The sequence below is a fragment of the Arthrobacter sp. NyZ413 genome, assembly GCF_049390645.1.
In the GTDB taxonomy this organism is placed as follows: domain Bacteria; phylum Actinomycetota; class Actinomycetes; order Actinomycetales; family Micrococcaceae; genus Arthrobacter.
Window position 1 is genome coordinate 3829403 of the sequence record NZ_CP155434.1, and the last position, 229281, is coordinate 4058683.

210 protein-coding genes, 1 tRNA gene, 3 rRNA genes and 5 riboswitches (1 of these 219 running past the window's edge) are annotated in these 229281 nt (G+C 64.6%); of the genes, 121 read left to right on the top strand and 93 right to left on the bottom strand.

From position 1 onward, the window contains the following. The first annotated feature begins 570 nt into the window (after positions 1-570). The gene (locus ABCW42_RS17880) at positions 571-1266 is read left to right on the top strand and encodes a maleylpyruvate isomerase family mycothiol-dependent enzyme (RefSeq protein ID WP_423182448.1); all 696 of its coding nucleotides are present in this window, start codon (positions 571-573) and stop codon (positions 1264-1266) included. 68 nt (positions 1267-1334) lie between these two features. On the opposite strand, the gene ABCW42_RS17885 is transcribed toward ABCW42_RS17880, so the two are convergent. Then, on the bottom strand, positions 1335-1988 hold the full coding sequence (locus tag ABCW42_RS17885) for a hypothetical protein (RefSeq protein WP_423182449.1): 654 nt from the start codon (positions 1986-1988) through the stop codon (positions 1335-1337). Positions 1989-3828: 1840 nt separating this feature from the next. Here ABCW42_RS17885 and ABCW42_RS17890 point away from each other — a divergent pair. The 7 genes from ABCW42_RS17890 (at position 3829) to bcp (ending at position 11249) form a co-directional block, all read left to right on the top strand. Then, the gene (locus ABCW42_RS17890) at positions 3829-4629 is read left to right on the top strand and encodes a hydroxypyruvate isomerase family protein (RefSeq protein WP_423182450.1); all 801 of its coding nucleotides are present in this window, start codon (positions 3829-3831) and stop codon (positions 4627-4629) included. Between the two features lie 46 nt (positions 4630-4675). Next, on the top strand, positions 4676-5554 hold the full coding sequence (locus tag ABCW42_RS17895) for a 2-hydroxy-3-oxopropionate reductase (RefSeq protein WP_423182451.1): 879 nt from the start codon (positions 4676-4678) through the stop codon (positions 5552-5554). A 138-nt stretch (positions 5555-5692) separates the two neighbouring features. Continuing rightward, positions 5693-7471 carry a glyoxylate carboligase gene (gene gcl, locus ABCW42_RS17900; protein WP_423182452.1) on the top strand — a complete coding sequence of 593 codons (1779 nt, stop codon included), beginning with the start codon at positions 5693-5695 and terminating at the stop codon, positions 7469-7471. A gap of 13 nt (positions 7472-7484) precedes the next feature. Beyond that, positions 7485-8708: a glycerate kinase gene (locus ABCW42_RS17905; RefSeq protein ID WP_423182453.1), complete on the top strand. Its 1224-nt coding sequence runs from the start codon at positions 7485-7487 to the stop codon at positions 8706-8708. Continuing rightward, on the top strand, positions 8701-10062 hold the full coding sequence (gene allB / locus ABCW42_RS17910; protein ID WP_423182454.1) for an allantoinase AllB: 1362 nt from the start codon (positions 8701-8703) through the stop codon (positions 10060-10062). Before ABCW42_RS17905 ends, allB begins: the two co-directional genes overlap by 8 nt. Positions 10063-10069: 7 nt before the next feature. Then, on the top strand, positions 10070-10714 hold the full coding sequence (locus ABCW42_RS17915; RefSeq protein ID WP_423182455.1) for a winged helix-turn-helix domain-containing protein: 645 nt from the start codon (positions 10070-10072) through the stop codon (positions 10712-10714). 67 nt (positions 10715-10781) lie between these two features. Then, positions 10782-11249, top strand: coding sequence for a thioredoxin-dependent thiol peroxidase (bcp, locus tag ABCW42_RS17920; RefSeq protein ID WP_423182456.1), 468 nt, complete (start codon positions 10782-10784; stop codon positions 11247-11249). Between the two features lie 955 nt (positions 11250-12204). Here the strand turns inward: bcp and ABCW42_RS17925 are convergent. After that, positions 12205-13299 (bottom strand): pyridoxal-phosphate-dependent aminotransferase family protein, encoded by a 1095-nt coding sequence (locus ABCW42_RS17925; RefSeq protein WP_423182457.1) that lies wholly within the window; start codon positions 13297-13299, stop codon positions 12205-12207. A 242-nt stretch (positions 13300-13541) separates the two neighbouring features. On the opposite strand from ABCW42_RS17925, the gene uraD reads away from it, so the two are divergent. From uraD to purM, 5 genes are all read left to right on the top strand, one after another. Further along, positions 13542-14066, top strand: a complete 525-nt coding sequence (uraD, locus tag ABCW42_RS17930) for a 2-oxo-4-hydroxy-4-carboxy-5-ureidoimidazoline decarboxylase (protein WP_423182458.1) — start codon at positions 13542-13544, stop codon at positions 14064-14066. Then, on the top strand, positions 14063-14404 hold the full coding sequence (uraH, locus tag ABCW42_RS17935) for a hydroxyisourate hydrolase (protein ID WP_133203587.1): 342 nt from the start codon (positions 14063-14065) through the stop codon (positions 14402-14404). Before uraD ends, uraH begins: the two co-directional genes overlap by 4 nt. A gap of 93 nt (positions 14405-14497) precedes the next feature. Further along, positions 14498-14836, top strand: coding sequence for a hypothetical protein (locus ABCW42_RS17940; protein WP_423182459.1), 339 nt, complete (start codon positions 14498-14500; stop codon positions 14834-14836). A 62-nt stretch (positions 14837-14898) separates the two neighbouring features. Continuing rightward, positions 14899-16515, top strand: coding sequence for an amidophosphoribosyltransferase (purF, locus tag ABCW42_RS17945; RefSeq protein ID WP_423182460.1), 1617 nt, complete (start codon positions 14899-14901; stop codon positions 16513-16515). Next, positions 16512-17666: a phosphoribosylformylglycinamidine cyclo-ligase gene (purM, locus tag ABCW42_RS17950; RefSeq protein ID WP_423182461.1), complete on the top strand. Its 1155-nt coding sequence runs from the start codon at positions 16512-16514 to the stop codon at positions 17664-17666. Before purF ends, purM begins: the two co-directional genes overlap by 4 nt. A gap of 249 nt (positions 17667-17915) precedes the next feature. On the opposite strand, the gene ABCW42_RS17955 is transcribed toward purM, so the two are convergent. After that, positions 17916-18149: a DUF3073 domain-containing protein gene (locus tag ABCW42_RS17955; protein WP_133203576.1), complete on the bottom strand. Its 234-nt coding sequence runs from the start codon at positions 18147-18149 to the stop codon at positions 17916-17918. A 234-nt stretch (positions 18150-18383) separates the two neighbouring features. On the opposite strand from ABCW42_RS17955, the gene ABCW42_RS17960 reads away from it, so the two are divergent. Next, positions 18384-19037 (top strand): septum formation family protein, encoded by a 654-nt coding sequence (locus ABCW42_RS17960; RefSeq protein WP_423182462.1) that lies wholly within the window; start codon positions 18384-18386, stop codon positions 19035-19037. Between the two features lie 27 nt (positions 19038-19064). Here ABCW42_RS17960 and clpB read toward each other — a convergent pair whose 3' ends face one another. After that, a complete protein-coding gene (clpB, locus tag ABCW42_RS17965; protein ID WP_423182463.1) occupies positions 19065-21734 on the bottom strand; it encodes an ATP-dependent chaperone ClpB in 2670 nt (889 codons plus the stop codon). A gap of 247 nt (positions 21735-21981) precedes the next feature. Between clpB and ABCW42_RS17970 the strand changes: the two genes are divergently transcribed. The 5 genes from ABCW42_RS17970 to ABCW42_RS17990 all read left to right on the top strand — a co-directional run bounded on the left by ABCW42_RS17970 (position 21982) and on the right by ABCW42_RS17990 (position 26285). Then, entirely contained in the window at positions 21982-22320 is a 339-nt protein-coding gene (locus tag ABCW42_RS17970) for a hypothetical protein (protein ID WP_423182464.1), read from the top strand. A 107-nt stretch (positions 22321-22427) separates the two neighbouring features. Beyond that, on the top strand, positions 22428-22895 hold the full coding sequence (locus tag ABCW42_RS17975) for an SRPBCC family protein (protein ID WP_423182465.1): 468 nt from the start codon (positions 22428-22430) through the stop codon (positions 22893-22895). Positions 22896-22912: 17 nt separating this feature from the next. After that, a complete protein-coding gene (locus ABCW42_RS17980; RefSeq protein ID WP_423182466.1) occupies positions 22913-23782 on the top strand; it encodes a DUF4031 domain-containing protein in 870 nt (289 codons plus the stop codon). After that, on the top strand, positions 23779-24531 hold the full coding sequence (locus tag ABCW42_RS17985) for a 2-phosphosulfolactate phosphatase (protein WP_423182467.1): 753 nt from the start codon (positions 23779-23781) through the stop codon (positions 24529-24531). The genes ABCW42_RS17980 and ABCW42_RS17985 overlap by 4 nt, the downstream gene beginning before the upstream one ends. 20 nt (positions 24532-24551) lie before the next feature. Beyond that, the gene (locus ABCW42_RS17990) at positions 24552-26285 is read left to right on the top strand and encodes a sialidase family protein (protein ID WP_423182468.1); all 1734 of its coding nucleotides are present in this window, start codon (positions 24552-24554) and stop codon (positions 26283-26285) included. A gap of 16 nt (positions 26286-26301) precedes the next feature. On the opposite strand, the gene poxB is transcribed toward ABCW42_RS17990, so the two are convergent. From poxB to ABCW42_RS18015, 5 genes are all read right to left on the bottom strand, one after another. Further along, positions 26302-28038 carry a ubiquinone-dependent pyruvate dehydrogenase gene (poxB, locus tag ABCW42_RS17995; protein ID WP_423182469.1) on the bottom strand — a complete coding sequence of 579 codons (1737 nt, stop codon included), beginning with the start codon at positions 28036-28038 and terminating at the stop codon, positions 26302-26304. Between the two features lie 99 nt (positions 28039-28137). Beyond that, positions 28138-28539, bottom strand: a complete 402-nt coding sequence (locus ABCW42_RS18000; RefSeq protein ID WP_423182470.1) for a YccF domain-containing protein — start codon at positions 28537-28539, stop codon at positions 28138-28140. An 85-nt stretch (positions 28540-28624) separates the two neighbouring features. Further along, positions 28625-29092, bottom strand: a complete 468-nt coding sequence (locus ABCW42_RS18005) for a hypothetical protein (RefSeq protein ID WP_423182471.1) — start codon at positions 29090-29092, stop codon at positions 28625-28627. Positions 29093-29230: 138 nt separating this feature from the next. Continuing rightward, entirely contained in the window at positions 29231-29689 is a 459-nt protein-coding gene (locus ABCW42_RS18010) for an SRPBCC family protein (protein ID WP_423182472.1), read from the bottom strand. 82 nt (positions 29690-29771) lie between these two features. Then, the gene (locus tag ABCW42_RS18015) at positions 29772-30368 is read right to left on the bottom strand and encodes a phosphoribosylanthranilate isomerase (protein ID WP_423182473.1); all 597 of its coding nucleotides are present in this window, start codon (positions 30366-30368) and stop codon (positions 29772-29774) included. Between the two features lie 132 nt (positions 30369-30500). Here ABCW42_RS18015 and ABCW42_RS18020 point away from each other — a divergent pair, with 132 nt between their 5' ends. The 5 genes from ABCW42_RS18020 to ABCW42_RS18040 all read left to right on the top strand — a co-directional run bounded on the left by ABCW42_RS18020 (position 30501) and on the right by ABCW42_RS18040 (position 33776). After that, on the top strand, positions 30501-31148 hold the full coding sequence (locus ABCW42_RS18020; RefSeq protein ID WP_423182474.1) for a HutD family protein: 648 nt from the start codon (positions 30501-30503) through the stop codon (positions 31146-31148). Positions 31149-31225: 77 nt separating this feature from the next. Then, positions 31226-31289, top strand: a riboswitch (guanidine-III (ykkC-III) riboswitch). Positions 31290-31299: 10 nt separating this feature from the next. Further along, positions 31300-31614: a DMT family transporter gene (locus tag ABCW42_RS18025; protein WP_423182475.1), complete on the top strand. Its 315-nt coding sequence runs from the start codon at positions 31300-31302 to the stop codon at positions 31612-31614. A gap of 2 nt (positions 31615-31616) precedes the next feature. Further along, positions 31617-31982: a DMT family transporter gene (locus ABCW42_RS18030; RefSeq protein WP_423182476.1), complete on the top strand. Its 366-nt coding sequence runs from the start codon at positions 31617-31619 to the stop codon at positions 31980-31982. A 156-nt stretch (positions 31983-32138) separates the two neighbouring features. Continuing rightward, positions 32139-33089 carry an aldo/keto reductase gene (locus ABCW42_RS18035; RefSeq protein ID WP_423184941.1) on the top strand — a complete coding sequence of 317 codons (951 nt, stop codon included), beginning with the start codon at positions 32139-32141 and terminating at the stop codon, positions 33087-33089. Between the two features lie 36 nt (positions 33090-33125). Continuing rightward, positions 33126-33776 (top strand): MBL fold metallo-hydrolase, encoded by a 651-nt coding sequence (locus ABCW42_RS18040; protein WP_423182477.1) that lies wholly within the window; start codon positions 33126-33128, stop codon positions 33774-33776. Positions 33777-34030: 254 nt separating this feature from the next. Here the strand turns inward: ABCW42_RS18040 and ABCW42_RS18045 are convergent, their stop codons facing one another. Then, on the bottom strand, positions 34031-35767 hold the full coding sequence (locus ABCW42_RS18045; protein WP_423182478.1) for a DEAD/DEAH box helicase: 1737 nt from the start codon (positions 35765-35767) through the stop codon (positions 34031-34033). Positions 35768-36092: 325 nt separating this feature from the next. Between ABCW42_RS18045 and ABCW42_RS18050 the strand changes: the two genes are divergently transcribed. Beyond that, positions 36093-36833, top strand: a complete 741-nt coding sequence (locus tag ABCW42_RS18050) for a class I SAM-dependent methyltransferase (RefSeq protein ID WP_423182479.1) — start codon at positions 36093-36095, stop codon at positions 36831-36833. Position 36834: 1 nt separating this feature from the next. Here ABCW42_RS18050 and ABCW42_RS18055 read toward each other — a convergent pair whose 3' ends face one another. Further along, positions 36835-38247 (bottom strand): MFS transporter, encoded by a 1413-nt coding sequence (locus tag ABCW42_RS18055; protein WP_423182480.1) that lies wholly within the window; start codon positions 38245-38247, stop codon positions 36835-36837. Positions 38248-38279: 32 nt separating this feature from the next. Next, on the bottom strand, positions 38280-39155 hold the full coding sequence (locus tag ABCW42_RS18060) for a phosphotransferase (protein ID WP_423182481.1): 876 nt from the start codon (positions 39153-39155) through the stop codon (positions 38280-38282). 1385 nt (positions 39156-40540) lie between these two features. Between ABCW42_RS18060 and ABCW42_RS18065 the strand changes: the two genes are divergently transcribed. The 3 genes from ABCW42_RS18065 (at position 40541) to ABCW42_RS18075 (ending at position 42814) form a co-directional block, all read left to right on the top strand. After that, positions 40541-40717, top strand: a complete 177-nt coding sequence (locus ABCW42_RS18065; RefSeq protein WP_423182482.1) for a hypothetical protein — start codon at positions 40541-40543, stop codon at positions 40715-40717. A 215-nt stretch (positions 40718-40932) separates the two neighbouring features. Next, positions 40933-42609: a DUF222 domain-containing protein gene (locus ABCW42_RS18070; RefSeq protein ID WP_423184942.1), complete on the top strand. Its 1677-nt coding sequence runs from the start codon at positions 40933-40935 to the stop codon at positions 42607-42609. 43 nt (positions 42610-42652) lie between these two features. Then, entirely contained in the window at positions 42653-42814 is a 162-nt protein-coding gene (locus ABCW42_RS18075) for a hypothetical protein (protein ID WP_423182483.1), read from the top strand. A 128-nt stretch (positions 42815-42942) separates the two neighbouring features. Here the strand turns inward: ABCW42_RS18075 and ABCW42_RS18080 are convergent, their stop codons facing one another. After that, positions 42943-43170, bottom strand: a complete 228-nt coding sequence (locus tag ABCW42_RS18080) for a hypothetical protein (RefSeq protein ID WP_423182484.1) — start codon at positions 43168-43170, stop codon at positions 42943-42945. A 52-nt stretch (positions 43171-43222) separates the two neighbouring features. Then, positions 43223-44278, bottom strand: coding sequence for an Lrp/AsnC family transcriptional regulator (locus ABCW42_RS18085; RefSeq protein ID WP_423182485.1), 1056 nt, complete (start codon positions 44276-44278; stop codon positions 43223-43225). Positions 44279-44421: 143 nt separating this feature from the next. On the opposite strand from ABCW42_RS18085, the gene ABCW42_RS18090 reads away from it, so the two are divergent. Beyond that, positions 44422-45645: a M20 metallopeptidase family protein gene (locus ABCW42_RS18090; protein ID WP_423182486.1), complete on the top strand. Its 1224-nt coding sequence runs from the start codon at positions 44422-44424 to the stop codon at positions 45643-45645. Between the two features lie 28 nt (positions 45646-45673). Further along, positions 45674-46966 carry an MFS transporter gene (locus ABCW42_RS18095; protein WP_423182487.1) on the top strand — a complete coding sequence of 431 codons (1293 nt, stop codon included), beginning with the start codon at positions 45674-45676 and terminating at the stop codon, positions 46964-46966. A 256-nt stretch (positions 46967-47222) separates the two neighbouring features. Here ABCW42_RS18095 and ABCW42_RS18100 read toward each other — a convergent pair whose 3' ends face one another. Continuing rightward, a complete protein-coding gene (locus ABCW42_RS18100) occupies positions 47223-47906 on the bottom strand; it encodes a TetR/AcrR family transcriptional regulator C-terminal domain-containing protein (RefSeq protein ID WP_423184943.1) in 684 nt (227 codons plus the stop codon). Between the two features lie 225 nt (positions 47907-48131). Here ABCW42_RS18100 and ABCW42_RS18105 point away from each other — a divergent pair, with 225 nt between their 5' ends. After that, the gene (locus ABCW42_RS18105; RefSeq protein WP_423182488.1) at positions 48132-48389 is read left to right on the top strand and encodes a hypothetical protein; all 258 of its coding nucleotides are present in this window, start codon (positions 48132-48134) and stop codon (positions 48387-48389) included. 293 nt (positions 48390-48682) lie between these two features. On the opposite strand, the gene ABCW42_RS18110 is transcribed toward ABCW42_RS18105, so the two are convergent. From ABCW42_RS18110 to ABCW42_RS18130, 5 genes are read right to left on the bottom strand one after another with little or no spacing between them, the layout of a single operon-like run. Then, positions 48683-50236, bottom strand: coding sequence for a carboxyl transferase domain-containing protein (locus tag ABCW42_RS18110; protein WP_423182489.1), 1554 nt, complete (start codon positions 50234-50236; stop codon positions 48683-48685). After that, complete coding sequence (locus ABCW42_RS18115; RefSeq protein WP_423182490.1) at positions 50233-51462, bottom strand: CaiB/BaiF CoA transferase family protein; 1230 nt, start codon at positions 51460-51462, stop codon at positions 50233-50235. Before ABCW42_RS18115 ends, ABCW42_RS18110 begins: the two co-directional genes overlap by 4 nt. Continuing rightward, a complete protein-coding gene (locus tag ABCW42_RS18120; protein WP_423182491.1) occupies positions 51459-52919 on the bottom strand; it encodes a sodium:solute symporter family transporter in 1461 nt (486 codons plus the stop codon). Before ABCW42_RS18120 ends, ABCW42_RS18115 begins: the two co-directional genes overlap by 4 nt. After that, entirely contained in the window at positions 52919-53200 is a 282-nt protein-coding gene (locus ABCW42_RS18125; protein ID WP_423182492.1) for a hypothetical protein, read from the bottom strand. The genes ABCW42_RS18120 and ABCW42_RS18125 overlap by 1 nt, the downstream gene beginning before the upstream one ends. Then, the gene (locus ABCW42_RS18130) at positions 53197-54621 is read right to left on the bottom strand and encodes an amidase (RefSeq protein WP_423182493.1); all 1425 of its coding nucleotides are present in this window, start codon (positions 54619-54621) and stop codon (positions 53197-53199) included. Before ABCW42_RS18130 ends, ABCW42_RS18125 begins: the two co-directional genes overlap by 4 nt. 282 nt (positions 54622-54903) lie before the next feature. Between ABCW42_RS18130 and ABCW42_RS18135 the strand changes: the two genes are divergently transcribed. Next, positions 54904-55677 carry a FadR/GntR family transcriptional regulator gene (locus tag ABCW42_RS18135; RefSeq protein ID WP_423182494.1) on the top strand — a complete coding sequence of 258 codons (774 nt, stop codon included), beginning with the start codon at positions 54904-54906 and terminating at the stop codon, positions 55675-55677. A gap of 17 nt (positions 55678-55694) precedes the next feature. Beyond that, positions 55695-56378 (top strand): cache domain-containing protein, encoded by a 684-nt coding sequence (locus tag ABCW42_RS18140; protein WP_423182495.1) that lies wholly within the window; start codon positions 55695-55697, stop codon positions 56376-56378. A 105-nt stretch (positions 56379-56483) separates the two neighbouring features. On the opposite strand, the gene ABCW42_RS18145 is transcribed toward ABCW42_RS18140, so the two are convergent. The 4 genes from ABCW42_RS18145 to ABCW42_RS18160 form a co-directional block, all read right to left on the bottom strand. Beyond that, positions 56484-58133, bottom strand: a complete 1650-nt coding sequence (locus ABCW42_RS18145; protein WP_423182496.1) for an amino acid permease — start codon at positions 58131-58133, stop codon at positions 56484-56486. 48 nt (positions 58134-58181) lie between these two features. Then, positions 58182-58949, bottom strand: coding sequence for an SDR family NAD(P)-dependent oxidoreductase (locus tag ABCW42_RS18150; RefSeq protein WP_165962239.1), 768 nt, complete (start codon positions 58947-58949; stop codon positions 58182-58184). A gap of 189 nt (positions 58950-59138) precedes the next feature. After that, positions 59139-60110: an Lrp/AsnC family transcriptional regulator gene (locus tag ABCW42_RS18155; protein WP_423182497.1), complete on the bottom strand. Its 972-nt coding sequence runs from the start codon at positions 60108-60110 to the stop codon at positions 59139-59141. Positions 60111-60157: 47 nt separating this feature from the next. Beyond that, a complete protein-coding gene (locus ABCW42_RS18160; RefSeq protein WP_423184944.1) occupies positions 60158-61339 on the bottom strand; it encodes an MFS transporter in 1182 nt (393 codons plus the stop codon). A 216-nt stretch (positions 61340-61555) separates the two neighbouring features. On the opposite strand from ABCW42_RS18160, the gene ABCW42_RS18165 reads away from it, so the two are divergent. Beyond that, entirely contained in the window at positions 61556-62455 is a 900-nt protein-coding gene (locus tag ABCW42_RS18165; RefSeq protein WP_423182498.1) for a hypothetical protein, read from the top strand. Between the two features lie 90 nt (positions 62456-62545). Continuing rightward, positions 62546-63481: a tRNA (guanosine(46)-N7)-methyltransferase TrmB gene (gene trmB / locus ABCW42_RS18170; RefSeq protein ID WP_423182499.1), complete on the top strand. Its 936-nt coding sequence runs from the start codon at positions 62546-62548 to the stop codon at positions 63479-63481. Positions 63482-63506: 25 nt separating this feature from the next. Here the strand turns inward: trmB and ABCW42_RS18175 are convergent, their stop codons facing one another. After that, a complete protein-coding gene (locus tag ABCW42_RS18175; RefSeq protein ID WP_423182500.1) occupies positions 63507-64394 on the bottom strand; it encodes a helix-turn-helix transcriptional regulator in 888 nt (295 codons plus the stop codon). A gap of 143 nt (positions 64395-64537) precedes the next feature. Here ABCW42_RS18175 and ABCW42_RS18180 point away from each other — a divergent pair, with 143 nt between their 5' ends. The 4 genes from ABCW42_RS18180 to ABCW42_RS18195 all read left to right on the top strand — a co-directional run bounded on the left by ABCW42_RS18180 (position 64538) and on the right by ABCW42_RS18195 (position 69096). Further along, on the top strand, positions 64538-65521 hold the full coding sequence (locus ABCW42_RS18180) for an aldo/keto reductase (RefSeq protein ID WP_423182501.1): 984 nt from the start codon (positions 64538-64540) through the stop codon (positions 65519-65521). A 139-nt stretch (positions 65522-65660) separates the two neighbouring features. After that, positions 65661-66866: an MFS transporter gene (locus ABCW42_RS18185; RefSeq protein WP_423182502.1), complete on the top strand. Its 1206-nt coding sequence runs from the start codon at positions 65661-65663 to the stop codon at positions 66864-66866. Between the two features lie 79 nt (positions 66867-66945). Then, positions 66946-67043: riboswitch (glycine riboswitch) on the top strand. A gap of 1 nt (position 67044) precedes the next feature. After that, positions 67045-67149: riboswitch (glycine riboswitch) on the top strand. Positions 67150-67198: 49 nt separating this feature from the next. Further along, positions 67199-68224 (top strand): lipoyl synthase, encoded by a 1026-nt coding sequence (gene lipA, locus ABCW42_RS18190; protein WP_423182503.1) that lies wholly within the window; start codon positions 67199-67201, stop codon positions 68222-68224. After that, positions 68221-69096, top strand: coding sequence for a methylenetetrahydrofolate reductase (locus tag ABCW42_RS18195; protein ID WP_423182504.1), 876 nt, complete (start codon positions 68221-68223; stop codon positions 69094-69096). Before lipA ends, ABCW42_RS18195 begins: the two co-directional genes overlap by 4 nt. A gap of 72 nt (positions 69097-69168) precedes the next feature. On the opposite strand, the gene ABCW42_RS18200 is transcribed toward ABCW42_RS18195, so the two are convergent. From ABCW42_RS18200 to ABCW42_RS18210, 3 genes are all read right to left on the bottom strand, one after another. Further along, positions 69169-69903, bottom strand: a complete 735-nt coding sequence (locus tag ABCW42_RS18200) for an anti-sigma factor family protein (RefSeq protein ID WP_423182505.1) — start codon at positions 69901-69903, stop codon at positions 69169-69171. Further along, a complete protein-coding gene (locus ABCW42_RS18205; protein WP_423182506.1) occupies positions 69900-70400 on the bottom strand; it encodes a sigma-70 family RNA polymerase sigma factor in 501 nt (166 codons plus the stop codon). The genes ABCW42_RS18200 and ABCW42_RS18205 overlap by 4 nt, the downstream gene beginning before the upstream one ends. Before the next feature lie 108 nt (positions 70401-70508). Then, on the bottom strand, positions 70509-70760 hold the full coding sequence (locus ABCW42_RS18210; RefSeq protein ID WP_423182507.1) for a hypothetical protein: 252 nt from the start codon (positions 70758-70760) through the stop codon (positions 70509-70511). A gap of 4 nt (positions 70761-70764) precedes the next feature. On the opposite strand from ABCW42_RS18210, the gene ABCW42_RS18215 reads away from it, so the two are divergent. Beyond that, positions 70765-71109 carry a hypothetical protein gene (locus ABCW42_RS18215; protein ID WP_423182508.1) on the top strand — a complete coding sequence of 115 codons (345 nt, stop codon included), beginning with the start codon at positions 70765-70767 and terminating at the stop codon, positions 71107-71109. Between the two features lie 93 nt (positions 71110-71202). On the opposite strand, the gene ABCW42_RS18220 is transcribed toward ABCW42_RS18215, so the two are convergent. After that, entirely contained in the window at positions 71203-72033 is an 831-nt protein-coding gene (locus ABCW42_RS18220) for a DMP19 family protein (RefSeq protein WP_423182509.1), read from the bottom strand. Between the two features lie 167 nt (positions 72034-72200). On the opposite strand from ABCW42_RS18220, the gene ABCW42_RS18225 reads away from it, so the two are divergent. After that, entirely contained in the window at positions 72201-75584 is a 3384-nt protein-coding gene (locus ABCW42_RS18225; RefSeq protein ID WP_423182510.1) for an SNF2-related protein, read from the top strand. A gap of 23 nt (positions 75585-75607) precedes the next feature. Beyond that, positions 75608-76009: a hypothetical protein gene (locus ABCW42_RS18230; RefSeq protein WP_423182511.1), complete on the top strand. Its 402-nt coding sequence runs from the start codon at positions 75608-75610 to the stop codon at positions 76007-76009. A 235-nt stretch (positions 76010-76244) separates the two neighbouring features. On the opposite strand, the gene ABCW42_RS18235 is transcribed toward ABCW42_RS18230, so the two are convergent. The 7 genes from ABCW42_RS18235 to ABCW42_RS18265 all read right to left on the bottom strand — a co-directional run bounded on the left by ABCW42_RS18235 (position 76245) and on the right by ABCW42_RS18265 (position 83090). Continuing rightward, entirely contained in the window at positions 76245-76667 is a 423-nt protein-coding gene (locus ABCW42_RS18235; RefSeq protein ID WP_423182512.1) for a heat shock protein transcriptional repressor HspR, read from the bottom strand. A 36-nt stretch (positions 76668-76703) separates the two neighbouring features. Beyond that, positions 76704-77675: a DnaJ C-terminal domain-containing protein gene (locus tag ABCW42_RS18240; RefSeq protein ID WP_423182513.1), complete on the bottom strand. Its 972-nt coding sequence runs from the start codon at positions 77673-77675 to the stop codon at positions 76704-76706. A 188-nt stretch (positions 77676-77863) separates the two neighbouring features. Further along, positions 77864-78556 carry a nucleotide exchange factor GrpE gene (locus ABCW42_RS18245; protein ID WP_423182514.1) on the bottom strand — a complete coding sequence of 231 codons (693 nt, stop codon included), beginning with the start codon at positions 78554-78556 and terminating at the stop codon, positions 77864-77866. A 2-nt stretch (positions 78557-78558) separates the two neighbouring features. Beyond that, positions 78559-80421, bottom strand: coding sequence for a molecular chaperone DnaK (gene dnaK, locus ABCW42_RS18250; protein ID WP_423182515.1), 1863 nt, complete (start codon positions 80419-80421; stop codon positions 78559-78561). A 179-nt stretch (positions 80422-80600) separates the two neighbouring features. Further along, the gene (locus tag ABCW42_RS18255) at positions 80601-81509 is read right to left on the bottom strand and encodes a DUF817 domain-containing protein (RefSeq protein ID WP_423182516.1); all 909 of its coding nucleotides are present in this window, start codon (positions 81507-81509) and stop codon (positions 80601-80603) included. Between the two features lie 14 nt (positions 81510-81523). Beyond that, complete coding sequence (locus tag ABCW42_RS18260; RefSeq protein ID WP_423184945.1) at positions 81524-82327, bottom strand: oxygenase MpaB family protein; 804 nt, start codon at positions 82325-82327, stop codon at positions 81524-81526. Positions 82328-82364: 37 nt separating this feature from the next. Then, the gene (locus tag ABCW42_RS18265) at positions 82365-83090 is read right to left on the bottom strand and encodes a TetR/AcrR family transcriptional regulator (RefSeq protein ID WP_423182517.1); all 726 of its coding nucleotides are present in this window, start codon (positions 83088-83090) and stop codon (positions 82365-82367) included. 138 nt (positions 83091-83228) lie between these two features. On the opposite strand from ABCW42_RS18265, the gene ABCW42_RS18270 reads away from it, so the two are divergent. Continuing rightward, positions 83229-84173 (top strand): NAD-dependent epimerase/dehydratase family protein, encoded by a 945-nt coding sequence (locus tag ABCW42_RS18270; RefSeq protein ID WP_423184946.1) that lies wholly within the window; start codon positions 83229-83231, stop codon positions 84171-84173. A gap of 21 nt (positions 84174-84194) precedes the next feature. Here the strand turns inward: ABCW42_RS18270 and ABCW42_RS18275 are convergent, their stop codons facing one another. Together ABCW42_RS18275 and ABCW42_RS18280 are read right to left on the bottom strand one after the other, a co-directional pair. Beyond that, positions 84195-86411, bottom strand: coding sequence for an MMPL family transporter (locus ABCW42_RS18275; RefSeq protein ID WP_423182518.1), 2217 nt, complete (start codon positions 86409-86411; stop codon positions 84195-84197). A 172-nt stretch (positions 86412-86583) separates the two neighbouring features. Beyond that, entirely contained in the window at positions 86584-87585 is a 1002-nt protein-coding gene (locus ABCW42_RS18280; RefSeq protein WP_423182519.1) for a LacI family DNA-binding transcriptional regulator, read from the bottom strand. Positions 87586-87839: 254 nt separating this feature from the next. Here ABCW42_RS18280 and ABCW42_RS18285 point away from each other — a divergent pair, with 254 nt between their 5' ends. The 20 genes from ABCW42_RS18285 (at position 87840) to ABCW42_RS18380 (ending at position 108450) form a co-directional block, all read left to right on the top strand. Then, positions 87840-89108 (top strand): ABC transporter substrate-binding protein, encoded by a 1269-nt coding sequence (locus ABCW42_RS18285; RefSeq protein ID WP_423182520.1) that lies wholly within the window; start codon positions 87840-87842, stop codon positions 89106-89108. Positions 89109-89187: 79 nt separating this feature from the next. Next, positions 89188-90156, top strand: a complete 969-nt coding sequence (locus tag ABCW42_RS18290; protein ID WP_423182521.1) for a carbohydrate ABC transporter permease — start codon at positions 89188-89190, stop codon at positions 90154-90156. Beyond that, on the top strand, positions 90156-91043 hold the full coding sequence (locus ABCW42_RS18295) for a carbohydrate ABC transporter permease (RefSeq protein WP_423182522.1): 888 nt from the start codon (positions 90156-90158) through the stop codon (positions 91041-91043). Before ABCW42_RS18290 ends, ABCW42_RS18295 begins: the two co-directional genes overlap by 1 nt. A gap of 69 nt (positions 91044-91112) precedes the next feature. After that, positions 91113-92870 (top strand): DUF5605 domain-containing protein, encoded by a 1758-nt coding sequence (locus ABCW42_RS18300; protein ID WP_423182523.1) that lies wholly within the window; start codon positions 91113-91115, stop codon positions 92868-92870. Between the two features lie 6 nt (positions 92871-92876). Then, positions 92877-94466 carry a hypothetical protein gene (locus ABCW42_RS18305; RefSeq protein WP_423182524.1) on the top strand — a complete coding sequence of 530 codons (1590 nt, stop codon included), beginning with the start codon at positions 92877-92879 and terminating at the stop codon, positions 94464-94466. 28 nt (positions 94467-94494) lie between these two features. After that, entirely contained in the window at positions 94495-95250 is a 756-nt protein-coding gene (locus tag ABCW42_RS18310; RefSeq protein WP_423182525.1) for an SDR family NAD(P)-dependent oxidoreductase, read from the top strand. 68 nt (positions 95251-95318) lie between these two features. After that, positions 95319-95852 (top strand): MarR family winged helix-turn-helix transcriptional regulator, encoded by a 534-nt coding sequence (locus tag ABCW42_RS18315; RefSeq protein WP_423182526.1) that lies wholly within the window; start codon positions 95319-95321, stop codon positions 95850-95852. Between the two features lie 45 nt (positions 95853-95897). Beyond that, complete coding sequence (locus ABCW42_RS18320) at positions 95898-96563, top strand: hypothetical protein (RefSeq protein WP_423182527.1); 666 nt, start codon at positions 95898-95900, stop codon at positions 96561-96563. A 13-nt stretch (positions 96564-96576) separates the two neighbouring features. Next, positions 96577-97827: a phage tail sheath family protein gene (locus ABCW42_RS18325; protein WP_423182528.1), complete on the top strand. Its 1251-nt coding sequence runs from the start codon at positions 96577-96579 to the stop codon at positions 97825-97827. Position 97828: 1 nt separating this feature from the next. Further along, positions 97829-98320, top strand: a complete 492-nt coding sequence (locus ABCW42_RS18330) for a phage tail protein (protein ID WP_423182529.1) — start codon at positions 97829-97831, stop codon at positions 98318-98320. A 517-nt stretch (positions 98321-98837) separates the two neighbouring features. Next, entirely contained in the window at positions 98838-99419 is a 582-nt protein-coding gene (locus ABCW42_RS18335) for a hypothetical protein (protein ID WP_423182530.1), read from the top strand. A 1-nt stretch (position 99420) separates the two neighbouring features. Then, the gene (locus tag ABCW42_RS18340) at positions 99421-100179 is read left to right on the top strand and encodes a hypothetical protein (protein WP_423182531.1); all 759 of its coding nucleotides are present in this window, start codon (positions 99421-99423) and stop codon (positions 100177-100179) included. Positions 100180-100192: 13 nt separating this feature from the next. Next, entirely contained in the window at positions 100193-101713 is a 1521-nt protein-coding gene (locus ABCW42_RS18345; RefSeq protein WP_423182532.1) for a phage baseplate assembly protein V, read from the top strand. After that, on the top strand, positions 101713-102051 hold the full coding sequence (locus ABCW42_RS18350; RefSeq protein ID WP_423184947.1) for a hypothetical protein: 339 nt from the start codon (positions 101713-101715) through the stop codon (positions 102049-102051). The genes ABCW42_RS18345 and ABCW42_RS18350 overlap by 1 nt, the downstream gene beginning before the upstream one ends. A gap of 13 nt (positions 102052-102064) precedes the next feature. Beyond that, positions 102065-102499 carry a GPW/gp25 family protein gene (locus ABCW42_RS18355; protein WP_423182533.1) on the top strand — a complete coding sequence of 145 codons (435 nt, stop codon included), beginning with the start codon at positions 102065-102067 and terminating at the stop codon, positions 102497-102499. Further along, the gene (locus ABCW42_RS18360; protein WP_423182534.1) at positions 102496-105093 is read left to right on the top strand and encodes a baseplate J/gp47 family protein; all 2598 of its coding nucleotides are present in this window, start codon (positions 102496-102498) and stop codon (positions 105091-105093) included. Before ABCW42_RS18355 ends, ABCW42_RS18360 begins: the two co-directional genes overlap by 4 nt. Continuing rightward, entirely contained in the window at positions 105086-105616 is a 531-nt protein-coding gene (locus tag ABCW42_RS18365) for a phage tail protein (protein WP_423182535.1), read from the top strand. Before ABCW42_RS18360 ends, ABCW42_RS18365 begins: the two co-directional genes overlap by 8 nt. Further along, positions 105613-106077 (top strand): hypothetical protein, encoded by a 465-nt coding sequence (locus ABCW42_RS18370; protein ID WP_423182536.1) that lies wholly within the window; start codon positions 105613-105615, stop codon positions 106075-106077. The genes ABCW42_RS18365 and ABCW42_RS18370 overlap by 4 nt, the downstream gene beginning before the upstream one ends. Positions 106078-106155: 78 nt before the next feature. Then, complete coding sequence (locus tag ABCW42_RS18375; protein ID WP_423182537.1) at positions 106156-107166, top strand: PASTA domain-containing protein; 1011 nt, start codon at positions 106156-106158, stop codon at positions 107164-107166. A 42-nt stretch (positions 107167-107208) separates the two neighbouring features. After that, positions 107209-108450, top strand: a complete 1242-nt coding sequence (locus ABCW42_RS18380) for a pyridoxal phosphate-dependent aminotransferase (RefSeq protein ID WP_423184948.1) — start codon at positions 107209-107211, stop codon at positions 108448-108450. Positions 108451-108453: 3 nt separating this feature from the next. On the opposite strand, the gene ABCW42_RS18385 is transcribed toward ABCW42_RS18380, so the two are convergent. Beyond that, positions 108454-109296, bottom strand: a complete 843-nt coding sequence (locus tag ABCW42_RS18385) for a hypothetical protein (RefSeq protein ID WP_423182538.1) — start codon at positions 109294-109296, stop codon at positions 108454-108456. An 80-nt stretch (positions 109297-109376) separates the two neighbouring features. Between ABCW42_RS18385 and ABCW42_RS18390 the strand changes: the two genes are divergently transcribed. The 6 genes from ABCW42_RS18390 (at position 109377) to ABCW42_RS18415 (ending at position 113188) form a co-directional block, all read left to right on the top strand. Continuing rightward, positions 109377-110192 (top strand): methyltransferase domain-containing protein, encoded by an 816-nt coding sequence (locus tag ABCW42_RS18390; protein WP_423182539.1) that lies wholly within the window; start codon positions 109377-109379, stop codon positions 110190-110192. A 99-nt stretch (positions 110193-110291) separates the two neighbouring features. Beyond that, the gene (locus ABCW42_RS18395) at positions 110292-110651 is read left to right on the top strand and encodes a YciI family protein (RefSeq protein WP_133204766.1); all 360 of its coding nucleotides are present in this window, start codon (positions 110292-110294) and stop codon (positions 110649-110651) included. 72 nt (positions 110652-110723) lie between these two features. Then, the gene (locus ABCW42_RS18400; RefSeq protein WP_423184949.1) at positions 110724-111953 is read left to right on the top strand and encodes an RNA polymerase sigma factor; all 1230 of its coding nucleotides are present in this window, start codon (positions 110724-110726) and stop codon (positions 111951-111953) included. Between the two features lie 118 nt (positions 111954-112071). After that, the gene (locus tag ABCW42_RS18405; protein WP_423182540.1) at positions 112072-112197 is read left to right on the top strand and encodes a hypothetical protein; all 126 of its coding nucleotides are present in this window, start codon (positions 112072-112074) and stop codon (positions 112195-112197) included. A gap of 91 nt (positions 112198-112288) precedes the next feature. After that, positions 112289-112912, top strand: a complete 624-nt coding sequence (locus tag ABCW42_RS18410) for a LysE family transporter (protein ID WP_423182541.1) — start codon at positions 112289-112291, stop codon at positions 112910-112912. A 138-nt stretch (positions 112913-113050) separates the two neighbouring features. Beyond that, positions 113051-113188, top strand: coding sequence for a hypothetical protein (locus tag ABCW42_RS18415; protein WP_423182542.1), 138 nt, complete (start codon positions 113051-113053; stop codon positions 113186-113188). Here the strand turns inward: ABCW42_RS18415 and ABCW42_RS18420 are convergent. Both ABCW42_RS18420 and ABCW42_RS18425 read right to left on the bottom strand, forming a co-directional pair. Beyond that, positions 113185-114912 (bottom strand): DUF222 domain-containing protein, encoded by a 1728-nt coding sequence (locus tag ABCW42_RS18420; RefSeq protein ID WP_423182543.1) that lies wholly within the window; start codon positions 114910-114912, stop codon positions 113185-113187. The genes ABCW42_RS18415 and ABCW42_RS18420 overlap by 4 nt on opposite strands. A 664-nt stretch (positions 114913-115576) precedes the next feature. Beyond that, positions 115577-116614, bottom strand: coding sequence for a LacI family DNA-binding transcriptional regulator (locus ABCW42_RS18425; RefSeq protein ID WP_423182544.1), 1038 nt, complete (start codon positions 116612-116614; stop codon positions 115577-115579). A gap of 175 nt (positions 116615-116789) precedes the next feature. Here ABCW42_RS18425 and ABCW42_RS18430 point away from each other — a divergent pair, with 175 nt between their 5' ends. The 7 genes from ABCW42_RS18430 to pabB all read left to right on the top strand — a co-directional run bounded on the left by ABCW42_RS18430 (position 116790) and on the right by pabB (position 125587). After that, positions 116790-117857 carry a nucleoside hydrolase gene (locus tag ABCW42_RS18430; RefSeq protein ID WP_423182545.1) on the top strand — a complete coding sequence of 356 codons (1068 nt, stop codon included), beginning with the start codon at positions 116790-116792 and terminating at the stop codon, positions 117855-117857. Continuing rightward, positions 117858-119285: an MFS transporter gene (locus ABCW42_RS18435; RefSeq protein ID WP_423182546.1), complete on the top strand. Its 1428-nt coding sequence runs from the start codon at positions 117858-117860 to the stop codon at positions 119283-119285. Then, positions 119282-120220 carry a ribokinase gene (locus ABCW42_RS18440; RefSeq protein WP_423182547.1) on the top strand — a complete coding sequence of 313 codons (939 nt, stop codon included), beginning with the start codon at positions 119282-119284 and terminating at the stop codon, positions 120218-120220. Before ABCW42_RS18435 ends, ABCW42_RS18440 begins: the two co-directional genes overlap by 4 nt. A 43-nt stretch (positions 120221-120263) precedes the next feature. Continuing rightward, complete coding sequence (locus tag ABCW42_RS18445) at positions 120264-121223, top strand: ATP-binding cassette domain-containing protein (protein ID WP_423182548.1); 960 nt, start codon at positions 120264-120266, stop codon at positions 121221-121223. Beyond that, positions 121220-122812 (top strand): ABC transporter permease, encoded by a 1593-nt coding sequence (locus ABCW42_RS18450; protein WP_423182549.1) that lies wholly within the window; start codon positions 121220-121222, stop codon positions 122810-122812. Before ABCW42_RS18445 ends, ABCW42_RS18450 begins: the two co-directional genes overlap by 4 nt. Before the next feature lie 121 nt (positions 122813-122933). Then, positions 122934-123500, top strand: a complete 567-nt coding sequence (locus ABCW42_RS18455; RefSeq protein ID WP_423182550.1) for a low molecular weight protein-tyrosine-phosphatase — start codon at positions 122934-122936, stop codon at positions 123498-123500. After that, complete coding sequence (pabB, locus tag ABCW42_RS18460) at positions 123497-125587, top strand: aminodeoxychorismate synthase component I (protein WP_423182551.1); 2091 nt, start codon at positions 123497-123499, stop codon at positions 125585-125587. The genes ABCW42_RS18455 and pabB overlap by 4 nt, the downstream gene beginning before the upstream one ends. A 61-nt stretch (positions 125588-125648) precedes the next feature. Here pabB and ABCW42_RS18465 read toward each other — a convergent pair whose 3' ends face one another. The 3 genes from ABCW42_RS18465 to cls all read right to left on the bottom strand — a co-directional run bounded on the left by ABCW42_RS18465 (position 125649) and on the right by cls (position 130009). After that, positions 125649-127229 (bottom strand): NCS1 family nucleobase:cation symporter-1, encoded by a 1581-nt coding sequence (locus tag ABCW42_RS18465; RefSeq protein ID WP_423182552.1) that lies wholly within the window; start codon positions 127227-127229, stop codon positions 125649-125651. A 148-nt stretch (positions 127230-127377) separates the two neighbouring features. Continuing rightward, on the bottom strand, positions 127378-128475 hold the full coding sequence (locus ABCW42_RS18470; RefSeq protein WP_423182553.1) for an FAD-dependent oxidoreductase: 1098 nt from the start codon (positions 128473-128475) through the stop codon (positions 127378-127380). Between the two features lie 61 nt (positions 128476-128536). Next, positions 128537-130009, bottom strand: coding sequence for a cardiolipin synthase (gene cls / locus ABCW42_RS18475; RefSeq protein ID WP_423182554.1), 1473 nt, complete (start codon positions 130007-130009; stop codon positions 128537-128539). Between the two features lie 154 nt (positions 130010-130163). Between cls and ABCW42_RS18480 the strand changes: the two genes are divergently transcribed. Further along, the gene (locus tag ABCW42_RS18480) at positions 130164-131105 is read left to right on the top strand and encodes an aminodeoxychorismate lyase (RefSeq protein WP_423182555.1); all 942 of its coding nucleotides are present in this window, start codon (positions 130164-130166) and stop codon (positions 131103-131105) included. 7 nt (positions 131106-131112) lie between these two features. On the opposite strand, the gene ABCW42_RS18485 is transcribed toward ABCW42_RS18480, so the two are convergent. Next, complete coding sequence (locus tag ABCW42_RS18485) at positions 131113-131613, bottom strand: DinB family protein (protein WP_423182556.1); 501 nt, start codon at positions 131611-131613, stop codon at positions 131113-131115. Between the two features lie 313 nt (positions 131614-131926). Between ABCW42_RS18485 and ABCW42_RS18490 the strand changes: the two genes are divergently transcribed. The 7 genes from ABCW42_RS18490 to ABCW42_RS18520 all read left to right on the top strand — a co-directional run bounded on the left by ABCW42_RS18490 (position 131927) and on the right by ABCW42_RS18520 (position 137089). Continuing rightward, positions 131927-133594, top strand: a complete 1668-nt coding sequence (locus ABCW42_RS18490) for a GMC oxidoreductase (RefSeq protein ID WP_423182557.1) — start codon at positions 131927-131929, stop codon at positions 133592-133594. After that, positions 133591-134016, top strand: coding sequence for a PAS domain-containing protein (locus ABCW42_RS18495; RefSeq protein WP_133204784.1), 426 nt, complete (start codon positions 133591-133593; stop codon positions 134014-134016). The genes ABCW42_RS18490 and ABCW42_RS18495 overlap by 4 nt, the downstream gene beginning before the upstream one ends. Continuing rightward, the gene (locus ABCW42_RS18500) at positions 134009-134521 is read left to right on the top strand and encodes a cupin domain-containing protein (RefSeq protein WP_423182558.1); all 513 of its coding nucleotides are present in this window, start codon (positions 134009-134011) and stop codon (positions 134519-134521) included. The genes ABCW42_RS18495 and ABCW42_RS18500 overlap by 8 nt, the downstream gene beginning before the upstream one ends. 103 nt (positions 134522-134624) lie before the next feature. Then, positions 134625-134984, top strand: coding sequence for a hypothetical protein (locus tag ABCW42_RS18505; protein ID WP_423182559.1), 360 nt, complete (start codon positions 134625-134627; stop codon positions 134982-134984). Positions 134985-135081: 97 nt separating this feature from the next. Beyond that, positions 135082-135194: riboswitch (SAM riboswitch) on the top strand. A 12-nt stretch (positions 135195-135206) separates the two neighbouring features. Further along, entirely contained in the window at positions 135207-135473 is a 267-nt protein-coding gene (locus ABCW42_RS18510; protein ID WP_423182560.1) for a DUF1737 domain-containing protein, read from the top strand. Next, positions 135470-135880 (top strand): rhodanese-like domain-containing protein, encoded by a 411-nt coding sequence (locus ABCW42_RS18515; protein WP_423182561.1) that lies wholly within the window; start codon positions 135470-135472, stop codon positions 135878-135880. The genes ABCW42_RS18510 and ABCW42_RS18515 overlap by 4 nt, the downstream gene beginning before the upstream one ends. Continuing rightward, the gene (locus ABCW42_RS18520) at positions 135881-137089 is read left to right on the top strand and encodes an O-succinylhomoserine sulfhydrylase (RefSeq protein ID WP_423182562.1); all 1209 of its coding nucleotides are present in this window, start codon (positions 135881-135883) and stop codon (positions 137087-137089) included. Between the two features lie 7 nt (positions 137090-137096). On the opposite strand, the gene ABCW42_RS18525 is transcribed toward ABCW42_RS18520, so the two are convergent. The 3 genes from ABCW42_RS18525 to ABCW42_RS18535 all read right to left on the bottom strand — a co-directional run bounded on the left by ABCW42_RS18525 (position 137097) and on the right by ABCW42_RS18535 (position 140189). Continuing rightward, complete coding sequence (locus ABCW42_RS18525) at positions 137097-138338, bottom strand: glutamate--cysteine ligase 2 (protein ID WP_423182563.1); 1242 nt, start codon at positions 138336-138338, stop codon at positions 137097-137099. A 119-nt stretch (positions 138339-138457) separates the two neighbouring features. Further along, complete coding sequence (locus ABCW42_RS18530) at positions 138458-139129, bottom strand: GntR family transcriptional regulator (RefSeq protein WP_423182564.1); 672 nt, start codon at positions 139127-139129, stop codon at positions 138458-138460. 73 nt (positions 139130-139202) lie between these two features. Continuing rightward, entirely contained in the window at positions 139203-140189 is a 987-nt protein-coding gene (locus tag ABCW42_RS18535) for an ornithine cyclodeaminase family protein (protein ID WP_423182565.1), read from the bottom strand. Positions 140190-140649: 460 nt separating this feature from the next. On the opposite strand from ABCW42_RS18535, the gene ABCW42_RS18540 reads away from it, so the two are divergent. From ABCW42_RS18540 to ABCW42_RS18580, 9 genes are read left to right on the top strand one after another with little or no spacing between them, the layout of a single operon-like run. Further along, the gene (locus ABCW42_RS18540; protein WP_423182566.1) at positions 140650-142221 is read left to right on the top strand and encodes an ABC transporter substrate-binding protein; all 1572 of its coding nucleotides are present in this window, start codon (positions 140650-140652) and stop codon (positions 142219-142221) included. A gap of 5 nt (positions 142222-142226) precedes the next feature. Then, positions 142227-143246, top strand: coding sequence for an ABC transporter permease (locus ABCW42_RS18545; protein WP_423182567.1), 1020 nt, complete (start codon positions 142227-142229; stop codon positions 143244-143246). Then, on the top strand, positions 143243-144184 hold the full coding sequence (locus ABCW42_RS18550; RefSeq protein WP_423182568.1) for an ABC transporter permease: 942 nt from the start codon (positions 143243-143245) through the stop codon (positions 144182-144184). The genes ABCW42_RS18545 and ABCW42_RS18550 overlap by 4 nt, the downstream gene beginning before the upstream one ends. Continuing rightward, positions 144181-145071, top strand: coding sequence for an ABC transporter ATP-binding protein (locus ABCW42_RS18555; protein WP_423182569.1), 891 nt, complete (start codon positions 144181-144183; stop codon positions 145069-145071). The genes ABCW42_RS18550 and ABCW42_RS18555 overlap by 4 nt, the downstream gene beginning before the upstream one ends. Beyond that, on the top strand, positions 145064-145888 hold the full coding sequence (locus tag ABCW42_RS18560) for an ATP-binding cassette domain-containing protein (RefSeq protein ID WP_423182570.1): 825 nt from the start codon (positions 145064-145066) through the stop codon (positions 145886-145888). The genes ABCW42_RS18555 and ABCW42_RS18560 overlap by 8 nt, the downstream gene beginning before the upstream one ends. Next, positions 145885-146952 (top strand): sugar phosphate isomerase/epimerase family protein, encoded by a 1068-nt coding sequence (locus tag ABCW42_RS18565; protein WP_423182571.1) that lies wholly within the window; start codon positions 145885-145887, stop codon positions 146950-146952. Before ABCW42_RS18560 ends, ABCW42_RS18565 begins: the two co-directional genes overlap by 4 nt. A 15-nt stretch (positions 146953-146967) precedes the next feature. Further along, positions 146968-148410 carry an FAD-binding oxidoreductase gene (locus tag ABCW42_RS18570; RefSeq protein ID WP_423182572.1) on the top strand — a complete coding sequence of 481 codons (1443 nt, stop codon included), beginning with the start codon at positions 146968-146970 and terminating at the stop codon, positions 148408-148410. Positions 148411-148416: 6 nt separating this feature from the next. Then, positions 148417-149505, top strand: a complete 1089-nt coding sequence (locus tag ABCW42_RS18575) for a sugar phosphate isomerase/epimerase family protein (protein ID WP_423182573.1) — start codon at positions 148417-148419, stop codon at positions 149503-149505. Beyond that, positions 149486-150727, top strand: coding sequence for a M24 family metallopeptidase (locus ABCW42_RS18580; RefSeq protein WP_423182574.1), 1242 nt, complete (start codon positions 149486-149488; stop codon positions 150725-150727). The genes ABCW42_RS18575 and ABCW42_RS18580 overlap by 20 nt, the downstream gene beginning before the upstream one ends. 92 nt (positions 150728-150819) lie before the next feature. On the opposite strand, the gene ABCW42_RS18585 is transcribed toward ABCW42_RS18580, so the two are convergent. Next, positions 150820-151686: a MurR/RpiR family transcriptional regulator gene (locus ABCW42_RS18585; RefSeq protein ID WP_423182575.1), complete on the bottom strand. Its 867-nt coding sequence runs from the start codon at positions 151684-151686 to the stop codon at positions 150820-150822. A gap of 258 nt (positions 151687-151944) precedes the next feature. Here ABCW42_RS18585 and ABCW42_RS18590 point away from each other — a divergent pair, with 258 nt between their 5' ends. The 3 genes from ABCW42_RS18590 to ABCW42_RS18600 are packed head-to-tail and all read left to right on the top strand — an operon-like array spanning position 151945 to position 155189. Beyond that, complete coding sequence (locus tag ABCW42_RS18590) at positions 151945-153312, top strand: MFS transporter (RefSeq protein WP_423182576.1); 1368 nt, start codon at positions 151945-151947, stop codon at positions 153310-153312. Between the two features lie 60 nt (positions 153313-153372). Next, positions 153373-154044 (top strand): aspartate/glutamate racemase family protein, encoded by a 672-nt coding sequence (locus tag ABCW42_RS18595; protein ID WP_423182577.1) that lies wholly within the window; start codon positions 153373-153375, stop codon positions 154042-154044. A gap of 59 nt (positions 154045-154103) precedes the next feature. After that, positions 154104-155189, top strand: coding sequence for a DUF6282 family protein (locus tag ABCW42_RS18600; RefSeq protein ID WP_423182578.1), 1086 nt, complete (start codon positions 154104-154106; stop codon positions 155187-155189). Positions 155190-155220: 31 nt separating this feature from the next. On the opposite strand, the gene ABCW42_RS18605 is transcribed toward ABCW42_RS18600, so the two are convergent. From ABCW42_RS18605 to ABCW42_RS18635, 7 genes are all read right to left on the bottom strand, one after another. Continuing rightward, positions 155221-156744 carry a UDP-N-acetylglucosamine 1-carboxyvinyltransferase gene (locus tag ABCW42_RS18605; protein WP_423182579.1) on the bottom strand — a complete coding sequence of 508 codons (1524 nt, stop codon included), beginning with the start codon at positions 156742-156744 and terminating at the stop codon, positions 155221-155223. Positions 156745-156833: 89 nt separating this feature from the next. Continuing rightward, positions 156834-157655, bottom strand: coding sequence for a glycosyltransferase (locus ABCW42_RS18610; RefSeq protein WP_423182580.1), 822 nt, complete (start codon positions 157653-157655; stop codon positions 156834-156836). 4 nt (positions 157656-157659) lie between these two features. After that, complete coding sequence (locus ABCW42_RS18615) at positions 157660-159030, bottom strand: PIG-L family deacetylase (protein WP_423182581.1); 1371 nt, start codon at positions 159028-159030, stop codon at positions 157660-157662. Beyond that, positions 159024-160124 (bottom strand): acyl-CoA dehydrogenase family protein, encoded by a 1101-nt coding sequence (locus ABCW42_RS18620; protein WP_423182582.1) that lies wholly within the window; start codon positions 160122-160124, stop codon positions 159024-159026. The genes ABCW42_RS18615 and ABCW42_RS18620 overlap by 7 nt, the downstream gene beginning before the upstream one ends. A 123-nt stretch (positions 160125-160247) precedes the next feature. Further along, complete coding sequence (locus tag ABCW42_RS18625) at positions 160248-161054, bottom strand: energy-coupling factor transporter transmembrane component T family protein (protein WP_423182583.1); 807 nt, start codon at positions 161052-161054, stop codon at positions 160248-160250. Then, complete coding sequence (locus tag ABCW42_RS18630) at positions 161051-162640, bottom strand: ABC transporter ATP-binding protein (RefSeq protein ID WP_423182584.1); 1590 nt, start codon at positions 162638-162640, stop codon at positions 161051-161053. The genes ABCW42_RS18625 and ABCW42_RS18630 overlap by 4 nt, the downstream gene beginning before the upstream one ends. Further along, positions 162640-163269 (bottom strand): ECF transporter S component, encoded by a 630-nt coding sequence (locus ABCW42_RS18635; protein WP_423182585.1) that lies wholly within the window; start codon positions 163267-163269, stop codon positions 162640-162642. Before ABCW42_RS18635 ends, ABCW42_RS18630 begins: the two co-directional genes overlap by 1 nt. A 74-nt stretch (positions 163270-163343) precedes the next feature. Then, a riboswitch (TPP riboswitch) is annotated at positions 163344-163482 on the bottom strand. A gap of 131 nt (positions 163483-163613) precedes the next feature. Here ABCW42_RS18635 and ABCW42_RS18640 point away from each other — a divergent pair. Continuing rightward, positions 163614-164333 carry an NUDIX hydrolase gene (locus ABCW42_RS18640; RefSeq protein ID WP_423182586.1) on the top strand — a complete coding sequence of 240 codons (720 nt, stop codon included), beginning with the start codon at positions 163614-163616 and terminating at the stop codon, positions 164331-164333. A gap of 59 nt (positions 164334-164392) precedes the next feature. After that, positions 164393-164653, top strand: a complete 261-nt coding sequence (locus ABCW42_RS18645) for a DUF4235 domain-containing protein (RefSeq protein WP_423182587.1) — start codon at positions 164393-164395, stop codon at positions 164651-164653. On the opposite strand, the gene mnhG is transcribed toward ABCW42_RS18645, so the two are convergent. From mnhG to ABCW42_RS18680, 7 genes are all read right to left on the bottom strand, one after another. Beyond that, the gene (mnhG, locus tag ABCW42_RS18650; RefSeq protein WP_423182588.1) at positions 164650-165081 is read right to left on the bottom strand and encodes a monovalent cation/H(+) antiporter subunit G; all 432 of its coding nucleotides are present in this window, start codon (positions 165079-165081) and stop codon (positions 164650-164652) included. The two genes, ABCW42_RS18645 and mnhG, sit on opposite strands and share 4 nt — an antisense overlap. Continuing rightward, entirely contained in the window at positions 165071-165349 is a 279-nt protein-coding gene (locus ABCW42_RS18655; protein WP_423182589.1) for a monovalent cation/H+ antiporter complex subunit F, read from the bottom strand. Before ABCW42_RS18655 ends, mnhG begins: the two co-directional genes overlap by 11 nt. Next, complete coding sequence (locus ABCW42_RS18660; protein WP_423182590.1) at positions 165346-165912, bottom strand: Na+/H+ antiporter subunit E; 567 nt, start codon at positions 165910-165912, stop codon at positions 165346-165348. The genes ABCW42_RS18655 and ABCW42_RS18660 overlap by 4 nt, the downstream gene beginning before the upstream one ends. Next, positions 165909-167510, bottom strand: coding sequence for a Na+/H+ antiporter subunit D (locus ABCW42_RS18665; protein WP_423182591.1), 1602 nt, complete (start codon positions 167508-167510; stop codon positions 165909-165911). The genes ABCW42_RS18660 and ABCW42_RS18665 overlap by 4 nt, the downstream gene beginning before the upstream one ends. Further along, positions 167507-167962, bottom strand: a complete 456-nt coding sequence (locus ABCW42_RS18670; RefSeq protein ID WP_133204814.1) for a Na(+)/H(+) antiporter subunit C — start codon at positions 167960-167962, stop codon at positions 167507-167509. Before ABCW42_RS18670 ends, ABCW42_RS18665 begins: the two co-directional genes overlap by 4 nt. Further along, positions 167959-171051 carry a Na+/H+ antiporter subunit A gene (locus ABCW42_RS18675; RefSeq protein ID WP_423182592.1) on the bottom strand — a complete coding sequence of 1031 codons (3093 nt, stop codon included), beginning with the start codon at positions 171049-171051 and terminating at the stop codon, positions 167959-167961. The genes ABCW42_RS18670 and ABCW42_RS18675 overlap by 4 nt, the downstream gene beginning before the upstream one ends. Positions 171052-171192: 141 nt before the next feature. Further along, positions 171193-171741: a TetR/AcrR family transcriptional regulator gene (locus ABCW42_RS18680; RefSeq protein ID WP_423182593.1), complete on the bottom strand. Its 549-nt coding sequence runs from the start codon at positions 171739-171741 to the stop codon at positions 171193-171195. A gap of 121 nt (positions 171742-171862) precedes the next feature. Between ABCW42_RS18680 and ABCW42_RS18685 the strand changes: the two genes are divergently transcribed. The 7 genes from ABCW42_RS18685 to ABCW42_RS18715 all read left to right on the top strand — a co-directional run bounded on the left by ABCW42_RS18685 (position 171863) and on the right by ABCW42_RS18715 (position 180229). After that, positions 171863-173284 (top strand): MFS transporter, encoded by a 1422-nt coding sequence (locus ABCW42_RS18685; RefSeq protein WP_423182594.1) that lies wholly within the window; start codon positions 171863-171865, stop codon positions 173282-173284. 46 nt (positions 173285-173330) lie between these two features. Next, the gene (locus tag ABCW42_RS18690; RefSeq protein ID WP_423182595.1) at positions 173331-174734 is read left to right on the top strand and encodes an MFS transporter; all 1404 of its coding nucleotides are present in this window, start codon (positions 173331-173333) and stop codon (positions 174732-174734) included. A 101-nt stretch (positions 174735-174835) separates the two neighbouring features. Next, the gene (locus ABCW42_RS18695) at positions 174836-176017 is read left to right on the top strand and encodes an ROK family transcriptional regulator (RefSeq protein WP_423182596.1); all 1182 of its coding nucleotides are present in this window, start codon (positions 174836-174838) and stop codon (positions 176015-176017) included. Between the two features lie 49 nt (positions 176018-176066). Beyond that, a complete protein-coding gene (locus ABCW42_RS18700) occupies positions 176067-177578 on the top strand; it encodes a glycoside hydrolase family 3 protein (protein ID WP_423182597.1) in 1512 nt (503 codons plus the stop codon). 46 nt (positions 177579-177624) lie between these two features. Then, positions 177625-178410 (top strand): glucosamine-6-phosphate deaminase, encoded by a 786-nt coding sequence (locus tag ABCW42_RS18705; RefSeq protein WP_423182598.1) that lies wholly within the window; start codon positions 177625-177627, stop codon positions 178408-178410. A 125-nt stretch (positions 178411-178535) separates the two neighbouring features. After that, positions 178536-179018, top strand: a complete 483-nt coding sequence (locus ABCW42_RS18710; RefSeq protein WP_423182599.1) for a cation:proton antiporter regulatory subunit — start codon at positions 178536-178538, stop codon at positions 179016-179018. A gap of 5 nt (positions 179019-179023) precedes the next feature. Further along, the gene (locus ABCW42_RS18715) at positions 179024-180229 is read left to right on the top strand and encodes a cation:proton antiporter (RefSeq protein WP_423182600.1); all 1206 of its coding nucleotides are present in this window, start codon (positions 179024-179026) and stop codon (positions 180227-180229) included. A gap of 37 nt (positions 180230-180266) precedes the next feature. Here the strand turns inward: ABCW42_RS18715 and ABCW42_RS18720 are convergent, their stop codons facing one another. Further along, a complete protein-coding gene (locus ABCW42_RS18720; protein ID WP_423182601.1) occupies positions 180267-181208 on the bottom strand; it encodes an endonuclease domain-containing protein in 942 nt (313 codons plus the stop codon). Positions 181209-181364: 156 nt separating this feature from the next. Further along, on the bottom strand, positions 181365-181940 hold the full coding sequence (gene dcd, locus ABCW42_RS18725) for a dCTP deaminase (protein ID WP_423182602.1): 576 nt from the start codon (positions 181938-181940) through the stop codon (positions 181365-181367). Positions 181941-182087: 147 nt separating this feature from the next. Here dcd and ABCW42_RS18730 point away from each other — a divergent pair, with 147 nt between their 5' ends. Continuing rightward, positions 182088-183863: a CAP domain-containing protein gene (locus ABCW42_RS18730; protein ID WP_423182603.1), complete on the top strand. Its 1776-nt coding sequence runs from the start codon at positions 182088-182090 to the stop codon at positions 183861-183863. Between the two features lie 3 nt (positions 183864-183866). Here ABCW42_RS18730 and ABCW42_RS18735 read toward each other — a convergent pair whose 3' ends face one another. After that, positions 183867-184313: an SRPBCC family protein gene (locus ABCW42_RS18735; RefSeq protein WP_423182604.1), complete on the bottom strand. Its 447-nt coding sequence runs from the start codon at positions 184311-184313 to the stop codon at positions 183867-183869. 259 nt (positions 184314-184572) lie between these two features. Here ABCW42_RS18735 and ABCW42_RS18740 point away from each other — a divergent pair. Then, positions 184573-184643 (top strand) — tRNA-Gly (locus ABCW42_RS18740). Positions 184644-184728: 85 nt separating this feature from the next. Here the strand turns inward: ABCW42_RS18740 and ABCW42_RS18745 are convergent. Further along, entirely contained in the window at positions 184729-186129 is a 1401-nt protein-coding gene (locus tag ABCW42_RS18745; RefSeq protein ID WP_423182605.1) for an MFS transporter, read from the bottom strand. A gap of 152 nt (positions 186130-186281) precedes the next feature. Here ABCW42_RS18745 and ABCW42_RS18750 point away from each other — a divergent pair, with 152 nt between their 5' ends. Continuing rightward, the gene (locus ABCW42_RS18750) at positions 186282-187136 is read left to right on the top strand and encodes a LysR substrate-binding domain-containing protein (protein WP_423182606.1); all 855 of its coding nucleotides are present in this window, start codon (positions 186282-186284) and stop codon (positions 187134-187136) included. A 20-nt stretch (positions 187137-187156) separates the two neighbouring features. On the opposite strand, the gene ABCW42_RS18755 is transcribed toward ABCW42_RS18750, so the two are convergent. After that, a complete protein-coding gene (locus tag ABCW42_RS18755; protein WP_423182607.1) occupies positions 187157-187753 on the bottom strand; it encodes a TetR/AcrR family transcriptional regulator in 597 nt (198 codons plus the stop codon). A gap of 99 nt (positions 187754-187852) precedes the next feature. Between ABCW42_RS18755 and ABCW42_RS18760 the strand changes: the two genes are divergently transcribed. The 3 genes from ABCW42_RS18760 (at position 187853) to ABCW42_RS18770 (ending at position 189716) form a co-directional block, all read left to right on the top strand. Beyond that, a complete protein-coding gene (locus ABCW42_RS18760) occupies positions 187853-188158 on the top strand; it encodes a hypothetical protein (protein WP_423182608.1) in 306 nt (101 codons plus the stop codon). 55 nt (positions 188159-188213) lie between these two features. Then, on the top strand, positions 188214-188642 hold the full coding sequence (gene panD / locus ABCW42_RS18765; RefSeq protein WP_423182609.1) for an aspartate 1-decarboxylase: 429 nt from the start codon (positions 188214-188216) through the stop codon (positions 188640-188642). Between the two features lie 147 nt (positions 188643-188789). Beyond that, positions 188790-189716 carry an AEC family transporter gene (locus tag ABCW42_RS18770; RefSeq protein ID WP_423182610.1) on the top strand — a complete coding sequence of 309 codons (927 nt, stop codon included), beginning with the start codon at positions 188790-188792 and terminating at the stop codon, positions 189714-189716. 12 nt (positions 189717-189728) lie between these two features. On the opposite strand, the gene ABCW42_RS18775 is transcribed toward ABCW42_RS18770, so the two are convergent. After that, positions 189729-192368: a trehalase-like domain-containing protein gene (locus ABCW42_RS18775; protein ID WP_423182611.1), complete on the bottom strand. Its 2640-nt coding sequence runs from the start codon at positions 192366-192368 to the stop codon at positions 189729-189731. Between the two features lie 146 nt (positions 192369-192514). After that, positions 192515-193504, bottom strand: a complete 990-nt coding sequence (locus ABCW42_RS18780; protein WP_423182612.1) for an LLM class flavin-dependent oxidoreductase — start codon at positions 193502-193504, stop codon at positions 192515-192517. Positions 193505-193822: 318 nt separating this feature from the next. On the opposite strand from ABCW42_RS18780, the gene ABCW42_RS18785 reads away from it, so the two are divergent. Next, positions 193823-194800: an ABC transporter substrate-binding protein gene (locus ABCW42_RS18785; RefSeq protein WP_423182613.1), complete on the top strand. Its 978-nt coding sequence runs from the start codon at positions 193823-193825 to the stop codon at positions 194798-194800. 66 nt (positions 194801-194866) lie between these two features. Here ABCW42_RS18785 and ABCW42_RS18790 read toward each other — a convergent pair whose 3' ends face one another. The 7 genes from ABCW42_RS18790 to ABCW42_RS18820 all read right to left on the bottom strand — a co-directional run bounded on the left by ABCW42_RS18790 (position 194867) and on the right by ABCW42_RS18820 (position 202093). Then, positions 194867-195550: a nucleoside/nucleotide kinase family protein gene (locus ABCW42_RS18790; RefSeq protein ID WP_423182614.1), complete on the bottom strand. Its 684-nt coding sequence runs from the start codon at positions 195548-195550 to the stop codon at positions 194867-194869. A gap of 234 nt (positions 195551-195784) precedes the next feature. After that, positions 195785-197089, bottom strand: a complete 1305-nt coding sequence (locus tag ABCW42_RS18795) for an LLM class flavin-dependent oxidoreductase (protein WP_423182615.1) — start codon at positions 197087-197089, stop codon at positions 195785-195787. 9 nt (positions 197090-197098) lie between these two features. After that, on the bottom strand, positions 197099-198307 hold the full coding sequence (locus ABCW42_RS18800; RefSeq protein ID WP_423182616.1) for an LLM class flavin-dependent oxidoreductase: 1209 nt from the start codon (positions 198305-198307) through the stop codon (positions 197099-197101). After that, entirely contained in the window at positions 198304-199158 is an 855-nt protein-coding gene (locus ABCW42_RS18805; RefSeq protein WP_423182617.1) for a DUF1684 domain-containing protein, read from the bottom strand. The genes ABCW42_RS18800 and ABCW42_RS18805 overlap by 4 nt, the downstream gene beginning before the upstream one ends. 32 nt (positions 199159-199190) lie before the next feature. Beyond that, positions 199191-200189 (bottom strand): ABC transporter substrate-binding protein, encoded by a 999-nt coding sequence (locus tag ABCW42_RS18810; RefSeq protein ID WP_423182618.1) that lies wholly within the window; start codon positions 200187-200189, stop codon positions 199191-199193. A 12-nt stretch (positions 200190-200201) separates the two neighbouring features. Further along, a complete protein-coding gene (locus tag ABCW42_RS18815) occupies positions 200202-201074 on the bottom strand; it encodes an amino acid ABC transporter ATP-binding protein (RefSeq protein ID WP_423182619.1) in 873 nt (290 codons plus the stop codon). Continuing rightward, a complete protein-coding gene (locus ABCW42_RS18820) occupies positions 201071-202093 on the bottom strand; it encodes an amino acid ABC transporter permease (RefSeq protein WP_423182620.1) in 1023 nt (340 codons plus the stop codon). Before ABCW42_RS18820 ends, ABCW42_RS18815 begins: the two co-directional genes overlap by 4 nt. 277 nt (positions 202094-202370) lie before the next feature. On the opposite strand from ABCW42_RS18820, the gene ABCW42_RS18825 reads away from it, so the two are divergent. Both ABCW42_RS18825 and ABCW42_RS18830 read left to right on the top strand, forming a co-directional pair. After that, positions 202371-204362 carry an FAD/NAD(P)-binding protein gene (locus ABCW42_RS18825; RefSeq protein WP_423182621.1) on the top strand — a complete coding sequence of 664 codons (1992 nt, stop codon included), beginning with the start codon at positions 202371-202373 and terminating at the stop codon, positions 204360-204362. Next, positions 204359-204892: a GNAT family N-acetyltransferase gene (locus ABCW42_RS18830; RefSeq protein WP_423182622.1), complete on the top strand. Its 534-nt coding sequence runs from the start codon at positions 204359-204361 to the stop codon at positions 204890-204892. Before ABCW42_RS18825 ends, ABCW42_RS18830 begins: the two co-directional genes overlap by 4 nt. A gap of 48 nt (positions 204893-204940) precedes the next feature. Here ABCW42_RS18830 and ABCW42_RS18835 read toward each other — a convergent pair whose 3' ends face one another. Further along, a complete protein-coding gene (locus tag ABCW42_RS18835) occupies positions 204941-205519 on the bottom strand; it encodes a DinB family protein (protein WP_423182623.1) in 579 nt (192 codons plus the stop codon). Between the two features lie 45 nt (positions 205520-205564). Here ABCW42_RS18835 and ABCW42_RS18840 point away from each other — a divergent pair, with 45 nt between their 5' ends. The 3 genes from ABCW42_RS18840 to ABCW42_RS18850 all read left to right on the top strand — a co-directional run bounded on the left by ABCW42_RS18840 (position 205565) and on the right by ABCW42_RS18850 (position 209007). Beyond that, positions 205565-206122 carry a dihydrofolate reductase family protein gene (locus ABCW42_RS18840; protein WP_423182624.1) on the top strand — a complete coding sequence of 186 codons (558 nt, stop codon included), beginning with the start codon at positions 205565-205567 and terminating at the stop codon, positions 206120-206122. A gap of 94 nt (positions 206123-206216) precedes the next feature. Continuing rightward, positions 206217-207911, top strand: coding sequence for a helicase HerA-like domain-containing protein (locus ABCW42_RS18845; RefSeq protein WP_423182625.1), 1695 nt, complete (start codon positions 206217-206219; stop codon positions 207909-207911). 103 nt (positions 207912-208014) lie between these two features. Continuing rightward, entirely contained in the window at positions 208015-209007 is a 993-nt protein-coding gene (locus ABCW42_RS18850) for a hypothetical protein (protein WP_423182626.1), read from the top strand. 29 nt (positions 209008-209036) lie between these two features. Here the strand turns inward: ABCW42_RS18850 and ABCW42_RS18855 are convergent, their stop codons facing one another. The 9 genes from ABCW42_RS18855 to rpmB all read right to left on the bottom strand — a co-directional run bounded on the left by ABCW42_RS18855 (position 209037) and on the right by rpmB (position 220862). Further along, complete coding sequence (locus ABCW42_RS18855) at positions 209037-211010, bottom strand: NHL domain-containing thioredoxin family protein (RefSeq protein WP_423182627.1); 1974 nt, start codon at positions 211008-211010, stop codon at positions 209037-209039. Continuing rightward, positions 211010-213184 (bottom strand): cytochrome c oxidase assembly protein, encoded by a 2175-nt coding sequence (locus ABCW42_RS18860; protein WP_423182628.1) that lies wholly within the window; start codon positions 213182-213184, stop codon positions 211010-211012. Before ABCW42_RS18860 ends, ABCW42_RS18855 begins: the two co-directional genes overlap by 1 nt. A 103-nt stretch (positions 213185-213287) precedes the next feature. Beyond that, entirely contained in the window at positions 213288-213572 is a 285-nt protein-coding gene (locus ABCW42_RS18865; protein WP_133204847.1) for an HU family DNA-binding protein, read from the bottom strand. Positions 213573-214045: 473 nt separating this feature from the next. Beyond that, positions 214046-214162 (bottom strand): 5S ribosomal RNA (rrf, locus tag ABCW42_RS18870). Positions 214163-214359: 197 nt separating this feature from the next. Beyond that, a 23S ribosomal RNA gene (locus tag ABCW42_RS18875) occupies positions 214360-217496 on the bottom strand. Positions 217497-218014: 518 nt separating this feature from the next. Then, positions 218015-219536: ribosomal RNA gene (locus ABCW42_RS18880) — 16S ribosomal RNA — on the bottom strand. The 16S, 23S and 5S rRNA genes sit together here, the layout of an rRNA operon. 614 nt (positions 219537-220150) lie before the next feature. Further along, positions 220151-220456: a 30S ribosomal protein S14 gene (gene rpsN / locus ABCW42_RS18885; protein WP_133206479.1), complete on the bottom strand. Its 306-nt coding sequence runs from the start codon at positions 220454-220456 to the stop codon at positions 220151-220153. A 2-nt stretch (positions 220457-220458) separates the two neighbouring features. Then, positions 220459-220626: a 50S ribosomal protein L33 gene (gene rpmG / locus ABCW42_RS18890; RefSeq protein ID WP_003798558.1), complete on the bottom strand. Its 168-nt coding sequence runs from the start codon at positions 220624-220626 to the stop codon at positions 220459-220461. Next, positions 220626-220862 (bottom strand): 50S ribosomal protein L28, encoded by a 237-nt coding sequence (gene rpmB, locus ABCW42_RS18895; RefSeq protein WP_045075827.1) that lies wholly within the window; start codon positions 220860-220862, stop codon positions 220626-220628. Before rpmB ends, rpmG begins: the two co-directional genes overlap by 1 nt. A 615-nt stretch (positions 220863-221477) precedes the next feature. Between rpmB and ABCW42_RS18900 the strand changes: the two genes are divergently transcribed. From ABCW42_RS18900 to ABCW42_RS18910, 3 genes are all read left to right on the top strand, one after another. Continuing rightward, positions 221478-222842 (top strand): ferredoxin reductase family protein, encoded by a 1365-nt coding sequence (locus ABCW42_RS18900; protein WP_423182629.1) that lies wholly within the window; start codon positions 221478-221480, stop codon positions 222840-222842. Beyond that, positions 222839-223420, top strand: coding sequence for an FMN-binding protein (locus ABCW42_RS18905; RefSeq protein ID WP_423182630.1), 582 nt, complete (start codon positions 222839-222841; stop codon positions 223418-223420). Before ABCW42_RS18900 ends, ABCW42_RS18905 begins: the two co-directional genes overlap by 4 nt. Positions 223421-223514: 94 nt before the next feature. Next, positions 223515-224315 carry an FAD:protein FMN transferase gene (locus ABCW42_RS18910; RefSeq protein ID WP_423184950.1) on the top strand — a complete coding sequence of 267 codons (801 nt, stop codon included), beginning with the start codon at positions 223515-223517 and terminating at the stop codon, positions 224313-224315. On the opposite strand, the gene ABCW42_RS18915 is transcribed toward ABCW42_RS18910, so the two are convergent. Together ABCW42_RS18915 and ABCW42_RS18920 are read right to left on the bottom strand one after the other, a co-directional pair. Further along, complete coding sequence (locus ABCW42_RS18915) at positions 224312-225073, bottom strand: SGNH/GDSL hydrolase family protein (protein ID WP_423182631.1); 762 nt, start codon at positions 225071-225073, stop codon at positions 224312-224314. The genes ABCW42_RS18910 and ABCW42_RS18915 overlap by 4 nt on opposite strands. A 23-nt stretch (positions 225074-225096) precedes the next feature. Beyond that, on the bottom strand, positions 225097-225576 hold the full coding sequence (locus tag ABCW42_RS18920; protein WP_133206483.1) for a MarR family winged helix-turn-helix transcriptional regulator: 480 nt from the start codon (positions 225574-225576) through the stop codon (positions 225097-225099). 29 nt (positions 225577-225605) lie between these two features. On the opposite strand from ABCW42_RS18920, the gene ABCW42_RS18925 reads away from it, so the two are divergent. After that, a complete protein-coding gene (locus ABCW42_RS18925; RefSeq protein ID WP_423182632.1) occupies positions 225606-225890 on the top strand; it encodes a YciI family protein in 285 nt (94 codons plus the stop codon). A gap of 55 nt (positions 225891-225945) precedes the next feature. Here ABCW42_RS18925 and ABCW42_RS18930 read toward each other — a convergent pair whose 3' ends face one another. From ABCW42_RS18930 to ABCW42_RS18945, 4 genes are all read right to left on the bottom strand, one after another. Next, positions 225946-226776 carry an SGNH/GDSL hydrolase family protein gene (locus ABCW42_RS18930; RefSeq protein WP_423182633.1) on the bottom strand — a complete coding sequence of 277 codons (831 nt, stop codon included), beginning with the start codon at positions 226774-226776 and terminating at the stop codon, positions 225946-225948. Between the two features lie 2 nt (positions 226777-226778). Next, positions 226779-227699: an SGNH/GDSL hydrolase family protein gene (locus tag ABCW42_RS18935; protein WP_423182634.1), complete on the bottom strand. Its 921-nt coding sequence runs from the start codon at positions 227697-227699 to the stop codon at positions 226779-226781. An 85-nt stretch (positions 227700-227784) separates the two neighbouring features. Next, positions 227785-228879, bottom strand: a complete 1095-nt coding sequence (locus ABCW42_RS18940) for a siderophore-interacting protein (protein WP_423182635.1) — start codon at positions 228877-228879, stop codon at positions 227785-227787. Beyond that, positions 228876-229281: the 3' end of an ABC transporter ATP-binding protein gene (locus ABCW42_RS18945; RefSeq protein WP_423182636.1), read on the bottom strand. Its footprint extends 434 nt past the window's final position; only the last 406 of its 840 coding nucleotides appear in the window; the start codon falls outside the window, past its right edge — the gene reads right to left on this strand; its stop codon occupies positions 228876-228878. Before ABCW42_RS18945 ends, ABCW42_RS18940 begins: the two co-directional genes overlap by 4 nt.

Below are 229281 nucleotides of genomic sequence, written 5' to 3' on the forward strand. Positions count from 1 at the left end.
GGACCATAGCCAGATTGGCGGGGAGTTAGGGAAACCTACTGTCGTAGCTCCCATGTAAACGCCGGAGCTCACAAGAGAAACTGCGAACAGAATCGCATCGCGTCTTGGTTTACGCTGCGTACACAGTGCCACTCCTAAAGCAGCCGCACCAATCACAACCGCCGGCCAGATCAACCCGGCCATTTTCGGTTCGTTGACAATTCCAGTCATGGCACTCGCGGCGATGAACGCAAGTATCACTGAACTCGAGATTTTACGGAAGGTCGGTGTGTACCGCATTCTGGTGTCTTCTCTCTTTCTACATGCTGACGTGGTCCAACTGCCGCAACTCCGAAATCGGGGCTGATTCAGGAAGCCTAGGTTTGCAAATGCCGACTAGGTGCTGGATTCGACGAAAATGAGTGCAAAATTGCCCGAATTAGGTGGTCGAACAGGACCGATTAGGTGCTGCGGGATCAGACGTAACGGATCCGGCCTCGTGGGATCGACTGAGGAACACCACCGCTTCGGGGGCGGCGGTCCCACGATCCTGACCGACCAACTTCCCGAGCGAGCCGTTATGCTCGACTCATGCTGCCCACACGCCACCTTGCCGAACTGTCCGGCAGCCTCGATACTCTCAGCGCGCATGCCCGTCAGCCTGCTGAGACTCTCGCTTGGCCGGTTCCGGCTTGTCCGGGTTGGAGTCTCGCCGATCTTTTCGGGCACGTCGGTGCGATCGAGCGGTGGGCCGCCGAAATAGTGCGTGGCGGGAAGTTGGTCAAAGAGGGGAAGGCGCCAGAGGAGCACGCCGAAGCATGGTTCCTTGACGGTGCAGGCGCTTTCCTCGAAACGATGGCAGCGCTTGATCCCGAGGCGCAGTGCTGGACTTTCGGACACGCGCCGCACACGGCCGCATTTTGGCTTCGGCGCCAGGCGCACGAACACGCCATCCATCTCGTGGACGCTTGCCAAGCTTCCGGATGGGAGATGCCAGCGTTCGCCGAGGACTTCCTGCTTGACGGCGTTGACGAGGCATTGGCGATGTTCGCCCCGCGCCAAATCCGGTTGGAGCGAATGGCGCAGCTAGGCCAGGCGGTGACTTTCAGGGTACCGGATGGCACCAGCTGGACACTGGGTGAAGGGACTGCCGCTGCGACAATTTCCGCGCCGCTGCGCGAAATGTATCTCGGACTCTGGGGGCGCTCAAACCTTGCAGACACTGCGCTTATCGAAGGCGACGCCGAGCTTGCGCATCGGGCAATCCGAGGTCCGCTGACCCCCTGAATAGGTTCCGAAAACGTCAAGGTTCGTTCAGACGGTCTGGTTCCGCATTCCCCTAGACCAAGAGGACTTCAGTCTTCCGGAACCATGAGGGAACCCGGTCGAACCTGGTACGTTTCAAGTCCGGGTTCCTTCAAAACGGCACCGACGGCAGCAGCTGTTCCCGCCACGAACACTGACCTCGCGTAGATTTCATTGCCAACGAACCAAGCCCCATCATTTGGAAGCCAGTTCATGGCGAGCCTATTTGGCGGAGAATCGATGGGTTCAAGTGCACTCTCCAAACCTCCGCGTCGAACGTGCATGACCCTCTGCTGGCCGATGATGATGGTCGGTGTGGCTAGAACTTCATCCAGCAGCGAACTGTAGCCTTCCCAGACAAAGAACATGAAGTCACGCGACTTTGTGTGCTCTAAAAGGATGGTGGACAACCTTAGAGCTACTTCTCGATCAAGGGTTCCGGACTCGGGTTCGTAATATCGGTTTGGGTCAGGATGAACGGCCGAGACTATGTCGCTCCATTGGGTCGCACTGTCCAAGGTCATACTGCGTCCAACCAGATCCGACCAACGCAATCGACGGCCCTCGGGAGTTCTAACGGGGTTCAGAACTCGGGCAAATGCGGCATAGCTTGGTGGTACCAGCGCCGAAAGTGCTCCGGGAGTGTGGCCTGCGATCTCCCCCACGTACCACTCGAGTGTCATTTCCTGATTCAGATCAGTCACGCTCCTTCATTTGAGCCTCCTAAGTGATATCGAGAGCAAGAACCCAGCTCACTGTGTTGACAAATCTTTCAGCATGCAGCTCTGGTTCCGCTAGGTACTCGGCACTGACCGATAAGACCACGTTTCCACTGCCGGGCAACGCATCGCTCGGCAATCTGACCATCACGGTGTTGTCCTCAGCACTCGTTGTGCAAACACTGTGATCCGTCGGAGTGCAAATAAAGGTTCGATCAGGTGCAGAAAGCGGATCAATCCCAGCCAATGGCCCGTCAAAAATGGATATTTGCAGATATTCAGGGGCTAGGGAATCGCTCAGAGTGATCTGACTAGGGGCACGTCCACTCACCCTAAACGGAGAGGGAAAGTTTCCCGACTGATCCAGGCGTTCTGTATGAACTCCGTACTTCCAATCCACTGTGTAGGGGCGGATCTGCATAGCACCGTAAGTGAGGCTTGGCGGGCGAGGACGAGCCCCCTTGTACTCTCTCATGGGTATCCGCTGGGCCTTCGTCGTCTCAGGCCCCATTGGCGTTGTTGAGCCGGCTGCACACGATCCCGCGGTGACGGACAGGAAGAGCCCACCCGCCACCGAGGCCAGTATATTTACGAGTCGCATCCGAATCGCGTCTCGACGTCGCTTGAAGTTCTCGCGACGTAATTCGTGCCACCGATCGTCACGCGATGATATCCATTGCCGCGATAGGTCTGCAGACTGGTATTCCCGCAGACGGCCTTGGCATTGACGTCGAGGCGAGCCAAGCGATTGGTTGCGGACGCACTGTTGAATGCCGAACGATGCCACACTCCGAACCATCCCGCTTTCATTATCTCCGCGCCTGCTACTTGGTAAGACGGCGCGCTTCTGCAATCTCGTATCCCGGCGTGCACTGACGACATTCCACCGCTTAAGTGCACCCTCTCTGTGTATCCAGCACAGCCATAAGGGTTGCCATTGATTAGCGCCCTGACGCTCATTGAACCGGGGTTCTGTTCAGCTCTCATCTGCGAATAGGAGGAGTCGCTAAAGACTTCTTCAGCGGTACCCGACGTATCCGAGGCGGAGGCTGTCGGGGCTGACACCGCAATGAAAGTTGCGGCAGCGATCGCGGCCAGGCCGAACTTGCGAATACTCATGGTTTTGATCTCCTAGACATTGCTCCGAAGACCTTCCGCAACGTTGGCTAAACCACTTGGAGCCCATGCACGCTCAGGATCCGCAAATATTGGCGGGAACCAGACAACGATGCGTTTGGCCTTATCCTGTTTTGTGAATTTGGATCGTTCAGGATCGGCGCCGGTCCTAGGCAGAGCCTAAGCGCTTACCCCGCCATTAGGTGGAGAAGCAACCCAAACTGAGTGGTCAAGTCGGTGCAATTGAGTGCCGAAATAGCCGGCTTTGTGAAATCTCACTGAGAATCCACTCAATTTCGAGCCCATCCGAGGTCGCGTGATAGAGAACGCCGCGATTGCCGTCAAATGCAGCCGCCGCGAGTCTCGCCATGTCCGATTTCGTCGCCAAACACGACGTACGCCGCCACGATTCTCCTAGGCACAGGAGGGCCGCAGAAAGCCCGTGCGATGCGAGCGGCAGCGAACGCCCGCAACGCAACATGACCCTCGCGGCGCAACAAACCGAGACCCCGCTCCCACCATCTGGTATCCCAAACCGCCGCCCACTGCCCGGCCCCTTGACTCACACCCCCGCCTTCCCTAAACTTTTCATAAAGCAGAATCTAAATTCCACAAAGCGGAAACTTACGAAACGCTCCACCGGAGCGAACCAACGAGCCGAAGCCCAAGGGAAGATAGATCAAAGCCCCTCCCCGGAAGGACACCTACGATGACGTACACAGTGAACTGCTCCATCCTCCTGACGGAGCTGCCCTTGCTCGAGCGCCCCGCAGCCGCGAAGGCAGCCGGTTTTGACGCCGTCGAGTTCTGGTGGCCCTTCGAAACCTCCGTCCCCAACGACGCCCAAATCAACGAGTTCGAAAACGCCATCAAAGACGCTGGCGTTCAGCTCACGGGCCTGAACTTCAACGCCGGCAACATGCCCGGCGGCGATCGTGGCCTGGTTTCCTGGCCCGCACGCTCCGCCGAGTTCCAGGACAACATCGATGTTGTCGCGGGCATCGGTGAGCGACTCGGATGCAAGGCCTTCAACGCCCTTTACGGCAACCGGGTGGACGGCGAATCCGCCGAGAAGCAGGATGCCATCGGCGCTGAAAACCTCGCGACGGCGGCAGCCGGCGTCGCGCGCATCGGCGGCACCGTCCTCCTCGAACCGGTCAGCGGCGCTCCCAAGTACCCGCTCCTCACCGCTGAAGACGCGCTCAAGGTCATCGCCCGCGTCAAGGCGGAGTCCGGCGTCGGGAACGTCAAGCTCCTCGCGGACTTCTACCACCTGGCAGTCAACGGCGACGACGTCGAATCGGTCATCGAAAACCACGCCAAGGACTTCGGCCACATCCAGATCGCGGACAACCCGGGCCGCGGCGCCCCCGGAACCGGCACCCTTCCCCTCGGTGAATGGATCGCCCGCAGCCGCGAACTCGGCTACACCGGCCACATCGGGCTCGAATACAAGGAACCGCAGGAAACCGCCTTCAGCTGGGCGATCCGCGAACGCGTCGCCCGCTAAAAAGCACACCCGAGCTAAAACACAGACTTTCAGAAAGAGAACCATTATGAGCAACGTCGCAGTCATCGGACTCGGAATCATGGGCCTTCCCATGGCCATCAACCTCGTCAAGGCAGGCCACAACGTCACCGGTTTCAACCGCAGCCAGGACAAGATCGACAAGCTGGTCTCCGAAGGCGGCAAGGGCGCGGCGAGCATCGCGGACGCCGTCAAGGACGCCGACGTCGTCATCACCATGGTGCCTGACTCCCCCGACGTCGAAGGCGTAGTCAGCGGCGAAGAAGGCGTCTTCGCGAACGCCAAGAAGGGCGCGCTCTGGATCGACGCGAGCAGCATCCGCCCGGACGTCGCGGTCCGCCTCTCGGCAGACGCCAAGGCAGCCGGTATCCGTCCGCTGGACGCCCCGGTTTCCGGCGGTGAACAGGGCGCCATCGACGCCGTCCTGTCCATCATGGTTGGCGGCGACGCAGCAGACTTCGACGCGGCCCAGGATGTCCTCAACGCGGTCGGCAAGACGATCGTCCACGTCGGCCCCTCCGGCTCCGGCCAGACCGTCAAGGCAGCCAACCAGCTGATCGTCGCGGTCAACATCGAGGTCCTCGGCGAAGCCATTGCCTTCCTCGAGGCCTACGGCGTTGACACGGATGCAGCCCTCAAGGTCCTCGGCGGCGGCCTTGCCGGCTCCAAGGTCCTCGACCAAAAAGGCCAGAAGATGCTCGACCGCAACTTCGACCCCGGCTTCCGCCTTGCCCTGCACCACAAGGACCTCGGCATCGTCACCTCGGCAGCCCGCGAAGCAAACGTCGCCGTCCCCCTCGGCGCCGTCGTCGCACAGCTCGTCGCCGCAACCGTCAACCAGGGCGACGGCGGCCTCGACCACTCGGGACTCTTCAAGCAGGTCCTCCAGCTCAGCGGCCGGAAGTAACCCCGTCGAGCACTCCTCAAACCTAAGAGTTTGTGTACAGATAACACCCGGAAACACCCCTCTTGAGGGCGTTATCTGTACACAAACTCGCTTCAGCACACCCAAAAACAGACTTCACAGCCCATTTAGGAGCACACCATGACGAAGATGCGCACTGTTGACGCAGCCGTCGCCATCCTGGCAAAGGAAGGCGCCACCGAGGCGTTCGGCCTGCCAGGGGCGGCAATCAACCCCTTCTACTCCGCGATGCGGGCCCACGGCGGCATCCGCCACACCCTGGCCCGCCACGTTGAAGGCGCCAGCCACATGGCTGACGGCTACTCCCGCGCAGCGGACGGCAACATCGGTATCTGCATCGGCACCTCCGGCCCGGCCGGCACCGACATGATCACCGGCCTGTACGCAGCCTGGGCAGACTCCATCCCCATGCTCTGCATCACCGGCCAGGCCCCCGTCGCCAAGCTGCACAAGGAAGACTTCCAGGCCGTGGACATCGAGTCCATCGCCGCCCCGGTCACCAAGATGGCCATGACCATCCTGGAACCGGGCCAGGTTCCCGGCGCCTTCCAGAAGGCCTTCCAGCTCATGCGCTCCGGCCGTCCGGGCCCGGTCCTGCTGGACCTCCCCTTCGACGTGCAGATGGCCGAGATCGAATTCGACATCGACGCCTACGAGCCCATTACCGTCGAGAAGCCCAAGGCCAGCCGCAAGCAGCTGGAAAAGGCACTGGACATGCTCACCGCCGCACAGCGCCCGCTGATCGTCGCCGGCGGCGGCATCATCAACGCCGGCGCATCCGCGCAGCTGGTTGAACTGGCCGAGATCCTCAACGTTCCCGTCATCCCCACCCTGATGGGCTGGGGCACCATCCCGGACGACCACCAGCTCATGGCCGGCATGGTCGGCCTCCAAACGAGCCACCGCTACGGCAACGAGACCATGCTGCAGAGCGATTTCGTGATCGGCATCGGCAACCGCTGGGCCAACCGCCACACCGGCGGCCTGGACACCTACACCGCCGGCCGCAAGTTCGTGCACATCGACATCGAACCCACCCAGATCGGCCGCGTGTTCTCCCCGGACCTGGGCATCACCTCCGACGCCGGTGCAGCGCTTGACGGGCTGATCGAGATCGCCCGCGAACGCCAGGGCGCCAAGTCCCTGCCGGACTACACCGCATGGGTTGCCGACTGCATCGCCCGCAAGGGATCCCTGCAGCGCAAGACCCACTTCGAGAACGTGCCGATCAAGCCGCAGCGCGTGTACGAAGAGATGAACAAGGCCTTCGGCAAGGACACCACCTACGTGTCCACCATCGGCTTGTCGCAGATCGCCGGCGCGCAGTTGCTGCACGTTTTCGGCCCGCGCAAGTGGATCAACGCCGGCCAGGCAGGTCCCTTGGGCTGGACCGCTCCGGCCGCCCTCGGCGTCGTGCGCGGCAAGCCGGACGAGACCGTTGTTGCCCTGTCCGGTGACTACGACTTCCAGTTCATGATCGAAGAGCTGGCCGTGGGCGCACAGTTCAACCTGCCGTACATCCACGTGGTGGTGAACAACTCGTACCTGGGCCTGATCCGCCAATCCCAGCGCGGCTTCAACATGGAACAAAACGTGTCCCTGGCATTCGAGAACATCAATTCCCCGGAAACCAACGGTTACGGCGTGGACCACGTCAAGGTGTCCGAAGGCCTCGGCTGCAAGGCAATCCGCGTGGAGAACCCGTCCGACCTGCCTGCTGCCTTCGACAAGGCCAAGGCACTCATGGGCGAATTCAAGGTTCCTGTGGTGGTTGAGGTGATCCTGGAAAAGGTCACCAACATCTCCATGGGCGTTGAAATCGACGGCGTGAACGAGTTCGAAGAACTGGCTGAGCGCGGCGCGGACGCCCCCACGTCGATCATCGCCCTGCTGGACTAGGAAGAGGTACGGAATGCGTGTGGTCATAGCCCCGGACAAGTTCAAGGGCTCGCTCTCGGCGCCCGAGGTCGCCAGCCGCTTGGCTTCCGGACTGCGGTCCGGCTTCGCGGCGAAGAACCCGGGCGAGGGTTTTGAGGCCACACTCATTCCAGTGGCCGACGGCGGCGAGGGGACTCTCGACGCCGCCGTCGGCTCCGGCTTCACCCGCCGGAGCGCCACGGTCACCGGCCCGCTGGGCGAGCCGGTCACGGCCGAGTTCGCGGTTCGCGGCGGGGAAGCGGTCATCGAAATGGCCGCGGCTTCCGGGCTCGCGGTCCTCCCCGGCTTCGGCGATGGCACGGCCCCCAACCCGGCCACCGCCCAAAGCGCCACGAGCCAAGGAACCGGCGAACTCATCCGCGCCGCTTTGGACCTTGGTTGCCGGCACATCATCCTCGGAGTCGGCGGCAGCGCCAACACCGACGGCGGCGCCGGAGTCCTGCAGGGACTCGGCGCCGTCCTCCTCGACGCCGACGGCAGGGAACTCCCCGGCGGCGGCGCGGCACTGGCCCGCCTGGACCGGATCGACTTCTCGAATTTCGACGTCCGCCTCGAGGCCACCGAATTCGTGTTGGCGTCCGACGTCGACAATCCCCTTTTGGGCCGCACAGGCGCCGCCGCGATCTTCGGACCCCAGAAAGGCGCGACGGCGGACGACGTCGCCACTCTCGACGCCGCGCTGGCCCGCTTCGTGGAGGTCCTCGCCGCCGAGATCGGCCCTGAAGCCCGCGACGCAGCGAGCGCTCCGGGCGCGGGTGCGGCAGGCGGCGTCGGCTACATTGCCATCGCGGCGCTGCACGCGGCGCGCAGGCCGGGTATCGACGTCGTGCTCGAATTCACCGAACTTGAAGGGCGCCTGGCGGGCGCAGACCTCGTGATCACCGGCGAAGGCAGCCTCGATGAACAGAGCCTGCTCGGCAAGACACCCATGGGCGTGGCCCGGGCGGCAGCTCGTACGGGAACCCCTGTGATTGCGGTCTGCGGCCGCAGTACGCTGAGCCCGGAACAACTTTCGGAGTCCGGTTTCGAGTCGGTCCATGCATTGACCGACGTCGAAGCCAATGTAGCCAAATGCATAGCTGAAGCGGGTCCGCTGCTCGAAGAATTAGGTAGGCACATCGGCGTGCGCCTTACGGAAATTTCGGCATCCACCCAAGACGCAGCACGGATCGACACCAAGGAGCACCTCAATGTCTGAAGAAACCACCCCGGTCCACGGCCTGTTTGACTTGGTCATCCGTGGCCAGCGCATCCTCACCACGGCAGGCATCACTGCCCGCGAAGTCGGTATCCGCAACGGCGTGATCGTCGCGATCGAGCCTCTCGGAAACGGCCTTCAGGGCACCGAAGTGATCGACCTCGCGGACGACGAAACCCTCATCCCCGGCCTCGTGGACACCCACGTCCACGTCAACGAGCCCGGCCGCACCGAGTGGGAAGGCTTTGCCTCGGCCACCCGCGCCGCAGCCGCCGGCGGTGTCACCACCATCATCGACATGCCGCTGAACTCCATCCCGCCCACCACCAACGTGGAAGGCCTCAAGCTCAAGCGCGAAGTGGCCGAGGACCAGGCGTTCGTGGACGTCGGATTCTGGGGCGGTGCCATCCCTGGCAACAAGTCCGACCTCCGTCCCTTGCACGACGAAGGCGTTTTCGGCTTCAAGTGCTTCCTGCTCCACTCCGGCGTGGACGAGTTCCCACACCTCGAAGCGGACGAGATGGAAGAGGACATGGCGGAGCTCAAGTCCTTCGATTCCCTCATGATCGTGCACGCCGAGGACTCCCACGCGATCGACCACGCACCCCATCCCGGCGGCGCCCATTACTCCACGTTCCTCGCCTCCCGCCCCCGCGGTGCCGAGAACAAGGCGATCGCCGAGGTCATCGAACGCGCCCGCTGGACCGGTGCGCGTGCGCACATCCTGCACCTTTCGTCATCGGACGCCCTGCCGATGATCGCGTCGGCAAAGCGCGACGGCGTCCGCCTCACCGTCGAGACCTGCCCGCACTACCTCACCCTCATGGCCGAGGAAATCCCCGACGGCGCCACGGCCTACAAGTGCTGCCCGCCCATCCGCGAAGCCTCCAACCGCGAGTTGCTGTGGCAGGGCCTGCAGGACGGCACCATCGACTGCATCGTCTCGGACCACTCCCCTTCGACCCTTGACCTCAAGGACCTCGAAAACGGCGATTTCGCCGTCGCCTGGGGTGGCGTGTCCTCGCTCCAGCTGGGCCTCTCCCTGATCTGGACCGAAGCCCGGCACCGCGGCATCCCGCTTGAGCAGGTCGTTTCCTGGATGTCCGAGAAGCCGGCAGCCTTGGCCCGCCTGCAGAACAAGGGCCAGCTCGCCCTAGGCTACGACGCGGACTTCTCGATCTTCGCGCATGACGACGCGTTCGTCGTCGACGTCACGAAGCTCAAGCACAAGAACCCGATCACGCCGTACGACGGCAAGGCGCTTTCCGGCGTCGTACGCAAGACGTTCCTGCGCGGCCACGAGATCGACGGACGCACGCCCAGCGGCAAGCTGATTCGCCGCGGCGGCGTCTAAGGGCGCCATGGCCGTCAACGTCCACGCCCCGTACGGAAAGCTGCCCGATCGGCTGAATCCCTCACGGCACCAGGCTGCCCCACCGCGCCCGGCCCTGCATCCGCGCGGCCTGGCTCTGTGGGTGCAGCCCGGCGAAGGCCAGGACATCGACCCGGCGGTCTGGGCAAAAGCCGCTGAAGCGGTCCTGGCCCGCGCCCGCAAACTTGCTCCGGGGGCGGAAGTCCTCCTTTGGCCTGCCGCCGGAGCAGCAAAGTCCGGCGATGACGAGTCCGACGCCGGAAATCGCCCCGCTGCTGCCGCCAACCCGCCGGTCTCCCTGGCCGGGCGGCGCAGCAGCGTGGCAGTGGACCTGGCCGCGGACACCGTGCTCCTGGACGGTGTCCCGGTCAGCTTCACCGCGATGGAACACAGCCTCCTCCGGTACCTCGTGGAGAACTTGTCCCGGGCCATCCCACGTGAAGAATTGCAACGCTTCCTGGAGTCACTTGACTGTCCCGGCGCGGCATTCCGGTCGATCGACGTGTATGTTGGACGCGTCCGGCGCAAGCTGGGCTCCGGCCGCCACGTCATCGCCACCGTGCGTGGAGGCGGCTACCAATTTGTACCCGGACCAGGCAGCACCGTCCGCGGACCCGCGGAATACTGCATCTAGGCAGCCTGTTACACCAATAGATTGATCGCCGGCCACGGCGGTTGCCCGACAAGTCAAGGATCGCAACATGACCCAGAAACTCCTCGCCGGAACCCAGGCCCCCGATTTCGCGCTGCTTAACTCCGAGGGCCAGAAGGTAGCCCTGTCCGATTACCGCGGACGCAACGTCATTGTGTACTTCTACCCCGAAGCCTCGACCCCCGGCTGCACCACCGAGGCTTGCGACTTCCGCGACAGCCTCGCCAGCCTGCAAGGCTCGGGCTACGAAGTCCTGGGCATCTCCCCGGACGCGCCGGAAAAGATCGCCGGATTCGTCGACGAGTACTCCCTCACGTTCCCGCTCCTGTCCGACGAAGACCACGCGGTCGCCCTCGCCTACGGTGCCTGGGGCGAGAAGCTGCGCGACGGCGAGATCGTCGAAGGCCTGGTCCGCTCCACCGTGGTGCTCGACCCCGAGGGCAAGGTCAGGCTCACCCAGTACCAGGTGCAGGCACAGGGCCACGTCGCGGCGCTGAAGACCGAACTGGGCCTGTAACGCTAGCTCACGTAAGACCACCAATGAAGTAATCCTCCTGCGGTCATCTGCAGGAGGATTACTTCATTCCCGATCAATCGTGTGCAAGCGTTTGAAGGGGCGCTCAGTAAGAACCTCGGTCGCCGTCTCCATGGCGCGGACCCAGCCAGCGGTATCAGCGCTTCTCATGTCAACGAGTTCGACAATTCGTTTCAGATCGTCCGTCAGGTTGCGGGTAAAAATCGGCTCATGATGGGCAATTCGGTTCCGCAAAAGGCGTATGGCATCCAGGTCGTTGTAGATCCGCCCACGTAGTGCCGCGGGCGCAATGCGAATTGCGTGCGGGAACAAAGCGAGAATCGCCGAGTTCCATATACGTTGATCATGCCGAGACGTAAACATTTTCTGCCAAAAGACAAACTTCAGTTCTGCGATGACCTTGCCGGTAGTCGCTTCATTGTTCCGTGTAGCTACGAGATTCCCTCGAGGGCTATACCCGTGGCCTCGCGCAGTGCTGGGCAGGCCGAAGCACGGGCATTCCAGCCATAAAGATCCAAGGCTCGCTTCGGATCCCCGGAGACGGCCCTCAGATAAGTCGACATCCTAGGCACAGACAGAGCGGCGTGAATAGCAGCTTGCGTGGCGGGTTTGGCATAGGGCATGACCTTATCGTAAAGTCAGTACCACGAGTCGCGAGTTTCGTGGGCTGAGGCCTCCCCTCGCGGACAAAAGATGTAACGAGGAGCCCGCCAATTGGCGGGCTCCTTGCTTTGGGCACTCAATTGAGTGTCGCCGTCGCCGTTTGTGGGTCCAAACGCGGGCGGGGCCGCGTCCACCACTCAATTTTGGCCAAATCACCACCTAATATGGCCATCCGCGCCACCTAATCGGCGACGGCAAATCCTAGGCTCGACTACGCCGGTGTTCGCGCTGCCGTAGTTGGGGGACAGCGCGGACGCTGGTGTCCGTTACTGGGTCATGCCTTGGCGATCGCCTCCTGAAGAGCGCCAAGAACCAATTGCACCGAGGCCCTGTTGGCGTTTGGGCCCATCATCCCGATCCGCCACACTGAGCTCGCGAACGCACCCGCTCCGGCACCGATCTCGATACTGAAGTTCCGCAAAAGGTAAGCGCGGACGGCGGCCGAATCGACGCCGTCGGGCACTTTCACAGTGGTGAGGCTCGGCAACCGCGCGCCTTCGGCAGCGAACAATTCCAGCCCCATCGCTTCGAGCCCGTCGCGCAACTCCGAGCCGGCCGCCTGATGGCGGGCCTGGACGACGTCGAGCCCTTCGGACAGTATGCGGTCCACCCCGGCCTCAAGGCCGGCGATCATCGCCACAGGCGCGGTGTGGTGATAAGTCCGGCTACCGGTCGCCGCACCGACGTAACCCCCAAGGAGCCCGATATCGAGGTACCAGGACCGGGGATCCTTGACGCGTCGTTCGAAGGCCTGGTCCGACACCGTGAAGGGAGACAAACCCGGCGGGACTCCGAGGCACTTTTGCGTGCAGGCGTAGCCGACGTCGATCCCCCAATCGTCGGCGAGCAGTTCCAGGCCGCCGATGGAGGTCACCGCATCGACGATCAGCAGCGCGTCGCCTTTTCCGGCGCCCAGGGGTGCGACGTCGGACAGGACACCCGTGGAGGTTTCCGCATGGACCGCTGCGATCACCTTGGGATGCGGGTGCGCGGCAAGGACCCGTTCCGCGTCAACGGGCTGGCCCCATTCGTGATCGACGCGCAGCACCGTGGCCCCGCAACGCCGGGCGATCTCGCACATGCGCTCCCCGAAAAGCCCGTTGACGGCAATTACCGCAACATCGCCGTCGGACACCGTGTTGACGAAAGCTGCTTCCATGCCGCCGGAGCCGGTCGCGCTCAGCGGCAGCGTGCGGGAATTCCTGGTACCCCAGACCTCCCGCAGCCCCTCGCAGGTCCGGTCCAGCCGTTCTATGAACAACGGATCCAAATGCCCGATCACCGGGTACGCGAGCGCGGCGGTCACCTCCGGATAGCAATTGCTCGGGCCGGGGCCGAAGAGATAACGGGAAGTCAGGACCTCTGGCATGGCGGAACTCCTTTGGCTCGTTGCTGACATTGTCCACCCGACGGCATCCACGGGCGAGGGAAGCTGCGGTATTCTCTTGACACTGCGGCGCCGATTGGATTCACTATTACGTATGCTGAAATAACAGTTCCATGATGCGGAAGGCTTGCCCGTGTGATACGCAAGTCCATCCGGCACCAATCGCTGGAGTTCCGCATAGCCGACACCATGGATGCCAGCACTCGCACGAGGAATGAACAAGCATGCAGCTTGACGTATTCAACAGCGTGGACCGTGCGGACGCCATCGACGTCCTGCGCCCATGCCTCGACATCCAACGCTGGGTGGAGAACATCGCCGACGCGCGCCCGTTCAACAGCGTAGATACCCTGCTCAGCTTCGCCGGGGAAACAGCCGAGCCATTTACGGCGGACGAAGTCGCCGCCGCCATGGCACACCACCCCCGGATCGGCGAACGGCCCAAGGAGCAGACCACCGAAGCCGCGATGTCCCGCTCCGAACAGGCCGGCGTCGACCCCGGCGACGACGGCATCGCTGCCGCTTTGGCGGCCGGCAACAAGGAGTACGAGGCCGTGTTCGACCGAGTCTTCCTGATCCGCGCCGCGGGACGGACAGCGCCTGAAATCCTAGCCTCGCTCCAAGAGCGCCTCGGCCATACCCCCGAAGAAGAAGACGTCATTGTCGCGGGCCAGTTGCGCGAGATCGCGTTGCTCCGCCTTGCCGGAGTGATCAGTGCCGACGCCGTCAACGAAGGAGCCAAAGCATGAGCGTTTCCCAAATCACCACCCACATCCTGGACACCGGTTCGGGGCGCCCGGCGGCCGGCGTCGCCGTCGTGCTTTACGTCCGGGACGGCGACAAGTGGCTGCAGGTCGCGAGCGGCGCCACCGACGCCGATGGCCGGATCAAGGATCTCGGCCCCGAAAGGCTCGACGGCGGCACTTACCGCCTCAACTTCGAGACCGGCCCGTACTACGCGGCGCAGGGGGTGGACACCTTCTTCCCGGAAGTGGACTTGAGCTTCACCGTGTCCGACGCCGGCGAGCACTACCACGTGCCCCTGCTGCTCAGCCCGTTCGCCTTCTCGACCTACCGAGGCAGCTAACCCACCCCCGAGTTTGTGTACAGGTCGCACCCCTTAAACGCGCTTAAGACGGTCATTATCTGTACACAAACTCGGGGCGGTAGTCTGGAAGGCATGGTTTCTGAGCATTCACACATCGTCGGCGCGTCCGAGGGCAGCAACCCGGAGCGTCGGGGGATCACCGTCCGGCGTGCTCCGAAGTTCGTTCCGTTCATGGTCCTGGGCGGCGTGCTCGGCATCATCGTTGCCGCAATCGTCGCCTACGGAATCCCCGGAGACACCAGCTTCGATACCGGCGCCGTCTTTGGATTCTTCCTTGTCTCATTCGCCGCGGCAGGCGTCCTGCTCGGTTCCATGGCTGCTCTGGTCTTGGACAAGATCAGCCTGAAGCGCTCGGAACGCGCCGTCGTCGAGTCCGTCCCGCACGCGCCCGAGGACGACGACGAAGCATAGGATCCCGGTCACAAAGTCGCGTGAGGGAAAATACCACGCCAACATCATGCGACAATTGACCAGTGGCACGTGGCGACGGAAAACTTTCTCATGATCTTCTCCCCGACGAAAAAGGACCCCAGGACGCTTGTGGCGTCTTCGGCGTCTGGGCTCCGGGCGAAGAGGTAGCAAAACTCACCTATTACGGGCTGTACGCGCTGCAGCACCGCGGACAAGAATCGGCTGGTATCGCTACCAGTGACGGCAAGCGCATCAACGTCTACAAGGACATGGGCCTCGTATCCCAGGTCTTCGACGAGACAACCCTGAACACCCTGACCGGGCACCTTGCCGTCGGCCACTGCCGCTACTCCACCACCGGAGCGAGCCACTGGGCCAACGCGCAGCCCACCCTGGGCGCAACCGCCACCGGAACCGTGGCCCTCGCCCACAACGGCAACCTCACCAACACCGCCGAACTCCGCGAAATGATCCTTGAGCGCAACGGCGGACAGCTGACCGGCGAAATGAAGCAGGGCAACACCTCGGACACTGCCCTGGTCACGGCGCTCCTGGAAGGCGAAGAGGGCAAGACCCTCGAGCAGACCGCCATGGAGCTCCTGCCCAAGATCCGCGGCGGCTTCTGCTTCGTCTTCATGGACGAAGGCACCCTCTACGCAGCCCGCGATACCTACGGCATCCGCCCGCTGTGCCTCGGCCGCCTGGACCGCGGCTGGGTTGTCGCGTCCGAACAGGCCGGCCTCGCCACGGTCGGCGCGTCCTTCATCCGCGAGATCGAGCCGGGCGAATTCATCGCCATTGACGAGAACGGCGTCCGCTCCCAGCGCTTCGCGGAGCCGACGCCGGCCGGTTGCGTTTTCGAATACGTCTACCTGGCACGCCCCGACGCAGCGATCGGCGGCCGTTCCGTGTACGAATCCCGCGTGGAAATGGGCCGCCAACTGGCCCGCGAAAACACCCACGAGGCGGACATCGTCATTCCGGTACCGGAATCCGGCACGCCCGCGGCCGTTGGATACGCCGAAGAATCCGGCATCCCGTTCGCGCACGGCTTCGTTAAGAACGCCTACGTGGGCCGCACCTTCATCCAGCCGTCGCAGACGCTGCGCCAGTTGGGCATCCGCCTCAAGCTCAACGCGCTCGAGTCCGTGATCCGCGGCAAGCGCGTGGTGGTTGTGGACGATTCGATTGTCCGCGGCAACACCCAGCGTGCCATCGTCCGGATGCTTCGCGAAGCCGGGGCAGCGAGCGTCCATGTGAAGATCTCGTCCCCGCCCGTCCAGTGGCCGTGCTTCTACGGCATCGACTTCGCATCCCGCGCCGAGCTGATCGCCAACGGTGCAACTGTGGAGGAAATCTCGCAGGCCATCGGTGCCGATTCGCTGGCCTACATCTCTGAAGACGGCATGATCGGCGCTACCATGCAGCCGCGCGAACGCCTCTGCACCGCGTGCTTCACGGGCAAGTACCCCATCGAGCTTCCCGGCTCGGACAAACTGGGCAAGAACCTCCTGGAACGTACCGACCTCGGCGGGCTGCCGACGTCGGACGCCGCCGCAGCGGAAGACGCGGACACCGAGGACCCCGCCGAGAAGCCGGGCGCCACGGGCTGCGACCCCGGACCCGACGCCGAGTTTGAGAACCTGCTGACCGACGCCGATAAGAAAGAGTCTGTATGACCTCCGCATCCCCCTCCGCCGAGAACTCGACCGGTATCACCTACGCGTCTGCCGGCGTCGACGTCGAAGCGGGAGACCGCGCCGTCGAACTCATGAAGGGCGCCGTCAAGGCGACCCACAACAGCTCGGTGCTCGGCGGCGTCGGCGGATTCGCCGGCCTGTACGACGTCTCCAAGCTGCTCACCTACAAGAAGCCGCTGCTGGCAACCTCCACGGATGGTGTCGGCACCAAGGTGGCCATCGCGCAGGCCATGGACATCCACGACACCATCGGTTTCGACCTCGTCGGCATGGTTGTGGACGACATCGTGGTGGTCGGTGCTGAGCCGCTCTTCATGACGGACTACATCGCATGCGGCAAGGTTGTGCCCGAGCGCATCGCGGACATCGTCCGTGGCATCGCGGCTGCCTGCTCCGTGGCCGGTACCGCCCTCGTGGGCGGCGAGACGGCTGAGCACCCCGGCTTGCTGGGCGAGCACGAGTACGACGTCGCCGGCGCCGCTACCGGCGTTGTCGAAGCCGATTCCCTGCTTGGTCCGGACCGCGTTCGCGCAGGCGACGTCGTGATCGGCATGGCTTCTTCGGGCCTGCACTCCAACGGGTACTCCCTGGTTCGCCGCGTCATCAACCACGCCGGGTGGGCCCTGGACCGCCAGGTGTCCGAACTCGGCCGGACCCTCGGCGAGGAACTGCTGGAACCCACGCGCGTGTACGCCGCGGATTGCCTCGATCTCGCACGGGCATTCCCCGTGGGCGCTTCTTCCGATGCCGCCGTGCATGGCTTCAGCCACGTCACCGGTGGCGGCCTTGCAGCCAACCTGGCCCGCGTCCTTCCGCAAGGCCTCGTTGCCACGGTCGACCGCGCAACGTGGGAACTGCCCGCCATCTTCAAGCTCGTCTCCGAACTCGGCAACGTGCCCCTGGCTGACCTTGAGCGCACGCTCAACCTCGGCGTCGGCATGGTGGCCGTGGTCTCCCCCGAGATCGCCGATGCCGCCGTGGCCCGCCTCAACGAGCGCGGTCTGCCGTCCTGGATTATGGGCACCGTTGCCGCGGACTCCCCGTCCGTGGACAAGAGCGGCCCGGACTACGTCCAAGGCGCCAAGGGCGTCGACGGCGGCGCCGTGCGTCTCGTAAACGCCTACGCCTAGAATTTCTGGCGATAGAAAGCCCTGGCGGGCCCTGTTGAACTGGGCCCGCCAGGGCTTTTTCCTACAGCACGGCAGGCAGGACTGACCTCCGGAACGGCAACGAAAAACGGCCCGCTAGGTACGCCACATCGCGGCGTGCCCAGCGGGCTTGATCGTTTCGAGGAGGCATGGCAAATTGCCACATGACCTTGTTAATGTACGACGGCGGTACGCAACTTGGTGCCCAGCGGCACCTGTGGGTTGCTACAGCTATCCGATACGGCGGGAATCTACCTCGTCGTCATCGTCTTCCAAGTCCTGTGCGTACTTGTCCTCGTATGCCGAGTAGTCCGGCTCCGGCGGATCATCCGCGAATCGGCTCGTCGCACGACTTGATGGGCTCGTCAGCTCACGCTGAAGGGCCGAGTAGTCAGTGTTCGGGGAGTAGTACTTGATGTCCCGAGCCTGCTTGGTAGCTTTTGCCTTTTGACGGCCGCGCCCCATGGCGTGACCCCCTTTTGTACTTGGACCGGAGGTGGTCACCTTGGCGATCGGTGAGGCCCCGGAATGTTTGGTCAATTTGTCGTATGTCTAGATTACATGCTTTCTCGAGCATCTGCGTGCCACATGACTCATCGAAAGCAGCGTCACGAGTCGCGGATGGCGGCATCCTCGTGAAAATCTTGGGTAGAGTCGCCTAATATTTGGGCCAAACGCACGAAAGGCGCACATTTAGACATGGGCCAGGACAACACCCTTCCGGGCACGGACACTCTTTCGGACGGAGACACCCTTCCGGACGATGAAACCCTGCCCGACGAGGGCACTCTTCCGGACGGCGGCAGGTCCCGCCGCAAAGCCTTGCCTGTGCGCAGCACGTTGGACCTGATTACCCGGCAGAGGCTCATCATCGGCGGCATCGTATTCGGCGTGCTGGTCCTGATTGGCATCCTGATCTGGATCCTCCTTGGCATCCTCGCCAACCACCCCGCCGCCGAGTCCAACCCTGCGCCCCTGGCCTCGGCCAGCCGTGGCCCCCTTCCGGCTGACATACAGGCAAGGGACTACCAACAAGGTGACTGCTTCTCCGACTTCGACTCCAACGCCAGCCAGGGCCGGGTAGTGGAATGCAACACACCCCATTCCGCCCAGCTGGGCGCCGTTTACCGGTATAACGCCGACGATTCCTTCCCGGGGGCCGATGCTTTGAAGGAAAAGGGCCGCGAGGTCTGCCGCAACCTCGTGCTTAACGAAGCTTCCACGAACTACAAACTTCTCCAGCAGAACGTGTATCCGAGTTCCGCCAGCTGGGATAAGGGCGACCGCCGGGTGGACTGCTTCATCGTGGTGGACTCGGGTAACACGCTCAAGGAGTCGGTGCTACAGCAGTAGCGGTCTCCCGGCGGCCGCCGCTGGGGCTTACTCCTTCCGGCGTACCATCAGCCCCGTTCCGGCAGGGGATCCGCCGTCGGGACCCACCAGGGCTTCCAGGCCCTCAATGGTGAGCTCATCGACGTCGGCGGCCGTGTCAACCAGCACAGTGTCCCCGTCGCTGATGTTCCCGGCGAGGATTTCCTTGGCCAAGCGGTCGCCGATTTCGCGCTGGACCAGCCTGCGCAGCGGGCGGGCACCATAGGCGGGATCGTAGCCGGACATCGCGAGCCAGGCACGGGCGCCGTCGCTGACTTCGAGGCTAAGCCTGCGGTCGTGCAACCGCTTGGTCAGCTCGGCCACATGCAGCTCGACGATCCTGGCGAGTTCATCCACGGTGAGCGGGTCAAACAGGACAATCTCGTCGAGCCTGTTGAGGAACTCTGGCTTGAAGGATGCGTTGACCACGGACATCACGGCGTTCCGCTTGGCCGCGGCGTCGAGGGTCGGATCCACCAGGTACTGGCTTCCCGAGTTCGACGTCAGCACCAGGATGGTGTTCCGGAAATCCACGGTGCGGCCCTGGCCGTCGGTGAGGCGGCCGTCGTCGAGCACTTGCAGGAGGATGTCAAACACCTCAGGGTGGGCCTTCTCCACTTCATCCAGGAGGACTACGGAGTACGGACGGCGACGCACCGCTTCCGTGAGCTGGCCGCCTTCCTCGTAGCCTACGTATCCGGGAGGAGCACCGACGAGCCTCGCCACGGAGTGCTTCTCCCCGTATTCGGACATGTCGATCCGCACCATGGCGCGTTCGTCGTCGAAGAGGAAATCGGCGAGGGCTTTCGCCAGTTCCGTCTTTCCGACGCCGGTGGGGCCGAGGAACAGGAACGATCCCGTGGGTCGGTTGGGGTCGCTGATCCCGGCGCGGGCACGGCGGACGGCGTCCGACACGGCAGCAACGGCCTTGGACTGGCCGATCAAGCGCTTGCCGAGTTCCGCTTCCATGTGCAGCAGTTTCTGGGATTCACCCTGCAGCATGCGGCCGGCCGGAATGCCGGTCCAGGCCGAGATGACTTCAGCGATATCGTCCGCCGTGACTTCTTCCGCGACCATGGGGGCCGGTTTGGCTTCACCGCGTGCTTCCCGCGCGGATTCTTCCTCGGCAGCTGCGCTAAGCTCGCGTTCCAAGGCAGGCAGCTCGCCGTAGAGGATGCGCGAAGCGGCCTCGAGATCGCCTTCGCGCTGGTACTTTTCGGCGGCCGAGCGCAACTCGTCAATCTTCGCCTTGAGGTCGCCAACCCGGTTGAGTCCGGCCTTTTCGGCTTCCCAACGGGCGTTCAGCGCAGCGAGGGTTTCCTTTTTGTCCGCTTTGTCGGCCCGGAGAGCCGCGAGGCGCTCCACCGAGGCGGCGTCGGTCTCGCGGGCAAGGGCAAGCTCCTCCATGGTGAGCCGGTCCACCGCTCGCCTGAGCTGGTCGATTTCCTCGGGAGCGGAATCGATTTCCATGCGCAGCCTGGATGCTGCCTCATCGACGAGGTCGATCGCCTTGTCCGGCAACTGGCGGCCGGAGATGTAGCGGTTGGACAGGGTCGCGGCAGCCACCAGGGCGGAGTCCGCGATGGCAACCTTGTGGTGGGCCTCGTAACGCTCCTTGAGCCCGCGGAGGATGCCGATGGTGTCCTCGACGCTCGGTTCGCCCACATAGACCTGTTGGAAACGGCGTTCCAGGGCGGGGTCCTTCTCAATGTTCTCGCGGTACTCGTCGAGTGTGGTCGCACCGATGAGGCGCAGTTCGCCACGCGCCAACATCGGCTTGAGCATGTTGCCGGCGTCCATGGCGCTATCACCGGTCGCACCGGCGCCAACCACGGTGTGCAGCTCGTCGATGAAGGTGACGATCTGGCCGTTGGAGTTCTTGATCTCCTCCAGCACGGCTTTGAGGCGTTCCTCGAATTCACCGCGGTATTTGGCGCCCGCCACCATGGAGGCGAGGTCCAGGGCGATCAGGGTCTTGCCTCGAAGACTCTCCGGAACGTCACCGGCCACCATGCGCTGGGCGAGGCCCTCGACGACGGCAGTCTTGCCGACGCCCGGCTCGCCGATCAGCACGGGGTTGTTCTTGGTCCGGCGGCTCAAGACCTGGACCACGCGCCGGATTTCGCTGTCCCGGCCGATCACGGGGTCAAGCTTGCCGGACCGCGCCACTGCCGTGAGGTCGGTACCGAACTTCTCCAAAGCCTGGAACGTGTTCTCCGGGTCCTGCGAGGTGACTTTCCGATCACCGCGGACACCCGGCAAGGCGGCGAGGAGTGCCTCATGGGAGGCACCGGCGTCGCGCAGGAGTTTTCCCACAGCGTCACTTCCGGCCGACAACCCCAAGAGGAGGTGCTCGGTGGAAACGAAGGAGTCGCCGAGTTTCTCGGCCTCGTTCTGCGCGGCTTGGATCGCCTGCATTGAGGGGCGGGAAAGCTGTGCTTGCTGGACCGAACTGCCCGACGACGACGGCAAAGACTTGATTGCCGAACTGGCCTGTACGCTCACGGCATCCGGGTCCGCGCCCGTAGCGCGCAAAAGCGCGACGGCGACCCCTTCGCGCTGGTCCATGAGCGCCTTGAGGAGATGGGCGGGTTCGAGCTGGGGGTTTCCCGCGGTGGAGGCGTTCATGGCCGCCGCGGAAAGTGCCTCCTGGCTCTTGGTAGTGAATTTGACGTCCATGGAAGAGCTCCTTTCGGGAAGAAAACCGCATTTTCAAAGTTGAGTCTACTACGCTCAACTTTGAGTCGTACCCTCTCCCGCTCCATGTTTGCCGACGGCGAAACTGCTGTCCATAGCGGCGGCCGCGTATGTGGAAAACGCTATGTGGATAGCCCGCTCGCCCTTTGCGGACATTGATCCTAGGATCGGTTCTGACCGGGCGGAGACCCGTTCGGCAACAAGGGAGTACGAGGGAAAAGGACGCACAATGAAGAAGTTCGTTATTCTCTACAACGCACCGCAATCGGCCGAATCGATGATGGACAACAATTCACCCGAGGCCGCTGCCGAAGGCATGAAGCTTTGGATGGACTGGGCCGCGAAGGCCGGTGACGCGCTTGTCGACCTCGGCACACCCTTGGGCGGCGGCAAGGTCGTCGGGAACTCCGGGGTCTCCGATGCCGAAACGGGCGTCGGCGGATACTCGGTCCTCCAAGCCGAAGACATGGACGGCGCGTTGAAGCTCCTCGAGGGCCACCCGCACTTCCTCATGTCGCCTGAAGCAACTATCCACGTCTACGAAGCCTTCGATATCCCCGGCATGTAGCGGCGTCGAACACGGGTCCGGGCGGCGTGAAGCAACTCGGCAAAGCCGAAGGGATGCGGCACGCAACCCGGGCCCACGATCGCCGCAAACCGCCGTACCATATCCCCATGGCACCCTTCACAGTCACTCGCAACGCTCTGATCCCGGCCGCCCCTTCGGACATCTTCCCGCTCGTCAACGACTTCCACGAGTGGACCAAATGGTCGCCTTGGGAGGCGGTCGACCCCACGATGAACCGGAGCTACTCAGGCAACCAGTCCGGCGTCGGGGCTAAGTACGCGTGGAACGGAAACAACAAAGCCGGTAGCGGCAGCATGGAAATCGTTGGCTCGGACCATCCCGGCAAGATCAACATCCGCCTTGAATTCACCAAACCGATGAAGGCGGTCAACCCCACCGAATTCACGTTCGTCCCCGAAGGCGCGGGAACGCGCGTCACGTGGACCATGACAGGCGAGAACAAAGGCGTCGGCAAGCTCTTCGCGCTCTTCATGAACATGGACAAGATGGTGGGCGGCGACTTCGAAAAGGGTTTGAACTCACTCTCCGCCGCCGCCACCCAAAAGGGCTCCTAGCCCCGGCGGCGCAGGCCATGGCAATATTCGTCGATCCACCGCTGTGGCCCGCGCACGGGACAGTGTTCTCGCATCTGGTCTCGGATACGTCGCTTGATGAACTGCACGCCTTTGCCAGGTCGGCAGGGGTTCCTGAGCGCGCATTCGACGGCGACCATTACGACGTACCGGAACACCGCTACCAGGATCTGGTAGCGGCGGGGGCCTTACCCGTGGAAGCCCGGGTTTTGGTCCGGAAGTTGATTGCGAGCGGCCTGCGGATTCCCGCACGTGCGCGCAGCAAGGCCCTTACGGTACCGCTTCTGGAGCGTTGGAATTCGACGCTCCCGGGACAGGAGGAACTCGGGCTGGAATTGCTTGAACGGTGGGGCGAAGAACACCGGAAGTATCACAGCAGGACGCATTTGCTGGCGGTCCTCGAGGCGTTGGACAGCCTCACTCGTCCCGCGCCGCCTGCCCGTTCCGTCGTCCTGGCCGCGTGGTTCCATGATGCCGTCTATGAGGGGATTGCCGGCCAGGATGAAGAGGCGTCCGCGAGGTTGGCCGAGGATCGGCTCGTCCTTGCCGGGCTTCCGGCGCCGGTGATTGATGAAGTGGCACGGCTGGTCAGGCTGACGGCCACGCACCGGCCCGGGCCGGGCGACCACGCGGGCGCCCTCTTGTGCGACGCGGACCTTTCCGTGCTCGGCACCGATTCCGTGTCCTACGCGAGGTACCTCGCCGCTGTCCGTGAAGACTACGCCCACGTCAGCGACGCCGACTTCGCGGCCGGCCGGGCCGCCGTCGTACACCAATTGCTCTCCTTGGATCCGCTCTTCCATAGCGACAGGGCCCAAACCATGTGGCTGGAAGCCGCGCGCCGGAACCTGGCGGCCGAGTTGACATGACCACGGCGGGCACGGTCTACCGGCAGCTTCCCTTCAGCGTCAGGTTCGAGTGGGGGCTCGACGGCGCCCGGGCGATCACGTCCGGCGCGGACCTCGCTGTGGTGGTCGATGTCTTCTCCTTCACAACCTGCGTGAGCGTCGCGGTTGATCGCGGCGCAGTGGTGCTCCCCTATCAGTGGAAGGACGCGGGCGCGGAAAACTTCGCGATCCGGCATGGCGCCCGGCTCGCCCGGCCACGCGGAACAGGCGGGTTGAGCCTTTCGCCGTCGAGCCTACGGGCCGCGGCCACCTTGACCCGTGTGGTCCTGCCCTCACCGAACGGCTCCGAGATTGCGGCCGAGCTCGCCCAGGATGTGCCACTCGTTGCCGCGGTTTCGCTCCGAAACGCGGCGGCCACTGTTGACTGGGTCCTCGCTGCGCTGCCCCCGGATGCGGTGATCGCGATAGTTGCGGCCGGCGAGAAATGGCTGGACGGCTCGTTACGGCCCGCTGTGGAGGACCAGATTGGCGCTGGAGCGTTCATTGCCGGCCTTTCGGCGGCCGGGAGGGATATTTTCTCGCCCGAAGCACTCATGGCGGCAGCAGCTTTCAATGCCGCCGAACCCCACCTTGCGGAGTTGTTGCGCGAGTGTTCAAGTGGCCGGGAGTTGATCAGCGCCGGTTACGCCGAGGACGTCGAGATCGCCGCGGACCTCGACGCCGGCTCCGCTGTCGCCCTGTTGCGGGACGGTGCGTTCCGGGAACCGTAGCGCAGCCTAGTATTGGAGATGTGACCTCCTACCTCCTGGCTGCCGATGCCGCTACCCCCGCTGTCACTGCCCCGCTCCCCCACGCCCGTCCCGCCGTCGAGCACGTCCTCGCAGTCCGCGGGCGCGGCGGCTACCGGCAATACCGGATCCCGGCGCTGACCGTCACCACCGCGGGAACCGTCCTCGCCGCCTATGACGGCCGCCCGAACCTGGACGACCTTCCCAACACAATCGACCTCCTGCTCCGTCGCAGCACCAACTGCGGGCACACATGGGAAGAACAGCGCGTAGTGCGCACCGGAACCGGGCTCGACGGGTACGGTGATCCCAGCCTCCTCGTGGATGCCGCGACCGGACGGATTTTCATGTTCCACGCGGCGGGGACGCATGCCGGCTTCTTCGAAGCGGTCCCGGGGCTGGGGCCGGAAGACGACGTGCAGCATTGCGATCTCAGCTTTTCCGACGACGACGGCGTCACCTGGCGGCACCGTCGGCTCACCGGTCAGCTCAAACGGGGTCCGGAAAGCGGCATCACCGGGATTTTCGCGGCCGCGGGCCAAGGCATCCAGATCCATACCGGTCCGTTCACAGGCCGGTTGGTGCAACAGTTCGTGGTTCTCGTGGACGGGGAAATCAAGGCGGCCTCGGCCTTCAGCGATGACCACGGCGAGACTTGGCGGCTCGGTTCGTTGATCGGCAAAGGCCCGGATGGCGTCGGGCCGAACGAAAACAAGGTGGCCTGCCTTCAGGACGGGCGCCTCCTGCTGCACTCACGCGCCACGCCCCGACGCCTCGCCGCGTTATCAGCGGACGGAGGAGCGACGTGGAGTCCGTTGGAACGTGTGGAAGACCTTCCCGACCCGAGCGACAACGGATCGCTAACGCGGTTCGACGGGCTTCCGAACGTGACATCGTTCACGAGCAGCGTTACCGGAGGATGGCTGCTCGCAAGCAACAATCACGACACTTCCCTGCGCCGCAACACGGTCCTCAGCCTGTCCACAGACAACGGAGCAACCTGGCCAGCCAAGCTCGCCTTGTGCGAAGGAAGCTCGGCTTACTCGACGGTTGCACGCCTTCCCGACGGCAACATCGGGGTGCTCTATGAACGGCAGGGCTACCGCGAGATCGTCTTCGCCTCCGTGCCGACCGAGCGACTGACTGGGCAACTGAAGGAGCAACCGACAGTACAGCCTCAAGCCCCGCGCAACTCCGCCGCCATCGCCGGCACCAACACGGACCCCCTCGAGTTTCACATGGAATTGCGCTCCATCACGCCGGGCCGGCCGTCCGAATGGCGGAACGCCGGCGACTTCCATATCCTTTCTCCGGATAACGACGGCGATTGGGATGTCCAAACCTGGAAGGAAGTCGGCCAAGGCTACTCCGCCGAGCACGTACAAGTCCTCGGCACCCGCGAGGCCCAGGACCTCAATTACGGTCCCGTCATTCCCGGACACAAGGCCGGGGACATCCTCGCCTTCACCGGTCGCGCCCGCAACGTAGGCACCTGGCCGATTGCCGCCGTCGTACTCCTTGGACCTCACGCCAACACGGACAGCTTTCCGCCGACGGACCTCGCGCCGGGCGCGGAAGCCCTCTACTTCACGCCGGCGTACACGTTGACGGAAGAGGACCTCGGCAAGGACGCGCTCGAACTCGCGTTCGTGGTGGATTACGACGGCGGCACGCGGACCGCCGAACGCCGGTTCCGTTTCGATTTGCGCACCGGCGCCGTGGATGCTTCCGCTTGAGAACGGCCGGTCCGGTCTAGAAAATCTGCCGGATGTTGGTCTTGGCGAGGTCGATCAGTTGGTCGCCGCGGCCGGAAAGGACCGTCCGGATCGCGTAGAGCGTAAAGCCCTTCACTTGCTCTGCGTTGATTGCCGGCGGAATGGACAATTCCTGGCGCGCCGTCCGGACGTCGATGAGCGCAGGTCCGTCAAAGGCGAACGCCTCTGCCAGTCCCTCCTTCAATCCCGAGGAATTGTCCACACGGACGCCTCGGATTCCCATGGATTCCGCGACCTTGGCGAAATCCGGGTTCTCCAATTCGGTTCCGAAATTGACGAATCCCGCCGCCTTCATTTCGAGCTCCACAAAATTCAGGGAGGAATTGTTGAAGACCACCACTTTGACGGGGAGCTTGTTCTGCACCAGCGTGATCAATTCGCCGAGAAGCATGGCCAATCCACCGTCGCCAGCGAGGGCGACCACCTGGCGCCCCGGGTACGCGGCCGCGGCACCGATGCCGTGCGACAACGCGTTCGCCATTGTTCCGTGGTTGAACGAGCCAAGAAGCCGACGCTGGCCATTCATGGTGAGATAGCGGGCGGCCCACACTGTGGGTGACCCGACGTCGCACGTGAAAACAGCGTCCGGAGCGGCCAATTCGTCCACGAGCCTGGCCACGAATTGCGGGTGGATCGGCTGGCCATCCTTCGACGGGGAAGCCAAATCATCGAGTTTCGCGCGCGACTTCGCGTAATGCTTGAGCGACGACGACAAATGCGAGCGCTTCGTCTTCCGCGCAATCAACGGCAACAGAGCAGCCGCGGTGTCCTTGATCGTCCCGACGAGCCCAAGGTCGATCCGGGCACGCCTGCCCAATTGCTCGCCCCGGATGTCCACCTGGATGATTTTCGCATTCTCCGGATAAAACTGTTGATACGGAAAATCAGTGCCCAGCATGAGCAAGGCGTCGCAACTCTCCATGGCCCGGTATCCGGAACTGAAACCCAAAAGGCCGGTCATGCCGACGTCGAACGGGTTTTCGTACTCCATGAATTCCTTGCCGCGCATCGCGTGGACGATCGGCGCCCCCAGCGCCTCGGCGAGGGCCATGATCTCCGGATGCGCCCCCGCGGTGCCGGCGCCCGCCAGGATGGTGACCTTTTCGGCGTCGTTCAGCATTCCGGCTGCTTCAGCGAGTTCACGGGGATTGGGGCGGATCTCCGGCCTGGCGGCCCGGATCACCGCGGTGCGGTTGTTCTCCGCCTCTGCGAGGGCAACATCACCCGGAATGACGACGACGGCGACGCCCCGCTTTTCGACGGCGGTCCGAATGGCAATTTCCAAGACCCTCGGCATCTGGGAAGGATGCGCCACGTGCTCCACATAAACGCTGCATTCCCGGAACAGTTCCTGGGGGTGGGTTTCCTGGAAGTACTGGCTGCCGATTTCCGCGCTGGGGATATGGGCGGCGATGGCCAGGACCGGAACCCTGGACTTGTTGGCATCGTAGAGCCCGTTGATGAGGTGTAGGTTTCCAGGGCCACACGATCCCGCGCAAACGGCCAGCTCATCGGTGAGGCCTGCCTCGGCCGCCGCCGCCAAAGCCGCGGCTTCCTCGTGCCGGACTTGGACCCATCGGATGCTTTGGTCCTCCCTCAGCGCATCCGTGAATCCGTTCAGGGAGTCCCCGGGTATCCCGTAGACGCGTTGGACGTTATTGGCTTTGAGCGTGGCGACGATGTTCTTGGCGACGGTATTCCTGGCGGCGGACATGAACTGATCCTTTCGAGGGGAGGCAGTGCAGACAGGGCCTACGCTACTCCGGTCCTGCCGCCCGGCGCCCACTGGCCGCCCGGGCCAACCGCCGGCCGCCTAGCGGTATGTGCTCACGAACGGACGGTTGCTGGGCACAATCTGCTTGCCCAGCGGCATGAGCGATACCGGGATCAGCTTGAGGTTCGCGATCGCCAGCGGAATTCCGACAATCGTGACCGCCATGGCAAGGGCCGTGACCACATGGCCCACCGCGATCCAGATACCGGCAACCACCAGCCAAATGACATTGCCGACGAGCGGGAAGATGCCCGCGCCACCGGGCTTCTCGATGATGGTGCGACCGAACGGCCACAGCGTGTAGGAGGCGATCCGGAACGACGCGATGCCCCACGGAATGGTGACGATCAGCAAGCAGCACACAATGCCGGCCATGAAATAGCCCAAGGCCAGGACGAAGCCACCGAAGACTAGCCAGATGATGTTGAGCAGCGTTTTCATGTCTTCAATTCTGCCCTGCAAGGCCCCGCCAAGGTCTAGGGGTTCGCCCTGAGCGGCCCCTGATATTGCCGGCCCACGCCGGAACCTACTTGCAGTTGGTGCTCAGCCAGGCAGTGATGGGCGCCATCGCTTTTTCGAACTTTCCGCTCGAATAAACCGTTTGGTCGCTCAAACCGGCAATCGCAGTGTCTTTGAATGCCGTGAAGTCAGCCTTCAGGGAATCGGGGACCTTGTCTGCCGTGGCAGCGAGCTCGGCCTTGTCCTGCTCCAGCTCGCTGGTCTTGCCCTGCGCTGCGGACATCGGCAGGAGAGAAGCCCCGGTCGCTTCCTGGGAAATGGTGGAGCACATTTCCGCGGCCGTTGCGAAGCCGCCGAATGGTCCCGACGACGGGCTGGGGCTTGAGTCCGCCGATGCCGACGCGCTTGGGGCGGATGGCGACGGCGTGCTAGCCGACGCCGCGCCAGCCTGGCTGGAGCAGCCGGAAAGCGCCGCAAGGGCGAGGAGGGCAACTGTCAGGTTTCGGATATGGCCGCTAAGAGCAAAGGTTTTCACAGGTCGCATTCTGCTTGGTCGATTGCCACCGGGACCGTTCAGCGTCCGGAGGCTCTGGCATTCTGTCCCCGGCGTGGGAGTCTAGCCCGAATGGCAGCCGACCTTCCAAATTGACTTCCGGCGGTCCTTCGGCGTTGCCTATTCCTGAACCAGGATGCCGTCCAGTTTGGTGAAGGAGGTACCCCATCCTTCACGGGTCATTTCCACCCATTCCTCGGAGTCGAAGGGACCTTGGGTGATGTGGAGTCGGGTCCGTCCGCCCAAGTCCTCGAATTCGAGGCGCATTTCAAGCAAAAGGATGACGCCGTCGTCGGGTTCTGCTTTTTGGGTGGCGACCAACAGCGCGGGCGGATCGTAAGCCGTGATAACAGCGTCTATAGGCGATTCTTTTGTCACGCCGCCTTCGTCCCAGGTCATGGCGAGTTGCCACGCGCCACCAACGCGCGGGTCAACCACAATCCGGTCGCGCGGCGAATCGACGCCAACCGGGCCGAACCAGGCGGCAAGGTGATCGGGGTCCGTGAAAGCCTTGAAGACGAGCTCGCGAGGGGCGTCGAAGTCCCGGGTCATGCTGAGGATGTGCTGGTCGGTATTCATTGCTTGGCTCCTGGATCTTCTGGTGGCTTCGCCCTCCGAGAGCATATGCGCCGCCCGACGACGGCTGTCAAGGGTTCTTGAGTCAGGCTTTTGCGGCCCGGACGAAGGACCGGACGAGGTTGAGGTCCTTCACACCGCGGGACGACTCCACGCCGCTGGAGACATCGACACCCCAGGCTTGGGCTTCGGCCGTAGCCGTTCCGACGTTCGACGGGGTCAATCCGCCCGCGAGCAACCAGCGGCGCACGCCAAGTCCAAGGTTCCGGACCGAGGAATAGTCCCACGACTCCCCGGAGCCGGGCACGGCTGCGTCGATGAGGAGCAAGTCCTCACCCCAGTCCTCGAACTCTTCGGGCGCCGAACCCATGGTGACCGCCCTGATCAGCCGCATGCCGGCGTCGTGCACGGTTTTCACGTCCCCACGTGTCCGGCGGCCGTGAAGTTGAATCCACTCGAGGCCGGCGCCGCGGGCGGTGGCGATCGCGTCGACGGCAGGTTCGTGACGGAAGACCCCGACGGCGGAAACGCCTTCCGGGACGCCCTGAAGCAGGTGCGTGGCTTGCTCGGCGGACACCTCGCGCGGGCTCTTGGTCAGCACGAAACCCACGGCGTCGGCGCCGGACTCGACGGCAGCCTGCACGGATTCGGGCGTGCTCAAGCCACACACTTTGACGAACATTCCGTGCCTCCAATTTTCGACCTCTTATGACGTTAGCAAGGCCCCCGGGGATTGTTGAACCGGGCCAAGTTTGCGCCGTTGTTACGTGGCCGCTTCGCGGACCGGCGGTGGGCTCGGGCTAGGCTTGAGCGCATGGAGATCATCCGCTTTGCCGAGATCAGACCTGAACCGTGGCGCAACGGCGGCGGTGTGACGCGCGAGCTTGCCAGCCACCCGAAAGCTGCCTCGTCCCAGGATGGCGCGTGGGATTGGCGTGTCAGCATCGCGGATGTGGCCAAGGCCGGCGATTTCTCGACATTTCCGGGGATGGAGCGCGTCCTGACGGTGATCGATGGCGAGTTGCTGCTGCTCACGGTGGACGGCGAAGAGCACCCGCTTGAAAAGTACCGTCCGTTCCGGTTTTCGGGTGAGGCCGACTCTGCAAGCACCCTCCCGACCGGGGACATCCGGGATCTCAACGTGATCGCCCGCGCTGGAGCATTCAAGGGGTACACGTCCATCGTCGAACTCTCCAAGAAGCGCGCGCACCCGGTCTTCGAGGGACAGTTGGCGGTCCTCTTGGAAGGCAAGGCATCGGTTGTTCCTGGCGCCGCGGCTGAAGAAGAGCCTTCTGATCCGGCTGCTTCGGCTGATTCTGCTGCCTCGACGACGCCCGAGGTACCTGTCGAACTCGAGCGGTATGACGCCGTCGTAGGTTCCGATGCCCGCAGCCCCGAAATCCTCGGCCGCGGGTTCCTGGCCGTCATCTCCATCGACCGCGTGGAGCATGCGCATTCTTAAGTCCGCTCACTGAGCATGTCCATTGGTGAGTTTCGGCACCAAGCTGGCCTCCCGGCGTCGGGCTTGCTAACCTCGAAACAAGGCCTGAAACGGGCCTCCGGACGACGGATCAGTACCCGGCACGCGACAAGACTGGCCAAAGGATCTTGTCATGTCGTGGTTAGTCCTCCTCTTTTCCGGCGCGCTTGAGGCCGTGTGGGCCGCAGCGCTTCACCGCTCCAAAGGCTTCCGCAAGCCGATTCCCTCAGTCGTATTTGTCCTCAGTTTGCTCGCGAGCACCGGAGGATTGGCCTTCGCGATGCAATCGATCCCCACAGGCACCGCATACGCGGTGTGGGTCGGCGTCGGGGTGGTACTGACGGCTGCTTACGCAATGGTCACCAAGGTTGAGCGCCCGACGTCGGCCCGTCTCCTCCTCCTCGCCGGGATCGGTGCGTGCGTGGTCGGCTTGAAAGTGGTGGCTTAGCGATGGCAGCCAAGTTTGCATGGGTCATTTTGTTGGCGTCGGCTGTACTTGAGGCCGTGTGGGCCACCGCCCTTGGCCTGTCCGCCGGGTTCAGCCAGCTCATCCCCACCATAGTCTTCGCCGTCGCCGCGAGCCTGAGCATGGTCGGCCTCGGAATGGCAGTGAAGCGCATCCCGCTCGGCACGGCCTACGCCGTCTGGGTGGGGATCGGAGCAGCCCTGACGGTGGGCTGGGCAATGGCCACCGGCGTCGAACCTGCCAGTCCCCTCAAGCTGCTGTTCATTGCCGGGATCGTCGGCTGTGCGGCGGGTTTGAAGGCGCTTCCGGCGCAGGCGCGGGATGAAGTGGCCGAACCGGCTGAGCACTAGCGGAGCCCGGCCAGACAAACGCACGGAATACTCGCCAGCCCCACACAGTTGCCAGCAAGTAACCACCACTTGGCGAAGGAGAAATCCGTGATCCCGGAAACCAGTACAGTCCAGCTCGGCGACAACTTCAAAGTGAGCCCCTTGGGTTTTGGCGGGATGGCGTTGACCGCCGTCTATGGCGAGGCGGATCCCGCGGAGTCCCTGAAGACGCTCCATCACGCCGTCGACGCGGGCGTCAGTTTCATTGACACCGCGGACGTCTACGGCGCTGGCGGGAACGAAGAGCTGGTCGCGAAGCTCCTGAAGGAACGCCGCGACGAGGTTCAGCTGGCCACCAAGTTCGGAATCGTTGGTAATCCACGCGATGGCTACACGGATGTCCGGGGCGACGCCGCGTATGTTGCCCAGGCGGCGGAAGCGAGCCTCCGCCGCCTGGGCACCGACGTCATCGACCTCTATTACATGCACCGCCGTGACCTCCGCGTTCCGATTGTGGAAACCGTGGAGGCCATGGCGGAGCTTGTCCGTGCCGGGAAGGTCCGGCATCTCGGGTTGTCCGAGGTGACAGCCCGAGAGTTGAGGGAAGCCAACGCGGTCCACCCGATCTCCGCCGTGCAGAGCGAGTGGTCCATTTGGAGCCGGGACGTTGAGCGCAACGTCGTCCCTGCCGCGGCTGAACTCGGCGTTGGCTTCGTGCCATACTCGCCGCTGGGCCGCGGGTTCCTGACCGGCACCGTCAGCGCCGAGCAACTCGGCGATCATGACTTCCGGCACCGGATTCCCCGATTCGCCGACGGAGCCCTCGACGCGAACCAGGCAGTTGTTGCCGCGGTACGCTCCGTCGCCGTGGAGCTTTCCGGAAGCACTGGCCAGACTGCAACTCCTGCCCAGGTGGCCTTGGCGTGGCTGTTCGCCCAGGGACGCCGGCTCCAGCTCAGCGTCGTCCCGATTCCCGGCACCCGCAAAGCGCACCGGATCGACGAGAACCTGGGCGCGTTGTCGCTCGAGTTGAGTGCCGCCCAACTGGGCGTGCTCGACGGCGCTGCGGACGCCGTCGTCGGCTCACGGTCCGCGGACCCCACCTGGGTTTCGGAGGGGCGCGAGTAGCCGCAGTGCCGCCTGCGGCTTCCGTAGAGTGGACCAATGGACTCACTCATTCATTCACTGCGCGACGTCACCATCCGGCGCATCTCGGTCAGCGAGATGAACAACAACGTGTATCTGCTGACCGCGAAAGCAAGTGGCGCACAGCTCTTGATCGATGCGGCTGACGACCTTCCAGCCATCCAGGCGATGCTGGCAGAGTCGGTCTCGGATGCCTCGACGACCCCAAAGCTAGCCTTGATCGCCACTACCCACCAGCATTGGGACCACGTGCGCGCGCTTCCCGGATTGGTCGAAGCGACGAGGGTGAAGACCGCCGCCGGTGTGGACGACGCCGAGGCGCTGCCCGTTCCCGTCGATGTCCCTTTGAGTCATGGCGATGTGGGAACGTTTGACGGTTTCGACATCACAGCAGTTCACCTGCGCGGGCACACACCGGGGTCAATCGCATACGTGTACCAAGACCCGGAAGGCCCCGCGCACATCTTCAGCGGTGACTCGCTGTTTCCCGGAGGCGTCGGCAACACCCAAGGCGATCCCGCGCGTTTCACCTCGTTGTTGAACGACGTGACCGAGCGACTATTCAATGTCTACCCGGACGAGACCGTAGTACACCCCGGCCACGGCGATCCGACAACCCTCGGCGCAGAGCGGCCACACCTTGCGGAATGGCGCGAACGCGGCTGGTGATTGCGTACCCGCTGTACGGAGCATGCTCATTCTTTGACGCTACGAATGGACATGCTCCGTAAAGGCGCTGGGTTCACCACCGAGCATGTTCCTCGCGCAAGCCAAGGAGTGGACATATACGGAATATGTCCACTCCACACGGCCTACGCTGAGCATGCTCCTTGGGGTCGGTGAACAAGGCGCATGCTCACCGAAGCGAGCGCTATCGCCCTCCGGAATCCCTGAACTCCGGAATCCGTGAACTCCGGAATCCCCTAGCGACCCCGGCGTTCGTTCGACGCCGGAGCCGACGCACGTCGTGAACCGCTGCGCGCCGGACGACCAGAGCCTGAGCCGAACGAACCACCGGAAGTGCCACCTGTGTTGGAGGACCACACGGCTTTGTTTCCACCGCGGGTCGAGGTCACGGAATCCGTTCGGGGTGCCGACGTCGAGCGGTTGCCGGCGGAAGCCCGCTGGCCCGTGGCCGGACGTCCGCTGCGGCCGCCTTGCCCCTGCGCCGCTTGCCCACGGCCACCCTGGCCGCGCGAGCCGGGAACGTCGTTCCGGTGCGCGGAACCCGAGGCGCCGCGACCACGCGAGTTGCGGGCGACGTCGTCGTTCGCTGCGGCGCGGCGTTCGGCCCGGTTGATGTCGGTCCGGACCGGCTCGGCCGAAACCTTGCCCCGCCCGCCGCGACCACCACGGCCACCCGCGGTCGGCGACGCCTGGCCTGAACGACGTGCCCGCTTGCGCTGCGCGTTGGCGCCCGTCGACGTGCCGCCGCCCTGCTGCGGAGCCTTCGCCGCAAGCAGCGCTGCCCGGGTGCGGGGGTCGACCTTGTCGGCAACTTCGCCCACCAATTCGGCAACGAGCGGCGAATTCGCGGTGACGCGCTCGAACGTGACGTCGACGCCGGCGGCCTTCATGAGCTTCTTGACGTCGGACTGCTGGTCCGGAAGCGTCAACGTGACCACGGTGCCGTCGGACCCTGCCCGCGCAGTACGGCCCGAGCGGTGCAGGTACGCCTTGTGCTCCGTGGGCGGGTCGACGTGGATGACGAGTTCGACGTCGTCCACGTGCACACCGCGGGCGGCGACGTCGGTAGCCACCAGGACGCGCACCTCACCGCTGGAGAACTCGGCAAGGTTGCGGTCTCGGGCGTTCTGCGACAGGTTGCCGTGCAGGTCGACGGCGGGGATCCCGCAATCCGTCAGGGTTTTGGCCAGCTTGCGGGCGTGGTGCTTGGTCCTCATGAAGAGGACGCGGCGACCCGCACCGGAAGCCAATTCGACGATCAATTGCTTCTTGACCGTTTGGTCGTTGACCACCAGGACGTGGTGTTCCATGGTGGTGACAGCGGCCTGGGGGTCGTCCACGGAGTGGGTCAGCGGGTTGGAGAGGTAACGGTTGACCAGCTTGTCAACACCGTTGTCCAACGTCGCAGAGAAGAGCAGTCGCTGGCCCTTCGCGGGGGTCATGTCCATGAGCTTCTTGACGACGGGCAGGAACCCGAGATCAGCCATGTGGTCGGCCTCGTCCAGGACCGTCACCTCAACGGCTTCGAGGGTCAGGATGCGCTGGCGGATGAGGTCTTCGAGGCGCCCCGGGCAAGCGATGACAATATCGACGCCGGCACGCAGAGCCTTTTCCTGCCGTGCCTGGGAGATGCCGCCGTAGATGACGGTGGTGTTCAAGCCCATGGCCTTGGCGAGCGGCTCAACCGTGGCGTTGATCTGCGTTGCGAGTTCCCTGGTGGGAGCGAGGACCAGGCCCATCGGACGGCCGGGCTTGCGGAAGTACTCGGCCTCGCGTTCGGCGAGGCGCGCGACCAAGGGGATCGCGAAGGCGATGGTCTTGCCCGAGCCCGTGCGGCCGCGGCCCAGGACGTCGCGGCCCGCGAGCGTATCCGGCAGGGTCTTGACCTGGATAGGGAAGGCTTCTTCGATGCCGGAAGCGGCAAGGGATTCGACAATGGCTTTGGGCGTGCCAAGGGCAGCAAAAGTAGTCATGTACTTCAAGGGTCTTTCTGGCGGTGTCCAGTGGACATCGTCCCTCGACGCCGGTTGGGCCAAGGGTTTCGCCGAGGAAAAGTCAGTGATCGACCGGTTAGGCAGCGAGCCTTGGCCGGGACCATAAAAACGCGTTCATCGACGCAGGATGTGCCTCTCACATGAAAAAAGCCCACTTACCGAAAACAAAGCGGGCATCACTGCACATCAAGTAACTCGATTCTAGCATCTCCGGGCAGACCACCCGGACGGGCAGGCGGTGACCTGTCCCCCACATGTCAACTCCCACGTTGCTCGCCCCGGTTCGGCAAGGCACTCTGGAGGCATGACGCATCATCACGACGGCGACTCGCCTCTTTCGTACGGCACCCACCTTTCATACGGCTCTGCCCACGAGCACGGTGCCCACCACGCGACGGACCACACTGATACGGACGAAACCAGCGACCCCGCGCAGTTCTGGGATGGTGTGTATCAGGAAAAGGAGAAGAGGTGGAGCGGGAATCCCAACGCGCAACTGGTCGCGGAAGCCACCGAACTAGCCCCCGGCACGGCCCTCGACCTCGGCTGCGGTGAAGGCGCAGATGCCATTTGGCTCGCACAGCATGGCTGGACGGTGACCGCGGTGGATGTGTCCGCCGTCGCGCTTGAACGAGCCGCCGTGCACGGCACGGAGGCGGGAACTTCGAATATCTCGTGGCAACAGCGCGATCTTGCCTTGTGGCGCCCGGAGGAGCAGTTCGACCTCGTCTCGTCCCACTTCCTTCACTCGCCGATGTTCTCGTGGCGCGATGCCCTCTCTTCGGCCGCCGGTGCTGTCGCCGAACATGGGACGCTGTTGGTGGTCGGGCATCATCCGGCCGGGCTGGCTCCGTGGAGCGCCCACAAGGACATGCAGGACAAGTTCTTCACCCCGGAGGACGCCGTTGATGCGCTTACCGCTGGTCCGGGCAGATGGAGAATCAATGTTGCCGATTCGCGGGAGCGGCTGGTGACCGGCCCGGAAGGCCAGCAGGCCGCCGTCGTCGACAGCGTGCTGCGCGCCACGCGGACTTCAGCCGACTAACTCAGGCCCGAACGTCGTCGGCTTCGTCGGCGGGACGCGCACCGGCGATCCTGACGTCTTCGGTTCGCGTACGGACGGCGACCCGCGGTGCGACCAGTAGTCCGACGACGGCGATCCCCGCCGTCAGCGCGAAGACGCCCGCGAAGGAGGCTCCCGCCGTCGTGAGGGCGCTGAAGACGAGTCCCGTCAGGGCGAGCGAAAGCGCGCCTCCCAGGGAATCCGTGATGGACATGGCCGAACTGTTGAAGCCTTGGTCCTCGGGCCCCGAAAGTGCCAGCGTCATGACGCTGAGCCTCGGATACATCACTCCCATGCCGGCACCGGCGAACAGCCAGCCCAGGATCGCGACCCCGGCCGGCCATGAGAAAACGGTCGACACGAGAACCAGCACAATTGCGCCGAGCACTGAGAGGGCTCCGATCCGAACGGCTCCGGCGTGGCCGAGCCTGGACCCCAGTCTTCCCTGGACGGCCGAGGCTCCTGCCCACGCAAGCGCGGATCCCGTCAATGCGAGTCCGGCAAACGCGGGCGTGAAAGCGTAGTGGTCCGTGAGCAGGTACGGCACGTAGACTTCGGCGCCGAAGAACGATGCCGACGCAAACCCGCGCATCAGGATGACGCTCGGGAGGCCGCGGCGTGCGCGGAGAGTCCCTCGCGGAACCAAGGGGCGGACGGCCATCATAGCGAGGACAAGTGCGACAGCGGCAACCGCCCAACCGACGCCCGGCACCTGGCCGGAGAGGTTCAGTCCGAGGACCGCGAAGGCCGCGAGGGCGGCCCAAGCGAGGCGACCGAACGCCCAGGGAACATCGGCGTCGGACGAGGTTGCCGGCAGGGACCGCATCGCTGGCAGGATCATCGCCAAGGCCGGAATGACGAGGCCGACGACGCCGAGGAACACCCAATGCCAACTGAGGACCTGGGCTACGACACCCGCGGCGAAGGGGCCGATCATCGACGGAACCACCCAAGCCGCCGAAAACGCGGCGAAGACCTGCGCGTGGAGCCTGCCCGGATAAACGCGGGCGATGACCACGTAGAGCGCAACGGTCATGGCTCCCCCGCCGAGCCCCTGCACGAGCCGGCCGGAAACCAGGACGGGCATGGAAACCGCTGTGCCGGCGATGATCAGCCCCGCCGCGAACAGGGCGACGGAAGCATACAACGGTGCCGACGGACCACGGCGGTCCGCCCAGTTTCCGGCACCGACCATCCCGATCACGCCCGTAGCCAACGGCCCGGCGAAGGCAAGTGCGTAGAGACTGGCTCCGTTCAACTCGCGGCTGACCAGCGGCATGATCGTGGTGACCGCCATCGATTCGAAGGCTGCCAGGAAGACCAGCGCGCAGGAACCGACCGTCGCCAAGAGGTAGGGGCGGTGGAAGATGCCTGCTGATGGATCGTCGCTCGTCATCATCCCAGCCTAGAAGGCCAAACGAGTTTGGGTCAGTGGTTCGGGACGGGCTTTGCGGCTGGCGTACGTCCCGGGCCCAATAGCGCCCGTTCCAGCGACGCGCTGTTTTCCCGCAGCCACTCCTGCCGACGCAGGATTTTGTCGCCGACTCCTTCGGCCCACATGCGGGCCCAGCCGCCCCCGTCCTGCTCGGCGCGGGCCTTCATTCGTGCCCAACTCCGGCCCGCGGCGCCGACCGCGAAGGCCGGGAGACGTCGTCGTCGTTCGTCATCCAGTCCGTAGCTGTCCGCGAGCAACCTGAGTCGGCGGAACCGGTCGGTTGTTTCCCAGCCGGGCCACAAGTCGGCGTCGGACATCAGCGGGCACCAATGCATCGCCGTGTTCGCGAACTCCGCAAGCACCGTGGTTGGCCTGGCCAGGTCGAAATCAACGAGCCCGACAGCGAGCCCATTCCGAACCACCACGTTTTGCGGCGTGACGTCCATGTGTGAAACGAGCTCAGGAAGATCCGGATCCGGGGCAACAAGTGGCGCGGGAAAAGGGAACTCGGCAGCCCGGTAGCCCAGCGAGGCATCGGTCAGACGTCGCAACAGGCGTCCCAGAGAAGCGAGCAGCACCTCGGAACGTGCCCAGGACTCCGGGATTTGGGCTGCGCAGGTGCCATCGATGAAGGTCAGTACATCGCGCCCGTGCGAGTCACGGCCCAGGAACCGAGGCGCACCGTCAAATCCCTGGCTATCGAGATGGTCGAGGTAGGCGGCGACGGCGAAAGACCGTGGGTGGGCAGGCCGCCGGACCGTTGAGCCAATGCGGACCACGCCTTCAGTGACATCCCCGGGAGGAAGTTCAATCACGACGGCGTTGCTATCCTCCGCGTCGAAGTGGCGGCAATCGGGCCGGGTCACCATGGTTGCAATGCTAGCCGAGCCTCGGGTTGGTGGATGCGGTGGTTTAGCGGACGCAGCTTCCGGCGGGCACGGTTTCTGGCGGACCCGCGCGCGGGGGCTCGGTTTCTGGCGGGCCCGCGCGCGGGGGCGCGGTTTCTGGCGGGCCCGCCCTCGGGGGCGCGTGCGGCGCACGTCGACGACGGCGGCTGCGATCCCGTCGCTTGTTGCGGCGGGATGGACGGGATCGGGGAAACGGCTTTACGGACGTGGCAGCTTGGGGCCCGGCGCCTTCGGTTGTGGCTCGGGCTACGTAGGTCGACGACGTCGGCCGCGATCCCGGCGCTTGATTCCAGTTCCGTCGCTTGATGGTCCGGAATGGCGAACAAAAACCGCCGCGGGTCGTGTGTGGCTTATTTTGTCGGGGGCTTCTGTACCGGCGCCCTCGGGTGCGGTCCAGAACAGCTCAGGTCGACGACGGTGGTCGCTTATGCGGCGGAACGTAAATCATGAACCGGTTTTTCAAGCAAGAACCGTAGCGGGTCGTACGTGGCTTATTTTGTCGGGGGCTTCTGTACCGGCGCCCTCGGGTGCGGTCCAGAACAGCTCAGGTCGACGACGGTGGTCGCTTATGCGGCGGAACGTAAATCATGAACCGGTTTTTCAAGCAAGAACCGTAGCGGGTCGTACGTGGCTTATTTTGTCGGGAGTCCGCGAGCTTTGGTTATGGACGGGATTGGGTGAACGGACTTTGCCGACACGGCAGCTTCGAACGGACATGCCTTCGGATAACGGCCTGCGCGGCGCAGGTTGACGATGCCGGCCGCGATCCCGTCGCTTGATGGTCCGGAATGGCGAACAAGCGCCGCCGCCGGTCATGCAGGGCTTATTTTGTCGGTGCCTTCTGGAAGGCTTTGGTTATGGACGGGATCGGGGGATCGGTTTTGCGGACACGGCAGCTTGCGGACGAGCGCGTACCGGGTGGTGGTTCGCGTGACGCGGCTCGCCGACGTCGGCCGGGTTCCAGTCGCTTGATGGTCCGGTTTTGAAAACAAGCGCCGGTTTTTCGAACAAGAACCGTAGCGGGTCGGGCGGGGCTTATTTTGTCGGGGGTCCGTGGGAGGCTTTGGTTATGGACGGGATCGGGGGATCGGTTTTGTGGACGCGGCAGCCTGCGACGGGGCGCGTACCGGGGTGGTGGTTCGCCTGACGCAGGTCGACGATGCCGGCCGCGATCCCGGCGCTTGTTGCGGCGGAATCTGAATCATGAACCGGTTTTTCAAACAAGAACCGTCGCCGGTCGGGCGGGGCTTATTTTGTCGGGGGTCCGTGGGAGGCTTTGGTTATGGACGAGATCGGGGGATCGGTTTTGCGGACGCGGCAGCTTCGGACGGACATGCCTTCGGGTGATGGTCCGCGTGATGCTGCCGTTCCTGCTGCCGGCGTTCGTGCTGCCGGCGTTCGTGGTGCCGGCGTTCGTGCTGCCGGCGTTCGTGGTGCCGGCGTTCGTGGTGCCGGGTCGCCGGTCGCTGCTCTTCCCGGGACGGATCCCGGTCCAGTTCCTGGTGCCGATGCCTTCGCCTTGATCGAGGCGGCGATCGCGGCAGTGACGGCGTTCCGTCCCGGCACCCACAACCCATCTGCCGACGCCGCGTTGGCCGCTACCGCTTTGGCCGGCACCGCCGGCACCGGCACCGCCGGCACGAGCAACCCCGGCAGTAGTGGCCCGGGCACCGGCAACCCTTTCGCCGACACCGCCGGCAGCACCGGGATTACCGGTGTCGCGGGGGTGGGGGCGGTGTTGATTGGTCAGTTGCGGTTGTTGGAGGATTTGAAGTCAGCGATCGCCGGGGCGCAGGCCCGGATCACCGTCGCGTTCGACACTGCCCAGCGCCGGACCCACGCCGGGCAGGGGGTCCCTGCCGCGGAGCAAGGCAAGGGCGTCGGCGCGCAGGTCGCGCTGGCCAGACGGGAATCCCCCGCCAAAGGCTCCCGCCTCCTCGGCCTGGCGAAGGCGCTGGTGGTGGAGATGCCCCGGACCCTGGCCGCCCTGGACACCGGACAACTCAACGAATGGCGCGCCACACTGCTGGTCAAGGAAACCGCCTGCCTCAGCGCGGAGGACCGGGCCGGGGTCGACGCCGAACTCGCCCCGGACACCGGAACCCTGCACGGCGCCGGAGACCGCGCCGTGACCGCCGCCGCACGGGCAGCCGCGTACCGGCGTGACCCGGGCACGGTCACCCGCCGCGCCGCCCGCGCCGTGACCGAGAGGCACGTCAGCCTGCGCCCGGCCCCGGACACCATGACCTATCTGACCGCGCTGCTGCCCGTGGCCCAGGGCGTGGCCGTGCACGCCGCCCTGACCCGGCACGCAGACACCCTCCGCTCCGGCGGGGAGAGCCGCTCCCGCGGGCAAGTCATGGCCGACACCCTCGTCGAACGCACCACCGGCACCCGGGCCGGGATCACCGGCATCGACCTCCACCTCGTCATGACCGACCGCACCCTCCTCCAAGGCCACACCGAACCGGCACGGATCCCCGGCTACGGCATCATCCCCGCCACCTGGGCCAGAACCCTCCTCACCACCAACCCCGGACCCACCAAAACCAACCCCGAACCCGAACACCCCGGCGACAACAACGGCGACACCGGACCCGACACCGAAAACAACGGCGTCACCGAAACCGGGTCTGATGCAGGAGGCGGCACCGGACCCGGCGGAACCGGAGACAGGCAAGAACTCGGAGATAGGACCGGTCAGGCCGGGCACGAACCCGGCCCCGGACGAAGAAACCGGACCGGAACCGGGAAAGACGGGCCGGACCACCGGACCAGACGCAGCCGCCGGGCAGGCCAGGAACACAGCGCCGGTCAAAAACACAGCGCCGGCCGGCAACGCGGTGCGGGGGCCGGGCACGCCGCGGTCGCCGAGGCGCGCCGCCCCGGACCGGGTAACCACCAGCCCGGGGATGCAGAGTTCAGGGTCTGGTTGCGGCGGCTCTTCACCGCGCCCGGAAGCGGGGAACTCGTCGCCGCCGATTCGAAGGCCAGGCTCTTCCCGCCCGGGCTCAGGCGCCTCATCCAGGTCCGGGACAACACCTGCCGCACCCCCTACTGCGACGCGCCCATCCGACACCTGGACCACATCCTGGCCTGGCACCTAGGCGGAACCACCAGCCAAACCAACGGCGCAGGACTCTGCGAAGCCTGCAACCACACCAAAGAACTCCCCGGCTGGAGAACCCGCACCCGAAAACCACACCCCGGACACCGGCACACCTTCGAACTCCTCACCCCCACCGGGCACAGCTACCAAACAACAGCCCCGCCCCTGCCCGGCACACCCCACACCCCGGACACGGACCCCGACACCCAAATCTCACCCTTCGAAACCACCGCCCTCCACCACTGGGACGACCGGAACCACCAACACAAACCAAACCACCAACCACAACTCCGCAAACCCGCCTAAAAACAGCCTGCCCGCCTAAAAGAACAAACCCAGAGCCAACGGCATGGTGAACGCAAGTGCGCAGAGACCGGCTCCGCTCAACTCGCGGCTGACGAGCGGCATGATGGTGGTGACTGCCGTCTATACGAAGGCAGCCCTGGAAGGCCAGGCAAGTTCGGACTACGGCCCGGAAGCAAAGCCTCCCGGCCCATCGGGCGCGGCGTGACTGCTTGCTACTGCCAGGCCATGACGAACCAGTCGATGCCTGCGACGTACCCAACGAGGGTCACGGAAGCGAAGCAAGCCGGAGTCCCGAGCGGATCATGCGGGTAAACCCGAAGCCCGGGCTGACGATCACGAGGACACTAGCAGCGAAAGACAGGTATTCGAGGGCAAACGCCTCTTCGGCAGATCCCACAATCCGGTGCCGAGCTCGCGGTCGTGCTCACCAAGCCAAAGGAATGGCAGGTCCGCACGACTCACCACGAGGTCGGGAATCCAGTGCGAGACCGCGCCGAGCCAGAACACAAGCCCGGCAATCGAGTTCTGATAAACGATGGCGAAGATGGCGGCAAGGACCAACTGGACGTCTCCCGGCCTGTGCGGACTATCTGCCGATCAAGCGGTAGGCGGGTCACGCCGTCGTCGGCACCTCAATCGCGGGGAACAACTCACCGGCGGCGGTGGGCACGACGGCGCCGGTCGCCGTCGAGTCCTGGTTCAGCATCCAGCCGACCCGCTTGGCCGTGTTCAACATGACGACGCTTTCGACGAGTTCGATCCTTGGAATGCGCTGTTGGATGGCGAGCTCCATTTCCATGACGTCGGCCAGCGTGCGCAACCACATGATGATGACGAAGTTGGTGCTCCCGGTGGTGGACGCGGTGAACCTGACGTTCCGGACGGTCCGTAGCTCAGCTGCCGCGGCCTCGTGCTGCCCTGCCGGAACGTTCGCGAACCACTGACAGGTAATGGGATAGCCCGAGAATTGCTGGGCGATCTCGCATCGGAAGGACAGCATGCGGCTCGCGAGGACGCGTCCAAGCTGCCGCTGTACCGTGGCGGGATGCCGGCCGAGGGCTCGGGCCATCTCCGCGGCTGAAGCCCTTCCGTCCCGGGCGAGAAACGGAAGAAGCGCCATGTGGCTTTCCGGCAGTGGCGTGACAATCGCGTCGGGCGAAGACGGATTGGCTGCTTCAAGCCCGGCGAGCGCGCGCAATGCCTGCTGTTCCGCGCGGCTCAGGACATTCAGCCGCCAAGCGTAGCCGCTCGTATGGATGCGGGTGCAAAGCGAAGTCCGGTACTTCGTAAGCCCGCGGATTTCCTTGAGCCTCGGGAGGAGCCGGTTGCTGAACTCGCCGAGGTCTTGCGTAATGACGGTCAGCATGAGGTCGCGATTGCTGGCGGCCTCCTCAACCGTGATGACTTCCGGGATGGCGGCAAGTGCGGACGTGACTTCGGGCCTGAGGTGCATTTCGCAGTCGACGTCGAGGAGGGCGAGGCACGCATTCTTTGGGTCGCCCATGAGGTGGGCCGTGGTCCAGGCCGCCCCCGATTCGCGCAGCCTGTCCCAGCGAGACGCCAAGGTGGTGGGGTGGACGTCCAAGACTTCAGCGGCGTCGGACCAGCTGATCCGGGGTGAGATCTGCAGGGCGTTGATGAGACGGAGATCCTCTTCACTGAGTTCCATCAGCAGACTCCCTTCAAAGTGCGCATGAATCCTGTTAATAATGGCACTTTTGAGAATTTTTCGAGGGCTTTCAAGAACTGTGAGGCCAGTCACTTCACAATAGCTATAGCTACTTACCAACCGTTCGGGAAACAGGAGAACACATGTCGATCGCCGCAGACGCCAAAGAAATGCAGGGAGAAATCGCCCGGTTCCGCCACGAGCTCCACCAGGAGCCTGAAATCGGCCTGGACCTCCCGCGCACCCAGGAAAAGGTGCTCAAGGCGCTCAACGGCCTCCCGTACGAAATCACCCTCGGTGAGAGCACGACGTCGGTCACCGCAGTCCTGCGGGGCGGCGCAGCTCACGCTTCGGCTGAGAAACCAGTGGTCCTGTTGCGTGCCGACATGGACGGCCTCCCCGTCCAGGAGCGCACCGGCGTCGAGTTCTCGTCAAAAATCGACGGCGCCATGCACGCTTGCGGCCACGACCTCCACACGTCGATGCTCGCCGGGGCGGCGACCCTCCTGGCTGAGCGCCGCCACCAACTGGCCGGTGACGTGGTGCTGATGTTCCAGCCGGGCGAAGAAGGATTCGACGGCGCGGGCCACATGATCCGCGAAGGCGTGCTCGACGCCGCGGGCCGCCGCGTGGACGCCGCCTACGGAATGCACGTGTTCTCCTCCCTGGAACCGCATGGCCAGTTCTGCACAAAGTCGGGCGTCATGATGAGCGCGTCGGACGGCCTGTTTGTTACCGTCCTGGGCGCCGGTGGACACGGCTCGGCCCCCCACGCGGCAAAGGATCCGGTCACGGCGGCCGCCGAAATGGTGACGGCCCTGCAGGTCATGATCACGCGGCAGTTCAACATGTTCGATCCCGTAGTCCTGACGGTGGGCCTGATTCGGGCCGGGACGAAGCGCAACGTCATTCCTGAGTCCGCCCGCTTCGAGGCCACCATCCGCACATTCTCTGAATCTTCCCGCGAGAAGATGATGACTGCTATCCCGCAACTCCTCAAAGGCATCGCCTCGGCCCACGGCGTAGAAGTGGACGTCGACTACCGCGGCGAATACCCGCTGACGATCACCGACGAAGACGAGACAAACACTGCCGAAAACGTCATCGCAGGCATGTTCGGCGATTCCCGGCTCTCGCGCTGGGCCACTCCGATGAGCGGCTCGGAGGATTTCTCCCGGGTCCTGGCCGAAGTACCGGGAACCTTCGTAGGCCTCAGCGCCGTACCGAAGGGCGTGGACCACGCCACTTCGCCGTTCAACCACTCCCCTTACGCAACTTTCGACGACGGCGTGCTGTCCGACGGCGCGGCACTCTATGCCGAGCTCGCAACCTCCCGCATCGCAGCCCTCGCCGGCGCAAGCAACTAACCACCACCCCAGCCATTTGGAGCACGACATGACCGCTACCGTAGGCACCACAGCCACCGCCCAGGTCCACAAGTCCCACCTCAGGACCCTCATTGGCACGGGCATCGGCAACGCCGTCGAATGGTACGACTGGGCTATCTACGCCACATTCGCGCCATTCATCGCGAGCGCCCTGTTCAGCACCGCGGACCCCACGTCGGCGGTCCTCTCCACCTTGGCGATCTTCGCCGTCGGATTCGTCGCCCGGCCGTTCGGCGGGTTCGTCTTCGGCTGGATCGGCGACAGGATCGGCCGGAAGACGTCCATGACGTTCGCTGTCGGCCTCGGAGCCTTCGGCAGCCTGTTGATCGGCATCGCGCCGACGTTCCAAGCCGTCGGCGCGCTGGCTTCCGTGACGCTCTTGGTTGCGCGCCTCATCCAAGGCTTGGCCCACGGTGGCGAGTTGCCGTCGTCGCAAACGTACCTGTCCGAAATGGCGCCGAAGGAAAAGCGGGGATTCTGGGCCACGCTCATCTACACCTCCGGTACCGCCGGCATCCTCGTCGGAACCCTTCTCGGCGCGATCCTGACGGGTGTTTTGAGCAAGTCGGACATGAACGCCTGGGGTTGGCGGATTCCCTTCCTGATCGGTGGCGCACTCGGCGTGTATGCCCTGATAATGCGGGCCAAGATGAAGGAAACGGAGGCTTTCGAATCCGAGGCTCCGAAGGAAAAGCGCACCCCGATGTGGCCGCAAATCGTCAAATACCGCAAGCAGGCGTTGCAAGTGGTCGGCCTGACGGTGGGCCTCACGGTTGTCTACTACATCTGGGGCGTCGTTGCCCCGAGCTACGCTGCGACCGCGCTCAAGATGGACCGTGGAGCTGCCCTGTGGGCCGGAGTGATCGGTAACGTCGCATTCATTGCTTCGCTGCCGTTCTGGGGAAAGCTCTCAGACCGCATCGGCCGCAAGCCAGTGCTGATCATCAGCTCTGCCGGAGCCGCCTTGCTGCACTTCCCGATGACGTGGCTCCTCAAGGATTCCCCGTGGCAGCTGGCCGTCAGCATGTCGGTCATGTTGTTCTTCATCGCTGGCAGCGCCTCGATTGTCCCCGCCGTATACGCCGAATTGTTCCCCACCAAGATCCGGACCGTGGGCGTGGGCGTCCCCTACTCCATTTGCGTCGCCGTCTTCGGCGGAACGGCCCCCTACCTGCAGACTTGGCTGGGTAGCATCAACCAGGCGAACTTGTTCAACGTCTACGCCATCCTGCTTCTTATCGTCGGCATAGCGTTCGCCTTCACGATTCCGGAGACGAAGGGCAAGGACCTCACCCAGTAACCGGATTTCCGGCCGCGGGGGTGCCGTCATGAGGTGGTCATGACGGCACCCCCGCGGCTTTTTCCTCGTCCGGCGCGGGCGGGTAGGCCTGGTCTATTCGCGACGATCAAGGCTTGGGGTGCGGTTTGTTCCGTGCAAACGCCACCCAACATTTAGACAGTAGCCTTACTATTTCGTCGAGTAAACCCTTACCCGGATTATCGGCGCGGGATGAGCGGCGGCCATGCCTGCCATCATGTCGATCCAGCCGCCCGCCTCAGGTGTAAGCCTCCGAGGTGACCTCGAGTTGTTGGCCGAGTCCGGCGAGGAGGATGGTGATTCCCTGGTCGAGCTCGTCTTCGCCGTCGTACTCCAAAAGCTCGGGAGCGAGCCGGCGCAAGTGCGGGAATTCGCGCAAGGGCAAGCGCTGGAGCCCGAGCTGGAGCAATGCCTCGTTTTCCTCCGGATCCACGATTAGTTCCTGGAGTTCGTTAAGGATGTGTCCGTACAGGAAGCCGTAAAAAGCCCGGTAGACGTGCAAGGCATCGCCAGGAGCAAACCCGGCGCGGATCAGGATTCCAAGGATTTGCTCGAGCGGCCGGAGCGTTCCCGCAGGGCGAAGGCCCAAGGGTGTGGAGAGCGGTCCTGTGACGAGCAGTGGAACGACATTCGGGTGCCGCAAACAGACACGGCGCATTTCGTGGGCCATCCGGCGCAACTGAATCTGCCAATGGGCATCGTCCGGAAAGATCTCCACCTCGTCCAGGACCAGTTCGGCAACTCCCGCCAGCAACTCCTTCCGGTTTGCCGCGTGCCGATACACCGCCATTGGATCACGCCCCAAGGCTTGCCCGAGCCGACGCATGCTCAGAGCATCCAATCCATGTTCGTCCACCAGCTCGAGCGCCACACCCAGGACCGTCCGGCGATTAAGCCGCCCGCTTCCCTCCTGCGCCTGCATTCCCTCATGCACGATGACCGCCTCCTGCTTGACCGCCTCTTGCTTTGTGACTCCCGTAGGTCTACAGTGTAGACAAGAAAAGGAATCTACGAGTTACGTCTACAGTGTAGTCCTCTCCGGGACGCACCGCACCAATTGGCACGTGCCGCCATATCGGCACCGAAATGCCCCGCTGCCCCGGCCATCTTGGCCGGCAGTCGAATTACCAAAACCGAAAGGCCGGCCATGGCCGTACCCCATTTTCGCCGCTTTTTGGCCGAGGCCACTGTTGCGGAACAGGATCCCACGCATCAACTCCCGTCAGAACAGCTCTTCGGCTTGTACCTCAGCTGGTGCACACTGAACCACCAGGCACCGGCGTCCGAGGCCGAGTTCCGGGAGTCCATGAAGCATCACCGCATCCACCCCTCCGGAACCGGTCTATGGAGGACCGGGCCGGCAGCCATGGACTACATCCTCAACACTTACCCGGCGCTGCCGTGACAAATTACCGCCCTTGAAAATTCATGGGTGCTATGTCATTACTAATAAGTAGCCTTTTTAGTAATGACATAGCCGGTGAAGGCAAAGAAAGGTGGTCGTTGTGATCGGGTTTATAGTTCTCCTTCTTATTGTTTGGGCCGTTTTGGCGATACTTGGATTCGTCATCAAAGGACTTTTCTGGCTCGCGGTACTCGGCATAATCCTTTTCATCGGTACCGGCATTCTTGGATGGATCCGACGCGGAGCCGTCAACAGGTAACCCACCTCGGCCGAGGCAAGCAGTCGCAGCCAAACTAGCCGAGCTGCTCGACGATCCGTTTCGCGACGGCTTTCACGATCCGCGGCCCGAGGCCGGGACCTTCAGCAATCACGTCGTGCACGGCACCGTCGTCGAACAGGGCGGACGCCACGATCCGTTGGCGTCCGCTCAATTCGGCTGCCAAGGACGTATCGCCATTCACGATCAGGCTTGCGCCTTCCGGCGGCAACGGTGCGAGCCACGCGTGCTCGGCAGCTACAGTACGGCGGGCCGCGGCGAGCGCGAGCGCACCGCCGCCGGTGCCTTCCCCGAGAAGGACGGCAACGCTCGGCACAGTAAGGCCAAGCATCCCTTCGATGCAGTCCGCGATCCCGCCGGCGATCGCCGACTCCTCGGCTTCAACAGACAGCTCTGCCCCTGGAGTATCAACCACGGTCACGAGCGGCAATCGTAATTCCTCCGCCAGCCGCATTCCGCGACGGGCTTGCGCCAAAGCCGCCGCGTCCAGGACACTCCCGACCCGTTGGGCCGCGCGGTCCTGGCCGACAACCACCACCGGCCTGCCTTCGAGTTCGGCGAGTACGACGGCGGTACTCGCCGAAAGTGCCCCCCGTCCCGTGCCGTTCAGGCGCACCAAACGTCCGAACCCGCCGTCGAGCAGTTCCCCCAGGCCCGGCCGCCCGGCGTCGCGCGTCCGCTGGACCGAATCCCACGCCGCATCCCGAGGGGACATGCGCACTGTTGCGGCCCCACCACTGGGCATGTTCCCTAATGCGTCCCCACCACTGGGCATGTTCCCTAATGCGTCCCCACCACTGGACATGTCCCCTGAAACCGGTTCGGAAGGCGCATGCTCCGTCGCGGCGGGGAGGGAGGAACATGCGCCCTCCCACGAGCCGGAAAGAATCCCAAGCACCCCAGCCGCAAGCTGCCTGAAACCCGCGATGTCCAGCACGGCGTCGACCGTTCCGTGGGCCAGCAGGTTCTCGCTGCGTTGCACGCCTTCGGGAAACTCCTGCCCGGTCAGCCCCGCGTAGACCTTGGGGCCGAGGAAACCGATAAGTCCGCCTGGCTCCGCCGCCGTCACGTGCCCCAACGATCCCCAGGAGGCGAAGACGCCGCCCGTCGTCGGGTGCCGCAAGTACACCAGATACGGCAGCCCCAGCCGTTTGTAGGCCGTCAACGCCTCGGTAATCCGCACCATCTGAAGGAAGGCAAGGGTGCCTTCCTGCATGCGCGTACCGCCCGAGGCCGGGGCCGCGATGAGTGGAATCCGACGCCGGCCCGCCTCCTCGATGGCCGCGACGATCCGCTCCGCTGCGGCGCGGCCGATCGAGCCGCCCAAGAAGGAGAATTCACTCACGATGACGGCTACGGGATGCCGATTCAGCCTCCCTTCGCCCGTGAGGATGGACTCGTCGGCACCGCTGCGTTGGCGCGCCTTGGCCAGGTCGGCAAGGTATGAAGCGTCGGCACCCAGCGGATCCGGAACAGGACGGTCCCACGAACGGAAACTGCCCGGATCGAGGAGCTGCTCGAAAAGCTCGACTCCCATAAGCCGCCGGGCCGATTCGACCACCGCGGTCATGAGGCAGCCCCGGACGAGCCGGCACCAAACGAACCCGAACCCGCTGACACTAGCGCGTCGTCGAGCCACGCCCGGACAGCGTCATCGTGTTCTCCGAGCCGCGGCGGAGCGGAATGCTGAAGCCTGGTGGTTTCGTTGCCGCCGGCTTCGAAGAAGCGCAACGGGGATCCCGGGACTTCGATCGGCCCCAGCGTCGGGTGCTGGATTTCGACGGCGAGATGCTGGCTGCGGGTCTGTTCCCACGCGAAGACCTCGTCGAGCGAGCGGACCCGGCCCGCCGGCACGCCAGCCGCTTCGAGCCGCGCGAGGAGTTGTTCGGCGTCGAAATCGGAAAACGCGGCCTCGATGACTCCGATCAGTTCGGCGCGATGGGCCACCCGGGACTGGTTGTCTTGCCAACGTTCGTCGTCGAGGGGCAGTCCGAATTCGCCGGCGAAGCGGCGCCACAGCCCTTCGGACCCGACGGCGATCTGCACAGCGCCGCCCGCACACCGGAACAATCCGTACGGCGCAATCGAAGGATGATGGTTGCCTTGCGCTTGCGGGACCTCCCCGCCCACGGTCCACCGCGTGCCTTGGAAAGCCATAACGCTGACGATCGAGGACAGGAGCGAGGTGCGGACCACTTGGCCGCGGCCCGTCTGTTCCCTTTCGAGCAGCGCGGCCAGCACGCCGTAAGCTCCGTGGATTCCTGCCAGGACATCGCCGATCGGCACGCCGACGCGTTGGGGATCGTCGGGTCCCGAGCCCGTGAGCGACATCAGTCCGGCCTCACCTTGGGCGATCTGGTCGTACCCCGCCCGGTGCCCTTCCGGGCCATCGTGGCCGAATCCGCTGATGGAGAGGACCACCAGGCGCGGGTTCAGTTCCGCGAGGCTGGCGGGGTCGAAGCCCAGCCGGTCCAAGGTTCCGGGGCGGAAATTCTCCACGAGCACATCGGCCCGGCGCAGGAGCTCCCGCAAGACGGCCTTGCCTTCGGTGTCCTTCAGGTCCAGCCGGATGGATTCCTTGTTGCGGTTGCACGAAAGGAAATAGGTCGATTCACGCCCTGCAGGGGTGTCGATGAACGGCGGCCCCCAACCGCGGGTGTCATCGCCGCCGTCGGGATTTTCCACCTTGATGACCCGGGCGCCGAGGTCGCCTAGCATCATGCCGGCGTGCGGCCCCGCGAGCGCCCTCGAGAGGTCGATGACCAGTTTGCCGCTGAGCGGTCCTTCGTTTTTCATGCGCCGGCACCAACTGCCGTTTGTCCCGCAAGGGGCGCGTCGACGTCGTCCGCTTGGGTCCCTGCCCCGGCCGGATGGCGACGACGGCGGACAAGTTCCGCGATGGCGAGTACCGCGAGGTTCGGCGCGAGGGAGATCAGGCCCGAATCCACGCCGCCCGTGGGGATGTTGCCGAAGGTGATCACGGCGACGCAGAGGGTCCCGACGACGATGCCCAGGTTCACGGGCACGGCACCGATGCGCACCTTGCGTCCGATCGCGATGGCGACCGCGGGAGCCATTTGGGTGAGGCCGCCGTAGGTAAGCAGGAGCAATGCGCCGATATCGGACTTCGCGAGCCCGAAAGCCAAGGCCAGTCCGACGGCGACAGCCACCACCACATGGTTGATCCGGAAGCGCAGCTTGGGGTTCTTGACGGAAAGGAGGTTGTTGGAGACGAGGGAGGAGATGCCCATGGCGATCGCCCCGGCCGGAACCATCGCGGCAGCGGCGCCGCCGATGGCTATGACCGCGATCAACGGCTCAGGAAGGGTGTGCTGCGCGACCCCCAGCAGGACGAAGTTTCCCTTGGTCTTGGGGTCAAGGACCAGGGTGCCCGCGATTCCGGCGGTGATTGGGATGAGGAGCAGGAACTGGTAGACGGACAGCCATTTGACGTTGTCGCGCAATACCGCCCCGCTCTTCGCGGCAAGGACCGGCGGCCACAGGTGCGGGAAGGTGTTGAGTCCCGCACCGATGCTGGTCACGATCACGGAGGTCACCCAGAACGTCGCGTCGAAGCCAGGGCGGCTGATGGTCAGGTAGCTTGGCGCGGTATCCATGATCTTGGCGAAAATGTCCGGAATTCCTCCGATGCCCGCAATAACGCCGGCCAGGACAATGACGAGAGCCGCGAGCATGGCGAAATCCTTGAAGACAGCCACCTTGGCGAGCCCGCGAATGCCGGCCCAGATGACGAAGACCACCACAAGCACGCTGGCCACTGCCATGCTGTAGCCGCGGGCCGATTCGCTGCCGGTGGCAAGCTGGACGATCATGCCGAGCCCGGTGATCTGCAACTGCAGGTAAGGAATAAGGAAAACTGCACCCACCAAGGCCACGGTCTTGCCCAAGGCCTTGCTCTTGAAACGGTCCTTGAAGAAATCGGCCATGGTCAGGTAACCGCGGTTCGCTCCGAGTTCGCGCTGGCGGGGAATGACGAAGTACTGGATGACGCAGTTGATGGTCAGGTAGGCCACCGCGAAAAGCGCGGCAACCCCGCCGCCGAACGCGATGCCTGCGAGGCCCAGGAAGCTGAACGTTGTCAGCGACTCGCCTGCCTGCAAGAACCAACTGGTCCAGCGAGGCAGGTCACGCTTGCCTACCGTCCAACTGGAAAGTTCGGTCTGGCGACGGCGGCCCGCGACGCCGAGGGCGCCGATGCCTAGGATTCCGATGATGATGGCGACGGTGAGCACTAGTGGGCCTCCGTCGCGGTTCCAGCGGCTGCTGCCGCAGCGCTTTGCTCGGCTTCGAGGCGGTCGAGTTCGGCGCCGCCCTCGCGGAGATAGGTGCGTTCGATGATCTGCAACGCCGCAACGGTTGCGACGATCATGAGGGCCATCCAGACGACGGCGGACGGGAGGCCCAGCCACAAGGTTGGCGTGGAAACAAAGGGAAGGAACGGGGTGATGATCATGCCCACGACGGGCACGGAAGCGATGGTCAATCTTTTGGGGGAAGCCAGGGTGGTGCTCATAAGACTGCAGCTCCTTGGGGGCGAACGGATGAGCAGGATGAGATCTTCTCGAAGGCTGAGGCCAACTGGAGGAGCCGGGCGTCGGTGCCACGCGCTCCGATCATTTGGAGGCCGACAGGAAGTCCGGACGGAGTGAATCCAGCCGGAACGGACAAGGCCGGGAGGCCCAACGGGGTAAAGAGGTACGGGGCGCGCATCCAGTCGAGGTAGTTCTCCAGGTGGTGCCCCTCGATCTCCGTGGGGTATTCGAGATCGACGTCGAACGGGACGACTTGCGAGGCTGGTGCGATCACGAGGTCGTACCGTTCGAAGAATTCGGCTGCTTTGCGGATCAGGCGCGTCATGGCCTCTTCGGCCCGGATCACGTCGCGGCCGCTGAGCAGCCCGCCATCGCGGATGTTTCCCGCGAGGAAGTGGTTGAAGGCATCGGGCTCCGCGGCCAGCTGATCGCCCCACAGGGCATCGAAGGCAGCGGATCGCAGGACTCGGAAGGCTTGATCGGATCCTTCGAGGTCCGGGCAGTCGAGCTCGACGTGGGCGCCGAGCGCGGACAGTGCGGCGGCTTGCGGTTCGATCACGTCAAGGACTTCGCGGCTTACGGGGACGCGCCCGCCAAGGGTTGGTGCGAAGGCGACCCGCAGGCCGGCGAAGTCCGCCGGCTCCAACGGAACATGCGCCGCGTTCGGGGCGAACGCCGAATGCGGATCCTCCGGCGAGGCACCTGCCATGACCGAGAACAGCAAGGCCGTGTCCTGCGCCGTCCGGCCCATGGGTCCGGAGACGGCCAATGGGAAGAACACATTGCTGCCGTCCGTGTTGGGGACCATGCCGGGAGTGGGACGCAAGCCAACCACATTGCAGAACGACGCCGGATTCCGCAGGGAGCCGCCCATGTCGCTTCCGTCGGCGATCGGCTGGAAACCGGCGGCCAAGGCGGCTGCCGCACCTCCGCTGCTGCCGCCGGCGGATTTGCCGGGGTCGTAGGGATTGCGGGTGGCGCCGAAGACGCGGTTGAAGGTGTGGGACCCGGCCGCGAATTCCGGCACATTCGTTTTTCCGACGCGGATCGCACCGGCGTCGAGGATTCGCTGGACGTGCAGGTCGTTGCTGGCCGGCACGTGGTCACGGAACTGCGGATGGCCGTAGGTGGTGCGCATGCCCGCAGTGTCCGCTGTGTCCTTGAAGCTGATCGGCAAACCGTGCAATGGACCGAGCTGTTCTCCCCGGGCAGCCTTTCGATCGGCTTCGGCCGCCGTCTTCCGCGCACCCTCTTCGTCGAGGGTGACCACGGCATTGATCAACGGGTTGAGCTTGTCGATCTGTTCCAGGTGGGCCTCGAGGACTTCCGTGGCGGACACCTCCCGGGAACGCAGGAGCGCTGCGAGCTCCACTGCGCCCTGGTATATCAAATCGTTTGTCATGATTCACTTGGCTTTCATCTAGTTTCCTTTTGAACCGTTTATTTGGCTCAATTGGAGATAATGAACCACGATAGTGGCATGAATCACGTTTGACTAGGGGTGTGGGTGAGGTTTTTGCTTCGGGGCACCCAAGCCTGGACCGGCCCATGGCGACCCGAACAGGCAGGAAAACGCCGGGGGTGAAAGTTTTAGAACTAACTTTCAGAACTCTAGAATTCAGGTATCAAGAAGCAAGCCAAGCGGGAGCGACCCGAACAGGTGGGAGGGTCAACGGTGACGGACATGGGCGGAACGGTTTCCCTCCGTGCCCTCGACATGGCGGCTCAGGTCCGGGCCCAGGGGCAAGTGATGTCCGGCCGGGCCGAACAAGTGACCCAACAGCTTGAAACCGCCATCGGACTGGGCCTGCTTAACCCCGGCGAACGCCTCCCCCCGGAACTGGTGATGGCCGATCGCCTGGGCGTATCCCCCTTGACGCTCCGGCAGTCGCTGGCCGTCCTCCGGAGCAAGGGACTCCTCGAAACCCGCCGCGGCCGGGGCGGAGGAAGCTACGTCACCGGCATGCTTGCCGTGCGGGAGACGGACATTGCCCGCGAATTGCGCAACTACAAGAGCAGCGACCTTCGCGACCTCATAGACCTCGCCGCTTCAACCGCAGGATCCACGGCCCGGCTCGCATCGAGGCGCTCGGATGAACTGGACGTCCGGCGGCTTCGAAGCCTCGCCCAACGGTTCGCTTCGAGTTCGGAACCGCACATGCTGCGGCAGGCCGATGCCCGCCTCCACATCGGAGTCGGCGTGGCAGCGCAATCGCGGCGCCTGACCTCACTCCTGATCCAGGTGCACGCCGAACTGTCCCCGTTGACCTGGGGTGAAGCATGGCGCCTCGAGCACTCAAACGCCGTGCAGGGCCATGAGGACATGCTCGCCATGATCGAGCAGGGAGACGCGGCGGCAGCCGAAGACTCTGCGATCGCCCACTTCGAACGGGAAGGTGCACTGATCATCGACCAACACCTGGATTTGCTCACCTCGGACTTGGCCGACCCGCAATGAGCGCACCGGAATCCGTTATGAAGGCCACGGCTGCGTTCCTCGGCCAGCGGCTGGACAGGGTATTCGCCGACCTCAGGGTGCTGGCGGAGAAAACCACCGGGATCATCGCGCCCTCCGGAACGTCGCGGAACATGCTTGAGGCGCTAAAACCTGAGGTGGCGCGCATCGTCGGGGACCAAGCCGGCCTCGTGGAGAGCGCAGGAGTCTCCGTCATTCCGGGCCTGCTCGACGACGCCGACACCTGGCATCAGTGGTGGAGCCTGATCGACGGGCAACTGGTCTTCGTGCCGCACAACCTCAACCCAGCCTCCGTCAACTACTACGACTACACGGAAATGACCTGGTTCGAGCGCCCTCTGGCCTCCGGACGCCCCGAGCTGATCGGCCCTTACTTGGACTTCGGCGGCGCCAACACGAAGATCGTCACGGCGTCGAGGCCGGTAGTCATCGAATCCCGGACAGTCGCGATCGCCGGGGCCGACTTGACCATGGACTTCATCGAGCGCGTCTTTCTCCGGAACCTTGGGCGGAGGGACGAGCCAATCGCCCTCATTACCGAAACGGGCAAAGTTGTAGCCTCCAACAGCGCCCGGTTCGCCCCGGGCACGCGCTTCGAGCGGCCGGAGGAACACCCGGGCTCGGTTCCTGTCCCGGTCGCGGAACTCGCGGCTTCCCCCTGGCACCTCATCGTCGCCGGCTAACGGCATGGCGGGCTGAGTCACCAGGGGAAACGACGCCGGAACGACCGTCAGCCCGGAGCGGCCATGTGGCTGCTCCGGGCTGACGCCGGCAGTTGACTTATCGAGCTAGGAAATATCGATCCGGTCTTTGTTTCCGTGGCCCTGGTGGTGCTCGTGGCCGGGGTGGTGCTGTTCGAATTCGATTTCGAGTTCTTCGGCTGTGGTGAGTCCGTCGGGCAGGTCCACGGTGGAGCGGGGGCCGGTGTAGGTGTTCTTGACCCGGAGCTGCCAGGCCATCCACAGGACCAGCAGGGTGCCGCCGACCACAAGGGGCGTGTAGTTGAAGTATTTCCAGTCGAAGTCGGGGGTGAACGGGATCCCGCCCAAGGAGGTCGGCATGATCGCGATGACCGTGGTCACGCCGATCTCGATGACCGCGACGAGGCTCAGCCACTTGTAGTGCCGGCCGAGGTTCCAGGTGCCGCGCTTGAAGGCCGAACCGGCGCTGAGCCGCTGGTAGATCGGGATTGCGAACGCCAGGTACAGGCCCACGACGCCGATGGACACCACCGCGTTGAACGCTACCGGGACGGGAGCTCCGTTGATGTCTACTTCCACGAGCGCGGGGAGGGTCAGGATGATGGCGAGTACCGCGACGAGGGCGACGCTGTAGAGGGGCACGCCCTTCTTGTTGAGGCGGGTCCAGAACCGTGCGCCGGGAACTGCGCCGTCGCGGCTGAAGGCGAAAAGCATGCGGGTGGTGGAGGTCATGCAGGCCATGGCGCAGAAGCACTGCCCGACGGTGGAAATCACCAGGACCGCGCTGACCCACGGGCCGCTGAGGGCCTGGTTCAAGACCGTGACCACGTTGCCGCCGCTCGCCGTCACGGCTGCCGGATCCTGCACGGCGAACAGGATGGCGAGCAGCAGGATCCAGCCTCCGATGGCCGAGTAGAGGATGGCCTGCCAGATGCCCTTGGCGGCCGAGTTGGCGGCACCCTTGGTTTCTTCGGACATGTGGCACGAGGCGTCATAGCCGGTCACGGTGAACTGCGGCAGGATCACCGCGAGGGGCAGGATGACGAAGATGAAGCCCAGGCCGTCGGTGCTGCCGCTGAACATGCCGGTGTTGTTGACCCGCTGGGTAAAGACGTCGGCGATGCTCGCGTGGTGCTGCGGCAGGAAAGCGATGATCGCGATGATCGCGACCGTGCCGACGACGTGCCACCACACCGAGATGTTGTTGAAGATGGCCAGCAGGTGGCTGGAGAAGATCGACAGGATGGTGACGACCACAAGCACGCCGACGAAGATCAGGAAGACGCGGGTCAGCGAGTACCCGGCCGCCCAGTCACCGTTGAACGAGGACAGCGTCAGGTCGATGAACGTGGCGCACCCGTAGGCGACTGCGGCGACGATCGCGAGCAGTCCGAGGAAGTCCAGCCAGCCGGTGAAGTAGCTGGAACGCAGGCTGCCGAGCTTCGCCGCCCAGTAATACATGCCGCCGGAGGTGGGCATGGCCGAAACCAGTTCGCCCATGCACAGGCCCACCACGAGGATGAGCGCGGACACCACGGGCCAGCCCCAGGCGATGGCCATGGGACCGCCGTTGTTCCATCCGATGAAGAAGCTGATGAACGGTCCGCTGAGGATCGAGATGACGGAGAAGGAGATGGCGAAATTCGAAAAGCCGGACCAAGACCGCTTCAGTTCGGGCTTGTAACCAAGATGGGCGAGGACTTCGTCGTCGGAATTTTGGGTTTGCGTGACAGACATGGCAATTGTCCTTGGGGTGAGCCGGGAGGTTGGGGGAAAGCCGGACGGCTACATTGACGTCAGGCCGCCGTCGATCGGAAGCAACTGGCCGGTGATGTACCGTGCTCCGTCCGAGGCGAGGAATACGACCGCGGGGGCGATGTCTTCGGCCGTGCCTTGCCGGCCCAAGGGGACCTGGCGGTCGACCAGCTGATCCAGTTCGGCAGTGTCCAAGTGGCCCAGGACGGGATCGTTGAATCCCGTTTCGATCCAGCCCGGGCAGACGCCGTTCACGCGGATTCCGTGCTCCGCGTACTCCACGGCCAACTGGCGGGTGAGGTTCACCAGGGCGCCCTTGGAAGTGTTGTAGGCCACAAGGTCCGGCTCGCCGATGAGCCCGGACACGGACGCGGTGATGACGATCGCGCCGGATTTCTGCTTGATCATCTGCGGAAGGACGGCGCGGACGGTGAGGAACGTGCCGCGGACGTTGACGGTGAACGTCTTGTCCCACTCATCGAGGGTTTGTGTCAGAGCCGTTCCGGCCATGAGCACGCCCGCGTTGGCGTGGACGACGTCGAGCCGGCCGAACTTGCGGACAACGTCGTCGACGACGGCGATCATCGCCTTTTCGTCGGTCACATCGGCGGTTGCTGCCACGCCTTCGTAGCCGGCGTCCTTGATGAGCTGTTCGGTCTCGGTGGCGCGTGCGAAGTCGACGTCGGACGCGACCACGAGCGCGCCGGCCTCGGCGAGGGCGAGGGCGCTGGCACGGCCGATTCCATGGCCGGCGCCCGTGACGAGGGCCACTTGGCCAGTGAGCGACAAGGTATTCACTATCAACCTCCGGAGGTCTTAACGCTGGGAAAACGCCATCGGAGTGATCCTGGTCACTCAGATGGCGGCTTCATCAACTGTAAGTGCCATCAGCAGTTGAGACAATAGAATTTAGTTTTAAATCTTTTTTTCGTAGACCTCACAACAGCGCCACACATCACACGAAGGAAAGCGAAAGGGGGAGGAAACTCAGTCTCGGACGGGCATGCGGACGCCGCCGCGCTTGTACGCCCGGACCACGAGCGAACTGCGGACTGCTTGGGCACGGGCCGCCCAAGGCGAGGATGTGAGGAAATCACGGAGCTCATTCAGGCTCGCGAGCGTCACGTTGGCCATGAGCTGGAATTCGCCCATCGCCATCACGGCATAGCGGACCCCCGGAGCTTCGGCCAGCAAGCGACCTACGTCCGCGGCATCGCTCGGCGCGGTGCGGACCCAGACCACGGCTTCGATCGGCAGCCCGATGTCCACGGGGTCCACGATCGCCCGCACGCTCAAGCTGCCTTCCTCAAGGAGGGCATTGAGTCGCCTGCGGACGGCTGGCGCGGAAAGCCCCACCGCGTCCCCCAGTTCGGCGACCGGAACGCGGCCGTCTGCAACGAGGAGCCGCACGAGGTGGGAATCGACGTCGTCGAGCATTGCGCTTGCGACTGGCCGCGAAAGCGGCGGCGGCACTTCCTGGAGCGCGGCTGTCTCAGCGGCGGTAACCGGACCGGGGTGCCACTCGGCCACAGTGCGGAAGTACTCCATGACGGGCGAGGCACTCACCTGCACCACGCCGTCGAGCGCTGGAACTTCCTCGAGCACCAGGCTGGAAAGGCGCCCCGGGCGGGCCTGGACTTCGAACAACAGCCGGGTGGGACCGGTCAGGGCGTAGACGAAGGAAGCGTCCGCGTCTTCGGCGAGCTGCTCAGCGATGCCTGCCAGGCGCAAAGGCTCACACTGCACCTCGACGAGGTGGGTGGGACCGAGCGAGACCAGCCCGGCCACGCGGACAATGTTCGACTCCAACAGAGCCAATCCCCGCCGGGTCACGGTGCTGAACGGCTCCCCCAAAACCTCGGCGATCCGGCGCCACGAGGCACGGCCGTTGACCTGGAGGGCGCCGACAATCCGCCTGTCGAGCCCGTCCAGTTCGCGCGTGGGTGCCAGCATGACCATGTACCCGATTATGCCGCCTCGCGCGCCAAAGGCGTTGTCAGGGCTCGCTAACCCACATAGCGGTCCCGGCCGGCCCGGAAACCGAAGAACGCGGCCAATGATCCAACCACCAGGAACAACAGGCCCGCGGCAGCGAAACCACCCGTGGCTTGGTGCAACTGGCCAACCATCAAGGTCCCGGTGGACCCCAGTCCGTAGCCCACACCCTGCATCATTCCGGAAAGGTGCGCGGCCGTGTGGGAATCCCGGGTACGCAGCATGATCATGGTCAGCGCAACGGCGGTGAGGCTCCCTTGGCCGAGTCCCAACAGCCCGGTCCAGATCCAGACGAGCTGCGTGGGGCCGAAGATGCTGAGGGCGAAGCCGCCTCCCGTCATGAGCGCCACCACAGTGTTGATCGCGCGCTGGTCCTTGAAACGGGCGGCCAGCCCCGGAGCCAGGAAGGAGCCAAGCATCTGGAGCACGATCGACACCGAGACGATCAAGCCGGCCGTACCGCCGTCGATCCCCCGATCGCGCAGGATCGGCGCCAACCAGGCGAAAACGCTGAAGGACATCATGGCTTGGAGCACCATGAAGATGGTCACTTGCCACGCGACGGCGGACCGCCAAACGTTCGCGCCCCCGCTGTCGGCGTGGCGGCGGACGGGGTGCTGGCGCACCGCGAGCGGCAGGAACAGCAAAAGGACGACGACGGCGGGCACCGCCCAGAACCACAGCGCCGAGGTCCACTGCCGGGTCGCCGTGAAAATCGGGTAGGTGAACCCGGCGCCAAGAGCGGCGGAGGCGCAGATCGCCGTCGTGTACAGGCCGCCCATGAGGCCGAGGCGATGCGGGAAATCGCGCTTGACCACTCCCGGCAACAACACATTGCACAAGGCAATAGCCGCCCCGCAAGCCGCCGTTCCGATCAGGAGCGCGGGCAAGTGCCCGGCCGCGCCGAGTTCCGCCGGACGCAACAGGAGGCCCGCGGCCAGCACCGCCATGGCACCCAGCAACACCCGCTCCGCCCCGAAACGGCGGGCGAGGACCGGCGCAAGCGGGGCGAAAACGCCGAGCAAAGTGACCGGAACGGTGGTGAGGACCACCACCGCCCAGCCCGGGAGGCCGACGTCGGCGGTCACCTCCGGGAGGACCGCCGAAAAGCTCGAAAACACCGTGCGCAAGTTGAGTCCGATGAGCACCAAGCAGATCCCCAGGAAGACGAGCCCCGCACGTGTTGCGGGAATTTCCTGCCGCGTACGCGCGCCGGACGGGAGGTCGCGGGTTTGCGGCTTGCTGTTTCTGGGGGCGCTTGAACCGGGGGTCACACCTTCATTCTGGCAGCCGCTGCGGACAGTTCCACGAACGCTCCCCGCTTTATGGTTTCCTCTTTCCATCCCGCTTGCCGCGGCGCACCATGATGCTAGGAAATGGCGGCAGGCTGTTCATTCGCAGGAGGCGCGATGAAAGCCAGCAGGAAACCGGCGGGGCGGGTCAAGGTTGGGTCGAGGCCGGCCAAGGCCACATCCGACACAACATCGGGGCCCACCAAAAAGCCCAAACCACTCTGGGCCAGGCCCATAGTGTGGCTAGGCGGCGTGGTGGTGGCTGCCTTGGGTATCGCCATCACCAACATGCTGGTGCCGCTCTTCGGAACTGTCCTGAACAACCTCACGGAAACGGGCGATCCAGTCCGTGTGGACCTGGTGAAGATCTCGGACGTGGGCGGCCGCTCCTATGCCTTCCCGGCCACTGCAATGTTCACGAGCCAAGACTTGGACCAGCTGAACGCCATGGCTCCGGAGGCGCAGCATGCCTGGCTGGAATCGAAGGGCGGCGTGAGTCCCGGCATCATGTACGTGCAACTGACCCTGTCCGGCAACCGCAGTGAAGCGGTCCGGATCCTAGACCTCAAACCGGTATCCAAATGTACTCAGCCGCCATACTCCGGCACCTTGTTCGAGTCGCCTCCCGCTTTCCTTGAGGCGTCGTTACTGGTCTCTCTCCACATCGATGATCCTGACCCTTCGGCCATGTACTCTCCGGCCGGCGCTTCCACGGAAAGGCCCTATTTCCTCGACAACACCATTCTCTTGGCGAAGGATCAGCAACAAGTGATGGTCGTCCAGATCGACACCAGGAAGTCCCTTTGTTCCGTCGACCTCGAGCTCTCAGTCCTGGAATCAGGCAAGACCGCCGTTCAGAAGATCGATGACCACGGTGCGCCCTTCCAGGTCACGGCCGAGCTGGCCAGGACCTCTTGGCAGCACGTCTACCTGGGCGGGTCGATCTGCCCACGTTACGTTCCCGCGAGCGCCTCTTGGCTCAGCGGCGGCACGAAAGACCCGTGTGGTGTTCCGTGACGATCTTTGCCCGCAAGTTGTTTCACGGCTTATCCACATACGGCAAGGCTCCAACCGGGCCATGGCCGCTCCAACGGTATTCTGGAAGGGATGAGTGAAACCCCAGAATCCCCTGAGACTCCCCCTGAAACAACGCAGTCTTCGCGCCCCATAACTCCCGGCACCCAGGCCTCCTTCGGCACCTACGGTGGCCGGCCGGTCAGCTTTGTCCGCCGCGGGACCCGTCTCCAGGGACGCCGCCAGGCCGCGTGGGATGAGCACTCGGACCGCTGGGCCATCCAGGTTCCGCGGCACGTCGCCAACACGTCCGTGCACCCGGATTACGTGTTCGACGCCGGAGCCGAGTTCGGGCGCGAAGCTCCCCTCATCGTCGAAATCGGCTCGGGACTGGGTGAGGCCGTATGCCACGCCGCGGAGCAGAATCCGGACAAGGATTTCCTCGCCGTGGAGGTTTACACGCCCGGCCTGGCCAATACGATGATCAAGATCCATAGCCGCGGATTGACGAATGTCCGCGTTGTGGAAGCCAACGCACCCGAGGTCCTCGCCACCATGCTGCCGGAAGGATCGGTAAGCGAACTGTGGGTCTTCTTCCCCGATCCTTGGCACAAGTCCCGGCACCACAAGCGCCGCCTCATCCAGCCCGCATTCGCTGAGCTCGCGGCGCGCTCGCTCAAGAAGGGCGGGCTGTGGCGGATCGCTACGGACTGGTCCAACTATGCCGTGCATGTCCGCGAGGTCCTCGCTGGTTCCACCGAGTTTGAAAACCTGCACCAAGGCGAGCGGGCTGGAGAAGAGAGCCCATTGACCCAAGTGTGGCAATCCGGCGTCGAATCCATGGTGGGCGGAGCACCCGTCAAGGAAGGCCGCGCACCCGTCAGCACCGAACACACGGGCCCGAACGAAGGCGTGGACCACGTTGGCGGCTGGGCGCCGCGATTCGATGGCCGCATCCGGACGAGCTTCGAAAACAAGGCCCACGAGGCCGGGCGGATGATCTTCGACCTCAGCTACCGCAAGATCTGAGGTACCCGGCGCCAGCCCGGAACGCCTAGCGCTGGGGCGCTTTGCTCAGCGCGAGTTCCTCTATGCGCTCTGTCGCGGCCCAGCTCGCGAGCAGCCGCAAGGATTCCTCGGCGGCTGAACCGGGCTCGGCGGGATAGACGGTCAAGGTCAGCCCGGGGTCCTCGGCAAGGGTCATCGCCTCGAACATGAGTTCAATCTCGCCTACCACCGGGTGGTGGAATTGCTTGTTCCCGGAGAAGTGGCGGCGCACATTGTGGGCGGCCCAGCGGACGCGGAACTCTTCGCTGCGCATGGACAGCTCACCGACGAGGTCGGCCAAGCCTTTGTCGTACGGGTTGCGGCCCGATTCGGTGCGGAGGATCGCCACATTGTTGTTCGCAGCCAGGTTCCAGTCCGTATAGAACTCTCGTGCCAGGGGATTGAGGAAGATGAACCGCGAGTGGTTGGCAGGACGGACGGGATCGGTGTACATGGGCGAATAGAGGGCGTAGCCGAGCCGGTTCGCTGCCAACAGGTCCATCCTGCCGTTCCTGATGAACGCCGGAATCGTGGTGATGCCGTCGAGCATGAACTGCACGCTGGGGCGGATGCGTTGCTTCTGGGGCTTGCTTTGCCTGGCCAGGGTGGAGGCGTTGGCCGCGCGGGCGAGATCGAAAAGGTGGTCCCGTTCGGCGTCGTCGAGTTGAAGTCCCCTGGCGAGCGCCTCAAGCACGCCTTCGGACACTCCGGCGAGGTTTCCGCGTTCGAGCCGTGTGTAGTAGTCAACGCTCACTCCGGCCAGCATCGCGGCCTCTTCGCGCCGAAGCCCGGGCACCCGGCGGTTCCCGCCAAAAACCGTGAGTCCTGCTTGTTCCGGCGTGATCTTCGCGCGGCGCGACGAAAGGAACTCGCGCACCTCCATCCGATTGTCCATGCGCTCAACGCTACACAGGGCCGGAACAGGGTGGGAGGTACTGCCAGAACCAGTAACGTCAGGGCACTCGCTGATCGGCGCGAACCGCGGTTGCATGGATACTGACGCCCCAGCTTCCCGCAGGAGATCCAGAAAGGAACACCATGAACTTCAGGACCGTTGGATCAACCGGCATCCACGTCTCGCCGCTGTGCTTCGGCACGATGTCGTTCGGCTCGGAAGCCGATCAGGAAACCTCAGCGGCGATGTACCGCCAAGTCCGCGAACGCGGCATCAACTTCTTCGACTCCGCCAACGTCTACGGGGGCGGAGCGTCCGAGGAAATCCTCGGCGGGCTCATCGCCAAGGAACGGGACGACGTCGTTATTACCTCGAAAGTCTTCTTCCCGACCAGCGGCGACGTGAACGCCCAAGGCCTCTCCCGCCGGCACATCATCCAGGCCGTCGAAGCGAGCCTAACCCGCTTGGACACGGACCGGATCGACTTCTACTTCGTCCACGCCTTCGACGAGAACACCCCGATCGAGACAACGCTCCGCGCCCTCGACGACCTTCAGCGCGACGGGAAGATCCTCCACCCCGCAGTGAGCAACTGGGCCGCCTGGCAGATCGCGACGGCGCTCGGCATCTCCGCGCGCGAAAGCCTGGCGCGGTTCGAGCTCATCGAGCCCATGTACAACCTCGTCAAGCGGCAGGCCGAAGTGGAGATCCTTCCCCTTGCCCGGGCCGAGAACCTTGGTGTCATCACCTACAGCCCGCTCGGCGGCGGCCTCCTCACCGGCAAGTACCGCGGCGGCCAGCAGCCCGGAGGCGGACGACTCGTGGAGAATGCCCGCTACGCGGACCGCTATGGACAAGAGAGCGACCACGCCACCGCCGATCGGTTCGCTTCTTTCGCGGACGACGCCGGCACCTCACCTGCCGCCCTCGCCGTCGCCTGGGCGATGGCCCACCCGGGCGTCACTGCACCGATCATCGGAGCACGGAACCTTGAGCAGCTGGAAGGGTCCCTTGCCGCACTCGACGTCGATATGACGCCGGAACTCCGCGCGGAAATCTCAGCGCTCTCCCCCGCTCCTGCGCCGGCAACGGACCGCGCGGAGGTCCTGACCGGGAAGTGGGCGTAGGGCTTCGCCCCCCTGCGACGCGGAGGAGGTTTTGCGATGCGCAAATCGACTGGCGCGCTAGGAATTCCGGGCGCGAAAGGCATTCTCCGCGTCGCGGGACAAGAACTGCGTCGCAGGACAAGAAGAAACGGAACACCGCATGACCTCCCCACTCACCACGGCTTCGAAGCGTCCGACCATGACCACAGGCCTCACGCTGCTGTTCGCCGTGGCCGGGGGCGCCGCCGTCGGGAATTTGTACTGGTCCCAGCCGCTCCTCGACTCGATCGCGGCCGATCTCCACGCCTCGGGAGCGGCTGCGGCCTGGCTCGTCACCGCTACCCAACTCGGTTACGCCGCGGGGATCCTGCTCATCGTTCCGCTCGGGGATGTGGTTGACCGGCGGAAACTGGTTGCGGGCATGATGCTTGCCTCGGTCGGTGCCCTCGCGTTGTGTGCCGTCGCGCCGTCGATGGCGTTCCTGTTGGTTGCCGTGACGCTCTTGGGAATCTCGACCGTCGCGGGGCAGATCCTCACGCCGCTCGCTGGCGACCTCGCTGACAACGCCCGTCGCGGGCGCGTGGTGGGGACCGTCGTCGCGGGCATCCTCACCGGCATCCTTGCCTCGCGCACCATCAGCGGCCTGATCGCCGCCGTCGGCGGTTGGCGGGCGGTGTACGCGACGGCGGCAGTCGGCGTCGTGATCCTCGCTCTCCTGACGTGGCGGGCACTTCCGCCGCTCGCCCCGAAAGCCCGCCTTTCCTACCCGCAACTGTTGAAGTCGGTAGGCGCGGTGGTCCTCAAGGAACGCGCAGTACGCTGGACGCTTGCGTTGTCCTCGGCCGGGTTCGCCGCGTTTACGCTGTTCTGGACTGCGCTCACGTTCCTGCTGGCGGGTCCGCCGTTCCACTTCCCTGTGGAAGTGATCGGGCTGTTCGGCCTGGCAGGCATCGCCGGTGCCGTGACGGTGCAGCGCGCGGGTCGCCTGCACGACCGCGGCTGGTCCTTGCCCGCCACCGGCATCGCGTGGGGGCTGGCACTCGCCTCGTTCGTGCTCGCGGCGTTTGCCGGAACCTCGGTGGTCCTCGTGATTGTGGTGGTGTTCGCCCTGGATGTCGCGATCCAGGGGCAGAGCGTGCTCAACCAGACGCGCCTGCTTTCGATCTCGCACGAGGCGCGCAGCCGTATCAACACCGTTTACGTCACTGCCAACTTCATCGGCGGAGCGATCGGATCCGCGGGGGCGGCACTCCTCTGGAACGTGGGCGGCTGGACCGCGGTGGCACTCGCCGGCGTCGTGTTGAGCCTGTTTGCCCTTACAGTCTGGGCGTTTGGCCGTCGCGGTCCCCTCGTGGCGGTCGACTGAGCGAATGGGCCGTCCTTTGCGGCTATTGCGGGCACCGGATACCATGTGAGATGTGCCACCGAAAGGTGGCACACGCTTATGATCTGCGGCGGGAGAGTCCTGCCGGTACATTCAGCGGGCGCCGTAGGAGCAAATCCTCCCCAGGAATCTCTCAGGCCCCTGTACCGCCGCGGCAAGGCAACTCTGGAAAGCAGCCCGGGAAACCGGACTCACCGACGGTGCAAGCGCCCGTTGCTTCGGCAACCGACGCGGAAACTCTCAGGTCCAATACAGAGCGGGGAGGAACCGGATCATCGTGGCGCGCCCGTGCCACCTGAATTGTGGAGTTCCTCATGACCTTGGCACCTGAAGGCCGTAAGTTGCTGCGTGTCGAGCAGCGCAACAAGGCCGTCCCGGTTGAACGCAAGCCCGAGTGGATCAAGGCCAAGGTCCAGATGGGCCCGGAATTCGTGGGCCTGAAGAACCTGGTGAAAAAAGAAGGCCTGCACACCGTGTGCGAGGAAGCCGGCTGCCCGAACATCTTCGAATGCTGGGAAGACAAGGAAGCAACCTTCCTGATCGGCGGCTCCGAATGCACCCGCCGCTGCGACTTCTGCCAGATCGACACCGGCAAACCCTCCCCCCTGGACCGCTTCGAACCCACCAAGGTCGCCCGCTCCGTCCAGGCCATGAACCTGCGCTACGCCACCGTCACCGGCGTCGCCCGCGACGACCTGGCAGACGAAGGCGTCTGGCTCTACGCCGAAACCGTGCGCAAAATCCACGAACTGAACCCCGGCACCGGCGTGGAACTGCTCATCCCCGACTTCTCCGGCAACCCCGAGCACATCGCCGCGATCTGCGACTCCGCCCCCGAAGTATTCGCGCACAACGTCGAAACCGTGCCCCGGATCTTCAAACGCATCCGCCCCGCGTTCCGGTACGACCGCTCCCTGGACGTCATCACCCAGGGCCGCAACCTGGGCATGGTCACCAAGTCCAACCTCATCCTGGGCATGGGCGAAACCCGGGCCGAGATCTCCGAAGCCCTCGCGGACCTGCACGCGGCCGGCTGCGACCTGATCACCATCACCCAGTACCTGCGCCCCTCCGAACGCCACCTGCCCGTGGACCGCTGGGTCAAACCCCAGGAATTCGTCGAGCTCGCCACCGAAGCCGAAGAACTGGGCTTCCTCGGCGTCATGTCCGGCCCCCTCGTGCGCTCCTCCTACCGCGCCGGACGCCTCTGGGCCACCGCCATGCGCAAAAAAGGCCGCGACATCCCCGCGCATCTTGCCCACATCGCCGACGGCATCCAGGACTCCGGCACCACCCGCCAGGAAGCCCGCACCCTCCTCAACCACGGAGCTTCGGCATGACCACCCAGGAACACACCATGATTCCCAGCCGGATCGAGATCATTCCCTCCGACGGCATTGTCGAGAAGGTCCGGGCGTCGGTTCCCCCCTCGATGCCGCTGACGGTCACCTGCCTGCCCCACCACGGCATCGCCCGGACCATGCAAGTTGCCGTGGAGCTGAGCCTCCTCGGATACACCGTCCTGCCGCATCTCACGGCCCATGGGCTGCAGGACCGGGCCCAACTCTCGGGAATCCTGCGGGACTGCGAGTCCGCGGGCATCACGGAAGTCTTCGCCATCGGCGGCGACGGATCCCGGAACGCAGGTCCCTATGGCTCCTGCCTGCCGATGCTTGAGGACATCGCGGAACTCTCAGGCGGACGGATTACGGCAGGCATTGCAGGTTATCCCGAAGGGCACCCATCCGTGACCGGGCTGGACCTGCTTGACGCCGTGCTCGCTAAGCAGCACCTCGCCACGCACGTGGTCACCCAGATGTGCTTCTCCGTTCCGAAAGTCCTCGACTACGTCTCGCTCCTGCGTCGGGAAGGCGTCGAGCTTCCCGTGTGGGCCGGGGTGGCCGGCGCCGTTCCCCGTACCAAGCTCCTCAGCCTGGCCACCCAAATCGGTGTGGGTACGTCCCTGAAGTTCCTCAGCAGCAAGGGAGCTTTGGCCAAGCGCCTCCTGAGCGGCGACAAGTACTCGCCGGAACCGTTTGTCTCCGAGCTAGCGGCCCGGCCGGGCAGCATTTCGGGCATCCACCTGTACAGCTTCAACCGGCTGGACAGGCCATCGTGGAGCACAACGCCATCGTGGAGCACAGCGCCATCGTGGAGCACAGTGCCGTCGTGGAGCATTGCGCCTGACGCCGACGACCGCGCGACGGCCTAGCTAAGCACCGCACCCGGATCCGGTTTCGACCCCAAACCGTCCCGGGGACCCCCTAGCTCCCCGGGACGGAAATCAGCTCCCCGGGACCGAAATCACCGCGACCGTTTTTTGGTTGTCGTCCCGGAGCTCCACGCCCGAGATCGCGGCGAGCTGGACCGGCGTCGCGCCCGTCACCTTGATGTGTCCGCTGGCGGTCGCCGTCCAGCCGCACGCCAGTTCCTCCTTGCCGTCGCGGCCCTTGACCCAGAGGTACAAGGTGCCTTGCAACGGCATGCTCCGGCCTTCCAGGTCCAGCTCGGTGCCCCATGCCTTCTTCACGAGCCCGACCGTGAGTTGCAGGCCGTTGCCCGTCTGGACGGAATAGCTCGCGTCCGGCTTGGGCGGCTGGCTCAGCAGCGGGCCGGCCAGGACTCCCAAGCCGAGGCACGCGGCGGCCACCGCGGACACCACAGCCGCCCACCGGCGTCGTGATTTCCGGCGCCGCGCTGCGATCTTCAGGAGGATCGGCTGCGCGAGCGTTTCGCTGGAAGCCCCGGAAAGTGAGCGGGCCTCCGGGGTAACGCCAGGTTCGACGGCGGGGCGGCCTTCCGCTGGAGGTTCGACGACGGCGGGGCGCGCGGCCACGAGCGCGACGGCGTCGGGCACCGGAACGGCGTCGAGGAGGGCCGGGAGGCTCTCCAGTTCGGCGAGTTCCTGCCCGCACGCCGCGCAGCTTTCCAAGTGCGCCTCGAACGCCCGGACCTCGGACGGCTCCAAGCCGCCCAGCAAGTAGGCGCCCAGCAAGTGGTGAAGTCCTGACTCGCTCATCGCTGCACCCCCATTTCGTCCAAGATGGTGCGTAACGCCCTGACGGCGTAGAAGGCCCGGGATTTCACGGTACCGCTGGGAATGTTGAGCCTCAGCGCGGCCTCGTTCACCGTGAAACGTTCGTAATGCAGTGCTACCAGGACCTCCCGGTGTTCGGTGCTGAGCCGCAAGAGGGCTTCTTCCATGAGGACCCGGTTGAGGAGCTCGTCCACGCGTTCGGTGGCTTCCGCCGGATCCGCGGGGTCGTATTCCGTCGCTTCGAGCGGGCGTCTCTGGGCCTTGCGGTAATTGTCGATGATCACGTTGCGCGCGGTGCGGAACAGGTAGCTGCGCAGGCTCCCGGTGATCTGCGGCGCATGCTGCCACACCCTGAGGATGGTTTCCTGCACGACGTCGTCGGCCAAGTGGGCGTCCGGCATGCAGCTCAGCACGAAGCGGCGCAGGGCTGTGCCATGGTCGCGGTAAATCGCGGCGACGACGTCCTCGTCAAGCGGCATCCACGCCTCCTGTGTGCTTCGGCTTCCCCTTCTCTTGCCATACGACGTACCCGCGGCAGAAAAAGTTCAAGGCTGTGAACCATTCTTCACCCTGTGGCGTCGTAGGGGTTAGCATCCGGCTCGTCCGACGGCCGGTCCAGCGAAGGAGCACACCATGAAGAAGCAACTCATCACCGGTCTTGGCGTCCTTGCTCTGGCCGTCTCGCTCTCCGCGTGCGGGGGAAGTTCCGGCAGCTCGAGCAGTTCGTCGAGCACCTCCACCCCTAGTGCCTCTATGTCGAGCCCAACAGCTTCGAGTTCGGAGTCGTCGTCGAGCTCTTCAACCGGGATGGCGGAACTGAAGACGGCGTCGTCAAGCATGGGCGTGAGAGTAGTCGGGGCGAACGGCAAGAGCGTCTACTTCTTCACCAAGGACGTCAAGGATTCAGGCAAGAGCGCCTGCACTGGCGCCTGCGCCACGACGTGGCCTCCCGTGACAACCACTTCGACGATGCCGGCGGTTGACGGGGTGAGTGGAACCATCGGCACCATCCCGACGGCCGATGGCAAGATGCAGATCACCATCAACGGAATGCCCATCTACTTCTACTCCAAGGACGAGGACTCCGGTGACACCTACGGCCAAGGCGTGTTAGGCATCTGGTTCCTGGTCAGCCCCTCCGGCTCCATGATGACGGCCACGACCAGCAGCAGCCCTTCCTCCTACTGACGCCCGCCCACGTCCTGCCGCCAAACAGCGAACGCCCTTTCAGGTGACCTGAAAGGGCGTTCGCGCTTGAGGCGTCAAAGGTGGGCGAGGGTCCTAGGCGTCTTCGAACTCGACGGCGGCGATGATTTCCTTCGTCTCCGGGTGGATCATGAAGGCTTCCTCGTCCTCCTCGATCATGATGTAGTTGCCGTGATCGGTGGAGAAGTGCCAGGCGAGGACCGTTTCGCCGTCGTGCTCGAAGTTGGGATCGCCCATGGTGATCTTGTCCAGCTGGTAGCCGGCGACGTCGCACAGTTCGCGGATGATGAGTTCGAATTCCGGGGCGTTCTCGAGCTCGGCTTCGGCGGCCTCGGCTTTGCGCTCCTCCAGGTCCGGGATGAGGGCAACGCGCTCGGCGATGTGGGCCTTGAGTTCGTCCTCGTCCAGGTAGAGGAGGCCGTCCTGGCCGCGGAGCCATGCCGCGCTGAGGGCGATGATGTTCTCGGTTTCAAGGAGGGATTCGAATTCGCCGTCGAGGGCTTCGAGTTCCGCGACGGGTTCGGAAGCTTCGTCGGATTCGTCGAGGTCGCCGTCAAGGTAGGCTTCTGCGTCCTCTTCGCTCAAGGCATCGAACGCCGCGGCGGTGCGGTTGAACAGTTCGAGGTGGCGCGTGGCTCCCATGGCTTCGAGGCCTTCGCGGACAAAGGTGTCCACTTCCTCGCGCTCGGGAACGGTGAAGACGTACTGGGCGAAGCCGCCCGAGAGTGCCTGGGTCAGGTAGTAGTCCACAAAGTAGCTGCGCAGCGCGTTGCTTGCGATTTCCTCGTGGTTGAGGAGTTCCTCGTACATCTCGTTGACCACGTTGACGTTCGCGTCCACAACGTCCGCGTCGGAGGCCTCGATGCTGTCCTTCGTCAGAATGACGGGCTGCTCATTGATGGTCATGGGATTTCCTCACTGCTTGGAAGCTTTTGCTGCTCCGGACCCTTTCAACGTACGCGGGGGCGGTGCCCGGGCAGGCTAGGGGCAGGTGAACGTCCGGCAAAGTTTCAGGGCTGGCCCGTGGGCCCTAGGATTCATAGATAGCCTCCTGCCGAAAGTAGCGTTACCGAATGCCTTCCCACCCCGACGACTCTTGGGAACTGGCGATTCAGACACCCGCCATCAATGACCGTTCCCTCGCGGCCGGCCTTGCCTACGCCATGGGTGGCCGGGTGAGCGGGATCAGCTTCGATGCGGCCACTGGCTTGATGCTGGGCAAGATCCAAGGAAACGCCGCCAAGCCGTATTCCACCTCGGCCAAGCTCGTCCGCAAGCCGGGCGGCTGGAGCTGCACGGTAGGAGTATGCAGTTGCCCGGTGCGCAAGGACTGCAAGCATGTGGCCGCCCTGCTCTTCGCGGCCGAGGACCAGCCGGTGGTGCGGGCCCAATTGCTGAGCGCTCCCGCCGTCGGACAGACAGCGCGGCCGGGCGAATCCGTGCGGCGTCCGGAGTGGGAGCAGGCGCTCAGCAAGCTGATCGCCGTTCCCGGAGCTGCTCCGCAACGGCAGGGACTCCCCCTGGCCCTCGCCTTCGAGGTCGAAGAGCCTGCTCCGCACTTCTCCTACACAGGCCGCCGCGATCCTGTCCGCAGCATCCGGCAATTGAAGGCCCGGCCCGTCATGATGGGAGCCAAAGGCAAGTGGATCCGCGGCGACGTCTCATGGACGAACTTGAGCTACCTCGGGTACAAACGCGAGTTCAACGAGGCGCATATCGAGTGGATGCAGGCCTTCCTCGCGGCACACTCCACCACTGACCATCGCCAGCTCACCTCAAGCATGTGGCTGTTGCTCAACGATTTCGCCGGCAAGAACCTGTGGAGCCTCTTGGAAGATGCCGCAAAGGCCGGCGTCGAGCTCATCCACTCCGGCGGAACGGAACCGGTCCGCCTTGCCGCGGAGCCCGCCGTCGTCGGCCTCGATTTGAGCCGCCACAGCGGCAGCGAGCCCGACGGCGGACTCGAGTTGGCGGCGTCGGTCACCGTCGCGGGGGAGGCCGTCGACCCCGCGACAGCAGGCCTGATCGGGCGCCCCGCGCACGGCTTGTTCTTCACGGGCCCTGTTGAGGAAGGGTTGCCGGGAGTTGTGGCGCCCGAGAACCTGATTACGCTCGCACGGCTCGAAGGCGGGGAGTCGGAAGAACTCCTGGATTTCGTGATGGGCGCATCCCGGCTCCGGATCCCGGCACAGGACGAGCAGCGCTTCCTCACCGCGTTCTATCCAAAACTCAAGCAGTCAACGCGGGTCACGGCGGCGGACCATTCCGTGGAACTGCCGGTCCTCGCCGTGCCGACGCTGTCCCTGCTGGCCAACTACGGCGCGGACCACCGGGTCAGGCTCCACTGGGAATGGCACTACAAAGCCGGGACCCTGGTCACGGCGCAGCCCCTCTGGCGCCATCCGGACGACCACGGCTACCGCGACGACGCCGAAGAAGCCCGGATCCTCGAATCCGTCGGCCGGCCGTGGGACGTGGTTGCGGTGCTCGGTGAGTCATCGGGCGGAGGATGGGGTGCACCACGGCTCGCGGCGTCGGCGTCGCTCGACGGCCTGGACACCCTGGCCTTCACCGAAGAAGTGCTGCCCCGGCTCAGCGAGCTGCCCGACGTCGTCGTCGAAACCTCCGGCGACATCGCCGACTACCGCGAAGCCACCGAAGCCCCGGTCGTGTCCATTTCCACCAAGGCCACGGACAACCGCGACTGGTTCGACCTCGGGATCGTCATCACGCTCGAAGGCGAACCAGTGTCCTTCGCAGCGGTGTTTTCCGCGCTCGCGGCGGGCCAGACCCGCATGCTGCTGCCGAGCGGCGCCTACTTCTCGCTGGACCTGCCCGAGCTCCACCAGCTGCGCGCTCTCATTGACGAAGCCAGGTCCCTGCAGGACAACCCGGACCGGCACGGCACCCTGCAGATCAGCCGGTTCCAGGCCGGCCTGTGGGATGAGCTCGCACACCTGGGGATCGTGGATGAGCAGGCGGCCGCGTGGCGCGAGGCCGTCGGCGGATTGCTCGACGACGGCGTGACCGGCCTCCCGCTGCCGGCTTCACTTAACGCGGAGCTTCGTCCGTACCAGCTCGAGGGCTTCAATTGGTTGAGCTTCCTGTACCGGCACAGCCTTGGCGGGGTCCTCGCCGACGACATGGGCCTCGGCAAGACGGTGCAGGCCATTGCTTTGATGTGCGCGGCTAAAGAACATGCTGAATCTGGCGGCGGCGCTCCCTTCCTGGTGGTCGCCCCCACGAGCGTCGTAGGCAACTGGGCGGCCGAGGCGCAGCGCTTTGCTCCCGCGCTCCGCGTCAAGACCGTCGGGGAAACCTTTGCCAAGAGCGGCGCCGATCCGGTCGACGCGTTGGCGGGGGCCGACGTCGTCATCACCTCGTACGCGCTGTTCAGGATCGACTTTGAAGCCTATGCGACCCGGGAATGGGCCGGGCTGATGCTCGATGAAGCCCAGTTCGTGAAGAACCACCAATCCAAGGCGTACCAATGTGCCCGGAAGTTGCCGGCCGGGTTCAAGCTGGTCATCACGGGAACGCCGCTGGAGAACAACCTCATGGAGTTCTGGGCGTTGACGTCGATCGTCGCTCCTGGCCTGTTTTCCAGCCCACGCCGCTTCGCGGAGTATTACCAGAAGCCCGTTGAAAAGAACGGTGACAAAGCCCAGCTGGCCAAGCTCCGCCGTCGGGTCCGTCCGCTCATGTTGCGCCGCACCAAAGAGCAGGTCATCAAGGACCTGCCGCCCAAGCAGGAGCAAGTGCTGGAAGTGGTGCTCAACCCGAGGCACCACAAGGTGTACCAGACGCACCTCCAGCGCGAGCGGCAGAAGATCCTGGGGCTCATCGACGACATCAACAAGAACCGGTTCACGATCTTCCAGTCGTTGACGCTGCTCCGCCAGCTCAGCCTGGACGCCTCGCTCGTGGACGAATCCCTGTCCGCTGTGCGCTCGTCCAAGATCGACGTGCTGTTCGAACAACTTGAAGACATCATCGCCGAAGGCCACAGGACGCTCATCTTCAGCCAGTTCACGGGGTTCCTGGGCAAAGTCCGGGCGCGGCTTGAGGAAGAGGGAGTCGAGTATTGCTATCTCGACGGCGGCACCCGGAACCGTGCCGACGTCGTCAGCGAATTCAAGAACGGCGCGGCGCCCGTGTTCCTGATTTCGCTCAAGGCCGGCGGCTTCGGGCTGAACCTGACCGAGGCGGACTACGTGTTTCTCTTGGACCCGTGGTGGAATCCGGCCTCCGAAGCGCAGGCAGTTGACCGCACGCACAGGATCGGACAGGCGCGGAACGTCATGGTCTACCGGCTCGTGGCCAAGGACACCATCGAGGAAAAAGTCATGGCGCTCAAGGCGAAGAAGTCCCAACTGTTCGCCGATGTCATGGAAGGCGATGCCCTCTCCGGCGGTGCCCTGACGGCCGAGGACTTGGCGGGCCTGTTCGCGGAGTAGCCTGCTGTACACAAACTCCCACCATGGAACACTCCGTGCTGGGCACGCGATGGGTTTACGATGCTTGCGCCGACCCCGTCTATGTCGCCGCAGTGGTCGCTGCCATCCTGACGGGACAAGGGGAAGCCGAGCAATTCGTGGAAATGGAAGGCGGCTTGGAGCCACGCGAGAGCACGGTCAAGGTCAAAGGAAGCGGCAAGCCGGGCGACGACGTTCCTGCCCTCACCCCGATGGCGCCGACGACGGAAGGACCCACCACCAGCATCGACGCCGGTGAAGTGACCCTATTGGTCAAACGGGTCCTCGACCTTGAGGCAAAGGACCCGGGAGCAGCATCCCTGACGGGAACGTGGGCGAACCAAAGCTCGCCCGTGCTGCTGGCTTCGCTCTCCAGGGGAGTCGTCGGAGGCCCGTCCGCAGGCTGAGGCACCCAGTCTTTTCCGCATCTCACGTTTGCTTAGTATTGCGCCATGAGGGAATGGGTCCGGCGACGTCCGAGGCTCGCGTTTGTGCTGAGTTTGGTTCTTGTATGCGGGTTGTCGGTTGTTGGCGATGACCCGTCCGCCCACTGCTGCGTCCAGCGGGGAGTTTGTGTACACGTCGCACCCATTAAGAGGCGTTTTAGGGGGTGTTAGGTGTACACAAACTCGTAAGGGTGGGCTATTTTTCGAGGGTGGGACGCCATACCACGACGGCTTGCGACCGGGCCCGGGGGCGCTGTCCGCGGGCCAGGCTGACGACGTCGCCGGCGGCCCCTGCGGCGAAGATACGGGCTTCGACCGGGCTCCGCCGGCGCTGGAGCTCCTCGCTCAACTCGGCCACCCGGAACTGCAGGGCGGCCACTTGGTTCTCAAGCTCGAGGATGCGTTTGATGCCCTCAAGCGACACGCCCTCGTGCGAGAGCCGCTGCACTTCCCGCAGGCGATCGACGTCCCGCTGCGAGTAGCGCCGCGATTTGCCCGGGGCACGGCTAGGCGACACGATGCCGAGCCGGTCGTATTGGCGAAGCGTCTGCGGATGCATGTCCGCCAGTTCGGCCGCGACTGAGATGACGAAGATCGGCTGGTTGATGTCGATGGCCATGACTACGCCCTCTCTGCTGGTGCTGTGTTCCTGCCGCTACAAGCGTGCCTTCGCGGCGAGATCGTGACGGGGATCGGCATCGGAAGTTGCGGCGGCGAACGCCTTGACGGCTTCTTCCGCTTCTTTGTTCAGGTTCTGGGGGACGGCGACGTCGATTGTCACCAAAAGATCGCCGGTGACCTTCGCGGTCTTCACGCCGCGGCCCTTGACCCTGAGCGTGCGGCCGGACGGAGTGCCGGCCGGAACGCGCACGGTGACGGAATCGCCGTCGAGCGTTGGCACGTGGATATTGGCACCCAAGGCGGCCTCAGCGAAAGTGACCGGCACGTGGATGCGGATGTTGTCGCCGTCGCGGTTGAAGAAATCGTGCGGCTTGACGTTCACGGTGACAATGAGGTCGCCATTGCCTGCGGCCCCGGGGTTTCCCTTGCCGCGCTGGCGCACCTTCTGGCCATCCCTGATTCCTGCGGGGATCTTGACGTCGATGACGTTGCCGTTGCTTTCGCGCAGGCTGACCGTGGTTCCGTGGATGGAGCCGGCGAACGAGATGGACGTAGACGCCGTGCGGTCGCTGCCCTTTTGCGGGGCGCGCTGGTAACCGGGCTGGGCGCCGCCGAAACCGCCACCGAAAAGGTCGGCGAACTCCGGAGGAATTCCGCCCGCGCCGGAAGGCTGGCGGGCACCGCCGCCGAAAAGACCGCCGAACAGGTCCTCGAAGCCGCCATTCGCCGGTCCACCAGCCCCGCGTCCCGCACCCGGAGCGAAGCGCGCCCCACCCATGGCACGGATGGCGTCGTACTGCTGGCGCTCCTCGGGATCGGAAAGCACCGAATACGCCTCGGAAATGTCCTTGAACTTCTTCTCCGCGGCAGCATCCCCGGCATTGGTATCCGGATGGTACTTCCGCGCAAGCTTGCGGTAAGCCTTCTTGATATCGGCGTCAGAGGCGTCCTTGGCGACACCAAGGATGGCGTAAAAGTCCTTCTCAACCCAGTCCTGGCTGGCCAAGGGCGTTTCCTTTCAAATCAACAAAAGCGCTACGGCGAGAATACCGCGCGAGCCGTAGCGGATGAGGGGGCCCGGGAGTGGCATCGGGCCTGCCGAAGCCGGGTGGCTAACGATCGGAGATCGTCAGCCTCCCGGCGAAGGGGCGGGGCCCCCTCATCCGCGAAGGCGCGGTGAGCACGCGGCGAGACCTAAGCCGGCACCGCCACGATCACCTGGGCTGCGCGCAGTACGCGGTCCCCGGACCGGTAACCGGAACGCAGCACCTGGCTGACGGTGTCTACTTCGAGGTCCTCGCCCGGTTGCTGGATGAGCGCTTCGTGGATGGTGGGGTCGAATTCGACTCCCGTTTCCGCGATGCGTTCCAGGCCGTACGTCTTCAGCGCGCTCTCCAGCTTGGTGGCGATCGCGGCGAACGGTCCGTCCGCGAGGTCGCCGTGCTGGCGGGCGGCGTCGACGTCGTCGAGCACCGGGAGCAGGGAATTGAGGACGCCGATGACGGCCATTTCCCCTGCGACGGCGCGGTCGCGTTCGACCCGCTTGCGGTAGTTGACGTACTCGGCCTGCAGACGCAGGAGGTCGTTGCGGAGTTCCGCGGCCTCTGCTGCGGCCGACGCGCCGGACGCTACCGACTCTTCCGCGGGAACCTCGACGCCGTTGAGGATTTCCTCGGCCTGGGACAACGCGTCCGCGGTGGGAGCGTGCGACCCTGCGGCATCGTTGGAACCAGCTGCCGATCCCTGTGAGTGGCGGGCGGCCCCGGTCTCCGGGTCAACCTTGCGGTTGTCCCGGATGACCGGCTTCTGCTGACCGGTTCCTTCGCGCTCGTCGCGCTCGCCCTCGTTGGAAGGTGAGTGATCTGCTTCGTTGCCGTGGTGGGGCATGATTACTTCTTTTCGTCTTCGTCGATGATCTCGGCGTCGACGATGTCCTCGTCGCCCGCGGCACCGGCGTGGGCGCCTTCGGCTCCGGCTGCGCTGCTTGCGCCGTCCGGGGAACCGGCCTGCGAGTAGATCGCTTCGCCGAGCTTGGACTGCGAGTGCTGCAGCTTCTCGAACGCGGTCTTCACTGCGGCGTCGTCGGTACCTTCGAGGGCCTTCTTGAGGGCGTCGACGTCGGCCTTGACCTCGGTCTTGATCTCTTCCGGCAGCTTGTCGTCGTTTTCGGCGATGAGCTTGTCCACGGAGTAGGCGAGCTGCTCGGCGGTGTTGCGGGTGTCTGTCGCTTCGCGGCGGGCCTTGTCCTCGGCAGCGTGCTCTTCGGCTTCACGGACCATGCGGTCGATGTCGTCCTTGGAGAGCGCGGTGCCGCCGGTGATGGTCATAGACTGTTCCTTGCCGGTGCCCTTGTCCTTGGCGGACACGTGGACGATGCCGTTGGCGTCGATGTCGAAGGTGACCTCGACCTGCGGGACGCCACGGGGCGCGGGGGCGATGCCGGTCAGTTCGAACGTGCCCAGCGGCTTGTTGTCGCGGGTGAATTCACGCTCGCCCTGGAAGACCTGGATGGCCACGGAGGGCTGGTTGTCGTCAGCGGTGGTGAAGGTCTCGGAACGCTTCGTGGGGATGGCCGTGTTGCGCTCGATCAGGTGCGTCATGACACCACCCTTGGTTTCGATGCCGAGGGACAGCGGGGTGACGTCGATCAGCAGGACGTCCTTGCGCTCACCCTTAAGGACACCGGCCTGCAGTGCTGCGCCAACGGCAACAACTTCGTCCGGGTTGACGCCCTTGTTGGGCTCCTTGCCGCCTGCGAGTTCCTTGACGAGCTCGGAAACGGCGGGCATACGGGTGGAACCGCCGACGAGCACGATGTGGTCGATGTCGGAAACCTTGATGCCGGCTTCTGCGATGACGTCGTGGAACGGCTTCTTGGTGCGGTCAAGCAGGTCCTTGGTGAGGTCCTGGAACTTGGCGCGGGTGAGCTGCTCGTCGAGGTGCACCGGGCCGTCCGGGGTGACGGAGAGGTATTGCAGCGAGATGTTGGTGCTGCTGGAGGAGGACAGTTCCTTCTTGGCCTGCTCCGAAGCTTCGCGGAGGCGCTGCAGGGCGATCTTGTCCTTGGAGAGGTCGATGCCCTTGACCTTGAGCTGGTTCAGCAGGTAGTCAACGACGCGGTTGTCCCAGTCGTCGCCGCCGAGGCGGTTGTCACCGGCGGTGGCGCGGACCTGGATGGTGGAGAATTCGTCTTCGTCCTTGCCGACTTCCAGCAGGGAGACGTCGAAGGTGCCGCCGCCGAGGTCGAAGACGAGGATGAGCTCGTCTTCCTTGCCCTTGTCCAGGCCGTAGGCGAGCGCGGCCGCGGTGGGCTCATTGACGATGCGCAGGACGTTGAGGCCGGCGATTTCGCCGGCTTCCTTGGTGGCCTGGCGCTCGGCGTCGTTGAAGTACGCGGGGACGGTGATCACGGCGTCGGTGACCTTTTCGCCCAAGTAGCTTTCGGCGTCGTTCTTGAGCTTCATGAGGATACGCGCGGAAATTTCCTGCGGCGTGTACTTCTTGTCATCGATGGCGACGGTCCAGTCGGTGCCCATGTGGCGCTTGACGGAGGCAATGGTGCGGTCGATGTTGTTGACGGCCTGGCGCTTGGCGATTTCGCCGACCAGGACTTCGCCGGACTTGGAGAATGCAACCACCGACGGGGTGGTGCGGCCGCCCTCGGCGTTCGCGATGACGGTGGGCTCGCCACCTTCGAGGACGGAGACGACGGAGTTAGTGGTACCGAGGTCGATACCTACAGCGCGGGACATATGGTGCTTCCTTTCAATGAACCGAGTTGAGCGATCTGCACTCAACTGTACTCAGGCCTCACTCAAAGTCAATCCAAAGTTGAGTCAACTATGCTCAACTTTGCTCTAGGCGCTCGAAAAAACCCCTAAAACACGCGGATTCCGGCCGTTTTCGCCGTGGGAGAACGGCGCGCGGAGCGCTAGAAAGCCCGACGGCGGTCCGCCCACCTGGGCGCGGCGCGCCCGCTCCCCTGCCCCGCCGCAATGACCAACGGCGTCGGCTTGTACACCCACGCCACCAGCACCACGGAAATGATCATCAGGAGGAACCAGGAGACCAGTTTTTCCGCGGATACGATATGCCAGCCGTCCAACTGGCTCGGATACAGCCAGGCATGGGACCAGGTGGCGATGTTCTCGGCGATCCAGATGAACAGTGCCACCAGCAGGAAGGCGAGCACCAACGGCATCCGGAATCGATGGCGGAACACCCGGTAGTGCATGACGCAGCGGCCGTAGAGCACTCCGACGGCGATGAGCAGGACCCACCGGGCATCAACAATGAAGTGGTGCGAGAAGAAGTTCACATAGATCGCGGCGGCGAGGATCGCGGTGATCCACCGCGGCGGATACCGGTCGAAGTGCAGGTCGAACACCCGGTAGACACGGACCATGTATGAGCCGACGGAGGCATACATGAAGCCGCTGAACAGCGGAACCGCACCGACCCTCAGAACCCCCTCTGCCTCGTAGGACCACGAACCTACATCGGTCTTGAACAGCTCCATCACCGTTCCGACGAGATGGAAGAGCACGATCACCCTGAGCTCGCGCACAGTCTCAAGTTTCGTGGCGACCATCAGGATTTGGATCACGACGGCGGCAATCGTCAGGAAGTCGTTCCTGGCCAGGGCAGCACCGGCGGGATACCAAAGGTGCGCCCCGAGAATCACAGCCAGGAGGGAAGCGCCGAAGATGCATGCCCATGCCTGCTTGATTCCGAAGACCGTGAACTCGACCAGCCCGGACCGGAGTCCTCCGGCGGCGGGCCCAAGGAACCGCGCGGCTCCCGCGTCGATACGTTCCTCGACGGCGGTGAGATCACGCATCGGAAGGCCCTCCCCTATCCGCGCACGCCGCGGCCGGGACGAACCTCGGCCGGAACGAGTTGCCCCAAATAGTGGTCCTTCGGCCAATGCCTGACCCTCCGCGGCAGCCTCGGGTAGGTCGCGGATAGCAAGCGCATGGTTCCGTCGAAGCCAAGCCGATGCCGCCCGCTCCACCGCAAGCCGAACCCCTCGCGCAGCTCCTCGGGCAGCAGGCCGGCGGTGAGCAACCGGGCCAAGGGCATGGTCAGCTTAAGGAGGATCGGGCCCTTGGTGGGGTACAAAAGGTCGCGCGAAATCCTTCGTGCGGCAGCGTCCGGCTGGAGCTTCCGGAGCGATTCGTTCCAGTACTCCGCGAACGCCGCACGGTCCGCCGGCCAGAGATCGGCCGGCAGTTGGAGGGCTGTCCCGATCCGCGCATACTCGGCGTAGATGCGGTCGGCGGCGTCGTCGTCGAGCGCCCCGTGGACCATTTCGTAAACGGTGACCGCCGTATCGTAAAGGGTCGCCACGACCCAAAGCTGGGATTCGGCGTCGAACGCGTTGTAGCCCTGGGAATCCCCGTCCGCCTCCCGACGCACCGGCGCGTGCGCCCGGTTCACCGCGCGGCGGACGGCGGCCAGCTGTTCGTCGGATCCGTAGATGACGGCGTAGACGTAGGTCATGGTGGCGCGGAGCCTGTCGAGCGGCCGGTCGGCGAAATCACTATGGTTCGCCACCCCGTGGCCTACTGCCGGGTTGGCGATCTGCATGAGGATGGCGCGTCCGGCTCCGGCGAGCAGGACGCCTTCCGCTCCGATATCCGCCAATCCCCGGATCATGGAATACTGCGCCATCCAGTTAATGTACAGTCGGCGGCTACAAGCCCACGATTCCGAGCAGGACTGCCAACTGGTGCTCGAAAAGCTCATCGCGCGCGGCGAAGGTGTCCGCGCCGTACTGCCCGAAAACCTCGAAACTGACAGCACCGAACAGGGACGTCCACACGAGCACACCCCGCGCCAAGGCCGCTTCCGGGACGGACAGGCCGAGTTCGTCGCGGATCGCGTGGAGGTCCCGCGCGAGGGCGGGAGGAATCACGACGGCGGTGGGCGGCTCGGCGGCCATGGCACCTGCGCGGTGGGCGGCGTCGAAGATCCCGACCAGGCGGTAGATGACGCGCGTCCCGGGACCGGTGGTGCGTTCGGCCGGCGCCTGATATCCGGGAACGGGGCTGCCGAACAGCAGCGCATAGCTGGCGGGCTCGCGCAGCGCCCACTCGCGCACCGCACGACCGAGGGCAAGGAACTTGCCGCGGTAGTCGCCGTCGGGCAGGGTATCGACGGCGGCGTCGACCTGGTCACCCAACTCGCCGTAGGCGTCGATCAGAAGGAGGGTCAGGAGTTCGTCGCGGCTCTCGACATAGCGGTAGACGGCGGAGGATACGACGCCGAGGTCCCGGGCGACGGCGCGAAGGGAGAGCGCAGCGGCACCATGCAGCGCCAAGTGCTCGCGGCCGAGCCGGATGATGTCCGCGACGGTCTGGGCCCGGGCCCGTTCGCGGGGAGTCTGGGGCTTTTCCTGGGTGGCGGATGTCCGGGTCATGAACCAAGCATGACACAACGGAGAGCAGCAGTAACAAATGTGAGCAGCGCTCTTGACTTGAAGTCCACCCAGGTCCATCCTGAATACAGAGAGCACTGCTCTCGAAAGTCGATAATCGAGCAGGAAGCGAGCGTTGCCATGTATGTCGTCACCGGAGCGGGCCCCATCGGCTGGACCATTGCCGAACACCTTGCCGGCCAAGGGAAGAACGTACGCATCCTGACGCGCTCGGGAAGCGGCCCGGACCACCCGCTGGTCGAAAAACTGCGCGTGGACGTTTCGGACCCGGTTGCCTTGGGACAAATACTCGACGGCGCTTCGGCGGTTTTCCACTGCATCCACGGCTCCGCCTACAGGGCCAAGGCGTGGGCCGCCGAACTCCCGGAAGCCGAGCGGGTGGTGATGGACGCGGCGGTGGCCGCGGGCGCCGTCGTCGTTTTTCCCGAAAGCCTGTATTCCTACAGCGAGCCGGACAAGATCATCACCGAAAGCAGCCCGCGGGAAGCCGCGGGCGGCAAGCGCGGAATCCGGACCGCACTCCTGAAGGCCCGCGCGGCACATCCGGCCGACACCGTCAGCGTGGTGGCCGGCGACTATTTCGGACCGCGCGCCCGGCTGGCCCACGCCGGCGAGCGCATGGTTCCCCTGGTCCTTTCGGGCAAGACGGTCCAAGTGCTCGGGAGCGCCGACCAGGCCCATTCGTTCACTTACGTCCCCGACCTCGCAGCGGCCATGGTCACCGCCGCGCAACGCCCGGAGCTTTGGAACTCGGTACTGCACGCGCCCACCTTGCCTCCGCTGACCATGCGTGAAATCGCGACGGCGTTCGCCACGGCCGCGGGGCTGCCGGCGCCGAAGCTCAGCGTCGTGCCGGGGTGGCTGCTGCGGACCCTCGGACTGGCCTCGACGGACATGCGCGAGCTTGCCGAGATGCTGTACCAGTTCGAGCGGCAGTTCGTCATGGACTCCAGTGCGAGCGAGCGGCTCCTGGGCTTCGGGCCGACGCCACTCACGGAAGCGGCCGCCGCCACCGTCGCCTGGTGGAGTTTGTGTACAGCTAACACCCCTCAAAACGCTTCTTAACGGGTGTGAGCTGTACACAAACTACTGAAGTTTTGCCAGGCGACCCGGCCACCAGATCCGATGGCCGAGGTCGTAGGACAGGGCAGGAACCAGCAATGAACGGACAATGGTGGTGTCGAGCAGCACTCCGAACGCCACGATGAAGGAAATCTGCGCGAGGAAAAGGATTGGAATCACGCCGAGGGCCGCAAACGTGGCTGCCAGGACAACACCGGCCGACGTGATCACTCCGCCTGTCGCGCTCAAACCGCGAAGGATGCCTGGCCTTGTACCGTGCAATGCGGACTCTTCGCGGACCCGCGTCATGAGGAAGATGTTGTAATCCACGCCGAGAGCCACAAGGAACACGAATCCGAACAGCGGCACCGATGGGTCCGCCCCCGGGAACCCGAAGACGTGGTTGAACACCAGTGCGGAAACGCCCAGTGCTGCCGCGTAGGACAAAACCACCGTTCCGATCAGCAGCAATGGCGCGGCGACAGCGCGCAGGAGCACCACCAACACCACCAAAATGACGCCGAGGACGATCGGAATGACGCGCCACAGATCGGCTTGCGCGCTCGCGTTGGTGTCAACCGCCGTCGCGGTCACGCCGCCCACCAGCGAACCGGGTGCCTCGCTCCGCAGGGCATCGCGCAGGGAGGCGACCGTCGTTTCGGCGTCCGCGGAGTCCGCTTCGAAACGGAGGGTTGCGTTGATGAGCACCCGACCGTCGCGGACCAGGGGGTCGGCAGGACCCGGAGTTCGGGAGGCGAGCCCCGCGGAAGTGAGGAGCGCGACGTCGGAAATTCCGTTTTGCGCCTTGGCCGCGGCGACCGCTTTGGTGGCGTTCTCCTGCGTCGCGACGATCACGATCGGGCTGCCGGCGCCGGCGGGATAATGGCGCCCGAGCTCAGACTGTCCCTCAACAGCTTCGGACTTGGTGAGGATGAGTTTGGACTGGGGAACACCGCTCGCACTGAGCTGTGGAAGCCCCATTGCGCAGGCAACCAAGAGGACGGCGGTGGCAATCCAAACCGTCCTGGGCCGCTTGGAAATCGTCCCGCTCAACCGCCGCCACAAACGTGGCACGTCATCTCCGGCGGCGGATCCGGGATGTTCGTGCGGGACACGGGGCCAAAACGCTGCGCGTCCCAGCAGACCGAGGACCGCCGGAAGGAAAGTGAAGCCCGCGATCATCGAAAAGACAATGCCGATGGCGCCGATGGGCCCCAAGCCCCGGTTTGAATTCAATTCCGAGAACAAGAGGCACAACAGCGCCAAAGCGACGGTGACGCCCGACGCGAGGATGGCCCCGAAACTGCCACGATAGGCGCGGCCGATCGCTTCCCACTTGTTATGCACATGGTTCAAGGCCTCCCTATAGCGGGATACAAAGAGCAGCGCATAGTCCGTGGCAGCGCCGACCACCAGGATTGAAAGGATCCCCTGGCTCTGCCCCGTCAGCTGGACCACTCCCGCCTTCGCCAAAGCGAAAATCACCACGATGGAACCGCACAGCGCGAAAACCGCGGTCAGCAGGACCACGAAGGGAAGGATTACGGAGCGGTAGACAGCCAACAGGATGATCAGGACCGCCCCTAAAGCGGTGAAAAGCAGGATGCCGTCGATCCCGCCGAACGCCGTCACCAAGTCGGCGAGGAATCCGGCCGGACCGGTCACGTAGGAGGCGGTTCCAGTCGGCAGCCCGGCTGTGGAGAGATAGTCGGCCATGACCCCGCGCAGGGACGCGATGCTGTCCTTGACTCCGTTTCCGGACTGCACCGAGACAAGGAATTCCACCGCTTTCCCGTCCCCCGACGGAATCGGGCCGATCACGGGAGGCTGTGCCGCCGTCGTACCCGTTCCTGTTCCTGTTCCTGTTCCTGCGGCGGCTGGCTTCACGACTCCGCGCGCGTCGGCGAGTTTCGCGCCCAATGCGGCAATCGACTGAAGGTCGGCGGGCCGCAATTGCTCGGGCGACGAGAGTAGCACGACGGCGGGAACCGTCCCGCCCGCCGCGAATTTGGCTTGCCAGGCGCTCGCCTCGGTGGATTCGGCGCTCGCGGGAAGGAAGGATGCTTGGTCGTTGCTGGAGACTTCGCTCAGCTTTCCAAAGGTCGGGCCGCCGATTCCTCCGACCGCCAGCCAGAGGAGGAGGGCCATCGCCGAAAGGAGGACCCAGCGGGCCCGGCGGGGCCGCCGTTCCCGACGGTCCGCAGTTGATCGGCCGATCTCTCCAAGTTTCTGCGCATCCACGACCCCACCCCTTGCCTTTAGCCTAAGCATTTAGTTCCATCATGGAATATATAACCCATGGAACTACTCTGGCTAGATTCCCTCCCCTCCGTAGGAGTTTGTGTACAGGTGACCGCCCTTAAAAGGCGCTTTAAGGGGGGTCACCTGTACACAAACTCGATGGTGAGGGGCACTATCGGCGCGTAACGCCCGACGTCGACTCCCGGACTATGAGCTCCGGCTCCTCGACGTAATGCTCGGCCCGTTCACCCGTGAGTATCTGGTGGTGGAGGATCTTGAAAGTGGCAATGCCGAGGGCCCTAAAATCGATGCGCATGGTTGTCAGCGGGGGCGAGAAGTAAGCGGCAGAAGGCATGTCGTCCACACCCACGACGGAAAAGTCCCGAGGTGCCCGGGCGTCCCGCCGCTCCATCGCGCTCATGAATCCAAGGGCGATCTCGTCATTACTGGCAAAAACAGCCGTGAATGATGCCGGATCGGCCAACTCGCCGGCCTTGAATCCGGAAATGGAGGACCAATCGTGGGCGACATCGATCACCTGGGGGCTCAGGCCGGCATCTTCCATGGCATCCCGGTAGCCGCGCTCGCGCTCCTTGGCTTCGTTTCGCGTTGACGGCCCGGCGATGTGGAGGATATCCCGATGGCCGAGTCGGATGAGGTGGCGCGTTGCTTGCCATCCCGCAGCATGCGAATGCGCGCCGGCAGACCCGCCCCCTGTTGAGGGAAGCTCGGAGACCGTCATCAACGGAGTGGACTGGTCCCAGCCGTCGAGCAGCGTGTCGACACCCGGTATCGGGGTGGACAGTACGATCCCGTCGACCTGGACGGACTTGAAGTGGGCAAGGGCCCGCCGCGCTTCGCCTTCCCAGTTCCTGGCCTCGAAGTCGAGGTCAAGCTGGGCGATGGTCAGGGTGACGTCGGCTTCGCGCGCCGCGAGTCCCAACCCGGTGAGGACACTCGCGCTTCCGTAGTTGAGGGCGCCGATGCTCAAGACGCCCACGGAATTGGTCCTGCTGGTGCGCAAGGTGCGCGCGGATTGGTTGGGCACATACCCCAACTCTTCGATCGCCGCCGCGACCCGTTCGCGCGTCTCCGCCCGCACATATCCGACGCCGGTGAAGTAACGGGACACTGTTTGGGCCGAGACATTGGCCAGCTTTGCGACGTCTGCCATGCTGGGCCGCGTCGGCTTCGCTTTCGCCAAGGGTCTACCTCCGTTTGGATCGGCACTCCACTCTGAAGTCTATGTTCAACCACAACCCGACCCTCATTTTTGGAAAATATTGGTCAACCGGTTGACTTGGGTTATCGTAAACCTACATACTTTTTATGGGCTAGATCACATCCACGCGGCGCTTCAGGAAAGCCCCGGCCGAGGTGTCAGTGACGACAGCACCCTCCACTCAAAACCTATGAAAGGACGCGAAGATGCGTTTGCTTGCCAAAGGCGTAGCAGCATTGGCCGCCGTCGCACTGCTTGCCGGTTGCGGTGCCAGTGCCTCAGGCACTTCGAACGATTCCGGAAAGACCACCGTCACTTGGTGGACCATCAACCAGAGCTCCCCCAGCGCGGACGCCGCGCTCGATAAGATCATTACCGACTTCGAAGCAGCCAACCCGGACATCAAGATCGAGCGGACATCCCGCGCGGTTGACGCCCACAAAGATGCGCTGCGCACCGCCATCGGCACGTCCGCCGCCCCCGATATCTACAACTACTGGGCCGGCCCGGGCCTCGGCGGCGAACTGGTGAAGGCAAACGCGAGCGCCGACCTCACGGACTACTACAAGCAATACAACTGGCAGGACCGTTTCACGGGAGCGGCACTGAATCCGGTCACCCAGTACGGCGGATACCAAGGCGTGCCGTGGAAGCTCAACGGTGAAGCCCTGTATTACAACAAGGCTTTGTTCGCGAAGGCCGGCATCACGAAACTGCCCACCACCCTCGATGAACTCAACGACGCCGCGGCCAAGCTCAAGGCCGCCGGCATCACGCCGATCGAGTTCGGCGGAACCGTCAACTGGCACCTCATGCGCTTGCTGGACACCTTCCTCGAGGGTTACTGCGGATCTGCCAAGTTCGACCAATTGGTGACCAACAAGGCCAACTGGGGCCAGGAAGACTGCGTGACGAAGTCGTTCACGAACCTGGCGACGTGGTCCAAGGATTACCTGAACCCGGGCTTCATCGGGATCAACAACGATGAATCATCGGCCCTTTTCTACAACGGCAAAGCCGCGATGGCCCTTGAAGGCGACTGGTTCAACAAGAACATCAGCGACCAGAAGGTCAACATGGATGACTTCGGTGTCTTCCCCTTGCCTACCGGCACCGGACGGCTCTACGGATTCGAAGAAGCCGAATACATCAGCAAGGACAGCGCGCACAAGGATGCCGCTGCGAAGTTCCTCGACTACTTGACCTCCACCAAGGTCCAGCAGGACGTCCTGGGGACGTTCGCGGTCCAGTCCGTCAACAAGGCCGTGACTCCGAAGGCCGACGGGAACGCCTTGAGCACCTCGTGGGACAGCATCTTCAAGAACGCCAAGGGGCTGTACATGAACAACGACCAGAACCTCTCGTTGTCCAGCACCACCGAGTACTGGCGGATCCAGAACCTGGTTGCCACCGGGGGCATGGCACCCAACCAGGCCGGCGCCGAGTTCCAGAAGTTCCTGGACTCGAACAACTAGCCGACGACGGCGGGGTGCGGCCGCCAGCCGCGGCCGCACCTTTTGTTCCACACAGTTTTCACGAACCAAAGGCAGACCCTTGACCAAGCTCATAGCCACACGGCTCTCCGAAACACCGGGGCTGAAGACGCGGCCTTCGCCCAAAAAACCACTGCTGAAGCGCATCGCGAAAGGCGGCTTCGTCGCCGCCCTCCCCTTCCTGGCCCCGGCCTTGGCAGCCTATGTTGTCTTCGTCATCGGCCCCATGTTCAGCGCGGTCCGGGTGAGCCTCTACAAATGGTCCGGCTTCACCACGGACAAGCAGGTATTCGTCGGCTTCCAGAACTACGTCCGCCTGTTCACCAAGGACCCCGTCTTCTGGACGGCAGTGCAGAACAGCGTCGTCTGGGTATTGTTGTCGCTCGTCATTCCCACCACCCTGGGACTCCTGATGGCGCTGGCGCTGAACCGCCCGGTTTTCGGCCGCAACGTCTTCCGTTCCGTCTTCTACATCCCCGGCGTCCTGGCCCCGATCGCCATCGCCAATATGTGGCGCTGGATGTACAACCCCAACTACGGCGTTATCTCGGACATTTCCAAGGCACTGCACCTCGGCGACGGTTCCGGGGTCACGTTCCTCAGCGACCCCAAGGTTGCCATCTACGCGATTTTCGCGGCATTCGTGTGGCAGGTCGCCGGATTGAACATGGTGTTGTTCCTCGCCGGCCTGCAAAGCGTCTCGAAGGAGCTCGTGGAGTCGGCCCGCCTGGACGGTGCGAACGCGTGGCAAGTATTCCGCAACGTGACCCTTCCGGCACTCCGGCCGACCGTCGTCGTCGTGCTTGTCCTGACGATCGTCAACTCCATCAAGGTCTTCGACCTGGTGGTCGGCATGACCGGCGGCGGCCCGGCCCAGAAGTCCCAGGTACTGGCGCTGTGGTCGTACAGCCAGTCGTTCCTGAACCACGATTTCGGCCTCGGCAACGCCACCGCAACAGTGCTGCTCCTCATCACGCTGGTGCTCGTGATCCCCTACATGATCTGGTCCACCAAAGGAAACGAAGACTAATGTCCACCCTGACCATGAGCCGTCGAACCAAGAAGGCCGACGCCGTAGCCCGCCCCCGCCGGAATGTCGACTACATCCGGATCGGCCTCTGGATCGCCTTGGCCATCTCCATGCTGGTCTGGGCCATGCCACTGATCTTCGTGGTGCTGACCTCGCTGAAGTCCGAAAACCAGATCTTCTCCACGTCCTCGTTCTCACTTCCGAGCAGCGCCGACTGGGCGAACTACGCCAAGGCATTGCAGACGGGCAACCTCCTCACGGCCGGCGGAAACAGCCTCCTGATCGCGATCATCAAGGTCCCCATGGGCCTGTTCATCTCGGCGGCAGCGGCCTTCGCCCTTTCACGCATCAAGTTCAAATTCAGCCGCGGACTCCTGGCAGCCTTCGCCTTGGGCTCCATGGTTCCGATCCAGGTGGCCCTCGGTCCCCTGTTCCGCACCATCCTTGACCTCGGACTGCTCAACAACCCGCTCGGCGTGATCCTGCCCTATATCGGATTCGGCCTTCCGTATCAGATCTTCATCCTCTACGGCTTCTTCACGGCGGTACCGAAGGAGATCGACGAAAGCGTCCGTGTGGACGGCGGCGGAAACCTCCGCTTGTTCCTCCAGATCATCCTGCCGCTATCCAAGCCGGCCCTCGCGGCACTGTTCATCCTGGACTTCGTGTCCACGTGGAACGAATACGCGATCGCCCTGGTGGTCCTGCAGAACAAGGCGTCGCAGACCATCCCGTTGGCCATCCAGAGCTTCCAGTCGCAATTCACCAGCTCCTACGGCCCGCTCAACGCGTTCACGATCATGTCCATCCTTCCCGTGGTCATCATCTACCTGCTCTTCCAGCGCTACTTCGTCCAGGGCATGTTCACCGGCGCCGTCAAGGGCTGAGTGCCCGGCCACAAAAGCGCCCCGCGCCCGGCGCCCGCCCGCGGAAACCCACCACACTAGAGAGAACCGATGCCAACTTTCACCCCGCTGACCCCGTTGTTCGAAGTCATGCGCGATCCGTCAGCCCACGAAATCATCAGCGAAGAGATTCCCGAGCTCGCGGCCAACCCCATCCTGCACACGCTCTACCACTACCCGCTCGGGCTCATCCTCGGCACGGAAGAACGACTCTTGGGGGACGCGGCGCGACGCGCCGAAATCCTCGCCAAGATCATGGCCTTGGACCCGGACCACGCGACGCACGCCAACAACAAACCCGTCCGGAACCAGCCCCGGAACGACTACGAACCCGAGTCGGTTCCGGCAGGGTCGGCGCCCGCCCGCTTCCCGGACACGGCAGCGAAGTGGGCCGCTTTCGAAATCGAGCTGGACGGCCCGGGACACGGGAACCCGTTCACCGACGTCGAACTTTCGGCCGAATTCACCGGCGATGCCCAGACGCTGAAGGTTCCGGGCTTTTACGACGGCGACGGTACCTACCGCATCCGGCTGTTCGTCCCGGAGTCCGGGACGTGGTCCTTCACAACCTTCAGCAATGCCCGCTCGCTCGCTGGGATCACGGGCACTTTCGAGGCGGGCGCCGCGGCGTCGCGCGGCATCGTGCGCGTGGCGGAACAGTTCCATTTCGCGTACGACGACGGCGCACCGCACCTTCCGATCGGCACGACGTCCTACGTGTGGAACCACCAAGGGGACGCCCTTGAGGACAAGACGCTCGCATCCCTGGCCAACGGACCTTTCAACAAGATGCGCATGTGCGTCTTCCCCAAGTCGTACCTCTTCAACGAGAACGAACCCGACATCTACCCCTACGAAGGCTCCCTCGACGAAGGCTTCGACTACCTCCGCCCCAACCCGGCGTTCTGGGCGCACTTGGAGCACCGCATCGACCAGCTCGAGGAACTGGGCATCGAAGCGGACCTGATCCTCTTCCACGCCTATGACCGTTGGGGCTTCTCCACCATGGGCCCTGACGCCGACGACCTCTTCGTCAAATACGCAGTGGCGCGGCTCGCCTCCAAGCGCAACATCTGGTGGTCGCTCGCCAACGAGTACGACCTCCTCTTCGACAAGGACACCGCGGACTGGGAACGCTTCGCGGACATCGTCACGGCCAACGATCCCAACGGCCACCTCCTGTCCATCCACAATTGCCGCGAGTTCTACGACCACTCCCGGCCGTGGGTGACGCACTGCAGCATCCAGCGCCAGGACATCTACAAGACCGCCGAAATGACCACGGACTGGCGGAAGCAGTACGGCAAACCGATCGTCATCGACGAATGCGCCTACGAAGGCAACATCGACCAAGGCTGGGGCAACATCACCGGAGAGGAAATGACCCGCCGTTTCTGGGAAGGGGCCATGCGGGGCGGATACGTCGGACACGGCGAAACCTACATGGACCCGGCCGACGTACTCTGGTGGGCCAAGGGCGGAGAGCTGAAGGGAACCAGCCCGGACCGCATCGGCTTCCTGCGGCGCATCCTCGAAGAAAGTCCCGGCGGCCGCCTCGAGCCGCTGCCCGGACACTGGGATGCGGTGAGCGCCGGCGTCAAGGACGATTATGAAGTCATCTATTTCGGCTTCAACCAGCCAACGTACCGGCGCTTCGTGAAGCCCCAGGACGTGGCATTCGAGGTGGACATCATCGATACCTGGAACATGACGGTCGAGACTCTTGAAGGGACTTATTCGGGGCGTTTCCGCGTGGAACTTCCAGGCCGCCAATTCATCGCCCTGCGCCTGCGGGCAGTGGGTTCATAGCCAACCATGGACTCCAACACGCTTTTCTTCGGCCCGTGGTCGGCGGCGCCCAGGGACGAGGAACTCGTGGACATCCGGCACCACGGCTCCCCCGTCCTGCGCGGGTTGCGGGCCGTGGTGCGCAACCACAATTGGCTCACGCTCACTCCTACCGTGCTATCCGCGAGGACCTCCGAGTCGCCCGGGTTCCTGGAACTGGTCCTCGACGTCGGCTGGGGCGGCCTCGGCGCCCGGTACGCGGGCGAGGTGACCTACCGGTTCGAACCGGACGGGCTCGCCGTCGCCTTCCGGGGGACCGCTGTGGAGGACTTCTCCTCCAACCGGATCGGCCTGGTGGTGCTGCACCGGCCGGACGACGCCGGGACGGCGGTCACGGTGACAGATCCCGACGGCGGCACAACAGTTTCGGTGTTCCCGGAACGGATCAGCCCCCACCAACCGTTCAAGGACATCGCCGCGATGTCCTGGGAACGGGAGGGCATGTCCTACCGCCTCGACTTCGAGGGCGACGTCTTCGAAACCGAGGACCAGCGAAATTGGACCGACGCTTCCTTCAAGACGTACAGCACACCGTTGTCCAAGCCGTTCCCCGTGCACTACCGGGCCGGCGACGAAGTCCGGCAGTCCATCCGGCTCAGTGCCCGGCACTGCGTCCGCGTCCTTGATGAGGTTGCGGGCCAGGTGCCCGAGTTGGGCGCAACAATCCTGGCCGAGATTTCTTCCTCGCCCAGTGCAGCCTCCTGCACGGTGTCGGCGTCGGCCGCGGGAGAATGGGCAGCTTCACTCAAGCAGTCCCTCGACGCGCGGATCGTCTCGGATTCAGCGGATGACGCCGTCGGACTCGTCTGGCAACTCCCGTTGGACAGCGTCCGTCGGCTCGGCGTGTACAGCGCGAGCACGCACGTGACGGAGAAGGAACTATGGGACGCCGTGGCGGGGGAAGCCGGCACGCTGGGATTCCAAGGGGAACTCGTTGCCGGAGCGCGCAGCCATTTCACGGAACTCAACCGCAACCCTGGCAGCGCCGTGCCCGAAGCGGCGGGAATCACGTACTCCATCACGCCGCAGATGCACGCCGTCGAGACCGAAGCCATCTTGGAGACCCTGCCGATGCAGCGGCTCACCGCGGACGAAGCCCTCCGCATCGGCAACGGCAGGCCGCTGCATATCGGGCCGATCACCCTCGCGCCGCGCTTCAACGCCGTAGCTACGGAACCCCCGACGGCGGCCGAACCCACCCCGGGCGGCGCGCCGGAACCCAGCCGCTTCGCAGCGGCCTGGCTCCTGGGCAGCATCGCCGCCTTGTCCATTCCCGGAGTGGCGTCACTGAATTACGGCGACCTGGCTGAACCCGAGCCGGCGCGGCAATTGCTTCAACAGCTGGCGGTCCTCCAGGGCTGTGATGTCCTCAAAGCCACCGGTAGCACCGAAATCGCCGTCTACCCCGTCCGGACAGGTGACGGAACGCGCTGTTTCGTTGCGAACCTGACCGCACGGGCCGTCGTCGTACGCCTTTCCGCTCCTGGCGACAGTCCCGGCGCCGGCCAGGACCTTGAATTGTCCGCGTGGCAGACCGCAACGGTCCAACTCCCCTGAACCCCGTTCTCCAGAAAGGAACACTCCCATGTCCCAGCGCCTCGCAGGCAAGACCGCCCTCGTCACGGGAGCGGCGTCAGGCATCGGCCGGGCCGTCGCCACGCGCTTCGTCGCCGAAGGCGCCACCGTGTACTTCGCCGACCTGAACTACGACGCAGCCGTCATCGCCGCGAAGGAAACCGGCTCCGCCAACGCCACCGCCGTGGTCATGGACATCTCCGAGGAAGCAAGCGTCGAATCCGCTTACGCCACGGTCCTTGCCGCCGGGCCGCTCGACGTCGTGGTGGCCAACGCAGGAGTCCAGCTCTTCGGCCAGGACGCCAGCGTCGGGGACCTCGATCTGGAGGTGTGGGAGAAGACCGTGCGCATCAACCAGCGCGGCGCATTCCTGACACTCAAGCATGCCGTCCGTGCCATGGCCGGGCGCGGCGGGTCGATCATCTGCACGGGAAGCCCCACCGCCGTGGTCGCCTGCGGGCAGACTTTCACCGCCTACACAAGCTCCAAAGCGGGAGTGCACGGCCTGGCCCGCGTGGTCGCGGCCGACTATGCCGCAGAAGGCATCCGGGTAAACACCGTGATCCCCGGCTACACCGAAACCCCGCTCGTGCGGACCATCGCCGACAACCCCGAACAGCGCGCCGGCCTGGTGGACGCCACCATGCTCCGCCGCCCCGGCCGCGCCGAAGACGTCGAAGGCATCATGGTCTACCTCGCGAGCGACGATTCCGCCTACGCCACCGGCGGACTCTTCACGGTGGACGGCGGACTGACGGCGCTCTAGTACCTCAAGCGGGCGGGGGCTGCCGCTGTTCCAATGGTGGGATAATTGCCCAGCAGAAGGAGGCGGACATGACTGAGGGCGGAATGCCGCCGCAAGGGGCACCCGAGTTATTGAGGCTCCTGCAGCAATTCACCGTTGCCACGGACCGTTACGTCGACGCCGTCAGCGACCGCACCGAACTGCACCGCACGGACCTGAACGCCTTGGCGGTCATGGCAGCGGCCGAGCGCGAAGGCCAAACGGTGACACCCAGTTCGCTCCGCCATGCCTTGAACCTCAGCTCGCCCGCCACCACGGCACTCGTCGACAGGCTGGACCGGGCCGGCCACGTCACCCGCAGCCGCAGCAATTCCGACCGACGCCAGGTCCACCTCGAGATGACGGACACCGCGCGCTCCACGGGAGCATCGATGTTCCTCCCGCTCGCCCAAGCCATCTCCCCGCTCATCGCCCGGTTGTCTCCGGAGGAACTGCAAACCGTCACAACATTCATGCGGCAGGCCATCCTCGCCACCGAAGAAGCCGGGCAGCAGGCCTCCGATCTTCAAGCGAATGGAGTTATTCCTGAGGTCCCAGTGACTGATAGGCCACTCCGGGAGTAACCTAGAGCACATCTGCTGTGCTGGACCTTTTTGCGGGGTGTCACTGTGGGTGTTGTGCGATCATCGTTGACCGATCTCCTCGGGGTACTTTCCGACGCCGTCGCGCCGGACCGCCTCCGCTTCGACGACGGCTCCGACCCCGCCACGCCTGAGTCCACCGCCGACGCCCCTGTCACCGTCCACACGCTCGCCGTCAACCGGGTGGGCCGCTCCCGGCGTGAAGGCCCGCTGCTGGACCTAGAGCTCAAAGTGGCCGTGGAATGCCACGGACCCACCCAATTGGACAACATGGAAAAGCTCCTGGTTGCCCTTGAACACAACAGCAGGTACACCGTGGTGTCGGGCAGCGACGTTCAACCGGACGACTACGCCTCGGCGATCCGCGGCGGACTCGGCTTCCTGGTCCGGGTACCTGTCGCCTTGAGCCTCGAAGAGCCGTCCGGGCCGCTCGTCACCGAACCACTCGTCGCGAGCACCGCCATCGCCCGCAGGATCCACGGCCGGCTCGTGGATGTCCACAACAAGGGCATCCCCGATGCCTACATCCGCGCCCATTCGTCCGCCACCGCCGTCGTCAGCGATCCCACCGGCCACTTCGAGGTCCTGGCCTCGGCGGACGAACTCCAGCACTTTGTCGTGGCCGTCCGCGGCTCCGAACGTGAAGTCTCCGCCGACACGAGCAGCCTGCCGGTCATCATCCGGTGGGAGTGAAAGGGAACACACCATGGTGAACTACCAAGCGCCGGGAGTGTATGTACAGGAGGTACCCAGCGGTGCGCGCTCGATCGGCCAGGTCAGCACCAGCATCGCGGGATTCGTCGGCGTTTCCCCGGACGCCACGGCCTATCCCGACGAAGTTCGCGTGCTGGACAACTGGACCCAGTTCGTGGACCAGTATGTCGGAAAGGCCACGCAAGGAACTCCGCTGTCCAACGCCGTCTTCGGCTTCTTCACCAACGGCGGAAGCCGCTGCTACGTGGTCAACATCGGCACCGGCGGCAGCCTCACGGGAACCGCGGCCAAGCCCACCGGCGTGACCCTCTTCGAAGCGATCGATGACATTTCCATCGTGGCAGCCCCCGGATATTCCGATGCCGATGCCTACTCGGCCTTGCAGGCCCACGTCGAGCATCCGCTGCGGCAGGACCGGATGGCGATCCTGGACACGCCCGAAAAGGTGGACGACGTCGGATCCCTCACCCGGGCGGCGACCTCCGGCGTTCCGGGTGGGGACGGCGGAGGAGGAAAAACCGACGGGAAATCCGACAACAAACCCGCCTCGGATGGAGCCGCCGGCGAGGAATCGCTTGGCGCCCCGCAGTCCCCCGGCGGATACACGGCCTTGTACTTCCCATGGATTGTCATGACCGATCCGGTGTCCGGCAAGAAGGTGACGCAGCCGCCGTCGGGCCATATCGCCGGGGTGTGGGCCCGCGTTGACGCGACACGTGGCGTCCACAAGGCGCCGGCGAACGAGCCGATCCAAGGGGCGCTGGACTTGGTGCGGCGGGTCAGCCGCGGCGAGCAGGAGGTCCTCAACCCGGCCGGCGTGAACTGCATCCGGTACTTCCCGGGCGAAGGCATCCGCGTCTGGGGCGCGCGTACCAAGGCTCCCGAAGCCAGCGAGTACCGCTACGTCAACGTCCGCAGGCTGACCAACATGATCAAGGAATCCGTGGCCGACGGCACGCGCTGGGTGGTTTTCGAACCCAACGACCACACGTTGTGGAAGTCGATCCGACGCGACATCGGAGCCTTCCTGACGAACGTCTGGCGCGACGGAGCATTGCTGGGAACTACTCCTCAACAGGCCTTCTTTGTGAAATGCGATGAAGAAACCAACCCGCCCGAGGTCCGCGACGCAGGCCAGGTTGTCACACTGATCGGGATAGCCCCCGTGAAACCCGCCGAATTCGTGGTCTTCAAGCTCATGCAGTCGGCCGACAACACGCAGACAGAGAACGCAGGAGCCTGAAATGAGCATGCAGCCAAGCACCCCGGCCCCTGCCGCCCAACCCGGAAACGTCGTGGACCCGTACCGGGCCTACAACTTCAAACTCGTCATCCAAGGCGTGGTCCAAGGACACTTCACCAAGGTCGAAGGGCTCGGGCTGAAGATCGACCGCATCCTCTACCGCTCCGGCGGCGAGAACAGCACGGTCCGTGTCATTCCCGGGCAGGTCGAATACACTCCCGTGACCCTCCGCTTCGGGCTCACCGACTCCACGGAAATGCTCCAGTGGCTCTTCAAGGCTGTGGACGGACGAGTCGAACGGCGCAACGTCTCCATCGCCATGCTCAACGACGCCGGATCAGCCGAAGTCCGCCGCTGGAACCTGATCGGAGCCTGGCCGTGCGATTGGTTCGGCGCACCACTGGACGCCCTCGGCAAGGACCTGGCGATCGAATCCCTCAGCATCGCGTACGACCGCCTGGAACTCGACGATGCGCGCGCTCCCGTGGCCTGACTGGCGCCGTTCGGCCGCCCGCCGCCTGCGGGAACTCGCCGAACGGCTCGAGTCGCCAAGTCGCCTTCCCTCGGAAGGTCCCGACGGCGGAACCCGGCCCGGTGCGCCGGGAACCGAAGGGGCCGCAACAGTCGGCATGACGCGCCCGACGCCGGTCCGAACACTGGACATGTCCGGCGCGCCCGAGCATTGGGTCAAGTTACTCCGCGACGCCGGCCTCGCTCCGGAAGCAACCCCCGAGCCGCCCGACGCCGGCTCACATTCCGTTGCTCCCCCACACGACGCTCGCGCTGATCACGACACCCGCTCACATCCCGCTGCCCAAATACCTGCCGCTCCCCCACCCGACGCTCGCGCTGATCACGACGCTAGCTCACATCCCGCTGCCCAAATACCTGCCGCTCCCCCACCCGACGCTCGCGCTGATCACGACGCTAGCTCACATCCCGTTGCCCAAATACCAGCCGCTCCCCCACCCGACGCTCGCGCTGATCACGACGCCGGTTCACATCCCGCCGTGCCTCCAGCCGCCGCTGCACCCGAAACTGCACTGCCGGCATCTTCACCTCTGCCCTTACCGCGGCTGTCGCTCGGAAGGCGGTTCCCAAAGGTCCTTGCCGAACGCTCGGGCGTTGACCGCGCTGCGGCGCGTCCTGCCCAGGCCTTGCCGCTTCGCGTCGCGGTTCCCAAAGCAACCGAAGCCCAAACGGCAGCGCACGGAGCCGAACCATCCAAGGCGCCCACGGCGAAGCCGCGGGCCCGGGTACTAAAACCGCCCGCTCAAATCGCGCCCGCCGTCGTCGTCCCCGCGGTGCGCGAACCAGCCCCCGCGGTGCGCGAACCAGCCCGAGTGGTGCGCGAACCAGCCCGCGTGGTGCGGGAGCCAGCCCGGCCTCAAACCGCACCGCAAGCCCTGCCCCAATCAGCCGCGCACCCCAGCACCTCGCCGACGAACGAGCCCGCGCAGGCACTCACCGGAACCTGGCCCGAGCTCGCCCCGCACCAAGCGCCCCGGCAATCCGCGGAACAGGACCATGCCCACCTCGAAAGCACCCTTGCCCGGGCTGCCCGCCTGAGCAACGAACGGCTGGCGGTGTGACATGGAACGGGTGGCTTTCCTCATCGAAGACACCGGCGAGCACCTCGGTTGCCTGCTCAATCCCGAAACGGTGGTGATGCAACGTACTGCCGGCGTGGAACCGCGGCGATCGGCGGGCGGCAAGCTGACAGGGACGGGCCTCGCCGACGATCCCCTCCTCTTCACCGGCGGTGGGCACACCGAACTCCGCCTGGATCTCCTGTTCGACGTCGACCTTGCGCCGGCGTCGCTCTATGTCCAGGACGTTCGCCAGATGACGCGGCCCATTTGGGCGCTCGCGGAGAACTCGGCCGAGGTGGAGCGGCAGCGCAGGCCGCCGTCGGTCCGTTTCGTGTGGGGGCGGGCGTGGAACGTTCCGGGGATAGTGACCGAAGTGGCGGAGCGTTTCGACCGCTTTTCACCGGATGGCTCGCCCTTGCGGTCGTGGATGTGCATGGTATTCGTGCGCGTCGGGCAAAGCGCGGACCAGGAAGGCGGGGAGAATTACGAGCTCGCGCAGCGCTTACCGGCCGTGGACCTGACGGCCCCGCCGGTGGACACGCTCGCGGTGGGCGGCGATGGCAGCACGGACCGGTCCGCATTAGCGCCCGACGGCGGCGAGCCCGTCCCGGAGGTCCCTCCCGGCGAGTTGGGACGCCTCAGCCTGGCCGCCTTCGGAACGCCGCTGCTGTGGAAGTTGCTCCTTGAGTACAACAACATTGATGACCCTTCGCACTTCAACGGCCCCCTTGCCGTTCCCCCGGTTGGCGAAGCGCCGTGAAAGGCACAGTCCCATGAGGCAACTCCAAGGCCTCCCGGAACTCATCGTCACTTTGGGGCGGCGTCGGCTTTCCCCGGCCGAAACCGCCGCAATTGTCACTGTGCAGGTGTTGAGTTCCTTGGCGAGGCCGGCTCAGTGCCTCATCAGTTGGCGTCCCGGTCCCGGGCGCTCGGCGGCGAGCCGCGGAGGCGTCGATCCCGCACCGGGAGACGCACTCCGGGTGGAACTCGGCGGCCGGCGCGAGCCGCTTTTCGTCGGCGAAGTAACCGTGGTGGAACACACGTACGGGGCGGACCTTTCACAGGAAGTCCGGGTCCGCGCCTACGACGCCCTCCACCGGCTGCGGAAGCGCCAGTTCACCCGGCTGCACACCGACGTCGACCTCGCCGGGCTGGCCCGTACGCTCTGCGAGGGCACGGGCCTTCAAGTGGTGGGCGGGGCGATGCACCTGGGCGAGGTGTACCAGTGCGCCCGCTCGGACCTGAGCCTGCTCGTGGAGCAATGCGCGCGGGTGGGCACTTATCCCGTGGTGGACGGCGATGCGTTGCGGCTCACGAACTTGGCCGGCGAGGGCGAGCCGATTGACTTGGAACTGGGCAGCAGCCTGCATTCGGCCGAAGTGGAAGTGAGCCAGGAACCGGCGTATCTCGGGGCAAAGACCACAGGCTGGCGGTCGGAGGACGCCTCGGTGCAGGAATCGACAGCAAGCACCAGCGACGCCAAGGCGGATGTCATGGCGGATCCGGTGCTCTCAAGCGTTGGCGCGGGCGGCGAGCTCCTGCGCGACAACGAGCCCTTCAACTCCCCGTCCCAGGCACACTCCCTGGCGCAAGCCGAGTTGGACGTCCGCGTTGCCGGCCAGGTCACCGCGGTCTTCGTGGCCGACGGTGATCCCCGCCTACGCGCCGGCCGCCGGGTCCGGGTGCGGGGCCTCGCGGCGTCGCTCGAAGGCACCTACGCGATCGGCACGGCCACCCATCGCCTTGACGGCACCGGCTACGAAACAACCATCACCAGCGCGCCACCGGATGCCCCGCCGGCACGGCGGCCCGACGTCTTCACCCTTGGCACGGTGGTGGACGTCGACGATCCGGAAGGCCGAGGGCGGGCACGCGTGCGGCTCCCGGCCTTTCCGCCGTTGGAATCCGCGTGGGCGCCGGTCCTCGCCCTTGGCGCCGGGGCCGGGAAAGGCCTCGTAGTGACTCCCGCCCCGGATGACACCGTACTGGTGCTGCTCCCCGCCACCGACCCCGCGCAGGCGATCGTCCTCGGCGGGCTCTACGGCCGCGAGCAGACGCCGGACAAGGCCGCAAATTCGCCCCGCGACACCCGTTACACCTTTCGGAGCGCCGACGGCCAGCAAATAGTGCTCGACGGCGGTGCCCGCACCGTCAGTTTCACGGACGGCCACGGCTCCACGGTGGAACTGGGTCCGGAGAAGCTGCGCATCACCTCGGCAACGGACATGTTCCTCGAAGCGCCCGGAAAGGCCATGAGGATCCGGGCCAAGACTGTCGACTTCGAGGAGGCGTGATGAAAGTCCTGGTCAAGGAGGCAATCCTGCGTTGCGGACACGACGGCAAAGTGAAAAACGTCCCGTCCCAGGAGTGGGTACGGGTAGCCGGTTCGCCCATCCTGGTGGATAACGATCCGCAGGGCCGGGACATCAGCATGTGCCCCAACATCGGCATCAACATCAAGCCGTGCAACAAGACGCTTCCGGTACTCAAGGGCTATTCCACGTTCGTCCGGATCGGCGGCAAGCGGATCTGCCTGGACACTGTGGAGGGCTACACGGACGGCACCCCGCCGGGCGCGGTCAAGTACACGGTCCGGCGTCCGGGCCAGGTCTTCGTGGCGGCGGCATCGTGAACGGCGGCCGGGCATGAGCGCTCCAAGGTACAAATCGGTGGCCTTCGTCCATCCCGACTTCGACGCCGACATCGGCTTGCCCGGCTTACGCCTGACGCCCGACGGCCGGCTCGCTACGGTGACGGATGCGGCCTCGGTGCGCCAAGCACTCCTTCTGTTGCTCAGCACAAGGCCCGGCGAGCGCGTCAACCGTCCCAGCTATGGCTGCCACTTATTCCGGCTCGCTTTCGCGCCTGCGGACGACACCACGGCGGGCCTGGCCATCCACTATGTGGCGCGGGCCGTGGAGCAGTGGGAACCGCGGATCACGGTCCTCTCCCTTGACGCATCGCGGGACCCGGAAGACCCGGAAATCCTCGAAGTCAGGCTGCGCTACCGCGTCCGGTCCACGCAGATTGAAGACCAGCTCGCCATTGCCTTGCCCGTCGATTCCGGAGGTGCGGCGTGAGTATCCCCGTGCCGAATCTTGACGACCGCAACTTCGCGGACCTTGTGGCAGGTGCCAGGGAACGGATCCAGCAGATTGCCCCGGAGTGGACGGATTTGTCCGTGCATGATCCCGGGATCACCATCCTGGAGGCCTTCGCCTACCTCACGGATACCCTGATGTACCGGCTCAACCGTGTCCCGGAGAAGCTCTACGCCGTGTACCTGAACCTGCTCGGAACAAGCCTGTACCCGCCGAGCACGGCAGAGACCATCCTCGAATTCACCCGGTCTTCCACCGCCAGCGGCGACAGCCAGGACATCCGCATTCCGCGCGGTACACAGGTAAGTTGCCCGCCCGGCGTGCCCGGCGCACCCCAACCGGTCTTCACGACGACGACGGCGGCCGTCCTGCCGGCGGGCCAGGCCAGCGTCCAGGTCCCGGCGTCCGATGTCACTTTGTACGACGCCGTTCCGATCGGCGTCGGCACGGGCCGCCCGGGCCAGAGTTTTGTCATTCCGAACGCGCCGATCGTGTCCGGTGCAGGTTTGTCGATCGCGATCGAAGTTCCGGCTGGCACCCAGCTAAGCAGCGGCGAGGCCGTCCTGGTGGACGGCAAACCCTTTAGGTATTGCAGGGAGGTTGAGGCGTTCGCGGACGCGGGCCCCGATGAGGTGCCGGTCCGGATCGACCGGAGTGCCGGCGTCGTGATGTTCGCCTGGTGGGACGAGGAGTCCGTGGAGCGGACCGCCGTCGTTCCCGGGCCCGGTGCCGAGGTACGCGCGTGGTACCGGGGCGGCGGCGGGCTGCGCGGGAATGTCGGCGCAGGCCAATTGACAGTCATGCGCACGCCGGTTCCTGACGTGAAAGTCACCAACCCCGAGCCCGCGACGGGCGGCCGCGACGGCGAATCACTTGAGAACGCGCTACGCCGTGCACCGCAGGATTTCCAGGCCCGGGACCGGGCCGTCACGGTGCGGGACTACGAAGTGCTGGCCATGCGGCACGGAGGGGTTGCCCGGGCGCGCGCCTTCACCCGGCGGGACATTTGGGCCTTCGCGAAACCCGGCGAAGTTGAAATAGCCTTGGTACCTTTCGTGCCCGAGGCAGGAACGGGCGCGCCCATCCGGGCGGCGGAATTGAATGCGCAGTCCCGGGAAAGCGTCCGGCTCGACGTGGAACAGTACTTGCGGCGTCGATCCACCGTGGGCGCGGAACCCGTGGTGCGTTGGGGGCTGTACAAACAGGTGCTGGTGGACGCAAGGATCGTGGTCCGCCCGGACGAGGACGCCGACGCCGTCAAGTCCAGGATCGTGGGCCGTCTTGCCGAGGGGATCAGCCCGCTCAGCCAGGGATCGTCCAACTACGGTTCCGGCTTCGGCAAGCCCCTCCGCGTCTCCAACCTTTACCGTGCCATGGAGGAGGACGAGCCGGGCGTCCAATACGTGGACCGCGTCCGGATCGAAGTGGAGAAAGTCCCTGATACCGACGCCTTGGCCCTGGTCCAAGCGGAAGGCCAGGACAATACCTGGTTCGTGGCACACGACGGCACCCTCTTCCGCACCACCAACGCAGGCGACGGATGGGAGGCCTGCGCCGACTTCGGAACGGACTCGTCCGGCGAGGCGGTGCGTTCCATCGCGCCTTTCCGCTCGCCCGCACCCGGTCGCTTCAGCGGACAGCACCCGGGCACGGTGGCTGTCAGCACGGTCACCGGAAACGGCTCGCGCATCTACGTCAGCGACGACCTCGGTGAATCCTGGCGCCGTGCCGCGGAACTGGGATTCGTCGTCGCGGATTTGTGCTGGGTGGACCGCGACGACGTGCCGGTGCTGCTGCTTGCCGGCGAGCGCGGACTGTATGAGCTGCCCGTGGGCGAGGACGCCATCCCGGTCCAAAACGTGGTGGACGCGACCCAACCGGACCGCGGATTCTATGCGGTGGACGCCTTCGTGGACGTGCGCGGCCGCACCGGAGTGGTGGTTGCCGCCGAAGCTTCCGCCGGCGTCTGGCTCTCCCCCGACGCCGGCGCCGCCGGCAGCTTCAAGCAGGTCAAAGCGGCCGGCGAGGACGTCCGCTGCATGAGCATCCAGTACGACGGCGGCTCGAGCTATATCTGGCTCGGACGGTCCGTGCCCGAAGGCACCGGGACGGGCTGCCTGCGCCTGAAGATCGACGAACTCTCCCGCACCACGTTCGACGCCGCCTTCATGAACTCCTGGGAACAGTTCGGCGGTGGCTGGACGGGTGGAAGCTGCTGGGGCGTCCACGTGGTGGGAAATGCCGCCTACGCCGCGACGCAAAGCGGTGGCGTGTTGCGGCTGGACCTTGGCCAGGCGTCCGCGCAATGGAGTGTCCCGGACGTGAACTGCGGGCTGCCGCTGCGTGACCGGACGCGCTTCGAACCGGTCCGCGCGGTTTCGGGGGTAGCGCGCGACGACGGCACGCGGCTCGTGCTCGCGGCCGGACCAAAGGGGGTCTACCGGAGCATGGACAACACGGCTTCCTGGGCGAGCTGTTCACGTCGGACCGTGGACGACGTCGTGACGCTCCCGGATACTTGGCTGTTTTGCTCGGGAGAGCATCGCATCGAGGTGGTGCACGGCAATGGCTGATTCCGGGCCGCTCAGCGCTCCCATCCTCAAGGTCTTGCCCGAGATCTACCAAGTTGCGGCCGAAACCAGCCTGCCGCTCCAGGCCCTGCTTGCTGTGGCGGAGGACATGCATCGTCCCGTCCGGGAGGTCTTGGACCGCATCCAAACCGTTCCGGATCCGGGCCGCGCGCCGTCGTCGTTCATTCCGTTCCTGTCCCGCTGGGTGGACCTTGACTGGTTGACCCTGCCAAACCCCGAGTCCGTGGGCTCGGCCGCAGCCGGCGTCCCGGTTGCCCGCCAGCGCGACCTGATCGCGTGTGCCGCCACGCTCTCTGCCCGCCGCGGCACCGTGGACGGCCTCACCCGCTTCCTGCACCTCGCCACCGGAATCCCGGGGTTCACCATCGAATCGGTCCCCGGCGAGTTCCACATCAAAGTGGTGGTGCCGTCCGCCGCGGCAGGGCAGCTCGAACTGGTCCGCCGGATCGTCAAGGGCATCAAACCAGCACACGTGACGGACGAAATCGAGGTGGCGGGCGCGTGAACCGGAAGCCCATCATCGCGGTGGTGGCATGCGGCATCATTGCCGCCCTGGTACTGGTCTTCGGCGTCAGTTGCGGCGGCGGGAACAACAACGCGGCGGCGGGCTGGCAATCGGCGTTCTCGCAGGTCGCCAAGGGAGGAAACCTTACTGCATCGGACCTCGTGGTCCCGGGCGGGCAATGCTCGGCGTCCGGCGCGCAATTGCTGGTGGCGGGAAGCTGCGTTTTCGATGTGAAGAAGTTCGGTGGCCTGTTCAATCTCGGCAACCCCACCAAGCGTGCCCGGCTCGCTCCCCAGCAGGCGGTGACCGTCACCGTCGTCGTAGAAGGGAGCCGGATCGAGCAAGACGTCGCCGGAGGGGATACCGTCAGCCTGACCTTCGGCACGTCCGGTGGGCAGCTGGGCATCGCGTGCCGCGTTGTGGGTCCGTGCTCGCTCGCACTCCTGGACGCAGGAGGATGACATGGATTTGATCCCATTCTGCAAGGACCCGTTCCGCAAGGACCCGTACCCCAAGGACCCTCGAAAGGCGGCTGTTGCATGAGCACCATCACCATGACGCTGAGTTCTCCCACCGTGGAACTCAAGGACGGCAAGGGCTCCCTTACGGCCTCGGTCACCAACGGAGCGCCGGGCCCCGAACGGGTGGTACTCGGGGCTTTTCCGGGGGCCGGTGCCGGTTCAGCGGGCGCGGGTTCAGCGGGCGCAGGTTCAGCGGGTGCGGGCTCAGCGGGCGCGGGCTCAGCGGGCGCCGCCACCGCCGCGACGCCGACGTACACGACCATTCCGAATCCGCTACGGACCATCGCGGCCGGCGCTACCGAGCAGTACCTGGTCAATTTCGATACCACCGGCGCGGCTCCCGGCTCGTATCCCGTGAAGCTCATCGCCTACTCCGCCGACGACGCCCCCGAGGACTACGCCGACCAAGCCCACGTAGTCACGCTGACCGTCGCCCAACCCGCAGAATCGCCCAAGCCGAAGCCCGGGTTCCCTTGGTTGTGGGTGGTAGTCGGCGGCGTGGTGCTGTTGGCCGCGATCGGCGGGGTGGTCTGGTTCTTGCTGAAGGATGTCACGGTGCCTGACGTCGTCGGAAAGTCCCAAGCGGATGCCGTGCAGATCCTCAAGGACGCGGGCTTCTCCTCTACCACCACGGAAAAGGAAAGCTCGGCGGCTGAAGGGTCCGTGGTCACCCAGAACCCGGAAGCCAACAAGTCCGCGGGGCGGGGCTCGAACGTCAACCTCGAGATAGCGACGCCCGTCAAAGCGGTGGTTCCGGCTGTGCTGGGGATGCGCATCGAAGACGCGAGGACCGCATTCCAGGGCGCGAAGATCCAACTGGACTTCACCCAGGGCTCGGCCTGCACCGCTACACCGCCCGGTTTCATCCAAAGCTGCGTGGTGACCGGCGTGAACCCTGATGTCGGCAGTAAGGTCAACATCAACGCTTTGGTCCTGGTCCGGACGGAACTGCGGTCCAGAATCATCATCGAACCCAACCCGATCAACATCTGCAAGACCAATCCGCAGATTTGCGCGATCAAGCAATAGGTGTTGGTGCCAAAAAAGCCACGGCTCATGAAAAGATCAACCATGCGTCCGATGCAGCACTCCAGCAAACTAGAGAACGTCCGCTACGAACTCCGAGGCCCCATCCTCCAGGCAGCCAAGACCATGGAGGCCGAAGGGCACCGGATCCTCAAGATGAACCTCGGGGACACCGCGCCGTTCGGACTGGAGGCACCCGAGTCAGTGGTGGTGGACATGATCCACCACCTCCGCGGCGCCCAAGGGTACAGCGACTCCAAAGGCATCTTCACTGCCCGGACCGCGATTTCGCAGTACTACCAGACCCAAAACCTGATGAATATCGGCGTCGAGGACATCTTCATCGGCAATGGCGTGAGCGAACTGATTTCCATGACGCTGCAGGCGTTCCTCGAAAACGGCGACGAAGTCCTCATCCCGGCCCCGGACTATCCGCTGTGGACGGCCACTGTGACCCTCACGGGAGGCAAGCCGGTGCACTACCTCTGCGACGAGAACCAGAATTGGTGGCCGGACATGGCCGACGTCGAAGCCAAAATCACCAAGCGCACCAAGGCGATCGTCATCATCAACCCGAACAACCCCACCGGTGCGGTGTACCCGCGCTACATCCTAGAGCAGTTCGCCTACCTGGCCCGGAAGCACAACCTGGTCCTGTTCTCGGACGAGATCTACGAGAAAATCCGCTACGAGGACGCCAAGCACATCCACACTGCATCGGTCGCGGACGATGTTTGCGTCCTGACATTCAGCGGACTCTCCAAGGCCTACCGCATGCCCGGATACCGCGCCGGCTGGGTTGCCGTGACCGGCCCGCACGCGGCCACCGCCGAGTACCGCGAAGCGCTGGAACTGCTGGCTTCCCTCCGGCTTTGCTCCAATGTTCCGGCCCAGCACGCCATCCAGACGTGCCTCGGCGGGTACCAAAGCATCGAGGAACTCATCAGGCCCGGAGGCAGGCTCCGCGAACAACGGGACCTCGCTTGGAAACTCCTCACCGCCATACCCGGCGTGAGCTGTGTTCCGGCTGCCGGGGCCATGTATTTGTTCCCCCGCCTGGATCCGGAGATCTATCCGATCGCGAGCGACGAGAAATTCGTGCTCGACCTCCTGCAGGACCAGAAAATCCTGGTTTCCCACGGCACGGCGTTCAATTGGCCCACTCCGGACCACTTCCGGTTCGTCATCCTGCCTTCGGTCCGCGACATCGAAGAGGCCGTGCGCAGGATCGCGACCTTCCTCGCCACGTACCGGACCCGCACGCCGGACGCGGTGGCCGCCGGCTAGTTTTCAGTCACTTGCCGAGCCACTTACGCGCAGGGCGTTGATGATGGCCGGAATGGAGCCGATGAGCATGACGAGCGCCCATACCAGGGCCACCACCACGGTGATGAGCGCCCAAAACTGGTCCCCGATGGACACCAGCGGACCCGGAAGGAAGCCGTGGATCAGGCCCAGGATAATCTGCAGGACCACCGAGACGAGCAGCAGGACCACAAGTCCGGTGACCTTCAGGAACTTGGGCTGGCTCAGGACCAGCAGCACGGCGAAGACGATCTTCAGCAGCAGCAAGAGCCCAAGGACGGCGGCCGCCTGGCTCGTGGGAAAGCTCCCCCACAATGCCAGGTAGGCCAGCGTCCCGAAAGGTGCTGCGACGAACAGGCCGAACATCAGGAAGAGCTTCGCCAACGCCAGAAGTGCCGCGAAGAACGCGCCCACCACCCACAGGAACGTGACAATCAACGTCACGAGTCCCTGGACCCGGCCATAGATGCGGAGCTCCATGATGAGGCTGAGTCCCAGCATCAGCACGGTGAACAGGAGCAGGCCGTCCACGAACGCGAGGAACCCGATTCCCGCTCCTGGCGGCGCAGACGAGGCGCGCTGCGTCTTCAGGAAGACATCGACCGGAACGCCAAGCTTGTCCGCGTCGGCGGCGGAAACGGGGTCGACGGCGGTCCCTCCCAAAAGAATGGACAGGCCGATTTCGGCCAACACCGCCAGGGCGAACACGATCACGGCGGCGAGGAAGAACGGCCGGCGGAGGGCATCCGGGGATGGTCCGCCACGCAGTTCGCCGAGGCCCGATCCGCGCCCCAGCTGCGACCCCCGACCCCACCACGCTGCGGCCATGGCTCCATTGTGGCAGTTCACGGCTTGAAAACAACGTCCCGTTCCGCTCGCTCTCCACTCCTTGGGGGTAGCGTTTCCCTATGAACGAGCAGAAGCCTGAAGACGTTTACACACACGGCCACCACGAGTCCGTAGTACGCGCCCACGCCTCGCGGACGGCCGAGAATTCTGCGGCGTTCGTCATCCCGCATCTCACCTCCGGGACGTCAGTGCTCGACGTCGGATGCGGACCCGGGAGCATCACGTGCGACTTCGCGGAACTGGTGGCTCCCGCTAAGGTCATCGGGCTCGACCGTTCGGCCGAGATCGTGGCCCAGGCTTCCGAACTCGCGTCCGAGCGCGGCGTGGAAAACGTGGAATTCGCCACCGGCAACATCTACGACCTCGATTTCGAAGACGAAACCTTCGATCTCGTCCACGCGCACCAGGTCCTGCAGCACCTGACCGACCCCGTGGCAGCCTTGCGCGAGATGCGCCGCGTCGCCAAGCCCGGCGCGATCGTCGCGGTGCGGGATGCGGATTTCCATGGCATGAGCTGGTATCCAGAGGTCCGCGAGCTCGACGACTGGATGGAGCTTTACCAGAAGATCGCGCGCCGGAACGGTGCGGAGCCCGACGCCGGGCGGCGGCTTGTGTCGTGGGCACAACAGGCGGGCTTCACCGACGTCGCGCCCTCCAGCAGCAATTGGCTCTACGCGACCGCCCAGCAGCGACGCTGGCAGTCGCGTGTCTGGAGCGAGCGCGTGCTGCATTCGGCCTTTGCCGAACAAGCGCTTGAATACGGGCTCGCGAACGAGGCGGACCTGGCGCGGATCGCTGCCGGCTGGCACCGCTGGGGGTCCACGGACGACGGTTTCTTCCTGATCCCGAACGGTGAGGTCATCGCGCGGGCATAAAGTCGACGTCGTAAGCGCAATGCATGTCGAAATTCCGCGCGCAGTTCCGACCCCGATGTGAAAGCACCCAAGCAGGGCGCCCTTCTGAAGGAGTTTGAGATGAAATACATGATCATGATGTTCGGTTCCGCCGAAGGAATGATGGAAACCGCCGACCCCGAATGGATCAGGGAAATGATCGGCTTCATGATCCAGATCGACAAGGACCTCAGCGACTCCGGCGAGATGGTCTTCAACGCGGGATTGGCCGATCCCGGTACAGCAAAGCTCGTGAAGCAAACGGGCAACGGGGTCATCACCACCGACGGACCATTCGCCGAAGCCAAGGAATCCCTGATCGGATACTGGGTGGTGGATGTGGCGAGCGAGGAACGGGCCGTTGAAATTTGTTCCAGCATTGTGAAGTACGCGCCGGTGGTTGAGCTCCGCCGCGTCCAGGATGCGCCTCCGGAGGTCTAGCGTTTGGCTCGGCCAGCCGGGGAAACCGTGATCGAGGACCTGCTGCGCACGCTCGCGCCGCAGGTCCTCGGCATGCTCGCGCGCAAGCACGGCCAGTTCGCCGAATGCGAAGACTCCGTCCAGGAGGCCCTCCTTGACGCCGCGTTGCAATGGCCGGATGCAGGCGTCCCGGACAATCCGCGCGCGTGGCTGACGACGGTGGCCACCCGCCGCTTGGTAGACCATTGGCGCAGCGAAAGCGCCCGGCAAGCCCGTGAACTGCGCTCCGCGGCCCTCGAACCACCGCCGCCCGAGGTTCCCGTTGACCAAGATACCCTCACGCTCCTTTTCCTCTGCTGCCACCCGTCGCTCTCATCACCTTCGCAGTTGGCACTGACATTGCGTGCGGTCGGAGGACTCACGACGGCGGAAATCGCCAGTGCGTTCCTGGTCCCGGAAGCCACCATGGGCCAGCGGATCAGCAGGGCGAAGCAGGGCATCAAGAAGGCGGGAGCCCATTTCGAGCTTCCGCGACCGGCCGAGCGCAAGGCGAGGCTCGGCGTCGTACTCCACGTCCTGTACCTGATTTTCAACGAAGGCTACGCCGCGAGCTCCGGGCCTTCCATGCACCGCGAGGACCTGACCGCCGAGGCGATCCGGCTGGCGCGGCTCCTCTGGGGACTGCTCCCGGAAGAACCGGAAGTGGGCGGGCTCTTGGCCCTGATGCTCCTCACCGATGCCCGGCGCGCGGCGAGGTCGCTGCCGGACGGCATGCTGGTTCCGCTCGCCGAGCAGGACCGCGGACTGTGGGATGCCGCCCGGATCTCCGAGGGGCTCGAATTGCTCCCCAAGGTCCTGGGCGCCGGGCCTCCGGGGCCGTACCAGGTGCAAGCGGCCATCGCCGCCGTCCACGCTGAAGCGGTTTCGGCCGAGCAGACCGATTGGCCGCAAATCCTTGCGTTGTACAACGTCCTCGAGGCGATTGCGCCCGGTCCGGTCGTGACCCTTAACCGGGCTGTCGCGGTCGCGATGGTGAAGGGGCCCGAGGCGGCCCTGCAACTTCTGGACGGGCTCGACGGCGGGCTGGCGCAGGCTTCCGGGGCGGCGTTGCCCGGGCTGGCACAGGCTTCGGGGCTGGCGCAGGCTTCCGGGCTCGCGCGGTGGCACCGGGTCGACGCCGTCCGTGGGCACCTGCTTGAGATGTCCGGCGACCCTGTACGTGCCCGCGAGTGCTTCCTCGCCGCCGCGAAGAAGACCGGAAGCCTCCCGGAGCGTCGCTACTTACTCTGGAAAGCGGCGAAACTTGGGCAGTTTTCCACATAGCGCAGATAACCCCTGCCGGTGCCGAGTGGCTCTGCATAGCCTCGAACCATGACCATTCAAGCCGGCTTCGAACGAGGAGCTGTCTATCCGTAGCGTCCACGCACTCGCCGCCGGGCATTTGGATTGGGAGCATCGGGACCCGTTCGACAGGCTGATCGCTGCCCAGGCCATCGTGGAATCCATGGTGGTCATAACGGCCGACCGGGAATTTCACGCATTCCCGTTGGTCGAGACTCTCTGGTAAATGGAAACAATCGGCGCCTCCAGCTCAATCACCCCAAGAAAGCAATAGCCGGGCGTCCGGACTGCGTTCAGCTTGGCCGTAAGCTTGATCGGTGCAAATTTCCCTTTGGCTGGCATTGGTTGGCGCCGGCACCCTGATCAGTTTCACCCCGGGCGCGGGCGCCATTTCCACGATGAGCAATTCGCTCAACTCGGGATTCCGCCGCTCCATCTGGGGAGTGTTCGGCCAACAGACCGCCCTGATCATCCACATCCTGATAGTGGCCCTCGGCGTGGGCGTCTTGGTTTCAAGTTCGCCGCTGCTCTTCAACATCATCCGCTACACGGGTGCGGCGTATCTGGTGTACATGGGCATCCGGCAATTCCTGCACCGGCCGGACCTGGACAAAGAAAAGGTCGAAGCCAAGCGCAACGAACCGGCGTGGTCGATGTTCCAGAGGGGCGTCTGGGTCAACCTGCTCAACCCCAAAGCGATCGTCTTCTTCCTGGCTTTCATGCCGCAATTCATCCGCCCGGAGCAGCCGCTCGTTCCCCAGTATTTGATCCTCAGCGCAACGGTCGTCTTCATCGACGTCTGCGTCATGTGGTTCTTCTTTGCTTTGGCCGCCCGTTCATTCCAGCGGTTTACGCACAATGAGCATGGGCAGAAGGTCCTCAACCGCACCTTTGGCGTGCTGTTCATGTGCGTGGGCGTTCTGCTCGCCGTCATCCACTGACTGACCAAGGCCTCCGAGCCGTGAGGGCCCGGCTACTACTACCGGCTTAGCCGAAGTTCCTGCTCAGGACCCTTTCCTACCAAGGAACGCGCGTGCCATCCCAGGATCAGAGGGCCCCTGGTGTGGCCATCGTCGGGAATGAGCGCGAGACGAACGACTCCCGTAGCCGCCTCGGCCGGTTCGCCGCCGACGGACATAACGCACACCATGGTCGAGCAATTGCCGCGCCGTCTGGAATCCGATGCCGCTGTTGCCTCCGGTCACCAACGCGACTAGGCAGGCCGGCGTAGTTCCGGCCGGTGGCGCACGCGGGACACATCGCCGAAATAGTGTGCCGCCATGACGGGCGGGTCCCCGTTTATTCGGGCTCCTGGCAGGGGCGGGGCCGTTGACCGGTAGCTATGCCCGGTGGGGGTGTGGATTTCGATGAGGTGCCGTATGGCGGGGCGTGTTGTCGCTGCTCCGGGGCGTGTTGCTCCGATTTGCGCTCTCCAGCCAGGGAGTTCCTTCGTGTAATTGCATGCTTCGCACAACCCGGCCCCGTTATTCAGTCCGGTGATGCCTCCCTGATGCCAGGGGAGGATGTGGTCAAAATGCCTGATCGGCGCGTCGCAGTATGGGGTCCGGCAGGTATCGTCACGGACCTGGATGAAGCGCCGCTGCCGGGCGGAGAACAACCGTGCCCTCGAATCCGCAGCAACAAGCTCCCCGGTCCCGGGGGCCGTGTAGAGGCGCCGCAACCAGACCCTGAATTCGTGGTCCCCGGACTCGGGCTGCTCCGCTTGGGACTGTCCTGGATGGTCTGGCCGGCTCGGTCCTACGTGGCCTGATCCTGCGTAGCCAGGTCCTGGCCGGCTCGGTCCTGCGTAGCCTGCTCCTGGCCGGCTCGGTTCTGCGTAGCCTGCTCCTGGCCGGCTCGGTTCTGCGTGGCCTGGTCCTGCGTGGCCTGCTCCTGCGTGGTCTGCTCCTGCGTGGCCAGGTTTTGTCCCGCCTTGCGTGGTGTCGTTACTGCCGGGATTTCCGGCCAGCAGTGCCCTTGCCCAGGCCGCGGGCACGATCCCATACCCCGGTAGGCGCGCCGGCTCACTGTCGCCCTGGAACAAGGTCCTGTCCGTCATGACCAACTGGATCTCCACGCCCGAAACACCTCCAGCGGTCCCCGTGATGCGCTCAACCAGGGCATCGGCCATGACCTGCCCCCGGGACCGAGGGTCCCCAGTGGTGGCGCGGAGGGTGTCCGCATGCCGGCTCAACGCCGCGTGCACCGCGACGCCCTGGGCGACCGGCAGAAGCGCCGTCAGGTACGTCATGGTGTCCGGAGCCGGGCGCAGGCTCACGCACCGCTCGGTGGCCGCGCGGCTGGCACGTTCGGTCACCGTGCGCGGATCCCGCCGGTACGCCGCCGCCCGGGCCGCCGCAACGATGGCCTTGTCCCCGGCGCCGTCGAAGGACCCCGAGTCGGCGGCCAATTCCTCGTCCACCGCGCACCGGTCCTCGGCGGACAGGCAGGCCGTTTCCTTCACCAACAGGGTGGCCCGCCATTCGTTCATACGCCCGGCGTCCAGGGCGGCGAGGGTACGGGGCATCTCCATCACCAACGCCCTCGCCAAACCCAGGAATCGCGACCCCCGGGCCGGGGACTCCCGCCGCGCCAACGCCACCTGCGCCGCGACACCGCGGCCGCGCTCCTCTACCGGAACACCCGCTGCCGCCTGGAACTGCTGCTGGGCCGCATCGAACGCCACAGTGATCCTCGCCTGCGCAGCCGCGACCGCCGACTTCAAATCCTCAAGTGCCCGCAACTGGTCAATCAGTTCAGCGGACAGTTCGGTAAGCCCGGCTTCACTGCCGTGGACGCCGGGCCGGATCGCCTTCACCGCATCGATCAAGTCCCGCACACGGACGCTCCGGACCGCGCCGCCCGGGACAGCACCAGCCGGGACCGCGCCGCCCGAAGGCGCGCCCGTCCCGATCAGCTGCGTTCCCTGAATGCCGTCCATAAGAAAAGCCTCCCAGCGACCACTGACATTTTTAGGCCGGAGAACCACCATCAGGCGAAAAAATCACGAATTTCTTTTTCGGCTGCTGCGCGAGCATCGCTTTCCAGCTGGAAAAGGACCGTTACCCGGGCGCACGCCGCGGCGAGGAGCCCCCACCTTGAGCCGGTACCCGGTACCCAGCACCCCTACGCAGCATGGACGCTACTTGCTTTTGAAGCTGAGAGGGTCGGTTCCGCTCTTCCATGTCAAGACGTCTGATCGAATTTCAATAGGCTTTGCAAGGAATTGAAAGACCCACTTTTCCTGTTCAGCCGGGTCGCCGGCACATCCAGCCGCATCGAGCGCCAGCTTTTCGACAACGGGAGCGCTCCCTGTGATCATTGCCGGTCCGCTGACCGGATTGCATGGAGTTTCGGCGGTGAGCTCAAGCCCACCGTTCTCGGAATTCAGCTGCACCGTGAGCCCGCCAGCTGCCCGTGGGAGGGTGGCACCGTTCGACGTCCCCGAAATGCTGACGTATTGAGAACACGGTGTGGAGGGGAGGAACGGCGCGTAGGACACCTGTGGAGATACAGAACCGGCCGGAGGCGGAGTGGGTGCCACCGTGCCGGCTTTGCCGAGCGGACCGGACGCGCATTACGTCACGTAGAGGCCAACGAAAGACCTACCCCGTGGACCCGCGCACCACCAGCGAACTCTCGAGCGTCACCTGCGGTTGCTCCAGTTCGCGGCCTTCCATCAGGCCGCGCAACTGTTCGCCGGCTTTGAGTCCCAAGGGGGTGGCGGGCAAGTGCACACTGGTCAGGCTCGGATTGCTCGTAGCCGAATAAGGCAAGTCATCAAAGCCGGCGACGGCGAGTTGCTCGGGGATCCGGACTCCAGCCACCCGGGCTTCCTGCAGCACACCGTAGGCGTGGGTATCGGTTCCGCAGACGACGGCGGTGACCCCGGCCCGCTCCCACGCCGGCCAAGCCGCGGCGAAAGCAGCCGCCGCTGCTCCGACGTCGATGGTTGTGCTGACGGTGTGATGGTCCGCAACGGAAACACCGCGGGCGCGGGCTTCATCGAGGAACGCGGCGCGGCGGACGTCGAAGGTCGCAGTCCCGGTCACGCTGTCCATGTAGGCAACCCGGGTGTGGCCGGATTCGGCCAGGTGGGCTGCCAATTCGCGGGCACCGTGCGCGACGTCGAGGTTCACGGAAGGGGCGTAGGCTTCCAGCCCGGGCGCGTCAAGGAGGACCAAAGGCCCGGTGATTGACAGTTCCTCCAAGAACAACGCATTGGGTGCGTCCACGAGCAAGCCGGCCGGGCGAAGCGCGAGGAGCTTCCGGACGTCGTCCGCCTGGGGGAACTCGCCGGCGTCGGTCACGGAGAGCAGCAATTGGTAGTCGGAGCCAAGGGCTTCGCGGACCCCGGCGATGACCTTGGCAAAGAAGGGGTTGGAGATATCCGGCGCCACGAGGATCACGATCGAGCTCACGCCCTTGGCCAAAGAGCTTCCGATGCCATCCACCACGTAGCCCAGTTCCGCGATCGCCTGGCGGACACGCGAGATGTTGTCCTCGGAGACCCTGCCCTGGGTTTTACCGTTGGCAACCAGGGATACGGTCGCGGTGGAAACGCCTGCCCGGGAAGCCACCATTGCCGCCGTGACGCGCTGGGCTCGAGCCTGCGGTGTTTGTACTCGTTCCGCCGATTCCATACATCGATCGTAGCCGGAATCTCGGCGCCACAGTCGCGGCAAGGCATCAAGCGCTTGACGCAATTCACGTTAAGCGCTTGACGCAGGCCGCGATCCGATGCCAGAATTCCGTTAAATGCTTTAGCGCCCTGCCGGGGCAAAAACTTCGGCAGGCCCCAATGACGTGGAGATGACCATGGATCCCAACACCATGACCCGTGAACGCAAGAAGATCATCCTGGACTGTGACCCCGGGCATGACGACGCCGTTGCCCTCTTGCTGGCGCACGGAAATCCGGACATCGAGTTGCTCGCGGTGACCACCGTCGTCGGCAACCAGACGCTCGAAAAAGTCACGCGCAACGCCCTTTCCGTCGGAACCATCGCGGGCATCACCGGTGTTCCCTTCGCCGCCGGTTGCGATCGGCCGCTGGTCCGTTCCATCGAAACCGCACCGGATATCCACGGAGAAACCGGCATGGACGGCCCGGACCAGCCGGAGTCCGCAATCGAGCTGGACCCGAGGCACGCCGTCGACCTCATCATTGAGACGGTCATGGCGCACGAGCCGGGCACCGTGACCCTCGTCCCGACGGCGGGACTGACCAATATCGCGATGGCAGCACGCAAGGAGCCGCGCATCGTCGAACGCGTCAAGGAAGTAGTCCTCATGGGCGGCGGCTACCACGTGGGCAACTGGAGCGCCGTGGCAGAGTTCAACATCATCATCGACCCCGAGGCCGCCCACATCGTCTTCAACGAAAAATGGCCCGTGGTGATGGTCGGCCTGGACCTCACGCACCAAGCGCTCGCCACCCCAGAGGTCGTCGGGAAGATCGCCGCCATCGGCACCAAGCCTGCCAAGTTCGTCATGGAACTCATGGAGTTCTTCACGAAGACCTACAAGGATGCCCAGGGTTTCGACTACCCGCCGGTCCACGACCCCTGCGCCGTTGCCTACGTCATCGATCCCAGTGTGATGACCACGCGCAAAGTCCCCGTGGACATCGAACTGCAAGGCAAGCTCACCCTTGGCATGACTGTCGCGGACTTCCGCGCCCCCGCCCCGGCGGACTGCCACACCTCCGTGGCAGTGGACCTCGACCACGAAAAGTTCTGGAACCTGGTCACCGACGCGATCATCCGGATCGGCGAGCCAGTTGAACCAGGCGAGCCAGGCACACAAGCGCACGACGGCGGAGCTGCCGCAGGCGAAGTCCTTGAACCCGCCGTAGCGGGCGGCATGGCAGGAGAGGCCAAGTAAATGACCACCTTGACCAACACCAACAAGACCAGCCGCGGCAACGTCACGGCACTGATGGTCGCCCTCCTCGCAGCATGCGTGGCGTTCCAGCTCAACGCGTCCATGCTCAGCCCCGCCCTGGTCACCATGGGCAACGAACTCCACACGGACCAGGCCGTAATCGGACTCTCGCAGACGTGGTTCTTCACCGCCGCCGCCTTGTTCTCCCTCTTCCTGCCGAGGCTCAGCGATATCGTGGGCCGCAAGAAGATCCTCGTCGGCATGATGATCCTGATGGCCGCGGGTTCCGTCATCGCGGCGCTCGCCCCGGACGTCACGTGGCTTTTCGTGGGCCGCATCATCCAGGGCGTCAGCGGTCCCACGGTGCCGCTGTGCCTCATCATGCTGCGCTCCGCCGTCGACAACCCCCGCAAATACGGTGCGTTGATGGGCCTCATCACCGCCGTCAACGGCGGCGTGGCGGGCGTTGACTCCTTCGTGGGTGGCTACTTCGCCGAGCACTTCGGTTTCCGCAGCATCTTCTGGCTCATGGTCGGCCTCGCCCTCATCGCCACTGCCCTGATCGCGTTCCTGGCCGACGAAAGCAAGCCTGCGGCCGGCACCACCATGGACTGGTGGGGCGTGCTCTTCATCGTGGTGGCAGTCGGCGCCCTCCTGACGGCCCTCAACGAAGGATCCAAGCTGGTCAGCGGCTACTCCGCCGGCACCCTGACGCTCTCGATCGGACTGATCATTGTGGCCGTGGTGGCGTTCGCCGCCTTCTGGAGGACTGAGAAGCGGGCCAAGCAACCGATGGTGGAAACCGTCCACTTGCGCCAGCGCTCCACGTGGGCACCGCTCCTTACCACCACCCTTGCCATGACGGGCATCTTCGCCGTCATCAACGGAATCGTGCCGGCCTACGTCCAGGCCTCAGCACCGGGATTCGGCGTCGGCCCCACCGAAATGTCGCTCATGATCCTCACCCCGTACGCCCTCCTGGGCTGGGTCTTCGGTCCGATCAGCGGCCGCCTCGCACCGGTCCTCGGCTACACGAAGGTCCTTCGCATCGGCATGATCGGCAGCATTGCCGCCCTGGCATTTATCGCGTTCTTCGGCCTCAACAGCCTGCCGCTCATGATCGTTGGAACCGCCTTGCTAGGCATCATGTACGCCGGTACGGTCAACATCATGCTCAACGGACTCGGCGTCGTCCTCTCCCCCGCCGGCAACCCCGGGTTCCTGCCCGGCATGAACGCCGGGGCGTTCAACCTCGGCGCGGGCTTGAGCTTCCTCGTGTTGCCCGCCGTCCTCGTTGCCACCACCGCCGCGGGCGACGTCAAGACGTCCTACTTGACCGACGTCATCGTCGGCTTGGTCATCACGGTCGCCGCGTTCGCGGCGTCGCTCCTGATTCCCAAGCCGCTGGAAGCCGAGGTAGCGAAGTGAACGGCCGGATCGTCGTCGTCGGCTCCCTGAATGCCGACCTGACTATCTATTGCGAGCGCCTCCCGCTCCCGGGCGAAACCGTCCACGGCAACGGCTTCTCCGTCAACCCCGGCGGCAAAAGCGCGAACCAGGCTGTGGCGGCAAGCAAGTTGGGCGGCGATGTCAGCCTCATTGGCGCCGTCGGGAAGGACCCGAACGGGGACATGCTCATCGCTTCAACGGAAGGCGCGGGAGTGGATGTCTCCCGCGTCCGCCGTTCCGGGGACGTAGCCACCGGCGTCGCGGTGATCGCGGTGGACGAACACGGCGAGAACAACATCATCATTTCGGCCGGCGCCAACGGCACCCTCGCGCCCGCGGACGTAGCAACTGAAGCCTTCGACGGTGCCGCGGTCCTGTGCCTGTGCCTCGAGGTGGCCTTGGAGACCGTCGAGGCGGCCGCCAAAACAGCGCACGACGCCGGCGCGACAGTCCTGCTGAACCTCTCGCCGTACGGGGAAATGCCGGAAAGCCTCGCGGCCTTGAGCGACGTCCTGCTGGTCAACGCGCACGAGGCTTCCCTGTTCCTGGGCGAGGCCGAGATGCCCCTTCCGACGGCGCCCGCGAGCGAGTGGGAAGGCGTACGGAGCCAGTTCGCGGACCGCGGTTTGGAGCGGGTCCTGGTTACCCTCGGCTCGCAAGGCTCGGTGGTCTTGGATTCGCAGGCAGCCGCCGGAGAACGGGTGGTCCGGATCGCGCCCACCGAGGTCCAGGCCGTGGATACAACCGGAGCCGGCGACGCCTTCACGGGTGCTGTGGCTGCCCGCCTTGCCGCGGGAGAACCCCTTGCCGAGGCAGCGGCGTTCGCCTCGGTCGCCGCAGCTCTGGCGACCACCAAGAAAGGCACCCAGGCGGCCTATCCCGGCGTCGAGGATGTAGTTCGGCACCGGTCCTAGCCTGCCCCTGTCCGCCCGGACGGCCCGGGGGTAAGCTCTGTCCATGAGTGCCGTCAGCATCTCCGGGCTCGTGAAATCGTTCGGTCGGTTCAAGGCCCTGGACGGACTGGACCTTGAGGTCGAGGAAGGCGAAGTCCACGGCTTCCTCGGCCCGAACGGGGCGGGCAAATCAACCACGCTCAGGATCCTGCTAGGCCTCCTCCGGGCAGATGCCGGAACCGTGAAGGTGCTGGGGGCGGATCCTTGGCGCGACGTGGTTCCCCTTCACCGGCGCATGGCCTATGTCCCCGGTGATGTGAGCCTGTGGCCCAGCCTTACCGGCGGCGAGGCGATCGACCTTCTGGGCAGGCTCCGCGGGGGCTTGGACGACAAACGATGCGATGAATTGCTGGAAGCCCTCGAACTGGATCCGACAAAGCGCGGACACACCTATTCAAAGGGAAACCGGCAGAAGGTTGCCATCATTGCCGCCTTGTCCTCCAACGCCGAACTCCTGATCCTCGACGAGCCAACCTCGGGCCTCGACCCCCTCATGGAAGCCACTTTCCGCGAAGAAATCCGCTGGGAGCGGTCGCTGGGTCGCAGCGTCCTGCTTTCGAGCCACATCCTCGCCGAAGTGGAAGCCCTCGCGGACCGCATCAGCATCATCCGCAAGGGCAAAGTGGTGGAGACGGGCAGCCTCGAGCAGATGCGTTCCCGCGCCCGTACCAACGTCTCCGCGACGATCGACGGCAACGCGGCCCTCCTGACCACCCTTCCCGGCCTCGCTGACCTGAGGATTGAAGGGCACCGCGTGCATTTCAGCGTGGACTCGGAGAACCTCGGGGACGCGATGAGCGTCCTTTCCCACCATGGAATGTCGGCGCTCACGGTTTCGCCGCCGAGCCTTGAGGATTTGTTCCTCCAGCATTACGGCGACCCGTCGGACCTGTCCGTGGAGCACGACGACGAACAGATGGCCCCATCGTTCTTCGACAGGCACGGCCGCAGGCGCGCGGAATGATCCAGGCGCTGACGGGAACCGGGCCCCTGCTCCGGCACGCGATCGGCCTGGACTTCCGGAAGCTGCTCCCGTGGCTGCTCATCTTCGCGGTGTTCCCCTTGATTGCCTTTTCGGCTTATCCGTCGCTGTTTCCTTCGCAGGCTGATGCGGTGGTGCTCCAGTCGACGCTGTCCGCCAATCCGGCCTTCTCGCTCCTCTTCGGGCCCGCGACGGACCTCAGCACGGCGATCGGTTTCACCACTTGGCGAATCCAGATGTTCGGCATGTTCTTCGCTGCCCTCATGGCGATACTGACGGTAACCCGGCACACGAGGGCGTCCGAGGACACCGGACAAGCGGAACTGCTGGACTCCGGGGTCGTCGGCCGGCACGCACGGCTTGCGTCGGCTCTCGTTCTCGCATGGCTTGCTTCCGCCGCGGTGGGTCTCCTGGTGGCCGTCACGTTGGCATTTGCCGGTGCGCCGCCGTCGTCCGCGTATGCCCTCGGAAGCATGCTGACGGGCACCGGAATCGTGTTCGCCGGCGTCGCTGCGGTGACGGCGCAACTGGGCTCCGTGGCGCGCGTCGCCAACACGCTCGCGGCAACGGTGCTCGGCATCTCCTACCTTGTGCGCGGGCTCGGCGACACGTTCCCCGGCGCGGACTGGATCCTCTGGTTCAGCCCCATGGGATGGGCGGAGAGCATCCGGCCGTCCGCCGAAAACAACCCTTGGCCTTTCCTGCTCTTGCTTGTGGCAAGCATCGGCCTGGCGTTCTGGGCGGCGTGGCTCTCCTCTCAACGCGACTTCGGCCTCGGGCTCATCCCCACGAGGCCGGGTCCTGCACGCGGCCGCGTCGGCATGTGGGGCCTGACGGCCAAGCTGAACCGGCTCCCCTTGTGGACGTGGGGCGTGAACCTCCTGGTCCTCGGCTCGGTGTTCGGACTGGTCACCGGGGCATTGAGCAGCGTGTTCGCCAGCAATCCGTTCGTCAAGCAAATGATCGCGTTCCGTGTGGCCACGGAGGAACAGTTGGCATACGGATTCGTCGAAGTCCTGGTGCTGCTCCTGGGAATCATCGGGGCAGTGGTGGGCATCCAGCTCGCCTTGCGCTTCTATGCTGAAGAGGAAGAGCGCCGGTCGGAATGGGTTTTGTCCGCGCCGTTATCGCGGCTGAGCCATGTCGCTCCGACCGTCGTAGTGTCGGTCGCCGCGCCCGCCGCGGGAATGATCCTGTGCTCCCTGGCCTTGGGAATTGCTTCCAATATGTCGGGCACACCGCTCGACGTCTGGAAGGTCGTCCTGCAAGGGATTGCCGAGCTCCCTGCCATTTGGCTCGCCGTCGGAGTCGCGGTGGCCCTGGTCGGGTGGGCTCCGCAACTACGCTCGCTCGCTTGGCTCCTCCTGGTCTATTGGCTGCTGCTCACGTTCTTCGGACAAGTGTTGAAAGCTCCGGAATGGTTGATGGACACGAGCCCTTTCCACGTGGTGCCCCACGTGTTTTCGGACGGCACCGATTGGGGTGCGGCGTGGTGGAGCCTGGTGCTCGCAGCGGCCCTGGTGGCTGCCGGCCTTGACGGGTACCGGCGTCGGGATTTGGTGTGCACTTAAGGCCGTTCGCTGGCAATTGCGGCCGCGCCGCTACTACTCCTTCGCCAGCGTCTTTACAAATTCTTCCGGCAACTACCCGTTCGACTAGCCAAGACGGGGTGGCATCCCTCATGCTTGCTGCATGTACTCAGCGTCGAGCCCATACCGCATCATCACCGTCTGCACGGGAAACATCTGCCGCTCCCCCATGGCTGAGCTGATGTTGACCGAAGCGTTCGACGCCGGAGGGCTGGGTGGCGCTGTGGTTGTGGACTCCGCGGGGACTACTTCGTACGAGGTCGGGCACCCCATCGATCCGCGCGCGGCCCGGGTCCTGACTGCCAACCGCATCCAGTCCGGGAAGCACATTGCGCGGAGCTGGCGGCCCGAGTGGTTCCGCGAGCGGGACCTGATCCTGGCCCTCGACGTCGACCACTACGGCTGGCTCCACGAAGCGGCCCCGGACTCCGAAACCCTCGGCAAGATCCGGATGCTGCGTAGCTTCGACCCCACCGCGGCCGGCCGAAGCACGCTGGACCTGGGCATCGAGGATCCTTGGTACGGCGGCCACGACGATTTCGACATTACGTGGAACCTGATCAGCGCGGCCGTCCCCGGCATTGTCGCGCACGCCAGGAGCGTCCTCGCCGAACGGCAGCAGGGCGCCGGACAGCTACTCGACCCACAGCAGGTACGCTCTATTTCATGACCCCAGCACCCGTGATCATCGCCATCGATGGCCGTTCCGGCGCGGGAAAGACAACCCTCGCCGTCGAACTCGCCGCCCGACTCCGCATGCATCACAAGGTGTCGCTGTTCCACCTTGAGGACATTTATCCCGGCTGGAACGGGCTTGCCGCGGGAATCGAGCGGTACGTCACCACGGTCCTGTCGCCGCTGCGGCAGGGCGACGCCGCGGAATGGGTCAGTTGGGACTGGGCCAACCACTACGACGGCCGGACCCACGTGACTTTGCCCGCCGAGATCGTGATCGTGGAAGGCGTCGGCGCCGCCGCCAACACCGCGCGGCCCATGCTGGACGCCGTGATCTGGGTGGACGCGCCCGACGACGACCGCAAGAGCCGCGCCCTGGTGCGGGACGGCAGCAGCTACGAGCCCTATTGGGACACCTGGGCGGCGCAGGAAGACGAATGGCTGGATGCCGACGACGTCCTGGACAACGCCGACGTCCACGTCCTCAACCGGGCCGACGGCCATGCGCCTGAAGATGTCCTGCAAGCGCTGAACTACCTTCCCGCGCTCTCCCCCGTACTGGCCCCCGAACTCTCGGCACGCCGCGGATTGCAGCTCCGGGCCGAACGCATCGGCGCCGCACCCCGCGCCGCCGAGCTCTTCCATACCCTGTACGGCGAATCGGCCAACGCCGTCTGGCTCGATTCCTCGAACGCGGCCTCCGACGCCAGCGCCTACGTCAACCCCGAGATCGCGAACGCCGCCGAGCGCAGCCGCTTCAGCATCCTGGCGGACGACGGCGGATCGTTCGGCCAATCGGTCCTGCACAGTTGGGGTGCCACCCGGCTCAGCGCCGGTTGCGCAACCGTGGAGACCACCGGTCCCTTTTTCCGCTGGCTGGACACCGTGTGGGGACGAAAGGCACTCAGGGCGCCTGAAGGCTACGAGTGTGAATTTACGCTGGGCTGGCTCGGCTACCTCGGCTATGAGCTGAAGCGGGAGACCGGCGGCAACGACGTCCACTCAACAACCCCTGACGCCGCGCTGCTTTTCGCCGGCCGTGCCGTAGTGATCGACCACCGCGACAACGCCGTGTGGCTGCTCGCCCTTGAAGCTCCCGACGCCGACGATTGGTTGGAGCTGGCACGGCAAGCAGTGCACTCGTCCGCCCGGATTCCGGCGCCTGAAGCGGGCGGCGGGCCAGACCGCGCGGCCGGGGATCCCGCCGTCGGGCACTGCGGGGTGGTGCCCGAATTCGCGAGCCGCGATACCGAAGACGAATACAAAGTGAAGATCTGCGACGCCCAGGCGCAGATCGCCGAGGGCAACACCTACGAAGTCTGCCTGACCACCACGGTGAGTGCCGTGGATCCCGGGCTCGATCCGTGGCAAAGCTACCTCACGCTGCGGCGCCGCAACCCGGCACCTTTCGCGAGCTACCTGAGGTTCGGCGAGCTGGTGGTGGCCAGCACGTCGCCGGAGCGTTTCCTGCGGATTGCGTCCGACGGCGCCATGCGGGCCGAGCCGATCAAGGGGACCCGGGCGAGGGCGTCCGATCCGGGCATCGACGAAGCGCTGCGGTGGTCGCTCGAAAACTCGGTCAAGGACCGTGCCGAGAACATCATGATCGTGGACCTCCTCCGCAACGACCTCAGCCATTTCGCCGTTCCCGGCTCGGTCACGGTGAGCCGGCTGTGCGCGGTGGAAAGCTACGCGACGGTGCACCAAATGGTGAGCACGATCGACGCCCGCTTGCGGCCCGGCGCCCCCCGTGCCGAGGCGGTGGCGGCGGCGTTCCCCGCCGGCTCCATGACGGGCGCGCCGAAGATCAGCACCATGGACATCCTCGATGAGCTCGAGTCGGGGCCGCGCGGGGTCTACTCCGGTGCGATCGGCTACTTTTCGCTCAACGCGGCTACCGATCTCGCCGTCGTGATCCGGACTTTGGTGATGAGTCCCGACGGCGACGGCGGCCGGACCTTGAGCCTTGGCGTCGGGGGCGCCATCACCGCGGATTCCAGGCCCTTCGAGGAGTACGAGGAAATCCGGACCAAGGCATTCGGCGTCCTCTCGGCCCTCGGCGCGGAATTCCCCTCCCCCTAGGAGTTTGTGTACACCTCGCACCCCTTAAGACCGTTCTTAAGGGGTGCGAGGTGTACGCAAACTAGTCGTGTTCTTCGGTGCGGGCGCGGATTGTCCGGACGTCTTTGTGCGTGATCGCGTAGTAGATGAGGCTGGAGATGATCGCCCCGACGAACCATGAGTACGGGCCCAGGCCCGAGCCTCCCGGCAGGAACGTCTGCAGCGCCGGAACCAGCGCCAAAATGCCCGCGACGACGGCGGCCGGCACCAAAGCGGCTACCGCTTTGAGGTTCCAGCCCTTCGTATAGAAGTAAAGGCCCTTCTCGTCCTCGTGGTACAGGTCCGAAACCTTGCAGCGCTGGTGCCGGATACGGAAGAAATCCGTGAAGATGACGCCGAACAACGGGCCAAGGAGCGCACCCAGTCCGCCAAGGAAATACACGATCACCACCGGGCTGCTGAAGAGGTTCCACGGCAGGATCACGATCGCGAGGAGCGCACTGATGAGGCCGCCGCGGCGGAAATCGATCCGGTGCGGGGCCACGTTGGCGAGGTCATAGGAAGCCGAGACGAAATTGGCCACGACGTTGATGCCGATGGTCGCCACCACGAAAGTCACGGCGGCGATGATGGTGATCCACGGATTCCTGATGGCCTGGACAATCGCCACGGGATCGGTGATGACCTTGAACATGTCCTGCCCCTGGTACTGGTCCTTGGTGAAGTAGGACGCAGCGCCGGCCGTGACAACCACCGTCACCAGGGCAAAGGCGATAAAGTTCACGGGAAGTCCCAGGAAGTTTCCACGCAATATGGTCCGGCGGTCCGGCGAGAAGCGGGAGAAGTCGCAGAAATTCAGGAGCAGCGCGGCAAAGTACGTGACGGTCAAGGCGATGGCCGAGAAGAACTGCGTCACCGCGGCGGGGCCGTCGAGGGGTGCGACTCCGGGGATCGAAAGGCTGAATTTGTCGCCCGCCTGGGTCAAGATGTACACGGCGAGCGCGAACATGGCCACCCAAATCGCCGGGCCGGCCCAGTCCTGGAACTTCCGGACCGTTTCCATGCCGCGGCGGATGACCAGCAACTGGACCGCCCAGAGCACCAGGAACGCGGCCCAGCCGAGCGGGGTAAGGCCAAGGATGTGGGGTGCGTCCTGGCCGTCGAGGGGCGTCAGTTGGGGCCAGACGGAAAACACCAGGACCAACACGGCCTCGGACGCGAGCCAGGTCTGGATGCCATACCAGGCGATGGCGATCAGCGCCCGGATCAACGCAGCGAGGTTGGCGCCGAACAGCCCGAACGACATCCGCGCGAGGACCGGGTACGGGACACCGGTTTTCTGCCCCGCGGTCCCGGCGAAGTTCATGAGGAAGTACACCAAAGTAATGCCCACCACGAGCGCCAGGAACACTTGCCATCCCACTAGCCCGGTAATGAAGAGCCCGGCGGCGAACGTGTACCCGGCAATGCTGTGCACATCGCACATCCAGAGGGCGAAGAGGCTCCGGACCCGCCAATTGCGTTGCCTGGCAGGAGCGAGGTCCGCGTTCCATAGCCGGTCGCTGACGAGCCGTCCTTCGGCCAGGATCCGGACCTTTTCCGGATATTCCTCGCCGGGCTCGGGACGATCCTGCGTAGCTTGGGTCTGGTTTTTCCGGGCCATGATGCCTCCGAACAATTCCTCCGATGCAGGCTTTGCTTACAGAATCGCCCCATTACGCCGGGAAGGAAAGACCCCGACGGCGGTGGGCACTTTCGAGGGTCAGGCTCCACGCGCCTGGGGGTGCTACCGCAACTGTCGCCGTCCTGTATCAGCTGCGGAGGTTCAGCATCTCCACGTATCGGTCCACCATCATGTCTTGGCCCTTGATCCTGGAGATCGCCTCGGAACTGGCGATTTCGCCGTCGGGCAGTTGCCCCGAACCGCCGCGCGGACCCAAGGGGAGGATGATCACCGGGCGCGACGGCGACCACTCCGCCAGCTCTCCGGAACCGTTGATTTGGGCCTGGATATTGGTGGCGACCACTGCGGCTTGGCGGCCTGCCACGCCGGCCTTGTTGACGTCGATGTTCGAGATGTCGCCGAGGGCGTAGACGGTCTCGAAGCCCGCCACGCGGAGTTCAGGCGTGACTTCGAGGTACCCGTCGCGGGTCCGCGCAGCCAGGAGCTCGCCCGCCACATAGTCCGTCTGGGGCGCGATGCCGTAGCAGCGGAACCAAATGTCGGCCTCAATTGACGTACCGTCGCTTGTAGCGACGGTGAACCGGCCGAATTCGCCAGCCCGCGTCGGGGGCGGCTGAACCAGGGGACTACCGAGGTTTCGCCGGATCCCGAGTTCGTCCAACTGCCTGGTGATTTCTTCGCGCAGCCTCTGATCATAGGGCCCCGGCAGGATGTCCGGCGCCACGTCCACAAGCAAGATGTCCTTGTCCGGCCACGCCGCGGCGATCTCGCCGGCGAATTCAAGGCCAACCGCACCGGCACCCAAAAGCATGACACTGTCCGCCCGTTTGAGGTTGTCATGCGCGGTTTGATACTTCGCGACGGCGTCGACCGTGGCCGATTGGTCGCTCTTCGCGGGGAACGGGTAGCTGGATCCGCTCGCCAGGACGAGGTAGTCCGGCGTGAGGCGGATCCCCGAAGCCAGTTCGACCGTATGGCCGTCCACCCTGGTTGCCCGGTCCCGGAGCACGGTGCCGTTCTTCAAAAGGCGGTCGTAAGGCAGGAACATCCGCGGAAGGAAGTCCGGTTGGACCACCGAACGGAGTGCCGCGATGTTGTGCACGAATGCGTCCTTGGGTTCCACGAGTACGACGTCGGCCGCCTCGTCGAGTGCCTTAGCAACGCCAATCCCGCCGTAGCCTCCGCCGACCACCACAACCGTCGGCTTCACGATGTGCTCATTCATGGCATGCCGTCCTTTGTCCCATACCGATGACAACAAGTTCGGCTAGGCAATCATTTCCGGACTACTGCAGTGTCGCCGTCAATCGGGCCACGTTGTCCACGTATTTGGCGAGCATCGGCCGGTGGGTCCAGGCATTGAGGGTCAGTTCGCGGCACATCTCACGGTACGCAGATTCCACCGACCGCATTTTATCCACGGCCGTGGCACCGAGGAGCATCACGGACACCTCCATGTTGAGCGAAAACGAGCGCATGTCCATGTTGCTCGAGCCGAGGACCGCCACTTCGTCGTCGATGGTGAAGTGCTTGGCGTGCAGTACATACGGGGCGCGATACAAGTAAATCCGCACCCCCGCCTCCAGGAGCGCCTCGTAGTACGAGCGCTGGGCATGGTCCACCAGGAACTGGTCCCCCTTTTCCGACACGAAAAGTTCGACGTCGACGCCACGTTGCGCCGCCGTCGTAATCGCGTACAGAAGCGAATCGTCGGGGACGAAATACGGGCTGCAGATCGAGATCCGGTGCTGGGCCGAATAGATCAGGGTATTGAACAAACGCAGGTTGTTTTCCGTGGCGAACCCCGGCCCGCTGGGGACGACCTGGGCCGTCATGCGCCCTGGCGTGGGTTGGGCGGGGATCTGCAATTGGCTTTCGAGGGATTCGTCCGTTTCGCTGAGCCAATCCGTGGCGAACACCACGTTGAGGGTGGTCACGATGGGCCCCTCCAACCTCGCCATGAGCTCCACCCATTTGCGCCCGGCCCGGCGGTGCTTCGGATTGTTGTACGACGGCTCGATCAGGTTCTGGGAACCAGTGAAGGCAACATTGCCGTCGATCACCAGGATTTTCCGGTGGTTCCGCAGGTCCGGACGGCGCCACTGGCCATGGATCGGAAGCAGCGGCAGCATGCGCCGCCATTGGATGTGCCCACGCTTGAGCCTGCGGACGAGCCTGCGGTAACCGCGGATCCGGAGGGTTCCGATGTGGTCGAACAAGAGCCGGACTGTAACTCCACGCGCCGCCGCGTTTTCCAATTCGGTGAGCAATTCGTCCGTGACCGAATCGCTGCTCATGATGTAAAACTCAGCGTTGACGAAGTTTTTCGCGCGCCGCACGGCCTCCGCCATCGCCTTGAGCGATTCCTCGTAGCCGGGAATCAGCTCGACGGAATTGCCGTCCACCATGGGAAGCGAACCGAGCCGCCGGTTCAGTTCGCCGGCCGAGGTCACCCATTCGGGCCCGGAGTATTCGCTCACGACGGCGGCGAGCGCCGAGATTCCGGCCCGCACCCTCTCGTTGACTTGCTCTTGTTGTTCCCGACGACGGCGGGAGAGGCGGAAATTGCCGAACAGGAGGAACAGCACGAAGCCGACGGAAGGGACGAGGAAGACGGCCAGGAGCCAGGCCATCGCCGTGGTGGGCCGGCGGTTTCCCGGGATGATGCCCAACAGCACGATGCGCATGGCGATTTCGACGATGGCCCACGCGCCCAGCAGCCATGTCCATTCGATCCCGAATTGAAACGGGAAAAGCACTCGACAACCCCCACGGTCAAAGAACTAAGTCCTGCCCAGCCTATCCGCCCCGCAACCAACTCGAGTTTGTGTACACCTCACGCCCTTAAGACGCCCGGATAAGGGCATTATCTGTACACAAACCCGGGAGCGGGAGCCGCACTAAGCTGGAGGCATGACACTTCCTGCTCCCACGGTCCTCGTTTTCCTCGATCCCGCGTTTGAAAACGGCCGTGTCGCCGATTCGAGCCAACCCCAGCTCATGGCCACGGATTTGGGCGCCACGCGCGGCGACGGCGTGTTCGAGTCGCTTCTCGCGGTCGGGGGCAAGGCACGGAAGATGCAGGCCCACCTCAACAGGCTCGGCAGCTCCGCCCGCGCACTGGACCTCAACATCCCGGAGCAAGACACCTGGCGCCGGGCGATCGGCACCGCGATCACCGAATTCCGGGAGGCGTACCCCGCTCCGAGCCCGGCCGAGGACGAAGTGGTCGTCAAGCTCCTCGTGACCCGCGGCGTCGAAGGCGCGGCCTCTCCCACCTGCTGGATCCAGGCCTCGCCGTCCCCCGCGGGGAGTCGCCGGCAGCGCGAGACGGGTATCGACGTCGTACTCCTCGACCGCGGTTTCGACACCGAGGCGAGTGAGCGCGCGCCCTGGCTGCTGCTTGGCGCAAAGACGCTTTCCTACGCCGTCAACATGGCGGCGCTGCGCTATGCGCACAAACAGGGCGCCGATGATGCCATCTTCACCTCCACAGACGGCCGCGTCCTTGAGGGGCCGACGTCCACAGTTCTTTTGGCACACGTGGAAACCATCGACGACGGCACGGGCTCCGCGCGCACGGTCAAGCGCCTCATCACTCCCCAACTGGACAGCGGAATCCTTCCCGGGACCTCCCAGGACGCGCTCTTCGCCAAGGCGAAGGCGGCAGGCTGGGAGCTCGGCTACGGCCCGCTGATCCCGGACGATTTGTTCGACGCCGACGCCGTGTGGCTCATCTCGAGCATCCGCTTGATCGCGCCGGTGAACCACATCGACGGCAAGGAAATCGGCACCCCGGCCCTGCGTAAGCAGCTCACTGCCGAGCTCAACGAACTGTTCGCGGGCATCGAGTAGGAGCGATTTACTTCGGGCGGGTGATTTGCTCCCGCAGGATATCCGCGTGCCCGCAGTGTTGAGCCAGTTCGCGCAAGACGTGGAGGTAGACCCATCGCAGCGGGAGCGGCCCGCGCCGGTTTCCTTCGAGGAGGTCGTCCAGGCCCAATGAGCTGGTGGCGAGGCGGGACGCTTCGCATGCCTCGCGGTGCGCCAACTGGATGCCGGCGACTGTGTCGCTCTCCTCGAGGATGAACGACTCGTCCGGCGTTGCGGGGATGCCGATTTCAGCCCGGGAGCGGCACGTGACCGCTTCGTCGAACCAGACTTTCTCCACGAAGGTCGCGTGTTTCACCAACCCCAGCAAAGTGGTCCGCGAGGACACCAACGACCTCCGGGCTTCCTCCTCCGTCAGGCCGTCCAGGCAATCGTTGAGGGCGCGACGATGCTGGTCGATGAAGGCTTCGAATTGGGCACGGATCGGCTGGTTGATGAAATCGTCCACATTGCTCGCGGGAAGTGAAGGCATGGGTGGAGTATTTCAAGGCGGCCGCCGGCGAGGCAACGGGCCGTCGGCCACAAAACGGGTCATCAAGCACAAAAAGGGGCCGCTAACTGGGAGCCGAATCCTATTGTGCCGCCTAAACACCAGTAGTTAACTAGTTTTGTGAACCTGCTGGGGGAGGGTGATCTGCTTCGAAGCCCAGTGGGCACCTGATTTCACGGAGTCGTGGGATCAGCAAGCAGATGGAGGCAAACAAGTGAGTGCTGTTTCTTCGTCCCAGAATTTCAATCACGGTTTCCCCGCGCCCGGGCCACAGGATCCCTCGCCGCAAAAAGTCATGGACCATGTATTTTTCCTTTCCGAAGGCGAATGGAAAAAGGTCCGTGAAGAAGAACAATTCGACCATATCGTAATCGGCAGCGGATTCTGCGCCTATGCATTCGCCGAACGGACACTGACGGTAAACCCGCACGCGCGGATCCTGATCATTGAACGCGGCCCGTTCTTCCTTCCGCAGCATTTCCAGAACCTGCCCCTGCCCTACAAACAAACCCTCGGCGGCCTGTCCGAAACGTTTCCTTGGACGCTGGCAGCCGCCACCGCCACCCAGCCGCCCGGCAAGATTTCCTGGCAGCACGGCATGGTCCCCTTCTATGGCGGCCGCAGCATCATGTGGAGCGCTTGGTGCCCCCGACCCGAGGAAGACGAAATGCGCGGGTGGCCGCGGGCCGTCATGGACGCGGCGAAGTCGCACTTCACCACCGCCGAGGACCTCCTCAACGTGGTGTCCGCAGACAAGATCGACGCCGGGCGCTCCGCCGACGTCGTCGACCTCATCAACGACACCCGTCCCGTCTACGGAATCATGCAGAAAGCCCTCCAGGAACGGCTCGAAGCCGGACTGGACAAGATCGATTCGGCGACCCGCAGCATGCCGGCACCCCTCGCAGCGGCAACCGGGACAAGCTCCGGCGTGGACTTCGCGAAGTTCTCGACGCCGGCTGTCCTCCTGGAGTTGTCGGACCGGCAAGCGGCGCTCGAAGCCCAGGGCAAGGGTTCGGCCCTGCGGGTCGTCACGGATTGCACTGTCTTGAGCGTGCTCCAGCAGGACGGAAAAGCCACTGCCTTGAACACCAACCGTGGCGTGGTGAACGTCGGCGACGCCAACCTCGTGCTGGCCATGGGGACCCTTCCTCCGGCGACGCTCGTGCTCAATTCCTTCCCGCAGGTCAAGGGAGCCGGTGAACAGTTCAGCGCCCACTTCATCACCTCGGTAGTGGCCCGCGTTCCGCGCAAGGATTTCGAATTCAGCGAGCAACTCGGCGAACTCGAGCTCGCGGCGATCTACCTGGCCGGCAAGAGCAAGGCCGGCATGCAATACCACGTCCAGCTTTCGGTCTTGTCCGACCGTTGCCCGGACAAGAACGCCCAGAAGTCCGAGCGCTACGCCCCGGACGTCGTCGCCACGGCCTCGCTGGCGCAGTTGCGGTCTTCGGAGGACTACCTCGTGTTCGTGTGCGCCGTCCTGGGTGAACTGGACGAGGCGAACCCGGAGAACCATTTGCGGTTGTCGGGCGGCGCGGACCCCACCTGCAACGTCACCTTGAAGGTGCTGGCCAACGCCACTGACGACGAAACGTGGGACACGATGGACGAGGGCACCTTCCAGATGCTCGAGCGCGTCCTGTCCCCGGACGGCGCGCAGCGCGTCGAATACTGGCACGGAGATCCCGACGACGGCACGTGGTCGGGCGAGCGGCCCACCATCCCGGAACGCCGCGTCCCGGGCCTGGTCCACGAAAGCTCGAGCCTGCCGATCGGCGAGGAGGAGGGTGCCGTCGTCGGGACCGACTACCGGCTCAACGGAGTGGAGAACGTGTTCATCACGGGCGGCAGCCTGTGGCCCACCGGCGGGTCGTGGAACCCCACCATGACCATGGTGGCCCTCGCCCAGGACCTGGCCGAAAGGCTGGAGGCCGACGGCGGAGCGGAGGCTGCGCGATGACCTCCACCCCGGTTGCCCCGGGACTCGGCGCCACCGCGGACCCGGTCATCCTTCCCACGGTCCCGCCGATGAGCGTGGCCGACGTGCTTGACCGCCAGGACGGCGTGTACTGGGTGGTCAAGGACGCGAACTCGGTTTTCCTGTGGGTCAACCAGAACTTCGCCGACCTCGTGGGCATGAGCAAGTCGGAGCTGATCGGCCACCAGGACTCGCGGGCCGAACACGTGGCGCACGACAAGGAAGTCATGGCAAGCGGGAAGCCGCTGCTGAACTTCCATGAGACGATCGCCGTCCCCACCAAGGACGGCGGCATGGTGAACGTGGACATCGTGACGCAAAAAGGACTGCTCCGCGCCCTGGGAAGTGACGAAATCATCGGCATCACCGTGTGCTTCTCGCTGAAGGATCCGGTCGATGACTGACACGGCCGAGGACTGGATCAAGCGCCTGGACATGTCCCCCGCGAGCGTGGGCGGCTGGTTCGCGCCGGCACTCGTGAGCGACGAGGACATCCCGGGCTCCGGCCTGCCCCCGCGTTTTGGCGGCAGCCACCCGCTCTACAGCTCCAATTGGTACCTGCTGCAAGCCGGCGACATCCTCCAGCTGCACACCCTGAAGCAAGACGAGCTGTGGTTCTTCCACCTCGGGGCGCCCATCAGGATGCACGTGTTCTCCCCGGACCACGGCTATTCCGAGGCACTCCTTGGAGCGGACCCGGAGGCCGGCGAGAGCTTGCAGGGCATCGCTCCGCACTCGACGTGGTTCGGGGCCGAGCTCGCTGGAAGAGGGTTCGCCCTGGTCGGTTGCAGCCTGTCACCCGGATACGAAGCAGCGGACTCCGCAAAACCCACCTACGAGGACGTCGAGTCGCTTGTCTCGACGTTCCCCGGCCACGCGGCGCTGATCCGGCGCCTGGCGGCCGGCTAACAACGTCTGATGCGCCGGTTCTGGGGCCGGCGCATCAGGCTTCCCTGTACGACGAACCGCTCCTCCCATTCCACAGGAGGTCCCTAATCCGTAAGGTATCGACATGAGCATCTACATCAGTCCTGACTCCGCGGCATGGTCGCTCACATCCATGGCGGCTGCCGCTTCGGCAGGATCGATCGAAGATGCGCGTGGAATGGCCAACCTCGTAAGGGAAATCTACGAAACAGAAGGCGTGGAAGCCCTCTCAGGCGTAGTTTTCGCCCTGGCCCACCACCACAGCCTTTCGCTTCATGCACTGGCTACCGCCACCGGAATCCCAGTCCACGAGCTTCTCGAAATGCGCAGGCACCAAGGGTCCACGTTCCACCACTCACCGTCCGGGGTCGCCTCCCGTTTCGATGGCCTGCCGCCGGGTCTCCAAGCGAGCCTGGAACCGCTCCAAAATGAATCGGACGGCTAAGGCAATTCGGGGTCTGTAGCCCGCCGCGTGGCCGGTTACGGAACATGACGACGCCCGGTGATGCAGGCCGCCGTCGTGGATGTTACTTTTCTTATTGAGTAATGAGCGCCAGCGCGAAGCCCTGACTTGCTGGTCGGCAACCCTCTCTCCGGCGGGGTGCCTCAGGTGACTACTCGGCGTATCGACACTTTCGAACTGCAAGCGTGACTGAGGAGCACCGCAATGCCTGAACCGACTGAAGACAAACTCTCCTACCGCCTCATCACGGGTCCCGACACACGGGAATTCTGCGAGCGGATCTCCACTGCCCTGGCCGAGGGATACGTGCTGCACGGCAGCCCCGCCGCCACCTTCAACGGCACCGACGTGATCGTGGCACAGGCCATCATCCTGCCGGCGGCGATCGCCAGCGCTGACGCCGCGGTTGCCACCGCCGTCGACGCCCTTGACCAGGCCGACGAAGAGTTCGACGGCGAGGGCCACGCATGAGCTACGCAGGCGACCTCAGCCCGCACGACGCCTGGGCCAAGCTGGAGCAAGGCGCCATCCTGGTGGACGTCCGCACGGAGGGCGAATGGGCCCACATCGGCATCCCGGACACCAAAGCCACCGATAACGATCCCCTGTTCATCCAGTGGAACTTGGTCGGGGGAATCCCCAACGCCCGCTTCATCGAAGAGCTGAAGCAGCAAGCCCCGGAGGCTGAAGGCACCGAACTTGTCTTCCTGTGCCGCTCAGGCCAGCGCTCCATCGCCGCAGCCATCGCCGCGACGCAGGCAGGCTTCACCTCCTACAACGTCCTCGAAGGCTTTGAGGGGGAACCGGACCGTTACGGCGAACGAACCGTGAACGGCTGGAAAAACCGTGGACTTCCGACGAACCTGGGGAAAATCTAAGTGACCTTCAATCCTGACGCCGCCGGCTGGAGCCCTGACACCCAGGCAGTCCGCGGCGGCCTTGACCGCACCAACTTCCAGGAAACCTCCGAGGCCATCTTCCTGAACTCCGGCTTCGTCTACGAATCCGCCGAGGCCGCCGAGCGCGCGTTCACCGGCGAGGACGAACGCTTCGTCTACTCGCGCTACGGCAACCCCTCCGTGGCCACGTTCCAGGAGCGGCTCCGCCTGCTGGAAGGAACGGAAGCCTGCTTCGCGACGGCGTCGGGCATGTCTGCTGTCTTCACAGCCCTGGGCGCGCTGCTCGGCGCGGGTGACCGCGTAGTCGCGGCCCGTTCGCTGTTCGGCTCCTGCTTCGTCATCCTGAACGAGATCCTGCCCCGCTGGGGAGTCGAAACCGTCTTCGTCGACGGCCCGGACCTCGAGCAGTGGCGTGCCGCTTTGTCGGTGCCCACCACCGCGGTGTTCTTCGAGTCGCCGTCGAACCCCATGCAGGAAATCGTGGACATCGCGGCCGTGAGCGAACTCGCCCACGCGGCCGGCGCGACCGTCGTCGCCGACAACGTCTTCGCCACTCCCCTGCTACAGCGCTGCGGCGACCTCGGCGCCGACGTCATTGTCTACTCGGGCACCAAGCACATCGACGGCCAAGGCCGCGTGATGGGCGGCGCGATCCTGGGCACCAAAGAGTTCATCGAGGGCCCCGTCAAGCAGCTCATGCGCCACACCGGCCCGTCGCTTTCCGCGTTCAACGCCTGGGTCCTGACGAAAGGCCTGGAGACCATTGGCCTGCGCGTCAACCACTCCTCGGCCTCGGCCCTGCGGATCGCCGAGTGGCTCGAAAACCAACCGGCCATCAGCTGGGTCAAGTACCCTCTCCTGAAATCGCACCCCCAGTACGAGCTCGCCGCCAAGCAGATGAAGGCCGGCGGAACGGTCCTGACCTTCGAGCTGTTGCCGTCGGCCGGGCGCACCGCCAAGGAAGCCGCCTTCGCGCTCCTCAACGGGCTCAGCGTCATCGACATCTCGAACAACCTGGGCGATGCGAAGTCCCTCATCACCCACCCGGCCACCACCACGCACCGCGCAATGGGACCCGAAGGCCGCGCCGCCATCGGCCTGGCGGACGGCGTAGTGCGTTTGTCGGTGGGACTCGAGGACGTGGACGACCTCATCAGCGACCTGGAACGGGCCCTCAAGCAGGTGTAGTGCCGGCTTAGCTGGGGGCCTCGCGCCAGTCTTGCCGCACCCAGGTAAGGACGGGTTGCGGTTTGGTGTCGGTCTCGTCCTTTTCGGAACCCATGGTGATCTGCACGGCGTGCTCGACGACGGCGGCCAGTCCGGCGGCGTCGGGCCTGCCGTTGTGGTTCCGGCTCCAGCGCCCGGCGACGGTGCGCTGTTCAATCGCCCCGTTTCCGCGGCCCAAAAGGGCCGCCACGCCGGCTTGGACAAGATCGAACTCGCCCTGTTCGGCAAGGACGGGTTCGAGGTACTCCACAAGCGACCAGACGACGTCGGCCGCGGGTTCCGGCCGGAACGTACCAAAATCCAGCAGTTCCGTGCGGAGGCCGAAATTGCTGGCCTGCCACGACGCCAACCGCAAGAGCGCGGTGGGAACGGACGCGGGTTCGACGCCGGAATGGTGTTCACGCACCGCGGTCTCCACGAGGGCCCTGACGAGCACCGCGATGAGGGCCGCGTCCTCGGCGCGGAGGCAGACGTCGGCAACCCGCACTTCAACAGTGGGAACATGCCGGGACAGGCGGGCGTCGAAATAGATCATGCCTTCGTCCAGCAACACCCCCGTCTCGATCAACCTCCGGACCACCCGACGGTAGGAAGCCAGGGAACCGTATATTGGCGAAGGACCCGACGAAGGCCAGCGGTTCCAGGCTTGCGTCCGGTAGCTTTCAAACCCTGTTGCGAGCCCGCGCCAGTAGGGCGAATTCGCGCTGATGGCCGTCAGGACCGCGAGTTTGTCCCGGATATGGTCAAGGACAACCACGCCTTCCTCGGGCGACTCAACGGCTGTGTGGACATGGAATCCGCATGTGAGCTGCTCGTGCGCTGTGATGCCGAACCGTTCGAGCATGATGGCATACCGCGGATCCGGGGTGGTGTGGGTCGCCGAATCCACCGGCGATGTTGCCAAGGCCGCTATCGCCGCGCCGTGGCGGCGGGCAGCGCGGCTCGCAAGCCCCCGTCCCCTCCTGATCTGGTGCAACAGTTCGGCATAGCTACGGCACGGGCGGGTCTGGGTTTCGATCTGCTCAAGCTTGAGCTCGTGGCTGAGGCCGGTGTCAGGGCCGTCGGAGCCGTCCGGATTGGCGTCGTCCGGATTCTCGTCGTCATGCGGGTCCTGGCCAATGCCGGACAAGAGCGCGTCGGCAAGGGCCAGCGGCTCGCCGGTCACAGGATCGACGATCAGCAACTCCTCTTCCACCCCAAATGTGCGCACGCCTCAATTGTGCGCCATCGCGGCGGCGCCGAGACAGAGGCCGTCCGGCACGTGTTGCGGGAGGGCCGGACGATCCTGCTGGATCCGTGCAGTCCTGGCGTCGGATCCGGCTGCGCCGTTCAGGAACCTCCAATGATGGCCAGGCACTCGTTGCGGCTTTGCTCCACGTGGGCATAGGAGAGGGCCGCCGCAAGATCGCCTTGGCCGCGCAGGATGGCCTCGACAATCGCGATGTGTTCGCGGTGCAGTTCGTGCTGGTCCCGGTCAGCGGCGATATGGAAGAGGCGGCGGACGTGGCCATTCACCGGGGTCATCAGCTTCTGCAGGAGGCTGTTCCCGCTCAGGGCCAGGATCTCCTCGTGGAGCCGTGAGTTCACGTCGGCGATGTGGACGGCTTCATCGGCTTCCGTCGCTTGGAGGGCCTCGCTGAGTACCTCGCGGAGACGGTCGGCCGACGCTCCCTTTGAACACGCCTCGGCAGCCAATCTTGCGGCGAGGACCTCCAAGCTTGAGCGGACATCGAAAAGCTCGGTGGCGGCGCGAAGCGTCACGTGCGTCACCACTGCGCCGCGACGGGGAGTCGTGGTGATGTAGCCTTCGCTTTCGAGCTGGGGCAAGGCTTCGCGCACCGGCACTCGGGACACTTGCAGTTTTTCGGCCACTTCGCGCTCGCGGATCCTTTCTCCCGGCGGAAGCGTCCCGTCGATAATGCGTTCGCGGATCCATTCGTAGACACTCGTGGCGCGCGACGGCGACCCTACGGAGTTCTCGTCCAGCACTTCCGCCGACATGTGTTCTTCCTTCCGCTGGCCCGGTTTGCGCCCCGCCCCAAGTTTGCGCCCCGCCCCAAGCTGGCGCCCCGCCCTAGCGGGCGAGATCCACGCGAAGCCCTAGGCCAAATTCTAGGGCGCGGTCGTACAACAAGCGCCCGATTGCCAGGTCCTGGAGGCCGATTCCGACCGAGTTGAACAGCGTGATGTCGTCTGTCGCCGTCCGGCCCGGCTTGCTTCCGGCAATCACCTCGCCCAGCTCCGCCTCCACCCGGTCAAAGCCGTAGTCGCCTTCTGAAACCGGGATGATGAGGTTTCCGGACTTCTCCTTGGCGGTCGCCAGGCTGTCGACGAAGACCCGCGATTTCAGCACTCCTTCCGAGTCAATTTCCCGGTGCTCGGGGCGGGGGCGCGAACCTACGGCGTTCACGTGGAGGCCCGGAGCAAACCATTCTCCGAACACTACCGGCTCCGTAGCGGGAGTAAGCGTGCAGAGCACGTGCGCCGATTCCACTACCTCTTGCACAGAACCAGCGGCCACGATGTCCACCTTGTGGTGGGCCGTCTGGGCACGGAACTTCTCGAGTGTCTCCTCCGTGCGAGACCACACAACGACCTTCTCGATCGGCAGTACCTCCACCATCGCCTCCACGTGGGCCACTGCGAGGGCCCCGGCGCCGACGAGGCCCAGGACCGAGGAATCCGGGTTGGCCAGGTGCTTGCTGGCCACAGCGCTTGCCGCGGCTGTACGGATGCGCGTAGGGACACGGCCATCGAGGATCGCCAACGTCTCCCCCGTTGCTTGCGAGCTCAACAGAATTGTGGACCGCTGGGTCGGGAGCCCGGACTCGTGGTTGGAGGGAATGTCGGCGAGCAGTTTCACTGAAGCCAAGCGGTCGACGTCGGACAGTGCGGCCATCGGCAGGAACTTGGCATCCGATGAGGGCAGGTGGAGGGATGCGGGGGCCGGTTGGTGCGCTGTTCCCGTTGCGAGGCTGTGGAATGCCCTCTCGATCGTGTCGATGGTGGCAGCCATGTTCGCCAGGGAGCTGAGCTCGGAGGCCGAGAGGATCAGGGTCACGTGTCTTCCTTTGCTGGTGGGGTGCTGTGGGGGGGACGGCTGGGCGGACCGCGTCAGTGGAGACGATCATAGATCTTTTGGCATGCCAAGTGAAGGGTACTGAACAGGTTCTCACGGAAAAACACGCCTAAAATCCCGAAATCTCGCGGGAAAATCGCATGCAACAATCCCTTCATCGGACCTTTTGTATACCAAAATATTGAGAGCCGAACTCGATTTGGCATGCCAAATTGCATATTTTTTGCCAAAAGGGGTGACTTAATCCCTTGAATGTGTGATTCTGCATACCAACCACCGACGCCGAGCTCCCCCAAACGGATTCTCGCCCAAGGATCCGCTCGGCGCCCCCTGCCAGGGCGGCCGGTCAAAACGACCGCCCACCCCCGTCGGACGGGTCGGATGCACCGCCCGGCCACGTTTCGAGAACTTCACCGAATGGTTCAGCTCCGAAAGGAAAGAAATGAATCTCCACAAGAGGAAACTGATGCTCACGCTCCTCTCGGCCACGACGGCAATGGCGCTGTACTCCTGCCAGCTCCCTACCGGCGCGAGCTCGGGCGGAAGCGGCTCCGCCAAGCAAAGCACCATCGTCATTGGAAGCTCCAACACCGCGGAAACCCTGGACCCGCTCCAGTCGTCGGACGCGCACAACGACTTCAACCTCGCACCGATGTACGACCGGCTGGTGGACTTCGACGCAAAGGGCGAGAAGGTCCCGAAGCTTGCCGAGCAATGGACCTTCAACGGCGATGCGACCCAGCTGACCCTCACGCTGCGCAAAGGCGTGAAGTTCCATTCCGGAAACTCCTTTACGGCCGCCGACGTCGTGTACAGCCTCGACCGGGCCAAGAAGATCGGATCGGGTGCGGCTTCCTTCCTCTCGGACTACGCGTCATCCAAGGCCACGGATGATCTGCACGTCGTCATCACCCTGTCAAAGACGGACCTCGACTTCATCGGCGCCCTCAGCCAGATCTACATCCTGGATTCGACCCTTGTTAAGCCCAACGAGGGCTCGGACAACGCGCAGGGCTGGCTCGGAACGCACGAGGCAGGTTCGGGACCGTTCGCGATGGGCACCTACAAGCCGAACCAAGAGCTCGACCTCACCCGCTACAAGGACTACTGGGACTTCGACGACAAGCGCCCGACGTCGATCGTCCTGCGCATGATCAACGACTCGAGCGCCAACCGTGACGAATTCCTCGCCGGAAACCTGGACATCACCATGGGTCTTGCGTCGGTGGATGTGGACAACATCTCGAAGGACAGCAAGTACGAGATCGTGAACATACCCGCACCCCGTCAGACGTACGCATGGCTCAACATGCAGGGCAAGGTCACCGGGGACGCCCGCGTGCGCGAAGCAATCCAGCTTGCATATGACTACAACGGACACCTGGCAAGCGCGCTTGGCAACCAAGGCAGCATCGCCAACTCCATCCTCCCCGAAGGGATCGCTTGCCGCGTGGACGCCGGCAAGCCCCAGCAGGACCTAGAGAAAGCCAAACAGCTCATCAAGGCGGCCGGCGTCGAGGGTGCCTCGATCACGGTCGCATACCAGCCCTCCGTCCGTGAATTCAACGCGGCGGGAACCATCCTGCAGGACTCGCTCAAGAAGATCGGCCTCAACGCCCAACTCAAGGCAGTCACGTTCCCCCAGTATTCGGCCCTCGTGTCGAAGCCCGAGACCATGCCCGACGTCGCCCTCGCTTGGGACTTCGCCGCGTTCCCGGCTGCGGGTCCCATGCTCAATCGTGAATGGAACTCGGCGTTGGCCGGCCAGACCAACTTCACCCGCTACTCGAATCCGAAGGTCGATGCGCTCCTCAAGGACGGCCTCACTGCCGCGGACCAAAAGCAGGCGTGCAGCGATTTCCAGGAAGTCCAGCAGCAAGTGATAGCCGACCACGCACTCCTTTACATCGCCTACCCGGCGGTAACCATGGTCTCCGACAAGAGGGTCGGTCCCATTCCTTTCTCCCCGACGCAGCAGGATTTCAACGTCGGCACTCTCCGGATGGCCAAGTAGGAAGAATGTACAAATTCGTACTTCGTAGGCTCGGCTTCGCCGCCCTGTCGCTTTGGGGCGTCGCGACCATCGTGTTCGTCATCTCGAAGCTCATCCCGGGCGACGTCGCCCGGGTCGCCGCCGGGCGGCTCGCCACCGCCGACCAGGTTGCGCACATGCGCGAGGTCCTCGGACTGAATGATCCGCTGTTCCTGCAATACACGGGATACATTTCACGCCTCGTGCAGGGAAACCTCGGCACGTCCACAATCACCCGCCAGAGCGTCATGGGTGATCTCGGCGCGGTGCTGCCCACCACTATCCAACTCGTGCTCCTCGGCATGTTCATCACGGTGCTCATCGCGGCCCCTGTGGGCATCGCAGCAGCGGTAAGCGAGGGAAAGGCCGCGGACATCGCAGCCCGGATCGTCCTCGTGACGAGCGGCGGCGTTCCGGTGTTCTGGCTCGCGATCATGATGCGCTGGATCCTGGGATCGGTCCTCGAGTGGTTCCCCATCTCCGGAACGAACAGCGTCGACGGCGGGCCACCGACGGTCACGGGATTCACGGTGCTGGATTCGCTTCTGTTCGGCACCATCGGCAACCTTGGGGATTCCGTGTTCCACTTGGTCCTTCCCGCTCTCGCGCTCAGCGCACCGTTCGTGTCGACGCTCGCACGCCTGATCCGGTCCAACATGATGACGGCCCTGAAGGCGGACTACATCACGTTCGCGATCTCCAAGGGAGTCCCGCGGCGGCGCGTTATCACCCGGCATGCCTTCCGGTCCGCGCTCGGCTCAGTGCTGACCGTATTCGGCATGCAGTTCGGCTGGATGATCAGCGCCGCGGTGCTCGTCGAGGCTGTGTTCGGGCTCCCGGGCATCGGCAGCTATTTGTACCGGGCCATCATCAACCAGGACACGTTTTCCGTCCTCGCATCGGTTGTCGTGATCGGATTCGTGTTCATCGCGACGTCCTTCATCGTGGACCTCCTCCAGATGGCGATCGACCCACGGGTACGGCACGCCCAGTTAGGAGCAGCATGAAATCCGAAACAGCGGGCGCTCCGCCCGCAAAGCTCGCCGGCGCCCCCTCAGCGATAAGCGCCGCAGTGTCGGCCGCATCGATCGGAGGGGCGGCCGGGCGCCTGGGCCTGCGCTTGTTCGGCCGGCGGACGGCCGGCGTGGACCGGATGGCGTTCGGCCTCGTCGTCCTCCTCGCGCTGGCCTCCGTCGTCGGACCTTTCGTCACACCGTACGATCCGTTCGCCGTCGAGACCTCCGAGGCCCTCCGCCCGCCGAGCGCCGCGCACCTGCTGGGAACGGACGACGTCGGACGCGACGTTCTCTCGCGGCTCCTCGCCGGCGCGGGCCTCACCCTCCTCTCGGCAGCTGCGATTGTTGTGCTCGCCGCCGTCGTCGGGATCGTCGTCGCGAGCGTCGCGGCGTTGCTTCCGCGACGCGCCGACGAAGCAATCATGCGGGCTTGCGACATCTTCATGTCGATTCCGTCCCTCGTCCTCGCGCTGGGGCTCGCGGCCGCACTTGGTCCCTCGATGCTCTCGATCATCGTGGCGATGGTCGCGGCCTCGTGGCCGAGCACGGCACGGCTCATGCGCGGCATCCTGCGCGAGACGATGTCGTCGTCGTACGTCGAATCCGCCAGGATCCTCGGCATGTCGCGTCCGCGGCTCATGCTCCGCCATGTCCTCCCGAACTCGCTCGACGCGATCTACGTCCAGGCAAGCATGGAAATCTCCGGGACGATCGTCATGATTTCCGGGCTCGCGTTCCTGGGCGTCGGCGCTCCGCCGCCCAGCCCCGATTGGGGCTCCATGATCGCCGAAGGCCAGCAGTACACCACCACTGCTTGGTGGATCTCGCTGTTCCCCGGCCTCGCGATCAGCCTCGGCGCGATCGCGTTCGGGCTCGTGGGTGACGCGGTGCGCAGCTTCGTCGATCCGTCCTCAAGGAGGTCCTCGTGAAGGAGCCGTTAGTGCACGACGGCGGTGCCCTCCTCAGCATCGCGAACCTCACCGTGTCGCTGCCCGAACGGCAGCGCACGATCACCGAGAGCGGCGATCTCACGCTGGTCGAAGGGCTTTCGCTCGACATCCGGCCGGGCGAGCGGCTCGCGCTCGTGGGCGAATCGGGCTCCGGGAAGTCCCTGACCGCGCGCTCGATCCTCCAGCTCGATTCCGCGCTCAAGCTTGAGGGATCGATCACGTGGAAAGGGTGCGAGCTCCTTGGAGCTTCGCGCCGCGTGCTCCAAAAGGTGCGTGGCGCGGAGATCTCGATGATCTTCCAGGACCCGATGACTGCCCTCAACCCTGTGCTCACGATCGGCGAGCAGGTAGCGGAGCCACTGCTGGTGCGCGGCGTCCCGCGGCGCAAGGCATACGCCCGCGCGGTGGAGATGCTGGACCGGCTTGGCGTGCCGAAGGCCAAGGAACGGATGCGTGCCTATCCCGGGCAGTTCTCCGGGGGCATGCGGCAGCGCGTCGTGATGGCGGCTGCGCTCGTGGCGCAGCCGCAACTGTTGATTGCCGACGAGCCGACGACGGCCCTCGACGTCCGTGTCCAGGAACAGGTCCTCGATCTCCTTGAGGAGCAGTCGCGGGAACTCAATCTCGCGGTCCTGTTCATCACCCACGACCTCGCGATCGTCGCTGGCCTTGCCCAGCGGGTGGCCGTCATGTTCCGGGGCCGGCTCGTCGAGGAGAAGCCGGTAGACGAGCTCTTCGACCATCCAGACCATCCGTACACGCAGGGGCTCATCGGATCGATCCCCCGCATCGACCTCGATCCGGACACCCGGCTCACGACAGTCGAGGACTACCTCGTCCTCCAGGGAGGTGCGCACCATGACTGATGTCCTGCTCCGCGTGGAGGGGCTGTCAAAACGCTTCGGCTCAGGCCGGCGCACCCACCAAGCGCTCGATGACGTATCGTTCGAGCTGCGGCAAGGAGAGATCCTCGGCTTGGTCGGAGAATCGGGCTCGGGGAAGTCGACCATCATCCGTTGCCTCGTTGGACTAGAAAAGGAATCGTCCGGGAGCATCCTCTACCAGGGGATCAATCCCGCGGCGGCGAGCAAAAGCCAACTGCACCGCTACCGGCGCGACCTGCAGATGGTCTTCCAGGATCCGTATTCGAGCCTCGATCCGCGGATGACCGTGCGGCGGATAATCGAAGAACCGATGCTGGTCATGGGCGGTTATTCAGAGCGGGAGCGGCGTGAGCGCATCCATGAACTGATCCGGCTTGTGGGCCTCCGGGACGAGCATCTGGACCGTTATCCGCGGGATTTCTCCGGCGGACAGCGGCAAAGGATCGCCATTGTGCGGGCGCTCGTCGTCGAACCAAAGGTCCTTTTATGCGACGAACCCGTGTCCGCGCTCGACGTGTCCGTCCAGGCGCAAGTGCTGAACCTCCTCAAGGACATGCAGCGTCAACTGGACCTCACAGTGCTTTTCGTCTCGCACGACCTCGCGGTGGTGAAGTACCTCTGCACGCGCCTTGTTGTGCTCAATCGCGGGCGGGTGGCGGAGAAGGGGTCTGTGCCGGAGATCTACGAGAATCCGCAGGATGCCTATACGAAGGCGCTGCTCGAAGCGGTTCCCGTGCCGAACCCCGCTGCCGAACGCGAACGCCGGGCTCGCCGGCTCGGCTTGGCGGTGGCGCGATGAACAAGATTGGAGTGGACGTCAAGTTCGAGGACGGCCGGTCATTGCTCGGGTCGGATCCGTTCGAGACGCTGTCAGTTGCGTATGACCTTGGATTCGAGGGCATACTGCTGCGCACGGTCGACGAGGCTTTTCCCACGCTCGATTCCGGGGCGATCCGCGAATTCGCAGCGGAAGCGAAAGCCCGGAGCATGTTCATCCAACTCGGCCTCGGCAAGGTCAACCCGTACATGACAGCGGAACTCCCGCGGGTCCGGGACCTCGGACGCGGAAGCTACCTCGGCGGAATGGAGCGAATGGTCGGCCTCTGCGCCGAATACGGATGGACCGAGGCCTGGACCGCCGCCGGCGCGTACCAGCACGACCTGCCGGCCCCGTTCTGCTTCGAGCGGTTCAGGACCGACGTCGACTGGCAGGACCAACTCGACGCAACGGCAAAGTTCCTCCGCAAGCTTGCCCCGATGCTCAGGGAACACGGGGTGCGGCTCAATCTCGAGACACACGAGGAAATCACCACGTTCGAACTCCTCCGCCTTATCGATGAGATCGGCGACGACGTATTGGGGGTCTGCCTCGATCCGGCAAACCTCATGGTGCGGGGGGAACTCGTGGACGACGCCGTTCGGAGGGTCGCTCCTTACGTAAACATGACGCACTTGCGCGACGCCGTGATCCTGCCGACGGAGGACGGTCTCTCGAGGTTCCTCGCACCGATCGGGAAGGGCGCGGTCGATTGGAGCCGGTTGCTCGACCACGTACTCGGCGCCCATCCGGAGCTCGACCTCGTCATCGAGGGAATCGGCGGTTCACGGGCCGAGATGCTCGTACAGCCCGACGACCCCCGGTGGATGGCCATGCATCCGGACATGGACGAGGCGGACGCGGAGGAGCTGAGGAAGCTCGCTTCGTGGTTTCACGCCGAGTCGCTGCTCGGGCGGGCTCCCACCGTGGCCGAACTCCGGGCATCGCCTCCAAGCGGTCCCGACTACACGGACTTCCTGGCCACTTCCCTCCGCGCGCTGAAGGCAGCCCTCGACAGCCGCGCTACTTCATCCCTTGCACCTTAAGGAAAGAGAAAACCCATGCAAGAAACGCTTGAACTCAACGGTCTCGCCGCCGCAGTGGACTGCGAGGTCGTTTTCCCCGGAGCCCCGAGCTTCGAATCGCTGCGGCATGTGTGGAACGCCGACGTCGACCGGCATCCCGCCGCGATCGTCCGTTGCACCACAGCCGAACACGCCGCTAGCGCCCTGCGCTGGTGCGTCGAGAACGGGATGCCGCTCACGGTCCGCGGCGGCGGACACAACCTGGCCGGAACGAGCGTTTCCGACGGCAGCGTCCTGATCGACACCGGCCTCATGAAGAACGTGCAGATCGACACCACCGCCCGGACCATCACGGTCGGAGCCGGTTGCCGCTGGGGAGACGTGGACCGGGCCGCGGAACCCTTCAACATAGCCCTTCCTGCCGGCGTCGTCTCCCACACCGGGGTGGCCGGACTGACCCTCGGAGGTGGAATGGGTTACCTTTCGCGAATGTTCGGTTCGACCGTCGACTTCCTCCGCGAAGTCGAGATCGTCACTGCCGACGGCACCATCCGGCGCGTGAACGCGGCAAATGAGCCGGACCTGTTCTGGGCGCTCAAGGGGGCGGGCCATAACTTCGGCATCGCCACCGAATTCGTCTTCGGCTATGTGGACCTCCCCGGACTCGCCACCGTGCGCCTCGCGCTGTACCCCGCGAAGTACCGCAAAGAGATCCTCCAGCGATTCCGGGACACCGGCCCCGCCATGCCGGATAACGTGGGCAGTTACGTCCGGCTCTACCGCTGCCCCGAGTATTGGTCCCAGGTACCGCGGGAGCACCGGGGACAGCCGATTATTTCCGTCGCCACCGTCACCTACGGAGATCCGGAACTCGAGCCGCAGCTCAGCGGGCCGATGTTCGAATCCGGGACGCCCATCTACCAAAGCGTGCGTACCATTCCCCACGTCACGCTGCAGCATTCAACCGACGACGAGTTCCGCTATGGAATCTCGCACTACTGGCGCCACGTCGCCTTCCGCGAACTTCCGGACGAACTCCTGGACATCGCGATCGAGCACGCTGACGCCTACCCCGGCCGCTCACTCAACTCGAGTTCCTTCATCAGCCACCAGGTGATGTGCCCGTTCGAACTCATCGCGGGCAAGCTCGTTCCACGGGACCATAGCAACGACTCCACCACCGATATCCACTCACGGTGGGCGGGCAACATCGGCGCGGATTGGGAGTTCGCGGACGAACGTTCCGAGCTGGTGGATTGGGTCAAGCGATTCACGGCGGCCGTGAGCGAATGGGAACACGGAACGTACATCAACTTCACCTCGGAGCACAGTGACGCCCGGAGCGCGCGGAACATTTACGGCCCGAAGTATCGGCGACTCGCCGAGATCAAGGCGTCCTACGATCCCGCAAACGTTTTCGATCACGGCCTCGTCGACCTTGACCTTGCGGCGGCCGACGGCGACCTGGCGGGAGAGTAGCCGACCGTGCTCCACATTGGAGTTGACAGCACCAAGTTCTCCGAAGCCAGCCACGAACCAGCGTTCAAAATGCTGGAGCGTTCGGCCGGGCTTGGCCTGGATGGAGTCTTCTTCCGGTCCATCCTTGAACTTAGCCCCACGCTTGACCAAACCGAGATCGAAGAGTCGATGCAGGTTGCCCGCGAGCTCGGTCAGCGGGTCGAAGCCGGGGTGGGGAAAGTGAACCCGTTCGCTACCCCGGAAGCGCCCCGGATCCGGGCGTTGGGCGACGGCGATTACCTGCTGGCACTGCGGAAAATGATCGAAGCCGCTGCCAAGGGCGGCATCCACGAACTGTGGAGCGCCACGGCCAATTACCAGTTCCGGCACTCGGGGCTGTACGCGTGCGACCGGTTCAGGACAGACGTGGACTGGAGCGAACAACTCGCCGCAACCGCGAAGTTCCTGCATCGGCTCGCCCCGATCCTCCGTGACAACGCAACGCACTTGAACTTGGAAACCCACGAGGAAATCACCACGTTCGAACTCGTCCGCCTTGTCGAAGAGGTCGGTCCTGACGTCCTCGGCATCACCTTCGACTCGGCCAACGTGCTGGTCCGTTGCGAAGACCCGATAGCCGCCGTGCGCCGGGCGGCCCCCTACATCCGCTCCAGCCACATCAGGGACGCCGCACTCCTGTTCAGGCCCGACGGGATCGCGCGCCTCCTGGCACCCGTGGGCGACGGGGTCATCGATTGGGAGCTGTTCCTGGAGCCCCTCCAGGACCACGACCTCATGCTTTCCATCGAAGGCATCGTCGAAAGCACCCGGGGCGAGATGGCCCTCAACATCTACGACGAGCGCTGGCAACGGGGACACCCGGACCTGACTCTCGCCGAAGCGTTCGAGGTCATCCGGCTCGCGAGCGCTTACGAGTCCCGCGCGGCAGCGGGCGAACTTCCCACCTTGGACGAGCTCCATGCGCCACTGGGTGCGGACGAATCACTTCAGTTCATCGAGCGCAGCGCCCGGCACCTCCGCGAGGTCATCGGGCGCCTCGCACCATCACAAAACACGGAAAGGCAGGAACCAAAGAATGGAAAATACCCTCAGTGAAGCGTTGCGGGGCTACCCCACCTTGAGCCTCAAGGAGCGGGACCGCCGGTGGGCCTCTGTCCGCGGGCTGCTCAAGCGCGAAGGGCTCGACGGCGTTGTCGTGTTCGGTTCGGGGCGCGACAATGCGGACGCGTACCTCACGAACGAGGCCAAAGGCGCGATTGTGCTGCTTACTCCGGAGGAGGATCCCGTCCTCTTCCTGGGCGACGTGCCGCTCAACCGATTCGACGCACAGGCTTCCCGGTGGGAACGGTGGGTGGACGAATGGGTGCACGGCGAGCCGATCTCGGCACTCGCGTCCCGCATCAGGGAACAGGGCCTCGGGAAGGCGCGGCTCGGCGTCGTCGGTCTCACGAGCCGGATGGTCGGCGAATGGGCGGGCACCATCTCCCACACCACGTGGACGCGCGTCCTCTCTGAACTGCCCGACGTCGAATGGGCCGATATCGCCGACGCCTACGAATCCATTGCGATCATCAAGAGCCCGGAAGAACAGGTCTTGCTGCGGAGGGCTGCAGCGCTGGGCGAGGAGGCGTGCCGCGCGTTCGTCGAGACCGCGAGGGCAGGTGGCAACGAGCACCAGATCGCCGCGGCTTCGTTCCATGCGATCATCGCCGGCGGCGGCTGGGTCCGGTGGCCGTTCATGCTCGAACGCGCCGGCGAGAGCATGTTCGCCTGGTCGGTTCCGGAATGGTTCGAGAGTGGCGGGGCTCCGCGCATCCTGCGGCCTGGCGACACCATCGCGGCCGAGATCTTCGCGTTCTACGGCGGCATGGAGTCCCAGCAGCAGATCGATGTTTGCGTCGGCGAGCCAAGCGTTTTGCTCCGCGAACTCGAATCCGTGTGCGTGGACTCCTACCAAGCCGGACTGGCTGCGCTCAAGCCAGGGATGCGTTTCTCCGAACTCGCGAAGATCATGGAGGAGCCCCTGCATAGCTCCAAGACCTGGAACACGGGACCGATGGTCCAGACCGTCTCGCCCATCTACAACAGCGCAACCCGCCTCCACCCGGAAGTGGATCCCGCGCTGTCCCGCCTGGAGCGGCTACCGTCGGGCGTAGGCCTGGACGGAGACTTCGTCATTGAGGAAGGGCACGCATTCGCTTTCGAACCGAATGCCCTCCGCGACGGTCAGCGCGTGTGCATTGGCGGAACCGTGCTGCTTGGGCCTAACGGTCCGGAAGAACTCAACAGCATCCCGAACCGCCTGAATGTCATCTGACCGAACCACGTGTTGAGGAGCCCGTCCGGCAGCCCCATTCGAGGCGGCCGGGCGGGCTTTGCGCTGTTTCGGGCAGGCTCGGGCCCGCCGGGCTAGCGGCCCAGGTCTCCGTTGTCGATTTCACCAAGAACTTCGTAAGCCTCGGCCACTTTCAACACACTGCGCTCCCCGCGGGAGTGGAGGTGTTCGAGCACCCCGTCAGTGATTTGGGTGCATGCGCTCATCGCCGCCGCATAGCTGTCGAATGCGCCCACGCCGTCGATCGGGCAATCGACCCAAATGTCCGCGAATTGCGCGTACCGGCGAGCGGTGGAATCGGCGATCAGTATGTTCTTCGCGCCCGTAGTAGGCAGGAAGCGCATGATGTCGCCGAACCCGGACACCCGCCGTCGGAAGCCGACGACGACCACTACGTCTCCGGCGCCCACGTGGACAAGTTCCTCGCCCAATGACTGGCCAGGCTGCGGTGCGAGCACCACCCTGGCACGCACTTGGGCGAGGGACTCCCGCAGGCGCATGGCGACGGGGTACCCGGTGCGGAAGCCGATAATGAGCACGTTCCCCGCGGAAGCGAGCGCTTCGCTGATGTCGGTGAGCAGGCTCCCTTGAAGCTGCTCGCTGACGCGCCGGAGGTTTTCGACTTCCAGTTTGAATCTCTCGGAGCCGTCAACGGGCGAGGGCGCTACCCCGAGGGGGATGCCGCGGCCACGGAGGGTACGAAGGTGGTCTTTGACCTCGGCGAAGTCCTCGAAGCCCAAAGCGGAGAACAGCCGGCTCACTGTTGCCGGCGAAGTGCCGCTCATCCGGGCGAGTTGGGAAACGCTATACGTTCCAATGTCTCCCAGGTTGTCCAGCACGATGTCCGCCACCCGCTGCGCACGGGGTGGAAGCGTCGCATACACCGAATCGATCCTGGCGTAGATCGAGCCTTGGTCTTTCCCGTCCGCCGCATCCTGCATCGCCCTGTTCCTCCCCTGCCCCGTATGCCGATCAACAATAGCCCACGATCGAGGGTGAACCCGTCCGGACCCCGGCCACGCCGAGGGCTTGCGCTATCGACTCCACCCTGCCAGACTGATGAAACAAATTGATCATCTTTGATTTGGATGAAAAAAACCATTCATCATTCAGCTCTCTCCGCTTCCGGATCCTCCGGCCGGCCACCCCTCCCGGCCACACCAACATGCGTTCCAATTCATGGAAATCAAGGAGCAACGATGCCCCACCCCGATCCCTCGCCCGTCCCCGAAACCTCAACCCTCGAAGACCGCAACCGAACCTTCAAGCGGGTTGTCCTACGAATCCTCCCCTTCGCAACCCTCATCTACGTCCTGGCATGGCTTGACCGGGTCAATGTCGGATTCGCCAAACTGACCATGCTCGACGACCTCGGCTGGAACGAGGCCATCTACGGCGCCGGCGCAGGAATTTTCTTCCTCGGCTACTTCCTGTTCGAAGTTCCCAGCAACCTGCTGCTCCAGAAAATCGGGGCACCCAAGACGATCATGCGGATCGGCATCGGGTGGGGCGTGGTTTCCGTTCTCATGGCCTTCTGTACCGAGGCCTGGCACTTCTACGTCCTCCGATTCCTGCAAGGCGCGTTCGAAGCCGGGCTCCACCCCGGGCTCATCCTCTACCTGACGTTTTGGCTTCCGGCACATCGCAGGTCCAGGGCCATAGCCATATTCATGTCCGCCTCACCCATAGCCCTCCTGGTAGGCAGCCCCCTCGCCGCCTACATCATGACAAGCACTAACGGAATGCTGGGGGCAGCGGACTGGCAATGGCTCTTCATGATCGAAGGCTTCCCGTCAATCATCCTCGGCATCCTCGCCGTCTTCGTCATGACCGCCAAACCAAGCAGCGCCAAGTGGCTCAGCAAGGAAGAACAGGCCCACGTCGCCTACGAACTGGACAAGGAATCCGCCGAACAAAGCCACCGTGAACACCGGTTCAGCGCCGCCCTCCGCTCCAAGTCCGTGTGGATACTCATCCTCACCCTGTTCTGCATCATCACAGGAAACGCCACGCTCTCCTTCTACGGTCCAAGCCTGATCACCGCAGCCGGTTTCACCGACATCACCTCGGTGGGATGGATCATGTCCGGAATCTTCCTGTTCGGATGGATCGGCATGATGGTCAACGGTTGGCTGTCCGACCGTCGCCAGGAATCGCGCTGGCACACCGCCTGCGCCGCCGCTCTGGGCGCCCTCGGCCTGATCCTCGCCGCCATCGCACAACAAGCCGCAAGCCCCGTAGGGGTCGTCCTCGCTCTCGCACTCTCTGCCGCAGGGACCATGGGCTCGATCCCCGTCTTCTGGAGCCTGCCGCCGCGCTTCATGTCCGGCACGGCACTAGCCGCGGGACTCGCCCTCATCAACTCCATCGCAAACCTGGCCGGCTACTTCGCTCCCCAGTTCCTCGGCGTGATCAAGACAACCACCGGTGTCTATTCAACGGGCCTGTACATCATCGCGGCCGTCGAGTCCATAGCCGTGGTGCTCGTGCTGCTCTGCATCCGCAAGCAGTCTCCCGGCATCCCCGGCGGGGTCAACGCCACCATCCCATCAGAAATTGGCTCCTAAGCGACCGAAACCGCGTCCAGGCCAAACCGCCGCCATCAAGGAAAGGAGGTAGATCGAGTAGTGGGTCCACTCCTCCTGATCAACCCAAACACCAGCAAGCCAACAACCATCGAAATGGTGGACGTCGCCCGCGCCGCCGCGACCAACCACGAAGCGATAATCGGCGCAACAGCGCTTCGAGGCTCTGACCTGATCGACGACGACGGCAAGCTGGCAACCGCCGCCGAGGCCGTCGTCGAACTCGCCCAGTCGCTGGAACTCGCGCCATACCAAGGCATCATCGTTTCGGCTTTCGGCGATCCCGGCGTCGAAGAGCTTCGCCGCCGGGTTCCGGTGCCCGTCACCGGAATCGCCGAGGCCGGGATCTTCGAAGCCGCACGGGACGGCCGACGCTTCTCGATCGTCACCACCACGCCGAGGCTGGCTTCCGCCATCAACGGAAGAGTGGCCGAGTACGGCTTTGGAGACCTCTACACGGGCCTGCGCCTGACCGAAGGGAATCCTGCCGAAATCATGAAAGATGCCGTTCTGCTGGAAGAGAGCCTTTCACAGGCCTGCGAGATCGCCTTGGTGGAGGACGCCGCCGAAGCGATCGTCATTGGCGGGGGCCCCTTGGCGCTATCCGCTGTCGCATTGCGGCGACGATTCCCCGTTCCCATCATCGAGCCGGTCCCTGCAGCCGTGCGCCTGGCTCTGGCCAGGGCGGCGCGGCACGAATCGCTCACGATCTAGACCAACCCCTGAGCGCCCTCCCGGCGCATCAACCAACCCAAGAAAGAGGAGAAAGCTACGTGACGATCACAAGCGAACCCATCTCGAACCTCGCCGAAGAGGCAGCCGAAAGCCTGGGCATCGGAGCATCGCTTCCCCGCGAGACCTTTGACCACAGATCGATGGAACTTCCGGATGAACTTATCCGGGGAACCAGCGACGTCCATGTCCACAGCGGTCCATGGCTCCAGTCCTGCCCCGGCCGGCTCGATCCCTTCCAGATCGCGGTACAGGCCAAAGCCGCCGGAATGAAGTCCCTGGTCTTCTACGATCACACCCTGGGCATCAGTACCGGCACGGCCCAGTTGGCGAGCCGGCAGGTTCCAGGGATCAACATCTTCGGCGGGATCATCCTCACGAGCGTCCTGGGCGGACTCAATCCGCGCGCCGTGAAAACAGCACTGCATTACGGTTCCGGAGCGAAATTCGTCCACTTCGGCGCTCACTGCACCCACTACATGGTCACGCACGAAGGCAGCTTCGTTGACGGCAAACCAGTGCGGTTCGTGGACCAATACCCCAAATTCGCGCAGGACGAGCTGCCACGCGCAATCCGGATCCCGCTTGACGGATCCGTCCCGCCGGAACTGGTGGAAATCCTTGGCTTGATCTCCGAACGTCCGGATGTGCACTTGAACACGGGCCATTTGTCCGTGGATGAAGCGATCCGCCTGGTCGACCTCGCCATCGGTTTCGGAATCAAGAAGATCGTGGTGGCGCACCCTTGCCGGGCACGCATGACGACAGAGCAGCAGAAAGAACTCGCACAAAAGGGCGTGCTCCTTGAAGGAGCGGTTTCCGACTGGATGTTCCACCGGGGACTGCGGAGGACCAACTACTACGTGGAGCGTGAATTGGCGGACGAGATCGCCGGCATCGCGAGCACCCCGGAACTCAGCGCCGGCGTGGTTCCCTGGGCAAAGCAAATCAGGGACATCGGCGTCGAACATTTCCTCCTTGGCACGGACTACGGAATCCGCTCCGGGCCCACGCCCGTGGAGGGAATGCGCACCCTGATCAGCACGCTGCTCGACCTGGAGTTCACGTCCGAGGAAATCCACACGTTGACCAAGTCCAACGCGGACTGGCTCTTCGACCTGGACTGACGGCGGCGCGGCCCCGCCCCCGTCACACCTCTCAGTCCTGGAAGTACTCGATCCTCGCGCCGATCGTGTTGAGCCGCTCGGCGAGGTCCTCGTACCCACGCTCGATCACGTAGATGTTGCGCAGCTCGGAGGTACCCCGGGCTGCCAGCATCGCGAGCAAGAGGCACGCGGCGGGGCGGAGGGCCGGCGGGCAGCCGACTTCCGCGCCACGCCACTTGGTTGGCCCGTTGACATAGATGCGGTGCGGATCGAGCAGCTGCACCTGGGCGCCGAGCTTGTTGAGTTCGGTCAAGTAGATCGCCCGGTTCTCGTAGACCCAGTCGTGGATCATGGTCTGGCCCTCGGCGTTGCCGGCGATCACCGCGAAGAACGGCAGGTTGTCGATATTGAGCCCGGGGAAGGGCATCGGGTGGATCTTGTCTTCCGGAGCGTGGAGGCGTGACGGCCGGGTGGTGACATCCACGAGCCGCGTGCGGCCGTTGCGGGCAAAGTACTCGCCGGAGATGTCCAATTGCTGGCCCATCTGCTCGAGGGTGGCCAGCTCGATTTCCATGAACTCGATGGGGACGCGGCAAACGGTGACCTCCGAGTTGGTCACGATTCCCGCGGTAATGAGGCTCATGGCCTCGATCGGGTCTTCGGACGGGAAGTACTCGATGTCGACGTCGATTGAGGGCCTGCCTGTGATCCGCAGCGTGGTGGTGCCCACGCCGTCGATCACCACCCCGAGCCCCTGCAGGTAGAAGCACAGGTCCTGCACCATGTAATTGGGGCTGGCGTTGCGGATCACGGTGGTCCCGCTGCGGTGCGCGGCTGCCATGATGGCGTTTTCAGTCACGGTATCTCCGCGCTCAGTGAGCACGAAGGTGCGGTTGTCGCCGTCGGCCGGAGGTGCCTGCACGGAATAGAATCCGGATTTCGCTTCCACCGAAAGCCCGAACTGCCGCAGCGCCTGCATGTGCGGTTCCACGGTCCGGGTTCCGAGGTCGCATCCCCCGGCGTAGGGCAAGCGGTACGAGGCGGCCTCGTCTAGGAGGGGGCCAAGCAGCATGATGACGCTGCGCGTGCGGCGGGCGGCCTCGACGTCCATGGAAGCGAGGTCCAGCGTTTCCGGACGGCGGATCCGAAGGTCGTTGCCATTGAGCCACGTACATTCGACGCCGATGGAGGTCAATACTTCGACGATCCGGTTGACCTCTTCGATCCGCGCGAGCTTGCGGAGCGTGGTGGTGCCGCGGTTGATGAGGCTCGCGCACAAGAGGGCGACGCCGGCATTCTTGCTGCTGTTGACGTCCACGGATCCGGACAACGTCCGTCCGCCTTCGACGCGCAAATGGGTCATCTGCGACCGCCCGACCTTGACGATGGTCCGGCCGAAGATCGTCTCGAGGCGTTCGATCATGCGCAGGCTCAAGTTCTGCTTCCCTTGCTCCATCCGGGCGATCGCACTCTGGCTGGTGCCCAGCTCCGAGGCGAGCTGTCCCTGCGTCCAGCCTTTCTCACTCCGGGCGTCGCGAAGAAGGAGGCCTACGTGTTCAGCAGTGGGTTGCGTCATAACCAAGGAATATCATAGATGGTCTACATGTCGAGCATTTTGTGATGCAACACGCCGATCTTGCCTAAGCCTAGTCACTTCGTGCGATATCACGTGGCCGGTTCGACAATCACTTCAACCCCCGCCCCCTGGGTTTCGCCCAAGCGCCTCAAGTACCCGGCAAAGCCCTGGGGTGCCCGTCCGTCCAGCCTGCCGGAGGTAAGCACCCGTATTGCGTCAGTGCCCGCGATTCGGGCACACTTGGATCGGAGCTTCTCGACGAGCAGCCGATCCTCACGCGTCCGGACCCCGTCAAACCCGCCCACATCCACGTAAGTGGAAGCGCGGACGCCAAGGTTGGCTCCGTAGACGTGTTCATGGTCGTCCACGAACGGATGGTGCCGCAGCCACCGCCGCAGCAGCACCGGATCCAGTTCCTCGGGATCCGGTTCAACCGTGCCCACAACGGCGTCGAACCCCGCCTCGGCCAAGTCGAGCTGCCCGCAAAGCCAGTGCGGCGGAACCACTGAATCCGCGTCCGTGTTGGCCAGCCAGACCCGTGCCATGGGCGCGACCGCGCCGGACACCCCGGACACCGCGCCGGACGTGCCGACCGCGCCGGACACCCTGCCCGACAGCGCGGCGAGCGCACCGAGGGCCCGGCTGGCTCCGGCGCTCCGAAGATGCGCCGACAGCGTCACGAACCGATCGTCGTCGCCTACCGTTTCGGCGACGGCTTTCGCCGTGTTGTCACGGCAACTGTCCAGCACCACCACCACGCCCACCGACACTTCCGGCCGGGATGCCTGCACGAGGTCCGCGGCGTAGCGGATGGCGTGGAGGGCCCGTCCGATGTGTTTTTCCTCGTTTCGGGCAGGAACGACGACGGCGACGCGGCGGATGTGCGTCGACGGCAGGACGGGGTGCTCCATGTCTTTACGATCCTTCCGGCAGGGATCCGTGGGCAGTGAACACTTCCAGGATGAAATCCTTTTCCCTGTGAAGGACTGCAGATGGCACATCCAGCCGTTTGCGCGCGATGGCATGGACCGCGTCCCCGTCGAGGGGCCAACCGGCAATCGGATGGCGCCAATGGCACATGACGAATGACCCGCCGGGAAGCAACGAGCCCTGGATCTTGTCCAGCACCGTCTCCAGTTCGTCGGCACCAAGGTAATAGCCGATCTCGGACATGACGATCAGCCCGTACCGGCCAGCCGGCCACCGCGCGGGAATCGTCAGGTGCGCGGTGCGAACGTGCCGCAGACCCCTCAACCTTGAGCGCGCATGTTCGAGGGCTTCCCCGCTCGCGTCGAGGCAGAGCAGCTCTGCGCACCTTTCAGCGAGTTCGCTGGCCAATACACCCGTGGAACAACCCAGTTCGAGGCCCGAGGAGTACTTTTCTTCCGGAAGGACGGCCAGGGTGAGGGCACGCTTCCGTTCCTCGTACCAGCTGCTCGCGTAGTGCCACGGATCCCGGGACGAACGATGCACGGCATCGAAAATCCGCTCCGCGTCAGCCGAAGAGTTCTGCCCCTTGGCCGGCGGAGTCCAAGCGAAGGTCTCCCATGTCCTGCCAAAATGCTCAAGGAACCGTGCCGGCAAGAGGGCCTCGTCGCCGGGCTCCCCTGACAGCGGTTCGGTCTGTGAGCTGTGGACCCGGAGTGCCGCTTCCTTTCGACATGTCTCCCCGGGCTCCAGACTCAACCGCAGCCAGCCGCGCCATAGCCCGTTGTCCGGGACTGCCCAGTGCCAGTACCACACGGGATATTCGAGCAAACCGTAGCCTTCGTCGGCCGCCAACCGGGCCGCAACCTCGCCCAAGGCTTCATGGTCGCAATGCCCGTCGTTGCGCAGCGGCGCAACCAAGACAACGTCGCGATTGGCATCGCAATGCGCCAGGGCTTCCTTGACGGCAGCCGCGATGCGCGGCCGGTAGGCAGCCAATCCGCCGTCGGGCAATCCGAGGAACGTCCAGTGCGCGCCGGTGGCCGTGATCTCCAAACCGGACCGGAATTCATTGAGCCGCACTTCAGCGAGCTCCTCGGCGGAATGCGTGGGCGACTGCGGATGAGACGCTTCGCCAGCGGTGCAAAGCACCACGTGGACATCGATTCCAAGGTCGGCGAGGCGGCACAGGAGGCCTCCCGCGCCGAGGGTTTCATCGTCCGGATGCGCCGCGAGGATCACGAACGCCGCTGCTCCAAGGTCCTCGGCCCCCAAGGGCAGCTCCGCGAGGGAGCCCACTTCCGCGTCGAGCCACGCGGCCTCCGGGGTTCCTGCGTCCGTGTGCGAAAAACTCACCATGCCCCTGGTCCTTCCAGGACCAGCGATCCCAACTGGGCGTCATCACGGCCGCCATGGTGCTGACGGATATACAGGGAAAGGTCAGCCACCCGCTTTGCGTATTTCGCATCGAACGCAAGTGGCCCGGGACCGAGGTTCGCGCCGGTGGCCGCGAGTATCCGCTCCGCCGTCGAGGCGATGTTCCCCCGGACCCGCAGCGCTTGGCGCCACGCGTTGTGTTCCAGCAAGCCATTATCGATGGCCGCCGCGGACACCGCCAACTCCTCAAGGGCTCCGGTCGTCAGGCGATCCGCCTCACCGAGTGCCGCGAGGGCGATTTGGTCGGGTTGCTTCCGCAAGAGCGCTGCCCGGAACGTGCGCAGCAGGCCGATCGATCCGCCCAGCCAGCACGCCGCCACTGCCATGCCGCCCCAAGCGAAGCCGGGCCGGACAAAGTACCATCCATCAGCGCCGACCGCGCGGGCAGGCACGTCTTCGAAATGGACTGTTCCGCTGGGGATTTCGCGCAACCCGTGACCGACCCAACGGGGCTCCTCCACAGTCACGCCCGGGTGGTGGAGGTCCACGGCGAACGCGCGCCGCTGCTGGTCATCCGTGTGGGCGGTCACGACGGCGGAATCCAGGTTCCCGGCCAAGGAGCACCAGGGTTTCGAGCCGGAAAGCGAAACCGATCCCGCATTCCCGCGCGCACTGAGGCGCATGTCCGGACCTTCCGCTGCGAAAACGCCCCAAGCGCCCGAAGGTTGGACGGCGCCGGAAGGTTGGACCGCACCGGATTGCTGGAGGATGGCGAGCGCGTCGAGATGTGGTTCGAAGACCCGCGCGGCACCGACATCCACGGCGGCTATGGAGACCAGCATCTCCCACAATTGGCCGGTCCTGCCTTGTCCCGGCAGCGGTGCTTGGCGTCCGGTTTCCACGGCCAAAGCGAGCAAGGCCGGTACATCTCCCGCCGCTTCCTCAACGCGGGCCAGCAAGTGCCCGAGCGCCGGCAGCCCGCCGTCGTGGCCTCCGCCGTCGTGGCCTCCGAGGGCAGGAAGCCGCACGGCCGGGGCACCGGATTCATGAACCCCGACCATTCCCGAAGCAGGCATGGATTCCGCCTTTCCCTTGGCGGACCGCAGGTTCACGGATCCGCAGCGACACCAGTCAGCACCAATCTATCAGTATGCTTACTAAGTCGCGTCGGGGGGTCGTCGGGGGTGAAACCGCCCAGGCTAGCCGGACTGCTTAAGCCATACGAAGTGCCACGTCCCCGCCCATTGGGCGGCAAGCATGGCGGCACCGGCGAGGACTGCCCCGCCCACCAGGACCCACGCGTCCAGGCGGCTATACGTGGATTCGCGGGCCCAAGTCCGCTGGCCGCCGCTGAATCCGCGCGCCTCCATGGTCACCGCCAGCCGGGACGCCCGCCGGATCGCCTGGACCAGCAACCCGAAGCTCTGGCCAAGCATCGCCTTGAAGCGTTGGACGGGACTTCCATGCGAGCCGACGCCACGCGCACGACGCGCCATGCCGATGGTCTGCCACTCCTCCGCCACAAGGCCGACCAGCCTCAGCGCGGCCAAGGTCCCCAGCACAAAACGGTGCGGTAGCTTCGCCTTTTGCGCCAAAGCGTCGGCGAGGTCGGTGGGGTCGGTGCAGCTCATAAGGAGGACGGCCGGCAAGGCGATCGCCAGGCCCCGGAGCATGAACCCAAGGCCCAGTGTGAGCGAGCCTTCGCTGATGGACCAGATTCCGACGTCGAAAAACACCCTGCCGCTGTCCGCCGAAAGGATCGCCGTGCTCCAGCCGCCGAAGGCCGCCGCGACGATGAGCGGCCATCCGCGCTGCCACAAGAGGCGCAAAGTGAGGCCGGCCAAGGGGAACAGGGCCAGTTCACCGAGAAGGGCGGTTGACGCCGAAACCAAGTCGATGGACAACGCCAGCACCAGGGTCACCATGAAGACGGCGACGAACTTCGCCAGCGGGTTCGCGCGGGTCAGGAGCGCGTTGTTGCCGCGCAGGTTCAGTTCTTGCCTCATGCCGCTCCAGCTTTCTGTCGCGGCCCCCGAAAGGCAGCTTCGAGCCGCATCTCGGTTCCGCCCAGGACGGACGTGAACTCCTGGTCGTGGGTCACGGAAACAACCGATGTGCCGGCGTCGAGCAGTTCGGACAGGAAGGACGCCAGTTCGGCCCACGTGTTGGCGTCCTGGCCGAACGTCGGCTCGTCCAGCACCAGGACGCGAGGGTGTGCGGCGAGCACGGTGGCGACGGACAGCCGGCGCTTTTCGCCCCCGGAGAGCGTGTACGGGTTGGCGTCCACCAGGTGGCCCAAACGTAGCCGCTCGAGCAGTTCGTCCACGCGGTCCTCGCCGTGGCCCAGGTGCTTGGGCCCGAACATGAGCTCGTCCAGCACGCGGCCGGTCACGAATTGATGTTCGGGCTCCTGGAACACGGTCCCGATCCGCGAGATCAACTGTTGGGCTTTCCACTTGAACGGATCGGCGCCGGCGCCGTCACTGAGCCCGACGGCGGCACTCACCGTTCCGGACACGGGCGCCAACAGGCCGGCCAGCGTCAGGGCGAAGGTCGATTTCCCCGCGCCGTTGGGGCCGGTGATGGTGAGCGCCTGGCCGGCCAGCACGTCGGCATCGAGGCCCGACTGCACGGGGACCGGCGGGATGGACTTGAATCCGCGACGGCGCGCAGGTTCACGCGAAACCGCGAGGTCACGGGCGCTCAGCAGGACCTCGTCCCGTGCCGTGGATCCGGAACCAGGGGTTGCCGTGCGCGCACGGGTGGCGGGAACGTAACCGGGTACCCACACGCCGGCAGCAATGAGCATGTCCCTCGCTTGCGCCAGCACGGCGTCGGGCGCGCCGTCGAGCAGGACGGCCGGCGTCGAACCGCTTTCGGAGGTGCTGCCTGGCTGGAGGACCACGATCCGGTCCACCAGGTCTTTCCACACGGAAACCCGGTGTTCCACCACCACAAGGGTGGCGCCGGTCTTGTCCAGGCAACGGCCCACCGCATCCCGGACTTCCAGCACGCCGGCCGGGTCAAGGTTGGCGGTCGGCTCGTCCAGGAGGATCAGACCGGGACGCATCGCGAGGATCCCGGCGAGCGCGAGCCTCTGCTTCTGCCCGCCGGACAGGGCCGACGTCGGGTGGTCCAGCGCAAAACCGTCGCCCGCGCTGCTCCTCAGCCCGACGTCGTCGAGCGCTTCATGGACGCGCTTCCAGATTTCCTCCCGAGGCACCCTGAGGTTCTCCGCACCGAAGGCGACGTCGTCACCCAAGCGGGACAGGACCACCTGGGTTTCCGGGTCCTGCTGCATGAGTCCGGCCCTTCCGCGACGGGCGCGCGGCGACTCGCCATCCACCAGCAGCGAGCCGGTTTCGTCGGCGTCGTCGCCTTCCTCGCCAAGGACGCCGGCAAGGGCGTGAAGGAGCGTCGATTTGCCCGCGCCCGAAGGTCCAAGCAAAAGGACCCGCTCGCCCGGACGAATGTCCAGGTCCAGGGCATGGATGGCCTGCGTGGCGCGGCCCGAGTGCCGCCAACCCCACCCTTGCGCGGAAATGGCGGCGGGCCGCACCACGGCAGCGGTGCCGGAATCAGTACTGGGCATCAGGAAAAGACGGACTCCGAAGCGGCCTTGCGGGACGCGAATGCGCTCAAGACGCCTGTCTTGGCAAGGCCGCGGGTGGCGATCCAGGCCAAAGCGCCGGCGATTACCGCACCGGAAACCGTGCAGAACGCGATGTAGGCAAGCTTGTCGATGGGCTCGTAGGCGATGTTCCAGCCCCACGGGAGGAAGGAATCGTTGAGACCGCAGAACAGGCCGGCGCCTGCCCCGGCCAGCAACGAAACCGGCAGGTTGAACTTCTTGTACACAAAGGCCAGGAAAATCAGCTCGGCGCCAAGACCCTGCAGGACGCCCGAGATCAGCACCGTGGTGCCGTACTGGGAGCCCATGAAGAGTTCGCTCGTGGCCGCGACCGTCTCGCAGAAGATGGCCGCGCCGGGCTTCCTGACGATTAGCATGCCGAGGACGGCCGGGATCATCCAACCGCCGGCGATGATGCCGGACAAGGGCGGGTAGGAAGCGCTCATCGGTGTGGCAACCAAGGCCATCTGGTCCCATGCCCAGAAGATCACGCCGCCGGCGATGGAAATCAGCGCAGCCACGACGATGTCGACGACGCGCCAGTTGTAACCGGGCTTGGCCATGCCCGGCCTTGCAGAAACACCAGTCATTTTGTCCTCCTGAGGAACAGGAGGGGAAAGTGTTTGCGGCTTCCTGGGCAGCTTCCGCCGCGCCGGTTTCCGGACACTTTGAGAACTCGACTCCCTTGCGCCGGTACTAGCCGGATCAGGTTCGAGGGTCTGCGGCTATCCGCACTCTCAGCGCCCATCCTCCGCGTCCGCACTGCTGCGGGCACGACGGCCGGCGCTCCCCTGTCGTTATCAAATGCACCCTTTCTGGGCGTGGTTCAGTTTACACCTCGGCTTGTTTTTGGACCCTTTGCGACCCGATTGCGTCTCAACCTGCTGGATCACCGGAGACGCCGGCCCAGGCAGGCCCCGGTATGGTGACAAGCATGAGCGAAGCGAACAGCCCAAAGGTGGCCGAACCCAGGCTCGCCGCGAGCGTGATCCTTGTCCGGGACGTGGCTATTCCTGACGACGAAGGGACTGGACTTTCCGGCTTGGAGGTCTTTGTCCAGCACCGGGTATCCACCATGGACTTCGCCGCCGGCATGGTGGTTTTCCCGGGCGGGCGCGTCGACCAGGTGGACAGCTCCGGCTGGGACTTCACGGACGACGTCGTCGAGCGGCACGCGTCCGCGTGGCACCGGAGCAGCCTTGCCACCGATCCCGCTTCGGCCCGGCACAACGCGGGACGCGTCCTGGCCGCCGCCCAGCGCGAAGTCTTCGAGGAAACCGGGCTGGAGCTCCCGGCCACGGCCCTTCGCCCTTGGGCAAACTGGGTCACTCCCGCAGACCAGCCCAAGCGTTTCGACACGTTCTTCTACTTGGCCTTCCCCGATCGCGGGTCCGAGCCGCAGCACCAGACAACGGAGGCGTCGTCTTCAGTCTGGTTGCCCGTGCAAGGAATCCTCGAATCCGAGGCCGCCGGTACGCTCAAGCTGATGCCTCCCACCTTGGCCCTGCTGGAAGAACTCCTCAGGCTCGGCACGATGGACGCGGTGGAAGCCGAAGATCGGGACATCTTCCCCGTCCGGCCGGAACCCGGCGCCCTCGAAGAGTTCTTCCGGCTCCGGCGCCAAGCCCGGCAGCAGGGCCGGCCGGACGCGTGAGCCGGTTGTGGGGTTAGGCTGGGGACGGCCCCAGTTTCGCCAAACGAAGGAGTCCCGGAATGAACATGCTCATCAAGCTCATGGGCACCGCCATCAGCATCGTCGCAGGCTTGGTCGGAACGAAGATCGTGAACACCGTCTGGGAGAAGACCACGGGCAACAAGCCGCCGACCGACAAGGACGAAACCCCCCAGAGCCTTCGTTCGGCGCTTACCTTCGCGTTGATTTCCTCAACCGTCAGCACAGTCATCCAGGTCCTGGCCAACCGCGGCACGCAACGCGCGATCGTCCGCTTCCAGAAGACCCAGGACATCGTCTAGGGCTGCTTGCCGGCCTCTTCGTCCTTTTCCCCGGCTGGTTCTTCGCCAGCAGACGCTTGTTCGCCCGCAGCCCGAAGCACCACGGCTTCCAGTTCGTCGGCGCTGAGCAGCTCGGGGTGGAGGTGCTTGGTCCTGTAACCTGCGCGGCCCACCATGTGGGCGGATACGGGCACGGTGAGCAGCTGGAAGATCCAGGCAACCAGCAGGACCGGCCACACCCACCATTCGCGCATTTGAAGGCCTATGGCGGCCAGGACCAGGAACAGTCCCAGTACCTGCGGTTTGGTGGCCGCGTGCATCCTGCTCATGAGGTCGGGAAAGCGCAACAGGCCTATCGCGGCGCCAAGCGACATGAGGGCGCCGACAATCAGCAAGACCGCGGTGACGGCGTCGATCACGGCGTCCATTCCGGTGGCGTCAGGAGTCATTGACCTGCCCCCTGCGGTCGGCGACGAAGCGGGCCACGGTCACGGAACCGATGAATCCAATGAGCGCCAAGGCAACCAGCAGCACGAGGTTGTTGAGGTGCCGGTTGACGGCCATATCGATTGCGAGGGCCGCGCCGAGGATGGCGAGCAGCACGTCTGAGGCGAGGACCCTGTCCAACAGGGAAGGCCCGACGGCGATCCGGTAGATCGCGCCGGCCGCCGCGAGGCTCAGGATCACCGCTGTGACGATCAGGACGAGGTCTTTCACGATCGGGCTCCCCTCGTTGCAGGCCATCCTTCGGCCTGGAGTGCTTCCATTTCGGCCCGGGTTCCCATGATGCGTATCAGTCCTGCCTCTGTGTCCTGGACTTCGCGCCGAAGCTTGGCGAGGTCGGCTTCGTTCCGGACGTTGAGCCCGTGGATGTACAGCGTGGACGTGGAGCGGTCCACCTCCACCACAAGGGACCCCGGAATAAGCGAGATCACGTGGCCTGTGGCGGTCACCATGAGGTCTGAATGGCTCCGCAAAGGAACGGCGACGACGGCGTTGGTCACCGCGGGTCCCCGGAAAATAGCGAGGTACATCACGTTCAAGCTCGCTGCCACCACTTTGCCGAGGAACACCACGGCGAAAGGAATGGCCCGGAGCACGTTGAAGCGCCCGCTGAGCTCGACCGGAGGCAAGTAGAACACCCGGGCAACCACCACTGCCACCATGGCGCCGAAGACGAGGTTGCCGGGGCTGAAGTCGCGCCAGAGCGCGCCCCAGACCACCACGAGCCAAATGAGGAGGGGAAGTTCGGTGCGGAAGGAGATCCGTTTGCGGCTCATTTGCCGCTCCCCTGGACACCCGGTTGGACACCCGGTTGGACACCCGGCGCCGCGGTTCCTGGAACGTGGGCGTTGTCCCCCAGTACCGAATGGATGTAGGCCGTCCGGTCCAGCATCTGTTCGGCGGAGTTGCCTGCCAAATGGAAGAGCGGACCGGCAAACACAGTCAACGCGACGCCGAACACCACCAGGGCCGTGGTGGCTCCCACCATGGACCGCGGAAGCAGGCCCACACCGGCCGTGTCCTTCAGGACGCGATCGGGGTATTCCGCGTCCTCGGGTTTGCGCCAGAACGCGCGGTTCCACACGCGGGCAACTGCCAGGAGGGTCAGGAGGCTCGTGACCACGCCTCCCACCACCAAGGTGATGGCCAGCGGTGTCCCAAGCGCGATCCCGGCCTGCAGGAGGCCAAGCTTCCCGAGAAATCCGGAGAACGGCGGGATTCCGGCGAGGTTCATTGCCGGAATGAAAAACAGGAGGGCCAAGAGCGGAGACAACTTGGCGAGCCCTCCGAGCCTGTCCATGGATGAGCTTCCGCCACGGCGCTCGATCAAGCCCGTCACCAGGAAGAGGCTGGTCTGGACGGTGATGTGGTGCGCCACGTAGAAGACGGCAGCGGCCAGTCCGGCAACCGAGGACATTGCCAGGCCGAACACCATGTACCCGATGTGGCTCACCAAAGTGAAGGACAGCAGACGTTTGATATCGCTTTGGGCTATCGCGCCGAGGATCCCCACCACCATGGTCAACAACGCCACCACCATAAGGGGCGCGTTGAGGGTATCGCCGGGGAAGAGCAATGTTTCGGTGCGGACCATGGCGTAGACGCCCACCTTGGTGAGCAGGCCCGCGAACACCGCGGTGACCGGCGCGGGTGCCGTCGGGTAGGAGTCTGGCAGCCAGAAGGAGAGCGGGAAGACGGCGGCCTTGATGCCGAAGGCCACCAGGAGCATGACGTGCAGCAGGTTCCTGGTTCCCGGATCCAAGCCGGCCAACTTGACTGCGAGATCGGCCATGGTGATGGTTCCGGTGGCGCCGTAGATCATGGCGATGGCGATCAGGAACAGCACCGAGGACACCACGGACACCACAACATAAGTGACGCCGGCGCGGATGCGCGGACCGGTCCCGCCCAGCGTCATGAGCACGTAGCTCGCCGTGAGCAGGATTTCGAAGCCGACGTAGAGATTGAAGAGGTCGCCCGTGAGGAAAGCGTTGGAAACCCCGGCAACCAGGATCAAGTAGGTCGGGTGGAAGATCGATACCGGCGCTTCGCTGTCCCCGTCCGCCATGCCTTGGCCAGTCGCATAGACCAGGACGGCGAGGCTGACCACGGAGGAAACCACCAGCATGAGCGAAGAAAACTGGTCCACCACCATCACCACGCCGAACGGCGGGAGCCAGCCGCCCAGGGTGACGGATGCTGTCCCGGTGGTCCAGACCGAGGCGAGGAGCCAGCATTCCAACAGCAATGTGAGGGACAACAGGCCGATGCTGACTACGCGCTGCGCCCGGGGATTCCGGTTCAGGGCGAAGGTGAGTGCCGCGCCGAGGATGGGAAGGACGACGGCGAGCGGTGCCAGGCTGGCGATGTTCACTCGGTGGCTCCTTCCTTGGCGGCGGCGGGCACTTCAGTAACAGGGAATTCCGAGGTCTCTTCGGGAACCACGGAGTCGTCCTCGGCGTCGAAGCTGGGGGTCTTGGCGACGCGGCGGTCTTCGGCGTCGTCCTGGATGTCGTCTTGCCGCGCCAGTGCCCAGGTCCGGTAGATGATTCCGAGCATGAAGGCTGTGACCGCGAAGGAAATCACGATCGATGTCAGGATCAAGGCCTGCGGCAGGGGATCGTTGTAGTCGTGGGGGTCGGTGGATTTGCTGAACAGCGGGGCAAGTCCCGCGTACCCGCCGGTTGCCAGGATCAATAGGTTCGTCGCGTTCGCGAGGAGCATGAGTCCCAGCAGGACGCGGGTCAGGCTGCGCTCCAGGATGAGGTAGATCCCGCATGCGTACAGCACGCCCATGACGATCAACAAGGTCAAGTTGACGCTCATGGGGTCCTCTTTGTGGTTGGCGCGGTGGTCGTCGTTGGCACGGTGGTCGCGGTTTCGGCCGATGCCGGGCCGGCCGAACCGGCTGGGGAAACCCATGAACGCTTGGCGTCCGCGCTGGCCGTTTCCTCGAAATGCTCGTCGATCTCGCCGCCAAGGCTGCGCAGCACGTCCAAGGCAAGCCCGACCACCACGAGGTAGACACCGATATCGAAAATCGTCGACGTCACGAACTTGATGTCGCCGAACAGCGGCAGCCAGAACTCGAAGATGGCGCTCTGGAAGACCTGGCCACCGAAAAGGAGCGGCACGAACCCGGCGACGGCCGCCGTCGCGAGGCCTGTTCCGAGCAGCATGCCGGCGCTGATCGGCGCGGCTTCACGGAGCTCGAAACGGCCGCCCGCCAAGTAACGGATGGTGAGCGCGAGGCCGGCCGTAAGTCCCCCGGCGAAGCCTCCGCCCGGCAAGTTGTGGCCTGCGAGCAGCAAATAGACGGAGAACACGATCATCGAGTGGAAGATCAGCCTGGTGACCACTTCGAAAATGATCGAGCGGCGCTCCGGTGCCAGGGTCCGGCCCGCCACGAGCCAGGGATCGGCAAGGGATCCGGCGAACTTGCGGACCATCGCCAAGGAGGCTTCCTCGCGCGAATTGCCCCCGACGGCGGGGCGCCGCCCCACGCTGCCTTCGGGCACCGTTGCGGACTTGACGATGCGTTCACCCCGGCTGCGGACGAATATCAGGCTCGCGACGCCGGTAGCGGCGACCGCGAGGACCGAGATCTCGCCGAAGGTATCCCACGCCCGGATATCCACGAGGGTCACGTTGACGACGTTGAGGCCGCCGCCGCCCTCGTAGGCGAGCCGGGGGAAGGACAGCGAAACAGGGTTGGAAATGCGCGCCCCCATGGCGTAGATCGCCACGAAGATCATGGTCACGCCGAACGCGACGCCGATAATGACGCGGACCACCCGGTATTTGCCGCCGGTCCGGTCCCGGAGCTCCGGAGGAAGGCTGCGCATCGCCAGGACAAAAGCCACCAGGATGATGGTCTCAACCAGCATTTGGGTCAAGGCGAGGTCCGGCGCGCCTTGGAACGCGAACAACAACGCGATTCCATACCCGGTCACGGACACCATCAGCACTGCTAGGAAGCGCTTGTTGGCACGGACGGCGGCCAAGGCACCGACGATGATTCCGGCAGCGGCGATGCCTTGAAGCGGGGAATTCGGATCTATCAGGTACAGGCCGCCGGGAATGGGCTTATTGGCCATGATGAGGGCCGTGAGCGGGACTGCGAAGGCGACGGTGAGGATGACCGCCAAGTAGAAGTAGAGGGAACCGCGTTGCGTGCGTCCGGTCACCCACACTGCGACGTCGTCCAAGGCACCGATGGTGCGCTGGTAGGCGCGGTCGCCGTCGATCCAGTCAGGGACGCGGGATTGGGCCCGGGATACGAAGTTCCGGGCGTAGACCATGGCGATACCTGCGGCGAAGGTAACGGCGGTAAGCCCGAGCGCCGTCGTCAATCCGTGCCACAGCGCAAGGTGCCCTGCGCTCGAAGCGACGGTGCCGGCGTCGTGGTTTCCGCCGAAAACTGCCGCGTACGGTTGGATCCAGCTGTCCACGGGATCCGGCCAGAGGCCGTAAACCACCGTGAGGAAGCTCAAGACGGCGGGTGCCGCCAGGAAAGAGGGCTTGATGGCTTTGAACGGAGTCCGGTCGACGCCGGGCTTCGTGGCGAAAGCTCCCCACATGAAACGGGCGCTGTAGGCGAAGGTGAGGATGGATCCCAGCACGAGGCCCACCAGGAGCACTGGCCCCCACGGTTCCGACGCCGGATCCGCGCCGTAGTGGACGAACGCCTCGAACACGGATTCCTTGGCCACGAAACCGGCCAGCGGCGGAACCCCGGCCATGGAGGCGGCGGCGATGCCGGCCACGATGGCGAGGGCCCGCGAGGACTGGTACACCCCGGAAAGCTTGCGGATATCCCGTGTGCCGGACTGGTGGTCGATGATGCCCACCACCAGGAACAGCGCTGCTTTGAACAGGCCGTGCGCCAGCAGGAGCGCAAGTCCGGCCAACGCGGCGTCGGGCTTGCCGAGCCCCACAACCATGGTCAGGAAGCCGAGCTGGCTGACGGTGCCATAGGCAAGGATGAGCTTGATATCGGTCTGACGCAGCGCCCGGTACCCGCCCACCAGCATCGTGGCGAGGCCAAGGCCGAGCACCAGCGGCAGCCAGGCGGGACTGTCGCTGAATCCCGGCGCCAGGCGCGCCACGATGTAGATGCCCGCCTTCACCATCGCCGCGGCGTGCAGGTAGGCGCTCACCGGAGTGGGGGCCGCCATGGCGCCCGGGAGCCAGAAGTGGAAGGGAACCAGCGCGGATTTGGTGATCGCGCCCACCAGGATGAGTACGACGGCGGCCGCAACGGCAGCCTGCGCCGGTCCGGTAGCGAACGTGGAGGCTTCGGCCATGATTGCCGAAATCCGGTAGGTCCCGGCTGTCTGGCCGAGGATGATGAGCCCGACGAGCATGGCGAGGCCGCCGGCAGTGGTGACCATGAGGGCCTGCAGGGCCGAGCGCCGGGCTGCGAGGCGGGTGCGCGCATAGCCGATCAGGAGGTAGGACAGGACCGTGGTGAGTTCCCAGAAGATGAACATCATCAAGAGGTCGTCGGCCGTCACCAGGCCGAACATCGCGCCCGCGAAGGCGAGGAGCTGCGCTCCGAACCCTCCGAGGTCGGCGTCCTCGTTCTTGAAGTACCGCGCGCAGTAGACCAGGACCAGCGTGCCGACGCCCAAGACCAGCAATGACATGACCCACGCCAGGACGTCCATGCGGAAGGCGAATTCCAGCTTGAGGTCGGGAATCCAGGGCATCGTCTCTTCGATGGCGCCGCCCGTGGAACTGCCGCCCGTGGAAAGGTGGCCGCCTGCGTAGACCGCACCATACTGTCCAAGGAGCCAAGCAAACGCTCCGGCCGGAACGGCCGCCAGGATATAGAACGCATTCCGCTGGAATTTCCGGAAGATCCAGGGCGCCACAGTTGCCGCTGCAAAGGTCACGGCAAGAACTGCGATCACTGGTATCTCCGCAAAAGTCAGGAATAAGTTGTCAAAAGTTGGAGCAAGCGGTCAAACGTTGGGTTCGGTGCAGATAGTTTATCAATCGCATGTGACAAAGAATGTCCGGCTGCGCAGCCGTGAAGGGCCCCGCGGAGCGGGCTAGGAAGCGAGCAATCCGTCCGCGACGATCGCGAGCATCGACGCCGACGCGTCGGCCGGTAGTTCGCTGTTGTCTACTACTGCGGCCACGCCGCCGACGAGCCTGCTGATCTGCATGGCCTCGACTCCGGGACGCAAGGCGGAATCCAACTTTTCGATCACACGCTGGTTGGCGCCGAGGTAGGTCTGGCACTTCGCCGCGAACGGGGATCCGGGGTCGCCCAGTGCGGCCGTGATCCGCGCAGCCGCACCCTTGTGTTCGGTCAGCATTGCCGCATAGTCGGTCAGCCAACTCAGCAGCTGCTCCCGTGCGGGCGCATCGAGGGTGAGTGCGCGGTCGACGGCGGCGTTGACCCTGTCCGCCCAGGCTTCGAGGACGGCGTCGTAGAGCGATTCCTTGGTGGGGAAGTGCCGGTACAGCGTGCCTGCGCCCACTTCGGCGCCCTTGGCGACTTCGTCCATCGACACGGCGTCGAAGCCTTTCGAGCGGAAGAGCGCACGCGCCACTTCCACGATCCGATCGCGGTTGCGTTGGGCGTCAGCGCGCACAGAAAACACCTCATCAAGTAGAGCCTGTTGCAAAGCGGAGAGAGTCTCCGTATAGTTCTAAGCGGAGCATCTCTCCTCTTAGTGTACGTCAGCCCCTCGGCTAGAACAGGACACCACCCCCATGACATCTTCAACCGCCACACGTGTCCCCGGCGGGATCGCGCTCGCCGGTCGCCGCACGGGCAGCATCGGCCTCTGGCTGGTCATGCTCGCCCAGCTCATGCTCGTCCTCGACGCTACGGTCGTAAACGTCGCGCTCCCCCACATCGCCTCAGACCTCCACTTCACACCGGCCGGACTCAGCTGGGTCCTGAACGGCTACGCCGTCGCTTTCGGCGGCCTCCTGCTGCTCGGCGGACGGATCGGAGACGTCCTCGGCCGCCGCCGCACCTTCCTCATGGGCGTCGCTGCTTTTACGGTCTTCTCGCTCCTCGGCGGCCTCGCTACCTCGCCGCTCCTGCTCGTCGCCTCACGCGCCCTCCAAGGCCTCGGCGCGGCCTTCGCGGCACCCAGCGTGCTCGCCCTCATCACCACCAGCGCCCGGGACGACGGCGCGCGGAACCGGGCCCTCGCCCTGTTCTCCGCCATCGCCTCAATGGGCGGAGCGCTTGGCCTCATCCTGGGCGGACTCCTCACGGACACCACCAGCTGGAGGTGGACCCTCTTCATCAACGTGCCGATCGGCGTCGTCATCCTCATCGCGGTGCCCCGCCTCGTGGCGGAAACTCCGCGGCGGCCGGGGCGTTTCGACATGGTGGGGGCCATCACCGCAACGGGCGGCGCAATCGCCATCGTCTGGGCCCTCATCCAAGCGGGCGACGACGGTTGGTCCAGTCCCCGCACGATCGGCGGCCTGGTGGTCGGCGCAGTGTTGATTGCCGTTCTCGCCTTCACCGAGCGCAGGGTGGCCCACCCCCTGCTGCGTCCCCAACTGCTCCGCAGCCCGAGCCGCGTGGCGGCGCTGGCCGCAATGGCAGCAACTTACGGCGGAATGCTCGCGATGTTCTTCCTCATGGTCCAATACCTCGAGGACCACCTGCACCTCACCCCCATGGTGACGGGGCTGGCATTCCTCCCGATGCCCTTGAGCATCTTCGCGATGTCCCGCGTCGTGCCGCGGCTTGTCGAACGGCTTGGCGCAGTCCGGCTCGTCATTCTCGGCGCCGCACTCCGCGTCATTGCTTTCCTGCCGCTCACGCAGCTCGGTCCGTACACGAACTTCATGGTGGTCATCGCCGCCCTGCTGTTCACCGGAATCTCGGCCGGCCTGACCTTCATGCCGCTCACCACGCTCGCCCTGCGCAACGTAGAACCCGAACATGCCGGATCCGCTTCCGGGCTTTTCCAGACCATGCAGCAACTCGGCGGAGCGGTGGGGCTCGCCATCGTGGCGTCGACCTACGCGGCGTTCGCCACCCCCGGCGACTTCCTCACGGGCGGACGGGCCGGGTTCTGGTCCGCGACCATCCTCTCCGCCATCGCGCTGGCCGCCGTCATGGGACTGGTGATCAAGCCGCGGAAGATGGCTTCACGGCAAAGTTAACTGCGAGCGAAGTCATCTGTCGCTTCCGGCGGTTACCATTCAGACCATGAACACGGCAGCTCAGTCCGAAGCCCCGCACCCCGCGTCCGAGCTCGCCTCCGGTCCCGCGGTGTCCAACAAAGGCCAGATCGTTGCCTGGGCATCCTGGGACTGGGGTTCCGCGGCATTCAACGCCGTCATGACCACATTCGTCTTCACCGTCTACCTGACATCCAAAGCCTTCGGCGGCGGAGACGAGGCCTCGGCGACGTTGGGTGCCGCACTGGCGATTGCCGGCGTCGCCATTGCCGTCTTGGCACCGGTCACGGGCCAACGCTCCGACGCCGGCGGACGCCGCAAACGGTGGCTTGGCGTCAACACCATGCTCGTGGCGGTCCTCACGGGGCTGTGCTTCTTCGTTTTCCCGAAGCCCGAGTTCCTGATCCTGGGCGTCTCCCTGATCGCCCTCGGCAACGTGTTCTTCGAGTTCGCGGGCGTCAACTACAACGCGATGCTCGCCCAGATTTCGACGCCGGCCAACATCGGCAAGGTGAGCGGCTTCGGCTGGGGCATGGGCTACTTGGGCGGAATCGTCGCACTACTCGCGGTACTGCAACTCTTCGTCCAGCCTTCCTTCGAGTGGTTTGGCGCATCGACGCAGGACAGCCTGAACATCCGGCTCGTCGCTGTCTTCTCGGCGCTATGGTTGTTCATCTTCGCCTTGCCGGTCCTGTTCGCGGTTCCGGAATTCTCGGTCAGGAAATCGGAATCGCGCCTCGGATTCCTGGCCTCGTACCGGCTGCTGGCCCGCCGCATCTCGGCCATCTACAAAACCAGCCCGCACACCATCTACTTCCTGCTTTCGAGCGCCATCTTCCGCGACGGCTTAGCCGCGGTCTTTACCTTTGGTGGAGTCATCGCGGCCGGGACGTTCGGATTCGAGCTCAAGCAAGTCATCTTCTTCGCGATTTTCGGCAACGTCGTGGCCGCAGCCGGGGCCATGATCGGCGGATTCCTGGACGACAGGATCGGCCCCAAGGCGGTCATCGTCATTTCACTCATAGGACTGCTCGTAGCGGGAACGGCGATCCTGGTCCTCGGCAACGGAGATTACGTCTTCTTCGGAGAGCACTGGGCAGGCAGCACGACCTTCTGGGTCTTCGGCCTGTTCCTTTGCCTCTTTGTTGGACCGGCACAGGCGTCATCCCGGGCATACCTCGCACGACTGGCCCCGGATGGCGAGTCCGGCGAGCTGTTCGGGCTGTACGCCACCACCGGCAGGGCCGTGAGTTTCCTCGCCCCGGCCCTCTTCACCCTGTGCATCACCATTGCAACGCCCTTCGTCGCATCCGGCGGCGCGCAGCGCTGGGGCATCCTGGGCATCATGGTGGTTCTCTTGGCCGGGCTGTTGGTGATCCTCCCGGTGAAGTCGCCGGACAAAGCAGACATCGCGGTCGTCCCGGTGCGTTAACGGCACAGGGACGGGCGCCCGGGTCGTCAACGGGCGCACTGTTCCACGGAAATCCGGCGAACCCCTTGAATATTGTTTGTTAGTAGAGTTTACTAACTTCCATGGAAGCCCTTCGTGACCGTCAATTCAGCGATCACTACCGGCCCGGTTCACGGCGCACGCAACGGACCAGCGCGGCCACCTTGCCCTCCGACGGACGAGCCCACAACTTGTCCTTGGTGCGCCAAACCCTCCACTCCGCCGGGGCAATGAGCCGTGCGGAGCTCTCCCGGACCCTTGGCCTGACCCGCGTCACAGTTTCGGACCTCGTCTCGGAGCTCATCGAGCGGGGCCATGTTGTTGAGCTCGGCCAATCGGATGAGGTCCGCCCCGGCAAACCGGCCATCCTCGTGGACATCAACCGCCAAGGCCTCCAAGTCATCGGCATGGACCTCGCCGAAAATTCCGTGTTGCGCGCGGCTGTCCTGGACCTCGACGGCAACATCCTCCACCGGGTGGAGCACGAACTCGCCGAAGAAACCGGACAGGAAGTGATCCAGCAAGTCCTGGAGCTCGCGTCCGAGGCGGCGGAGCGCGCCACCGCTACGCTCCTGGGGATCGGCGTGGGAACTCCCGGCATCGTCAACGCCGAGGGCATCGTCACCACCGCTCCCAACTTCGAGTGGAAGGACGTCCCGCTCCGCAGCCTCATCGAGGAACACACGGGACTGCCGACCCTCGTCTCCAACGACGCCGACGCCGCTGTCCACGCTCACCACACATTCGGCGGAGGCAGCGACGACGCAGTGCTCGTCAAGATCGGCCGCGGCGTGGGTTCGGGGCTTATTGTGGGCGGCCGCCGTGCCCGGGGCGCACACTTCGCAGCCGGCGAAATCGGCCATGTCACCGTCGGGACCGACGGCGGGGCAATGTGCAAATGCGGGAAGACCGGTTGCCTCGAAACGTGGATGTCCGTCCCGAGCCTCGAACGGGCCCTCGCCGAAGCAGCGGCGGGTCCCGAACCCGAGGCGGCGGCCGCCGTCGTACTCCGGGAAGCCGGCGAGCGGCTCGCGATCGCCCTCGCACCCGTGGTCGGCGCGCTCGACCTCTCCGAACTGGTCCTCAGCGGACCCCGGGAGCTCCTGGCTGGCACGCTCCTCGATGCCGTCCGGCAAACGTTGATCTCGCGTTTGCTGCACCAAGACCCGTCGCCGGTCTCCGTCCGCCTCGCGGACAACGCGGAGGACATCGTCCTACGCGGAGCCGCCGTGATGGTTCTTTGGAACCAATTGGGCGTCTCCTGATGACAGCGCCCACCAACCCCGCAAGCGTCCTTTGAAGAAGGAGCCGGACATGGACACGATTCAGTCCTCCGCAACCGCAGTCACAGCCGATCCCGCCAGCACGGGCGATCTTCGCCGCCTGGCGGCCGGCACACTCATGCCGGGCTTCACCGGGATCGCCGTTCCCGTGTGGATCCTGGACGCGTACGACGCCGGGCTGGCGGCTGTGTGCCTCTATGGCACCAATGTGGCGTCCCCCGTCCAATTGCGCGAGCTGTGCGCGGGGCTCCGTTCCCATGCGCCGAACTCGTTGATCGCCGTCGACGAAGAAGGCGGGGACGTCACCCGGCTGCACTACCGCACCGGATCCAACCAGCCCGGAAATGCCGTGCTCGGGCGCCTGGACGACGTGGAACTGACGGCCGCGAGCGCATCGGCCATTGGCCACGAACTCGCCGCATTGGGCATCAACCTCAACCTGGCCCCGGACGCCGACGTGAACTCCGCCCCGGACAATCCGGTGATTGGCGTGCGCAGCTTCGGGGCCGAACCGGATTTGGTGGCACGGCACACGGCAGCATGGATTCGCGGCCTTGAAGATGCGGGCGTGGCATCCTGTGCGAAACACTTCCCGGGGCACGGCGATACCACCACGGATTCGCATTTGGCGCTGCCCACAGTCACGGCTGACGCGGCCACGCTGGATGTCCGCGAACTCGCCCCGTTCCGCGCCCTTGTTGCGGCCGGCGGCGCCACCGTGATGACGAGCCACATCCTGGTGGAGGCTTTGGACCCTGACCACCCCGCCACTTTCTCTTCGCGCATCCTGCAAGACCTGCTGCGCGGACGCATGGGATTCGAGGGCGTGATCATCACGGATGCCTTGGACATGGCCGGCGCGTCCGCGCAGACCGGCGTCCCGGAGGCTGCCGTGCGGGCCTTGGTAGCGGGAGCGGACCTGCTCTGCCTGGGATCGGACACAACCCCGGCTTTGTTCGAACAGACCCTCGCCGCAATCACCCGTGCAGTCCAGGCCGGTCGCCTGCCGCTGGAGCGACTCGCCGACGCCGCTGCCCGCACGGCCGCCTTGGCCGGGCGGTTCCCCGCCGCGAGTGCTGCGGAAATCCAGGAAGCGGCGGTCCGGGGGCAAGGCGCCTCCAAGGGGACGGATCCGAAGGGGCCGGAACTCATTGACGGCGAGCGCATCGCCGAGGCCTTCGACGTCTCGCCCGCAGCCGAAAAGTGGCTTGCACGCGAAGAGCCAGTCGCCATCGTCCAGGTGGAAACCGGAGCCAACTTCGCGGTGGGCCGCGTGCCGTGGGGACCGGCGGCAGCAACCCGGGCGATTGTCGGCGAAGGCGAGGTGCCCGACGGAGCGCGGGTCGCCGTCGTCGGGCGCGGACTGGATGCCGAGCATCCGCTGTGGACCACGTTCGCCCGGCTGCGCGCTGAGGGGCACGCGGTGATCGCCGTCGAGTGCGGCTGGCCGCGCGGCGGGGCTGACATCGTGACCTACGGTGCGTCCCTCGCGGTTTCGCAGGCCCTGACCTCGTTGCTTTTGGGCGGCGGCTCCGCTTCCTAGAAGCAGGTCCGAGCCCGCAGCCACTACCCCTCCACAGAGAGCCGACATGGAAGTCATTGTCACGCCCACATCCGAAACAGCCGCCTCGGCTGCCGCCCAGGCCGTCCTTGCGGGCCTTCCCGCGGGCAAGCCGCCTGTCCTTGGCCTCGCCACTGGCTCCTCGCCGCTCGGCCTGTATGCCGAGCTCGCCGCTGCGGCCGCCGCAGGGCGCGTGGACTTCTCGGCGGCCAAGGGCTTCGCCCTCGACGAGTACGTAGGACTCGCGGCAGGGCACCCACAGTCCTACCGCCAGGTATTGATCCACGAAGTGTGTGACGTCATCGGGCTCCCCTTGGCCGGGCTGAATGTTCCGGACGGCACCGGAGCCACGGACGCGGCGCTCAAGGCCGGAGCCGCAGCCTACGATGCCGCAATCCGAGCGGCCGGCGGGGTCGACGTGCAGGTCCTGGGAATAGGGGCCAACGGCCACGTGGGCTTCAATGAGCCAGGGTCCTCGTTGTCCTCGCGAACCCGGGTGAAGCGTCTTGCCTCCCGCACCCGCCGGGACAACGCCCGGTTCTTCGCCGACGAAGCCGATGTTCCCACCCATTGCATCACCCAGGGGCTCGGCACCGTCCTGGACGCTCGTCGGCTCGTGCTCATCGCCACCGGTTCCGCCAAGGCCGCGCCGATCGCCGCCGCCGTGGAAGGCCCGCTCTCCGCGTCCTGCCCGGGCTCGATCCTGCAGTGGCACCCGGACGCCGTGGTGGTCGTCGACGAAGCGGCCGCTGCCGGGCTCGCGGACCGTGAATACTACGACGACGCCGCGCGCGGACTGGCGTTGGCACTGTAGTGCCGGTGGGCTGCTTCGGGCTGCCGCGCATCTGGGCGTTGCCTGCATGCGCCCTGTGACCTGCCTGTGACGCCTCTGTGAGCGGCGACATTCCGCCGACACCCCTCGAGGACTAGGGTGTAGCTATGAACGTGGATGAGACAGTACTGCCAGGCTTGGGGGTCCGCAAGGATTTCGTCACGGCCTCGGGACGCCGGATCGGTGTTGTCGAGATGCGCGAAGGTGAAACGGAATTGTTCGTCTCCACGTGGGACGATCCCGATACCTGCCAGGCGTCCATCCCGCTCACCGCCGACGAAGCTTCCTGCCTGGGCAACCTCCTGGGCGGCCAGCACCTCGCCATGAGCCTGGCCGAAGCCCACAAGGACATTCCCGGCATCGCCACACGGCAGTTCTCCATCACTGCCGATTCACCCTTTAACAACCAGCCCATGGGGAAGGCCCAGATCCGCACGCGCAGCGGTGTCTCGATTGTCGCGATCATGCGCGAAGGCGAGGTGGTTCCCTCGCCCGCACCCGACGTCGTCCTTCACATGGGCGACCTGCTGGTGGCTGTCGGCACGCAGAAAGGTCTTGACTCTGCGGCTGCCATCCTCCGCAACGGCTGACGGCGATGGATCCCCTGGCCCTGACCCTCATTGAGCTGGGTGCAGTCGTTTTCTGCCTCGGCCTCCTGGCTCGCTTGGCCGGCAGGATCGGCATGTCCCCCATTCCGTTCTACCTCGTGGGCGGACTCGCGTTTGGCGCCGGAGGGTTCGTGAACCTCGATGGCATGCACGAGTTCGCGCACCTGTCCGGCGAAATCGGCGTCATCTTGCTTTTGTTGATGCTTGGCCTGGAGTATACGGCCGCGGAGTTGGTCAACGGGCTGCGGCGCTCATGGCAAGCGGGCGTGTTGGACCTCGTCCTGAACTTCGCTCCCGGCGCGGGCATCGCGCTCCTCCTCGGTTGGGGGGTGGTGGGCGCGATCGTCATGGGCGGCGTTACCTATATCTCCTCGTCCGGGATCGCGGCCAAAGTGATCACCGACCTCGGACGGATCGGTAACCGCGAAACTCCCGTGGTTTTGGCCATCCTGGTGTTCGAAGACCTCACGATGGCGATCTACCTCCCGATCCTCACTGCCATCCTGGCTGGGGTCGGTTTCCTTGGCGGCCTCCAGACCGTGGGTATCGCCTTGGCCGTGGTCACTTTGGTGCTGGTGGTGGCGCTCAAGCACGGTCATCGCGTGTCCCAGGCCGTGCACAGCGAAAACTCCGAGGTCTTCCTGCTCAATGTCCTGGGGGCCGCGCTCTTGGTGGCAGGCATCGCTTCCGCCATGCAGGTTTCAGCCGCGGTGGGGGCGTTCATGCTCGGGATCGCCATTTCCGGCGCCACGGCCCACAACGCGACGCGCATCCTCGAACCCTTGCGGGACCTCTTCGCCGCGCTGTTCTTCGTGGCGTTCGGACTCAACACGGATCCTTCGGGAATCCCTCCGGTGCTCGGATGGGCCCTGCTTTTGGCGATCTTGACGGCCGCCACCAAGATGCTGACCGGGATCTGGGCGGCCAAGCGCGCGGGCATCGCCGTTCCCGGCCGCTTCCGCGCCGGAGCGGCCCTGATTGCCCGCGGCGAATTCTCCATCGTCATCGCAGGCCTGGCCGTGACGTCGGGCGCGGTTCCGGCCGACCTTGCAGGACTCGCTACGGCCTATGTGCTCCTCATGGCCATCACGGGACCCCTCGCGGCACGCTTCGTGGAGCCCGTAGTCAAGGCCTTCCGCAAGTCTTCGCGGAAACCAACCCCGGCCGAGCCGAGGACTTCCGTCGAGGCGTGAGATCCCGGCCCTTTCGCACTCCCAAAAGGCCGAGATCTCACGCCTCGATTCGCCACCCCGCTCGAGCGAGGGCATCGCGCACGCGATGAGTGACGCCGTCGAACCCCCGTGCCTTGACGTGCCTTGCCGTAATGGTCACGGATGTCCACCCGATTGCGGCGATGGATTCGTCACGACGAATGTCCGATTCTTTCTGGTCCGCCGTCAGATGATGGCTACCGTCGTAGTTGACCGCGACCTTGTACCGTCGAAACGCCAGATCCGGCCAGGCCAACTCCCAACCAGTCGAGTCCTGCACCACAAACCGCAATTCAGGTTCGGGCAGGCCTCGCCTGACGATGGCCAGACGGAGTTTTGTTTCGGGAACGGAGTCGGCCCCAACCCTCGCCAAGTCCAGCGCTCTCCAGGCGTTCCTGCGTCCGCGGACGCCGGGGTTGGCCTCCACTTGCCCTCGCAAGTCTTCGAGGGAACAAAGAGCCACACGGTTGCGCCCAAAGCTGCGCGACTGGGAACAGATGAAATGGTCGGCTGCCGCGACCAGATCGTCCAGCGGCAGCAGGGCAGCCAAGTCGAGCCAAGTCCGGGCCGGGCTTGTGATGGGGATACCGTCGAGGACTTGCCGGTCGGAGGCGCCCAGGAGCACTCGACGCCCGACAATTCCCTTGCGTACAGGACGATTCCCGCCGTCCCACCGCAACAGGTGCACGAGCGGCTGGCCCTCGAGATCGAAAGGAAGGGGGCAGCCCCAGAGGATTGCAGCCGTTAGGCCGCAGCACACAGTCCCCGGCGAGAGGCCAGTCAAAAGCCTCGCGGTGTGCGTGAGCTCCTGGCCTGTTCCCCAGGGAACACGCACTCCGCGGCTAGCGACGCGGAGGTCCTTGTTCCATGCTCGGCTTTCGGCAACCCCGGCTGCTCGCTGCTCCGAAAGGGTGAACGATCTGCCCCTCAGGGCGTCGGGAAGGGGTCCGGGATTGCGCATGCACCAATTCTTGGTGTTTGCGGGCTGGCCCGGCCGGTTGTCCACAGTGTGGAGGAGGGGTGACTCTCCCCGCGCGAATCGAGGCGTGAGATCCCGGCCCTTTCGCACTCCCAAAAGGCCGAGATCTCACGCCTCGACGCGCCGCAGTGAGAAAGCCTAGATCGCCGTCCGGTGGAAGTTGAGGTGGCTGCGGCTGGCGGTGGGGCCGCGCTGGCCTTGGTAGCGGTTACCGTAGCTACCGGAACCGTAGGGGAACTCGGCGGCCGAGCTGAGGCGGAAGAAGCACAACTGACCGATCTTCATGCCCGGCCACAGCTTGATGGGCAGCGTGGCCACGTTGGACAGCTCCAAGGTCACGTGTCCAGAGAAACCGGGGTCGATGAATCCGGCCGTGGAGTGCGTCAGCAAACCGAGGCGGCCCAGGGAGGACTTGCCTTCCAGGCGCGCAGCGATGTCGTCAGGCAGGCTCACGGTTTCGTACGTTGAGCCGAGCACGAATTCGCCCGGGTGCAGGATGAAGGGTTCGTCGCCTTCCACCTCCACCAAGCGGGTCAGTTCCGGCTGCTCTTCGGAGGGGTCGATGTGGGCGTACTTGTGGTTGTCGAAGAGCCGGAAAAAGCGATCAATCCTGACATCCACCGAGGACGGCTGAACCATTTCGGGTTCATAGGGCTCCAGGACGATGCGTCGGGAGTCGATTTCGGCACGAATGTCGCGGTCAGAGATCAGCACAGGTTCAAAAATACCGTATGAGCCGCGCAAGCCATGGTGCAGGAGTGGCGCATGGGACTATAGTGCGGAACATAGACTGCCGTTGCTCTTGCTTTTTGGTCTCAAACGGCGGCAAAACCGGAATCTGGGGATACGTTGCGACGAATTGTGGTGCCCATCGCCGTGCTGGTGGCTTGCCTCCTCACGGTCCTGGCCCCTGCCTCGGGCCCCCAGCCCCTCCCGCTTCCGCTCGCGGCAACCGGAACCGCTCCAACCGGCCCCGGCTCACCTTCCGCCCCCGGAACTGAAAGTACGACGACGACGCCCGCACCGGCGTCGGGATCCACCCGCCCGCAGGCCGAACCTTCGTCCGCCGCACCTGCCGCCGTCGGGTCCGCTCCCGGCGCTGCCAAGCAGGCCCAAACCCCGGCGGCCCAGATCCCGACGTCAACGGTCCCCGCAGCCCCGGACGCGTCCGCCCAAACTCCGGCCGCCCCCGCTGCCTCCAGCTCCGCCGCCGGGTCCGGAACGGTCGGGTCGCCGCAAGCAGTCGGACCCCCTCCCGTGCCTTCCATCCCGCCGGCCTTGGGACCGGACCCGCTCCCGGCCGCGGCCACGGACGGCCAGTCGTCGAGCAAAGGCCCCGCCGCGGTATCGCAGGTCTCGGCCCAGGCGCTGGTCAAGGACGACAACTCCGCCCAAATCCTGGCGGTATTCAACGCGATCAACGCCTATCGGACGTCCCTCGGCCTGAATCCGGTGAAGTACAACCCCACAGTTTCCACGCTCTCGCAAGAGTGGTCCGACAACATCGCCACGCGCCAGGTCATTGAGCACCGGCCCAATTTCTGGACCGATCCCCGGGCCTTGAACCCCAACAACGGCGCAGGCGAGGTCATTGCGGTCCGCTGGGACAGGAACGCCGCGCAACTCGTCGAATGGTGGAAGAGCTCACCGGCCCACGATGCCCTGCTGAAGGATCCGCGCTTCAACGTGATCGGCGTCGGAATCACCTTCACGGACGGCAACTGGCAAACAACCCCCAACAGCTACACGATGTGGGGCGTCGTCAACCTCTTTGGCTACACCACCCTTCCAGCCGGCACCGTCAACAGCCCGGGCGCCGGGACCACGCCGCCGCAGCAACCGAACCCCAGCGTTTGCGATCCCATCGCCAAGGTCCAGCCACCAACGCTGAACCTCAGCGCAGCCGCGATCCGCAGCGCTGGAGACATCGTCGCGGTCGATGCCGCCGGAAACCTGAAGGACTACCCGGCCCTCGGCAACGGCTCGTACGGGCCCGCGCGGGCGGTTGGATCCGGATTCGGCGGCTCGAAAGAGCTCATGGTCACGGACTGGGACCGCGACGGCGTTTACGACGTCATGGCCCAAATGCAGGACGGCAGGCTGCTGCTCTATCCGGGCCTGGTGGGCGGCGGTTTCAGCGCGCCCGTGACCTTGGGCCAGTTTGGCTGGCAACCCATGACCATGGCCGTCGGCCTGTGGTGCGTGGGCAACAGGCTCCCCCAGGTCCTCGCGACGGACCCGAACGGCGTGCTTTACCTCTACCCGAACCGGGGCCTGGGCGCCCTCGGCCCGCGGACGCAAGTGGCCTCCGGGGTCAGCGCCATCCGGCTCAGCATGGTGGACTACGACGCCAACGGCTACCAGGACCTTTTGGCGGTGGAGCCGGGCGGCAACCTTCGCCTCTACCGCGGATCGGGAATGCCCGCACCCGTGGCCGAGGCGCGGCCCATCGTGGGGACGAGTTGGACGGACTATTCGGACTTGCGCTCGCTCCGGAACGTGACCGGGCTCAACTCCACTGGCATCGCTGGCCTGCTGGGCAACGGCACGATTGAGTACTGGGACCTGAGCAGCGGACAGCTCACGACGCCGACTACTCCCCTGACGGGGCTGGTCGGCCTGAAACTGGCGCAATAGGCCTTACTCGTCGGGAGCTTGCTCCTCGATGACCGACTTGAGCTGCTCCAACTGGACCACTTCGCCTTCCATGGTCTTCTGGATCATGCCGTTCATGAGCTTCTTCAGGCCTTTGGGATGGAACTCCAGGGCGAAACGCAAGCGGGTATTCGGCCCTTCCGTGCTGAGGTAGTAGCCGCCCGTGGGGCGCGCAGGGCCGGCGACGACGGCGAAACGGACTTCGGCGCCCGGCCGCGCTTCGGTGATTTGGAAGTCAGCCGCGACGGGCCGCCCGCCGGGGCCGGATAGGGTCTGCTGGTAGACGGCACCCTTCTCGCCCGCCTGCCCTGAACGCAAGGAAATGCTGCGGACGCCGCTGCGCCACAAGGGATTGTTGAGTCCGTCCACGAGGAAGCGATAGACGGTCATGGCGTCACGACCAATGAGCACTTCGTGCTGTGCAAATGCCACTGCAACCTCTTTCGGCGTACGACTCACGGACATAGCCCGGTTCCCCATGACACAGCAGCTAACTGCTACAGAATAATCAGCCCCGGAGCGGCGGGACACACCTGCGTCGAGCCTTAACCGAATCTTTACGAGTAGCGCCGAATATTTGATGCGACCGTGACGTGGACGGTATTCAGAAAAGCCTGCCGGTGAGTCTGGTCTGGACCCATCGGCTTTCTACGCTAAGCTGGGATCTGCTCCGGCAAGATGGCGGGGCAATGCGGGCGTAGCTCAATGGTAGAGCGCTAGCTTCCCAAGCTCGATACGCGGGTTCGATTCCCGTCGCCCGCTCGCATTCCAGCAAAAACACCCCGGTCATTGACCGGGGTGTTTCGCGTTTTCCGGGCCGTATTCTTTTTCGGCGGCCGGGCGGCACTCAGGCCGATTGCGCGACGATCCGCACCATCCGCCGTCGGTCCCTGACGTCCACCTTGAGGCGCAGCTCGGACTTCCGCGCGAGTACGACGGCGACTGTCGCCGCCGCGAGGGCCGGCACCCCGCCGGAGACCAGGATGGCCGCGTGCGGGTTGAGGTGTTCGGCGAGCCACCCGAGCATGGGGCCGCCGATAGCCTGCCCGCCGATGAGCACCATGATGTAGAGGCTCATGACGCGGCCGCGGATGCTCATGTTGGCGCTGATCTGGACCAGCTGGTTGGCGGCGGTAAGGAACATGAGGCACCAGAAGCCGGCGAGCACCATCGCGGCTCCGAACCATGCCATGGAAGGCGCGAGGGCGGCAAGGCACAGCATCAGTCCGTACATTCCGGCGCAGAAAACCACGGAACGCAACCGCAGTTGGCGTCGGCGGGCCGAGGTGATCGCCCCCGTCAGCGCTCCGACGGCCACCAGGGCGTTGAGCAGTCCGTAGCCGCCGGCACCCGCACGGTAGATGTTGTCCGCGAATGCCGCGAGGAGGACCGGCAGGCTCATTGCGAAGACCGCCACGAACCCCGCCATGAGCCAGGGCCAGTAAATGGTGGGCTTGTTGAGGGCGTAGTGCAGGCCTTCCTTCAGCATCCCCTTGCGCTTGGGCACGGGAGTGCTGACATACAGCTCGTTCTTGCGGAGCATGAGGAGCATGCTCACCGTTGAACAGCAGGCGACGGCGTTCGCGGCGAAGGCCCAGCCCGCGCCGACCGCCGTGAGCAGCACGCCCGCCAAAGCAGGGCCGATCAAGCCGCCCAGCTGGAAAATGGTGGAGTTAACACTGATGGCGTTGCGAAGGTACTTCGGTCCCACGAGTTCGTTGACGAAGACCTGGCGTGCCGGCTGGTCAAGGACCGTCACCAGCCCCAGGACCAAGGCGATCAGGTAGACGTGCCACACCTCGATGCGGTGGCTCAGTGCCAAGGTGGCGAGGATGGCGGCGAGCGCGGCCGCCACGCCCTGGCACCCGATGAGGATGCGCCGTTTCGGGAAGCGGTCGGCCACCATGCCGCCCCAAGGGCCAAGGAAGAGGGAAGGCATGAACTGCAATGCCACGGTAAATCCGACGGCGGTGACGGAGCCCGAGAGCTGGAGAACCAGCCAGTCCTGTGCAATGCGCTGCATCCAGAGGGCAATTACGGCAACGAAATGGCCACTGGCGAAAATGCGGAAATTGGGGACCTTGAGCGCAATGAAAGTGTGACGCCAAGGCAGCCGTTCGCTGACGACGGCGATTGGTTGGGTAATAGCGTCCGAAGGGTCAGCAGCATCTGGAATTCGGCTGCTTGCGGTGAGTGAATCGATGGTTGGTTGGCTGACGTTTGCCGCTGCGGGCGGTGGGGGTGCCAAAGTTGTTCCTCGGATAGAAGGTTTCACTGGGATGGCTTTAACGCTAGGGTTGGGCCGCGTAATTATGGAAGCAAATTCCCTGTATAACTAGCATTACAAAGCGCAATATGCTGGAATCTCGTCCAAGGACAGTCCCGCATCAAAGGAGAACCGTGTTCGAACCGGTACAGCTGCGGTCCTTCCTGGCCGTCGCCGAGACATTGAGCTTCACCAAGGCTGCCGAGCGCCTCGGCCTGGCCCAGCCCACCGTCAGCCAGCACGTCCGGAAGCTGGAGATGGCGGCCAAGCGGGCCCTCGTCGCGCGCGACACCAGGGATGTGCGGCTCACGGACAATGGGGACGCCATGGCCGGTTTTGCCCGCAACATCCTGGCCGCCCATGATTCGGCGGCGAGGTATTTCTCCGGCTCGGCGATGCGCGGCCGCTTGCGCTTCGGCACTGCGGACGACCTCGCGATCACCGGCCTGCCGCGCATCCTCCGCGAATTCCGGCAACTGTATCCACAGATCAACCTTGAGCTCACGGTCAGCCAGAGCGACCAGCTCTACAAGCGCCTCAACGCCGGCCAGTTGGACCTGGTCTTCGTGAAGTGGGTGGGGGAAGCCAAGGACGGCACGGTGGTCCGGCACGACAAGTTCGCCTGGGTAGGCGTGGAACAGACGGTGCTCGACCCCGCCAGCCCCGTTCCCCTGATTTGCTACCCGGCACCGAGCGTGAGCCGGAAGCTGGCCATCGATGCCCTGGAGGCAATGGGACGGACGTGGCGCGTCACGTGCTCGACGAAGCAGATCGCCGGGGTCTTGGCAGCGGTCCGGGCGGGCATCGGCGTCGCTGTGATGCCATCGTCATTGGTTCCCGAGGATCTCACGGTGATCACCAAGCGCTTCGACCTCCCGCCCGTGGGGGACGTGGACTTCACCCTGATCCGGAATCCACTGGCCAACGCGGAAGTGGTGGACGCCCTGACGCAGGCGATCATCGGCAGGACGCTCAACAAGCAGGCCTAGGCGCGAGCACCCTTCGCGCTTCAGGCGATTCCGGCCTCCTGGGCGAGGCCGCGTGCGGCCGACAAGACGGTCATGACAATCGCTTTCCTGCGCCGCTCCACCCTGCTGGGCTCCTTGCCGGCCATGAGGCCATCCAGTTCGGGCAGCACCGGCCAGGCATCACAGAGCGCAATGATGGTAAGCATCAGGTCCGCCGCATCTTCCCTGGAAGTGCCGGGCATGGCCCGAATGACGCTGTCCACCTTGTTGCTGCAGTTCGCTGCCCGGTCCGGGCGGTTCACGACGTACCCGCCACGTTCGAGCCCTTCCCAGAACAGCAGCCTTGGCAGTGTGGCATCTTCGTGGTGGTGGTCGAAGAGCCTGCCGGCGTAGTCGGCCAAGGCCTCGGGACCACTGCCTTCGATGCGGACTTCGTCCACGACTTTACTGAGTATGTCCGCGACCACGGCATCGAAGAGCAGGTCCTTCTTGCCGAAATACTGGTAGATCCGCTCCTTGTTGACGCCGGCCGCCGCCGCGATTCGGTCAACCCTTGCCCCGGCGAGTCCGAACTGGCAAAACTCGGCAGTGGCCGCCTCGAGGAGAAGCCGTTTGGTCCGATCCGTATCCCAAGCCATGTCCCTATATTAACAGAATCCAACTAAACAGTTGCAGTTTGCCTGACTGGTGGCTAATCTGAACGCACCCCGGAAGCAACTAATTAGTTGGAGAATTACATGAGCACCCAAACCCCGCTTGCAGCGCCCGTTCAAGGCACCGCATCCACGCCGGTTTCCGCCCCTGCTCCTGCCGCCGCGACCGCGCCTTCCGTCCACGTGCGCGCAGTCATTACATGGCTGGCCATTTTCCCGCTCGTCGCCATCGGAATGACGGCCCTCGCTCCGCTCACAGGGGATTGGCGCCCGGCCCTCCGCGCCCTGGTCCTGACGCTCCTGGTGGTTCCCACCGCGGTCTATTTCGTGGTCCCCCGACTCCTCGCGGCCTACGGTTCCTTGATGCGGAGGCAGGCAAGCAAGCGATAGCCTGTGTCCGGTATCACCCGGCGATCGAACAGCCACGCGCTAAACTTGTCACGTTATGAACCGCACAATGTTTAAGTCCAAGATCCACCGCGCCACGGTCACCCATGCTGACCTGCACTACGTGGGTTCAGTGACGGTCGACCTTGACCTGCTGGATGCCGCGGATATCCTGCCCGGCGAACTGGTCTCGATTGTCGACGTCACCAACGGCGCACGCCTGGAGACTTACACCATTGCGGGAGAACGCGGCTCCGGCGTCATCGGCATCAACGGCGCAGCAGCGCACCTCGTGCACGTGGGCGACGTCGTCATTCTCATCACGTACGCCGAAATGACCACCGAGGAAGCCCGGGCCTACCGTCCGCGGGTCGTCCACGTTGATAAGGACAACAAGATCGTCCAACTCGGCGACGATCCCGCCGAGGGCCACACGCCGGGCCTCATGCGTCCGCCGCACGCCCTCAACAACGCCGCCCTGAACTAGCCGCGCTCCCGGCCGGGCCCGCGCGGGTCCGCAGCGGTCCACATGGCGGAACTTCCCGCCGTCGGGCACTACTCGCAAATAAAGCTGATTTAGGCTGGGAGTGTGATCCCACCCAACTGCGCTCCCAGCACCTTCCGGAAACTGTAAATGCTGGGGGTGCTTTCCGGGTTTTTCGTCGTATGGGCCATCATTTTGGTGGGCATGTTCGTCGGAAGGCGCGGAATCCTGGGCGACAACGCCCGCCCGGTCCTGAGCGGCCTGACGTTCTTCGTCGCGAGCCCCGCCCTTCTCTTCGAAACCCTGAGCAAAGCGCATCTGCACGACGTCTTCGCCGCGCCGCTGCTGGTCACGGCCGTGGGCGCGATCGCCACGGGCACACTGTTCTTCGTCATCGTGAAGTTCTGGCTCAAGCGTTCCCTGCCCGAATCGCTCATGTCCTCGATGAGCGCCTCCTTGGCCAATTCAGCGAACCTCGGCATCCCGATCTCGGTGTTCGTCCTGGGCGACGCGAGTTACGTGGCGCCGCTGCTCATCTTCCAGCTGGCCTTTTTCACGCCGATGTACCTCATGGCGCTCGACGCCAGTACCAGCAACCACAGGACCACTCCCCTGCGGTTCCTGCTGATGATCGTGCGAAACCCCATGATCGTGGGAACCGCCCTCGGCCTGATCGTTGCGGGAACGGGGTGGCAGGTGCCCTCGCTCATCATGGAACCGATCAATTTGATTGGCGGAGCCGCCATTCCGGCGATGTTGATGGCGTTCGGCATGAGCCTGAACGGTTCCCGGCCGCTGCAAAAAGACGGCGGACGCCGGCTGGACAGTTTGATGGCGAGCGGGTTCAAGCTCTTCGTGCATCCGTTGATGGCTTACCTCTTCGCGCATTTCGCGCTGGGCATGCAAGGACACGCGTTGTTCGCCGTGGTGGTGACGTCCGCCTTGCCCACGGCGCAGAACGTGTTCGTTGCCGCGAGCCGTTACAACACGGGAATCACCGTGGCCAAGGACACCGTCCTGATCACCACGGTGGTCGCCGTCCCGGCGATGATCGCCGTCGCGCTCCTGCTCACCTGAGCCCCGAGGCGCCTACTCCTCCTCCACCGTGTCCAGGTACTTGTCCAGCAACTGCGCGCAACGGATAAAGCCCAGGTGCGAGTACGCCTGCGGGTGGTTTCCCAAGTGGGTCTCGGTTCCGGGGTCGAACTCCTCGGGAAGCAGGCCGGTCGGCCCGAAGAGCGCCACGAGTTGGTTGAACAACTCCAAGGCATCGTCCAAACGGCCCACGGCGAGGTACGCCTCGATGAGCCAGGTGGTGCAGATGTGGAACCCGCCCTCCAAACCCGGCAGGCCGTCGTCGTACCTGTACCGGAACACGGTGGGACCTACGCGGAGTTCACGCTCCACCGCGGTGACGGTGTCAAGGAAGCGCTGGTCGCGGACGTCCAGCAGGCCGGAGAGTCCGATGTGCAGGACCGCCGCGTCGAGATCGGGACTGTCGTAGGCGACGGTGTAGGAACTGGCTGAATCGTCCCAGCCTTCCCGGAGGACTTCCGCGCGGATGGTGTTGGCCGTTTCCTCCCACCCGGCCCCGACCGGGCGCCGGAACCGCACCGCGGTGTGCATCGCCCGGTCGAGCGTCACCCAACACATCACCTTGGTGTAGATGTGGTGCCGCGGCGCACGGCGGGCTTCCCAGATGCCGTGGTCGGGTTCGTGCCAGCGGGCCAGCACGGCGGAGGCCATTTGTTCCATGAGCTTCCAGTGTTCGTCGGGCAACGTGCCACGCCGCCTGCCCAAGCTCTGGATCAGCTCGGCGATCGGTCCGAAAACGTCCAGCTGCACTTGGTGGTCTGCCGCGTTCCCGATCCGCACAGGCCGCGAGCCCGCATAGCCCGGCAGGCTTTCGATAATGGCCTCGGTGGACAAGGGCGCACCCGTCACGGAATACAAGGGGTGCAGCCATTCCGGTCCGGGGGCGTTCTCCAGGATACGGCCCAGCCAGCGGAGGAAACCGTCGGCCTCCTCCGTGGAGCCAAGGTCCACCAACGCGTTGACGGTCATTGAGCCGTCGCGGAGCCAACAGTAGCGGTAGTCCCAGTTGCGGGTGCCGCCGATGCCTTCCGGCAAGGAAGTGGTTGGCGCCGCGAGGACGGCACCGGTGGGTTCATGCACCAGCGCCTTCAGCACAAGCGCCGAGCGCCGCACCAGCGAAGGTTTCATGTCCGGCAACTCCAGCCCCCGGACCCACTGCCGGGACTGGTGTGCGACGGCGGCCCGCCGGGTCAGCTCTCCGGCGGGATCGGGCGCCGTCGGCTCAGTGTCTCCGCACCTGAGGTTCATGACCACCGGACCGTACGCGAGGCTGACTTCCGCCGTGGCGGTGCCGTGTTTTCCGTCGCTCGAGACGGTGAACGACACCCCCGGGGCGAAGAGGACGATCGGGTCCGAGGTGCCGACTACGTGCAGTTCCCCGCCCCGGACCTCCATGTTGAACGGGGCGTTGGCGTAGTCCGGCCGCGGCGCGAACACAATCCGCGCGGTGCCTGTGCCGGAAAGGACCCGGACCAGGCTCGTGATGCCGTCCGGAGCAGGCTCAAGGTAGTCGGTGACGGTCACGTCCGCCCATCGCGTTTCCACGATCATGGTGTTGTCCACGTAGCGCTGGCCAAGCACCTTCGAGGCCTTGACCGGTTCCACGCTGAAATGGCCCGCCGGATCGCCGCCGAGGATGTGCGCGAACAAGGAGCCGGAGTCCGGGAGGGGATGGCTCATCCAGCAGACCTTGGCCTCCGGGGTGAGCAACGCCGTCGACGTTCCGTTGCCGATCATCGAATGCCGCTCAAGACCCACCGCGTCTTCGCCGAACAGCCATGCCCGGCGCAGTTCGAAGAGGATGGCGAGAACCTTGGCGAACGACTCCGGGTCCGGGAGCCTGTGGCGGGCAGATGTTTCCCCCGGCCCCACGTGCACGCCGAGGTCCGGGCCACGCAACGTGGCGATGGCGAGTTCGTCGCTGTCCGCATCGCCTGCGAAAAGTGCCGCGCTGGCCCCCAACTGTGTTCGCAGATGCTCCAGCGCGGCGTCTTTGGAGGGCTCGACAATGGACAGGTCCAGCACGGACCCGTCCACAATGAAGAACAAGCCCAATTCGCGGGCGATCTGGTGCGCCTCGCGGGTCACCCTTGCCACCACGGCGGGCGTGGCGGGGCGGGTATGGATTCCAACGGCCACGGGTTTCCGCTCGATGCTGATGCCCTTTTCGAAGCCGATTGATTCGTTGAGGGCCGTGGCTGCCTGTTGGAGGAGCGCTTCGGTGGCCATCGAGATGCTGTACGCATAGGTCATGTCGAACTCGGCGCCGTGCGAGCCCACCAAATGCACTTCGGCCGGCAGCCGCGACACCGCGGCGAGGTCCCGCAGCGAGCGCCCGGAAATGACCGCCGTGTGCGTGTTCGGCAGTGCTGCCAGGGCACGGAGCGCGACGGCGGCGCTCCCCAGCGGGAGCGTTTCCGTGGACACACCTTCGGCGGCACAGAGCGTTCCGCCATAGTTGCAGGCAACCAGGAGGCCGGGGGTCCGGGCGAGCATCTTGAGCTCGGCGAGCAACTCCGGGGTAATGCCGTCGTGGGCGGCCTCGGATTGGAGGGAAGTCCGGAGCAGGCCGAGGGGAAGCGACTTGGTCAGCAGCGCAGAATCGGCCACCGATTGGTTGAGCGGAGTAGCCATGGACGATCCTTCCAGGGGGATTCGTCCAGTGTCCGCCCTCGGAGTTTCACCCCCGTGACCCGCGTATTGCCGGGGTGTAACTTCCGAGTTTGTGTACAGATCGTGTCCGTTATGAGCGCGCTTAAGGGACAGGATGTGTACACAAACTACGCCGAGACGAGACCCACGGCTTCGGCCACGAGCTCCACGGAGCGGAGGCGTTGCTCCGTGCCGGTGCTCTGGTGGGCCACGATGAGTTCGTCGGCATCGGCGTGGCGGGCGAACTCATCGAGGTACTCGCGCACTACCGCGGGCGTACCCACCGCCGAGTACTTCACCATGTTCGCAATGTGCTGGCCTTGGGCGGAGTCGAGGATCAAGTCCGCCTCGGCGTCGGTGAACTCGCGGCCGCCGCCCAGGAAGCGGGACACACGGTCGCGCTTGACCTCGAGGAACAGCCGTTGCGCTTCGGTGGCGGAATCAGCGGCCACCACGTTCACGCCGGCAATGACATACGGTTCCTGAAGCTGTTCCGACGGCTTGAATTCGCGGCGGTAGGCGGCGACGGCGTCCTGCAGGGCATTGGGCGCGAAGTGCGAAGCGAAGGCGTACGGCAGGCCGAGTTGGGCGGCCAGATGGGCGCCGAACAGGGACGAGCCCAGAATGTATAGCGGGACGTTCGTGCCTATTCCAGGGGTGGCCTCCACCCCCTGGATCCGCGTGGGTCCGCTCAGGTAGCCCTGCAATTCCAGCACGTCCTGCGGGAACGTGTCCGCGGCCATGTGATCGCGCCGGAGCGCCCGCATGGTGTTCTGGTCACTGCCCGGAGCACGTCCAAGACCCAGGTCGATGCGGCCCGGGTGCAGCGTTTCGAGGGTTCCGAACTGCTCGGCGATGGTGAGCGGCGAATGGTTCGGGAGCATCACGCCGCCCGCGCCGAGCCTGATGGTGCTCGTGTTGGCTGCGACGTGAGCGATCAAAACGCTCGTGGCCGAGGAAGCAATCGATGCCATGTTGTGGTGCTCTGCGTACCAGATCCGCCGGTAGCCGAGCCGTTCGGCCAGTTGCGCCATGGCGACGCTCCCGGCGAAACTCTCCGCCGCAGTCTGGCCCTTGCCGATGATCGCCAGGTCGAGGATGGAGAGGAGAACAGTCACGTCGGTGCCGGCCTTTCGAAGGTGGTGTGTGAGTCCAAAGGGCCGTCTGACGGCCACTCTTGCGACAACGACGGCGGCAGCCGGGTTATTTCTGCCGCTTACGTGGGTTCCGTCTCACCCCGTGCGGACGCGGGCAAGGACCCATCTCAGGGACCCCGGTGGCGCGCGAGTGTGACGCCCGCGGACGTCCAGTGAAGCCCGGTTAACTCCCGTATCCCCACGTTTCACGGCGCTTTGACCGGCCCTTGGACGCTCCCGGATAGTTGCAGCAACAAGCACTCCGCAGCTCTCAAACAGCTCTCAAAACAAGGGGAATCCATGGCTATTTCACGCCTCAAGGCAGGCACAGCGTTGGCACTCGCCGTCACCACGACCCTCGGCCTCGCCGCGTGCTCGGACCCGGGCGCGTCGGCGGCGTCAGCACCGTCGTCGTCCGCTACGTCCGGCGCGAAAACCTTCAACCTGTCTCCCGATCAAAACCGCGTCCCGGTAACGGTCTCGCCCGAGGCCGCCGCATTGGTGCCCGCATCCGTCAAGGCGGACGGCAAGCTGACTGTTGCCGTCAGTCCTTTCTCCGCACCGCTCGCCGTTTACGCCACGGATAACAAGACGCCGGTGGGCAACGAGGTGGACATCGCCGTCGCGCTGGCCGAGTCGCTGGGCCTCAAGGCCGATATTGTCCCGACGGCGTGGGCCGACTGGCCGCTGGGCGTCGAGTCCGGCAAGTACGAGGCCGTCATCTCGAATGTCACGGTGACGGAAGAGCGCAAGCTCAAGTTCGACTTTGCCAGCTACCGGGACGACAAGTTGGGCTTCTATGCCAAGAGCGACAGTCCCATCACCAAGGTGGACTCGGCCCCGGACGTCGCGGGCAAGCGGATCATCGTGGGCTCGGGCACCAACCAGGAAGCCATCCTCCTGCGCTGGGACGCTGAGAACAAGAAGAACGGCTTGAAGCCGGTCGAGTTCCAGTATTACGACGACGACTCAGCCTCCACGCTGGCACTGCAGTCGGGCCGTGCGGACCTCACGTTCGGGCCCAATGCCACCGCGTCCTACAAGTCGCAGACCGATGGCAAGACCAAGAACGTGGGACTGGTGGATGGCGGCTGGCCGCTCAAGGCGAACATCGCGGTGACCACCAAGAAGGGTAACGGCCTCGCGGCAGCTGCCCAGGCGGGACTGAACGCGCTGATCAAGGATGGCACCTACGGCAAGATCCTGGACCGCTGGGGATTGTCGGCCGAGGCGGTCCAGAAGTCGGAGCTGAACCCGCCGGGCCTGCCGAAGTCGTAAGCACGTTGCAGCCGCGTCCGGGCCGAACCGCCTTGGACGCGGCGCGACTGTTGAAGGCGCACCCGATTAAGCCGTATTACCAACCAGTTCGATGACCAAGTCGGCACGGTCCTTCGTCGCTTCCACCACGTCGGCGTTCCGCTGGTCGCTTCCCCTGGCCCAGGCTTCGGCCTCGTCGTGCAGCTTTCCGAAGGCTTCATGGCGCAGGATCAGCCGCCGCAGCCGTTCGTCCTCGTCCAGTTCCACATACCAGACCTCGTCGATCAGTTCCCGGCCTTCACGCCAGCCGGCGGCGTCGAGCAGGAGGTAGTTTCCCTCAGTGATGATCAGTGGGACATCCTGCGGTACGGGAACTGCGCTGCCGATGGATTCCTCCAGGCCGCGATCAAACATGGGCGCATAGACCACAGGCTCGTCGTTGTCCTTGAGCCGGCGCAGGAGGTTCGCGTAGCCCCACGGATCGAAGGTGTCCGGTGCGCCTTTGCGGTCCCGCGAACCATGCGCCGCCAGGACAGCGTTGGCTAAATGGAACGCGTCCATTCCCGCAAGTGCGGCCTGGGCTCCCAACGCTTCCGCGACCGCGTGGGCCAACGTCGATTTGCCGGCGCCCGGAGCCCCGGTGATGCCCAGGATTCGACGACGGCCGGTTCCAGCTAGCGCGCGTGCCCGTTCCACCAAGTCATCAAGGTCGCAACGAAGGCGTGGGGGCGCCTGCCGATGCACTGTTCCCCGGTCTTGAACAGCGTTCATCGCCTACTCCTGGTCCGTGCTCGTCATTATTCCCTTATTCATGGGAGGCGGGTGCCCGCGAGGGCAATCACCGACGGGTCACGGCCACCCTACCCCGGTTCAGGGATGTCGTGCTGCCTCAGGCTCCTTGCCCCCACACAGTGAGCCGCAGGCGCACCAGGCCAGCGTCCGGGTCGCGGGTGCCGCCGTCGGCAAGTGAATGCACGACGGCGGCAGCGAACCGGGCGAGCCAGCTCACCTTGCGGGCTCCGGGACCAACGACGCCGAACGCACCGGCGTCGCGAGCCCCAGGTTTTCGCGGAGGGTGTTCCCGGCGTACTCCGCGGGGTACACCCCGCGTTCCTGCAGCTCGGGAACAAGGTGGTTCACGATGTCGTCCAGCCCGGTGGGGATGAGCCATGGCGAGATGTTGAAGCCGTCCACCGCACCAACTCCGGCGTATTCGGCCAGCGTGTCCGCTACGGACGAGTAGGACCCAGTAAAGGTTGCGTCCACCCGGGCCGTCCGGGAGGTGACGAACTGCCGGATGGTCAGGCCTTTCTCGGCGGCTTCGGCCCGCCATTGCGCGGTGAGCTCGCGGGCTTTGGCACCGTGGAAGCCGCTTCCCCTGGTCTCCGAGGTCTCCTCCACCGCCGGCTCGATGTCCGGAAGCGGCCCGTCGGGATCGTAGGCTGACAATTCGCGGCCCCAGAATTGTTCGAGGTAGGCGATCGCTTGCTGGGGACCGATTTGCTGGCTCCGGACCCACTCTTTCTTCTCGCGTGCTTCCTGCTCGCTCCCGGCCAGGATGAACTCGCTCGCGGGCATGATCTTGACGTCGTTGGCGCCCCGGCCGGCCGCCAACGAACGCTCGACGATGTCCGCGCGGAACTCCACGGCGTCGTCGAACTTGGGGTGAGCCGAGAAGATCACGTCGGCTTGGCGGGCCGCGAAGTTCCGGCCGTCCGGTGAATCACCGGCTTGGAAGAGGACAGGCCGGTACTGGGCACTCCGGGGCAACCGGGGAGTTGCGTCCACCCCGTCCCAAATCCTCTTCGCCGTTTCCACGAAGGCTTCGGCGTGGACGTAGCGGTCGGCGTGGTCGAGGTAGCCGCCGCGGCGGAAGTTGGCGCCGGTCCAGGCATTGTCCGTGGTCACGATGTTCCACGCGGCCCGCCCGCCCGAGAGCAAATCCAGCGACGCGAGCCGGTGGGCCAGGTCCGCGGGATCGTTGTAGGTGGTGTTTTGGGTGGCGACGAGGCCGATGTTGGACGTCACCGACGCGAGCGCGGCGAGCATGGTTTGCGCGTCCGGCCTGCCTGCCACGTCAAGGGCGTGCGGGCGTCCGAGGTGTTCCCGCAAGCGCAGGCCCTCACCGAGGAAGAACGCCGCGAACAAACCGCGTTCGGCGGTCTGCGCGATCCTGCGGAACGACTCGAAATCGGTTTGCGAGCCAGATTCCGGGGCCTTCCAGATAGTGCCGGAATTGACGCCCTGGAAGAAGACGCCGAACTGGATCTTGCCGCTCGGCTGGAATTTAGCACGGGTGTGCTGTGACATGCTTTCCTCCTAGATTTCCGCGCCGACGACGGCGGAGCCGCCCACTGTGCCCGAGTTCGAGTACCGGCTCAGCGGCCTTCCAAGTCCCAACAGTTCCCGGAACGTTCCGCCGGGCGAAACGGGCTTGAGCACTCCGCGGCGTCGAAGCTCGGGAAGCACCAACTGGGCCAGTTCTTCGAGCTCGACGTCCAGCACCGCGGGATGGATCCTGACGCCGTCGGCCACCGACAGCAAGTCCGTGAGGACATCCGCCAATTCGGCGGCCGTACCAACAAAACGCGCCCGCGGACTGTCCCATTCGCCCAACACGTCCAGTTCGGTGAGGCGTGCGGAAGCGCTTTGCCCCCGGGAGTCGAGGACGACGTCGAGCTCCGCCACCACCGCGGCGCCCGTCCGGCCGCGGATCCCGGCAATTTCGTCGGCGAGCAGCTCGAGCGTCGGGGCAGAAACGAGCACTACGTCAACTTCGGCAGGCGCGCCGGCCCCGGCAAGGAAGTCACCGGCAAGCAAGTCATCCGCAAGCAAGGCCGCGGGCGCAAGCACGGGGATTTGGCCTTGCAGCGGACGCGGAATGATGGACGGTCCTTTCACCGCATAGCGCTGTCCCGCGAAATCGGCGGGGGTTTCGAAATCGATGTAGTGGAGCTTGTCGACGTCAAGGTACCGCCCGGTAGGGACGTCGCGGATCACGGCGTCGTCCTCCCACGAATCCCAGAGCCTGCGGCTCACTTCCACCGAGGCGGCCGCCTCCTGCGCCAGCCCCACACCGGAAACAACAGCACGCCCGACGCCGGCAGCCTCCTCCGCGGAAGTGCTCGCCTTGACGAGCCACCCGGCACGGCCGCGGGAAACATAGTCGAGGCTCGCGAGTTGCGTGGAAATGTGGAACGGCTCCGTGTAAACGGTGTCGACTTCCGGAACCAGGACAATGGAGCCCGTTACCGGCCCCGCGAAGGCGGCCCGCTGCAACGCGTTCAAGCGCCCGGCAATGCCGGCCCCGTGAGACCCAAGGCCCTCGCTTAGAGGCCCGTCGGCGAACGTGGCCGCGTGGAAACCGGCCGATTCCGCTGCGAGGACGGTGTTCCGGATCCGGGCGCCGTTCAGGAGGTCATCGGGAGCATGCCGCGCCTTGCTCCACGCCGCGGGGTGGGCGCCGTCGCCGTCGAGTTCCAATGCGAGGAAGCCGCGGCGGCCGCCTTCGAAGGAGGACGTGCTCATCGCTGGACCTGCCTTTCGAAGGGAATCTGTTCGCCGGCTTCAATGGCCACGGCCAGGCGGTTTTCCGCGGGTGGAAGCGGGCAGGTGGCGAGGTCGGTGTAGGCGCAGGGCAGGTTGACCGCGCGGTTGAAGTCGAGCACCACGGAACCGTCGGCCTCCGGGACTACGGTGAGGGAACGGTTTGCCGCGTAGGTGGTCTTGCCGGATGTCGCGTCCGTGAACAGGACGGAGAGCGATCCCGGCGCGTGGCCGTTGAACGCGGTGAGCGCCAGGTCTTGGCCGCCCAGGGTGAATCGGAGCTCGCCCGGTGCCTCGTACACGTGCTGGATGCCTTCGACGGCGGCACCCACCGTCGTAGCACGCGGCTCGTCGAACGGTACGAACGTGCCGTCCAGCACGAACGAGGCGTCCGGCGCGTAGGCCGGTGTGCCGCGATATTCGGAGAGCAACTGGTTCGCGGGGTTCCGCGGCCGCACGATGTATTCCCCGCCGCGCTTGGCGAGTTCGACGACCGTGTCCCCGGTCCGGAGGTTGATGCCGTCGCGTTCGGCGATGGGACCGAAAGTGAGCGTGGTGCCGACGGCGTCCGGGTTCAGTTCCCGGCCGCCCCGGAGCAAACTCTCGCCGGCCCCCAAGACTACAGTGACGACGTCGTTATCCACGCTCCAGGTTCCCGGCACCCCGTCCAGCCGGGACGGTGAGCTGCCAAGCCAGTGCAGGTGGGTGACGGCCAGGAAACCGTGGGGATCGGCGCGGTGGCGCTCGTGCGCGGCATGCCATTCCTGCCAGGCGGCGGCGAAGGCGGCACTTTGTTGAGGCGACCCAGCCTGGGTTTGAGTTGACGTGGACAAGTTTCCTCCTATGGTTGGCGTGGTCTGGAGTGTCACGGTGTCTTCCCCGTTTGGTACGTAGCGAAGTTCGCTTCGGTGACGGTCTTGGCCTCCGGCACCGCTTCTTCGGACAAGCCCCAACGCTCAAGCACCTTGCCGTAGGAGCCATCCTTGATCGCCGAGTTCAAGGCATCGGTGATGGCCGGCGCCAGTCCGTTGCCCTTAAGGGTGGTTGCCGCCACGAGGGTCTCGGAGGGCCACCCGGCGTTTACCTTGCCTACTACTTTCAGGTCGTTCCGCGTGTTCTCGCGGTAGGACACCGAAGGGTAGGGGGCGATGTTCAGGTCCGTGCGCCCGGATGAGAGCGCAAGGATGGTGTCCGCGTCCGAGGAGTAGTACTGCAGGGTCGCGGGAGCCTTCCCTTTGGCCTCCAGTTCCTTGTTCCAGGCCAGGAGGATCTTCTCCTGGTTGGTGCCCGATCCCACGGAAACTTTGAGGCCCGAGATATCGTCCGCGCCCTTGATGTTGTAGTTGGACGTCTTCTTCGCTTCGAAGCCCATGTAGGCGGCCCGGTAGCTGGAGAAATCGAACAATTTCACGCGGTCCTTGTTGATGCCGACGTTCGAGAACACGGCCTCGAAATCGCCGGACTGCGTCTTGAGCGGCCAGTTCTCCCAGGACGTGACCTGCACGTCCAAGGCGAGGCCCAGCTTGTCGGCCACGAGCTGGGCGATGTCAACCTCGACGCCGATGGGTGTCTTGTCGTCCGTAGCGTGGAAGGACAGCGGGATGGATCCGGCAGTTGTGGCCACCGTCAGTTTTCCGTCCTTGCTGATCGCGGCCGGCACCGCGGCTGCCGCGGCGGAATCCTTCTGTGCGCGGATGCGGTTCTGGTCCGGTGAGGTGTTGTAAACGACGCCGTTGCGGGCGGCGCTTGCCGACGGGCTCGCGCCGGCTGCGGAGGCGCCGGGGTCCGAGCACGCCGCGAGCGTCGGAAGGATGACGGCGGGTAGGACGGCGAGGGCCAGGAACCTGGTGGTGATGCGTGGCATTGTGGGGATTCCTCAGATGTTAAAAGCGGGTTCGATGACTTTTGAGAAGAAGGTGCGGGTGCGCGGTTCGCGCGGGTTCGAGAAGATTTCCTCGGGTGTGCCTTGTTCCACGATCTGGCCTTGGTCCATGAACACCACGATGTCCGCCACATCGCGGGCGAAGCCCATCTCGTGGGTGACGATGATCAACGTGGTGCCCGAGGTCGCGAGTTCGCGGATGACGTCCAGCACTTCGTTGACGAGCTCCGGGTCCAAAGCCGAGGTGGGCTCGTCGAAGAGCAGGATCTTGGGGTCGAGGGCCAGGGCGCGGGCGATCGCGACGCGTTGTTGCTGGCCGCCGGACAACTGCCGGGGGTAGGCATGGGCGCGGTCCTTGAGGCCCACACGGTCCAGGAGTTCGAGCGCCCGCTCGCGGGCTTCCGCTTTGCTTCGGCGCTGCCGGCCGTCCGGGCGGAGTGCGACGACGGGTGCTTCAGCCACGTTTTCGAGCGCGGTCAGGTGCGGGAACAGGTTGAAGTTCTGGAAGACCATCCCGATGTCCGTGCGCTGCTTGAGGATGTCCTTTTCACGCAGTTCGTGGAGCTTGTTTCCACGGACCTCGTAGCCCACGAGTTGTCCGTCGATGGTGATGTAACCGCCGTTCACCTTCTCCAGGTGGTTGATTGTCCGCAGCAAGGTGGATTTACCGGATCCGGAGGGGCCCACGATCACCGCGACTCCACCGGGCTTGACCGTCAAGGAAACACCTTTGAGGACTTCGGTTCCGCCGAACGACTTGCGGACGCCGGTGATTTCCACTTGGCCGCGGGTGGCGCCGACGGCGGCGTCCGTAGCTGCGGCGGGTCCCGCCGTCGGGCTCTTGGGGGTTGCGGCAGCGGCGCTCATCGGGGGTTCCTGACGTTGGTGACAGCGTGGGTGGCGAGGAATTTCCGGGCTTTCTGCAGCGGCGTCAGCGGCAGGTTCCGGACTGCGCCTTTCGAATAGTGGCGCTCGATGTAGTACTGCAGGACGCTCAGGACCGAGGTGATGACCACATACCAGAGTGTCGCCACGAGGAGCAGCGGCAGGACTTGCTGGGTACGGTTGTAGATGACCTGCACGGTGTAGAAGAGCTCGGAGTAGGCCAGGACGTAGACAATCGACGTTCCCTTCACCAGGCCGATGATCTCGTTGAACGCCGTGGGCAGGATGGCGCGCATGGCTTGGGGCAGGACGATCCTCGTGGAGCGGCGCCAGGCCGGAATTCCCAGCGCGGCAGCTGCTTCAAGCTGGCCCTGGTCCACGGACAGGATGCCGCCGCGGATGATCTCGGCCGAGTAGGCGGCTTGGTTGAGGGTCAGGCCGAGGACTGCCGCGGCGAACTGGCTCACGAGCGTGGTGGTCTGGACCTCGAAGAAGCGGACGTCCGTGAACGGGATGCCCAGGCTGATCTTCTCGTACAAGTACCCGAGGTTGTACCAAAGGAGCATCTGCACCAGGAGCGGTGTGGAGCGGAAGATCCAGGAGAAGGTCCAGGACACCGAGACCAGGAGCGGTGATGCCGAGAGCCTCATGAGGGCCAGGACGAAACCGAGGATAAACCCGAGCGCGCCGGAAATCGCCGTCAATTTGAGGGTCTCAATGAGGCCGTTGACCACCGACTGGGCGGTGAACCATTGGGCCACGACGCCCCATTCCCAGCGGGGATTGCTGACGAGGGACCAGGCCACGGCGGCGACGCCAAGCGCCACCAGGACGGTTCCCACCCAGCGCCACGGATGCCGGGCGGGTACCAGCTTGTAGCTGGAATAGTCGCCGTTCGCGGGCACACGTTCGGCCGGCGTGGCAGTTGCGGCGCTGGCGGACGCCGGTTCGGGTGCAGGTTGATGTGCGGACTGCGCCACTGTGGTTGCTGCTGAACTCATGCGCCACCTCGCTTCGGATTGGTTGTCGACTATCGGATGGCTGCCAATCTAGGGGCGCGCGGAAAGCGGTGGCAACGCGGAATTTTGCACTTCTTCACAGCTCTTCACGGGCATTCACGGCGCTTCATTCCGCTTCACATTGGCCGGGAATGCGTCCAAGTCTTGCGCCCGTTGACGCCGCGTGACGCGTGGTGAACGGCCGTTACCGGCTCCTCGACCGGGGCCGTTCGACCTCCCTAGGCTCAGGTACCACCAGCCACAGCCACCAGGAGCAGCCATGCCGCCCATCGCCCCCGCCATAGTGTTCATCGGCGGTGGTCCGCGCTCAGCGGGCGTCCTCGAACGCCTCGCGGCGAACAAGCCGGACCTCCTCGACGGCCCAGTCTCAATCCACGTCGTGGAACCGCACGAGCCCGGTTCCGGGAGGATCTGGCGCTATGACCAGGCTCCGGGACTGCTGCTCAATTCGATGGCGGCGGACATCACCATGTTCACCGACGGTTCCGTGGCATGCGATGGTCCCGCGCTCGACGGTCCGGGCCTCGCCGGTTGGGCATCCGGCGTGCTTGACGGCTCCATCCGCGACGTCCCGCCCTTCGAGCCACATATCCAGGCGCAGCTCCGGGCCTTGGGACCTGATTCGTTCCCGACCCGCCAGCTGCAAAGCAAATACCTTGAGTGGTTCTTCCGCCGGGCCGTCGCGGCCCTCGAACCTGACGCGACGGTGACGGTCCACCGGGACACAGCCACCGCCGTCGAGCCCTGGGCTGCTGAGGGGCGCGATGCTCCGGAAAAGCACGACGGCGGCCCGCGCTACCGCGTCCGGCTTGCCTCGGGCGGCGAACTCGAGGCGGACCTCGTGGTCTACTCGCTCGGCCACACGAGTTCGAAACCGGACCCCGAATCGGCCCGGCTCGCCGACTTCGCCGCGCGCCACGGCGGGTTCCACGCGGCGCCGTCGTACACCACCGACGTCGACTACTCGGCGGTAGCTCCCGGCCAGGACGTCCTCGTCTCAGGCATGGGCCTTGCCTTCGTGGATTTACTGGTGCTCCTGTTCGAGGGCCGGGGCGGGCGCTTCGAGGAACGGCCCGACGGCGGACTCGACTATGTGCCGTCCGGAACCGAACCGCGGCTCTGGGCGGGTTCGCGCCGCGGAGTCCCGTACCACTCCAAGATCTCGTCGACGCTGCGTGGCGAGCCCGTCGCTCCGCCGCGATACTTCACCGAAGCCGCGGTGGACTCGCTGCTCGAAGCCCACGACGAACTCGATTTCCGCACCCATTTGTGGCCGCTCATCGCCAAGGACGCCGGTTATGCCTATTACCGCGAGCTCTTCACCGGCTATCCCGAGCGGACCCGCGGCGGCTGGGACACGTTCGAGCAGCGCTTCGACGGCCTCGATTGGTACAGCCGCCGACGGGAAGAGCTCGTTGAAGCCGCGGTTCCAGACCCGTCCCTCCGGCTCGACCTCGAAGTCCTGGACCAGCCCTTCAGCGGCTGCGCTTTCGCGGACCACGCGGCCGTGCAACGGGCCGTCGCCAACTACATCGAGCGTGACCTCCGCTTGCGCACCGAGCCGGACCATTCGGAATCGTTGGCCCTGTTCACGGCGTTGCTGCGCGTGTACATGGAACTCGGGCGCTTGGTACCCCAGGAACGGCTCAATGCCCGTTCCCAGCAGGCAGTGCACGGCTGGTGGCATGGCTTCTTCAGTTTCGTCGATTCCGGTCCCCCGCCGCACCGCCTCCGCGAGATGCTCGCCTTGCACAGGGCAGGGTTGCTGCAGTTCCTCGGCCCGGGCATGTGGATCCGGCCTGACGAGGCCAGTGGCCGTTTCGTCGCCGGCTCGTTCCAGTCACCCGTAGTGGTGGACGCCGCCGCGTATATCGAGGCCCGGCTGCCGTCGCCGTCGGTGTCCGGTTCGGCGAATCCTGCGCTCACGGACTTGCACGACGCCGGCTGGGGAACCGAACAGCGGCTCCTCACCTCGGACGGTCCGCACTCCACGGGCAAGTTGTTGGTCTCGGGCTCGCACGAGATACTGGCTCCCGACGGCGGACGGCAAGCGGGGCTTTTCGCCGTCGGGCCGTGGACCTCCGGTTGGGGGGCGGGCGCCTTCGCCCGTCCGGGAACCAACGCGGCCCCGTTCCGCGAGAACGACGCTTTGGCCCGGCGGCTCCTCACGGAACTGTCCGCCATCCGCGCTCAACCGTCCCGCCCAGGCAAGCCGCAACTCGCCGGGCTCCTCACGAAAGGCACGTCATGACAACCATCCCCGCCCCGCCGTCGTCGGGCCTTTCCGTCTTGAGCCTGCCCATGCGCGATCCCCGCGTCAAGCCGCTCCTGGACGAGCTCGCCGTCGAATACACCACCCGCTACGGCGACTTCTTCGGCACCGATGGCGCCGCGCAAGAGCTGCGCAGGTACCCCGCCGAAGAGTTCGCCGCGCCCCACGGCGCACTCCTGATCCTGCAGGAGGACGGGGAAACCGTGGCTGGAGGCGCGTTCCGCCGCTATGACGCGAACACTGCCGAACTCAAGCGGATCTGGACGCATTCGGCGCATCGGCGTCGCGGCCTGGCACGCGTGGTTCTCGCGGAGCTCGAGGCCGAGGCAGCGCGTCGCGGTTACCGCAAGATCTACCTGACCACCGGCCCTCGCCAGCCCGAAGCCAAGAACCTGTACCTGGCCACGGGCTACTCGCCGCTGTTCGACCTCGACGCAGACCCGGAAGCCATCAAGCACTTGGCGTTCACGAAGGAGCTGCCGGGCGCGGCTACCGATCGCGGGAAGTGACGGCGCTCGGCGCTGGTTCGTCAACGCGCTCGGCTCGCTAAGCGTCCCTCAAGCTGAGGCCTCGCGTGCCGCTCCTTCGATCCTTGACCTGTGGGCGGCCCACTCCTCGGTGTTTCGCTGCGACAGGTTCGGATCTCCCGGCCCCTTTCCCGCCGAACCGTCGATGAGCTCGCGGAGAATGTCCGCATGCCCCAAGTGCTGGGCGGTCTCGACGCACATGTGCACCAGGATCTGGTGGAGCGTCACGTGCCTGCGTTCCTCGGGCCACCACGGCACTTCCCCCGGGGCGTCCAGCGGGAGCGCTTCGATGGTTGCGTCGCTGTGCTCGGCCGAGAACCGGTGCAGCTCGACGATGCTCTCGCGGCTTTCGCCCGCCGGAACCCAGAAGTCCGCGTCAGCCTCGGCGCCTTCATCGAACCACGGCAGCTCCCGGCCGCTCGGCCGGCCGAACACCTCGCCGAAGTACCCGAGCTCCACGCTTGCCACATGCTTGACCAGTCCCAGGAGGTTGGTGCCGGTGGGGGTCATGGGCCTGCGGGCGTCGTATTCGCCGAGTCCGTCGAGTTTGGCGAGGAGCTCGCCGCGGCGGGCACGCAGGTACCTGAGCAGAATCGCTTTGTCATCCATGCCGGGCACTATACCGTCGCCCATCTGCTGGGTAGCGTTCAGCACATGGCCAAACTGATCTATTCCGGAATCATGTCCTTGGACGGGTACACCGCCGATGCCAAAGGCAATTTCGACTGGAGCATGCCCGACGAGGAGGTCCACGGTTTCGTCAACGAGCTCGAACGGCCCATCGGAACCTATTTGTTCGGACGGCGCATGTACCAAGTCATGTCGGTGTGGGAGGACATGTCCCTCGAAGGCGAGCCGCAGGTCATGCGCGACTACGCGGAGTTGTGGAAGTCCGCGGACAAGATCGTGTACTCCACCACCTTGCAGGGGGCCACCACGTCCCGGACGCGCATCGAGCGGGAGTTCGACGCCAACGCGGTCCGGGCGCTGAAGGAGGCCGCCCCGCGGGACATGTCCATCGGTGGTCCGGTGCTGGCCGCACACGCCATCAAGGCCGGATTGGTGGACGAGTTCCAGCTTTTCCTGACGCCGGTCGTCGTCGGCGGCGGCCTGCGCTACCTCCCTGACGACGTCGGCCTCTCCCTAGAGTTGCTGGAGGAGCGGCGCTTCCGCAACGGCGTCGTCTACCTCCGCTACGCGAAGCGCCAGTGAGCAGATCACGACGCCGTCCTGCCGCCTGAAGGCCCGGCGCACGTCCCCGAATTCTTAAGGTTCCCGCGCATCCCTGCGCCACTAAGCTATGCGCATGGCCAACAAGTCCACAGCTGAGAAACTCGCCACGATCCAGAAGGGCTACACCCTCGAAGGCGCCACGATCGAGCTAGGTGCCGCAATCGTGGACGGTGAAGTCCACAAAGAAGCCCAAGTCCGCCTGCCCCTCTCCATGATGAACCGCCACGGCCTGGTTGCCGGCGCCACGGGTACCGGCAAGACCGTGACCCTGCACATGATGGCGGAGCAATTGTCCACCGCCGGGGTTCCGGTCTTCCTGGCCGACATCAAGGGCGACCTTTCGGGCCTTGCCACTGCGGCCACAGCCAGCGAGAAGCTGCTGGCCCGCACCGAAAGCCTTGGCCAACAGTGGGAGGGCAAGGCATTTCCTGTCGAGTTCCTTTCGCTGGGCGGAGATGGCAATGGCGTTCCCGTCCGTGCCACGATCACCTCGTTCGGGCCCATCCTGCTCTCGCGCATCATGGAACTCAACGACACCCAGGAGTCCAGCCTCCAGCTCATCTTCCATTTCGCGGACAAGAAGAAGCTCGAGCTGGTCGACCTCAAGGATCTGCGGGCAGTCATCCAGTTCCTGACCTCGGACGGCGGCAAGTCCGAGCTTGAGGACCTCGGCGGCCTTTCCAAAGCCACGGCCGGCGTCATCCTGCGCGAACTCGTCAACCTCGAAGCCCAAGGCATGGAGAAGTTCTTCGGCGAGCCCGAGTTCAATACCGCCGAACTCCTCCGTACCGCACCGGACGGCCGCGGAGTGATCAGCTGCCTCGAACTTCCCACGCTGCAAACCAAGCCCATGCTCTTCTCCACGTTCCTCATGTGGCTGCTCGCGGATCTATTCGAGGACCTCCCGGAAGCCGGTGACCTGGACAAACCCAAACTCGTGTTCTTCCTCGACGAAGCGCACTTGCTCTTCAACGGAGCGTCCAAGGCCTTCCTGGACGCCATCACCACCACGGTGCGACTCATCCGGTCCAAGAGCGTCGGCATCTTCTTCGTCACGCAAACCCCCAAGGACGTCCCCTCGGATGTCCTTGGACAGCTTGCCAACCGCGTCCAACACGCACTGCGCGCGTTCACGCCGGAAGACGCCAAGGCCCTCAAGGCAACGGTGTCTACTTTCCCAGTGAGCGACTACGACCTCGGGGAAACGCTGACCTCGGCCGGCATCGGCGAAGCGGTCATCACCGTCATGAACGAAAAAGGTGCGCCGACCCCCGTTGCGCTGACGAAGCTGCGCGCCCCGGAATCCCTGATGGGCCCCAGCGCCGAGGACCTGGTCCGCAGCACGATCGCAGGATCCAAGCTGCTGACCAAATACGGGACCGCTGTGGACAACATCTCCGCTTACGAAAAACTCAGCATGAAAGCAGCGCCTGCCCCGGCTACCGGCGATGCGGTTCCCGGAAGTCCGCCGGCTCCAGCCGCATCCGGCCAAGACGCGGTGGATGCGGAGGCGCGCCGGATCGAGGAGGAAATACTGGGCCGTCCAAGCAGCCGTCCGGCTCCTTCGTCGGCCGGCTTCCCTTCAACACCGGCTCCCGTACCTGTACCCCGGCAGCAGGATGGCAGTGCCATGATGGGAGACCTCGCGGGCGTCCTGGAGGGAGCCCTCGGCGGGGGAATCAAGAGCATGGCCCGGTCCTTCGGTTCCCAATTGGGCCGCGAATTGCTTCGCGGCGTATTTGGAACCTCATCGCGCCGGCGACGCTGAAAACCGGGGCGGCGGGCCGCCGTCGGGCCCTTTCCGGATGCACGTCCTCACGTCACGATGCCCACCTATTGCGAAACCGGACGGTAACGTAAAGGGCGTGCAGATGAGTCAAACGTTGGTCAAGACCGCCGCCGGATGGCTGCTAGGCCTGATGCTCGCTGTCGCCGCCGCGATCATTTGCATCAACCTCGTCAGCAGCTCCGTGGCCAGTCCGCAACAGCAGGTTCGCGAATACCTCAGCGCCCTCCAAAAGGGACACGGCAGCGAAGCACTGGGCATCCTGCACGCCTCGGTACCCAGCGCCAACGCCGCCATGTTGGACGGAACCGCACTTCAGACAGCGGCGTCGAAAATCTCCGACATCAAACTCGGAAACGCCCAATCCCGCGGAAACAACCGGGTAACCGTCCCCATGGACTACAAGATCGACGGCAAAGCCCTCCATTCCGACTTCGTGCTGGAGCGGACCGGAACTGAATGGCTCTTCTTCGGCAAGTGGTCCTTCGTTCCCACGTCCTTGCCCACAATCGACGTGACCGCGGTCAACGCCAACCAGGCAACCCTGAACGGCGTCCCCGTGAACCTGCCCAATGGCCGCAACAGCTTCGCCGTGTTCTATCCCGGCGATTACGAGGCAAGCCTCACCGGCAAATACTTCTCGGCACCCGCCACCAACACGGCTGTGACCGCGGGAACATCAGCCCAGACGCCCCTCAGCCTCCTGACGAAGCCCACGGACGACCTCATCAAAGTCGTGAACGACAAAGTCAAGGAATTCCTGGACCAGTGCGCCGCCGATGCCACCAAGCAGCAGCGGCTCCAACCCGATTGCCCGTTCTACCATGTCACCAACAGCCGGGTGGTGGACGGAACCATCAAATGGCAGATCACCGAGTACCCCAAGGTCAGCATCGATCCCTTTGATGGCCAATGGGTGGTGGCACCCTTGAATGGAAAAGCCCGTGTGACGGCGCGGGAAATAGACCTCTTCAGCGGGCTGGTGGGCGACCTCAACGTCGTCCACGACTTCAGCTTCACCACGCGCCTGGACATCGGGGCCGACACCATCACGGTCACACCGATCGTGAGCTCGTAGGCGCGCGGCCCCAGTCGCAGCGTCCCCGCCTAGTCCATTCCGCGCAGGTCAAGCACCAGGCTCGTATCGCCATCGGCCTGAAGGACCACCGGGATGCCCCAGTCCTGCTGGTACAGGTGGCACGCGGCGTGGTCGGGAATCTCGCCGTCCTCGGTTTCGGGGCCGTCGCACGCGGCCGCCCGGGCGGTGATGTGCAGGATCCCTTCGGGGACGTCAGCGGACAACTCGAGGGTCCGCAGCAACCCCACGGACGTCCCGCCGCCGGAAACCAGCAGCTCGGGCGGCGTCGAGGAAATCTTCAACTGCGTGGGATCGCCCCAGCGATCATCCAGTTTCTGCCCGGTCGGCGCCTTGAACCGCACGGTGAGATCCAGGTTCCCGGGCGCCACAGGGCTCTTCGGTCGATGGGTCTGAGAGGCTCCCTCGTCCACCTGCTGCGCTTCCTTGGGAATGGGGACCAGGACCAGTTCGTGCTTGTTCGATTCGACCACCACGAGCAGCGGGTCCCCGCTTTCCGGGTAGACCACGACGACGTCACTCGGCTCAGCGAGGCCCCTCGCCAAGGTGGAAACCGTCTTGGTCGTGGGATCGTAGCGGCGAACGGCACCGTTGTAGGTGTCCGCGAGGGCCACGGAACCGTCCGGGAGCACCGTCACGCCCAAGGGGTGCTGCAACCGGGCTTCGGTGGCCTCGCCGTCGCGGAACCCGAAGTCGAAGAGCCCCTTGCCGACGGCTGTCTCCACGGACACGCCGGCTTCGCCAACCACCAAGCGGCGCAATGCCGAGGTCTCGGAGTCCGCAACCCAAATGTTGTCGTCAGCATCAACGGCCACACCGGAAGGCTGCGCGAACCAGGCTTCCTCGGCCGGACCGTCCAGCAGGCCCTCGAGCCCCGAACCAGCCAGGATAGACACTTCACCGCTCAGCGGCTCGAAAGCGAAGATCTGGTGCGTGCCGGCCATCGCGATGACCACGCGCTGCAGCTTCTCGCTCCAGACGACGTCCCACGGCGAGGACAAGGACACACCGGTCCCCAGCCCCAGCACCCCGACGTCGATCGCGTCGGCCGCAAAGTCGGCCGGACCGCCGTCGGGATGTTCCGCCCATACGCCGGCGCCGCTTTCCGTCACCCGGGCGGGCCCGGCGTCGAGCAGGCGCTGTACGCCGTTGCCCGCGACGGTCTGCACGTAACCGGAGCTGAGCGTCACGCCGCGGAGGCGGTGGTTCACCGTATCGGCCACCACGGCCTCGTAACCGAGCTTCCACGCGAGTTCGGACGGAAGTACCGCCACGCCCTGCGGTTCGTTGAACTGCGCGAGTTCAGCCTGGCCGTCGAGGTAGCCCTTCGTGCCCGCGCCGATGACCCGTTCCACGGTCTTGAGGTCGGGTCGCAGCTCCACCAGCCGGTGGTGCCCCGAGTCGACCACGAGGTAGTTGCCGTTGGCGAGCTGGGTCGCCTTGCCGGGGAAGCGCAAAGTGCCCGACGTCGGCACGGGAGCCACGTAGGGGCCGTCGCCGCGGTGGAGGGTCCCCTTGGCGTCGTGCTCGGCCACCAGCTCCTCAAGGAGCACAGCGAGCCCGTCTGCGTGCCCTTCGCCGGAGAGGTGCGCAACGATGTACCCCTCGGGATCGACCACCACGAGGGTGGGCCATGCACGCGCCGTGTACGCCTTCCACGTGGCGAGCTCGGGATCGTCCAGCACGGGGTGGTGGATTTCGTAGCGCTCAACAGCGGACGCGAGGGCCACGGGATCGGCCTCGTGTTCGAATTTCGGAGAGTGGACGCCGACGGTCACCAGGACGTCGGAGTACTTTTCCTCGAGCGGACGCAATTCGTCCAGGACGTGCAGGCAGTTGATGCAGCAGAAGGTCCAGAAGTCCAGCAGCACGATCTTGCCGCGCAGCGCTTCCAGGTCCAGGGACTTCCCACCGGTGTTGAGCCAGCCGCGGCCCACCAGTTCAGAAGCGCGGACACGCAGTTGGGTGCGTACGGTTTCGCTCATCAGCGTCCTTCCAGGTTGGTTTTGCTTTCCGGCTGCTTCACGTCCCGGCCAGCCATTTTGGCGTCGCGGTCTGCGAGCCGCGCAAACATATCGTTGTAAGCGTTCAGTTCTGCGTTGTTATTCCGGTCGGCCGCGCGGTCGGTGCGTTTCGTCTCGCGCTCATCCGAGCGGGACCACATCACCGCGACGCCGATCGCCACCAGCAAGGTGGGCACCTCGCCGATCCCCCACGCGATGGCACCACCCGTTTGCTGGTCAACCAAGGCTGACGGACCCCAGGTCCGGCCGAGGTTGCCGAAGTAGTCCGCCGCGAGCAGGCCAGTGCCGCCCATGATCGATACACCGAAGAACGCGTGGAAACCCATGGTCGCGAGCAGGAGCAGCAGCCTCATGGGGTACGGCGCCCGGCGTGGCAGCGGATCCGTGCCGATCATGGTGAGGACGAAAATGTAGCCGGTGAGCGTGAAATGGAGGTTCATGAGCTCGTGGCCCACATGGTCGCGCATGGCCCAACCGAAGGCGTCCGAGTAATAGAACAGGACAATGGAGCCCGCGAAGTTCGCCGCGGCGAACAGGGGGTGCGTAACCACTTGGGAGAACTTCGAGTGCACGAAAACCAGCAGCCACTCGCGGAGCCCGCGTGAGCCGTCGCCCCTGGCGCCTTCGCCACGGGTCGGCAGGGCGCGCAGCGCCAGTGTCACCGGCGAGCCCAGGACCAGGAACAGCGGGGCCACCATGGTCAGGGCCATATGGTCCACCATGTGCGCCGAGAACAGCACGCGCCCGTAGACCGACGGCGGGCCGGACGTGATGTACGTCAACACAACCAGGCCGACCAGCCAAAGAACGGTCCGGAACCAGGACCAGGAATCGCCGCGACTGCGGACTTTGATGACGCCGAGGATGTAGCTCGCGGCGCCAAAGAGGGCCACCGCCACCCAGAGCCAGTCGAAACGCCACTCAGTCAGCCAGCGCGCCAGCGTCGGCTCCGGAGGCAATTCGTAACCGGACAAGATGAACGCGGGCGAAGCATCAGGCGCGTAAGTAGTGGGCTGCGGCGGCGCCGAGCTGCTCAGCGCGACGGCGAGTCCCGACGTCGCGCCCATGACGAGAAGTTCCACGAGGATGAGCTGCCACAGGACGCGGCGCGTTGTCATCGACTTACGGCCCAGCTGCGGGATCACCCATTGCCGGTGCATGAAGCCGATCCCGCCAAGCACCACAGTCGCAAATGCTTTTGCGAGGATGATCTGTCCGTAGGGAGTACCGACGAGGGCCGAGAAAGTGTTGACCCGGATGCTCGCGTTGACGACGCCCGAGGCAAAGACGAGGACGAAGGCGAAACCCGCCAATGACGAAAAACGGCGGAGCGTCTGCTCGGTGATGTCCTTGGTGCCGGGTCCTTTGCTCCCCGTTGCCTTGGCACCGGGAAGGAGGCGCGACAAGATGGCGAGCATGATGATGCCGCCAACCCACGTGGATACGCCCACGATGTGGAGGCCAAGGGAGTTGATGGCGCCTTCGTGATCGCTTGAGCTGGCGGAGTGCCCGATCAAGGCCATGGGCACAAGCCCGCCGATAGCCAGGATCAAGGTCAATGCCAGGCCAGCCAGCGAACGGACGCCGAAGAGGGCCGTGGTGACGATTGCGGCGATGATCGTGACGGCGAGCCATGCCTGCCCGGTCTGGATGTCCGTCATGAAGTAGACCAGTGACGCGGTGAATTCCGGGCCGCCGGAAATGCCTTGGCCGGCGATGTCCGCATAAGTGAAGACGAGAACCGCGACGGCGGAAAGCGTCCAGACCGCGCCCGCGGCGGCCGCTACGCCCAATGCCCGGGCGAACGCCGGGTGCTCTTCGTTGTCCTTCGACCGTGACGCGTACCTCGGCAGGATGGCCACGGCGAAGATCAAACCGCCAATCACAGTGGCCACCGAGATGTTCTGGATGGATTTCGCCACAGGAAGGCCCCAACGCACCAACGCGCCCGGATCCGAAACCTGGCTGGCACTTGAGGCGCCCGAGAAGATCAAGGCACCCACAAGGGCCAGGAGCAACACAGCGAAGCCGGCCAGCTGCCACGGTACGGAGATTCCATCCACGGCGGCGCCTGCCCGCGTCCCAGGCTTGGAGGCGGGCGAAGGGGCGGTGGCTGGAGTCTTGGCAGATGGCACCTATCCATTGTCCGCTAAGCATGGCGGTGCCGCGAATCGGACGCTTAAAGCAGGAGGGCGGCAACCCGTAGGTCGCCGCCCTCCTGAGGCATTCGCCGAAGTACTACTTCTTGGCGACAGCTGCCTTCAGCTTCGAGCCAGCGGTCAGCTTGACGCTGTGGCCGGCTGCGATCTGGATGGTCTCACCGGTCTGGGGGTTGCGGCCGGTGCGTGCAGCGCGGTCGGTGCGCTCGACGGCCAGCCAGCCCGGAATGGTGATCTTTTCGCCAGCGGCGACAGAAGTCTCGAAAACTTCGAACAGTGCATCAAGCACGGAGTTGACTGCAGCCTGGCTGGTGCCAGCCTTGCCAGCTACCTCGGAAACCAGTTCGCTACGGTTCTTAGCCATTTGTGTCCTCCTGGACTTTACGATTTTGGAGCCCACACACGGCATGCGCGTGAGCCACTGTTCGAAAACTTACCAGCTTGGGCCCGCACGGCCAGCAAATTCCGCGTGTTTCCGCGCCTTTTTGACCAAATTCACCCCATTTTGGGCGGTTTGGGGCCCCTTTTCCGCCCCCGGCGAACTCCCGCGCACACATCCAGGGCGGGCTTCCCGGGACGCCGGCTCAGGTCCGGGCTGCATTCCCGGGACGCCGGCTCACATCCCGGGCCGTTTTTTCGGGACGCCGGCTCACATGCGGGGCCGTTTTTTCGGGACGCCGGCTCACATGCGGGGCCGTTTTTTCGGGACGCCGGCTCACATGCGGGGCCGTTTTTTCGGGACGCCGGTTCATACCCGGGGCGCTCGCCCTGGGTGTGTGGTGGTTACGTGGGAGACCCCCACACCGGGGTGTGGGGGTCTCGACCATTTGGAGTGTTGTCCGGCGGTGTCCTACTCTCCCACACCCTCCCGGGTGCAGTACCATCGGCGCTGTGGGTCTTAGCTTCCGGGTTCGGAATGGGACCGGGCGTTTCCCCCACGCTATGACCGCCGTAACCTTTGTACCCGTCCCGCCCCTGGTGTGGGGGTGGGTGGGAAGTTCTTGGGTTACAACAAGTGGTGTTGTTATTCAGTTATTCGATTATTCGATTATTCGGTTATGTTGTGTTGGTGTTCCCGGGTTGTTGTTCGGGAACCACATAGTGGACGCAAGCAGTGTAAAGTCCCACACCCCGTGTGTCGGGGGTGGTGTGTGGTGTAAGTCGTTGGCCTATTAGTACCGGTCAGCTTCAACAGTCGTTGGTCCTGTCTTCCACATCCGGCCTATCAACCCAGTGGTCTGGCTGGGGGCCTTCCCCACTCGTGGTGGGTGGAAATCTCATCTTGAAGCGAGCTTCCCGCTTAGATGCTTTCAGCGGTTATCCCATCCGAACGTAGCTAATCAGCGGTGCACTTGGCAGTACAACTGACACACCAGAGGTTCGTCCGTCCCGGTCCTCTCGTACTAAGGACAGCCCTTCTCAAATTTCCTGCGCGCGCAGCGGATAGGGACCGAACTGTCTCACGACGTTCTAAACCCAGCTCGCGTACCGCTTTAATGGGCGAACAGCCCAACCCTTGGGACCTACTCCAGCCCCAGGATGCGACGAGCCGACATCGAGGTGCCAAACCATGCCGTCGATATGGACTCTTGGGCAAGATCAGCCTGTTATCCCCGAGGTACCTTTTATCCGTTGAGCGACGGCCATTCCACAATGTACCGCCGGATCACTAGTCCCGACTTTCGTCCCTGCTTGAGATGTCTCTCTCACAGTCAAGCTCCCTTGTGCACTTACACTCGACACCTGATTGCCAACCAGGCTGAGGGAACCTTTGGGCGCCTCCGTTACTTTTTAGGAGGCAACCGCCCCAGTTAAACTACCCATCAGGCACTGTCCCTGACCCGGATCACGGGCCGAAGTTAGATGTCCAAAGTGACCAGAGTGGTATTTCAACGATGACTCCACCGCCACTGGCGTGACAGCTTCAACGTCTCCCACCTATCCTACACAAGCCACTCCGAACACCAATACCAAACTATAGTAAAGGTCTCGGGGTCTTTCCGTCCTGCTGCGCGTAACGAGCATCTTTACTCGTACTGCAATTTCGCCGAGTTTATGGTTGAGACAGCGGGGAAGTCGTTACTCCATTCGTGCAGGTCGGAACTTACCCGACAAGGAATTTCGCTACCTTAGGATGGTTATAGTTACCACCGCCGTTTACTGGGGCTTAAATTCTCAGCTTCGCCTTGCGGCTAACCGGTCCTCTTAACCTTCCAGCACCGGGCAGGAGTCAGTCCGTATACATCGTCTTGCGACTTCGCACGGACCTGTGTTTTTAGTAAACAGTCGCTTCCCCCTGGTCTCTGCGGCCCCTACCCCCTCCCCGCGGCACGCGCGGTTCAAGGTCAGGGCCCCCCTTCTCCCGAAGTTACGGGGGCATTTTGCCGAGTTCCTTAACCATAATTCTCTCGATCGCCTTGGTATTCTCTACCTGATCACCTGTGTCGGTTTGGGGTACGGGCGGCTAAAACCTCGCGTCGATGCTTTTCTCGGCAGCATAGGATCACCGGATCCCCCCTCGCGGGAGTCCCATCAGATCTCAGGCACGTCATCCAAGACACAGCGACGGATTTGCCTATCGCTGACCCTACATCCTTAGACCGGGGCAACCATCGCCCGGCCCGGCTACCTTCCTGCGTCACACCTGTTAATACGCTTGCCTCCCGGGATCAGGTCCCGCGCTCGGCCAAAACCCACACACCACAAGGGTGCTAGGGCAGGCTCCGGGCGGTTAGTATCCCCCGCTTGGCATGGGCGGTTCTTCGCCGGTACGGGAATATCAACCCGTTGTCCATCGACTACGCCTGTCGGCCTCGCCTTAGGTCCCGACTTACCCAGGGCAGATTAGCTTGACACTGGAACCCTTGATCATCCGGCGGACGGGTTTCTCACCCGTCTTTCGCTACTCATGCCTGCATTCTCACTCGTGTAGGCTCCACCGCTGGTTCACACCGCGACTTCACCGCCCACACGACGCTCCCCTACCCATCCACACTCCTGAACCACGAAGGCTTGGAAACCATGTGAATGCCACAACTTCGGCGGTGTACTTGAGCCCCGCTACATTGTCGGCGCGGAATCACTTGACCAGTGAGCTATTACGCACTCTTTCAAGGATGGCTGCTTCTAAGCCAACCTCCTGGTTGTCTAAGCAACTCCACATCCTTTCCCACTTAGCACACGCTTAGGGGCCTTAGTTGGTGGTCTGGGCTGTTTCCCTCTCGACTATGAAGCTTATCCCCCACAGTCTCACTGCTACGCTCTCACTTACCGGCATTCGGAGTTTGGCTGACGTCAGTAACCTTGTAGGGCCCATCGGCCATCCAGTAGCTCTACCTCCGGCAAGAAACACGCAACGCTGCACCTAAATGCATTTCGGGGAGAACCAGCTATCACGGAGTTTGATTGGCCTTTCACCCCTACCCACAGCTCATCCCCTCCATTTTCAACTGAAGTGGGTTCGGTCCTCCACGACGTCTTACCGTCGCTTCAACCTGGCCATGGGTAGATCACTCCGCTTCGGGTCTAGATCACGCCACTACACTCGCCCTGTTCAGACTCGCTTTCGCTACGGCTACCCCACACGGGTTAACCTCGCGACGTAACACTAACTCGCAGGCTCATTCTTCAAAAGGCACGCCATCACCCCAACAAGGAGGCTCTGACGGATTGTAAGCACACGGTTTCAGGTACTATTTCACTCCCCTCCCGGGGTACTTTTCACCTTTCCCTCACGGTACTGGTCCGCTATCGGTCATCAGGAAGTATTTAGGCTTATCAGGTGGTCCTGACAGATTCACACGGGATTTCTCGGGCCCCGTGCTACTCGGGATACTCCACAAGCGGCACACAACATTACGGTTACGGGGCTCACACCCTCTCCGGCCGGCCTTTCAAGACCGTTCACCTATGCCTGCACACACACCTCGCCGGTCCGGCAGAACCAACACGCAAAGTCCCACAACCCCGCCCATGCAACGCCCGCCGGCTATCACACATGAAACGGTTTAGCCTGATCCGCGTTCGCTCGCCACTACTAACGGAATCACTCTTGTTTTCTCTTCCTGCGGGTACTGAGATGTTTCACTTCCCCGCGTTCCCCCCACGCACCCTATGTGTTCAGATGCGGGTCACCAGATCACCCGAAAGCCTCTGGCGGGGTTTCCCCATTCGGACATCCTGGGATCACCGTTCGGTTATCAACTCCCCCAGGCTTATCGCAGATTCCTACGTCCTTCTTCGGCTCCTGATGCCAAGGCATCCACCGTGCGCCCTTAAAAACTTGACCACACAGATCAAAAAACATTCTCGAGAGAACCCGGAAAAAACCAGGTTCAACATCAAAAACAAAATTGCTTTACAAGATGCTCGCGTCCACTATGTAGTTCTCAAACAACAACCCCGTACCCCGCACCCACCCCACACACGCAGGACAGGCACAAGACCAGGAAACCAGAAACAACACCCACCACCCCCCACACCCGCCCCGCACACACACGCGCGCAGAACAGACACAAGGAAACCAGCAGGGCCTGTTGCCTCAGGACCCAACAGTGCACCAAACACCACCACACAACCCACACCCCGGACACGTTCCCCACACCCCCGCCTTCGAAAACGAAGGAAAGGCGTCGTACTAGCACCAGGGCACAGACCACACAGCCATGCCACCAAAAATGATTCGTTGATATTCCACCCATGAGCACCCGCCGCAGAACATCCGCCTGCGCAACGGGCTTGCTACCTGGCACCCGCCCCGCCAACCCCCACAGGGCCAACAGGACAACGATGCACAGCGCTCCTTAGAAAGGAGGTGATCCAGCCGCACCTTCCGGTACGGCTACCTTGTTACGACTTAGTCCCAATCGCCGGTCCCACCTTCGACGGCTCCCCCCACAAGGGTTAGGCCACCGGCTTCGGGTGTTACCAACTTTCGTGACTTGACGGGCGGTGTGTACAAGGCCCGGGAACGTATTCACCGCAGCGTTGCTGATCTGCGATTACTAGCGACTCCGACTTCATGGGGTCGAGTTGCAGACCCCAATCCGAACTGAGACCGGCTTTTTGGGATTAGCTCCACCTCACAGTATCGCAACCCTTTGTACCGGCCATTGTAGCATGCGTGAAGCCCAAGACATAAGGGGCATGATGATTTGACGTCGTCCCCACCTTCCTCCGAGTTGACCCCGGCAGTCTCCTATGAGTCCCCGGCCGAACCGCTGGCAACATAGAACGAGGGTTGCGCTCGTTGCGGGACTTAACCCAACATCTCACGACACGAGCTGACGACAACCATGCACCACCTGTGAACCAGCCTCAAGAGGGGAGCACATCTCTGCGCTTTACTAGTCCATGTCAAGCCTTGGTAAGGTTCTTCGCGTTGCATCGAATTAATCCGCATGCTCCGCCGCTTGTGCGGGCCCCCGTCAATTCCTTTGAGTTTTAGCCTTGCGGCCGTACTCCCCAGGCGGGGCACTTAATGCGTTAGCTACGGCGCGGAAAACGTGGAATGTCCCCCACACCTAGTGCCCAACGTTTACGGCATGGACTACCAGGGTATCTAATCCTGTTCGCTCCCCATGCTTTCGCTCCTCAGCGTCAGTTAATGCCCAGAGACCTGCCTTCGCCATCGGTGTTCCTCCTGATATCTGCGCATTTCACCGCTACACCAGGAATTCCAGTCTCCCCTACATCACTCTAGTCTGCCCGTACCCACTGCAGAACCGGAGTTGAGCCCCGGTCTTTCACAGCAGACGCGACAAACCGCCTACGAGCTCTTTACGCCCAATAATTCCGGATAACGCTTGCGCCCTACGTATTACCGCGGCTGCTGGCACGTAGTTAGCCGGCGCTTCTTCTGCAGGTACCGTCACTTACGCTTCTTCCCTACTGAAAGAGGTTTACAACCCGAAGGCCGTCATCCCTCACGCGGCGTCGCTGCATCAGGCTTGCGCCCATTGTGCAATATTCCCCACTGCTGCCTCCCGTAGGAGTCTGGGCCGTGTCTCAGTCCCAGTGTGGCCGGTCACCCTCTCAGGCCGGCTACCCGTCGTCGCCTTGGTAGGCCATTACCCCACCAACAAGCTGATAGGCCGCGAGTCCATCCAAAACCACAAAAGCTTTCCACCACCACCGCATGCGCGGAGCAGTCATATCCGGTATTAGACCCAGTTTCCCAGGCTTATCCCAGAGTCAAGGGCAGGTTACTCACGTGTTACTCACCCGTTCGCCACTAATCCACGGTGCAAGCACCGCTTCATCGTTCGACTTGCATGTGTTAAGCACGCCGCCAGCGTTCATCCTGAGCCAGGATCAAACTCTCCGTCAAAAAACAAAAACAGACACAACCATCCCCACCGGAAACAACGGCGAAAACAGCTGCACAAAATCTGAAACCAGCTGAACCAGACCCCACCCACAGGGGCGGACAAGGCCCGGCAAAACAACCAATTCAAAAAACAATCGGTATCAACAAACTTGGCACACTATTGAGTTCTCAAACAACAGACACACCCGACACCACCCAACCACACAGGCCAAGATCGCTCCGGAGCAACTTCCCAAACTTACCCGAACTGCCTGGAACAAGCAAATCGGCGTTACCGCAATCCACTGCTCCAGAGGGGTCCCCACCCGTCCAAGGCACACTGGTCAGCGCACCATTTTCAGGCCGTTTATCAAGGGGGTCGGTCGCTATTTTTCCGCATCAGCGGCGGCGACTCGAACTACTCTACACACCTCGAGGACCGCAGGCAAATTCACCCTCAGGGAGCCAAGAACCCCGCCAATCCGCGGCAAAAACGGGCGCTTCCGCACAAAAGGCAGCCGTCGGCGTCGTAATTCAGCGCTGTGTGCTGCACCACTTATTCCGGAGACGGAAACGGCTTAAAGCCAAAAAGGCCGGCAACCAAACGGTTGCCGGCCTTTCGAAAGGCTTCTGGATTACCAGGAAGACTTGGTGATGCCCGGGAGTTCGCCCTTGTGTGCCATGTCACGGAAACGAACACGGGAGATGCCGAACTTCTGGAAGGTACCGCGCGGGCGGCCATCGATGACGTCGCGGTTACGCAGACGGACCGGGGAGGCGTTGCGGGGCAGCTTCTGAAGGCCGAGGCGGGCCTCTTCGCGTGCTTCGTCGGTTGCGTTGGCGTCAACCAGGGTCTTCTTCAGTTCGAGACGCTTGGCGGCGTAGCGCTCAACGATGACCTTGCGCTGCTCGTTGCGAGCAATCTTGGACTTCTTAGCCATGTTTAGCGCTCCTCTCGGAATTCGACGTGCTGGCGGATCTTGGGGTCGTACTTCTTCAGGACCAGACGGTCGGGGTCGTTACGACGGTTCTTGCGCGTGACGTAGGTGTAACCCGTGCCCGCGGTCGACTTCAGCTTGATGATCGGACGTACGTCCTTGTCCTTTGCCATTAGAGCTTCACCCCACGAGCCAGGATGTCGGCGACGACTGCGTCGATGCCGCGAACGTCGATGGTCTTGATGCCCTTGGCCGACAGGGTCAGCGTGACATTACGGCGCAGGGACGGAACCCAGTAGCGCTTCTTCTGGATGTTGGGATCGAACCGGCGCTTGTTGCGGCGGTGCGAGTGCGAAATGCTGTGTCCAAAGCCCGGCTCGGCTCCGGTCACCTGGCAGTGTGCTGCCATGACGACTCTCCTAAGAAATGAATGAAAACGGCCAGCAGAATTCCTGCCTTCCGTGCGCCGGGCGACGTCCGCCACCAGTCCACTCAGCTTTTCGGTAGTTCCCGCGCGACGGATCCATTTACTGAATCATCACTGCGGCGAAGGTAGTGGTTCCCGACGTCAAGCCGGGATACTGGGCGAATACAGGAATGCACGCAACTTGAGCCCCTAACTACCGGCCCACGGACGATCCATTGTTGCCAACAGATCCCGCAAACCGGAGCAATTGCACACGCTCCGCGCCACCTAGCGCCTAACAAGTCTAGGGGCTAGGACAAATTAAGACCAATCGGGTGTATAAGGCCCGGCCATACCGGACCCGGCACACCGCCGGGCCCACACCGCCGGGCCCAAGCAAGTCAACCCCCACCAAGACTTAAGCCCGCACAAGCCCCTTCACAGGAGAACGAAAGGTTGACGCCTCAATCTTGAACCATGAAGACAGAACTCCTTGCCTCTACAGAGCAGCGGGCAGCCACACCCCCGGCCCGGCCACCTGCGTCCGCTGAATTTTCCAAGGGAAGGAGCACTTCCAAGGGCCCCGAAGGTCCATTCGCCGCACAGCATCGGCGGCGCATGTTCCGAACGGACATGCTCACGGTGGCCCTTTGGGTCTCCCTCGCCGCCGCGTTCTCCCTCTGGCTGGCCGACGGCGGATTCTCGACCATAAGCAACCCGACCCAGGCGATCACCGCCGTCGGGATCCTGGCCGGGCTTGCCGGCATGGACCTCGTCTTGCTGATGCTCCTCCTGGCAGCACGCTTGCCGTTCGTGGACGGCGCGGTCGGTCACGATCGCGCGTTGGAATTCCATCGGAAGCTGGGTAAACCCGCCCTATACCTATTACTAGCCCACGGGATCTTCATTGCGATCGGCTACGGCATGGCCGAGGGCCTCAATCCGGTCAGCGAAGCGATCGCGCTCTGGGTATTGGTCCCGGATATGTGGTTGGCATTCGTTGCGATGGCGCTGTTCATCGCGGTGGTGGTCACCTCGCTGGTGGCCGTGCGGCGCCGTTTTCCCTATGAGTTCTGGTACGTCATCCATCTCCTCACTTACGTTGCGGTCGGCACGGCGATCCCCCACCAATTCAGCGTGGGCGGCCTGTTCGCCGAGGGGACGTGGCAGCGGTGGTACTGGCTGCTGCTGTGCATCGCCACGGGTTCGGCCCTGGCGTGGTTCCGCGTGGCCCAACCCGCGATGGCCACCTTCCGTCACCAACTGACGGTTCGCCGCGTGGTTCGGGTTGCGCCGGATGTGGTCAGCATCGAAATGAGCGGCTTGCGCCTGAATGAGCTGTCCGGCACCGGCGGACGGTTCTTCGTGTGGCGGTTCCTCGCCCCGGGAATGTGGTGGCAAGCACACCCCTACAGTTTGTCCGCGGAACCGCACGTGGTCCCCTCAGTACCAGGGAGGCACCCGCGGCAGGAAGTCCTGCGCATCACAGTCCGGAACCTCGGCAAAGGATCGGCTCGATTGGCATCGCTCAAACCGGGTACGAAGGTTGCCATCGAAGGTCCGTATGGTGTCTTCAGCACGGCGGCGCGAAGCCGGAAACGCATTGTCATGATCGGAGCGGGAATCGGAATCACTCCGCTCCGCGCGCTCCTGGAATCCACTCCGTTCGCCCCGGGCCAGGCAACGGTCCTGCTGCGCGGCAGAAGCGAAGAGGAATTGTTCCTCAACGACGAAATCCTGGAGCTGTGCAGGAAACGCGGCGTGACGCTATTCCATCTCATTGGTCCGCGATCACCCCTCCCGGGAAGTGCGTGGTTACCGGCCTCGGCGGCCCACACCACCTTGAGGGATTACGCCCCGGACATCGCCGACGCCGACGTCTACATCTGCGGCCCCTCGGCTTGGGCCCGCGAAGTGATCGCCGAAGCGAAGGGCTCGGGCGTGCGCGAGGAACAACTCCACTACGAAAGGTTCGACTGGTGAGAATCAGGGCAGGAATATCCTCAGCGCTGGCTTCGGCCGCAATCCTCCTTGTCGGTTGGCAAGCGGGCACCCACGTCTCCGACTCCAACGCGTCAACAGTCACCACGTCTTCCAGCAGCGGCGCTACTGGAGGTTCAAGCGCCGGCGGAACCGCCGGGGGCGGTAGCAACGGAACGGGCACGACGTCGGACGCCGCCGCCGGGACCAGCTCCGGTTCGTCGCCGGGAACCACCGCGGGATCCGGTTCGAGCTCAAGCTCGGGCACCGGAGCGAGCGCAAAGGCAGGCGCCTCGGCCAAGGCCGGCGGAACGTACACCGGGACCTCCGTGCAAACACGGTTCGGCACGGTGCAGGTTCAAGTGACGGTCAAGGGTGGAGTCATCACCGATGTCACGGCCCTCCATTTGACCGACGAAGAGCAGCGGTCGGTCCAGATCAGCAACCGGGCGGCGCCTTTGCTCCGTTCCGAGGTGCTGAGCGCGCAATCGGCCAACGTCCAAACCATCGGTGGTGCCACCATTACCAGTGATGCGTACCTGACGTCTCTCCAGGCGGCCCTCGATGCAGCCAATTTCTGACGCTTCCAGCGGCGCCCACAGCGCTGAGGGCCGCGGCCGCACCACGGCAGGCAGCCCTCACGAACCGCGCCTTCGTTCCCGCACCTTCGCGAGCATGGGCACCGTGGTGAGCCTCGCCATACCGGCAACACTTCCGGAATCCCACGTTGTGGAGGATGCGCTCGAGGCCGCCACCGCCGTCGTCGAGCGGCTGTTCGCGGAACTGGACCGGACGTTCAGCCTGTATCGCCCCGATTCGGAGGCGAGCGCGATGGCACGCGGGGAACTCGCCTTGCGGGACGCGTCGGATGATATGCGCAGGCTCTACGTTGAGGCATCCGAGTGGCGCACCCTGACGGAAGGCGCGTTTACCGCCGAGCGGCCCGACGGCGTCGTGGACCTGGCGGGCATCGTCAAGGCCCACGCGATACGGGAGGCGGGGACGTCGCTGCGCGCGCTTGGCCTGACGGACTGGTGCCTGAACGCGGGCGGAGATGTGTTGGTGGAGGGCTCGCCGATTCCAGGTACCGAGCGGGCGTGGTTGGCCGGCATCGTGGATCCGGCCGACCGGACTGCCTTGCTGACCGCCTACCCGCTGGCTGGCAGCGTCCTGGCCGGCAGCGTCCCGGCCAAAAGCGCCAAGCACGCGCTCGCGACGTCGGGAACGAGCGAACGTGGCGAGCACATCTGGACTGCGGGTCTCCGCCCCGGGCGCGGCGGCGGGTTCAGCCAGGTTTCCGTCGCGGCGGCGGACATCATCACGGCCGATGTCCTGGCCACGGCAATCATGGCCGGCGGCCCCCAGACCCTTGATTTGGCCTCCGCGCGTTGGGAGGTGGACATCCTCGCGGTCGGGAACGACGGCGGATTGCTCGCGACGCCGGGCTTCCGGAGCCTTGTGTCGAAGGCTGGCTAGGGTTCGATGAGTTGCGGGTAACGCGGGCTGAGGCCGTCGCCGGATGACTTGCCCGTGATTCGGCGAACGAACCACGGCGCCGCGTGTTCCCGGGCCCAGCGGGCGTTGGCGCGAAGCGCGGCTACCTTGGCGGGTTGGGGGACGCTGACCGGAGCCGGCACCTCGAGGGAGCCTTCATGTTCCAGGACGGCCAAGACCCGGTTGGCCATGTTGATGTGGCCGGCAGTGGACATGTGCATCCGGTCTTCGGCCCACATATGCCAGTCGTGGTACTCGCCGAACCGCCAATAATCCACCAGCAGCGCCCCATGCTTCTCGGCGATTTCCCGCACTAGTTCGTTGTAAATCGCCGTCCGGCCGCGCATGGTGCCGAACACTTTGGAGCTGCGGGCATCGAATCCGGTAAAGAGGAGCAACGTGGCGCCGGTGGCGCTGAGCTTCGCGATTCCCGCCTCGTAGTCTTCCATGAGCCGGTCGATGTCCACTTTCGGACGGAAGATATCGTTGGCCCCGGCGTACAGCGTCACCAGCGTCGGTTGGAGTGCGACGGCGGCATCCACCTGTTCGGCCATGACTTGCCGGAGCTTCCGGCCCCGGATGGCCAGGTTGGCGTAGCCAAAGGAACCGTTGCCTTCGGCAAGTTGCCTGGCGACGAGGTCCGCCCAGCCCCTGACGCCGTTGGGAAGCGAAGGATCCGGGTCGCCGAGGCCTTCCGTGAAGGAGTCTCCGAGTGCTACATAACGGGCTGCAAAATCCATGGCGTTAGTCTCTCACTCCGGGATCAGCTCTCGCGCAGGATCCAGTGATCGTCATCCAGGCGGGCCACGATCTTCTCGCCGATCCGCGCGAGGTCTGCGACGTCGTCGTCGGTCATCGCGTCCAGCATCAAAGCGCGGACGGACGCCACGTGCCCGGGGGCGAGAGACACGATAGTGTCCATTCCGGCCTGCGTGAGGTGGGCAACGGTGACCCGGGCATCGCGGGGATGGGCTTCGCGTTCCACCCATCCACGCTTCTGCAGCTTGGTCACCACGTGCGACAACCGCGACAACGACGCACTGGTCCGTGCCGCGAGTTCGCTCATCGGTAGGAACCGCCCCTCGGCTTCGGACAGCATGGCGAGCACGTTGTAGTCAAAGAGCGAGAGCTTGCCAGCGGCCTGCAGTTGGGTGTCGAGTGCCGCGGGCAACAGGGTGTTGATGCTCAGGAGGGCCAGCCAGGCACGGCGTTCGTCGGCATTGAGCCAGCGCGGTTCGGTCATGAGTTCATCGTAATTGCTAGGCTGACCGTATGTTCGTCGTCTCCCTGACATACAAAGTTCCCGACGAGATCGTCGATTACCACCGCCCGGCCCACATGGATTGGGTCAAAAAAGCGTTCGACGCCGGAACTTTCCTCGCATCGGGGCGGCGCGTTCCAGCCGTCGGCGGCGTGCTCCTGTCAAAGGTGGACCGGGCAACCCTGGACGCTTCCTTGGCGACGGATCCGTTCTACATCCACGGAGTGGCCGATTTCGAAATCATCGAATTCACGGTCACCTCGGCGTCCGAAGGTTTTGAGAACCTCCTGGACTGAACCTCTTAGACTGCACCTCTTAGACTAGGAAACGGCGCAACCAGGCTGCCGGGCGTCACGCCAAGGACATTTTTTGGCTTACGAGGTCCTTGGCCGGCGAACCTAGACGTTCCGGTATGACCGGCGGCATGAGCGCGGGCCAGCGGGCACTCAAGTTATCCCCGCTGGAGACGCCGCGGAACCTGCGCGAAAGCCACGGTGCCACGTCCCGCCTGAGCCACGCGGCGTCGTCGAGCATTATCCCGGCGCGGCTCCGCGGCTCAAGGCGTGCCAGCGCCGGAGACGCCAGGGAATGTTCGGCGCCCAAAACCTCGAGCACTTTCTTGGCCATGTATTCGTGGCCAAGACTGGACATGTGCAAGCGGTCCGGAGCCCACATGCGGCGGTCCTGGTACTTTTCGAAGCACCAATGATCCACCAGGAGCGTGCCGTAAGCGGCCGAAATGCGCCGGACATGCTTGTTGAAAACGGCGCTGCGCAGCTTGAGCGGTTCGAGGACCGGGGAGAGCGGCACGTTGTACTCAGTGAAAAGAACAACCTTGGCGCCGGTCTGCACGAGCCTTGCAACGGCGTCCTCGAAACCGCGGATCAAGGAGCGCATGTCCAGCCGTGCTCCAAGGAGGTCGTTGCCGCCGGCGTGGAAACTGACAAGCGTGGGCGCCAGGCCAAGCGCCGGCTCGAACTGCTCGGCCACGATCTGCTTGAGGCGACGGCCGCGAAGGGCGAGGTTGGCGTAATGGACCTCGGGTTGGTGCTTGGCCAACTCCTCCGCAACCCGGTCCGCCCAGCCGCGGCAATCGTTGGGAAGGCGGAGATCGACGTCGCCGACACCCTCGGTAAAGGAATCCCCGACGGCAACAAACCGAAGTGGCGCGTGCGTGGTCATGATCATGTTCCCCCGTTTTCTTGGCTTTTGCTTTCCGGTCGGCGGCCGACGGCGGCCGAAGACTTGCGTGCCCCCGCCCCCGCAACCGCCCTTATCGCCGCGCGCTCGGCGAGTTTCCGCAGCCCGGCCTTCCTCGGGACCTTGACGGGTTCCGGCCAGCGCGGGTTCAGGCTGTCGCCGAGCGTGACGCCCCGAAGCTTGCGCCCGAAAAGCGGAATGACCCAGTCGTTCATCCATTTACGCTGGCGGCGTTCCCACTCGCGCAGCTTGAGCCGTTGCGGCGGCTCCCAATCCTTTGGCGAGAATTTGTGCGGCACGCCAAGTTGGTCAAGGACCTGTGCCGCCATGTATTTGTGGCCGGCCTTGGACATGTGGAGCCGGTCCGCCGCCCACATCCGACGGTCGTGGTAGGCGTCGAGGCACCAATAGTCCACAAGCACTGCCCCGTATTTGACCGCCAATTCGCGGACGCGTTCGTTGTAGATCGCGTTGCGCTTCTTGAATGGCTCCAGGACGGCCGAGACCTTGACGTCGTAACCCGTAAACAAGACCAACGTGGCGCCGGTGCTCGCCAGGCGATCCACCAGCTTTTCGTATTCGGCCATGAGTTGGTCCATGTCCGTGCCGAAGTCCAGGATGTCGTTGCCGCCCGCATACAGCGTGATGAGCGTCGGTTCCATGGCCAACGCCCGGTCCAACTGTTCCTCCACAATGTGGTGGAGCCTCTTGCTGCGCACCGCAAGGTTGGCATACTCCCAACCCGGCTCGGCCTTCGCCAGTTTCTCGGCGACGCGGTCGGCCCAACCCCGGACGCCGTTCGGCAGGATCTTGTTCCGGTCCCCCACGCCTTCGGTGAAGGAATCGCCCAAGGCAACAAACCGCCGTCGTCCGTTCTGGTCTGCATGAAGCACGTTTCCGGCCACGACGCCAGCGTAAACCCGCCCGGTTGCCCGCCGGCAAAGCCCAGGTTAATTCGCCCCTCGCTCACGTGGAGACCTCACGCGCCGGTTACAGCTCGGCCTTCCCTTGGCGCCAATAGCCCATGAACGCTACTTGCTTGCGGTCGATTCCAACGTCGCGGACCAGGTATCGCCGGAGGTCCTTAATGACGCCGGCCTCCCCCGCGATCCAGGCGTAGAACGGCAATGCGCCGGCGGGGATACCGGGGTTGCGGCTTGCTTCAAGGGCAGCCGTATCCATTCGGAGCGGGGTCTCCCACAGGATGTCCTGCTCCACGTTGACGTCCTCGGGCTCGGGGCCGGGGGCGCCGCCGCTCGGCACGATACCCACCCAGCCGGGAGCGGGCACCGCACTCCGGACGGCGGCTTTCAGCAGTTCACCGTGGGCCCGGGCACGGCCGGGCGATGCTCCGCGGGCAAGCCACGTGACCTCGATATCGGCATCCGTGGCAACGTCTTGGAAATCGCCGGCCTCGGGAACTTCCAGGAAGGCGTGGCCCGTGATGCCGGCCGGCAACGATTCCAGAATGGCGCTGATGGCCGGTACAGCTGTTTCGTCGCCGGCGAGGAGGACTCTCTGGGCTAGGCCCGGCCGCCACTCGATTCCCGAATAGGTTTCCGCCGTGATGCAATGGGCGGCCCGGTTGTTGGGGCCGATGATGGTCAGGGAGTCGCCGGGTTTCGCGGCGAGCGCCCAATTCGCGGCCGGCCCGCCCGGGAAGTGCGGGTCACCTGGGGGACGCGGACCGCCGTCGTGGGCACCGCCGTCGGAATGCATCACGAAGTCGACGTCGATCTCCGGATAAATGGCATCCAACCTCTCGTTCCGCACGGTGTAAGTGCGCATTGAGCCGCGGACCGCGGGGGCCATGGCCAACCACGATTGGTACCAGCCGGCGTCGCCGGTTTCGAAAGCCGGCAACGGCAAAACGTTCCCCTGGTCGTCAAGCGACGGAATCATGAGCTTGATCCGCAAGTCCAGGGTTTCACCGGAAACGCCGAACCCGCGTAGGCAATATCCACCGAAGGTAATGCGGCGGAAATTCGGGGTGAGGTCCTGCACCGCACTGACCGTGACGTCGAAGGCGAGGGTCATCGGCTCGGTTGCCGCCCGTCGCAATGCCGCTACTGGATGTGCATTCATGACGCGAACTCCAATTCAACGGGCGTCGAAGGGGTGGCCGTGTGATGCCGTCCGATGGGAAGAATGAGTGGAGTGCCGGACAGCGGATCCGCGACAACGCGGGACTCGAGTCCGAAAACGTCGCGGACCAGGTCGTCCGTGAAGATTCGCGACGCCGGGCCTTCGCCGACAATTGCCCCCGATTTCATGGCGATCACGTGGTCGGCGTAGCGGGCTGCCAGGTTGAGGTCGTGCAGCACAATGGCCACGGTGGTGCCGCGGCGCCGGTTGAGGTCCGTGATGAGGTCGAGCACTTCCACTTGGTGCGCCAAGTCGAGGTATGTGGTGGGTTCGTCGAGGAGGAGGACGTCCGTTTCCTGCGCGAGGGCCATGGCGATCCACACCCTCTGCCGCTGGCCTCCT

What these genes read in the sequence shown, in the direction of transcription:
- ABCW42_RS18180 (WP_423182501.1), top strand. Translation starts at nt 64,538, where the DNA reads ATGAACTTCAGGACCGTTGGATCAACCGGCATCCACGTCTCGCCGCTG.
- ABCW42_RS18225 (WP_423182510.1), top strand. Translation starts at nt 72,201, where the DNA reads ATGCCTTCCCACCCCGACGACTCTTGGGAACTGGCGATTCAGACACCC.
- ABCW42_RS18125 (WP_423182492.1), bottom strand. Translation starts at nt 53,200, where the DNA reads ATGAGCACCACCCTGGCTTCCCCCAAAAGATTGACCATCGCTTCCGTG.
- ABCW42_RS18325 (WP_423182528.1), top strand. Translation starts at nt 96,577, where the DNA reads ATGGTGAACTACCAAGCGCCGGGAGTGTATGTACAGGAGGTACCCAGC.
- purM (WP_423182461.1), top strand. Translation starts at nt 16,512, where the DNA reads ATGACCTCCGCATCCCCCTCCGCCGAGAACTCGACCGGTATCACCTAC.
- ABCW42_RS18465 (WP_423182552.1), bottom strand. Translation starts at nt 127,229, where the DNA reads ATGGCCCGGAAAAACCAGACCCAAGCTACGCAGGATCGTCCCGAGCCC.
- ABCW42_RS18615 (WP_423182581.1), bottom strand. Translation starts at nt 159,030, where the DNA reads ATGGTGAGTTTTTCGCACACGGACGCAGGAACCCCGGAGGCCGCGTGG.
- ABCW42_RS18785 (WP_423182613.1), top strand. Translation starts at nt 193,823, where the DNA reads ATGGCTATTTCACGCCTCAAGGCAGGCACAGCGTTGGCACTCGCCGTC.
- ABCW42_RS18480 (WP_423182555.1), top strand. Translation starts at nt 130,164, where the DNA reads ATGACACTTCCTGCTCCCACGGTCCTCGTTTTCCTCGATCCCGCGTTT.
- allB (WP_423182454.1), top strand. Translation starts at nt 8,701, where the DNA reads ATGTCTGAAGAAACCACCCCGGTCCACGGCCTGTTTGACTTGGTCATC.
- ABCW42_RS18755 (WP_423182607.1), bottom strand. Translation starts at nt 187,753, where the DNA reads ATGGCTTGGGATACGGATCGGACCAAACGGCTTCTCCTCGAGGCGGCC.
- ABCW42_RS18055 (WP_423182480.1), bottom strand. Translation starts at nt 38,247, where the DNA reads ATGACGAGCGACGATCCATCAGCAGGCATCTTCCACCGCCCCTACCTC.
- ABCW42_RS18635 (WP_423182585.1), bottom strand. Translation starts at nt 163,269, where the DNA reads ATGACTGGTGTTTCTGCAAGGCCGGGCATGGCCAAGCCCGGTTACAAC.
- ABCW42_RS18620 (WP_423182582.1), bottom strand. Translation starts at nt 160,124, where the DNA reads ATGCCTGCTTCGGGAATGGTCGGGGTTCATGAATCCGGTGCCCCGGCC.
- ABCW42_RS18625 (WP_423182583.1), bottom strand. Translation starts at nt 161,054, where the DNA reads ATGAGGCAAGAACTGAACCTGCGCGGCAACAACGCGCTCCTGACCCGC.
- ABCW42_RS18695 (WP_423182596.1), top strand. Translation starts at nt 174,836, where the DNA reads ATGGAAGCCCTTCGTGACCGTCAATTCAGCGATCACTACCGGCCCGGT.
- trmB (WP_423182499.1), top strand. Translation starts at nt 62,546, where the DNA reads ATGAGTGAAACCCCAGAATCCCCTGAGACTCCCCCTGAAACAACGCAG.
- ABCW42_RS18390 (WP_423182539.1), top strand. Translation starts at nt 109,377, where the DNA reads ATGAACGAGCAGAAGCCTGAAGACGTTTACACACACGGCCACCACGAG.
- rpmB (WP_045075827.1), bottom strand. Translation starts at nt 220,862, where the DNA reads ATGGCAGCACACTGCCAGGTGACCGGAGCCGAGCCGGGCTTTGGACAC.
- ABCW42_RS18685 (WP_423182594.1), top strand. Translation starts at nt 171,863, where the DNA reads ATGACATCTTCAACCGCCACACGTGTCCCCGGCGGGATCGCGCTCGCC.
- ABCW42_RS18090 (WP_423182486.1), top strand. Translation starts at nt 44,422, where the DNA reads ATGTCGATCGCCGCAGACGCCAAAGAAATGCAGGGAGAAATCGCCCGG.
- ABCW42_RS17975 (WP_423182465.1), top strand. Translation starts at nt 22,428, where the DNA reads ATGGCACCCTTCACAGTCACTCGCAACGCTCTGATCCCGGCCGCCCCT.
- ABCW42_RS18285 (WP_423182520.1), top strand. Translation starts at nt 87,840, where the DNA reads ATGCGTTTGCTTGCCAAAGGCGTAGCAGCATTGGCCGCCGTCGCACTG.
- ABCW42_RS18020 (WP_423182474.1), top strand. Translation starts at nt 30,501, where the DNA reads ATGGAGATCATCCGCTTTGCCGAGATCAGACCTGAACCGTGGCGCAAC.
- ABCW42_RS18705 (WP_423182598.1), top strand. Translation starts at nt 177,625, where the DNA reads ATGGAAGTCATTGTCACGCCCACATCCGAAACAGCCGCCTCGGCTGCC.
- ABCW42_RS18545 (WP_423182567.1), top strand. Translation starts at nt 142,227, where the DNA reads ATGTACAAATTCGTACTTCGTAGGCTCGGCTTCGCCGCCCTGTCGCTT.
- ABCW42_RS18585 (WP_423182575.1), bottom strand. Translation starts at nt 151,686, where the DNA reads ATGCAGGATGCGGCGGACGGGAAAGACCAAGGCTCGATCTACGCCAGG.
- ABCW42_RS18245 (WP_423182514.1), bottom strand. Translation starts at nt 78,556, where the DNA reads ATGCCCCACCACGGCAACGAAGCAGATCACTCACCTTCCAACGAGGGC.
- ABCW42_RS18485 (WP_423182556.1), bottom strand. Translation starts at nt 131,613, where the DNA reads ATGCCTTCACTTCCCGCGAGCAATGTGGACGATTTCATCAACCAGCCG.
- ABCW42_RS18375 (WP_423182537.1), top strand. Translation starts at nt 106,156, where the DNA reads ATGAGCACCATCACCATGACGCTGAGTTCTCCCACCGTGGAACTCAAG.
- ABCW42_RS17880 (WP_423182448.1), top strand. Translation starts at nt 571, where the DNA reads ATGCTGCCCACACGCCACCTTGCCGAACTGTCCGGCAGCCTCGATACT.
- ABCW42_RS18760 (WP_423182608.1), top strand. Translation starts at nt 187,853, where the DNA reads ATGAGCACCCAAACCCCGCTTGCAGCGCCCGTTCAAGGCACCGCATCC.
- ABCW42_RS18045 (WP_423182478.1), bottom strand. Translation starts at nt 35,767, where the DNA reads ATGACTACTTTTGCTGCCCTTGGCACGCCCAAAGCCATTGTCGAATCC.
- ABCW42_RS18095 (WP_423182487.1), top strand. Translation starts at nt 45,674, where the DNA reads ATGACCGCTACCGTAGGCACCACAGCCACCGCCCAGGTCCACAAGTCC.
- ABCW42_RS18265 (WP_423182517.1), bottom strand. Translation starts at nt 83,090, where the DNA reads ATGACCCGGACATCCGCCACCCAGGAAAAGCCCCAGACTCCCCGCGAA.
- ABCW42_RS18900 (WP_423182629.1), top strand. Translation starts at nt 221,478, where the DNA reads ATGTTCCGAACGGACATGCTCACGGTGGCCCTTTGGGTCTCCCTCGCC.
- ABCW42_RS18060 (WP_423182481.1), bottom strand. Translation starts at nt 39,155, where the DNA reads ATGGTGACCCGGCCCGATTGCCGCCACTTCGACGCGGAGGATAGCAAC.
- ABCW42_RS18715 (WP_423182600.1), top strand. Translation starts at nt 179,024, where the DNA reads ATGGATCCCCTGGCCCTGACCCTCATTGAGCTGGGTGCAGTCGTTTTC.
- ABCW42_RS18305 (WP_423182524.1), top strand. Translation starts at nt 92,877, where the DNA reads ATGGACTCCAACACGCTTTTCTTCGGCCCGTGGTCGGCGGCGCCCAGG.
- ABCW42_RS18155 (WP_423182497.1), bottom strand. Translation starts at nt 60,110, where the DNA reads ATGGTCATGCTGGCACCCACGCGCGAACTGGACGGGCTCGACAGGCGG.
- uraH (WP_133203587.1), top strand. Translation starts at nt 14,063, where the DNA reads ATGAGCGTTTCCCAAATCACCACCCACATCCTGGACACCGGTTCGGGG.
- ABCW42_RS18605 (WP_423182579.1), bottom strand. Translation starts at nt 156,744, where the DNA reads ATGACGCAACCCACTGCTGAACACGTAGGCCTCCTTCTTCGCGACGCC.
- ABCW42_RS18025 (WP_423182475.1), top strand. Translation starts at nt 31,300, where the DNA reads ATGTCGTGGTTAGTCCTCCTCTTTTCCGGCGCGCTTGAGGCCGTGTGG.
- ABCW42_RS18500 (WP_423182558.1), top strand. Translation starts at nt 134,009, where the DNA reads ATGACTGACACGGCCGAGGACTGGATCAAGCGCCTGGACATGTCCCCC.
- ABCW42_RS18040 (WP_423182477.1), top strand. Translation starts at nt 33,126, where the DNA reads ATGGACTCACTCATTCATTCACTGCGCGACGTCACCATCCGGCGCATC.
- ABCW42_RS18280 (WP_423182519.1), bottom strand. Translation starts at nt 87,585, where the DNA reads ATGGCAGACGTCGCAAAGCTGGCCAATGTCTCGGCCCAAACAGTGTCC.
- ABCW42_RS18165 (WP_423182498.1), top strand. Translation starts at nt 61,556, where the DNA reads ATGAAAGCCAGCAGGAAACCGGCGGGGCGGGTCAAGGTTGGGTCGAGG.
- ABCW42_RS18395 (WP_133204766.1), top strand. Translation starts at nt 110,292, where the DNA reads ATGAAATACATGATCATGATGTTCGGTTCCGCCGAAGGAATGATGGAA.
- ABCW42_RS17970 (WP_423182464.1), top strand. Translation starts at nt 21,982, where the DNA reads ATGAAGAAGTTCGTTATTCTCTACAACGCACCGCAATCGGCCGAATCG.
- ABCW42_RS17905 (WP_423182453.1), top strand. Translation starts at nt 7,485, where the DNA reads ATGCGTGTGGTCATAGCCCCGGACAAGTTCAAGGGCTCGCTCTCGGCG.
- ABCW42_RS18425 (WP_423182544.1), bottom strand. Translation starts at nt 116,614, where the DNA reads ATGGAATCGGCGGAACGAGTACAAACACCGCAGGCTCGAGCCCAGCGC.
- ABCW42_RS18540 (WP_423182566.1), top strand. Translation starts at nt 140,650, where the DNA reads ATGAATCTCCACAAGAGGAAACTGATGCTCACGCTCCTCTCGGCCACG.
- lipA (WP_423182503.1), top strand. Translation starts at nt 67,199, where the DNA reads ATGACCTTGGCACCTGAAGGCCGTAAGTTGCTGCGTGTCGAGCAGCGC.
- ABCW42_RS18570 (WP_423182572.1), top strand. Translation starts at nt 146,968, where the DNA reads ATGCAAGAAACGCTTGAACTCAACGGTCTCGCCGCCGCAGTGGACTGC.
- ABCW42_RS18865 (WP_133204847.1), bottom strand. Translation starts at nt 213,572, where the DNA reads ATGGCTAAGAACCGTAGCGAACTGGTTTCCGAGGTAGCTGGCAAGGCT.
- ABCW42_RS18430 (WP_423182545.1), top strand. Translation starts at nt 116,790, where the DNA reads ATGGATCCCAACACCATGACCCGTGAACGCAAGAAGATCATCCTGGAC.
- ABCW42_RS18770 (WP_423182610.1), top strand. Translation starts at nt 188,790, where the DNA reads ATGCTGGGGGTGCTTTCCGGGTTTTTCGTCGTATGGGCCATCATTTTG.
- ABCW42_RS18820 (WP_423182620.1), bottom strand. Translation starts at nt 202,093, where the DNA reads ATGAGTTCAGCAGCAACCACAGTGGCGCAGTCCGCACATCAACCTGCA.
- ABCW42_RS18530 (WP_423182564.1), bottom strand. Translation starts at nt 139,129, where the DNA reads ATGTCGGCGGAAGTGCTGGACGAGAACTCCGTAGGGTCGCCGTCGCGC.
- ABCW42_RS18255 (WP_423182516.1), bottom strand. Translation starts at nt 81,509, where the DNA reads ATGCGTGATCTCACCGCCGTCGAGGAACGTATCGACGCGGGAGCCGCG.
- ABCW42_RS18560 (WP_423182570.1), top strand. Translation starts at nt 145,064, where the DNA reads ATGACTGATGTCCTGCTCCGCGTGGAGGGGCTGTCAAAACGCTTCGGC.
- ABCW42_RS17890 (WP_423182450.1), top strand. Translation starts at nt 3,829, where the DNA reads ATGACGTACACAGTGAACTGCTCCATCCTCCTGACGGAGCTGCCCTTG.
- ABCW42_RS18845 (WP_423182625.1), top strand. Translation starts at nt 206,217, where the DNA reads ATGGCCAACAAGTCCACAGCTGAGAAACTCGCCACGATCCAGAAGGGC.
- ABCW42_RS18145 (WP_423182496.1), bottom strand. Translation starts at nt 58,133, where the DNA reads ATGTCTGTCACGCAAACCCAAAATTCCGACGACGAAGTCCTCGCCCAT.
- ABCW42_RS18930 (WP_423182633.1), bottom strand. Translation starts at nt 226,776, where the DNA reads ATGACCACGCACGCGCCACTTCGGTTTGTTGCCGTCGGGGATTCCTTT.
- ABCW42_RS18030 (WP_423182476.1), top strand. Translation starts at nt 31,617, where the DNA reads ATGGCAGCCAAGTTTGCATGGGTCATTTTGTTGGCGTCGGCTGTACTT.
- ABCW42_RS18790 (WP_423182614.1), bottom strand. Translation starts at nt 195,550, where the DNA reads ATGAACGCTGTTCAAGACCGGGGAACAGTGCATCGGCAGGCGCCCCCA.
- ABCW42_RS18610 (WP_423182580.1), bottom strand. Translation starts at nt 157,655, where the DNA reads ATGGAGCACCCCGTCCTGCCGTCGACGCACATCCGCCGCGTCGCCGTC.
- ABCW42_RS18350 (WP_423184947.1), top strand. Translation starts at nt 101,713, where the DNA reads ATGAAAGTCCTGGTCAAGGAGGCAATCCTGCGTTGCGGACACGACGGC.
- ABCW42_RS18700 (WP_423182597.1), top strand. Translation starts at nt 176,067, where the DNA reads ATGGACACGATTCAGTCCTCCGCAACCGCAGTCACAGCCGATCCCGCC.
- poxB (WP_423182469.1), bottom strand. Translation starts at nt 28,038, where the DNA reads ATGTCCGCCGCCAGGAATACCGTCGCCAAGAACATCGTCGCCACGCTC.
- ABCW42_RS18775 (WP_423182611.1), bottom strand. Translation starts at nt 192,368, where the DNA reads ATGGCTACTCCGCTCAACCAATCGGTGGCCGATTCTGCGCTGCTGACC.
- ABCW42_RS18075 (WP_423182483.1), top strand. Translation starts at nt 42,653, where the DNA reads ATGGTGAACGCAAGTGCGCAGAGACCGGCTCCGCTCAACTCGCGGCTG.
- ABCW42_RS18035 (WP_423184941.1), top strand. Translation starts at nt 32,139, where the DNA reads ATGGCGTTGACCGCCGTCTATGGCGAGGCGGATCCCGCGGAGTCCCTG.
- ABCW42_RS18490 (WP_423182557.1), top strand. Translation starts at nt 131,927, where the DNA reads ATGGACCATGTATTTTTCCTTTCCGAAGGCGAATGGAAAAAGGTCCGT.
- ABCW42_RS18310 (WP_423182525.1), top strand. Translation starts at nt 94,495, where the DNA reads ATGTCCCAGCGCCTCGCAGGCAAGACCGCCCTCGTCACGGGAGCGGCG.
- ABCW42_RS18340 (WP_423182531.1), top strand. Translation starts at nt 99,421, where the DNA reads ATGGAACGGGTGGCTTTCCTCATCGAAGACACCGGCGAGCACCTCGGT.
- ABCW42_RS18200 (WP_423182505.1), bottom strand. Translation starts at nt 69,903, where the DNA reads ATGAGCGAGTCAGGACTTCACCACTTGCTGGGCGCCTACTTGCTGGGC.
- ABCW42_RS18505 (WP_423182559.1), top strand. Translation starts at nt 134,625, where the DNA reads ATGAGCATCTACATCAGTCCTGACTCCGCGGCATGGTCGCTCACATCC.
- ABCW42_RS18840 (WP_423182624.1), top strand. Translation starts at nt 205,565, where the DNA reads ATGGCCAAACTGATCTATTCCGGAATCATGTCCTTGGACGGGTACACC.
- ABCW42_RS18915 (WP_423182631.1), bottom strand. Translation starts at nt 225,073, where the DNA reads ATGGATTTTGCAGCCCGTTATGTAGCACTCGGAGACTCCTTCACGGAA.
- ABCW42_RS18580 (WP_423182574.1), top strand. Translation starts at nt 149,486, where the DNA reads ATGGAAAATACCCTCAGTGAAGCGTTGCGGGGCTACCCCACCTTGAGC.
- dnaK (WP_423182515.1), bottom strand. Translation starts at nt 80,421, where the DNA reads ATGTCCCGCGCTGTAGGTATCGACCTCGGTACCACTAACTCCGTCGTC.
- ABCW42_RS18920 (WP_133206483.1), bottom strand. Translation starts at nt 225,576, where the DNA reads ATGACCGAACCGCGCTGGCTCAATGCCGACGAACGCCGTGCCTGGCTG.
- ABCW42_RS18445 (WP_423182548.1), top strand. Translation starts at nt 120,264, where the DNA reads ATGAGTGCCGTCAGCATCTCCGGGCTCGTGAAATCGTTCGGTCGGTTC.
- ABCW42_RS18590 (WP_423182576.1), top strand. Translation starts at nt 151,945, where the DNA reads ATGCCCCACCCCGATCCCTCGCCCGTCCCCGAAACCTCAACCCTCGAA.
- ABCW42_RS18565 (WP_423182571.1), top strand. Translation starts at nt 145,885, where the DNA reads ATGAACAAGATTGGAGTGGACGTCAAGTTCGAGGACGGCCGGTCATTG.
- ABCW42_RS18910 (WP_423184950.1), top strand. Translation starts at nt 223,515, where the DNA reads ATGGGCACCGTGGTGAGCCTCGCCATACCGGCAACACTTCCGGAATCC.
- ABCW42_RS18210 (WP_423182507.1), bottom strand. Translation starts at nt 70,760, where the DNA reads ATGCTTGACGACGCCGTCTTCAGTTCCGCCATCCCGGTTGAAGAGCTC.
- ABCW42_RS18345 (WP_423182532.1), top strand. Translation starts at nt 100,193, where the DNA reads ATGAGGCAACTCCAAGGCCTCCCGGAACTCATCGTCACTTTGGGGCGG.
- ABCW42_RS18220 (WP_423182509.1), bottom strand. Translation starts at nt 72,033, where the DNA reads ATGACCATCAATGAGCAGCCCGTCATTCTGACGAAGGACAGCATCGAG.
- ABCW42_RS18435 (WP_423182546.1), top strand. Translation starts at nt 117,858, where the DNA reads ATGACCACCTTGACCAACACCAACAAGACCAGCCGCGGCAACGTCACG.
- ABCW42_RS18925 (WP_423182632.1), top strand. Translation starts at nt 225,606, where the DNA reads ATGTTCGTCGTCTCCCTGACATACAAAGTTCCCGACGAGATCGTCGAT.
- ABCW42_RS18300 (WP_423182523.1), top strand. Translation starts at nt 91,113, where the DNA reads ATGCCAACTTTCACCCCGCTGACCCCGTTGTTCGAAGTCATGCGCGAT.
- ABCW42_RS18085 (WP_423182485.1), bottom strand. Translation starts at nt 44,278, where the DNA reads ATGGAACTCAGTGAAGAGGATCTCCGTCTCATCAACGCCCTGCAGATC.
- ABCW42_RS17925 (WP_423182457.1), bottom strand. Translation starts at nt 13,299, where the DNA reads ATGCCAGAGGTCCTGACTTCCCGTTATCTCTTCGGCCCCGGCCCGAGC.
- ABCW42_RS18110 (WP_423182489.1), bottom strand. Translation starts at nt 50,236, where the DNA reads ATGACCGCGGTGGTCGAATCGGCCCGGCGGCTTATGGGAGTCGAGCTT.
- ABCW42_RS18810 (WP_423182618.1), bottom strand. Translation starts at nt 200,189, where the DNA reads ATGCCACGCATCACCACCAGGTTCCTGGCCCTCGCCGTCCTACCCGCC.
- ABCW42_RS18420 (WP_423182543.1), bottom strand. Translation starts at nt 114,912, where the DNA reads ATGGACGGCATTCAGGGAACGCAGCTGATCGGGACGGGCGCGCCTTCG.
- ABCW42_RS18135 (WP_423182494.1), top strand. Translation starts at nt 54,904, where the DNA reads ATGGGCGGAACGGTTTCCCTCCGTGCCCTCGACATGGCGGCTCAGGTC.
- ABCW42_RS18940 (WP_423182635.1), bottom strand. Translation starts at nt 228,879, where the DNA reads ATGAATGCACATCCAGTAGCGGCATTGCGACGGGCGGCAACCGAGCCG.
- ABCW42_RS18175 (WP_423182500.1), bottom strand. Translation starts at nt 64,394, where the DNA reads ATGGACAATCGGATGGAGGTGCGCGAGTTCCTTTCGTCGCGCCGCGCG.
- pabB (WP_423182551.1), top strand. Translation starts at nt 123,497, where the DNA reads ATGACCCCAGCACCCGTGATCATCGCCATCGATGGCCGTTCCGGCGCG.
- ABCW42_RS18450 (WP_423182549.1), top strand. Translation starts at nt 121,220, where the DNA reads ATGATCCAGGCGCTGACGGGAACCGGGCCCCTGCTCCGGCACGCGATC.
- uraD (WP_423182458.1), top strand. Translation starts at nt 13,542, where the DNA reads ATGCAGCTTGACGTATTCAACAGCGTGGACCGTGCGGACGCCATCGAC.
- gcl (WP_423182452.1), top strand. Translation starts at nt 5,693, where the DNA reads ATGACGAAGATGCGCACTGTTGACGCAGCCGTCGCCATCCTGGCAAAG.
- ABCW42_RS18495 (WP_133204784.1), top strand. Translation starts at nt 133,591, where the DNA reads ATGACCTCCACCCCGGTTGCCCCGGGACTCGGCGCCACCGCGGACCCG.
- ABCW42_RS18115 (WP_423182490.1), bottom strand. Translation starts at nt 51,462, where the DNA reads ATGAAAAACGAAGGACCGCTCAGCGGCAAACTGGTCATCGACCTCTCG.
- ABCW42_RS18000 (WP_423182470.1), bottom strand. Translation starts at nt 28,539, where the DNA reads ATGAAAACGCTGCTCAACATCATCTGGCTAGTCTTCGGTGGCTTCGTC.
- ABCW42_RS18050 (WP_423182479.1), top strand. Translation starts at nt 36,093, where the DNA reads ATGACGCATCATCACGACGGCGACTCGCCTCTTTCGTACGGCACCCAC.
- ABCW42_RS18385 (WP_423182538.1), bottom strand. Translation starts at nt 109,296, where the DNA reads ATGGCCGCAGCGTGGTGGGGTCGGGGGTCGCAGCTGGGGCGCGGATCG.
- ABCW42_RS18550 (WP_423182568.1), top strand. Translation starts at nt 143,243, where the DNA reads ATGAAATCCGAAACAGCGGGCGCTCCGCCCGCAAAGCTCGCCGGCGCC.
- ABCW42_RS17895 (WP_423182451.1), top strand. Translation starts at nt 4,676, where the DNA reads ATGAGCAACGTCGCAGTCATCGGACTCGGAATCATGGGCCTTCCCATG.
- ABCW42_RS18630 (WP_423182584.1), bottom strand. Translation starts at nt 162,640, where the DNA reads ATGCCCAGTACTGATTCCGGCACCGCTGCCGTGGTGCGGCCCGCCGCC.
- mnhG (WP_423182588.1), bottom strand. Translation starts at nt 165,081, where the DNA reads ATGACTCCTGACGCCACCGGAATGGACGCCGTGATCGACGCCGTCACC.
- ABCW42_RS18850 (WP_423182626.1), top strand. Translation starts at nt 208,015, where the DNA reads ATGAGTCAAACGTTGGTCAAGACCGCCGCCGGATGGCTGCTAGGCCTG.
- ABCW42_RS18800 (WP_423182616.1), bottom strand. Translation starts at nt 198,307, where the DNA reads ATGAGCACGTCCTCCTTCGAAGGCGGCCGCCGCGGCTTCCTCGCATTG.
- ABCW42_RS18510 (WP_423182560.1), top strand. Translation starts at nt 135,207, where the DNA reads ATGCCTGAACCGACTGAAGACAAACTCTCCTACCGCCTCATCACGGGT.
- ABCW42_RS18065 (WP_423182482.1), top strand. Translation starts at nt 40,541, where the DNA reads ATGGTCCGCGTGATGCTGCCGTTCCTGCTGCCGGCGTTCGTGCTGCCG.
- ABCW42_RS18100 (WP_423184943.1), bottom strand. Translation starts at nt 47,906, where the DNA reads ATGCAGGCGCAGGAGGGAAGCGGGCGGCTTAATCGCCGGACGGTCCTG.
- rpsN (WP_133206479.1), bottom strand. Translation starts at nt 220,456, where the DNA reads ATGGCTAAGAAGTCCAAGATTGCTCGCAACGAGCAGCGCAAGGTCATC.
- ABCW42_RS18230 (WP_423182511.1), top strand. Translation starts at nt 75,608, where the DNA reads ATGGAACACTCCGTGCTGGGCACGCGATGGGTTTACGATGCTTGCGCC.
- ABCW42_RS18515 (WP_423182561.1), top strand. Translation starts at nt 135,470, where the DNA reads ATGAGCTACGCAGGCGACCTCAGCCCGCACGACGCCTGGGCCAAGCTG.
- ABCW42_RS18380 (WP_423184948.1), top strand. Translation starts at nt 107,209, where the DNA reads ATGCGTCCGATGCAGCACTCCAGCAAACTAGAGAACGTCCGCTACGAA.
- ABCW42_RS18835 (WP_423182623.1), bottom strand. Translation starts at nt 205,519, where the DNA reads ATGGATGACAAAGCGATTCTGCTCAGGTACCTGCGTGCCCGCCGCGGC.
- panD (WP_423182609.1), top strand. Translation starts at nt 188,214, where the DNA reads ATGAACCGCACAATGTTTAAGTCCAAGATCCACCGCGCCACGGTCACC.
- ABCW42_RS18455 (WP_423182550.1), top strand. Translation starts at nt 122,934, where the DNA reads ATGTACTCAGCGTCGAGCCCATACCGCATCATCACCGTCTGCACGGGA.
- ABCW42_RS18415 (WP_423182542.1), top strand. Translation starts at nt 113,051, where the DNA reads ATGAGCGCGAGACGAACGACTCCCGTAGCCGCCTCGGCCGGTTCGCCG.
- ABCW42_RS18330 (WP_423182529.1), top strand. Translation starts at nt 97,829, where the DNA reads ATGAGCATGCAGCCAAGCACCCCGGCCCCTGCCGCCCAACCCGGAAAC.
- ABCW42_RS18105 (WP_423182488.1), top strand. Translation starts at nt 48,132, where the DNA reads ATGGCCGTACCCCATTTTCGCCGCTTTTTGGCCGAGGCCACTGTTGCG.
- ABCW42_RS17915 (WP_423182455.1), top strand. Translation starts at nt 10,070, where the DNA reads ATGGCCGTCAACGTCCACGCCCCGTACGGAAAGCTGCCCGATCGGCTG.
- ABCW42_RS18260 (WP_423184945.1), bottom strand. Translation starts at nt 82,327, where the DNA reads ATGATCCGGGGATTGGCGGATATCGGAGCGGAAGGCGTCCTGCTCGCC.
- ABCW42_RS18295 (WP_423182522.1), top strand. Translation starts at nt 90,156, where the DNA reads ATGTCCACCCTGACCATGAGCCGTCGAACCAAGAAGGCCGACGCCGTA.
- ABCW42_RS18235 (WP_423182512.1), bottom strand. Translation starts at nt 76,667, where the DNA reads ATGGCCATCGACATCAACCAGCCGATCTTCGTCATCTCAGTCGCGGCC.
- ABCW42_RS18365 (WP_423182535.1), top strand. Translation starts at nt 105,086, where the DNA reads ATGGCTGATTCCGGGCCGCTCAGCGCTCCCATCCTCAAGGTCTTGCCC.
- ABCW42_RS18195 (WP_423182504.1), top strand. Translation starts at nt 68,221, where the DNA reads ATGACCACCCAGGAACACACCATGATTCCCAGCCGGATCGAGATCATT.
- ABCW42_RS17960 (WP_423182462.1), top strand. Translation starts at nt 18,384, where the DNA reads ATGGGCCAGGACAACACCCTTCCGGGCACGGACACTCTTTCGGACGGA.
- clpB (WP_423182463.1), bottom strand. Translation starts at nt 21,734, where the DNA reads ATGGACGTCAAATTCACTACCAAGAGCCAGGAGGCACTTTCCGCGGCG.
- ABCW42_RS18710 (WP_423182599.1), top strand. Translation starts at nt 178,536, where the DNA reads ATGAACGTGGATGAGACAGTACTGCCAGGCTTGGGGGTCCGCAAGGAT.
- ABCW42_RS18830 (WP_423182622.1), top strand. Translation starts at nt 204,359, where the DNA reads ATGACAACCATCCCCGCCCCGCCGTCGTCGGGCCTTTCCGTCTTGAGC.
- ABCW42_RS17980 (WP_423182466.1), top strand. Translation starts at nt 22,913, where the DNA reads ATGGCAATATTCGTCGATCCACCGCTGTGGCCCGCGCACGGGACAGTG.
- ABCW42_RS18720 (WP_423182601.1), bottom strand. Translation starts at nt 181,208, where the DNA reads ATGCGCAATCCCGGACCCCTTCCCGACGCCCTGAGGGGCAGATCGTTC.
- ABCW42_RS18315 (WP_423182526.1), top strand. Translation starts at nt 95,319, where the DNA reads ATGACTGAGGGCGGAATGCCGCCGCAAGGGGCACCCGAGTTATTGAGG.
- ABCW42_RS18355 (WP_423182533.1), top strand. Translation starts at nt 102,065, where the DNA reads ATGAGCGCTCCAAGGTACAAATCGGTGGCCTTCGTCCATCCCGACTTC.
- ABCW42_RS18470 (WP_423182553.1), bottom strand. Translation starts at nt 128,475, where the DNA reads ATGAATGAGCACATCGTGAAGCCGACGGTTGTGGTGGTCGGCGGAGGC.
- ABCW42_RS17955 (WP_133203576.1), bottom strand. Translation starts at nt 18,149, where the DNA reads ATGGGGCGCGGCCGTCAAAAGGCAAAAGCTACCAAGCAGGCTCGGGAC.
- ABCW42_RS18855 (WP_423182627.1), bottom strand. Translation starts at nt 211,010, where the DNA reads ATGAGCGAAACCGTACGCACCCAACTGCGTGTCCGCGCTTCTGAACTG.
- ABCW42_RS18400 (WP_423184949.1), top strand. Translation starts at nt 110,724, where the DNA reads ATGCTCGCGCGCAAGCACGGCCAGTTCGCCGAATGCGAAGACTCCGTC.
- ABCW42_RS18185 (WP_423182502.1), top strand. Translation starts at nt 65,661, where the DNA reads ATGACCTCCCCACTCACCACGGCTTCGAAGCGTCCGACCATGACCACA.
- ABCW42_RS17985 (WP_423182467.1), top strand. Translation starts at nt 23,779, where the DNA reads ATGACCACGGCGGGCACGGTCTACCGGCAGCTTCCCTTCAGCGTCAGG.
- ABCW42_RS18670 (WP_133204814.1), bottom strand. Translation starts at nt 167,962, where the DNA reads ATGAGCGTCAACTTGACCTTGTTGATCGTCATGGGCGTGCTGTACGCA.
- ABCW42_RS18795 (WP_423182615.1), bottom strand. Translation starts at nt 197,089, where the DNA reads ATGTCACAGCACACCCGTGCTAAATTCCAGCCGAGCGGCAAGATCCAG.
- ABCW42_RS18690 (WP_423182595.1), top strand. Translation starts at nt 173,331, where the DNA reads ATGAACACGGCAGCTCAGTCCGAAGCCCCGCACCCCGCGTCCGAGCTC.
- ABCW42_RS18645 (WP_423182587.1), top strand. Translation starts at nt 164,393, where the DNA reads ATGAACATGCTCATCAAGCTCATGGGCACCGCCATCAGCATCGTCGCA.
- bcp (WP_423182456.1), top strand. Translation starts at nt 10,782, where the DNA reads ATGACCCAGAAACTCCTCGCCGGAACCCAGGCCCCCGATTTCGCGCTG.
- ABCW42_RS18815 (WP_423182619.1), bottom strand. Translation starts at nt 201,074, where the DNA reads ATGAGCGCCGCTGCCGCAACCCCCAAGAGCCCGACGGCGGGACCCGCC.
- ABCW42_RS18015 (WP_423182473.1), bottom strand. Translation starts at nt 30,368, where the DNA reads ATGTTCGTCAAAGTGTGTGGCTTGAGCACGCCCGAATCCGTGCAGGCT.
- ABCW42_RS18270 (WP_423184946.1), top strand. Translation starts at nt 83,229, where the DNA reads ATGTATGTCGTCACCGGAGCGGGCCCCATCGGCTGGACCATTGCCGAA.
- ABCW42_RS18140 (WP_423182495.1), top strand. Translation starts at nt 55,695, where the DNA reads ATGAAGGCCACGGCTGCGTTCCTCGGCCAGCGGCTGGACAGGGTATTC.
- ABCW42_RS18660 (WP_423182590.1), bottom strand. Translation starts at nt 165,912, where the DNA reads ATGAGCCGCAAACGGATCTCCTTCCGCACCGAACTTCCCCTCCTCATT.
- ABCW42_RS17940 (WP_423182459.1), top strand. Translation starts at nt 14,498, where the DNA reads ATGGTTTCTGAGCATTCACACATCGTCGGCGCGTCCGAGGGCAGCAAC.
- ABCW42_RS18825 (WP_423182621.1), top strand. Translation starts at nt 202,371, where the DNA reads ATGCCGCCCATCGCCCCCGCCATAGTGTTCATCGGCGGTGGTCCGCGC.
- ABCW42_RS18205 (WP_423182506.1), bottom strand. Translation starts at nt 70,400, where the DNA reads ATGCCGCTTGACGAGGACGTCGTCGCCGCGATTTACCGCGACCATGGC.
- rpmG (WP_003798558.1), bottom strand. Translation starts at nt 220,626, where the DNA reads ATGGCAAAGGACAAGGACGTACGTCCGATCATCAAGCTGAAGTCGACC.
- ABCW42_RS18640 (WP_423182586.1), top strand. Translation starts at nt 163,614, where the DNA reads ATGAGCGAAGCGAACAGCCCAAAGGTGGCCGAACCCAGGCTCGCCGCG.
- ABCW42_RS18010 (WP_423182472.1), bottom strand. Translation starts at nt 29,689, where the DNA reads ATGAATACCGACCAGCACATCCTCAGCATGACCCGGGACTTCGACGCC.
- ABCW42_RS18130 (WP_423182493.1), bottom strand. Translation starts at nt 54,621, where the DNA reads ATGACAAACGATTTGATATACCAGGGCGCAGTGGAGCTCGCAGCGCTC.